Origin of the sequence: Ruegeria sp. HKCCA4812 (assembly GCF_013034245.1) — a bacterium.
Taxonomy (GTDB): domain Bacteria; phylum Pseudomonadota; class Alphaproteobacteria; order Rhodobacterales; family Rhodobacteraceae; genus Ruegeria.
On record NZ_WQFQ01000003.1, the window covers coordinates 1 to 225,160 of the forward strand.

Sequence of the window (225,160 nt, forward strand, 5' to 3'; positions counted from 1 at the left end):
CAAGGCCGAAGTCGCAGACCTCTGCGCCAAATTCCCGATCTATCCGAACCTGTAACTGGTCCATCCTCCAACACGGAACGGCGCCATGAGGCGCCGTTTTCTTGCGTCAGATCCCTGAAAACGTTCTGGATCTCGCCCAGCGCATATCCGGTGTTTTGGGCAAGGTCCCGGGCCCCACGGTCGCCCAAGCCATTCTGGTCAATACGCGCTTTTTCCGCCCCGACCAGCTTTTCGCGCAGCTGTTCACACCGAATCCGTGCCTTCGATGTTACCGCACACAGGGGTTTGCGCCATGTTCAGACCTTGGCGCGTTGTCCAGAATCCAAGCTCAGATCAAGCCGCGCCACCACAGAAAAACCAACAGAAGCGTCGTCAGTGCCAGCATGTTGAAGGCCAGCCCCCCCAGCAGGCCAAGGAACCAACCCCATCTGCGATCCGCAAGATTGATGGACCCCAGATGTTCCTGCACCACGTCGGACGCCTTGATCAGCTTGGGGTTGTCCAGAACCAGCCTCAGTTTGGGATGAGAGGCCATCGCCTCGGCCCGGGCCAGAATCAAGGCCTGCTTGTAGACGTGCCGCGGCAGTCGGCGCTTGGCCTTGCGGATTGATGCCTCGAGCGTCTTGTCGCGCACCCCGAGCTTTGCGCGCAGCAACACAACCGTTTCGGCGATCCGGGTCTGAATGTCTGGGTCCTGCGGCATTGATGGCCTCCTGCGGAGGCAATCTAGCGGCAGCGTCTATGACCTACAATGGGGCTGGTCGTTTCCGGCGGTGACTTGTATCACGCGGTACATGCTGAACACCATCATACATGGCGAACCGACCGCCCGACCGCCCCTTGTCATTGCCCACGGCCTGTATGGATCGGCCCGAAACTGGGGCGTGATTGCCAGACGGCTATCAGACCAGCGGCAGGTTGTGGCCGTCGATATGCGTAACCACGCCTACAGCGCGTGGGACGCTTGTCATGACTATCCCCATCTGGCGCAGGATATCGCCGAGGTCATCGAACGGATTGGCGGGACGGCGGACGTACTTGGGCATTCAATGGGCGGCAAGGCCGCGATGACACTTGCGCTGCAACACGGCGCGCTGGTGAACAAACTGGTGGTCGCAGATATTGCGCCGGTGAAATATACGCACAGCCAAATTCAATTTATCCAGGCCATGCGTGCCGTGGACTTCTCGTGCATTATACGCCGCTCGGATGCCGAACAGCAATTGGCCGAGCAAGGCGTTGAAAAAGCATTGCAGAGCTTTTTTACCCAATCGCTGGACATCAAGGGAAAGCGTTGGCTGCTGAACCTGGACGTGTTGGCGGACCAGATGCCAAATATCATGGGCTTTCCCGAGTTGGACGCCCAGTGGCAAGGCCCCGCGCTGTTCCTGTCGGGGGGCGAGTCAGATTACGTCTTGCCGGAACATCGGGCCAAAATTCGCGCACTGTTTCCCGGCGCGCGGTTTGCCAAGATCCCCGGCGCCGGGCACTGGCTGCACGCCGAAAAACCGCGCGAGTTCGAAGCTGCCGTCAGGACCTTCCTGAACGCCTGATCAAGCGCCTTGATACAACCGCCTGGCCACCATCCAGGATGCCGGAGCGGCGATTACGGCCCCAGCGGCCGCGGCGCCCACAATTGCGCTGACGGACACCATTCCGACCGACAGTACGGCGATTACGGCCGAACCAGACAGAGCAGTTGCAATCAGTGAATACAGCATAGCGGCAAGGCGAAACATGGCCGGGCTTTCCTTTTTATGGCTTCCGGCCAAATATTTCACGATTCGAATGTGTTGTACTTTGATTTGTGTCAGTTTCAGACGGTTCCGAAGCTAGGATTTGGCGATTTCACCGCCCCCATTCACCCAGTCCGTCAATCCACCAAGATTGTACACCCTCTGGTATCCCATATCCTTCAGGAGTTTTCCGGCCAAAGCCGCGCGCCCGCCTGATGCGCAGTACAACACGATGGGGCGATCCTTGCGCAGTTCAGGGTCATGTGATTGCAATGCATCATCTGCCCGAAACTCCAGCATGCCGCGGGGTATATGATGCGCTCCGACGGCGCGGCCCGTGTTTTCCAGCTCATTCGCATCGCGAATGTCCAACAGCAGCGCCCCCTGTTCGGTCATCGCCCTTGCCTTGGCCGTATCGATACGCTCGACCACCGCGTTGGCCGCCTCCATCATCTCTTTCACCGTCACCGGCATGTGAGTTCTCCTTTACGTCACCGCGCAGAGGTTAACATGCGAATTTTGGAAGGTGTAGACATGGAAGGAAACGCGCGTGTTACTGCTCGCGAAACGCGCGCGACATGCTGTCTGATACCGGTTTGGCGATATAGGCCGCAAAGGTGCGCTCCTCGGTCTGGATCATGATTTCAGCGGGCATCCCCGGTGTCGGAACAAAGCCGCGCACGCGCTGCAACTCATCCGGGGTCAGTGAGACTCGTGCCAGATAGACTTCCTGCGGAACACCGGTCGAATCCTCAAGCAGCGCATCGGCCGAGATATAGAAAACCTCGCCATACAAAACAGGCGTCGTGCGTTGGTTCAACGCGATCAGGCGGACTGTGGCGGTCTGCCCCGTGACGACACTGTCAATCTCGGTACGCGGAATCTGTGCCTCGATGATCAGGGGCGCATCTGCGGGCAGGATTTCGGCTATCGGTTCCCCGGTCTCTATCACGCCGCCCGGCGTGTGATAATGCAATCGCACCACCGTTCCGGTTACCGGCGCGCGCACCACGGCCCGGTCAAGAACACTGCGCGCCTGTCGGGATTTTTCACGCACGCTTTCCAGATCGGCTTCGATCACGCCCAGTTCATCCAGTGCGGCCTCACGATAGGCGGACCGCGTACGCGCGATCTGTTCGTCATATTTCAGCAGCATCTGGTTGATTTCAGCGGCTTCCGCCTGCAACCGGGCCTGCTGACCTTCGGCTTCGGCCTGCACACGACGGATCGTGTTCAACTCCCCTTTGCGGACAAGGCCCTTTTCGAACAGTTGGCTTTTGGCCTCAAATTCCTCCTGCAATATCTCGGCGCGCCGGGCCATGCTATCCAGTTGCGCCTCAAATCCGCTGGATCGGATTTTCAGCGCTTCCATATTGCGCTCCAGCAAAGCCAAGTCATTCAGCAGCGTCTTGCGCGACACATCAAAGCTGAGCTTTTGACCATCCAGAATGGCCATTACTTCAGGATCTTCGGATGCTTCGACAAGCGCCTGCGAAAACACGAGGCGGTCGCGTTCCCCGTACTCGGCCAGCAACCGCTCGGTCATGGCCTGAAGGCGCAGCTTGCGAATATGCAATTCACGCTCATTGGCCTGGGCCGAGGTCTGGTCCAGGGTCATCAACACTTGACCTGCCTGAACCGCCTGACCTTCCACAACCTTGATGTCTTCGATGATGCCGCCTTCAAGATGTTGGACAATCTTGTTGCGTCCTGTGGCCACAAAGCTGCCTTGCGCGATGACCGCTGCGGCCAGTGGGGCACTGAAGGACCAGACCCCGAAACCGCCGAAGCAAACGACAAGCAAGACCACCCCGATCACTATCAACCTGTTGATCGAGCGCGGAACCTCAGCATACCAGACTTCTGGTTCATTGGATGAGTTGTTCACAGGTACGAGGTCATTCATGGTCAGCCCCCCTGCTGGCCTTCAATTCCAGTCTGCTTGCGCGGCCCGTTGATCTGCTGAAGAACCTGATCACGCTGACCGAACAGGGCCACACGCCCATCCGTCAGCAGCATGATCTTGTCGACAACATTCAACAACGTCGGCTTCTGCGTAATGACGACCACGGTGATCTTGCTTTGCCGCGCCTGTTCGATTGCACATGCCAGCGCCTTGTCGCCCGCGACGTCGAGATTTGAATTCGGCTCATCCAGTACAACCATTCTAGGGTTGCCGAAGAACGCCCGTGCCAGTGCGATACGCTGCTTCTGACCACCGGACAAAGGCGAACCATCAGCGGCCACCACGGTTTCATATCCCTGCGGCAACGTTGCAATCATGTTATGAACATCGGCCAGAACGGCGGCATCGTGGATCTGTTCGTCAGTGGCATCCGCCCGCATCCGGCCGATATTGTCCTTGATCGTGCCCGGGAACAACTGAACATCCTGCGGCAGGTAGCCGATGCTTTCGCCAAACTGGCGCGGGTCCCAGTTTCGGATGTCCATCAGGTCAAGCCTGACGCTGCCCGATGTGGGCAGGATGGATCCCACCAGAGTTTTTCCAAGCGTGGTTTTCCCCGCACCGGAATTGCCGATGATGGCCAAAGTTTCGCCGGGAACCAGCGAGAACGTGATGCCGTTCAGAACCACGCGTTTGGTTCCGCCCGGTACATAAAGCAGACGTTCGACATCCAGACGACCTTCGGGCCGTGGCAAGCGCAGTTTTTCGTATTGCAGGGCCGAAGTCGACAGCAGCGCCTTGATCCGGCCATAAGCTCCGCGCGTCAGCAGATAGCTGTTCCATCCTTCAATCGAACCTTCGATTGGCGCAAAGGCACGCCCGGCAATGATCGAGGCCGCAATCACCATACCGCCCGTGATCTCTCCTTGCAGCGCCAGAAACGCGCCCCAACCTAGAATTCCGATCTGCGTCAAAAGGCGAACGGCGCGCGAGATTGCAGCGAAGATCACGTTGCGGTCCTGCGCCCGCACCTGCCAGGTCAGGGATTGGGCAGTATCCCGCCCCCAGATCCGCACGGCCTCGGGGATCATTGCCAGAGCATTAATAATCTGACTGTTGCGAGACATCGAATCCAGATGCAGGTTCGCCATGGACTGTGCCTTGTTGGCCTCGGCAAACGGCTTGGCAGTCGTTTTCTGGTTGATCAGTGCAATCGTCATAAGAATCAACGCAGTAACCACCACGATCATGCCCAGTTGCGGATGCACGAGGAAAATCATCAGAATGAACAGCGGTGCAAACGGCACGTCCAGAAATGAAAGCAGCGTGCCCGAGACCAGAAAACCACGAAGCTGTTGCAGATCGCCCAATGTCTGATACTCGCGCCCGTTTCCGTGCAGCGACGCATGCGCCGCCGCGCTCAGAACCGGTGCGCCCAGCCGGGCCGCCACTTCGACCCCGGTCCGCATGAGCATGAACCGCCGCACCGCATCAAAAGCAGACTGGAAGATCACCGCCCCTGCAACGATGGCCGTCAGCATGATCAGCGTGTCCAGCGACCGGCTGGTCAGAACACGGTCACTGATCTGGAACAGATAGATCGGGATCGCCAGGATCAGGATGTTCGTGGCGCAGGTCAGGACCAGAACAAACGCAAGATTGCGCCGGATCGCCCGCATCGAAACGCGCAACGTGCGCTGGAAATCTTCGGGCGGGGTGCGCTTGTGGAAGGTTTGGGGTGGCCCGTTCCCATCACCGCCGCCGGAATTCGTTTGCAACAGTGGCTGGTTTGCCTTGGCCTCGATCGTGGTGCCTATGCCGTTCTCACCGGATGCGCGTGCAGAGGGGGTCTTGCGCGCAGTCGAGTCCCCGGCGGATGCCGGATCCGGGCCGTCGGCATCGGCCACCCCATTGCCGCCACCCGCCGGGTCTTCATCTTGCGCGGGTTGCGGCTGCGCACGCTGATGGGGAGGGTCAGCGCGCCGTTGTTCGCGTGAGTGTTTTTGGTCTTCGGATTGCTGTGGCGCTTTGGTTTCAACCGTCGAATCTGGATCTGACTCAGACACGCGCATCTCCTGCGTCAGGTGTAAACGGGCTTTGACCCGTTGTGTCGCTGGATCTGCCCCACCGTCTGCGCGCTGGCGCTTCGGGCCCAAACCGCCCTGCCTGTCCAGTGGACTGGATAAGAGTGGACGGCGCGACGAAAAAACAATCGACATATACAAACCTTCTGGTCACTCGATAAAAACTTGGGGGGGTCAGGCCAGCATGGATTGCAGGCCGTCATCTGGTGTCGTTGTGTCAGTGGATTGTGCGTCCAGTGCCTGGGCCGCATCCGGTTGCGGCACAGACATGTCCGCCATGATTGCGGCGATCGCCTCGTTGGTCATATCTGTGATTTCCTGGTTGTCCGGCACGTCAATCAGGCTGGCCTGATGAAGCAGCAGGTCAGAATAAGATCCGTCAGCGGCCATTACCGTCGAATCCACGCCCATTTTGGTCAGATTGACGGAGTTCAACAGGGCGTTGCTGCCTGCGACGACATCGGTATCGGCGGCACTGGGACCGGACAGGTCAATTTGATCCTGATCCAGCATCATGGTGACCTGTTCAACGATGTTCACCTGCAACAAGTCTCCGTCGATCTTGAGCACGCGCAACTGCTCCATCCCTGCGAACAAGGGATCGTTGAGCAGCGCATTCTCCAACGCATCCACATCCGTTTGATCAAGCGCCATGGCGTCGGACAGGTTCTGCTGCAAATCCTGATGTGTATCTGCGCCTACCGTTTTGACCGACGCGTCATTCATGATTACGTTTTCATCATCTCCGGCCATTGCGCCGGGCATACCGCCGCTGATGATATCGTCATCCATCAGGGCGTTGGTCTGGTACAACATGTCCACGGAGATCATATTCCCGTCGATCATGATCAGGTCGTAAAAACTGCCCAGCTGCACGATGTCGGTGACATTGAACATTTCGTTGTCGCCCAGCGCGTACAAGGTCGATGCGGCCGAAATCTCGGTCTGTATGTTGTCGATATCCGTGGCGTCGATAACTTGCTTGACGAAGTTGGCCACAACCAGATCACCGTGGACCCAATCCACAACGATGAAGTCAGGCTGTCCGGTTGTTCCGGCGCCATTGTCCAGCCAGGGGGCATCTCGGCCTTCGACTTCGATCTTCGAGGACTGAATCACATTGGTGCCGCTGCCCATTCCCGGTGCCCCCACATCCCAATCTGACACAAGCGCAACCTGGCTGATGGCGGTCAGGCTGATCGCCTGCCCTCCGACGGCGATATAGGGGGCATCAACCCAACCTACAGATGCCGAGACAGCATTGATCGCAAGGTTCCCTCCGGTCACGACCAGGTGTCCGTCGTCGAAGTCAGGATCTTTCGACTGATCCCACTCGGCCGGAAGCATGGCCTCTGCCTCATCCTCTCCGGCTTCATCCGGCTGATGGAACGCAGGCAGGATGTCTGTCCATACAGGCGCTTCGTCAACGTACTTGCCGTTTACGATCACCCCCAACGCATCGTCGCCATGAAACTGATGTACCGTAACCCCATCGATATTCGCGTTTGCCGGGGCCAACATCTGTTCGGCCAGCGCCTCGAGCATTTCGGTCGACTTGTAATCCGCGAGCGAAAGCGAAGGGGCTGCCATGGCATGAAGCGACAGCGCCATGTCCAGCATCTCTTCGCCCTGGGCGATCAGCGCCTCGGTATCGCGAAAGTCCCCTTCCCCCACCGTGTCGTTGTCGCGCATGACCACCTTTTGCACGGTGAACGTCATTGCCGATCCCAATGGCACCGTATCCGGTCGCAGAATAATCAGTTCCGGTGCAGAAGACGGGCCGGATACGCTGTCTGGAACAAATCGCGTGGATTCCGCGCTGTCACCATTGAGGATGATGACCGACTCATGCACCGGCCCGACAGGAGCCTTCGGCAACGGAAGTTCTGGTTGCGAGGGAAGAAAATTGAATGGCAGGGCTTTGTATTCGCCCGCCGGGACATCCAGATCAGCTTTGATGTTGATCGAGGTAGGCTCGTCAAGCCCGTCTATTTCGGCTTTGCGCCTCAGAGCGCTGAATTCTTCGTACTGATCCCTCAGGCGGGCTTGTTCTATCGTAAGCTCAAAAGTTCCAACAAAATGCGCTATCGTTTCCGTAATACCGTCAAGTGCCATGTCGGTTATCCTTTTTGCCCGCGGCGGCTCGTAATTTCCGCTTTGGGTTCAGTTGGGCCGGGGCCGCGTTTTGCGGCCCCGGCATTTTCGAAAGGTAGCAAGGCCCGAAAATGCGAGCCCCGCCTTTTGACTTAAACGTCCGTGTCGTCGCTGGCGTGGGACATGTTCATCGAACCACCCACCATGGTCGTATCGACCGTGTTGCCCAGGACGTTGGCGCCCATGATGATCGACTGGTTGAACGCAGACGTATCAACGACAGCTGCCGCCGATGCATAGGACTCGCCGGTCACGATGCCATCGCCACCATTGTTCGCACCCCAGGCACCACCATTGCCGCCGGCACCACCGTCACCTGAATAGGCGCCGCCACCGTTACCACCGGTGATCATGCCACCCATGGTATCGCCTGACGTTGCAGTGCCCATCGAAGCTCCGCTGGTTCCACCGTTCGCGGCGGATGCGCCACCGGCACCACCGTTGCCCGAGTCAGCCGCACCAGCTGCGTCGCCCGACCCAGTCGATGTGGCATCATTGTCGGAACTGCCTTCGCCGCCGTATCCGGCAATTGCTTCGGCCAAGCTGTCAGCCGCACCGTTTGTGTCGGCGTCTCCGAAGATGTCGGCAGCTCCGCCGTTGCCTGCGGTATTGGCCGCGTCGGCAGACCCGGCTCCGTTGCCGGTAGACGATGATGTTGGCGTTGTGCTACCGCCCGCACCGCCGTCGCCGTCGGCAGCCGATGTTCCGGTACCGGCCGCATCCGCTGCGCCATCTGCTGCGTTCGACCCGCCGTCACCGCCACTTCCGTCGGTGTCTTGCGAGTTGCTGGCCGCGCCGTTCACGTCGCCCGGGCTCTGGTCGATATCCGGCCCGCTTGCCGACTGATCGCCAACGCCCTGAGCATCGGAATCCGCGTCAGCGGTCCCACCGGAGCCGTCGCCGCCTGAGCCGTCGCCACCTGAACCGTCGCCGGCCGTGCCGTCGCCACCGGTGCCGTCACCGCCGGTTCCGTCGCCGCCTTCGCCCGCTTCGGCGTCAATCATGCCCAGCTCTTCCTGCAGAGCCATGATTGCAGCTTCGACCATCGCGCCGAATCCACCTTCGCCGTCGCCGCCGGTGCCGTCGCCACCGGTGCCGTCACCACCAGTGCCGTCACCGCCGGATCCGTCACCACCGGTTCCGGTTCCGCCAGAGCCGTCAGCCGAGCTGTCTGCGCCGCTGTCAGCAGAGCCGTCCGCAGTGTTGTCACCCGCAGTGGCATCATTTGCATCAGTGTTGCTGTCGCTTGTGTTCGAAGCCGAACCATCTGCCGCAGCATTACCGTCGCCACCGTCCGCACCAGACGCATCCGCAGCGTTGTCCGCCGTTCCGGTCCCGGTTCCGGTCGAGTCGGAATCGCTGTCGCCGCCGTTTGCGTTACCGGCTGCGTTCGAACCGGACAGACCCAGGCCCAGACCCAAACCAAACGAATCCGCGCTGCCGCCGGCTCCACCGGTTCCGCTGCCATCGGCACTTGTGCTGCCGTCATTGTCGGACGAGGCTGAGCCATCTGCGGCACCGCCATCTCCACCGGCGCTGTCACCGTCGGATCCTGCGCCCGCCATACCAACACCATTGCTGGCATTGCTTGCGTCACCGGTCGATCCGCCCCGGCCAGCGCTGGAATCGGCATCCGCACTGCCGGTATCGCCACCGTCAGCCCACGCGTGGCTGCCCAAGGTTGATGAATCGGCCGCTCCACCATAACTGGTTCCACCGTCGCCCGATTTTCCACCGCCGGCATCCGAGCTGATACCTTCAGCTGCAGTTGCCGTGCCACCATTGGCATCGCCGTTCTGGGTGAAGTCGGCGTTGTTGGATACGGTCGGTGAATCAAGCGTGTCGTCGTCGCTCAGGCTGGCGACCTGGCTGTTCACGGATGACATTGCCGTTCCGGCGCCGTCCATCGAGATATCCAGATTCATGTCATCGCCTGGATCATAGGTCAGATCGCGACCAGCAGTGATCACGTCACCCACTGTCGCCGAATCGCCGAGGTCCAGATCAACCTGATCATCGTCGCGCGGAATCCACTCACCGCCGCCGAAATCGATATTGATTGAGTTGCTGTTGGAGTTGTCGTTGGTGTTGTCGCCGGCATTAAGCGTCTGGTCTTGATCCTGACCCTGGTCCTGATCCTGACCTTGGTCCTGATCCTGACCCTGGTCTTGATCCTGACCTTGGTCCTGACCCTGATCCTGACCCTGTTCGTTGGCGTTCTCTACATTCTGGTCCTGCTGCTGTTGCTGGGCAGTCACATCGGCTTCGACAAGAGCCTCATCAACCTGAATTTCAACATCCACCGGAGCATCCAGGTTTTCGACAACGATTTCGTCAACGGTCGTTACGTTTGTATTATTAACATTGCGTCTCATAACAAATTCCCATTTCTGGAACGCCTGACCGCCATTCATCTACAAAGCGGCAACGGGCGTGATTGAAACTAAATAATCCGCACAGCGTTCAAGCACGCTGAATGCGGTTCACGGTAGTTTTTCTGAGGCCACCTCCTTTCCCGGCTAAGCCGAATACGCGGCCGTTCACAATCGATGCTGAAATGCGCAAGGAACGGGCGCGGCAGGGACAGACGCTTTCACAATTAAAGCCTGACCATGTTCGCAGCGACGCACGCTTGCGACTAGCTAACCGAAAGTTCTTATGAGGATAAACTATTGTTTTTTATGTTTATTTTGAGAGCATTGCGGAACTTTCGTCGGGCTGGAACAAAAAGTTCTAAATTAAGAAAGCAATAAAAAATAATGCAATTGTTTCCGCTGGTTACACAGTGCCACACCGAAAAACCTAAACAATAGTTCTATATCTAAGGCACTTGAACTATACCGTCTGGTTGTAGAAAATCACGTTTTCAGCTACAATAAACCTCACGTAATTCTTTGATTAGTTAACTACTTTTACACCGGTAATTCCATTTCGATAAAGCCATTTCCGGTTAACCCCGTTTTGTGAGGGAATATAATGAGTGAGTCTTTGAACAATGAATCTGGCAATCAGAGTCTTTATTCAGAAGATTTTTCGATTGTCTTCCTCGGGAAAGAACTATTCTATTCAAATCAAACCCTAAGAAGCGTTCAAACCGAATTTGGTGTCCGCGCTTTTCGCTTCGAAACACTCGAGGCGATGCGTACAAGTGTTCCGGACAGCGGCAAGATCGTCGTCGTGGATCAAATGTTGATCGAAGACCTGTTGGCGCGCCCAGATGCATACACCAAAAGTGCAGGTTCCGGCTGTCTTGCCTTCGCCTATCGCAAAGAGGAATCGGCCCGGCACCTGTTCGAAGGCTGGAACCGCGCGCAGTTTGGAGATGTCGGCTTTCTACCGATGAACGTGGCACCGGATGCGTGGCGCGCCATCCTCAGACTGCTGATGCACGAGGAACTTTATCTTCCCAGCTTTCTGGCTGACTGTGTTTCAGCCCCCTGTCAGCGCGCGCCCGAGAGACCACGGCAACGGGAGACATTTACATCCAACGGCGCGGATCGGCACGCACAGTACTCCAAGCTGACACGCCGCGAAAAACAGGTTTTGCAACTGGTCTCAGAAGGCAAAAGCAACAAATTGATTGCGGCCAAGCTGGGCATCACGGAACACACGGTCAAGCTGCACATGCATAGCGTTGTCGGAAAGATTGGCGTCAGCAACCGGACGGCGGCTGCTCATTTCTATTTCGAGGTTGCGCCTCATGAGGCGCAGCAGACCGCCCTTGACTGATCCCTTTGAAGCCCGGTTCGACCGCCTGATCCTTTTGGTCGGCAGGCTGAACTACATGTGGACAAACACCGAGAGCCTGCTGATCCATCTGATCGCCGGCCTGACTGGAACGTCCAAGGACGTGGCCGTAATCATATTTCTGACTTTGAACACCACCCGCGCGCGAATAGATCTGGTTGAAAGACTTGCAAAAATGGAAGGGCGCCCTGCCCAACTCCGAGATCCGATCCTTGAACATACGCAAAGGCTGGCCAAGCTTTCTGGCATCCGCAACAAGTACAACCATTGCATCTATTCCTTCGACCCTGAAAGCGGAAACCCGAAAACGATCCTTATGCGGATCGCTGACCGCAAAACCGACATAAAACTGGGCCGCGAAGATACCGTGGACGACAACGCGCTGCTCCAGATCGAAGCAGTCGTTGATCAGCTGTCAGCCGCGAACAGGGACATTTGGAAACTGATCCGACAATTGGGGTTTCCGGTTTAAGCATAGTTGCACAGCAGAGTTTTATGGGGGGCTTTGCAGCTCCCGTGCGTTCTGCCACGCACACATAAGTCACGGCATTTTTCTTATTCTTTTTGGTACGGGCGGTGAGCACGATGCGGCTTGTACAACATGCTGCATATAGACCCTAAAACATTAATATTATTATTAAATTAGTCCGTCACCTGCAGGACACTGCAACAGAATTTGGGAAAGCACCGCGCCGCAAGTGTGGGGCAGTTAAAGCAAGAGACGTAAACCGACTATCAGCAGCGCAGGTAATAAGTGCCGCGCTTTGTATCGTTGTTCAATACGGTGGCGGGCTCTTTCTCAAGAAGTCGCAGAACGGCAGTCGCTGGTTCTATCGGTTCTAAGACAACGGCAAGCGCCAGGATGGGGGATTGGATCTTTCCCTGATATGTCCCTGTTTGATGCGCGCACAGAACGAAAAAATGGCCCTCTAATACGGAACGCGACGAAGATCCGATTGCGGAACTTGAGCTCCGGCGTCTTGATGCAGAAAACAACCCGAACGACCCGACATTTGAGGACATGGCGCTCATCGCGTTTGATCGGTTCAAGAAACGGCTGCGCGGCGACGGTGCGCGCGGTCGCTGGTTCTCTACACTAAGGATTCACATCATACCCAAGATTGGAAACCGCCTCATCCGCACCCCGACCGGGTGTGACGTTCACGACGGGCTTAAGCCGATCTGGCGCGCCCAACACGAAACCGCAGACAAAACCCTGTATAGGAGGCGCAAGGTGCTTCGGCGGGCGAAACCATTGGATTACAACGCGGTACCGTTCATATGTGACAAGGCCCGCCATATGCTTGGACATGTCGAACAGGTTTCAACACCCTTGACCGCAATCCATGGTGGGAGATTCCGGATTTCTACTCGCAGCTGGATCAACGTCACCCCTTACTCCTGGCACTTTGCCTCACGATCCTGACAGCGTCGCGCAGTACGCCGGTTCGGGGACTTGATTCGATGAGATAGACGGCGACTTGTGAACGGTCCCGAAAGAACCCATAAAAAGCTAATGGAAAAAGTACACGGTTTCTGAAACCCGCTGTGGACTGAGGCCTTGAACCTGATTGAGATATGCTGCGAATTGCGGTCAAAGCGGCCGATACGTCAGTTTGTTGGGATGTGTGATAACAGTCCAATCCAGACATGAGTTCAGAGTTCTGTGGTTGCGGAGGAGTTTTCCAAAGCCGCCGCTCACACGTGGCACTGCATGTATATGGTCGGCATGTTTGCCACGCGGTGTCAGCCGACATACGAGTAAGCGTTAACAGGAAAACGCATCTAAGGGTGACGCCTTAGAATCAAGGCCGGCTTACGACAAAGTTTGGGACTATCCCTGCCTTTATGATCGCTGCTTCAACATCATGCCCTGCGAAGAAACCGTATCCCGAGATGAGGGCGGAAGCTATGCCTGCTTCTCGTGCGCCCAGTATGTCGGTGTGCAGGCTGTCGCCCACCATCAGAACCCGAGACTTGTCGATGTGCCCGAGACATTGGAAAGCAAGATCATAGATATTGGCGAAAGGCTTTCCAAAGAACTGAGGGGCGACGCCTGTCCGGTCTGCCAGCCGGTGCGCGTAAAGACCGGGTTCCTTGGAAAAACCGTACTCGCGCGGAGCGACAATGTCAGGGTTGCCGACCAATACCGGGCGGGGACGCTCTTGCAAAGTGGCCTCCAACATGGCTTGTCGCGCTTCAGTCCAAACCGCTGACCCGATCAACAAGAACCCGTCGACGGTTTCGTAGGGCTTCGGGTCATCCTCCAGATAGGACAGTTTCAGACCCTCCAGATCGCAAAGGCCGGCACTGGGAGCCGCCATCAACCCCCACTGCAAATCACTTTGGCCGTTCAGTTCAGACAACAACGTGGCCCGGCTGGTGATCACGTCTTGTGGTGCGAAATCGTAACCAAGCCTATTGTACTTCTCCATAAGAGTTGCGTGGGGAAACCCGGCGGCATTCGACACGATCAGAACACGTTTGCCAGCGGCTGTCAGCGACCTGACCCGATCTGGCGTTTCGGGGATCGCCGTATCACCAATATTGAGAACCCCGAAAGCATCGAGGAGGAACACGTCAAACTCATGAGCTATGTCCTCCAGCGTGTCCGCCTGGCGATAGCTCAATTCGGTAGATCTGGTTTGCGGCAGGCGATGTCGCACAGCCTCGTAGGCGTCAAAAGCTTCTTGCACAGAGAAACCGGTCAAATGATGGCCCCTCGTACTTTCGCCGAAACCCATTCGCTGATCATAACCGCGACGAGAATGACAATCAGGATCAGGCTGACTTGTGGCCAAGCCAGAACGTTGAGCGAAGCCGACAATTGCAACCCAATGCCACCAGCACCAACCAGCCCGAGCACCGTGGATTCGCGGATGTTGATATCCCATCGAAAAACGGCAATGCCTGCAAACGCGGGCAGGATTTGCGGTACGATCCCATAAGCCATGACCTGCCAGCGTGAAGCACCGGTTGCCGTTATTGCTTCGACCTGCGTGTGATCAATCTCCTCAATCGCTTCGTAAAGAAGCTTTGCGCAAAACCCGATTGAACGAATGGCGATTGCTATGACACCGGCGAACACTCCGGGACCAATAATCGCGATCAGAAGAAGCGCCCAGATCAACGAGTTGATAGAGCGAGTCGAGACAATGACCAACAGGGCAATCGGCCGTATGAACAAAGCCGATGGCGTGGTGTTGCGGGCCGCCAAAAAGGCGACGGGCACTGCCATGCATAGGGCGATGATTGTTCCCAGGGTGGCAATGTTCAGAGTGTCCCAAATCGGGCGGCCCAGTTGGGTGATGTACTCCCATTTGGGAGGCGTTGCCCGGGCCCAGATATCATTGGCGATGCGGGGCGCGTCCCAGACGAAAAACCAAGTGGTCGATGCCGAGATCAACTGCCAGCAGTAAACAAAGATCGCCACGCCCAACAGCCAGCCGAACCAACGAACCAAGCTCTGACCTGTTGTCCGGCGACGCCAGATTTGCGCATCGTCGCGTTCAAGTATCGGCATTACTGAACCCTCGCTCGAATAATTCCCGAAAGGTATTCCAGAGCCATCACGATGCCGATGATCAGAATGAGAATGGCCGCCGCGGTGTCGTATTCATAGCGGTCGAATGCGGTGTTCAAAGTCGCACCAATTCCGCCAGCCCCCACAAGCCCGAGGATCGCGCTTTCCCGGAAGTTGATGTCGATCCGATACATGGAAAGGCCCACAAGTCGCGGCATCACTTGCGGCTGAACTCCATAATTGATCCATTGTGGCCAACGCGCTCCAGAGGCCTTGATCGCCTCGGCCTGAACCTTGTCCATGGCTTCGATATCTTCGGCCAGAAGTTTCGAAAGAAACCCGATGGTGGCGAAGGAAAGCGTCAGAAATCCGGCGAGCGGACCAAAGCCGAAGATCGCCACAAGCAATATGGCAACGATGATCTCTTGCAATGCCCGGCTTATCGCAACAATGCCTCGGCAAATCATATAGACTGGCAATGGCGCGATGTTGCGTGCAGCCCCCAGCCCAATCGGGATCGATATCAGGATACCCACGACCGACGCGGCCACGGTCATCACGATACTCTCCAGAAGGCCGCTCCAAATATCTGACCACCGTGAAATGAAGTCTGGGCTGGTGAATGCAAGCACAAACGCCCAGCCGCGATCCAGCCCTTCATAGACACGACCCCAATCGACTTCGATGGTCATAAAGGCTGCGATCAGGTAGGCGAAAAATCCAAGGAGCAATGCCCAGCGGAGCACTGGGTTCTTGACAAAGGCAGGTTTACGCCAGCCTTTTCCCAGCATGTCGTCCAGTTCTCGATGGCTCATTCTGCGGCCTCGACATCTTCATCTTCGTCCACTTTTTCGATGGTTGCTTCCCAGTCTTCTTCCCCATAGATCTCGGTCAGCTTCTCAGGGGTAAGGCCGGTGGGAAGCCCATCATACACAATTTCGCCAAATCGGAGCCCCACGACGCGCGGAACAAACATCTGAGCGAGCGCCACATCATGGATATTGATGATGGCTGCCAATCCGCGTTCCTGACATAACTCGGTGATCAGCCGCATTATCTGACGGCTGGTTTTGGGGTCCAGCGACGCAGTTGGCTCATCAACCAGCAACAGTTTCGGGTTTTGAATCAAGGCGCGGCAGATGCCCACCCTTTGGCGTTGACCACCTGACAGTTCATCCGCCCGTTTGTCCGCCATGTGCAACAGCCCCACCCGATCGAGCAAGCGGAAGGCTTCGTCCACATCCGATTGCGGATACCGTCTTAGGAAGCTGCGCCAGAATCCCACGTATCCCAACCTGCCGGACAATACGTTTTCCATCACAGTGAGGCGTTCAACCAAAGCATATTCCTGAAAGATCATACCCATTTCGCGGCGTGCTTTCCGCAGCGCGCCCGATCCGAGCTTGGTCACGTCAACGTCATCCAGAAGGACACCGCCACTTGAAGGTTCAACCAAGCGGTTGATGCAACGGATCATGGTAGATTTGCCCGCGCCCGAGGGCCCGATCAACGCCAGAACCTGTCCTTTTGGAACCTCAAGATCAATCGCCTTCAGCGCCTGATCTCCGGTCTTGTATGTTTTCGTCAGCTTTTGAAGACGCAGCATGAAATGCCCCAGATTAGGGTGAACAGCGGGCCCTTTCGGGCCCGCCGGATGAGCCAAAAGTTATTGGCAGGCGTAAGAGACGCCATTTGCCGCGTCAATTTTACGAATGACGTCCCAAAATTCCTGATAGGTCATCTCGAGGAATTGGCCTTCGTTCGATTTCGAGAACTCCGCCTCCAATGTCGTGCCTTCCCATTCGAAATTGAAAAACGCATTGCGGATTTTTTCCTGCAACTCGGGCGTCAGGTTGTAGACGGTGCCAAACCCTGTGGTCGGGAAGGTCTGCGACTTGTAGATCGTAACGACATCATCTTCCTTGATCACATCGCGCGAGATCATCCGGGATTTTACCGAATTCGCGATCGAAGCCGCCAGGTAATCCTTGTTGGCGACACCCAGGATCGAGTTGTCGTGCTTGCCCGAGTAGACAGGTTCGAAATCGCGTTCGGGCAGAAGATCAAAATCGCTTTTCAGGATCGCCGAGGGCGCTTTGAATCCCGAGTTGGATGTAGGCGATGTGAAAGCCAGTTGCTTCCCCTTGATGTCTTCGACCTTTTCGATGCCCGAACCCGGATAGGTGATGATCTCCATCTCGTAACCAAAATTTCCGTCCTTCGAAGCCATGATCGTGAACGGACGGAACCCGGCGCAGTTTACCGCCAGTGGGTTGGAACCGGTATTGAAGCCTGCAATGTGCAAACGCCCCGAACGCATCGCCTCGATCTGGGCCGCGTTGTTTTGAACAGGGAAAAAGACGACGTCCTTGCCAGTTTCCGCTTTCAAATGGTCAAGAAAATCTGACCACGCGGTTTTGTATACGGCGGGATCTTCAACCGGCGTATAGGCAAAAATCAAAGTGTCAGGATCTATCTGCTCGGAAGGATCTGTGGGGATATCCGCGATCAAATCCCCGTCGGCATCACAAAAACGCTCGTCCAAGTCACCGCGCGGACAATCCTGCGCCGACGCCGTTCCACTTATCGACATGAGCGCGATTGCAGATGCCCCAAGCAATAGTTTGATATCGATCTTCATGTTTTCCTCCCAGTCAAGTGCGGTGCTTTTTATCCGCCGTTAATCAGTCATTTCATATCTACCCGGCGACGAGAACGTCGACCCGGGCGCCTTCAATGGCGTTATGCAATTCTCCTGTTGGTTTTTTGTCGGTGATTATTGAATGCAGGTCGTCAAGGCCCCCCACTTGAGACAGGCCTTTCCGGCCGAATTTCCCGGAATCAACAAGAAGGTGACGTTTATCGGCGCGCGACAGCATTGCCCTCTTTATTGCCGCAAAGCCGCGCACTGTTTCTGAAGGGCCATCGGTCGAAAACCCCGAGGAACCAATCATGCACCTGTCGACGTTGAAACGGGACAGAAACTCCAGCGTCTCGGTTCCGATCGTTGCAGACTCAGTTGCCAAGTATTCCCCCGGGCATAACAGCACTTGTGCAGCCCCATGGCCAAGGGTCATGGCTACGGGAATGGAATTGGTGATTACGGTGCAAGATGTGCCAATATAAGCCAGTGCACGTGCCATTTCGATTGTGGTCGAGCCGGAATCGATCATGACCGTTTCACCGCTCTGGATCAGTTCTGCCGCTGTGGCACCTATGCGTTCGCGCTCCTCAACCTGTGCGTTTGTTCGTTCATCCAGACCCGGATAGTGTCCTTGCGCGGCGGCCGATGCCCCCCCGTGTGCCCGCGCTATCAAGCCATCATTCGACAGAGCATCGAAATCTCTGCGAACCGTCTCGGTGGAGACGTTGAACCGCTGCGCCAGTTCGTTGATGCGAACGTGCGGGCGCAGCTTCAGTTCCAGCAATATCTGCTGGCGCCGGTCGGATTTCTTTACCCGGCTGTGGTTCTTTTCAGACATTTTGCCGCGCGTTTTAGTTTTGGACATCCGACGACCCGACTAGGTTTCGAAATCCACTTTTGTGGGCTTTCGGTCATAATGCAATATTTTTTGTTGCATAACCCTCGGAAGGTTGTGAGAATTCGAGCGAACACAAGTATTTCGAAGCGCAAAGCAAAGATGCACAGGCTGATCAAATTCAGAATACGAGCCAAGGCAAAGCGTTGACCGGCCAACTTGCCAACAAGACAGCTTCCTTTTGGTTCTTGATCGTGTGGCATTGAGAGGCGGCATGAGCGACAGCGAAACGGCAGATCAGATTGCGGCGCTTCCGATGCGCTGGGACAAGACTGGCAAGTTGCGCGTTCTTATGGTCACTTCGCGGGACACCGGCCGGTGGGTTATCCCGAAGGGCTGGCTAATGGACGGCAAAAAGCCATGGCAAGCTGCTGAAATCGAAGCGCAAGAAGAAGCAGGCGCCGTCGGCACCATATCGAAACGGCCTATCGGTCATTTTTTCTATGATAAACGATACGAGGGGCAAAGCAGCGTTCGCTGCCGCGTCACCCTTTATCCGATGGTCGTCGAAAAGCTGAAGCGACGCTGGAAGGAAAAAGGTGAACGTACGCGTCACTGGTTTTCACCGGCAAAGGCCGCAAAGTTGGTTCAAGAAAGCGACCTGTCAGATTTACTGAACAATCTGACAGACAATCCAGAAGTCAAAATTGTCATAAAGAAACTTCGACAGGCTGCATGAGGAAGGGCATGAAAGAACCGGGAAACCCGGACGCATCAAGCTCAAAGGGAGGAAGAAAATGAGGAAATTGATATCCACAACGGTTGGATCGGTGATCGCCCTGGCTGCGTCACTGTCGGCGGCACAGGCCGACAAGCTGACACTTTATTGTTCGGCGCAAGAAGACTGGTGCCAACTGATGGCGCGCAGCTTTGAAGATGCAACAGGCATCGACGTCAACATGACCCGGAAGTCGTCAGGGGAAACCTTTGCACAAATACGCGCCGAAAGCTCGAATCCGAAAGGGGACGTTTGGTGGGGCGGTACGGGTGATCCGCATTTGCAGGCCGCCGAAGAGGGCCTGACGATGGAATACATTTCGCCGATGCGCGACCAGCTTCATGATTGGGCGATATCCCAGGCAGAAAGCGCGGGCAACAAGACGATCGGCATCTATTCAGGCGCACTTGGCTACGGCTACAATTCCGATCTTATCGCTGCAAACAACCTGCCCGAACCGGCCTGTTGGAAAGACCTGCTGAAGCCCGAATACAAAGGCCACGTTCAGATGGCGAATCCGAACTCATCAGGTACGGCCTATACCACGCTGGCGTCGATGGTTCAGATCTTTGGCGAGGATGAAGGCTTTGAGTTCATGAAAGGTCTGCATTCGAACATCAACCAATATACCAAGTCTGGGTCTGCGCCGATCAAGGCCGCCGGTCGTGGTGAGAACACCATTGGTATCGTCTTCATGCATGACGCCGTGAAGCAGGCCGTTTCAGGATTCCCGATTAAGGTCGTCGCGCCATGCGAGGGCACGGGATACGAAATCGGCTCGATGTCGATTATTGAAGGGGCGCGCAACGTAGAAGAGGCAAAAAAGTTCTATGACTGGGCGCTGTCTCCAGAAGCTCAGAACCTTGCTCTTCAGGTCAACGCGTTTCAGGTACCGTCGAACAAGAACGCAAAAACTTCGGAGAGCGCGCCAGACATGAGTCAGATCAAGCTGATTGATTATGACTTCAAAAAGTATGGGTCCTCAGACGAACGGAAGCGTCTGTTGCAGAAATGGGACGAAGAGGTTTCGACTCTGCCGCAGTAAATGACTGACCAGACTTCAAAAACGACCCATCCGGTCCTGATCTTCTGGATCACGGCCGGGTGGGTCGGATTCTGCCTGTTACCTTGGTACATGGTCGACGGCGGCCTTTGGTCGTTCGAGTGGCTTTTGGACGGCTATCCATTCGATGAGGATTACGCCCCCGCTGCGTTTCTGATTGGGCAAGGTGAAAAACTTTGGCTCGCTCCGCTTTTGATCGCACTCGCCCTGCCGCTTCTGGTGTTGAAGCGCACCAAATCTGATCCAGTTTACGCCCGCATACTGATCCTGTCAGGGGCGCTTGGCTTTGGCTGGCTGATCGCTCAGGGGTTCAGCATTGGCATCAGAGGTTTCAACTTCAATTGGCTGGAGGCGATGTTTGGCGAACTTGGCGACCGTCAGTTCGGCATGGGCTATGGCGCGATGATATGCGCCTCGAGCTTTCTGTTCCTGCTTACTCAGGGGATTGCGGCAAGGGGTGCCATTAACGGTGACGTCTTTGTCGTAAGCGCCATCGGGGGCGTTATTACAATTGTCACCGCGTTTGTCTTTTTTCCCATCGCGAAGATGCTTTTCGCGGCCTTCATCACCGAAGACGGCGCGTATTCCATCGCGGTCTTCTTCTCGAAGTTTTTCGATGATCGACTGTGGGGTCTGGGGTGTTTTCAGGGCGCGCGTTGTGGCGCAGCCTGGAATTCACTGTTCCTTGCCATCCTCGTTGGCGTCATCACCACGGTTCTTGGTCTTTGCTTTGCACTTGTCGTGACGCGCTCAGGCTTTCGCTACAAGCGCGCGCTGCGGGCTCTGACCGTTCTGCCAATAATCACCCCGCCATTCGTGATCGGCCTGGCGCTGATCCTGCTTTTTGGCCTGTCCGGCTCTGTCACCCGGTTCTTTGCCGAACTGTTCGGCACGCAACCGACACGCTGGCTTTACGGAATGCCGGGCATCCTGATCGCGCAGACACTCGCGTTTACGCCAATTGCGTTTCTTGTTCTGATCGGTGTGGTTGAAGGTGTCTCTCCGTCGATGGAAGAAGCGGCGCAAACGCTCCGCGCCAGCAGATGGCAGACATTCAAGACGGTTTCCTTGCCTTTGATGCGGCCGGGTCTTGCGAACGCATTTCTTCTGGGCTTCATCGAAAGCATGGCCGATTTCGGAAATCCGCTTGTATTGGGCGGGAATTTCGACGTGCTATCGACCGAGATATTCTTTGCCATCGTCGGCGCTCAGTACGATCAGGGCAGGGCCGCGGTTCTGGCCATGGTGCTTCTGTTCTTTACTCTTTCCGCCTTTTACGCGCAGCGTGTCTGGCTGGGGAAGAAAAGCTATACAACCGTCACCGGCAAAGGGGATGCCGGCGTTCATCCACTGATGCCCACTGGCCTTTCTGTTCCGGTGCTGCTCATCGCTCTGGGTTGGGCGCTGTTCACAATTGTTGTCTACGCGATGATCATTTACGGCAGTGTTGTCGAGCTGTGGGGCGTCGATAACTCGCTGACGATCAAACACTATATCACTGCATTCTCGGTCCGCTTCGAAGAAGAGGGTATTCGCTGGACCGGGGCAGCTTGGGACAGTTTCTGGACCACCATAACCATCGCGGCCATTGCTGCGCCATTGACTGCCGCCGTTGGCCTGGTGACCGCCTATCTGCTGACAAGACAAAGTTTTGCAGGCAAGAACGCTTTCGAATTTGGAACAATGCTGTCCTTCGCTATCCCTGGGACAGTGATCGGCGTCAGCTACATCCTGGCCTTCAACGTTCCGCCGATTGAAATCACGGGTACGGGTGTCATTCTCGTTGTCAGCTTCATCTTCCGCAATATGCCGGTCGGCGTTCGTGCGGGGATCGCGAGCATGTCGCAGCTTGACCGCAGCCTTGATGAATCCTCGCTGACCCTTGGTGCAAACTCGTGGCAGACGTTCCGAAATATCATTCTGCCGCTGTTGCGCCCTGCGATACTTGCCGCGCTTGTATACAGCTTTGTGCGCGCCATGACGGCGATCTCGGCCGTCATCTTTCTGGTCAGCGCAGAATATGACATGGCGACCAGCTACATCATCGGTCGGGTCGAGAACAACGACTATGGCCTTGCGATTGCCTATTCGACGACGCTGATCTTCGTGATGCTCGCGGCGGTCGGCTTATTGCAACTTCTCGTCGGTCGGGTCCAGATTGGCCGACGCACACAGCACGGAACGGAGACATCGCCATGACCGACACCAAAATCGGTTCCAAGGCTGCCCCAGTACGCTTTGAGAACGTGTCGAAAGTGTTCGGCAAGGATGTCGTTGCCGTCGACAACATCAACCTGATCGTCGAGGCGGGGAAACTCGTCACACTGCTTGGCCCGTCAGGCTGTGGGAAAACAACGACTCTGCGTATGATTGCCGGGTTGGAAATGGCAAGCTCGGGCAAGATCCTGATCGGAGATCGGGACGTGACCAAATTGCCCGCCACCGACCGTGACGTATCCATGGTGTTCCAGTCGTACGCGCTTTTCCCTCACATGAGCGTGCTGGAAAACGTGATGTATGGCCTTACATTCTCGGGCTTTGCAAAGGATGAAGCCCGCAGCCGCGCTCTGAACGGGCTGGAACTGGTTGGGCTTCAGGGGTTCGACACCCGCCTTCCCTCTGAACTGTCGGGGGGGCAACAACAGCGTGTTGCAGTCGCCCGCGCGCTGGTTCTTGAGCCGCAGGTTCTGCTGTTCGACGAGCCGCTGTCCAACCTCGATGCCAAGCTTCGCCGTCAGGTGCGAGAGGATATTCGGGCAATCCAGCAAGATCTTGGTTTGACAGTTGTCTACGTGACCCACGATCAGGAGGAGGCACTGGCGGTCTCGGATGAGATTGTCGTCATGCGTAACGCAGCAATCGCCCAAATGGGCACACCCCGCCAGCTTTATGATGCCCCGAACGACCGATTTGTTGCCGATTTCATAGGCGAGGCAAACCTTTTGGAGTGCCAAATCGTCGAAATCAACGGCGACGCGGCAACGATAGAAATAGAAGGCTACCGCCACACGCTCCCACGTCGCGGATTGTCCGAAGGACCAGCGACCATCGCCGTGCGCCCCTCACGTCTGGTCATCGGCTCAGACCAAGGCATCCCAGCCACGGTGGCCAAGGCGACCTATGTCGGCGTTCGGATGGAATATACGCTGACTGGTGAATTCGGTCAGGTCTTTGCCGTACACGATGACGTCGATGCGCCGCTTGATCCCGGCGCCGAAATCAAAATGGGCTTTGCTGACAAAGGCCCCGTTCTTTTGCCGGACTAAATGCCGAAACTCATTATCATCTCGCATCCCGAGGTCTCTGTCGATCCGGCCGCCCCGATAACTGAGTGGGGCTTGAATGCTGTGGGCCGCCAACGCGCTACTGAATTTGCATCCAGTGAAATCTTGTCCAACGTGACGCAGATCTGGACCAGTGGCGAGCGGAAGGCCCGCGAAACAGGTGAGATTCTTGCTGCACCACGAGCGCTACCCGTGAATTGCAACTTGAGCCTTTGTGAGAACGATCGCAGCGCAACCGGTTACTTGCCTCGGGACGATTTCGAGGCCGCGGCCGATGCTTTCTTTGTGCAGCCGGATACGAGCTATTGCGGTTGGGAAACAGCTGTCGAGGCGCAGAGACGCATGCATCGCGCAGTAGCGGAGATAATCCAGACGCACGATGCCGGGGATCTTGCAATCGTGACGCATGGGGCAGTGGGCACATTGCTTTGGTGCGCACTTTCGGATTGTTCGATAGACCGCAAGTATGACCAGCCCTCACAAGGCCATTTCTGGCAGGCTGATCTGGCGACACTCAAACCTGATTCAGGTTGGGTCTCTTTGACTTAGACGTCAAGCGCTCCAAGCGTTCTCTGCGATCTCACGCAACGTGTCGAACACATCTGGCGTGCCTGCGATCACGCGCCCGCCGTCTCGGATCATCGCATCGGCGTTCTGATCCTCGACAACGCCACCCGCTTCCGCGACCAGCAATTGCCCAGCCAGACAATCCCAAGCATTCATGTGTTCCTCGACATAGCCCAAAAGGCGTCCGGCAGCGACGTAAGCCAACGAAAGCGCTCCGCTGGCATTTCTGTGAAACATCGCCCCGTGTTTGATCAGATCCTCGATCACGGGTAAAACATGACGGCTTTCAATCCGGTTCGAGTATCCTACGGCCACAGTTCCGTCGCGCAACGGCACTCCTGAAGCGACGCGTATCGGTGATCCGTTAAGTGTCGCTGTTTCTCCGCGCGTTGCGACAAATGTTTCATCCACGTTTGGATCATGGATCACGCCAATCTCCGTTTGGCCGTTGGTGACACCAGCCAGAACAATGGTCCATGCTGGAATACCGTTCACGAAATTCGTGGTTCCATCAATTGGATCAATAACCCAGTCAAAGCCACTCTCTCCCGCTACCGCGCCATGTTCTTCACCGTAAACGCCATCTTTGGGCCAAGTTTCCGCGATCTTTTGACGAATGAAAGTCTCAACGCTCCTGTCCGCCTCGCTAACCCAGTCCTGAGCGCCTTTTTGATCAACGACAAGATTGACCCGATCTGCAAAGAACTTTTTGGCCACTACCCCAGCCTGCTTGCAGATTTCGGTGGCAAAGTCTGTGCGTTCTGAAAGTCGGGACATAGGAGCTCCTTTTTCGGTTGGAGAGGCCCAGCAACACTGTAGGCCAAGCGAAGACCAGGCTCCAGACTGATCGAGTTTCAGAGCCTGTGGGGTCCTCCCTGGAAAATTAGTGAATGGTCTACACGCCATTTCGATCGGATCAATCGTTCTTGTGCACAGAGAAAGACAGCAAATGGATGATTCACCAGGGCACAGGCGTCAATCTGGCGAAGGTTGCTGAACTGGAAAGTCTAATCGAAGAAAAGGCCGCCCGATTGGCAAGCATACCTCACCAAGTGTGGGGCAGAATGTGGGGCACGAAAGGTGCCATATTTTTATTTGTTTTTTTAAAAACGCTTATACGGTTTTTTGGTGCGGGCGGTGGGACTCGAACCCACACGGGCATACGCCCTTCAGATTTTAAGTCTGATATGTCTACCATTCCATCACGCCCGCACGGCGCAGCCCCTGGGGCCGTGCAATTTCCTTACAAGCACAGCGGGATGAGAACAATGCGCTTTGACGCAGATGGGCCGGGATTTTTCGGTGGAAAGCTGCGTCTGCCGTCGCCGTCGTTCTGCGGCTGGGCCCCTCCCCTGTTTCGAGGTCACGTAACAATCGCCTTTCCGACATCATCTCTTCCTCGGCAAACCATCATGGCGCGGATTGCGCTGCACGTTCACTTTGCGCATGACCTTGGTGTCGTCTCCATTTACCACCGCTGAAAACCGTTCTTCGCCCATTCACAAAGAAGACCCGGCCGGTTTTCCAACGTCTAGGAATGATCCTTTGTAGGTACTTCCATCGTTTACAAATAATAATATTCATTTTAATGATTGCGTATGAATGGAATTTCTTTGTCCCGACGCAGCTTCCTGTTCAATGCCACGTGCCTTGCGGCACTTGGAACTCAAGCCAAGATCGTGCAGGCAGAGCTGCGGCTCGGACCTTCAGCCCGAATTACGACCGTGTCAGACGGACACCTGTTATTGCCACCTGATGTTGTTTTCGGAGCCATGCCCAAAGAGGAGGTCGAGCAAATCCTGACCCGCACTCAAGCGGACGCGACCAAGTACGAACCAGAGTGCAACGTCACGCTTTATCGAGATGATGAAAACACCGTGCTGTTCGATGCTGGAGCGGGGCCGGACTTCATGCCCACATCGGGCAAACTGATGGAAACTTTTGAAGCAATCGGCCTGTCGCCCGAAAGTGTCACGCATGTGGTTTTCACCCACGCGCACCCGGATCATATCTGGGGTGTTCTGGATGATTTCGACGACCTGCTTTTCCCAAATGCGACGCACCTCATTGGACGCAAAGAATGGGATTATTGGTGGAACCCCTCAACGGTGGACACGATAGGTGAAGATCGCACCGCGTTCGCGGCCGGTGCAAAACGGCGATTGGAAGCAATCGAGGATCAGGTCGCGTTCTTCGAGGATGGTCAAGAGATACTTCCGGGCATTGCGGCACGGGCAAGCTTTGGGCACACGCCCGGTCACATGGCTTTTGAGCTTCGAAATGGGAATGAGTCCGTGATGGTCGTCGGCGACGCGCTGGGAAATCCGCACGTGGCCTTTGAGCACCCCGATTGGCACAGTGGAACGGATCAGGATCCCCAGGTAGCCGCAGCTGCGCGTTACTCACTTCTGGATCAGGTTTCCGAAGAAAAAAAGAGAATAATTGGCTTCCACTTACCGAACGGTGGAATTGGCCGCGTCGAAAAGACCGACTCGGCCTACAGATTCATTGGAGAGGCGTCATGATACGATCATTCGGGATTGCGGTTGCTTTAGTCACACCAGCTTGGGCAAGCGAGGATATTGCAGACCAGTATCCGCAAAGCGTTCTGTATTCCAAGCCGGTCGAATTCATCCCTAGCGTCTATTCCGCCATTGGCGCAACCGCTCCGCCGACCTACGAAAACTCTGGTCACAACAACAACCTGAGCTTCATCGTGACCGGTGAGGGCGTGGTCGTTGTCAACGGCGGTGCCGCCTATGTCCTTGCCGAGGCACTTCACAAGGAAATTCAGGCGATTACGGATCAGCCGGTCACGCTTGTCTTCAACGAGAACGGTCAGGGGCACGCGATGCTTGGCAATGCCTACTGGTCGGAAATCGGGGTTCCAATCGTCGCCCATTCGGATGCAGCAGCTGAGTTCGAGGAATATGGCCCTCAGATTCTGGAGGGAATGAAACGATACAATCAGGACAAGGCAGACGGAACGTTTCTGGCAGGCCCAACCGAGACATTCGATGATGAATACGTGATTGAGATGGGCGACTTCCGGATCGAGGCCAAATACCTCGGACCGGCCCACAGCCCCGGCGATATCTCGATCTGGTTGCCGAACCAAAGCCTTGTCATCGCGGGTGACATGGCATTCCACGAGCGCATGCTGCCGATCTTTCAAGAGACCTATACCGCGGATTGGCTGGAAACCTGGGACAACGAATTCGAGGCTTTGAATGCCACATATGTCATACCCGGGCACGGTCATCCCACGAATATGGATCAGGTGCGCCGCTATACGCGCGATTACCTGGTGTATCTGCGAACCAGAATTCAAGAACATATGGATGCAGGCGGCGATCTGACCGAAGCCTATTATGTCGATCAGTCCCCCTATGCCCACCTGGACGCGTTCGAGGAACTGGCAACCAAGAACGCCGGGCGCGTTTTCGAACAGATGGAGTTCGAGTAAGTCAGGAATGCTGCAATACCGGCAGCCGCATCAAAAACCTGTGCGTTCCTATCGCCCCAACCCACATGAAGAAAACGGCAAGCCAGGCTGTCAATGACAGGGCGGACCCGCCTGAAAGTCCGGCGCCCACGGCGCAACCTCCGGCCAGCATCGCCCCGAATCCCATGAGGACAGCTCCGACGAGGTACCGTTCCATCGGAGTGTCCGAGCCAAAACGCTCGATCCTCCACTCACCGGAAATGATGGCAGATCCTGCTGCGCCAATGGCCACGCCCGGCACAAGACCGATACCGAAAGACAGCACCACATTTCGCTCTGCAACCAACGCCATCAGCGTGTCTGTGGCCGGGCCGGTAAACGTCACCGAAGACACGGGGACGACCTCAAAGGATGCCAGCGCGATGGAAAACGTCATGAACCATCCAAGCGCCACTGCCCCGCCAACTCCGGCGGCTGTCACGATCTTTGCAAGCGCGACTTTCCTGTGAAGGGCAAACACGATCGACAGGACAAATCCAATTGCGGCAACGGCCGAATAGACCGATGGGGGGAACCCCATTATTTCTGCAAGATCGCGCTCTGCGCCTCCTTTGATGGTCCACAAACCGGAAATCGCTTCATGGGCCGGGCTGAGAACGCCTGTGTAGGCGGCCTGAGCCACCAAGGTCAAAATCAACCCTGTCACAAGTGCACGCAGATTGCCGCACGACGCCAATACCAGCAGGCGAGATGCACATCCACGCGCAAGAACCATTCCGATGCCAAACATCGTCCCGCCAATAACCGCACCGCTAAGGCTGCCGGTTGACGCGATCGCGCGTGCCTCGGAAATGTCCAGCAATTCAAGCGAGACAAGCGCCTGTACCAGCGTCAGTGCCGCGGTAAAGGCGATCAGCCAAACCGCCAAGCGAGGGCCAAACTTACCTTCGGCGACTTCCACCGTCGATGCGCGCAAACAAAAATGGGACTTCTGAGCCGTCACGCCGAACAAGATACCGACCAGCACTCCGGCAAATGCCAGGGTGCCCGGGTCTCCCAGCAAATCGATGAGCCTCTCCATGGACAGAAACTCTCACTTCGTTGCGTGTGTGTCTTTGTCTTTGGTCAATTCGTCAGTGTCATTGCGCAGCCATTGGCCTGCGCGCCAATTGGCATTGCGTCCACAACTCGCCCAATGCAGATACCAGCCGGTCCACGTCTTCACAGGTGTGCACCGGCGACGGCGTAATCCGCAGACGTTCCGTTCCTTTGGGAACAGTTGGATAGTTGATGGGCTGGATATAGATCCCATAGTCACGCATCAGCACATCCGAAATGAAGCGGCACTTGATCGGATCGCCGACCATGACCGGAATGATATGGCTTGGGTTCGGTGTATGGGGAATACCCAGATCGTCCAGCCTGTCCCGGACTTCGCGCACGCGCTTTTTGTGCTGTTGCCGCTCTGCATTGCTTTGCTTCAGGTGTTTCACCGAAGCCGCAGCACCTGCCGCCACGGCCGGAGGCAAAGCGGTGGTGAAAATAAACCCGCTGGCAAAGGATCGGACAAAGTCGACAAGCTCCTGCGACGCCGCGATGTACCCGCCGACCACGCCGAACGCCTTGCCCAAAGTCCCTTCAATCACGGTCAGGCGGTCCATCAGGCCCTCGCGCTCGGCGATGCCCCCGCCGCGCGGACCGTACAGCCCGACCGCGTGAACCTCATCCAGATAGGTCATCGCGCCATATCGGTCCGCCAGATCACAGATCCCGGCAATCGGTGCAATATCGCCATCCATGGAATAGACGCTTTCAAATGCGATCAGCTTGGGCGCAGTTGCAGGCAAGTCCGCAAGTTGCCTTTCAAGGTCTTCAAGATCGTTGTGCTTCCAGATCCGCTTTTGACAACGGCTGTGACGAATCCCCTCTATCATCGAGGCATGGTTCAATTCGTCGGACAGTACCGTGATGCCGGGGATGCGGGACGCCAAGGTTCCCAACGTAGCCCAATTGGATACGTAGCCGGACGTGAATAGCAATGCTGCGTCCTTGCCGTGAAGGTTCGCAAGCTCCTGCTCCAACAGCACATGTTCGTGCGTGGTCCCCGAGATATTCCGCGTCCCACCGGCACCTGCACCGCATTTGTCGATCGCCTCGTGCATGGCCGCAAGAACCTTGGGATGCTGTCCCATTCCAAGATAGTCGTTCGAGCACCAGACAGTGACTTTTTCGGGACCACCCCCTGCATAACTGCGCGCCTTTGGAAACGCGCCGCACTGACGTTCGAGGTCAGCAAAAATCCGGTAGTTTCCTTCCTGTTTCAGTTGATCAAGTTGATCTCGAAAATACTGCCGGTAGTTCATTTCAATCCCCAACAGCCTCTTCAACGATTGCGGACAACAGGGTCTGGACCTTTTGCATTGGGCCGTCCGGATAGCTTCGATATCCGACCTTCACCCCGTCATCGTCCTCGGCCACGAAAATCCCGTATGGGCAATATCCGATATTCATCGGATCAGCTTCCATCACCTCTCGCGAAATCTTTGCCGAGCAAAAAATAAAGATGTCCGCCGCCGCGAATATCTGTTTGTCGCTGCCGACATCAGCGCCCGTTCGGTTCAACATTTCGCCAACGTGGCTCACATAGTCGATGACCAACCCCTGCCCGACAATGGCGGATTCGACCGCGAAGGTGGCATCATCAAAACTTCCGTCAAAGGGGGTCGTGATGATATCCTCGGCAAGCCCTTGACTGGCAGAGACCGCAAAAAACGCGGCCGTGATGATTAAGTGTTTCATGATCTTGATCCTCCTCCTGAGCCGCAGTTTCTCAGATTGAGCTTCGGGGGCTTTGACCCGTGTCAAAACCCCCGAAAATTTCTATCCAAACATGTCCGAGGTGATACCGGCATACCAACCCAGCGACTCTTCATACGTTGCTTTTCTCAGATTGGCATCTTCGCCGGTCTGGCTGATGAAGCCGTCTACCTTGGCGATTTTTTCCGGCGTCGCCTCGTAGGTTGCGCCAACCTTTACGCCATCATCCGTGTCGATCAGCGACCAGCAGGTGTTGGAGAACTTGGCCGGGAACACCTTGGATCCGGTCAACGCGCCCCGCACGGCATTCGCGCACACTTTCGCCTGACTGTTGGCCGAGAAACCCGATTTCGGCATGTCACCCTGCTGGCTGGCATCGCCCAAGACATAGATGTCCGGATCCGCCTTGGAGGACATGTCCGCGGCGTTCACCGGCGCCCAGTTGCCTTCGGTCACTCCGGCCATTTCGGCAATGCGTCCGGCTTTCATCGCCGGGATCACGTTACAGACGTCGACTTTGGTCTCTTCTCCGTCGATGGTCACCGTCATCGCGTCCGGGTTTACCGAGACATTGCCACCACCAAAGTCTTCACCGATCCAGTCGACCATGCCTTCGTAATGGTTTGCCCAGCCTTCCTGGAACAATGCCATCTTCGAAAACTTCGGCTTCGGATCCGCCACGATGATTTTCGCCGTGGGATTGTTCGCTTTCAGAACATGCGCAACCATCGAGACCCGCTCATAGGGTCCGGGCGGGCAGCGGTACGGGTTTGGTGGTGCAACCATCGCAAAGGTACCGCCTTCGGGCATCGCCATGATCTGAGCTTTCAGAAGCTCTGTCTGCGAGCCGGCCTTGTACGCATGCGGCATCTTGTTTTGCGCCGAGACGTCCCAGCCTTCAACAGCCCCGTCAACAAAATCGATACCCGGGCTGAGGATCAGCTTGTCATACGGGACCGAGCCACCCCCGGCCAAGGATACAGTCTTGGCATCGCGGTCAACACCGATGGCCCAATCGTGGACCACGTTTATCCCATAATCGGCAGCAAGCGTTCCATAGCTGTGCGCGATATCCGAAAGTTCCTGGAACCCTCCAAGATACAGGTTCGAGAAGAAGCAGGTGTAGTAAGTCCGCGACGGCTCGATCAGCGTCACGTCGATCTCACCTTTGCTGTCCTTCGCAATATAACGGGCAGCCGTTGCGCCGCCTGCACCGCCGCCGACAACAACGACCCGGGGCCTGCCCTGAGCCAGAACCATCGGTGCAGATAATCCTGCTGCCGCCACCCCGGCGGCTCCTAGAAATGTACGTCTATTGAGTGTCATCGCGTTTCCTCCCCTTAGGCACAATTACTCTGGGTTATTGAAATATGCGGCCAACGCCGCAATCTCGTCGTTGCTCAGCCTTCCGGCGATCATTTGCATAACCGGGTGTGGCCGCTTTTTGTCCTTGTATGCGTGCATGGCGACGACAAAATCCTCGTCGGGCCAATACACGATCGACGGGATACCTTCGTCACTTCCCTCGATCTGATGGCACGTCGTGCATTCGCTGCTGAGATATGCACCGTATTCGGGATCTCCCTGAATCGCCAGGATCGCTGGATCGACGGAATGGTCCGTGCCTTTCGCGGTTGGGTCCGCTTCGGGAATATCCCGAGGGTTGTCTGAAAACCCTCGCAAATAGGCAATCACATTGGCCCGGTCTTCCGGGTTTTTCAGACCGCGAAAGCTCATCCTTGTGCCCGACGCATATGCACGAGGATTTTCGATATAAGCTGACAAGGTGTCAGCGTGCCATTCCAAACCCGAATTCCCCGCGCGCACGAGGCTCTTGGAATAATTGAAACCATCAAGACCTGCGGCCTTGCGCCCAAAGACACCATTCAGATGCGGCCCGATTTTGTTTTCCGCGCCTTCGCCAACCTGATGGCAGCCTTTGCATTTGGCGAACACTGTTTTCCCGGCCTCGGCATCACCAAGGTCTTCGGTTGCGTAGGTCGATGTGGCGAAAGCCGCCACAACCGCCGCACACGCCACTATGCCCGACCACCGCACGATCAGCTTCCGAACGATTTGAGGTAGACAATCACGGCCTCAACGTCGTCTGGCTTCCTGAGCCCCGCAAAAGACATTCGCGTGCCCTTCATGTAATCCTTGGGTTTCGTCAGGAAGGCCGCCATTTCCTCATCCGTCCAAACAAGGCCGGCTTCGGATGCGGCTTTCATCGCCTTGGAGTATTTGAACCCCTCGACCGATCCTGCATTGGCCCCGACTATTCCGTTCAACGCCGGCCCGGTACCGTGCTTTGCACCTTCACCCACCTGATGGCAGGCTTTACACTTCTTGAAGACTTTCGCTCCGGCGGCAACCAGTTCCGTTGCTTCGTCGGTCTCTTCGGCCTCTTGAACGGCTGGCTCCGCAGCGGCTTCTTCCTCGGGCTTGGGTGCCGCTGCCGGAATGAACGACGGGCCGTCCGCAGTGAATGTCGGCAACCCCTCAACGGTGGCATCATTCATCACCGAGTTCGACCCACCTTCGGGCGGCGTCTCGACCAGAAAAACGGAACGCATCGTGACAGCGGACTCTGCCTTGCAGTTTTCCATGCAAGGCTCTTTGCGCCATTCGGCGTACTCGGTCTCGGGTCGTGTATCGACGACAAAACCGTCCTTATTGTACATCTCGAATTCGGCGAAGTTTTCGTTGCTCAGTTCGAAATCGTCATCCACCAAATCATTTGAATAAAGGATGTAGGCAACAATCGCATAGGTCTCATCCGCGGTCAAAGTGCCCGCCTCGCCAAATGGCATGGATCGGGAAATGTAATCCCAGGCAGTAGACAAATGCGGCCAGTATGACCCGACGGTCTTGACGGGATCTTCGTTTGCAAGCGTATCGAACCCACCGGCAAGAACGGGCCAGTTGTCCACACCTTCCGCGAACTCTCCGTGACATGACGCGCAGCGGTCGGCAAACACTTCTTCCCCGGTCCAAACGTCGCCCGATCCGACAGGCAAGCCCCGCCCGTCCGGCAAAACGTCAACGTCCCAGGCCGCGATCTCTTCCTCCAGCGCAGGCCGTCCAAGCCCATAGGTGCCCTCGCGGCTGGGCGCAGGTGCGGTCAGGTTCGCGCCATTCGCAACCCGTTCCGCTGCGGCGGCCTGAATTTCCTGGACTTTGAGCTCAAGCTGGGCTGCTCGTTCGGCTTCTGTCTTCGCTTTTTCCTGTGCGGCTGCAGCGTGGGCCTCAACCTGACCAATCCGGGTTTCCAAAGTTTCGATCTTCGATTGGCCGAAGTTTCGGTTGGCGAACACCAACGCCCCCGCAAGCACCAACGCCGTGCCGCCGAATACGGGCAGGAAAACATGACTAAGAGACTTCGACATTCTCGGCGATCCCCTCTGCGCTTACGTACCACGTCTGGATACAGTTGTTGTGATAGACCGAGTTTTCGCCGCGCTTTTCGCGCAGCTGGTCTTTGGTTGGCTGTACATAGCCGGTCTCATCCATTGCCCGGGCCTGTAGGAGCATGGGTGCCCCGTCCCAATTCGTGTCGAGATAGAAACGTGTCAAAGCCTTAGTGTCGCCCTGCTTGCCAAGGCGTGCCGTTTCCCACGTGATGCCGCCGTCCTTGGATACATCGACACGGGTAATCTGTCCGTGGCCTGACCATGCAAGCCCTGAAATCACCAGCGGCCCGGGCCCATGTTTGATCGGCATTTGCGGGCTGGGCGAGGTTATGACGGACTTCGCATCCATCACCCAAGTCCATTTCTGGGCCGTGCCATCGGCATAGACATCGGTGTATTTCGACGTTTCTTCGCGGCTTTCGACCGCCCTGTCGACGACCTCGATCCGGCGCAGCCATTTGACCCACATGTTGCCTTCCCAGCCTGGCACGACCAGGCGCACAGGATAGCCATGTTCCATCCGCAGGGCTTCGCCATTTGCCTTGAAGGCCACCAGAACGTCATCCAGCGCTTTTTCCATCGGAATGGAGCGGCCGTTGGACGACGCGTCCGCGCCCTCGACATAGACCCATTTGTCGGGCGAGATATCGGCGCCGGCCTCTTGCAACAGCGTGCGCAGCGGAACACCAGTGTATTCCATGTTGTGGATCATACCATGGGTGAATTGCACACCGTTGAGCTGCGCGCCTGCCCACTCCATCCCGGTATTCGCGGCGCATTCGCAGAAATACACGTGGTTTTCGCGCGGGAAACGTTCGATGTCATCATACGTAAAGACAAGCGGGCGATCGACCAGACCGTTGATCATCAGCCGATAGTCTTCCTTGCGCAGCTCGATTGCGCCCGAGTGGTGCCGTTCAAAGGCGCAGCCCTGGGGTGTGATAGTACCATCAAGCGCGTGGATCGGCGTGAAGTTGATCGACGAAATCGGAGAGGCGGTCAGCCATTCCACATTGCGGCGCACGACATGGGATTCATAGCTGATCGGCATGCCATAGGGTGTCTCGTCAACGCCTGCACCCGTGTACGATGCCCAATCCTGAAGCTCTGTTATCAGGGGGTCGGGCGTTTCTGCCACTGCCGCACCTGCAACTGACCCCGCGGCGACCGCGGCACTGCCTTTCAGGAAGGCCCGGCGGGACGGTTTGAACGCGTCATCCATATCTCTTAGGTCTCCATCTGTTTCTTAGGCGCCGACGACATCGACGCTGGTGTTCTCTTGCACCGTTACGGTTCCAAGGTTGCGAATGTGGTTTTCGACGACATCCCAGATCGGCGGACCCTCGGTGCCTTCGTTGACGCTGGCCCAGCCGGCCACGACATAGGTTTTCGACGGATCAATCGCTTCACCCGTCTTGAGCAGGGTCATCTCGCTGATCCGCTGCCCTTGCGGCTTGGTCACGTCGATGCGGTAGCCCAGCCCACCGACACGGACCATGTCGCCGCCCTGCTGGTAGTAGGGATCAGGGTTGAACAGGTTGTCGCCAACATCCTCGAGGATCACATGGATGAACTCACCCGTCATTTCCGTGCGATAGGCATTCGGATATGACATCGAAGTGACGTTCCAGATGTCCTCGCGCGTGATCTCCTGCCCCGGCAGGATCGACGGCCCCCAACGAACACCGGGGGACATGGCAATGTCTGCCTCCCGCTCCTTAAGCAGGGCATCACAGATCAGGTCATCCCAGGTTCCGTTGAAATTGCCGCGACGATAGAGCAACGAGTCCGTTCTGCCGATCACTTCGCTGAGCGTCGCCTCATAGGGCGCGCGCTGCTCATCTATCAGGGCGGTGATCGCAGGATCCGGAGCGATAACATCAGAGAAGATCGGGATCAGCTTGTGCTTCAACCCCATCAACTGCCCATCCCGCACATCCAGATCCACGCGGCTGACGAATTTGCCGTTCGAGCCTGACGCGATGATATGCGTTTTGCCCACCAGAACCGGCTCGGGCAGCGCATCGTGGGTGTGGCCACTGAGGATCACGTCGATCCCCTGCACCCGGCCGGCCATTTTCTTGTCCACGTCAAAGCCGTTATGGCTGAGGACGACGACGACATCGGCACCGGCATCGCGAACCTCGTCGACCATTGCCTGCATGTTCTCATCCCGAATGCCGAAAGAGTATTCAGGGAACATCCAACCCGGATTCGCAATTGGCATGTAAGGGAACGCCTGCCCGATCACGGCAACCTTTGCACCGCCTCGGTCAAAGAACTTGTAGGGCTTGAACAATTCCGCAGGTTCATCCCATTCGGCATCAAAAATGTTCTGACCCAAAGCGGCAAAGGGCAGCCCTTCGACGATTTCGTTAACTCTGTCGCTGCCCAGCGAGAACTCCCAATGAAAGGTCATTGCATCAGGTTTCAGCGCGTTCATGACATTGACCATGTCCTGACCGCCCGTCTGGTAACAGGTGTAAGACCCGTGCCAGGTATCGCCGCCATCCAAAAGCAGGGCATCGGGCCGGTCCGCACGGATGGCATTGATCACCGTCGAGACCCGGTCCAAACCACCGACCCGACCGTAGGTCTTTGCCAGGGCCGCAAAGTCGTCGTATGTCAGCGCATAGGCGGACGGGCTGCCATCCTCGATCCCGTAGGCCTTGCGGAATGCGGCCCCCGTGACGTGCGGCATCTGCCCTTTCGCCTCGCCGATACCCAGGTTTATCTCGGGTTCACGGAAGTAAATCGGTTTGAGTTGCGCGTGGATGTCAGTTACATGGATCAGGCTGATATTGCCAAAGGTCTGAAACTCCAGCAGCTGATCCTGCGTCAGACTTTGCTGCGCGGAGAGCCTGGCCCAATTGCCAAACCCGGACGCTCCGTACAGAGCCGATGCCGCCATTGAAACCTGCAAGAAGTCACGTCGAGAAATCATCTTTCGGCTTTCCTATTACACATATAAATGTGTGAATGTTGCATTCTTGAAAAACCCGCGCCGGACATCGCCCACGCGGGTCGTTCGTTATTGGCGCACGGCCGGGGTTTCGACTGAAAGCCCGTTGCCACGCGAGGCAACATAAAGCTCCAGCGCACGGAATTCGTCTGAACCTTCGGCAAAGGTTTCCGCCCGCGTATCACGAATACAACCGCGGAAACGATTGTGTCGCGAAATCAGCTTGGCCTGTTTCAAGCGATACGTCGGGAACCCATTGATCATTCCTTGGCTCAGGTGATCTGCCCGGATCATGTTGCCCCAATTGTCTTCATGACAGTTGGCACAGCTCAGCTCCAGCTGGCCATAGCGCGTATAGTACATTTCCTTGCCCTGTTCCCAATACGGGGCGGCATCACCGTCGATGGCAACGTTCATGGGCATCCCGCGTGACTGTAGTCCGATCAAAGCGACCATGCCCTGCATATCGCCGCCGGACCATTTCCAGGCATCGGCCTCCATGTGCTCAGTCCGGCACGCGTTGATCAGATCTTCCATGACCACCAGCTTGCCGGTTTCGGCATCAACTTTCGGCATGGAAGCCTGCAATCCCTTGAAGCTTTCCACCCCGTCGTGGCACGAGGCACAGCTTTTGCCGGCAGCCCCATCGACCGTCTCAAAAAGGTCGGCAGCCTGGTCGACGAAGATCATCGCCGGATTGTCGAAATCATCAATCTGAAGGGCCTGGGTTTCATTCGTACGGAAATGCCAACCGGAATAGATCGTGTCCAGGTTTTCCAAATGCGCCGGCGCTTCGGTGACCGAGGTCATGTCCAGCTCGTCATTGATCACAAGATTGTCTTCGTCAGGTCCGGCCATTGCTGCCACTGGGAAAACCAGAACTGCCGCGATCGCCGTTAATGCCTTTGTATTCATTACGTTCCTCCCTTGGTGGACCAGCGCCAAACGTCATGTCCGGCGCTGATCTGCCTTAGTGGTCGAGCCGTCAGGCGATCTCGATCGATTTCTTCTCGTCGTAGACAGAGCCGTCGTCATCGTACCAGGTGAACACGAACTCACCTGCCTCGGGCACGGTTGCCTCAAACTGGAAATACGGGTTGGTTGAGATTGCCGGCTCCATCGTCACATCGATCACCATTTCGCCGTTAAACTCACAGGTGAAACGGTTGATGATCGACCGAGGTATGACGTTGCCTTTTTTGTCCTTGCGCTGTCCGCTTTCCATCTTGTGGCTGATCAATGTCTTGATCGTGACGGTTTCGCCAGCTGCGGCTTTCTTGGGAACCTTGACGCGGGGTTTCACACCGGATGCCATTGGTTAGTCTCCTGTTCTTCGAGGCGCGCGTGGCTATCAGCCGCCGCAGCCGCCGATTGTCACTTTTACGGTCGCGGATGCCTTGGCAAAGCTGCCATCTGCCATCTTCGCCACGGCAATGACATCCTGCGTTCCGGCAAGGCGGATACGGGTTGAAGCGGCCTGTTCAGCGGCCAGTGCGCCAAAGTTGAACGTTGCGACGCCCGGTTCGGGGTTGCCTGCTGCAACGATCAGAATCGATGCTGCACCTGGGGCGCTTACTTCGATCGGTACGGTGTTTCCGTTTTCGGCGATTTCAGGTGCCGTCAGTGTAACACCGCCGTCGGCCACATCCGCCCCACCGGTAAACGCGGCAATCGCATCCTCAGCGGCCGCATTTGCACGAAACGGCATCATTGTCAGGAACGCGGCGCCCAGCCCAAGGGCCAGAGTTTCGCGGCGAGAGAGTTCCATTTTCAATCTCCTTTGAGTCTTCGAAAAATCACGCTGGACAAGCGCGACTATTCCTCTTTCAGGGTTGCAAGAAACGCGACCACGTCTTCGATTTCCTGCGCTGTCAGGATCGACGTCAGAGGCTCGGTCGGGGCTTTGCCGGTATAGGCGTCGCCCGGGCGGATATAGCCGTCATCCTTGTAGAATGCCGGCATCACCGTGCCTTCGAACGTCATTTTCGCGTTTGCAACCAATCCGCGAAGCTCGGCCTCGGACCAACGATCACCGGCACCATCCAGCGCCGGGCCAACCTCGCCATGGAACGGAATATCGGCCAAAGCCGAGACCGCATGGCACGCCACGCAATTGCCTTTTGACTTGTCGCCAACGATCAGCGCGCCATTTGCCGCGTCACCGGCCGCGCCGGTCAACGAGACCTCTACGGCACCATATTCACCATAGGTTACGTTTTTCGGGTCGGTATCCGCAGCAAACGCGGCACCCCCTGTCATTGCGCAGACCAATGTTAAGAGTCTCAGCTTCATGATCCCTCCCATTTGCTAACACGCCGACGGCGCTTTGCGACCCAAAGCATTTGTGTACCGTAGTCGACGAGGGCGGTCTGTCGCAACATTAAATTCATTACAATGAATTTTTTTATTTATATCCCCCGACCTCAGTCTTGCGAAATATTGTTTCGCTCCTGAATGCGCCGTGCGTGGTAGCGCTGAAAATCTTCACCATTTTCAAGTTCGTACCGCTTTTCGAAGACCCAGGTGAACAGATCCAAAGTTGTTCCTTTCGAAAACGCCCCCGGCATGACTGCAACCGCTGCATCGATGGCGGTGGCGTCCTCGGGAACCTCTTCCGGCAGGAATACAAGGGTCGGCGTAAACAGAATCCCCCATTTGCGCATCAGCGCTCTTTGCTCGCTCTCTTCCCCGTCAAAGTCGGTGGCCGTGGTGCTTCCGTGCAGATCCAGTTGGACGACAAAGAAGTTCTCTTCGATGTACGCCGCCAGGTCGGGCTGGGGGAAAACCTCTTCGTGCATTTTCTTGCAATAGATGCAGCCCTGTTGCTCGATAAACAAAACCAGGCGTTTGCCTTCATCTGACGCCTCTTCAAGATCCTCGCGAAGGTCTTTGAACGTGTCGCGCATCCATAGTGTTTTGTGCAACCCGTCGTCGCCAAGCTCGGCGGCGGAAACCGCCACGCCCACCAAGCACGCCATCAAAACTGACAATGTTCGCTTCATGTTGTCCTCCCGTATTATCCGATGGTCGCAAGCCAGGGCATATGGTCCAGCATCCATTGAGCCACGCGATTGATCGAGTTGGTTGCGATCAGAGCGCCGAACAGAATCAACAGACAGCCCATGGCCTTCTCGATCAGAGGTAAATGCTTTCTGAACCGCGCCATCCACTGCATGAAGGGGCGCACCAAAAAGGCCGCCAGAACAAAGGGGGCGGTCATTCCCACCCCGTAAACGAATAGAAGCATCGCACCGCGCCAAGCCGTCTCGGTTCCGGCCGCCGTAAACAGGATTGCAGCAAGCACGGGCCCGACACAGGGCGTCCAGCCAAAAGCAAATGCCAGTCCCAGAACATACGCACCAATCAGGCTCGGGTTTGATGTTTCACCGACATCTGCCCGAAACTGGCGATACAGGAATCCGATGCGAATCAGCCCCAGGAAATGCAAGCCCATCGCCATGATGATGGCCGCGGCGATCCATCGAAGGATATCGAAGTATTCGCGGATCATTTGACCGAATATCGAAGCCGTGGCTCCAAGGGCCATAAAAATCGTTATGATCCCTGCTGCAAAAGCGATTGCAGAAAGCGTTGCCCTGCGGCGAACGTTGCCGGAAATGACTGAACTGGCAGATATCTGCTCCATCCCGACACCCGCCAGGTAACTGAGGTAAAACGGCACAATCGGAAGGATGCACGGGGACAGAAATGACAACAGCCCTGCGACCAAAGCCCCTGCAAATGTGATGTCGAGCATGGTCAAACCTGTCCTGGCACGCTATCATTCATACATTCAAAGTAATAAAGATATGACGCTGCGGTCAATCGGAGCTTGAGATGCGCCACCTTTTCCTGCTTGTGCTTGCGGTCACGTTGCTTGTTTCGCCCCTGGCTTTACGGGCTGAAATGACGCTTCTGATGGCCGAAGAAGATGGGTGCATGTGGTGTGCCCGATGGGATTCCGAAATCTCGGGGATCTACCCGAAAACACAAGAAGGAGTTGCCGCCCCGCTTCAGCGTGTCGACATCCATGAAACCCTGCCGGATGGGATCACCCTAAAACGACCTCTCTACTACACTCCGACCTTTGTTTTGCTGTACAACGGCCAAGAAGTCGGCCGGATCGAAGGCTACCCCGGCGAAGACTTTTTCTGGGGGTTGTTGGGCGTGATGCTGCGTGACGCAGGGATACAGGTTGAGACCTCTGGCTAATCGGCGGCAAATTACATAAACTGTTTTGAATGCGTGAAGCTGAGAAAGCGAGGCGATCCTTTTGGACAAACCATCGAAACTGCCGGTGTTCACAAAGGACATGTGTGCAGAAGATCTGGACCGAATGATGGAGAATGCCCAGACGGCATCAAACTTCCTGAAGGCCATCAGCCACGAGGGGCGTCTGATGATCTTGTGCTATCTGTCATCGGGTGAAAAGTCCGTCACCCAGATGGAAGAGATGCTGTCGGCGAGACAGGCCGCCGTATCCCAACAGTTATCCCGACTGCGCTTTGAAGGCTTGGTCAAAACACGGCGCGAGGGTAAGACAATTTATTACAGATTGGCTGATGATCGTTCGACGCAAATACTGGAAGTCGTTTACGATCTTTTCTGCCGGGAGACGTAGAAGCCGGTCAAGACGCCGCCAGCTTTGGGAGGAGACTGGCAATGTTCGAAGCATTGGGAGACGCAAATGCCGTTGCTCTGATCGGTTTGATTGGGGGCATCGCTTTGGGGCTGGCTGCGCGCATCGGTCGCTTTTGCACGTTGGGTGCAATCGAAGACTTCCTTTACGCAGGCGATGATCGGCGACTTCGCATGTGGGCGGTTGCGATTGGCGTCGCGATTGTTGGAAGCCATGCCGCCATGGCGTTCGGGTGGCTTGACCCGGTCGGAACACGCTACCTTGCCCAGACTTGGAACCCGATCGGTTCGATCGTGGGCGGCCTCATGTTCGGTTATGGAATGGCCATCAGCGGGAACTGCGGCTATGGGGCGCTGGCAAGGTTGGGAGGCGGCGACCTTCGATCCTTCGTCATCGTCCTGATCATGGGCCTTTCGGCATATGTCGTAATGTCCGGCCCCCTGGCATATCTGCGGGTTTGGCTGTTTCCAGTGGAAATGGATATCAGCGCGCCCCAAAGCGTCAGCTTTCTAGCTGAACGGTTGACCTTTGTTCCGGCGTGGCTCGTCGGTACTGCCGTCGGTGTCGTTTTGGTGGTCTTCGCTTTGGCGAACCAGCAGTTCCGCCGCACGCCAGCGCAGGTGTTCTGGGGATCTGTGGTTGGACTGGCGATCGTCTCGGGCTGGCTTGGCACAAACTGGGTAACAACCCACGGTTTTGACGGTGAGCCGGTGCAAACGCATACCTTCGCGGCACCCTTGGGTGACACGATATTCTACTTGATGACAGCGTCCGGAAACACTTTGTCTTTTGCCGTCGGATCAGTCTCGGGCGTTCTGATCGGCGCATTTTTGGGGTCCTGGTCAAAGGGTCATTTTCGCTGGGAAGCCTGCGAAGATCCGCGCGAATTGAAACGGCAGATGCTGGGCGCGGCGATCATGGGCCCCGGAGCGATCATCGCAGTAGGTTGCAGCGTCGGACAAGGCATATCTGCCTTCTCACTTCTGGCCTACAGCGCGCCTGTGACATTCGCCGCGATCTTTGCAGGCGCGGCGCTTGGGCTGAGACAACTCGTGTCCGGGCTGTCCTTCATTACCGAGCGCTGAGTTCTTAACACCACCATGCCTTATGCCAAAAAGGTGTCGGTCGCGCTGATCAGCCCCACTTGAGTGGTCAGGCTTTGTTGGTTGGTACATGACCCGTCTTTTGGTTGATCTAAAGAATGGTTTGCGGCGCTCGCACCCGCAATGCCGCAGGGTCGGTCGAGAATTCTGCACAGCCCAATCGCATGCGTCACTCCGCAAAAGGCGGAACAGGAATCTTCAACGATCTTCAATGCCAAAAGAACCCAGCCCTTGAGCCGCAAGCCTTCAGGCAATCACGAGGCAGGTCTTGCCTCGGATAAACTATCAAAAAAGGCAACAAGGTCTTCAGCAACCGCAGCTTCGGCTTTCTGACACATTGAATATCTGCCTGTGTAAAACAGATCTGGTCGTCAACAAGGACCCTGCAAACCCACAAGGCAACTGAGGCAAAAGTTATCACCGGACAGCCAGACAGGTCTTCGACTTTTTAAGATCTCTGCCCTGTCTGGCTGTACATGTTGCATTCTTGGCAAGTGACGCGCATTTCTTCGCAAAGCTTTCGTCAGCCCGAATGAATTAGCGCTTTTGCCAAGAACCGGCCTTAGTTCATGCCCAAGGCTTCTTTGTACATCTCGATGACAGCCTCTTGCTCGGCAATATCATCCTTATCTCTTTTTCTGAGAGAAATGATGCTGCGAAGAGCCTTCACATCGTAGCCGCGCGATTTACTCTCTGCGTACACTTCCTTTATTTGATCCGCGATGTCTTTCTTTTCCAATTCCAGGCGCTCGATACGCTCAACAAATTGGCGCAACTCCCCAGAGGTGACCTTGTAACTTGCTTCTGCTTCTTCCGACATGCTCATCCAATTCTTCCCAATTCTGGATCATCACCGCTAAGAGAATACAGTTCATACCACCTGTATTCGCCTCAAGCTTTGGTTGCTACACACAAAACAGTTTTCGAGAGGCAGAAGCAACGACGTGCCCGGGCCTCGGCCATGGCTTTTTTCCGTTGTTCCACCGGCTTGTATTCACCGCATCCAGCCCCTCAAACCGTTCGATGAACTGGCACGGCTCATCGGCAGTCACGCGACAGTTGGCGGCAGTCTGATCTTTGGTGATGCCTTCCATACGCGTCCGTCCCAAGGGCTGAAATCTGATGCAGGAAGCCGGATACAATGCCGCCGCCCGGGTCGCAAGCACCCAATCCCACCCAATCCCCAAGCGCACTTGTACGGCGTGATCCGTTCCGGTAAGCGCGGGGGTAGTTCACGAAGAGATGTAGGGCACCATGTTCGAATTCATCACTTGGGGCGGCGCAGCCCTTTCTCTGACCGGCCTCGCCGGCCTGATCTGGTGTATTCTTCGCGTGATGAAAGCGCGCAAGGCGGGTCTGTCAGACGACGAACTGCGCGCGACCGTTCAGGGCGTTTTGCCCTGGAACTTGGCGTCTTTGTTCCTGTCCGTCCTTGGATTGATGCTGGTCATCCTCGGGATATCCTTTGGATGACCACTTGTTTCAAATCGGCAAGTTGTCGAACTGCGCTTCCATAGCGTCTTCACACAGGGCTGCATCCAGACGCCGCAGGCGGGACGGCACCTGCATCCCCTGCTGTCGCATACGGTCGACAACCTTGCTCACACTCGGCTGAAGCGCCAAACGCGTATCAAGGCACGCATTTCTGAGCTCTTGTTCAAGCCGTTCTGCTTCGGAATAAAGACTTGTCGATGTCATAATACCCTCCCAAGTGTCGCCAGTATCCCAGATATAGGTAACGGGAATAAGACCCGCTGATATTAACCTGAAATTGTGCGGGATATTGCCCAACACATTCGCGTTTTCGGCAATCCGGCGCGGATGGGCTAAAGTTTAAGCTGATTTAATCGTGAATGCCTTGACGCGCATCAAACACAGGTTCGATGTTGCATCACATTCCATTTTACATATATGATGACGACAACCGATACGGAGGAAATCATGACACCCGCAGTGAAAGCGTTTTTTGACGATCAAACCTTCACGGTGTCCTACGTTGTTCATGAACCGCAAGGGCGTGCCTGCGCCATCATCGACAGTGTTCTGGATTTCGATCATGCTTCGGGGCGCACAGAGACAAAATCGGCTGACGCAATCATCGGCTTTGTGCGCACGCACGATCTAAAGGTTGAGTGGATTTTGGAAAGCCACGTTCACGCCGATCACCTGTCTGCGGCCCCCTACCTGCAACAGGAACTGGGTGGCAAAATCGGAATTGGCGCTCAGATCGTCACCGTGCAGGACACGTTCGGCAAAGTCTTCAATGAAGGAACCGAGTTCCAGCGCGATGGTAGCCAGTTCGACGCCTTGTTCTCGGAGGGGGACAGTTTTCACATTGGGCAGATGCGCGGCGATGTTCTTCATACCCCTGGCCATACCCCGGCCTGCTTGACCTATGTGATAGGCGACGCCGCCTTTGTAGGCGACACGCTGTTCATGCCGGATTTCGGCACGGCCCGCTGCGATTTTCCCGGAGGCTCCTCAGCCACATTGTTTGAATCGATCCAGAAAATCCTGTCGCTGCCGGACGAAACGCGCATCTTTGTCGGACATGACTACAAAGCGCCGGGCCGCGATGAATATGCCTGGGAAACGACGGTAGGCGAACAGAAAGCGCTGAACGTCCATATCGGACAAGGACGCAGCATCGAAGAATTCGTGGAAATGCGTGACGCAAGGGACGCCACCCTTGCCATGCCGCGCCTGATCCTGCCCTCTTTGCAGGTCAACATGCGGGCGGGGCAAATGCCGCCCGCCGATGAGCAAGGCGGTGTATTCCTGAAGCTGCCGGTGAACAAAATCTGACGCAAGTCAAGTCAATCAAAAAAGGATAAACCCACATGAACATCGAGTGGATCTGGGGGTTGTGCGGTGGCCTGCTGATTGGCCTGGGCGGAGCCGTTTACCTGCTTGGAAATGGCAGGATCATGGGGGCAAGCGGCATTTTGGGTGGCCTTGTCGACGGTGAGGCCCGCGACACCAAAGCCGAACGCCTGGCCTTCATCGCCGGGTTGATCGGTATGCCGCTTCTGCTGCGGCCACTGATCGCCCCCGAGGCCCAAACGCATCTCACCAGCAATCTGGGCCTTGTTGTTGTGGCCGGGCTTCTGGTCGGTGTGGGAACGCGTGTCGCTAATGGCTGCACGTCGGGTCACGGGGTCTGTGGCATCTCGCGATTTTCTCTGCGCGGCATCGTGGCCACCGTATTCTATATCCTTGCCGGCGGAATGACCCTCGTTCTGCTGCGCCATGTTTGGGGGTTGATCTGATGCGCCTTTTGATTGCTTTGCTCGCAGGATCGCTGTTCGGTGCCGGATTGTTGATTTCGGGCATGACGGACACGACCAAGGTTCAGGGCTGGTTGGATGTTTTCGGAAACTGGGACCCGACCCTGGCCTTTGTGATGGGCGGCGCCATCCTGCCGATGCTTGTGGCCTGGAGGCTGACCTCTGGGCGCAAGGCCTTGACCGGAGGCGATTTTCCACCTCCTCCGAGGTCCGAGGTTGATCGCAGGCTCATCATTGGTTCCGTCCTGTTCGGAATGGGCTGGGGCTTGGCCGGGCTTTGCCCGGGACCGGCGATGGCCTCGCTGACATATGGTGGTTTGGGTGGCCTAGTCTTCCTGATCGCGATGGTTGCAGGCATGTTCATCGCGCCAACGCTGGGGGCTCAACTGGACAGAGCCGCAAACGCGGCCTAAGGATTTGGCATGGAGATTCGACCGATCACGCCCCGCTATGCTGTCTCACCGCAGATCACTGTAGAAGACGTCCCGGCAATTGCCGAGGCAGGCTTCGTCAAGGTGATCTGCAACCGGCCCGATGTTGAGGTTCCCGCGATCATGCAATCCAACGCGATCGGTGAAGCCGTCCGTGCGGCAGGCATGGAATACGAGGTGTTGGAGCTGACCCACCAGACCATGACGCCCGAGATTGCAAAGCAGCAGCGTGACCTGGCAGAAAGCTGCGATGGCCCGGTTCTGGCTTATTGCGCCTCGGGCACTCGGTGTTCGGTGGTCTGGGCCCTTGGTCAATGCGACCGCATGAGCACGGACGACATTCTGGCTGCCACGACAAATGCCGGGTATCAACTGGAAAACCTGCGCCCTGCCCTGGAACACTTCCGCAGCAAGGCAGACTAAACCCTATTCCGCGCCGGGATTCGTGTCGGCCGCGTCAAGGCCAGCCAGTTGCGAAATCTCTGCGACCATGCGTTCGGAATCGTTCAGTGACAGATCGTTGCCTGTCAGATCCAAACCCGCGTCCTCTATTGCCGGAGGCATGACATCCACCGCGCCGGAAACCGGTTCGACCAGGTCATCGTGCGGCTGCATTCTCCCTCGGCTTTCGATGAACTCCTGCGCGTCGTCCCCCGACAAGGCGGGCAGGGTCGAATGTTCGTTCAACCGAACGGCGCGCAACCCACCACATTGACCAAGGCGGCCAATGCCCGTTGGCTTTCGGTCGATGGTCAATATCTCAGTTCTGTCCAGGCGCGCGCCGCGCAATGGCAAGACACATCCAGGTTGAATCTCTGACAGATCGGACAGTGGCAGCGACATCCGGCACAAGACGGCGTTCAGTTCCGCCCGAACAACACCCGATGCCTGCTCAAGCCGGAGACCGGCCGGGTCCGTGCCCTCCTCTGCCTTTTCCGGCGTGGCAGGATGCTCTGGAAGAAAGATCGAGATCTGTCCCTGCTGTGCCCCGCCGGCCAGATCAACCGTCAGATCGAAGACACGGTATTCATCTTCAGTCATGGCCAACGACAAGCCGCGCGAATCTTTCGTACGTGCCGCGAACTCGTATCCCGTCAGGCAGACCTGCTCGGCCGCGGCGTCTATTGAGCCGGCGGTCAAGGTCAGAGCGGTTTCGATAAGTGGCGCCACCATGGCGGCGTCCGTATCCGTAAAGGCCCTTGGGTCAGGATCACCGGGCAGTACTTCACCGATGGTCTGGGTTTGCACAATGGCGGACACCATATGCGGGCTCAGGCAAATCCCTGCGCGCCCCTCGGGCCCGTCAAACACCAACATCAGCCAATCCTGAGCGACTGATTCCACCATGTCATCCTGCGTGCGGCTGGCCTGTTTTGCCCCGATGACAGCCAAGGGAAGGTTCAATCGATCACTTGCCGCCCGCGCAAACCCCAAGCGCAGCGCCCGCAGAACCGAACGCGGGCGATCGCCCAGATCTTTTCGTCCAACAGACAGTTTGCGCGCCAAAGCGGCGCTGACGGTTTGTGACATGGCGCCCGATCACCAGTTGCTTCAATAACTGGCTATTGGTTTACCCTGCCGAGCGTTACGAAGTTCTTTATGGCCGTGTCATTGCGCGGCCTGCTGGAAAGCCAAAGGCAAGCTGACCCGGAACGCCGCACCGCCCTGCCCGGGCAAATAGGTGATCTCACCGCCCAACCGTTGCATGATCTCGCGGCAAATGGCCAAGCCCAGACCTGCGCCCCCTGCCTTGTCGACCCCGACTCGGGCAAATTTCTCGAACACCATCGAACGCGCGCCGGGTGGAATGCCGCTGCCGTTGTCGATGAAATCGATGATGACCCTGCCGCCGACGTCGTGGGCTGAAATGACCAATACCGGATCTTCCGCGTCACAGTATTTCTGCGCGTTCGAGATCAGATTGATGAACACCTGCCCCAACCGGTCCAGATCCGTATGCAGGCGCATTCGCTCTGCCGTAAGAGTCCGCCGGACCATGATTTTCCGCTCTGCTCCGGCCAGTGCGCTGGACACCGCCCGGTCCAGAACCGAACGCAAACTGTCATCGCTGAGGTTCAGATTGACCTGCCCGTTTTCCAGCACGCTCAAGTCCAGCAGATCGTCGAGAAGCCGGGTCAGGCGCAAGGCCTCATCGTGAATGATTGCGGCATAGCGGGTCTGCTCCTCTCGGCTCAGGCCCTCTGTATCCCGCATGATCTCGGAAAACGCTCGGATCGAGGTCATCGGCGTGCGCAACTCGTGACTGACCTGGCTGAGAAAGCTGTCTTTTTGTTCGGAAATCTGCGTAAGTTTGGTGTTTGCTTCGCGCAATTGGCGCGCCGTACGGGACAATTCCGACGACTTCTCTTCCAGCTTCCCCGAATACTCCAGAAGCTGGGCCGATTCATCCGCCACCGCCAGCAGATCTTCTACGGAAACTGAAGACCCACCGACGATTTGCGCAATCATCGCATGCGCCGTGGCGGTGCCGACCGACCCGCTCAACTCTCGCTCCAGCCGGTTCAGGAAACCCGGGGTCGGTTCTGGCATATGCGACCGGCCGCCCTGTTTTTCAGCCTCTGCCTGAAAAAACTCCTGCGCCGGGGCGGCGCCCAGAATACGCTGTGTCATGATCATCAGGTCTTCGCTTTGCGCCACCGAGCCGGACCAGCCACCGGGTGAAACCGAGTGATCGAAAACATTGACGAACTGCGCCCCCTGCAAACGTTCCAGGGGGCTGGGAAAGCTCAGAAGGGACGCTATGCAAAAGGCAATGGTGTTCAGGGACAGGGACCACATCACGGTATGAACCATCGGATCGATCCCTTCGATCCCGAACAGGGCATGAGGACGCAACCAGGCAAGGCCGAACGGCCCATTCTGCATGACGGCATCCGGCATCCACGGCGCGCCCATACCTGGCAACAACAGCGTATATATCCAAAGTGCGAAACCGACGCTCAACCCGACCAGCGCCCCTGTCCGGGTTGCTCCGCGCCAGAACAATCCCCCGACCAAAGCAGGCAGAATCTGCGAGATTCCGGCAAAGGCAATCAATCCGATCGAGGCCAGTGCAGCACCCCCACCGGACAACCGATAATAAAAGTAACCCAACGCCATGATCACGGCGATGGACACGCGGCGCGCAACCAGAACGATGCTGCGCACATCGCCCGAGACCGAGCCCGTACCCTCATGCGTGTTCAACCAAATGGGCATGACCACATGATTCGAAACCATCGTCGACAAGGCCATTGCGCTGACGATGACCATCGACGTTGCGGACGAAAACCCGCCGATAAAGGACAGCATGGCCAACCAGTCATTGCCCTGCGACAGCGGCACCGTCAGCACGAACAGATCGGGATTGGCCCCCTCTGGCAACAGATCCAGACCAACGACGGCAATTGGCACGACAAAAAGGCTCATCAAAAGCAGATAGAGCGGAAACGCCCAGGCGGCGGTTCGCAGATGGCTTTCGTCATCATTTTCGACCACCATCACCTGAAACATCCGCGGCAGGCAGATAAAGGCCGCGGCGGACAGGAAGATGAAAGTCGTCCAGCGCCCGGCGTCAACGTTCCACTGTCCGATTTCCGAGGCATCTATCCTCTCCATCATCGGGCCAACGCCACCGGCAATGCCCCACACCACGAAAACGCCCACGGCGATAAGAGCGAACAGTTTGACAACGGCCTCCACGGCGATGGCGGTGACCACACCGTGGTGACGCTCGTTCACGTCCAGATTGCGCGTGCCGAAAAGAATTGCGAACACGGCAAGCCCCGCCGCCATCCAGAATACGCTGGACCCTTCGCGATACAGACCCGATGGATCGGCTTCGGCGAAAATCGAAAAGGACAGGGTGATCGATTGCAACTGGAGCGCGATGTAGGGTGTCCCGCCAAGCACGGCAAGAACGGTCACACACACGGCAAGCGTGTTCGACTTGCCATAGCGCGATGACAACAGGTCCGCGATCGAGGTCACCCGCTGACTGCGCCCGACCCTCACCAGTTTGCGCAATCCCCACCACCAACTGACCATCACCAGGGTTGGGCCAAGGTAAATCGTTACAAACTCCAACCCGGACCGCGCGGCATTGCCCACCGCACCATAGAACGTCCACGCCGTGCAATAGATCGACAGCGACAAGGTATAGATCAGGGGCGAGCGCAGCCACTTGCCCCGCCCTGCCGCAGCCATCCGGTCAGCGGCGAAAGCCACGGCGAACAGGAAGATGACATAGCCAAGGCAGACCAGGATCAGCGTGTTAATGGTTGCCATCACTCAGCGTCCGCGTCTTGATCCTCGCGCACGCCCAAACGGCGGGCGGCAACTCCGAAAACCAACCCAACCACGATCAGCGCACCCCAGCAGACAAAGATGTAATACATTGCCGACGACAAGGGGACAGCCTCGCCCTTGCCGGGCTGATCGGGCCACAGCAACGGAAGCGCCAGCAGCGCCGCCCCCAAGAACGGCAGCAGCCGCGCCGCATCCGCCAGCCTACGTCGGCGATAGCTTTGACGTTCGAGAAAAAGCGAGGGGCGTGCGCCCTGTGGTGCGCCCTTTTTGCCCTCGCCAGACATCATATTCGCGTCGCCTGCGCGTGAAGATCGCGCACGGCCGTCAGAACTTCGGCATTGGAAAACGGTTTGGTCATGAAACGGCTGACACCAGCGTTTTCCGCCATTTCCCTGTCGCGCGATTGACCGCGCGCCGTCAGCATCAAAACCGGCAAACCTGCCAGCTCTTCCATCTCTCGGATGTCCCGCAGGATATCCATGCCGCTCTTGCCCGGCAGCATGACGTCCAGAATGACCAGATCGGGCTGTGCCCTCTGAATCACCTGAACCGCATCCGTGCCATCGCCATGCGTGTCCACCTGCCATCCCTCGCGGGTCAGCAGAAACCGGATTGCTTCGGCAATGTTCGGCTCGTCCTCGATCAACAGAACCTTACGGCTCATATTTTCAGTTCCTCCCCAAGACCGTTCCTCCATCCTCAGATCGGTCCCCGCCAGATTAAGCCTTCTGTCGGGAAAGTGTCAAAAGCCTTCGCTCAAAATCGACGGTTCGCGGCGGGCCTTGCAAGCATTGCTGGGACAGACGCGGCAGTTCGGCCCGACTTGCGTGACCGGAGCGGCACCTGCCGCCTCGTTGCCCGAACGGACCAACATCACCGAGCGATAAACGGGATCCTGATCATACCCCAATACCGCATAAGGCCAAGCATAGGCGAAACATTCGAATTCAGCCGGGGTCCGCCCCATCTGGACAACCTGCTTGCGCACCGGAACAAGTGGGCGGCTCAAAGCCGTGAACAACGGCCACAGCGGGCAAACCTCACCATGCCGCGCCAAAGCAAAGCCCGGGATCGGCTTGATGAACAATATGCTGCCGGATGCATCGCACAGCACCATGCCAACCGGCTGCGGCAACACGTCATCGGGTATGAACGCCAGTCGTCGCAGAACGGTGGCGACGTCCACGGAAAAGCGATAAGCCAACGCGATGGGATCCGTGTCGCCTTTTTGCAGGCTCGATCGAAGCGCATCCAGCGGCAAAGCGATTGCATCATCGCGATACATCTTCAGAACTTCACGCGCCACAGTTCGGGCCGCCGACGTGTTGAGGACGCTCAGATCAACGGCATCCACGTCCTCGCCCTGTTCCAATTCCGGAAAACTGTACCTGCGGCTTTCGAAGAACGCTTCGACCTCTTCAAGCGGAACACCGCGCGGATCAATTGACGAGTCGCTTTCGTCCAGAAAGGTTACTAGTGCCTTTGAACTGCCGGCCAGCCGCTCTGCATCCTGGTGCAGGTTTTTGTGAAACCGCTCTTGCCACTCTGCCTCGATGTCCTCTGTGTCTGCAAGAATTGCCGCTGTTGAACGAATCGCCGCCGCCGTTGACAGCACTTCGTGCATTGATGCCGCAAGATGCGGGTCATGAGTCAGCCGGTCCGACAAGATCTCGACATTCCGCTCAAGCGAAACAACCCGGCGGTGCATCTGCGCAAGAACTCCGGCCCACCCGGGAAAGCGCCCGGCAAATTCCTCCAGCCCGTCCACTTCGGCCTGCTGCCCGACGGCGTCATCCGCCGCCTCTCGCAGGGCCGACACAAGGGTTGCCTCGATCCCCTGTGTCAGGACAGAGGGTTCGACGGAAAGCGCAGACGCAATATCCACCAGCAATTTGCCACCGATCCGGCGGCGGTTATGTTCGATCAGATTCAAGTAAGACGCGGATATCCCGGCAAGGCGTGCAAGTTCCGCCTGCCGAAGCCCGGCAATCTGCCGTCTTTCCCGAATACGGCTTCCCGTCAACATATCACGCATGATCGTATTCTCCTGGCCAGGCTTCAGCCTCATTTTTCAGAACATATCATGTGTTTCGCTGGTTTACCGAGGAATTTTCAAACCATATTTACAATCTTGACAAAAGCGGCAGCCGCCAATGCGCATCAATGGCCACAAGAAACCGCATCTCCCCTTCAATTCCGCGTGGTTTCCCGGCACGATAAGCGGATGAGTGACCCCGCCTTTGAATATGCACCGATCGGGCTTGTTGAACTGGAAAACCGGATCATCAGACGCTGCAATCTGCAATTCGCCCGCACTTTCGGCGGGGAAGAGGCCGATTACCGCAACATGCCGCTGTTGCACCTCTATCCCTCGGTCGCGGATTGGGAGAGGATCGGGGAACGCAGCCTGCAAGTGATGCGAGACACCGGCTATTATACGGATGAGCGCGTCATGCGGCGGCGCAATGGCGATCTGTTCTGGTGCCGCGCCCGTGGCCGCTCTTTGACGCCCGATGACCCGTTCCGCCATGGAATCTGGAGCTTTTCCGACATCTCGGAAGAACGTCCCCTTGTCGAATTGACCGTTCGAGAACGCGAAGTGGCGATCCTGTCCTGCCGCGGCCTGTCCGCCAAGGAAATCGGCGCCGAACTGGGCCTGAGTTACCGCACAATCGAAGCCTATCGCGCCCGCCTGCTTGAGAAATTCGGCGCCCGCAAACTGTCCGAGCTTGTCGCCAAATTGTCAGGGATGCCTCTGTAATCTGTCCGCCCCTTTAAATTATACGGGATTCCCGCCTGTGATGGTGCGAGTCGGCGCTTTTCATGCACCGCCGCTTAGCCTATAACCCTGCGTAATTTGATCAGAGCCCGCAAGAAACAGACGGGCCAAAGGGGAACCGTCGAGGACACTCATGACAGACACCAAACACGAAGCGGATGTGGCATTCATCAAGGCTCTGGCCGAGTTGCTGCGTGACAATGACCTGACCGAATTGCAGGTAAAGCGCGAATATGGTGAGGAAGACAGCCTGAACGTGCGCGTAAGCCGCTTGACACAGGCCGCAGCCGCACCGGTTCAGGTTGCCGTCCCTGCGGCAGCACCAGCTCCTGCCGCTGCTGCCGCGGCTGCGCCTGCCGTGGCCGAAGCCCCGGCTGCTCAGGAAGATCCGGCCAGCCACCCTGGCGCGGTGACCTCACCCATGGTTGGAACCGTCTACATGCAGCCCGAGCCCGGCGCGCCCGCATTTATCTCGGTCGGCGCTTCCGTGTCCGAAGGCGACACGCTGCTGATCGTCGAAGCGATGAAGACCATGAACCACATCCACGCGCCCAAGTCGGGCACGATCAAACGTGTTCTGGTCGGCGATGGCGACGCTGTGGAGTTCGGCACACCTCTGGTCATCATCGAGTAAGGCGGGCCCATGTTCGACAAGATCCTGATTGCCAACCGAGGCGAGATCGCCCTGCGCGTCATCCGCGCCGCCCGCGAGATGGGGATTAAGACGGTAGCCGTCCACTCCACCGCGGACAGCGACGCAATGCATGTGCGCATGGCGGACGAATCGGTCTGCATCGGCCCCCCGCCCAGCCCCCAAAGCTACCTGTCCGTGCCCGCGATCATTTCGGCCTGTGAAATCACCGGTGCGCAGGCGATCCACCCTGGCTATGGCTTCCTGTCCGAGAATGCCGAGTTCGTGCAGATCGTCGAAGATCACGGCATCACGTTCATCGGCCCCACCGCGGAACACATCCGCGTCATGGGCGACAAGATTACGGCCAAGGACACGATGAAGGCTCTGGGCGTGCCTTGCGTGCCGGGATCAGACGGCGGCGTGCCTGATCTTGCGACGGCCAAGAAGATCGGTGAGGAATTCGGCTATCCGGTCATCATCAAGGCTACCGCAGGCGGTGGCGGTCGCGGCATGAAGGTTGCGATGAACGCTGACGAAATGGAAAGCGCCTTCATGACTGCACGGGCCGAGGGCAAGGCCGCCTTTGGCAACGACGAAGTCTATATCGAGAAATACCTGACCACGCCGCGCCACATCGAAATTCAGGTGTTTGGCGACGGTAAAGGCAAGGCTGTTCATCTGGGCGAACGGGATTGTTCGCTTCAGCGGCGCCACCAGAAGGTGTTCGAAGAGGCCCCCGGCCCCTGCATCACACCCGAAGAACGCGCCAGGATCGGCAAGATCTGCGCGGATGCGGTCGCGAAAATCAACTATATCGGTGCCGGCACCATCGAGTTCCTCTACGAAAATGGCGAGTTCTATTTCATCGAAATGAACACTCGACTTCAGGTGGAACACCCAGTCACCGAAGGTATCTTTGGCGTCGATCTGGTGCGCGAACAAATCCTTGTCGCAGCGGGTGAACCGATGTCGTTCGATCAGGACGATCTGGAAATCAACGGCCACGCCATCGAGGTTCGGATCAACGCCGAAAAGCTGCCAAATTTCTCGCCCTGCCCCGGCAAGATCACCGCGTACCACGCGCCGGGGGGCCTTGGCGTTCGAATGGACTCGGCTCTGTATGACGGGTATTCGATTCCACCCTATTATGACTCTCTGATCGCCAAGCTGATCGTGCAGGGCCGTGACCGGGCCGAAGCGCTGGCCCGACTGGAACGCGCGCTGGGGGAATTGATTGTCGACGGTATCGATACCACGGTCCCTCTGTTCCACGCACTGTTGCAGGAACCCGATCTGCGCAGCGGCGACTACAACATCCATTGGCTGGAGCGCTGGCTTGCGGAGAACATGGAACAATAGTCACCAAGGACCGGAGGGCCTATGCCCTCCGGTTGCCTCATACCTGACATGAGCCTGTCCCCCGAACTTTTGTTGCATGGCTATTCCATCGGTATCTTTCCGATGGCCGAGCATCGCGATGACCCCGAGCTGTTTTGGGTCGATCCCAAGTTTCGCGGCGTCTTTCCACTGGACGGATTCCACATTTCCCGAAGCCTGGCGCGCCGTATCCGAAACTGCGGGTTCGATATCTCGATCGACCAGGACTTTTCCGGCGTCGTCGACGGGTGTGCCGACAGGGCAGATACCTGGATCAACGCCGAACTTCATGACCTGTACCGTCAGTTGCACCAAACCGGGCATGCGCATTCACTGGAAGTCTGGGAAGACACCGATCTGGTGGGCGGCGTCTATGGCGTGACCCTGGGCGCAGCATTTTTCGGCGAAAGCATGTTTTCAAGACGCAAAGACGCCTCGAAAATCGCCCTCGCCTATCTTGTGGACCGCCTGCGGCAAACCGGCTTCCGCCTGTTTGACACGCAGTTTCTGACCGCGCATCTGGCATCTTTGGGCGCAATCGAAATTCCGCGCAGCGCCTACAAGAAAGAGCTGGAAGAGGCCTTGAACCACAGCGCCGATTTCTCGGCACCGCTGAATCAGTCGGCGGCAGGTGTGATACACCGTATGACCCAAACGTCATAACGCGCGTGATCCAGCGCGTTCAACGCGGGGGAGGTTGCGATCATCCAACCGTCAAACAGCTGATCGGCCTTTCCGCTCTCCCAGATGGTCAGATAGGCGAACGCGTCACCCGTTGGATTGTCAACGGGAAAACGGCAATCTCCCAAGGCAACATCCAGCCCAAATACCGCTACCGTCTCGCCGGTTTTCAATTCAACATCGACGGTCTGGCCGTTGACCTTGTCCAAGCCCCGCAACATTGCCCCGGGTCCAGATTGAACTTTCTGCTGCGCGGCCGCACCAGTGGCGGCCAGCAACAAGGCAAGAAACGCGGCGCGTATCATTCGCTGCCGTCTCCGGCTACGAACTTGACCAGAAGGGAAATCAGGCTGACCGCGCCCTGCGTATCCTCGATCTCATCGCCAGGTTCAAAGTAGAATGGCGACCCACCGGGCATCACCTCGACGAAATTGCCCCCCAGCAAACCTTCTGAGGAAATGACAATGGCACTGTCGTCCGGCACCAGAATCCCGTCCGCAATCGTGAAAGTCGTGTCTGCGCGGTAGGTTTCAGGGTTCAGGGTGACGCCCGTTACGGTTCCGATCTTGACCCCGGCAAGGCGAACATCCGTGCCGACACCCACACCCTCCAGAGATCTGAAAGACGCACCCAGTTCATATCCAGCAGCCCCTTGCGACAAGCCCGTCGATTGGCTGGCATAGACACCAAATGCCACAGCACCGGCCAAAACGACGCCGCCGACAAGAACTTCGGTCCAGTTATGGGTCGACATTATCGCCTCGTTTATTCCGGGCTCCAGGCCTCATAGTCCTTACGTTCAACCGGTTCCGCGCGACGCAGAGATCCGGCAGGAGCATAGGCCAGCGCGGTGCCAGTCAGGTTTTCCTGATGTGGTTTTTCCCAGGATTTATGCGGCAGCGGTTTATCTGTCGGAGGTTCGTCCCAAGTGCGATGCAACCAACCATGCCATTCAGGATCAACCCGGCTGGCTTCGGCCTCGCCATTGAAGATAACCCAACGCTTGCTGTCATCGGCATTGCGATAGAACACGTTGCCTTCATTGTCTTCGCCCACTTTCACGCCCTTGCGTGCAGTGTAGATCTGAGTGTTCAAAGTTGACCCATTCCACCAGGTCACGGCTCGCAAAAGACTGTTCAGGATTCCCATCGGGTGCCTCCGGCATTTCGTCGAAGAAAGGTATGGACCAAAGGCCCGCCAAGGTCCAGTGCCCCTGATACCACCTGCGTCACTCCGGCAGAAAGGCGGTCACTTCGATCTCGATCCTGTATTTCGGATCAATCAAACCGCATTCAATCATTGTCGCTGCCGGAGGATTGGTGCCAAAAGTTTCGGCCAGGATCGGCCAGCACGGCTCGAACTCGTTGCGATCGGGCAGCATGTATGTGACCCGAACCACATCGTCAAAGCCTGCGCCCGCCTCGGCCAGCGCCTTGCCGATGATGTCCAGCGCAGACCGGCATTGCGCCACCACGTCCTCGCCCTGCCCGACGGTCCCGGCGACGTGAACCCATCCGCCCGCGACCACCGCACGGCAGTACCCGACCTTGGCTTCGAACTCACCGCCCGAAGAAATGCGCTTCACTGCCATAATTCGTCACCTTTGTGGTTCGAAAACTTGCTAAAGCTTCCGCCGCCTAACTGCGCCGACACCCATGTGCGAGCGACGGATCCACAGCTTCATCTGGCTAAAAATACCCCGGGGGGATGCCCGAAGGGCAGCGGGGGCAGAGCCCCCTGAACCGGTTCAAGTGAAGTCCCACCGTCGCGGCAAATAGCCCGGCCTCAGCCCGCCGAGGCCGATTCCTTGGCCGCATCGGCATAGATGAACAGCGGCTGCGCGTCGGACATCACCGCCTCTTCGTTCACCACAACCTCGCTGACATTTTTCATGCCCGGCAGTTCGAACATGGTGTCCAGCAGAATATCCTCGAGAATAGACCGCAGGCCGCGCGCACCGGTTTTGCGCTCGATGGCTTTCTTGGCAATCGCTTTCAGCGCGTCATCGGTGAATCCCAGCTCAACATCTTCCAGTTCGAACAGACGCTGGTATTGCTTGACCAATGCGTTCTTGGGTTTGGTCAGGATGGTCACCAGCGCGTCTTCATCCAAATCCTCAAGCGTCGCCAGAACCGGCAGACGACCGACGAATTCCGGGATCAGCCCGAATTTCAGCAGATCCTCGGGCTCCAGATCCTTGAATATCTCACCCACACCGCGGTCGTCATTGTCGCGCACATCGGCACCAAAGCCCATGGCCGAGCCTTTGCCACGTTGCGCGATGATCTTGTCCAGACCCGCGAATGCACCGCCACAGATGAACAGAATGTTCGTCGTATCCACTTGCAGGAATTCCTGCTGGGGATGCTTGCGGCCACCCTGTGGAGGGACGCTGGCCACTGTCCCTTCCATCAGTTTCAGCAAGGCCTGCTGCACGCCCTCACCGGACACGTCACGCGTGATCGAGGGGTTTTCGGATTTGCGGGTAATCTTGTCGACCTCATCGATATAGACGATGCCGCGCTGCGCGCGTTCGACGTTGTACTCACTCGCCTGCAACAGCTTGAGGATGATGTTTTCGACATCCTCACCCACATAGCCGGCTTCGGTCAGGGTCGTCGCGTCGGCCATGGTAAACGGCACATCCAGAATACGCGCCAGCGTTTGCGCCAGCAGCGTCTTACCGCAACCGGTCGGACCGATCAGCAGGATATTCGACTTTGCCAGCTCGATATCGCTGCCCGCTTTCTGAGCGTGGTTCAAACGCTTGTAATGGTTGTGAACGGCCACCGACAGAACCCGCTTTGCCGTGGCCTGACCGATTACATAATCGTCCAGTACTTCGCAGATATCCTTGGGCGTCGGAACACCGTCAGATGACTTCAGCCCGCTGGCCTTGGTCTCTTCGCGGATGATGTCCATGCACAGCTCAACACATTCATCACAGATGAAAACTGTGGGGCCTGCGATCAGCTTACGGACTTCATGCTGGCTTTTGCCACAGAAGCTGCAGTAGAGCGTGTTTTTTCCATCGCCGCCTGAATTCGTCGCCATGATCTACCTTTCGGGCTTCGTCCCTGCGCCCCTTTTCGGGGGCGCTTACACCTGTGTGTGCAGCTTAGGCCAGCACTCTGGCGGCTACAATCTCAAAATGACCCCCGCGCCGGTGACGCGGGGTATTGGCCTCAGGCCTCTTCCGTGTCCATTTTCGCTCGGTTTTCGACGATCTCGTCGATGTGACCCCATTCCTTGGCCTCTTCCGGGCTCATGAAATTGTCACGATCCAGCGCTTTTTCGACGGCCTTTTTCGTCTGCCCCGTATGACGTACGTAGATGTCATACAGGCGATCCTTCAGCTTTTGCGTCTCGGCCGCGTGAATCATGATGTCGCTGGCCTGGCCCTGGTATCCGCCACTGGGCTGGTGCACCATGATGCGGCTGTTGGGCAGTGAAAAGCGCATTCCCTTCTCGCCCCCGGCCAAAAGGACCGAGCCCATTGAAGCCGCCTGACCGATCACCAATGTGGAACACTTCGGCTTGATGTATTGCATTGTGTCGTAAATCGACAAACCGCTGGTCACCACCCCGCCCGGCGAGTTGATGTAGATCGAGATTTCCTTGTTGGGGTTTTCCGCCTCGAGGTGCAGCAATTGCGCCACAACAAGATGGCTCATCCCATCATGAATCGGTCCGTTGATGAATATGATCCGCTCTTTCAGGAGGCGGGAGAAAATATCATAGGCGCGCTCGCCCCGGCTGGTCTGCTCAACGACCATGGGAACAAGTGTATTCATGTAGGTTTCTACGGGATCGAACATTCGTAACCTGCCTGTTTAGCTATGGATCGGGACAATATCCCAACAAGTGTTATCTGAGTCTTAGTGTCGGCTAAGGGGGGCTGCAAGGGGGGCAAGTGAGAACGCTGACCGAATGTCGATCATCATCAATCGTCAAGGCGAACCATCTGTTGTTTCCGGCAACGATCCGCAGATCGCCTTAAAGTGAATCATCTGCCCCCTCGCGTTGCGGGAACGTTCAATCCGAATTCCCCTTTCATACATCACGCTATTTTGATTCATACATATAGAAATGAATGTACGAAACGTGTACTGAAGGGTCTCACACTCACGCCTCTTTACGTAACGGAAACAACACCCGGCCAACGGGTTTGCAAGGAACTCAATCGATGGCACTTCCTCAGCTGTCCAATGACATGTCAAAAGAAGATTTTGACCGCATGGTCACCAACGCGACACGCGCTTCCAATTTTCTCAAGGCAATAAGCCACGAAGGCAGATTGATGATCCTCTGCCATCTGGTGTCCGGTGAAAAATCCGTCACCGAACTGGAAGAATTGCTGTCCGCCAGACAAGCCGCTGTATCACAGCAACTTTCCCGTCTGCGACTTGAAGGGTTGGTGATACCTCGCAGGGAAGGCAAAGCCATCTATTATCGTCTGGCGGATGATCGTCCCCGCCGCATGCTCGAAGTCGTTTACGAGCTCTTCTGCAGCGACGACCGGACCTAGGAACTGGCTCCGGCTGATAAAAGGTGCTACCGAAAAACAATCGAGCACCAAAAAACAATCGAGCACCAAGGAGACGAACATGATCCGCGTAATTCTGATGGGCCTGAGCCTGTTTGCACTGACTGCCTGCGAAACCGCCAAAGGCGCCGGCAAGGATATCGAAAAAGCCGGAGATGCCATCCAAGGCGCAGCAACCGACGTGCAGGAAAGCCTGTAATACACTATATTTTGCGCCGCGCGCGGGCCTTCTCTCAATATATAGTTGAAAGACATGGCATGCCGCGGTAGCTTTCCCTTACAGGTGCATAGACGCGGCATTGCATCATCTGACGCTAAATCGGGGCTCTTTCGCACACGCAGAAGAGCCCCGGTCCCTTTCGGCAGGGGTGAGTGGTAGCCTGTATGAAACCGAAATCGGCAAAGGAAAAGGCGTCAGGTGCGCAGACGCGGTCTTTGCATGCATCCTTTCGGACACTCCTGACGCCTTACCGGTTCGATGCGCCCCGAAGGGCACCCCGATCCAGTTGCCCCAGCCTCCTGAGAGACTGCGGCTGCCGCTTTGCCCCCGAAGGAACATCACAGCGTGCATCGGCCTTCTGAGAAGGTGGCCATCCGACTTGGGCACGAAACCCGCACTCGGCCGATCACCCACCGGTAAGCCATTGCAGTTAAACGAAAATCCTAAGATCCGGTCTCTCTGCCAAGACCCCCGGGCCTTTGCGTCCCACCTTCGGTTCCGAAGAACCTGTGTGGTGTTCAGACTGTTGCAGCACGCCTTGTATCTGACAAGAAAATAGCACCGCAGCATGAAAATTAGACGGGGATAAACTGTTGGTATCTGCCGGGAAATCTTTGTGGATAATCCGAGAAGTTTTGACTCCACGCCTGTTTGTCCCGGGAAATTTTCAGGCCTGAACCTGACCCCGGTTTTTTGCCCAATGCTGCGGGCGCGAAGGCCACCGCACGCGCCGTTAGTTGAGAATTGCAGGATTTGTACAACCTTCGGACCACCAATCTTTCGAATCGTACATACGGAGATTCGCCGATGCGTTGCACCATTTCCCATGCGCGCGCCCATTTGGGCGCTCTGGTCACCCGTGCACAGGACCCGCGCGAAGTGATCATTCTGACCCGGCACGGCAAACCGCTGGCCGCTCTGGTCTCGGTCGCCGAGGCGAAGCGGATCTGGCATTTGCAGGATGATGACGAGATCGGGTGGAAACACCCGCTGTCGGGAATTCGCGGGATGTGGTCGCGGGGACGCAACATCCCCGGAATGGAACCGGGACCGGACGGCAGCTATGTCACCGCGCGCGAAGCCGCGCTGAAGGTTCGCGAAATCCAGATGGCCCGCGCCGAGGAACGCCGCATTCTTGCGCGGGGCGGTCTGGATCCTGTCGCAGGCGGTGAACTGGCCGCCCGGCCCGTCTCCTCGCTGTGGAGACGATTGTTCCGTTTTTGAGAAGCGGTCCGACCCGCGCGTGGCAACCTACTAACCTCCGCCGCAGTCAAAATCGCAGCAGCGGTACTTACCCCCTACAATCGCCCGGGCCGGACACGCTTCAGTTCACCTGACGTTCCAGAACGGTGCTGTAGGTCGTTCCGGTCCGCAGGCTACGGAAATCGGCAAAAATCCTGCCATCTTCGTACCGCGCATCGATCAACGCATTCGCGCCGATCAGCAAAGGTGAGGTTTCGACGATGCCGATACTGCCCGTCCCATCGAGGCTGATGGTGCCGGTGGCCTCGTATTCATTCCAGTCGGTATCGCCATCGCGACGCCATTTGCTGTGCCCCCAGAAAACGTTGCCGTCCTGAAGCTGCACATCCAGCATCCATTCGGCCTGATTGAACCGAGGCTGATCGCCTTTGTAGTAATGGCTGGGCTGAACGGTCGTGTAGGACCCCAGCCAGGTGCCGCGCAGGTCGGGCGTGGTATCGGCCAGCGCGGCCGTTCCAAGGGCGAGGGTCGTGGCCAAAGCGGCTGCTCCGGCAGTCATATATCTGGTCATGGGCTCTCTCCTTCTGTCTGGTAAACAGATTGGGAGCGCCCGGGCGGGTTACAACTTACTTAAGGGAAACTTCATGATTGGTTCAGCCGCGACTTAGAATGGGGCTTCAGGCCCAGGCCAGAGCTGTCCCGACAATGACCAGCGCGATGCCAATCCCCTCGCGATAGGAAAAGTTCTCGCCAAACAGAAAATACGAGGCGATGGCGATCAGCACGACCTCGGCCCCCAGAATGCCGGTATAGATGATGCCCAATCGTTCGTTGCGCAGCGCGGCAAGTTCCAGCGTCGCGGCGGCCAGCAGCGTGGCAACGATCAGAAGGGTCAAGCCAACACCGGGGATCTTCCACCAGAACTTCATAGAGATCATGGCAACGGAATAGAGACCCGCCGACCCGAGGGCGATGAGGGGGATGAGCGATGTGGACATGTGGGCCTCCTGCCGAGGTTGCCGTTGCGTCAACATTAGCAGGTGGGCGAAGTTGAGGCTGTGAGGTTGATCACAGTCTCCGGTCAGAACACGATTGCGATGAGTTCGGACAGCCCAATCAGACCCAGCAACACATTCGACGTCAGGATCAGCCCTTTCAGGTTATGGGATTTGACGCCCTTGCCAAAATTCGACGCCGCCATGTCCTCATCCATGTCGTCCCGCAGGTTCGCGACATCGGCCAAAGCGGTGCTGCCAGCCAGAATACCAAAAGCCGCAGTGGCAATGACCAGAACAATCAGAACAAGCGAAATCCCCTGAGCGCCAAACCCGATAATGGCAGCGAGCGCCACATAGGCAAAAATTGTCGTCCGCATGATGTAATAGTAGTGATCCAGACGTCCCATAGACGTTCTTGAACGCAGAGTCTGATCCATAACACCTTCCCCCAATTTGAATTTATTGATCGCAATGACGGGATTGTAACATCTGATGGCCGAAACTCGAAATCTGGGACAGTGGTTAGTCAACAGAGTTAAGGGCAGCGACCGAGCCGAGGGGAGGCGCAAACGCGCCGCCCGTTTTGCCGGAGGCAAACCTTCGGTTTGACGGGGGCGGGTCGGCGCGGCCCGGCGGCGCCGCCGGGCGGGTGGGGTGATGGAGGAAATCCAAGTTCAAATGTGGGTTGCAACGAAACCTTACTCCAGCAATTCTTCTAGCGGCCAAACATCTCGGCATGCGAGAAAATCGAGACAACTGATGAACAGTTTTTTTCCTGTCAAAGGCACAGCTATCGAAGGTCTTCTTCCGCCCGAGTTCGTCTATGATCTGGGTGTATATTTGCAGACTTGCGCGCACATCGAGTTGCTAGCAAGCGCTCTGACCGTTTGCCTTCGGGGCTTGGAGCCGGAACAAGACGACTGGTTCAATGAATACTGCCGGGTGAGAAAACTCTCCACGAAAAAGCTTATCAAAGAACTAAGAAAATCTAGTGAACCCGCAAAAAAGTTTGGGTTCTCTGATGACTTGTCCGCCCTTGCTGACTGGATAGAAAGGTTTGTCCAAAACCGTCATATGGCTGCGCACGGGGCGTTCTTCGGGTCGCCAAACGGATTTCTACGTGTCGACTATGTTACAAACACTGGTTCGAGAAAAAATCCCAATTACAAGCGCGCAACCAGTGCCGTGACGCAAGAAAACATTGACGAGGCGCTTATAGATGCAAATCGGATTTACCATATTGTCCTTGGAATGATCGGCCATATCCAAGAAGATTTGCCAATTAGGCTTCACCGAGCGATAGTGCCGATAGTAGAGCACCCTACCTAAAATTTTGCTTGTTCTCCTGCCCCGCGAAGTGGACAGACAGTTAGCTGCACCAATCGCCTTGACCGACCATCACTTAAAATGGGCAGCCTCAGCTGTCCATCTTCAACGCCGAAATAAACGCCTCCTGCGGGATATCGACCTTCCCGAACTGGCGCATCTTTTTCTTACCCGCCTTCTGCTTGTCCAGCAATTTGCGTTTCCGCGTGGCGTCGCCGCCGTAGCATTTGGCGGTCACGTCCTTGCGCAGCGCCGAGAGGGTCTCGCGGGCGATGACCTTGCCTCCGATGGCGGCCTGGATCGGGATTTTGAACATGTGGCGCGGGATCAGGTCCTTGAGCTTTTCGCACATCGCCCGGCCCCGCATCTCGGCCCGGTCGCGGTGAACCATCGTCGACAGCGCATCGACAGGTTCGTCATTAACAAGGATCGACATCTTGACCAGATTGTCCTCGCGGTAACCGGTCATCTGGTAGTCGAAGGACGCATAGCCCTTGGTCACCGATTTCAGGCGGTCGTAGAAATCAAAAACAACCTCGTTCAGCGGCAGGTCATAGACGACCATGGCGCGGCTGCCCGCATAGGTCAGGTCCATCTGGATGCCGCGGCGGTCCTGGCAGAGTTTCAGCACGTCGCCCAGGTATTCATCCGGCACAAGGATGGTCGCCTTGATGCGCGGTTCCTCGATATGATCGACCTTCGAGGGGTCGGGCATGTCGGCGGGGTTGTGCAGCTCGATCATTTCGCCGTCTTTCATGTAGACGTGATAGATCACCGACGGCGCGGTGGTGATAAGCTCGATATCATATTCGCGTTCGATGCGGTCGCGGATGACCTCAAGGTGCAGAAGCCCGAGGAAGCCGCAGCGGAAGCCAAAGCCAAGTGCGGCCGAAGTTTCCATTTCAAAGCTGAAGCTGGCATCGTTGAGCGCCAGTTTGTCGATCGCATCCCGCAGGTCTTCGAATTCGGCACTGTCCACCGGGAACAGGCCGCAGAACACCACCGGCTGCGCGGGTTTGAAGCCCGGCAGGGCCTCTTCGGTGCCGTTGCGGTCATTGGTGATGGTGTCACCAACGCGGGTGTCGCGGACCTGTTTGATGGATGCGGTGAGGAAGCCGATCTCACCGGGGCCAAGGCTGTCAACCATCTCCATCTCAGGCCGGAAGACGCCGACGCGGTCGACGTGGTGCAGGGTGCCGTTCGACATGAACTTGACCCGCATGCCCTTTTTCAGCGTACCGTCCATGATGCGGACCAGAACGATGACGCCCAGATAGGCGTCGTACCATGAATCCACCAGCATCGCCTTGAGAGGCGCGTCCAGATTGCCCTTCGGTGCGGGCAGGTGCTGCACGATTGCTTCCAGAGTTTCGTGGATGCCCTGCCCCGTCTTGGCGGAAACCTGAATGGCATCGGTCGCGTCGATGCCGATCACATCTTCGATCTGTTCGGCCACGCGGTCACAGTCGGACGCGGGCAGGTCGATCTTGTTCAGCACCGGCACGATCTCATGATCCGCGTCGATGGCCTGATACACATTCGCAAGCGTCTGCGCCTCGACCCCTTGGGTCGAGTCCACGACCAGCAGAGAGCCTTCGACCGCGCGCATCGACCGGCTGACCTCATAGGCGAAATCCACGTGGCCGGGGGTGTCGATCAGGTTCAGCACGTATGCCTCGCCATTGTCGGCGGTATAGTCGATGCGGACAGTGTTGGCCTTGATAGTGATGCCACGCTCGCGCTCGATATCCATGCTGTCGAGCAGCTGTTCCTTCATGTCGCGATCCTTGACCGTTCCGGTCTCTTGGATGAGCCGGTCAGCAAGGGTGGATTTGCCATGGTCGATATGCGCGACGATGGAGAAATTGCGGATATGAGCGAGGTCTGTCATGGGTTGGGGATATGTAGAGGAATCGTGGGTTGGTCAATAGAAACGCGACAGAGTTTCGGTGCCCTGTGCATTTAACAATAAAACGACGGCTTGGAACGGCCATTTGAGAGGATACGCATGGTCGACTTTAGCCGCCCATTAGAGCTAGAAGAGTGGTTGCAATCACTTCCAACCACTGCATTGAGGGCATTTGCGACGCGTGCGGCATTGCAGGTTCTACCATACGCTTTTGGTTTGGCAGATAGTTCCAGTAGAAGTTTTAACCACCAGCAACTGCTGTTGGCCTGTTTCAGGGGCAATGTTGTTTCCGGCCTTGTTGGCGTTGGACTGAGCGAAGAAGCAAGTTCTCTTCCCGTTGACGCCCTAGAAACACTCAACACTGCCAATAACACAGACGCCCTATCCACCCTCGTCGACCCCAACGACACTATCACTGCTGTTGCAGCAACCTTCTATTCTACCCGCGCAGACGATGCCCAAATCATCCATGATCTTATGGCTGACGTGCCCACCTACGGCACAGACAGAGCCCGCGCTCTCACCGTTGATGCTGAAGCACTCACCATCGCACCCGAGAGTACCGCACAACTTTTCGCCACCGAACTTTGGCATGGTCCGGTGCCAGAGCCTTACGCCGCATTGTCGCAGGCGTTCTTCGAAAGCGCTCCGGGCACGCCATGGGAGTTCTGGGCTGAGTGGTACAAGAAAATGCTGAACGGAAACCCGCTGGACTGGGAGTTACAGCGGCGAGTTGCCTTGATTGAAAACAGTATTTGGATGGAGGGTCCGGAAGCGGTCGCAAGAGAAATCGAAAAGATTCAAGCCCGACGGCACGTCGAACTCACACTGGCAGAGCTAAACGACAGCTTCAAAGCGCAGCCTCTGTCCCGTCTCGGCATCGGTGGGAACAACCCTCCTGAGAGCATTCAAGACGAGCATTTGGTCGGTGCTCTCACATTGATTTGGGAAGCCGAAAAAGAGCTGTCGAACGCGTTGGATCAGGAAAGTCCTGCTCGTGAGTGGATTGAGGCAATCCTAGCTAAGTTCAAATTCGGATTGGCAGGCTTTCTCAAGTGGTGCGCAAGCAAGGGCGATCTTGCGGTCGATACTTTGATCAAGTGGGGTATTCCTGCTACCGGAGCGGGGTATGCCGTTAAGTATCCGGAGAAAATTGAGGCGCTTATCAAAGCCGTAGAGCAATGGCTGCCTTTCCTTTCCTAACGAGTGCCGGGCTGAAGCCCGGCCTACGGGGGAATGTATCGTTTCCGGCTCGTGTATTCACTTTTTCGCAACGTATGATTGATCCGCGCGCCCGTTTGATTCATACTCCCGCGCAAACCGAGAGGGGCGCAAGATCCCTCCGGGCAGGCAAAAAACGAGGCTCGAGTATGAAACAGTTCCTCTTAATCGCATTTTGTGCGGCATCGCTGAAGGCTGTGGCTCCGGTTGCTGACGCGGCGCAGATCAAGCGGGCGTGTCTGGCGTCGGATCGATCAGCGGCGACGCGGGATCGGTGCAGTTGCATCCAGCGCGTAGCAGATCAGGCGCTTACCCGTAGCGATCAGAAAACCGTGGCCAAATGGTTCACCGATCCCCATCAGGCACAACAGTTAAAGATGTCGCAGACCGCGCGCGATGATGCGCTGTGGGACCGGTATCAGAACTTTGGCCAGATGGCACAGGCGATCTGCAGCTAAGCCCTTCTGAAACCTTGACCTGATCCACGCTGCGCCCCAGAAAGGCGCAGCGAAAGGTGTATCTTATGGTGATGAAAGGGCTGACCCTGCGGGGCCTTGAGGTGTTCGAGGCTTTGGCGCGGACGGGATCGGTGGCACAGGCCGCCGAGATCACCGGGCTCAGCCAGCCATCCGTTTCCCAACAGTTGCGCAATCTGGAAAAGGCTCTGGGCACCGAACTGGTCGATCACGGGCGCCGACCGATGCGCCTGACACAGGCCGGGCGCAGTTTTCTGGTGCGGGCCGAGGCGGTTCTGGCCGAGCTGCAAATGGCACAAAGCGAATTGTCGGTCATGGATCTGGGGCATCTGACCACGCTGTCCATCGGGCTGATCGACGACTTCGACAATGATCTGACCCCGCGGCTGGCCACGTTGCTGGCAGACAGTCTGACCCGATCGAATTTCAAACTGATCACCCTGTCCAGCCTCGATCTGTTCGAGGCCTTGGCCGAACAACGCCTGCACATGGCCGTCACCGCCCATAGCGGAGAAGTGCTGGAGGGGGTGGTCGAGTACCCTCTGGTCCGGGATCCGTTCATTCTGGTTGCGCCTCAGGGGGCGGGCGGAGTGGAGGCGGCACAGAACAGCCTGCCGTATCTGCGCTATGCCCGCGAGCAGCTGATCAGCCGGCAGATCGAGGCGCATATGGCGCGCGGCGCGCAGGAGTTCGAGGAACGGTTCGAGATCGGCTCGCACATGGCGCTGATGGCCATGGTTGCAAGGGGTCTGGGTTGGGCGATCACGACGCCGCTGGGTTTCATGCGCGCCGCGCGGTTCCATGACGGGCTGGAGGCCCACCCTGCCCCGTTCGGGGATTTCTCGCGCAGCATATCCTTGCTGGCACGAACGGGCTGGTCCGATCAGGTACCGCAGGAAGTGGCGGGTATGACACGGCGTCTGATGCAGAACCAGATCGTTGACCCGGCTTTGGCCAAACTGCCCTGGCTGGGCGGATCGCTGCGGGTGATCGGCGGCTAACTGTCCAGACGGGCGGCAAGCCCCTCGACCGCCGCTTCGATCAGGTCCAGAGCGCCATCGAAATCCCGCGTGTAATATGGATCAGGCACATGATCCGCGCCGGCTTCAGGGGCGAAATCGGTCAGCAGGCGCACCGGGGTGTCACTGTCGGCGGGGCGCAGATCCTCGATATCCGCGATGTTGTTGGCGTCCATGCCCAGGATCAGATCGAAGCGATCGAAATCGGCAGCGGTGAACTGACGGGCGCGCAGGTCGCCCAGATCGATTCCCCTGACCTTCGCGGCTGCCTGCATCGGGCCATAGGGCGGGTTCCCCGCATGCCAGCCCATGGTTCCGGCACTATCGGTTACGTGATGCGGCGCGCGGGCGCGAAAAACGCCCTCTGCCGCGGGGGAACGGCAGATATTGCCCAGGCAGACAAAGAGGATACGGTGTGACATGCACCAAGCTGTACCGCGCGGAGGAGAAATGGAAAAGATCGTGATTCTGACCGGGGCCGGAATTTCCGCCGAAAGCGGGTTGAGCACCTTTCGCGATGAAGGCGGATTGTGGGCCCAGCACCGGATCGAGGATGTCGCCACGCCGGAAGGATTCGCCCGCGACCCTGCACTGGTTCAAGGGTTTTACAATGCGCGGCGGGTTCAGGCCGCCAGGGTGCAACCCAATGCTGCTCATGAGGCACTGGCCCGGCTGCAACGGGAGTGGCCCGGAGACGTCGTGATCGTGACCCAGAACGTGGACAGCCTGCACGAGGCGGGCGGCGCAAAGGATGTCATCCATATGCACGGAACTTTGGCGGGCGCGCTGTGTTCAGCCTGTGGCCATCGCTGGACCGCCCCGCCCGAAATGGCGGTTGGGGAATCCTGCCCCGCCTGTGCGCGACCCACGGCCCGGCCCGATGTGGTCTGGTTTGGTGAAATGCCGTATTTCATGGACGAGATTTATGACCACTTGACCAGCGCGTCGATTTTTGCCGCCATTGGCACCTCGGGTCAGGTTTATCCGGCGGCAGCGTTCGTGCACGAAGCACAGGCGGCGGGCGCTCGGACGATCGAGATCAATCTGGAACCGTCACCGGGCGCATCCGGGTTTGATGAAAGACTTGTCGGCAAAGCGACCCAGACAGTTCCGCGATGGGTCGGGCACCTTCTTGCACCGCATAGTTAAAGTACAGACAACACTCGCTTAATTCGGTTAGACTGCCCCCGAAACGACTGGAGGACAAGACATGACGGATCAGGACCCCCGGACCGGTGAAATTCTGGATGAAGGCAGCATGGCCGGGCGCGACATGCTGGGAGAGCAGCTTTCCAGCCTGTGGTGGACCTTTCTGCTGCGCGGAGTATTGGCCGGGCTTGTCGGTATTGCAGCACTGTTCTGGCCGTCTGGCAGCATCGCGTTGCTGCTGCGGCTGGTTGGTGTGCTGCTGATCCTCGATGGTGGCCTGACGCTTTTGGGCGTTGGGCGTCGCGGGGTAATGGGCGGCGCTGCAATCGGTGCGCTTCTGATCGGGCTTGTCCTGCTGATCTGGCCGGAAGGGACGGTCAAACTGGCCTTTTTCCTGATGGGCGCCTGGGCGCTGATCATCGGGATCGGCTCGCTGGCGGCATCCGGGCAAATGCACGAGAGAGACCCTCAACGCGGCTCCATGCGCGTTTCGGGTTTTGTCGCGCTTGTGGTCGGGCTAGTTTTGATGATCTGGCCAGCGGTCGCGCTTGTTGCGCTGGGATGGGGCATCGCCTTTTCGGCGCTGGCCATTGCCGCGGTCATGTTCTGGCTGGCATCCCGATTCCGCCAGGCCGGTGACCGTGTTGGTATGAAAACCATCAACAAATAGCACCAGTGGCGGCCGCAGAAACAACAGGCCGGGCAATGCCCGGCCTGACGCATGGATGACGGCCGCCGCGCGGCCGAAGACAGGCGTTGCCCTAGTTCGAATGAGATCCGTGTCCGCCCATGTCCTGACGCTCCAGATCGACCGGGATTTCGATCTCAACCTCGCCAGCCTTTTCAAAGATCAGCGTCACCGGAACCATGGCGTCCTGCTCGAACGGTTCGGTCAGCCCCATGAACATCACGTGGTCGCCGCCACGTTTCAGCATGTGGGTTTCACCTGCCGGAATGGCAAAGCCTTCCTCGACATGCACCATCTTGGCCACGCCATTGTCGTCGACTTTGTGCGTATGCAGTTCAACCCGGGCAGCGGCATCCGACGTCACGCCGACCAGACGGTCGTCCGCATCGCCCAGATTCTGGATCATCATGAACGCGGCGCCTGCCTTGGCGGTCTTTCCCGACGACCGGGCATAGGCGTCATCAACTTTGATAGTGCCTTCGGCAAAAGCGGGCATGGCCAGGGTCAAGGCGGCCAGGGTTGCAAACAGAGTAGTTTTGAGGGACATCGTGCCTCTCCTGTATTGTAGGTTTGAAAAAGTAGTGTCTTCAAACACGTACAGGCGGCGCGCGCGCCGGGGTGCCGGGGACCGGCAAGGCGATTTGATTGACCAGATGTCGCAACGGCGCTATCTGCGCCCGCTCTGGCGCCATAGGCATGGGCGGCTGGGCAACGGCGACCGCGCCCATCAGGGACAGTGCGTAATCCGGGCAGTAATGCGGTGGCGCGGTGGGCTGCCCGTCTTCGTCCATATAGACAACGACCGGACCGGTGCCTGTGCACAACACCATCTGACCCACGGCCTTGTCCATGCCGCGGGACACGGCAAGGCCCTGCCCGGTCAGAACCAAAAGCAGGGACAGAACATAAGGCAGGAATCGTGTAGTGGCTGGTCTCATCCTGACCCGGGTATAGGTCAGTCGGCAGAGTAGCTTCAAGCGCCAAAGGGTCGCGCTTGAAGCTGGTTTCAGTAATCAATTCCCGGTCGTTTCACCTTGCTTGTATTGAAGCTGGTGTGGGAACGATTCACCCTGCGCTGCATCCGCGTACAAGCCGAAATTGCTTTGCGAAAAACCGCGGCCAGAAACAGGAAAAGGTAGAAACTTTTTAACGTCATAGTGAGGCCCCCGCCTGATGAATGACAGTAACGATAGGTCAGATTCGGCATTCCGTATGTGAAGCAATTCACCAATAGCGGAAAATAATTTCGAAATTGAAAACAGTGTCGGGCTGCAGCGGGCGGCTCAAAACGAAAAAGCCCTGCACCTCAGAGGTGCAGGGCCTGAAAATCAATAAGCGAAAAGGCTTAGGCCGTGGCTTGCGCCTTGGCGATTTCCTTCTTCACTTTCAGTGCGTTCGCCGACAGTTCTTCATCCTTGGCTTTGGCCAGGAATGCGTCCAGACCACCGCGGTGGTCAACCGAACGCAGAGCGGCTGCCGAGATGCGCAGCTTCACGCCGCGGCCCAGGGTCTCGGACTGCAGGGTAACGTCATTCAGGTTCGGCAGGAAACGACGACGAGTTCTGTTTTTGGCATGGCTGACATTGTTGCCAGTCATCGGGCCTTTTCCGGTCAGTTCGCAACGGCGCGACATGGTTTCTTCCTTTGTTTCTGGAGGCCGGGCACAAAGCCCTTGGCCAAATCACAAGGGGCACAACCCGAAGTCGCGCCCGAAAACTGGTTGGATGCGTGTAGTGGGAATCGCAGGAAGGGTCAAGACGGACCGAACGAATTCTTTCATTTTGCGCCCGCCTTTGAAACCTTGCCCCCTTTCACCCCGTCAGCTCAGCGTGCCAAGCAGTTCTTCGGCCGCGCGGGCCGGGTTCAGACGCCCGGCCGAGACTTCGGCGTTCAGGCGTTCCATCTCGGCCTTGGCCTGCGGCGTGTCGAGCCGGGCCAGAAGGGCATGGCGGACTTCCTGATCGAACCAGTATCGCGCCTGGGCGGCCCGGTTGGCTTCCCAGATACCGTTGTCGCGGCGCCACCGGGTCAGGGATTGCATCTCGTCCCAGGCTTGCTCCAGCCCTTGTTCTTCGACCGCTGAAACGGTCATTGCCTTGGGGAAACCTTCGGGATCCTGCGGGCGCTTGCGCAGCAATCGCAACGCACCGGCATAGTCTGCGCATGTCCGGGTCGCCGTGGCCTTCAGGTCGCCATCCGCCTTGTTGATCAGGATGATATCGGCCATCTCCATGATGCCACGTTTGACACCCTGCAATTCGTCCCCACCCGCCGGGGCCAACAGCAACAGGAACAGGTCCGACAATTCGGACACCACCGTTTCGGACTGCCCGACGCCCACGGTTTCAATCAGCACCACGTCATAGCCTGCGGCCTCGCATAGGGCGATGGCCTCACGCGTCCGTCGGGCAACGCCCCCGAGATGGCTCTGGCTGGGGGAGGGGCGGATAAAGGCGTTCTTCTCGCGGCTCAGGCGTTCCATCCGGGTTTTGTCCCCCAGAATCGAGCCCCCTGAACGGGCAGAGCTGGGATCGACTGCCAGAACCGCGACACGCAGCCCCTGCCCCGTCAGCATCATGCCAAAGCTTTCGATGAAGGTGGACTTGCCCACCCCGGGCGTACCCGACAAACCGATCCGGAGCGCCTGACGCCCCGATCCCGCGAGCTGGGCCAACAGCTCGCTGGCCTGTGCACGATGATCGGCACGATTGCTTTCCACCAGTGTGATCGCGCGGGCCAGCGCCCGGCGCTCGCCCTTCAAAATCCTGTCGCTGAGGCTGTCTGTCTGCATTCTTGTCCCGATCCCAGAGGCAGGAATAGTTGCCGCGCTCGGGGGGCGTTTGTCCAGACCGCAGGTCTCCGGAAATGCAATCAAAGCGAAAGCTGCGTCAATTCGTGCGTTGCTTGGCCGTTCAGGGTTGGACCTGCAGCCCCGGTGTCACCAGAACGCGCCGGCGGGAGAACTGGACGACACCAGCATGATCGCGGATAAGAGCCGGATGACGATACGCCTGCCCATCGACGACGCCATTCCCGAACTGCTGGACAGATTGCGCGCGCAGGGCCGCGCGGTATTGCAGGCCCCACCGGGGGCGGGCAAGACCACGCGGGTTCCCCTGGCAATGCTCGAGGCGGGTTTGTGCGATGGCAGGATCGTGATGCTGGAACCCCGGCGGCTGGCGGCCCGGGCCGCGGCCGAGCGGATGGCCGAGACGTTGGGAGAGCGCGCGGGACAGACCGTGGGCTACCGTGTACGTGGCGAGGCGAAAGTGTCGAAAGACACCCGGATCGAGGTGGTGACCGAGGGCATCCTGACCCGGATGCTGCAATCCAACCCGGATCTGCCGGGAATTGGCGCGGTGATTTTCGATGAATTCCACGAACGATCTCTGAACGCCGATCTGGGGTTGGCCTTGTGCCTCGAGGTGACCGACGCATTGCGGGACGATCTGATCCTGCTGGCCATGTCAGCCACGCTGGATGCGGATCCCGTCGGCGCGTTGATGGCGGCCCCTCTGGTCACATCGGACGGGCGCAGCTTTCCGGTTGAGACGCGCTGGCTGGATCGGCCATTGGGGCCGCAAGCGCGACGGTTGGATGCGTTGATCGATCTGGTGGTGCAAGCCGAGCGTGAGACGCGAAAATCCGGCGGCGGAATTCTGGTTTTCCTGCCGGGAGAGGGCGAAATCCGACGCGCTGAAAGCCTTTTGAACGGTCGGTTGCCCGACAGTTGCGTGGTGCGCCCGTTATTCGGAGCCATGCCCTTTGCGGCCCAGCGTGCGGCGATTGCCCCGGTGGAACATGGGCGCAAAGTCGTGCTGGCGACGTCGATTGCCGAAACCTCGCTGACGATCCCCGACATCAAGGTCGTGGTGGATATGGGACAGGCCCGGCGGGCTCGGTTCGATCCGGGATCGGGCATGTCCCGGCTGGTGACCGAACGGGTGACCCGGGCCGAGGCCACACAGCGCGCGGGCCGGGCCGGACGGGTGGCCGAAGGGGTGTGTTACCGGCTCTGGTCGAAGGGGGAAGACGGTGCCCTGGCCGCCTACCCGCCTGCCGAGATCGAAGCGGCGGACCTGACCGGGCTGGCGTTGGAGCTGTCCCTGTGGGGCGCTGACGCGGCCGATCTTGCCTTTCTGACTCTACCTCCCGAGGGGGCGATGGCCGAGGCGCGGGCTTTGCTGACAATGCTGGGCGCACTCGATACCAATGGACGGATCACCGATCATGGGCGCGCCCTGGCAGCACTGCCCTTGCATCCCCGGTTGGGGCACATGCTTGTGCGGGCCGGTCCGAACGCCGCCCCGTTGGCGGCGTTGATGGCCGAGCGTGACCCCCTTCGCGGTGCGCCGGTGGATATCACCCTGCGGCAAGAGGCGCTGCGCGACCCCCGGGCCTTTCAGCGCAACAGGATCTGGCAGGTCAACATGGGCGCAGTGGATCGGATCAATGCCGAGACCAGACGGCTGCGGAAACAGCTCAAGGGCGACTCGGCCGATCTGAGCTCCGCCGCCATGGCTGCGCTGGCCTATCCTGACCGCATCGGGCAGCGGCGCAAGGGTGACGCGCCGCGCTATGTGCTGTCAGGGGGGAAAGGCGTTGTTCTGGACAGTGCGGATTCACTGGCCAACGCGCCGTTTCTGGTCGCCATCGACACGGATGGCAACCCGCGCGAGGCGAAGGTCCGGATGGCCACCCAGATTTCGGAACGCGACATCCGCGATCTGTTCGCGGATCAGATCCGCTGGGTCGAGACCTGCGCCTGGTCCAAACGCGAGCGGCGGGTCGTGTCGCGGCGGCAAGAGCGGTTCGGCGCGATCACATTAGACGACCGCATATGGAAGGACGTCCCGGACGACGCCGTGGCCCGCGCGATGCTGGATGGGATACGCGATCTTGGCCTGCGGCTGGAGAGTGCCGCCGCGCGCTTGGCCGCCCGTGTCGAACTGGTGCGCGCCGATGGCGTCGATCTGCCCGATTTTTCGGTCGCAGGCCTGATGGCCGACATGGAGGACTGGTTGCTGCCCATGCTGTCAGGGGTCAAAAGCGCTGAAGACTGGAAGAAATTCGACCTTTTGCCCGCCCTGCGCGCGCGGCTGGACTGGGCGCAGACGCAGGAACTGGACCGGCGCGCTCCGGGGTCATTTGAAACGCCGCTGGGGCGCAAGGTGCCAATTGATTACAGCGCGGCCGTGCCGGAAATCTCGGTCCGTTTGCAGGAAGTGTTTGGCGTGACCCGACACCCGGCGATCGGCGGCCAGCCTTTGAAGATCACTCTGCTGTCACCGGCGCAGCGCCCGATCCAGATAACGCGTGACCTGCCCGGTTTCTGGGCGGGCTCTTACGCGGATGTACGCAAGGACATGAGGGCGCAATACCCCAAACACCCCTGGCCCGAAGACCCGACCCAGGCTGATCCCACGCTGAGGGCAAAACGCAGACGTGACTAGAGCCGTCAGCAAAGCCCGAGCCTTGCCCATAATCCACAAAACAACCCAGAAAACCCTCAAAAAATCGGCCAAACCCGGCCAAAACTGGAAGGTTTAATTGAAACTCACCATTTCCGTTGTTAAGTCGTATCAACTTTGAAGGCATAGAGTAGACTGACAAAATAGCTGATGAATGCATGGCTGCAAAATATCTGGGAAGAGGTAGGACGACCGCTGTTCCTGCGCCCCCGACGGGTGCAGTTTGCGGCGTTGTGCACCCGCACTCATGATGGGCAGGATCTGGTCTTGCTGATCACCAGCCGTGACACCAAACGCTGGATCATCCCGAAAGGCTGGCCCATCGATGGTTTGAGTGGCGCGGAAACAGCCCTTCAGGAGGCCTGGGAAGAGGCCGGGGTGCGCGCGGATGCGGTTCACGATGAACCCATCGGCCAATTCACCTACGACAAGATCCTCAAAGACGGATCGGCGCAACCGGTATTGACCAATGTCTACAGGATATCGGTGCGTGCGCTGGCCGATGACTTTCCCGAGGCCGATCAGCGCGAGCGCGGCTGGTTTGCGCCGGCTGAAGCTGCCACCCTGGTGCAAGAGCCCGAGCTTCAGGCCTTGTTGCGCAGACTGTAAGGAATTCGCAACATTTCGATGGCACCCAGCTTGCCTGAGCAGCCGGATACCGTTAGTGGCGCACGATCCTTCACTATCTGACCAAGTTCATGTCTGACACGAATCCGAAACCACGCTGGCAAACGTTGGACAGCGACCTGCACCGAATTTCGCGGGTCGAAACCGCCAACATCCATGTCGCGCGCCACCTGCTGGCACCGGGGGTCGCACTGGCCTTCATGGCGCTTGCCGGGCTGACGGCGGCGGTCCTGTTCGGTCGGGCGGATGGCAGCCATGTCGTGGTCGCGGCGGCCGCGTTCGGGGCCTATATGGCGATCAATGTCGGTGCCAATGACGTGGCCAACAACATGGGCCCAGCGGTCGGTGCGAATGTGCTGACCATGGGCGGCGCCATCGTGATTGCCGCCATTGCCGAAAGCGCTGGTGCGTTGCTTGCGGGGGGTGACGTGGTCTCGACCATCTCAAAGGGGATTGTCGACCCCGCCTCGGTGCAAAACAGCGAGGTGTTCATCTGGGCCATGATGGCGGCGCTGATATCTTCGGCCATGTGGGTCAACCTGGCGACCTGGATCGGCGCCCCTGTGTCCACAACGCATTCAGTCGTGGGCGGGGTAATGGGTGCAGGCATTGCAGCAGCGGGCCTGAGCGCGGTGAGCTGGGGCACGATGAGTGCAATTGCAGCCAGCTGGGTGATTTCGCCGATGCTCGGGGGGGCGGTTGCCGCGGCTTTTCTGGCGCTGATCAAGTCGAAAATCCAGAATCAGGACGACAAGATTGCCGCCGCGCGAAAATGGGTACCTATCCTTTTGGCGGTGATGGCGGGGGCCTTTGCCACATACCTGTCCGTCAAAGGCCTGCAACGGATCGTGCATATCGATCCCAAGATGGCCCTGTTGATCGGGTTGGGCGTGGGGCTGCTGACCTGGTCCGTGACCGTCCCGTGGGTCAAACGCAGATCCGAAGGGATGGAGAACCGGACCCGGTCGCTGAAAACGCTGTTTGGCCTGCCGCTTGTGATCTCGGCCACGTTCCTGAGCTTTGCCCACGGCGCAAATGACGTGGCCAATGCGGTCGGCCCACTGGCCGCGATTGTCCACGCGGTCGAGTTCGGAGAGTTCGCCGCGAAAGTTCCAATCCCGCTTTGGGTGATGATCATCGGAGCGTTCGGGATTTCCTTCGGTCTGTTTCTGTTCGGCCCCAGGCTCATCCGGATGGTGGGCCGCCAGATCACCAAGCTGAACCCGATACGCGCCTTTTGCGTCGCCCTGTCGGCGGCGATCACCGTGATTCTGGCCAGCTGGCTTGGCCTGCCGGTCAGTTCGACCCATATCGCCGTTGGTGCCGTCTTTGGCGTCGGCTTCTACCGCGAGTGGGATTCCGAGCGCCGGCGCAAGCGGGGAAAGCTTCAACGCACAGCACAACACCTTGCCCCGGAAGAATACCGCCGTCGCAAGCTGGTACGGCGGTCGCATTTCATGACCATCGTGGCCGCGTGGATTGTCACCGTGCCCGCCGCCGCAACCATGTCGGCCGTCATTTACTGGGTGCTGACCGCGTTCGCCTGAGGGTTGACGTCAGAGCCTGATCTGTTCCGGCGACAACGGGTGATCGGGTGCATGTTTGATCAGGTCGGACACCTGCGTGCAGATGGGTGTCGGCACTCCGGTTTCGTGACCCATCCGGATGATGTGACCTTGCAGGCTGTCAATTTCCGTTTGCCGCTCAGCCATGAGGTCATAGGCCATGGACGTTCGCGCGCTCGGGTCGATTGTCAGCATCCGGGCCGCGATCCTGGTGAACAGCGGTGTCGGCAGCCGCAGAATATGCGGGGTCATCCATGCCGGAAGCGGTGTGGTCGAGGCTACGGGATGACCCGCCGCCTTGAGGACGGTCAGCGCCTCGGACATCTGATCCGCCATGAGATTGCGCCAGTCGCGGTTCATCAGCTGATCCACCAGCGTGAGGCCCGACAAGGCATTGAGCGCATTGTTCAGGTTGATCACCAACTTGCCCCATTGCACGGCTTCGATCTGGTCGCTGGACGTGACGGGAAGGTCTGCGCTGCTCAGCTGCGCGGCCAGGTCACCAGCGCCGCTTTGGATGACGATCTCTCCGGACGTGGCCCGATGATAGGTGGCGGGGGCAGTCGGCACCACGTTGAACGGAACCATTCCGGCGCGTATGTCGCGCCCGGGAAGGGCATTGCGCAATGTTGCGGCAGCTTCGATACCGTTTTGCCAGGACAGGATCGGGGCATCCTGCCGCGCAAAGCGCTCAATTTGCTCGGCCATGTCTGCGGTTGCACCCGATTTGACGGTGACGATGACCAGTTCGGCCTGATCCAGACAGGCCGGATCTTCGCTGAGCGTCAGGCCCCCGGTCGGAATCGTGACGTCAAGGCCATCAAAGTCAGTGACCTTCAGCCCGTGCTCTCGGATCGGGTCCAGCACACGGGCGCGGCCCAGCAAGGTCACGGAGTGCCCCGACCGGGCCAGCAAAGCACCACAGTAACAGCCGATGCTGCCCGCGCCTGCAAGGACAAGTTTCATGATACCCCCTCCGGTACACCCGAAAAGGATCACCGCAAACGTCCCGTGACACAAGCCCGCTTGCCCCCGACGTCACGCGCTAGCGGGCCAGCCGGGGTTTGGTGCGCTCAAGCTCTTTGGAAATAGGGATAAATTCCTGATCGTCACCCGGAGGCAGTTGAAATGCACCATTGGCCCAATCGGCGCTTTTCCACTCACGGGTTGCGGTTTCGATCTTTTCCTTCGAAGACGAAACGAAATTCCACCAGATGTAGCGGTCTTCATTCAGGGTCGCTCCGCCCAGCAGCATCAGCCGCGCGCCCAGCGCACCAGCCTTTACAGACAGCTTGTCCCCGGGCCGGAACACCATCATGCGGCCCTCGTCAAATCTGTCGCCCGCGATTTCGACCGAACCTTGCGTAACATAGACACCGCGATCTTCGTGGTCGTCAGGCAGAGGGAAAGACGCGCCGGGTTCCAATTGCACGTCGAGATAGAAGGTTTCGGACAGCATCGTGACCGGGCTGGTCTCACCATAAGCCGAACCCAGGATCAACCGAGCACTGACGCCTGCATCCTGAATATGCGGCAGCGCGGCCTGTTTGTGATGTTCGAAATCCGGGGCCATATCCTCATGCGCTTCGGGCAAAGCAATCCAGGTCTGAATGCCGAACAGGCTGTGTTTTCTGCCGCGTGTTTCGTCACTGGTGCGCTCGGAATGGGTGACACCACGCCCTGCGACCATCCAATTGACCTCGCCGGGATAGATCATCTGATGTGTGCCAAGGCTGTCACGGTGCTCGAATTCGCCCTGGTACAGATAGGTGACCGTGCCCAGTCCGATATGGGGGTGGGGCCGCACGTCGATGCCGCCTTCGGTGATGAATTCAGCGGGCCCCATTTGATCGAAAAATATGAAAGGGCCCACCAACTGTCGTTTTACCGAAGGCAATGCGCGGCGCACTTCGAACCCTCCCAGGTCACGGGCACGCGGGATGATTAATGTGTCCAGCGCCGGATTCTCCGAGATGCAGTCCGGATTGTGTGTCGGGTTCCAACTCATTTCAGCTCTCCCTTCGTTGCAGATGGTCAGGCCACCCGCTTTCACTCAGGTAAGAAATAGCCACGCAAAGCAGCCCATAAAGTGCACAATCGCACAGATTAAGTGCGGCGCCGTTCCAATCAACGCGGCCAAAGTTGCGGGAAAAACGGCCCGTCAATCCGATCCCCCTCGCCATAGCCTGCCGCCTCGAACTGCGCACGCTCGTCCTTGGCCCAGTCGCCGCGATACCGGATGACACCATCAGGTGCCGTCATGCGAAGGGTGAAGCGCCGCACCGTTTCCGACGGCGTGGTCGAGGACAGCCCGCCATGCAGCGTTCGCATGTCGAAAAAGATACAATCCCCAAGCTCCAGATCCCATTGCAGCAGCTCATACGCGCCGGGGTCGGCATTGACATCTGGTGGCGGGTGATAGGTCAGCCCGGCGACTTCGGTGGGCTCATAGCTGGGATGTCCATCGGCAAACCGCACCCGCATGAACAGCTTGTCCCACAGGTGTGAGCCTTTCACGAATGCGATGCCGTTTTCCTTGGTCACGGGTTCCAGCGGCAGCCAAAGGACACACATCGTGCCTTCGAAGTCGAAGTAAGACAGGTCCTGATGGAAGGGCGGGCGCGAGGTCGAGCCGGCCTCGCGCAGGAACCAGTTGTCCATGACAAGGTTGATGGACGGCGCTCCCAGCAACTCGGCAGCAAGCGGTGCGCAGGGCGACTTGTGAACGAATTCGTTGAATTGCGGGATTTTGTTCCAGGCCCAGTAGTCTTCGAAATAGCCCGGGGCGTTGGGATCCTTGGTATGACGGGTGAAATTGTCGGTCGGCATGTCAAGATCGGCGTCGATTCCTGCACGCAGCAATGACAACCAGTCGGATGAGAATTTCGACCGCAGAACAACAGCCCCATCGCGTTGGAAGGCGGCAATGTCTTCCTGTTTAACCAGATCTGCTGTCGTCATGGAAGGATCATCCCGATGTGGTTCGGTGACCCCGAGCATCGCACCACGCACCGCCAGAGGTCAAAGAGATTCGTTTCGACGACCCGGAATCACTCACAGAACCGTGAGGGCGCGGGGATCCTACCGCGCACGGCCTCGGATTTTGAACGAAACATGCTATGTTTCAGATGGAAGCCGCAGACTGACAAGATTGGATCGCGTATTGGAGGTTTCTCGATGACAGATGCGTTGCTGTCCCGTCGTTCCCTGATCACCCAAGGTGTTGCCGTTTTGGCGACCGGCGCCACAGGGCTTTTGGTGCCTGCCCGCGCAGCCGGGATTGCGCCGACGCCTTCGATGCGGGGCGGATCGAACAACTATCGCCCCGGTGCGCCAATCGTGGACCGGATCGGTGGCGGCGGGTTCTGGATGACCGGCACCGTACGACGGGCGGGCGATGGCGCTCCCCTGCCCGGCCAGCGCATTCAGATCTGGGCCCATACCACAGAAGGGCACGAGCGTGACCCGCAAAGCCATGGAGCGACCTTGACGGATGAAAAGGGTGAATTCCGCCTGGAAATGCCGCAGATCGTTCCTGCATTCGGTCAACCGCACGGGCATCTGGCCTATGACAGCGGCGCGTTCGAAACCGTTTTTCTGCGGCCTGTGATGTCCAGTTCCAAAGACAAGACACTGGCTGCGCATTTCGTGTTGCAACCGCTCTGATCCCGGTGATCCGAACCGGTGTCATTTGGGCGACCCTGATCGCCGCCCTTGCGATTCCTCTGATCGCTGCAGCGGGCAGCCCGTATCTTGCCTGGCGCGATCCAGCCTATATCCTCGGCGGGTTTGCCGGAATTCTGAGCTTGGGTCTGCTGTTTCTGCAACCGCTTCTGGCCGGAAGATACCTTCCGGGCCTATCCGCAGTGATGAGCCGCCACATTCACCGCTGGATCGGCCTGACCCTGGTGCTGGCGATTGTGGTCCATGTCGCGGGGTTGTGGCTTACCAGCCCGCCGGATGTGGTGGATGCGTTGTTGTTCGTATCGCCAACGCCGTTCTCGGCCTGGGGTGTCATTGCCATGTGGGCCGCTTTCGGGGCGGCCCTGTTAGGGGTCTTCCGCAAACGTCTGCGCCAGCGCTTTCGTCTTTGGCGGCTGAGCCACACCGCACTGGCCGGGGTGACGATTGTCGGCAGCCTTGTTCACGCCATGCTGATCGAAGGCACGATGGAAATCGTGACCAAAACAGCGCTTTGCGCACTGGTCCTCTTGGCGAGCGCAAGTACGCTCGCCAAATTGAAAGTTTGGGATATCCGTCGACGCCCTTAGACGCCCAGGCACCAGCGCATCACCGCCTTTTGTGCATGCAGACGGTTTTCGGCTTCATCAAAAATGACCGAGTTCGGTCCATCCATGACCTCGGAGGTCGCTTCTTCCTCGCGGTGGGCCGGCAGGCAATGCATGAACAGCGCATCCGGTTTGGCATGCGACATGAGTTCAGCATTGACCTGATATGGGCGCAGCATGTTGTGGCGGCGCTCTTTGGCCGACTGGGAATCATGCATCGAAACCCAGGTATCCGCGACGACGAGGTCCGCGCCTTCCACCGCTTTGTGCGGATCCCTTTCGATCACGATTTTCGAACCTTTTTGACGGGCAAACCCCATGAACTCCTCTTCCGGGTCAAGCTGAGCCGGTCCGGTGAAGGTTAGATCGAATCCGAATTGACCGGCGGCGTGCAGGAAGGAAGCGCAGACATTGTTGCCATCGCCGGTCCAGACCACCTTTTTGCCAGCGATGGGGCCGCGATGTTCCTCGAATGTCAGAACGTCGGCCATGATCTGGCAGGGATGGGTGCGGTCGGTCAGGCCGTTGATCACCGGCACGTCCGAGTATTCGGCCATTTCGGTCAGGATGGTTTCATCAAAGGTGCGAATCATGATCATGTCGACATAGCGCGACAGCACGCGGGCGGTGTCGGCGATGGTTTCGCCGTGACCCAGCTGCATGTCCTTGCCGGACAGCACCATGGTTTGCCCGCCCATCTGGCGCACGCCCACATCGAAAGACACGCGCGTCCGCGTCGAAGGTTTTTCGAAGATCAGCGCCACCATGCGATCTTTCAGCGGCTGTTCGTCGTCAGGGGCGGCCTTGGGGCGACCCAAACGCGCCTGTTTCATCACGCCCGCCTGATCGATCATGGCCCGCAGATCGGTGGAATCGGTTTTGTGGATATCAAGAAAATGGTTCATGTCGGTTCGTTTCCTGGCTGTCGGTTGCCGGGGGCGCTGCCCCCGGACCCCCGGAGAATCTGGGAAAAGATGAAAATCAGGCGGTTTGGAGCTTGGTCTCGATCTGCCGGGCGGCCTTGTCGAGGCGGATCATGGCCTGAGCGATATCGTCCTCGGTCAGGGTGAGAGGCGGCAACAGGCGGATCACGTTGTCGGCGGCGGGAACGGTGATGACGAGGTTGTCATAACCTGCATTGACCACGTCGATATTGGCAGGCTTGCACTTGAGGCCGAGCATCAGGCCCGATCCGCGCACCTCTTCGAACACGTCGGGGTGATCTGCGATCAGGGCTTCGAGCTTTTGGCGCAGCAGGCCCGCCTTGCGGTTGACGCTTTCCAAAAAGGCAGGTGTTGCCACATGATCGATCACCGCGCAGCCCACCGCGCAGCCCAGCGGGTTGCCGCCATAGGTCGAACCGTGGGTGCCTGCGGTCATGCCGGATGCCGCGTCCTCCGTCGCCAGGACGGCCCCCAGCGGGAAGCCCCCGCCGATGCCTTTGGCGACCATCAAGATATCAGGTGTGATGCCGGCCCATTGATGGGCAAAGAGCTTGCCTGTCCGGCCGACGCCGCACTGGACTTCATCAAGGATCAGCAGCAGCCCGTTGTCGTCGCAGATCTGACGCAGCGCCTTGAGTTCGGCGTCGGGGACGGGGCGAATACCGCCCTCGCCTTGGATGGGCTCGATCAGGATCGCGGCGGTCTTGTCGGTGATGGCGTCGGTCACGCCGTCGAGGTCTCCGAATGCCACATGCACGAAACCCGGCAGCAGAGGGCCGAAGCCCTTGGTCATTTTCTCGGCCCCGGCAGCAGCGATGCCGGCTGACGACCGGCCGTGGAAGGAACCGTCGAAAGTGATGATCTCGACCCGCTCGGGCTGATCTTTGTCATAGAAATACTTGCGGGCCATTTTCACGGCCAGTTCGCAGGATTCCGTGCCGGAGTTCGTGAAGAAAACCGTATCGGCAAAACTGTGTTCCACCAGCTTGTCAGCCAAGGCCTGTTGCTGAGGAATGTTGTACAGGTTCGAGACATGCCACAGCGCATGGGCCTGGTCAGTCAGCGCGGCCACCAATGCCGGATGGGCGTGGCCCAGCGCGTTCACGGCGATCCCTGCGCCGAGATCCAAGAAACGTCGGCCATCCGCCTCGGTCAGCCAGGCGCCTTCGCCCTTCACGAAGGTCAGGGGCGCACGGTTATAGGTCGGCAGAACGGACGGGATCATGGGATCATCCTTTTCAGGTAGTATGAGCCTCGTGAGTGATACACGAAGGCCCTGTTCGTCAACAATTTTGGTGAGGTCTGTGCCGATTTGCCGGGCACATGAGATCAAACAGGCCGGTTACGCAAAGATGCGTCGGCGTCGGAGCAGTTGGATATGCACATGTTTGATCATGGCCGACCGTATAGCGATGCTTGCGCAGGTTGGGAAGCCGGTATTTTGCAGGGATCGAATTTTGCCCTTGCCAAAGCCTGTGCAACCGCGCACCGCTTGGCCATGTTCGAACCCAAGCACCACAATCCTCCGCTTGCCGCTGCGCTGATTTTTGTCGCCACCGCCTTTATCGCCGCGACGACGCTGCTGGCCAAGGCGCTGGGGACGGATGCGTTGGGGCCGCCCTTGCATGCCATGCAGATCAGTCACGGGAGGTTTCTGTTTGCCCTGCTGGCGATTGTGCTGGCGGTTGCAACTCTGCGGCCCCGGTTGGTGCGGCCCCATTGGGGGCTTCACGTCGGGCGGACCAGTTTTGGCTGGGCGGGGGTGACATTGATGTTCGCATCGGTTGCCTTCATTCCGATGGCGGATGCGACGGCCATATCCTTTCTGAACCCTGTCTTTGGTATGGTGCTGGCCATTCCGCTGCTGCAAGAGCGGGTTGGTCCTTGGCGCTGGCTGGCGGCGGCTGTCGCCTTGACGGGCGCGATGATCCTGCTGCGCCCGACCCCCGCCAGCTTTCAGCCCGCCGCCCTTCTGGCGTTGGCAGCGGCTGCGCTGATCGGGATGGAGCTGATTTTCATCAAAAAGCTGTCCGGGCGCGAGCCACCGATGCAGATCCTGCTGATCAACAACGCAATGGGGGTGCTGATCGCCACTTTAGCTGTCAGCTTCGTCTTTCAGATGCCAACCCCGCAGCAGTGGGCGGCATTGGTGGGGATCGGCGTTCTGATGGCCTGCGCCCAGGCCTGTTTCGTCAACGGCATGGCGCGGGCGGATGCATCCTTCGTGGCCCCTATCAGCTATGCCACGCTGATCTTTGCCGCCCTTTACGACTTTGCGGTCTTTGATGTGATCCCCGACTGGATCAGTCTGGTCGGATCTGCGACCATCCTGGCCGGCGGGCTGATCCTGGTCTGGCGAGAAGCGGTGCGGCGCCGCGCCTGAGAGCCTGCCCCGCACGGCGGGAGCGGGTGCGCCTGCATCCCGGCCCGTGCAACCGGCCGCGATAGCCGGGCCGCGCTAAGCCTTGAGGCGATATCCGGTGCGCAGCATCAGCCAGGTGATGGCTCCGATCACGAAAGTCGCAAACGTACATACCGCCATCCCCAGCCACGGAGAGCTGTCGGACACTCCGATCATTCCATAGCGCAAACCATCGATCAGATAGAACACCGGGTTCAGGTGGGTCAGGCGGTTCAGCACGGGCGGCAGCGCCTCGACTGAGTAGAACGTACCCGACAGGAAGGCCAGCGGCGTGACGATAAAGTTGGTGATTGCTGCCATCTGGTCGAACTTGTTGGCGAAGATACCGGCAAACAGGCCCAATGCGCCCATGAATGCCCCACCCAGAACAACAAAGGTCAGCGCGATCAGGGGGTGCTGAGGCGCAATGGAGAGCAAGACCAGAAACGCAATCGAGATCACCAGTGCGATCATCACGCCTCGGGCAATGCCACCCGCGAGGTAACCCAGCAGAATCTCGAGCGGGGACAGCGGTGGCATCAATGTATCGACGATATTGCCCTGCACCTTGGCGATCACCATCGAGGACGAGGTATTGGCAAAGGCATTCTGGATCACCGTCATCATCATGATCCCCGGTGCCAGAAACATCACAAACGGTACACCCATGACATCGGGCCGACTGGGTCCGATGGCGATGGTGAAGATCAACAGGAACAGCCCCGCCGTAACCAGAGGTGCCAGAACCGTCTGCGTCCAGACGGCCAGAAAACGCAGGGTTTCGCGCTGCGCCAGCGTGTACAGGCCCATCCAGTTGACTGCTCCGAAGCGACGCGCGGTATGATCTGCGGGATTTTGCATGATTTGCCCTCAACCTGATTCGAAGACAGCTTGTAACTCGGGCAGCAGTGTTTAGAATAGGGGGCTGAGACGAATTCCCAAGGCGGCCCGAATCCGGGGCCGCTTTCCGCTTTTGAAAGGCTAACGATGTCCTGGACAGACGAGCGTGTTGAACTGCTGAAGAAGATGTGGGGCGAAGGCCAGTCGGCCAGCCAGATTGCCAAGGAACTGGGCGGCGTGACCCGCAATGCGGTGATCGGCAAGGTGCACCGCCTGGGCCTGTCGAACCGGACGGCAGGCGCATCCCCGGCCAAGGCGGAACCGAAAGAAAAACCGGCGCCCGCCCCCAAGGCCGAGGCCAAGCCCAAACCTGCACCCAAGACCGAACCGGCGCGTCCGGCCCCGGCCCCGACCGCCGAGGCGAAACCGGTCGTTCCGGCCCGCCGTCAGATCATCCCCGCCGGTCAGCCGCTGCCACCGCAGCCATCGGCCAACGAGATCAGCCCCGAGGCGCTGGCCAAGGTCAACGAAGTTGAAAAGAAAGCCAAGAAGCTGACTCTGATGGAATTGACCGAGAAGACCTGCAAGTGGCCCGTGGGCGACCCCGCGACCGAGGATTTCTGGTTCTGCGGCCTTCCAGTTGAGGCGGGCAAACCCTATTGCGAGGCGCATGTGGGAGTGGCCTTCCAGCCGATGAGCTCGCGCAGGGATCGTCGGCGGTAATTGCGAACACAAGAACCTAAATCATGTCTATGGAACGTGAAAAGGGCGCAGGCATTTCGCCACGCCTCTTACCGGAGGCGTTGCATAGTCAAGAGCGACGCAAGGCGTAACGGGTTCTTACAAAGAAAACACCCTCGCTGAATGCTGCGAGGGTGTTTTAGTTCGGAGCGTCAGCTTTGCGGACTTAGCGAACTTCCGCAGCACCTGTCCCAATGGCGGCTTTCGGTCAGAGTAACCACTTAGGTTAACTGTACTAGACAATTGAGGCAATTCATAAGCTGATAACTTTCCATCAACCGAGATTTGTACTTTTCTTTTTTTCAGAATGCGTCTTACACGATGCAATCTAAGCAGTCCCGTGTCGGCGAGTTGCTACACGCTGGGAAGTGTCCATGGCTGGGCGAGTAGCTTCGGCTGGGCGTCTTGCATGCAATTATGCGCTATTGAAAAACTCTCTTTCGTTTATAGATCGGGCTTGATTCAACGGAGCATCCATTAGAGTTCCTAATATGAACACCAGTTTGTTGGTATTGATAGTAGTAGTGTCGCAACTCCTCTCCTGAACAGTTGTCGTTTACATCGTCTGTGCCCAATACCCAAAGACTGCCACCTAATGAAAAGAATTGAGCACTATCTGAAAACTCGGATACATCACCGCGTATGTAGCTGTCCGTCATAGCACGAATGCCCCCATTCCATTCACTGAATGTTAGCTCTCGAAAACCACCGTTTCTAAAGATCGCAAATTCAAACTGCCCTACCTCCCGATCAATTAACGCCAGCCCGCCTTGTCTCTCCTGCTCAAGGGCCAACATTATGCGTTTGAACGTTCGCTCGTCCTGAATCCATGGGTTATGAAGTTGTTCTAGAAGCTGCGTCACATCTTCCAGCTGTTTTGCAGTCGTGGCGATCTCGCCCACTGCGCCCACCGCAGCATCTCTTGCTTGACTTGCCGAGGCACTTGCAGCTTCCGCATTATCAATAGCGGAGCGGAGCCTGTTCAACTCAACGCCCTGCTCTACTGCGCACTCAAGAACCTTGTTTACCTTGTTAGTAGCCGTCGTTTCACTTGGTAAAGCATTCAATTCATCCCAACAATCGGCACTACTCTCGGTCGCAAAAAAGACTGATATTAAGAGCGCTAGGGCTCCACACCACCTCTTGAAAGACATAGGTCGAGTTCCTCCAATGTAAGAACGTCTGGATCACAAATTGCTCGTTCTGTGAAAAACGAATAATATTTGATTATCGGCGCCAATGGACTTTGATCGTCAATAAATACAGCGAGAGCTTCGTTTGCCACCACAATCAGGCCGAATATTGCGGCGACGGCCTCTACCCAAAATAGCCAAGTTGGTTGCCTTTTACCCGACAAATCTAATCCATTTTTCAATACCTACTCTCGTATTTTGACACATAACCATACAACCTCCAAACGCAATCGCCTTGCCTCGAACCTAAACTAAGATCAGAAAACGGACCTTCGGAGGGCGTGTGAAGCCTGGTAAAGTGGGCTCGAACCTGACATTGAAGTGCCGGTGATCTTGGAGTCACTGGCACATGGCAGCCTTTCACTGCGCGGGATGTGTCGGCAGGTTCGGCATCGCGACCCATCCGGGCAGTTCGTCCGGCGAAACTGAAACATGCAGGCGTTCTGAAGGGTCCTGCCCGACCTTGCGGTGCTTTCGCAGCAGGAAAATCTTGCCCCAGCTGCGCCATGTGCCAACCGACGGCGCATGGGGGTCAATGGGAAACCGATCGCGCCAGCCGTCGGGCAATGTCAGACCGTGCAATTCCGCCTTGTCCAGCATCCAGATCAGGGAAATGTTGCTCAGCGGCCGCGCCTCTTCGTAGCCGTTCAATTGGCCACCTATGTCGCCATGGGTTCCGCGGAACCAGACCTGCTCTACATGGCCCTTGAACTCGGGCGTGCAGGTCCACAGAACTGGTTCGAACACTTCGCGCGTCTCATCCAGCGCCAAAGCGTGATACCCGTGGCGGGTGACTGGGCCCAACTGATGATTGTGAAAGGCGTGCTTCTCTTCGGCCCAGCGCCACAGCAGCGGCAGACGCAAACCCAGCGCCTTGACCGTGTCCCAGACGCCGATCATCTCGATCTCGACCCCGTCGTGGCAGAAACGTCGGCGGAACTCGCTGGCGGCGATGCCGTCTGGATTGCATTCATAGTGGCGATAAGCTTGCAGTATGTTTCGCTCGGTGGCGTGTTCCGCCTTGAGCAGGCCGATCATGTCGATCACGCCAGCCAGACTGCGCACGCCATAGGCACCGCGCGAATAGCCGATGAAAAAGATCTTGTCGCCCGGCTTGTAGCGGGACGCCAAATACCCATAGGCGCGACGGATCTGGCGGTTGATGCCCCGGCCCATCATCACGTCCAGCGAGGACTTCCAGCTTTCCCACTGCACGCCTGCCTCGTAGAACACCGAAACCTTGCTGCCCATCTCGCAGCACAGGCGAAATGTCTGACCGGCGTGGGTTTCAAACCCCGGTTCCAGAGTGGACATGGTGCCATCAAGAATGATGACATGGCTGATCGGTTCGCGGTGCCGCGTCTCGGCGGAATGCTCGGACCGCAAAGGGCGCCCGAGCCATCCCAGAACCTTTCTACTCAGCCGCGACAGATTCATGCGTCAGCAATTCCCATACTTTGTGAGGTGTGAAAGGCATGTCCGCCTGCCGCACCCCGTGGTCCCAGAGCGCATCCTGAACCGCGTTCGCGACAGCGGCCAGTGCGCCCACGGTGCCAGCCTCGCCACACCCTTTCATCCCCATCGGGTTTGAAGTTGACGGAACCGGCGCCGAGGTAAACTTAATCATGGGTATGTCGGTTGCACGGGGCAAGGCGTAATCCATAAACGAAGCCGTGAGCAGTTGCCCATGTGCATCGTGCACGACATGTTCGGTCAGGGCCTGGCCGATACCCTGCACCACCCCGCCATGCACCTGCCCTTCGGCCAGCATCGGGTTGATAAGATTGCCAAAATCGTCAACCACCGTGTAGCGATCCACCCAGGTTTCGCCGGTGCAAGAATCGATCACGACTTCGGCAACATGCGCGCCGTTCGGGTAGCTGCGCGCATCCAGATTGGCGCGGGCCTCATGTTGCAGCAGATCCGTTCGACCATCGGCACGCGCCATCTCGGCGGCTTCGGTCAGGGTCGGCGTCAGGTTGGAGCCCGGCGCTCGGAATGTCTCGTGGTCAAAACTCACATCATTTTCCTCGACCCCCATCTTATCGGCAAGATAAGGCGTGAATGCGGCGATCATCTTGTCAATCGTGGCCAGAGTGGCCGTGCTTTGCACCGTGACCGAGCGGGACCCGCCAGTGCCGCCGCCATGGGCAAGCCGGTCGGTATCGCCCTGTATGACGGTGATCTTGTCCATGGGGATACCCGTCTGATCTGACAGGAACTGGGCGTAGACCGTCTCATGCCCCTGCCCGTTCGATTGTGTGCCGACGTAAAGAGTCACCGTTCCATCCTCGCAAAACGCGACCTTCGCGTTTTCGGAAGGGTCCCCCAAAATGCTTTCGATATAGTAACAGAGACCCTGCCCCCGGATCAGACCACGTTCGGCATCCGCAGCTTTGCGGGCCTCGAACCCTTTGGTCTGGTCGGCCGCACGGGTGAGAACCATGTCGAAATCGCCGACATCATAAGTTTCGCCGGTGGAAGCGGTGTAGGGGAAATCGCCGGGGCGGATGAAATTCCTGCGCCGCAGTTCCCACGGGTCAACGCCCAGTTCACGCGCGGCGCGGTCCATCGCGCGTTCAAGCACGTAAATCGCCTCGGGGCGGCCCGCACCGCGATACGCATCCACCTGCGTCGTGTTAGTATAGAAGCCTTCGACCCGCAAATAGGTGGTCTGGACGTCATAGACACCCATCAGCACTTTGCTGAACAGGCTGGTCTGGATCGCCTGACCGAAGTGGCTGTTGTATGCGCCAAGGTTCACCTTGCTGTGGACCCGATAGGCGGTGATCTTGTGATCGGCGTCAAAGGCCAGCTCGGCCAGCGAGGTCAGATCGCGGCCATGATGGTCGGACAGCATCGCCTCGGACCGGTCGGACATCCAGTGGACCGGCTGACCCAGCTTCATCGCCGCCACGGAAACGCAGAAATATTCTGGGTATGGCATCACTTTCATACCGAAACCACCACCCACATCCGGGGTCGTGACGCGTATGTCGTCCGCATCCAGTTTCAGTTTTTGCGCCAGTTGGGCCTTCATCGCCCATACGCCCTGACCTCCGTAAGAGAAATGCAGGCGCCCCTCGGACCAGTTCGCCCGACATCCGCGCGGCTCCAGCGAACTGATGATGACCCTGTTGTCGGCGACGTTCAGCGACACCGTATGCGCGGCCGCCTGAAAGGCAGCCCGGGTCGCGGTTTCGTCGCCCAGCCCCCAATCGAACGCACGGTTCTCGGGCGCTTCCGCGTGCAGGACCTCGCCCCCGGCCTCGACGTCCAACTTGGCCGGGCGCTCTTGGATATCCATCCAGATCAATTCAACCGCGTCCTGCGCCTGCGTCAGGGTATCCGCAATGACAACTGCCACCGGCTCGCCCACGAAACGCACGCGATCCCTGGCCAGCATGTGCCGGTCCGGCGCAGCGGCCCTGGACCCATCCCGGTTCTGCAAGACCGCCGCATTCAGAACCGTGTCGATGCCTGATGCGGCCAGATCGTCCAGCGTCATGACCAGCCGAACACCGTCGGCAGCCCGCGCGGCATCGACATCCAGAGAGGTGATGTCACCATGCGCCACCGGGCTGCGGAAGAATGCGGCAAACAAAGCGTTCCCGGGTACCGCATCATCCATGTAACGCCCCTGCCCGGTCAGGAACCGTTGATCCTCGGTCCGTTTCACCGGCTGGCTTCTGCCGAACTTTTCCATGGGTGGCCCTCCTTCGCGATATCAGGGGCGAGCCTAGCCCGCGACCCGGCGATGTCCAGCGGGGTTCACCGAAATTCGTTTGCGCCCAAAGGATGTTCGGCTAGCCTTTGGCCATGAGCTGGACGCATGAAACCGTTTTTCCCTTCTCTGCCCCGATGACCAGCGGGCAGTCGACCACACATGACGTTTATGTCGGAGGCGAAGGCCCACCGATCCTGATCCTTCAGGAACTGCCCGGGATCGGACCCGAAACGCTGGCGTTGTCCGCCAAGCTCAACGCATCCGGCTTTCGCGTCTACCTGCCTCATTTGTTTGGAACCTATGGCAAGGTTGAAATGGCAAAGAACATGGCCCGGTTGTTCTGCGTGCGGCGCGAGTTCAACATTTTCGCCCGTGGCAGGCAGAGCCCCATTGCAGGATGGATGCGAGCCCTGACCCGTGAGATCAAGCAACGCGAAAACAGCGCCGGTGTGGGCGTCATCGGCATGTGCCTGACCGGCAGTTTCGCCCTTACCCTCATGGCAGAAGACGCCGTTCTGGGCGGGGTAGCCAGCCAACCAGCGCTGCCGATCCTCGGGGGCCGCCATCTGCATATGAGCGCTGAAGACATCGGCGCGGCCTCTGCGGGTATGGCCGCGAAAGGCCCCGGTCTGGCGATGCGGTATTCCGAAGACAAGCTTGCACCAAAGAAACTGATGCGGGCGCTTGAACAGGCATTCGGCAATCTGCTGGAAACCGTCGAATATCCCGGCAGGGATCATTCGCTGCTGACGCTGGACTTCCATGAACCCGCCTATCAACGCGTTGACGCCTATTTCAAAGCACGCTTTGGCATGGCCTAGGCGCACTAGGCCTTCCCCTTGCCGCGCGCATTCGCTATTGCAGGCGCTGACCCGAATTTGTTGACGCAGGACGCATCCCATGGCGATGGAAAAGACATTCAACGCGGCCGAGGCCGAGGCCCGGATCTACAAGGCCTGGGAACAGGCCGGAGCCTTCAAGGCAGGCGCGAACAAATCGCGCGACGAGAGCTTTTGCATCATGATCCCGCCGCCGAACGTGACCGGTGCTCTGCATGTGGGCCACGCGTTCAACAACACCCTACAGGACATCCTGATCCGCTGGCACCGCATGCGTGGCTTTGACACGTTGTGGCAGCCTGGCCAGGACCACGCCGGCATCGCAACCCAGATGCAGGTCGAAAAGATGCTGGCCGCCACCCAACAACCCAGCCGCAACGAATTGGGCCGCGAAAAGTTTCTGGAGAAAGTCTGGGAATGGAAGGGTGAATACGGCGGCACCATCATCGAGCAGCTGAAACGCCTCGGCTCTTCCTGCGACTGGTCGCGCAACGCCTTTACCATGGCCGGTGCGGCGGGCGACCCGCGCACGGGTCACGAAAACAGCCCCAACTTCCACGACGCGGTCATCAAGGTTTTTGTCGACATGTACGACAAGGGCCTGATCTATCGCGGCAAGCGGCTGGTCAACTGGGACCCGCATTTCGAAACCGCGATTTCGGACCTCGAGGTCGAGAATATCGAGGTTGCCGGCCATATGTGGCACTTCAAGTACCCTTTGGCGGGCGGTGAGACATATGAGTATTTGGAAAAAGATGAAGATGGGAATGTGATCTTTCGCGAGGAGCGGGATTATATTTCCATCGCCACGACCCGCCCCGAGACCATGCTGGGCGACGGCGCGGTTGCGGTGCACCCCTCGGACGAACGCTATGCGCCCATCGTCGGCAAGCTGTGCGAAATCCCGGTTGGTCCGAAAGAGCATCGCCGCCAGATCCCCATCATCACCGATGACTACCCTGACCCGAATTTCGGCTCGGGCGCGGTGAAGATCACCGGCGCGCATGACTTCAACGACAACATGGTCGCCAAACGCGGCGGCATTCCGATGTACCGCCTGATGGACACCAAGGGCGCGATGCGGGCCGATGGGGCCCCTTATGCCGAAGAGGCAGGCAAAGCGCAGGACTATGCGCGTGGGCGCGCGTTCACCGAGAACGAAATCGACGCGATCAATCTGGTGCCGGATCATCTGCGCGGCCTCGACCGGTTCGAAGCGCGGGCCAAGGTGGTGGAAGAGATCACGGCTGATGGTCTGGCTGTGATGACCCGCGCGGATGATCCGCGCCTGGGATCAACCGCTTTGAAGCCGGATCAGGAAGGCGCCGACACGCTGGTGCCGCTGGTCGAAAGCAAACCGATCATGCAGCCCTTCGGCGACCGGTCGAAGGTGGTGATCGAGCCGATGTTCACCGATCAGTGGTTCGTCGATGCCGCCAAGGTCGTCGGCCCCGCGCTGGACGCGGTCAAGGACGGCACGGTCAAGATCATCCCCGAGTCGGGCGAGAAGACCTATTACCACTGGCTGGAAAATATCGAGCCCTGGTGTATCAGCCGCCAACTGTGGTGGGGGCATCAGATTCCGGTTTGGTATGGTCTCGACCTGTCGGCAGAAGACTTCATTGACGACGAGAATGATGGCGACCTTGATCTGGTTGAATTGGGTCGTTTGCTGAACGAAGGCGGCATGCTGCACCGTGGCAATGTCATGGAATGTGCCGCGAGCTTTGAGGCCGTTACCGAAAAGTTTCTTGACGACAATGCGGACATTCCCAGCCCTCTGAGCCACGCGACCGTGATCGAAGTCGCCGACAAGCAGGAGGCGATCCATCGGTTCGCCGAAAGCCTGGCGCAGTACGCCGTTGAACAGGATCCGACCAAGCTGGTTTACCCGGTCTGGCGCGACCCTGACGTGCTGGACACGTGGTTCTCCTCCGGCCTGTGGCCTATCGGCACGCTGGCCTGGCCCGAACAGACCGAAGAGTTGCGGCGCTACTTCCCCACGGACGTTCTGATCACCGGTTTCGACATCCTGTTCTTCTGGGTCGCCCGGATGATGATGATGCAGCTGGCCGTGGTCGATCAGATCCCATTCCACACCGTTTACCTGCACCAGCTCGTCCGCGACGAGAAGGGCAAGAAGATGTCCAAGACCACCGGCAACGTCATCGACCCACTGGAGATTGTGGACGAATTCGGCGCCGACGCGCTGCGCTTCACCAACGCGTCGATGGCGGCGATTGGCGGGGTGCTGAAACTGTCGCGCGAGCGCATCACCGGTTATCGCAACTTTGGCACCAAACTGTGGAACGCCGTCCGCTTTGCAGAGATGAACGAGGTTTTCACCGATGCCGTCCCGCAGCCGGACGTTGCCGATCTGAAACCCAAGGCCGCCGTGAACCGCTGGATCATCGGCGAAACCGCCCGGGTGCGCGAAGAGGTCGACGCGGCGCTGGGCAGTTACCGCTTCAACGACGCGGCGAACGGGCTTTACGCCTTTGTCTGGGGCAAGGTCTGTGACTGGTATGTGGAACTGTCCAAACCTCTGCTGCAAGGCGATGACGCCGAGGCCCAGGCTGAAACCCGCACCACCATGCGCTGGGTTCTGGATCAGTGCCTGGTCCTGCTGCACCCGATCATGCCCTTCATCACCGAGGAACTGTGGGGCCTGACCGGCACCCGTGCCAAGATGCTGGTGCATGCCGACTGGCCGACCTATGCCGCCGCCGAACTGGTCGATGCCGACGCGGATCGCGAAATGAACTGGGTGATCTCGGTGATCGAGAACACCCGTTCGGCCCGCGCCCAGATGCGCGTTCCGGCCGGTTTGTACGTGCCGATGCTGGTGACCGAGATCGACGCCCACGGCCAGACCGCCTGGGACCGGAACGAGGCGCTGATCAAGCGACTGGCCCGGATCGACAGCCTGACCAAGGCCGACACGCTGCCCAAGGGCACGATCTCGATCGCGGCGCCCGGAGCGTCCTTTGGCCTGCCGCTGGCGGATATCATCGACATCGGCGCGGAAAAGGAACGGCTGGAAAAGGCCAAGGGCAAGCTGGCCAAGGAACTTGGTGGCCTGCGCGGTCGTCTGAACAACCCGAAATTCGTGGCCTCGGCCCCCGCAGAGGTCGTGGAAGAGGCCAAAGCCAACCTCGCCGCCCGAGAAGAGGAAGAGGCGAAACTGAACGAGGCGCTGGCCCGACTGACCGAAATCGCCTGATCTTCATCTTTTTCCAAATACTCAAATCCGGAACCCCGCCGCGGCCACAACGGCGGGGTTTTCTTTTGCACGCTCGGGTCTTGCCCGACCCTGCCCCTGCTTGTTAGCAATCAGCGAACACATTTCTCCGAGGCCGTCATGACGCACAAAGCCCCACCGTTCCAGACAGTCTCGACCGGGCTGGTTGTGGCAATCGTCGGTTTTTTCAGCTCTTTCCCGATCGTCTTGCAGGGGTTGGCGGCGATGGGCGCGTCCCCGGCGCAGGCGGCGTCCGGATTGATGATGGCGGCGATCGCCATGGGCCTGACCGCCATCGTGCTGAGCCTGTGGTACCGACAGCCGATCAGCGTGGCCTGGTCCACGCCGGGTGCGGCCCTGCTGGCGGTTTCCGCCACACCTGCGCTGGGGTTTGCCGAAGCGACAGGCGCGTTCCTTTGTGCAGGGGCTTTGACCGTGTTGGCCGGGCTGTGGCGACCATTGGGGCGAATGGCTGCGGCTATACCGACGACCCTGGCGCAGGCCATGTTGGGGGGCGTGTTGCTGCCGCTTTGCATATTGCCCTTTCAGGCAGCGGTTGACCTGCCATGGCAAGCCTTGCCGGTAATTCTGACATGGTTCATCGCCGGCCGGATCAACCGCCTGTTTGCCGTTCCGGCTGCGGTCGTAGCAGCAGCAACCGTCGTCATTCTGAACGCCGGGGACGCGTCGCTGGCGCCGACGCAATGGATCGCGGCTCCGGTCTGGACCACGCCCAGCTTCTCTGTGGCTTCGGTCATCGGGATTGCTGTGCCGCTGTTCATCGTCACGATGGCGACCCAGAACATCCCCGGCATCGCGGTGATCCGCAGCTTTGGCTATGCGCCGCAGACTGGCAAACTGTTCTCGTCCGTGGGTATTTCCAGCATCTTGTCTTCTCCGTTCGGTGCCCCCGCCACCTGCCTTGCGGCGATCACCGCTGCGATGTGCGCGAACGAGGACAGCCACCCCGACCCCGCGCAACGCTATTGGTCTGCCGTGATGGGTGGATTGTTCTATTGCCTGTTCGGGGTGTTCGCCGTGGCGATTACCGGGTTCGCCATTCATGCCGATCCACTGTTGATGGGCACGCTGACCGGTGTTGCGCTGATCGGGGTGATGGCCAATGCCACATCCGCCGCGCTGGAAGTTCCGGCCGAGCGCGAAGCGGCCATCCTGACCTTTGCCATCACTGCATCAGGGATCACCGCGTTCGGGCTTGGTGCGGCGGTCTGGGGCTTGCTGGCAGGCGGCATGGCCTATCTTGTGAAACAACGCTTTCGGTAAACGGGTTCAAACCGCACTTCAAAGCAAGTATGAAGACGCCATGTTTGGAGCGTTGGGAAAACTGGTCGAGCGCCAGATCAAGAAAGCCCAAGCCGAGGGTCAGTTGCAGGGCCTCGAGGGCGAAGGCCAACCACTGCCTGACCGGTCATCCGAGGCATTGAGCGATACGGCCACCGCCGCCGGCCATCGGATCATGGCGCAGGCAGGCGTAATGCCGGAAGAATTCGACATCAAAAAACAGCTCGACACAGCGCGGCAGGATTATGCGACCCTGACGGACCCGGCAAAGCGCAAAGCCGCAATGGCCCGTATCGCCGATCTGGAAATGCGCTACAACATGGCCCGCGACGCACGGCGGGCCTTCATGCGGTGATCATTTGAACACGGGCTTGCGGCCCTGCATCTGCGCCATGACAACTTCCATCTGGTCGGGTTTGCCAATCAGTTCCACCTGCTCAGCGGATTCCGCCATCAGAACGTCTGCGCGGGATTGAGTTTCAGCGACCTCGATCAGACGCTTGGCAGCACGGATGGCCGAAGGACTTTGACCCGCGATGTTTTCGGCAATGGCCAACGCTTCGGTCAACGGATCGTCGGACAATTGCGTCACAAGGCCCCAATCCGCCGCCTGCGGCGCACCGATCGGGCGGGCCGTGTAGGTCAGCAGCCGCAGCACGTCCGACCGGACCAGCCGAGGCAGCAGAACCATGCCGCCCATGTCGGGGATGATGCCCCATTTCATCTCCATCACGGCCAGTTTCGCTTCGGGATGCGCGGTACGGATATCCGCGCCAAGCGCGATTTGCAGGCCACCGCCATAAGCCACGCCCTGAATTGCGCAGATCACCGGAACCGGTACGCGACGCCAGATCAGCGCCAGCTCCTGCATCTCGTTGGCGTCTTCATGGCTGCGGGTCATCAGCCATTCCGTGGGGTCTATATGGGCCATCTTGGCAAAGCTTGCCATGTCGAGTCCCGCGCAAAAGCTTTTGCCTTCGCCGGACAGAACCACGGCACGGGCATCCGACGCGGCGACCTCTTGCCCGGCGGACAAAAGCGCCTTGATCATTGCATCATCCAGCGCATTCATCTTGTCGCCTCGGGTCAGAGTGACATGGGCAACGTGGTTTTGATAGGCAACGGATACGCGTGACATGGAGGACCTCCGGTAATTCAATCGTGACAAACATGCCCGGACAGAATGCCGAATACCACTGCGACGTCAGGGCATATCGCTGACAGGCATTCGCCCGAACCACGGGGAATCGAGGGTCATGACATAGAACTGATCCCCCGCAATCTTGCCGCCGGTCGTGATGCCCAAGCGGCCGTGCGGGTCCTGTAGCGTGCGCAGGATCGTACCGTCGCCATCGAACTGCACCATCATGCCGCGATGGATCGGCGCGGGGCGCACTGCCGGACCTAACCGCCAGATCACCTTGCGCAGAAATGGGTACGGCATCAGCGCCTCGGACGGGACACGCGGGCTGGCGAAGGCCATCCAATAGGTGCCGTCGCCTTGAGCCTCGAGGTTGTCGGGATAGCCGGGCAGGTTTTCCAGCAGGATCTCCTGCCACCCTGCATTTGGTCCCGTCAGCCACAGCTTGTGCACGCGTGCGCGACCTGTTTCCGCGATCAGCAGAAAATCCTCGTCAGGTGAAAGCGCGACACCGTTGGTATAGACAAAGCCCTCGGCGATTTTCTCGGTGCGGCCGTCGGGTGTGCGACGCGCGACGTAACCCGTATCGGACTGTTCCCAGATGGTGAGGACAGAGGTCGGTTTGGTCCCGCCCATGGTTTCAGGATCGAAACGGTCAGAGGAATTCGAGAAGTAGATCGTGCCATCCCGCGCCACATCAAGCTGGTTGGCGTAGATCACCGGCGCGCCGTTGATGTCGCCCACCAGCGTGTCCAATGTGCCCGGACCGTTCCAACGCATCACTCCCCGATAGCTGTCAGCTATGTAAAGCGCGCCATCCGGTCCGGCCTTGAGGCCCAGGGGACGCCCGCCAAGCTGGTCAACCTCGACCGGTTCCGCCCCGTCGATACGGTAAAGGGTACCTGACAGGCTGGTTGTGTAGATCGTGCCATCTGGCATGACGGCGATGTCTTCGGGCCCGATCTCTTGACCCGGCAGGGGGATCAGCTGCGCCGCATCCAGTGCCGTGTTTTCAACGAAATCCCCGACAAACCCGGCATCTTCCGGCATTTCGACGGCGACAGGTTTTACCGGGACCGGCCAGATCAGAAGATAGGCGAGCCCCAGGAGAAAAACGATCGAGAGAATGCGCATCTGCGCTCCTTTATTCATACTTCTATTCCAGCGCGCCCAACGCCTGTGCGCGCTTGCTCATTGATCGGGCTTGGGGTTATCTGCGGACATGACCGGACCTCGATACACCCCGCTTGCCCAATCCCTGCCCGCCACCGTGCCCTTTGTCGGCCCGGAAACGCAAGAGCGCCAGCGCGGCGCGTCCTTTGTGGCCCGACTGGGCGCCAATGAGAGCATTTTCGGCCCCTCGCCCCACGCGACCCAGGCCATGGCGCAAGCCGCGTCAGAGATCTGGATGTACGGCGACCCCGAAAACCATGACCTGCGCCATGCTTTGGCCGACCATCACGGCGTATCGCCGGAAAATATCGTCGTGGGCGAAGGTATTGACGGGCTGCTGGGCTATCTGGTGCGGCTGATCGTCGGGCCCGGGGATGCGGTTGTCACCTCGGACGGGGCCTATCCGACGTTCAATTATCATGTGGCCGGGTTCGGCGGCATTCTTCACAAAGTGCCGTATTCAGGTGATCACGAGGACCCCTCGGCGCTATTTGCCAAGGCGGCGGAGGTTGGTGCCAAGCTGGTCTATCTGGCCAATCCGGACAATCCGATGGGCAGCTGGTATTCCGGCGCGGACATCGTGGCCGCCATGGATGCCTTGCCTGATGGCTGCCTGCTGGTTCTGGATGAGGCCTATGTGGAATGTGCGCCCGAGGGGACGGCGGCACCTGTGAGTGTAGATGATCCGCGCGTAATCCGGATGCGAACCTTTTCGAAGGTCTATGGCATGGCGGGTGCGCGGGTTGGCTATGCCATGGGCACGCCGGATCTGATCGCGGCCTTTCACAAGGTGCGCAACCATTTCGGCATGAACCGCGCCGCGCAGGCCGGTGCTTTGGCGGCTTTGCAGGATGGCGCGTGGCTGGAGCATGTTCAGGCACAGATCGAACAGGCGCGCGCTCGGATCGGTACGATTGCCCGGGAAAACGGACTGGCGGCCCTGCCTTCGGCCACCAATTTCGTGGCGATTGACTGCGGGCGCGACGGGGACTTTGCCAAGGCCGTGCTGGACGCCCTGGTGGCGCAGGGGATTTTTGTCCGAATGCCGTTCGCGGCACCGCAGAACAGGTGCATTCGGGTGAGCTGTGGCCCGGCGTCTGATCTGGATGCGTTCGCCGCCGCTTTGCCCGAGGCGCTCGCGGTTGCGCGGGTGCGCTGATTGATCCCTTTGCGCCCAGTCGGACAGCAAAGGGGGGCTGTCTGCCCCCCATCGCGCCAAGGCGCGATCCCCCCCGAGGATATTTTTGGCCAGATGAAGAGGCGGATCCTGCGGAGACGCCCGAAGGGTGTCAGGCCGCCAGCACGGCGGCGGCGGCTTCGAGGGCCCCCTTGCCACGCGATATGTCAAGTGAAGCCATGCCCGTTTCCACACCGCCCAGAATCGCCATGACCATCTGCCCGTTGATATGCCCCATGTGGCCGAGACGGAAACAGCTGTCATAATCCTCCATCCCAAGGCCGATGCCCAATGTCAGGCCCAACCGGGTTTCAGTGAACGTACGCAGGGCCGTGCCACGACCTTCGGTCAATCGCAGGGCCGTGACGGCGTGACTGCGAAAGGCACGGTCGGCGACGTTCAGGTACAACATACCGCCTTCGGTCCAGGTCTCACAGGCCGCCCAGATGGCATTGGCCAGGCGCTCATGGCGGGCCCAGACCTGCTCGATCCCCTCTGCATGGATCAGATCAAGCGCGGCGCGCAGGCCATAGAGGTGGTGCGTGGGCGCGGTGCCGTTGAAATACTGATAGAACAGGTCTGGATTAGCGCGCGGCTGCCAATCCCAATATTGCGAAACGCGCGGCATGGTGGCCCGTTTGGCTTGTGCTTTCTCGTTGAAGAAAACAAAGCCGATGCCCGCCGGGGTCATCAGGCCTTTTTGGCAAGCGGCAACTGTGACATCGACGCCCCAGCCATCCATCTCGAACCTGTCACAACCCAACGAGGCAATGCAGTCTGCCATCAACAGCGCCGGGTGGTGCAGGTCGTCCAGAAGCCTGCGCAGCGCCGGGATGTCGTTCCGAATCGAACTGGATGTATCCACGTGGACCGCCAGAACCGCCTTGATCTGGTGGTTTCGATCCGCACGCAACGCGTCAGCGATCCGGTCGAAATCCCAGGCTGACGAGGTGCCGAAATCGATCAATTGGACTTTTGCCCCGATCCCTTCGGCCATTGCTGCCCAGCCATGGGTGAACCTGCCCGAGGCAGGGGCCAGAACGGTTTCGCCGGGGGCGATCACGTTGGACAGTGCCGCCTCCCAGGTGCCGTGGCCATTGGCGATATAGATGGCAACGTTGTGCTTTGTGCCGGCAACCCGGCACAGATCGCGCGTCAGGCCGGGCATCATATCAATAAGTTCGCCATCATAGATGTTGGGCGACGGACGATGCATGGCTTGCAAAACCGCATCCGGCATGACCGAAGGGCCCGGAATGGCCAAATATGTCCGCCCCTGGGAAAGGGAAACTGTCTGTGTCATGGGGTCAACCTGTATGAATTGGCGCCCACATTACCGAGAGGCCGCGCGGCGTCAATCCGCCAGCTTCGACGCCTCGCGGGCAAGTGTCTCGATCCCGGCCCAGTCGCCGTTTTCGACCAGTTGCTTTGGTGCAACCCAGCTTCCGCCAGCGCAGATCACGTTGGGCAATGACAGGTAGTCGCTGGCGTTGGAAGGCGACACGCCACCCGTCGGACAGAAGCTGATCTGGGGCAGCGGCGCGCCGATTGCCTTGAGCGCGGGCGCGCCGCCCGACGCCTCGGCCGGGAAGAATTTCAGCATGTCATAGCCCTTTTCCAGCAACGCCATAGCCTCGCTTGCCGTCGCGGCACCGGGCAGCAGCGGCAGGTCTTCGGCCTCGCAGGCCGCGATCAGGGCATCCGTGGCACCGGGGGAAACGCCGAAAAGTGCACCCGCTTGTTTGGCAGCGCGGACGTCTTCGGGCGTGACCAGCGTGCCTGCACCGACCACGCCGCCGGGCACCTCGGACATGACCTTGATCGCATCCAGTGCCGCCGGGGTGCGCAAGGTCACCTCGAGCGCGGGCAAGCCGCCGGCGATCAGCGCCTCGGCCAGCGGGCGGGCCTGTGCGGCGTCATCGACAACCAGCACCGGAACAATGGGCGCCAGAGCGCAGATTTCGCGGGTGCGTTGAGTTTTGGACATCTATTACGCTCCGAATATGCTGGCGCCAGTGTCGGCGGACCCGACATTCTGCCGAAACGCAGCGAAGAGATCGCGCCCGACACCGTGTTGATTGGCGGAAAGGTCGGCGGTGGCGGGGGACCGGTCCAAAACCCCTTTGGTCAGGATTTCCAGGTCGCCGTTGACCGCGTCGACACGCAGGATGTCACCGTCTTGCAGGTAGGCGATGGGCCCGCCGTCCAGTGCCTCGGGGCAGACATGGATGGCGGCGGGCACTTTGCCGGATGCACCCGACATGCGACCATCTGTGACCAGTGCCACCTTTTGCCCCCTGCCTTGCAGGATCGACAGAATCGGGGTCAGCGAATGCAGTTCAGGCATCCCATTGGCCTTTGGCCCCTGAAAGCGGACCACGACGATGACGTCATCCGTGAATTCTCCGGCCTTGAAGGCGGCTTTCACCTCATCCTGATCGTGGAACACCCTCACGGGTGCTTCGACGACCTGATGTTCCAGCGCGACGGCTGATACTTTCATGACCCCGGTGCCCAGATTACCGGTCAGGCGCGACAGGCCCCCGGTGGGCTGGAACGGGTCATTGGCCGGGCGCAGGATCTTTTCGTTCAGGCTGTGTCCCGAACCATCCTGCCAGATCAACTCACCATCGATCAGTTTGGGTTCCTTGGTATAGTTGTGCAGCCCCTGCCCTGCAACGGTCAGCGTGTCCGGGTGCAGCAAGCCTTGTTCAAGCAATGTACCGATCGTGTACCCAAGTCCGCCGGCCGCGTGGTAATGGTTCACATCCGCCAGGCCGTTGGGATAAACCCGCGCAACCAGCGGAACCACAGCGGAAATATCGGAAAAATCCTGCCAGTCCAACACGATACCACCAGCGCGCGCCATGGCGATCAGGTGGATCAGCAGATTGGTTGAACCACCGGTCGCCATCAAACCGACGATGCCATTGACGAATGCGCGTTCATCCAGAACCTGACAGACCGGTGTATAGCTGTTGCCCAACGCGCTGAGCGACAGGGCTCGGCGCGCGCCTTCCTCTGTCAGGGCGTCACGCAGCGGGGTATTCGGATTGACGAAGCTGGAACCCGGCAGGTGCAGGCCCATAAACTCCATCAGCATCTGGTTGGTATTGGCGGTGCCATAAAAGGTACAGGTGCCGGGGCCGTGATAGGCCGCCATTTCAGCCTTCATCAGCTCTTCGCGGCCCACTTCCCCGGCGGCGAATTTCTGTCGGACCTTGGCTTTTTCGTCGTTCGGCAAGCCGCTGGTCATCGGGCCTGCGGGCAGGAATACGGCGGGCAGATGGCCAAAGGCCTGCGCGCCGATAATCAAGCCGGGCACAATCTTGTCACACACCCCAAGAAAAACAGCCGCGTCATAGGTGTTGTGGCTAAGGGCCACACCGGTTGCCAACGCGATGACGTCGCGCGAGAACAGCGACAGCTCCATCCCCGCTTCGCCCTGGGTGACACCGTCGCACATGGCTGGAACACCGCCTGCCACCTGTGCCGTTCCGCCTGCGGCGCGGATCGCGTCGCGGATCAGGGCGGGATAACGTTCGAACGGCTGATGGGCCGAAAGCATGTCATTATAAGCGGTGACGATGCCCAGATTGCCGGCGGTGCCGGTGGCCATCGATTGCTGATCTTCGCCTGCGCCCGCATAGGCATGGGCCTGACCGCTACAGGACAGATGCGCACGGGCAGGACCCTTGGATCTGGCCTGCTCCATCCGTTCAAGATGTGGGCCGCGCAGATCGGCGCTGCGGTCGATGATCCGTTTGGTGACATCGGAAATGACTGAGTGAACCATGATTACCCTCCGATCTGACGCCAGCGGCGCCCATCGCGATGCATCAGCATCAATGCTTCTTCGGGGCCTGAACTGCCCTGATCGTATCGGGATGGGCGGTCTCCGCGCTGCTCCCAGCCCTGAATGATGGGGTCGACCCAGGCCCAGGCGGCCTCGGCCTCGTCCCCACGCATGAACAGTGTCTGATCGCCACGGATGACATCCATGATCAGCCGCTCATAAGCGTCGGGGGCTTGCGCTTCGGCCCCAAGCGCATCGGCAAAACTCATGTCCAACGCGACATCCGACAACCGGAAGCCCCCTGGCCCCGGATCCTTGATCGTGGTGCGCAGGGTGATGCCTTCGTCAGGCTGCAACCGGATCACCAGAACGTTTCCGTGCAGAGGGCCGACATTGGGAAAAATCGTGTGCGGCGGATCGCGGAAGAACACCGCAATTTCGGATTCCCGCGAGCGCAGACGCTTGCCAGTGCGCAGATAGAACGGCACACCTGCCCAACGCCAGTTGCCGATATGAACCTTGAGGGCGATGAAGCTTTCGGTTCGGCTGGCAGGGTTGCCGACATGATCGACATAACCGCCCTCGCCCTTTTCGGCCCGGTACTGACCGCGCGCGATGTCAGACTGGGCCACGGGCTCCAGCGCTTCGATCACCTTGACCTTTTCATCGCGCACCGCGTTGGGTGAGAATTTCGACGGCGGTTCCATTGCGGTCAGACACAGCAACTGAACCAGATGGTTCTGGACCATGTCCCGCATTGCGCCGGACTGATCGTAATAGGTCCCGCGCCCTTCGACGCTTACGGTCTCGGCCACCGTGATCTGCACGTGGTCGATATGGGTCGAATTCCATAGCGGTTCGAACAGCGAGTTGGCAAAGCGCAGCGCCATCAGGTTCTGAACGGTCTCTTTGCCCAGATAATGGTCGATCCGGTAAATCTGATGTTCTTCGAAACAGGCGCGCAAGCCTTCGTTCAGCGCCTTCGCCGAGGCAAGATCGTGCCCAAATGGTTTTTCGACGACAATTCGGCTGTCCGGTGTCGCAAGACCGGCGTCATGCAGCCGCTGCGCGATACCCGAAAAAAGGCTTGGACCAACGGACAAATAAAAGGCCCGCACGACGTCTTCGCGCATCCGTTCTTTCAGGTCGGACCACCCGGCCTCGCCCAGCGCATCCACGGGCACATATTCGACATGGGCAAGAAACCGATCCAATGTTTCCCGGGAAAAACCGGGCGCGAACTGTTCCATCGATTTGCGGACCTGATCGCGAAACCCGTCATTGTCGATATCAGAGCGTGCCGTACCGATGATCCGCGCGCCGTCGGGCATTTGCCCGACCTCGAAGCGATGGTACAGGCCCGGCAGGATTTTACGCTGCGCCAGATCGCCGGTCGCACCGAAGAGTACCAGATCAAATGGCTCTACCGGAATTACGCGTGAAACCATCACAGGCTCCTTCTGAATTTGCCGATATCAGCTTAGCACGGCGTGATACCCCGCAAAACCTGACATGTTATCGCTAACACTGCCTGTCTATTAGAAAGTCGCCCATGAAAAATCAAGCATAGTTTGAAGAAACCGTGCCGTTTAGCGCATCAGGTCTGATGGCGCAGCCAGTCCATGACCGAAGGACGCACCGATTGCTCTCCGCGGTGGCGCGCGTCAGCGATGATTTTGCGAACCTCCGTCAGATTGGACCGCAACAGCAGGCTTTTGACCGGGCCGATCGAGGCAGGCCGCATCGACAGCGTCCGTATCCCCATCGCCGCAAGGCACACGGCCTCTACCGGGCGGCCTGCATCTTCACCACAGAAGCTGAGCGGCGTGTCCGAGATATCGCAGCGTTCGACGATGCGTTCCATCAGGCTCAGGAAGCTGACATTCAGCGTGTCATAGCGGCGCCGGACCAGTTCGTTCTCACGGTCAGCAGCAAAGAAGAACTGCTTTAGATCGTTCCCGCCTATCGAAATGAAGTCCACTTCGTCAAAGAACTTCTGCGGCGCAAAGGCCAGCGACGGCGTTTCCAGCATCGCGCCAACTTCAAGCATCTCGGGCAGCACATGACCCAATCGTTTTTCCCGCTCGATGGTTTTGTTCACTTCCCAGCGGGCTTCGCGATATTCCTCGGCCTGCGCGACAAAAGGGAACATGATGGTCAGCGGTCGACCATTGGCGGCGCGCAGCAGGGCCTGCAACTGCATCCGCATGACGCCGCGCTTGTCCAGACCGACCCGAATGGCGCGCCAGCCCAGCGCCGGGTTTGGTTCCGCCACGTGCTTCATATAGGGCAGAACCTTGTCCGACCCGATATCGAGTGTGCGGAATACCACCCTTTTGCCACCAGCCGCGTCCAGAACGCGCTGATACTGGCTGACCAGTTCTGACCGTTTCGGCATCTGGTTGCGGATCAGGAATTGCAGTTCAGTGCGGAACAGGCCAACGCCCTCGGCGCCCGAGGTGCCAAGCGATGGCAGGTCGGCCATCAGACCTGCATTCATCACAAGGTTGATACGCGATCCGTCCCGCGTCACGCAGGGTGTTTCGCGGATCGACGCATAACGTTCCTGCGCCTTTGCCTGCATCGCGATCTTGTCGCGGAAGGCACTGACCACGCTGTCTTCCGGGCGCAGATGCACAACGCCCTGATCACCATCCACCAGAATGTGATCTCCGTTCAGGGCCTCGGTGGTGATCCGGCCTACATGCACGACCAAAGGAATCGCAAGCGCCCGCGCAACAATCGTGGCATGACTGCCGACGGAGCCTTCTTCAAGCACGATCCCCTTCAGCGCACGTCCGTATTCCAGCAAGTCGCCAGGGCCGATATTTCGCGCGATCAGGATCGGATCGGGTGGCAGATCAGCACTGTCCGTCTTGCCTTGCCCGGTCAGGATGCGCAGCAGGCGATTGCTGAGATCGTCCAGATCCGCAAGACGTTCACGCAAGTACGGATCGGTGACCTGCCCCATGCGCGCGCGGGCCTGGGATTGTTCTTTTTCCACCGCGGCTTCGGCGCTGAGACCCAGGGCTATGTCTTCCTCCATCCGCCGCATCCAGCCTTTGGAATTGGCAAACATGCGGTAAGCTTCCAGAACCTTCAGCTGTTCCTTGTCGCCGCCCTGCGAAATTTCGAGCATCTTGTCGACGCCGACGCGCAATTCCTCCACCGCCTCGACCAGACGTTCGCGCTCTTTGTGCGGGTCTTCGGCAATGGGGTTGGTAACCACCACGCGGGGTTCGTGCAGCCAGACATGCCCTTCGGCAGACCCTTCCTGCGCCGGGCCGCCGCGCAGCAGAACCGATTGCTGGTGCAGGGGTGACAGGGCCGCGCCTTCGCCGACAAAAGCGCCAAGCTCGGCCATTTCGGCCAGCACCATGGCCACCACTTCCAGCGCATAGACCTCATCGGCGGAAAACTCGCGCGCCTCGCGGGACTGGACGACCAGAACGCCCAGCTTTTCCCCAAGGCGCTGAACCGGCACACCAAGGAACGAGGAATATCGTTCCTCGCCGGTTTCCGGCATGTAACGGAAGCCCTTGGCCGACGGCGCGTCGGCGGTGTTGACGACCTTGCCGAACTTGGCGACCCGCCCCACAAGACCTTCGCCCATGCGCATCCGGGTTTTGTGGACCGCTTCCGGAGACAGCCCCTCGGTCGCGCAAAGTTCCAGCGTGTCTTCATCGCGAAACAGGTAGATGGAACACACTTCGGCCCTGATGCTGTCGGCAATCAGGTGCGTGATCCGGTCAAGACGTTCCTGACCGGCGGCTTCGCTCGCCATTTCTTCGCGCAACCGCCGCAACAGCTTGCGGGATTCTGTTTCCGTGCCGTCCGCCATGGCCCAACCGATTTAGTGTGTCAGGCGATACCTTTGGCCGATAAGCTCAGGCCGCCTTGTCCAGTTCAAAGGCATCATGCAGTGCCTGAACAGCAAGTTCCATGTATTTCCTGTCGACAAGCACGGAAATTTTGATCTCGGAGGTTGTAATGACCTTGATGTTGATCCCCTCATCCGAGAGCACCTTGAACATCTTGGCCGCCACGCCCGATTGCGAGCGCATCCCGATACCCACAACCGAGACCTTGCAGACATCAGTATCTGCAACCAGTTCGGCATAGTTCAGCTCGCCCTTTTCCTTGATCGCCAGCAGCGCTTTTTCGGCGCGGGCCACCTGATCGGTGGGACAGGAAAAGGTCATGTCCGTACGCCCCTCGTCCGAGATGTTCTGGACGATCATGTCGACATTCACCCCCTCTTCGCTGAGCGCTGAGAAGATGGTCGTGGCGATGCCCGGTCGGTCGGCCACGGAAACAACTGTCATCTTGGCTTCGTCGCGGGAATAGGCCACACCGGCCACAACATTGGATTCCATAATATCCTCCTCGTCGCAGACCAGCGTGCCGGCCTCATCGGATTGTTCTTCAAAGCTTGAGAGAACGCGCAGTTTGACTTTGTACCGCATCGCAAGTTCGACCGAGCGGGTTTGCAGAACCTTGGCACCAAGCGACGCCAGTTCCAGCATTTCTTCGAACGAGATGCGGTCCAGCTTACGTGCCTTTTCGCAGATGCGCGGATCGGTGGTATAGACGCCATCAACGTCCGTATAGATGTCGCAGCGTTCGGCGTCGAAGGCTGCTGCAAAGGCAACCGCCGTTGTATCCGACCCACCCCGGCCCAATGTCGTGATCCGGCCTTCCGGGCTGATGCCCTGGAACCCGGCAACCACGGCAACACGCATACCTTCGCTGAATTTCTGGTTCAGGTTCTCGGTCGGAATTTCCTCGATCCGCGCTTGACTGTGCGCGCTGGTGGTCAGCAGCGGCACCTGCCAGCCCTGCCAGCTGCGCGCGGGGATGTCCATTTCCTGCAAGGTCAGGGCCATCAGGCCAGCGGTTACGTTCTCGCCCGAGGACACGACGGCATCGTATTCCCTGGCGTCGAACAGAGGCGACGTTTCGTTCACCCAGCCCACAAGCTCGTTGGTCTTGCCCGACATGGCCGAGACGATGACGATCACGTCATAGCCCTTGGCAACTTCAACGCCGATACGTTTGGCGGCGCGGCGGATGCGGTCCAGATTGGCGACCGATGTGCCGCCGAATTTCATTACGAGTACGGGCATGGGGGCAAAAGTCTCCGCGCCTTGGATTAGAAGTTCCGTGCCTCATAAGCGAGGGGCACCGCAAGGGCAAGGGCGCAAAGCGGTCGCCCCTGCGGCGCAGGGCCGCTTTACATTGCACTGGCGCAATGTCAGCCTAAGGACACCAACCAGATCAAGAGGTTCTTCATGTTTCGCCTAGCCCTCGCCTTAGTCCTATTGTCATCGCCTGCACTGGCCCAGGTCGCGAGTGTCGCCGGGACAGATGGCAAGAACGCGCTGGGCACAATACCCTGCGCTGCAAATGCCGGTGATCCCGTACAAAGCTGCCACGCCGAACTGCGCCGCCATGATGACGGAAACATAACGGTCGCAGTGGCCCTGGGAGGCGGACATGTGCGCAATATCTATTTCAAGGATGGTGTGCCGGAATCCAGCAATTCGACCTCGAAAATCTCACATGAAACGCGAGGCGATATGATGGTGGTCTACATTGAACCTGGTGAGGTCTTCGAAATCCCCAAAGCCGCATTGACCTCTCAGTAGGCGTGCGGTTGCCCGTCATAGGTTTCAAAACAGCCCGTTGTGCTTAGCGACAAGGCATCAAATCGTTCAATCAGGCCGGACACGGCCTGATCCACATCGATATCCGCCGCTGCACCGCCCATATCCGTCTGAACCCAGCCCGGATGATAGATGCCGACGGCAATCCCGTCATCTTTGAGATCCATCGCCAGATTCCGCCCAAGGTTCAGAGCCGCCGCCTTGGATGCGCGGTAGATATAACTGCCACCCGGCGCAAGTGTGTGCGACGCCATTTTCGACGAAAGGATCGCAACTTTACCGCCCGCGGCGCGCAGGTTGGGCAAAAGGGTCTGTATCGTCAGAAAGACCCCCGTGACATTTACCGCAAAGCTGTGCGCCCACATGTCGGCCGGATAGCCATCGATCGAATGCCCCTTGTCCAGATACACGCCGGCATTGCAGACCAGCAGGTCGACAGGCTGGTCTTTCATCTGTTCTGCCATGGCTGATTGCTGCGCGGGATCGGCCACATCCAGACGCACCTGCATGCTGCCGTCACGCGCCGTCCCAGTGACTTTGTCCCCCCGGTTCACGTAACCCTTTGCCAGGGCTTGCCCGATGCCGCGATTGGCGCCGGTGATCATGATGTGCATGATCAATTGGTCTTTCTGCTGGGGACAAACGGCAGCGGAGCCACCGGCACGCCATCTTCGATCAGGGATTTCGCCTCATCCAGCTTGGCTTCTCCGTAAATGGCACGCTCCGGCGCCTCGCCCAAATGAATCTTGCGCGCCTCGCTGGCGAAATCTTTCCCGACATAATCCGAGTTTTCTTCGACATGGCGGCGCATCTCGGCCAAAACCTTCTCGACTTCGGGCGATGGGGTGGCAACGTCGATCTTTTGTTCCGGGGCGGAACGGATTTCACTTTCCTTCCGGGCATTCCGAGCCGGGCGGACGCGTGGCGTCATGACCGCTTTCTCGACCTGCGTGCACCCGCAAACCGCGCAGGTGACCATACCCACAGAGGCCAGCTTGTCATAGGCTTCTGCGGATTGGAACCAACTGTCGAAACTGTGGCCTTCGCTGCATTTCAACGCGTATTGAATCATGTTCAGTCCAAAAAAACGATTGGCGAATAGATACCGATCAAGATGACAATATCAAGCCTATCAGATGCTACTTTAATGTGAGTACGGCTTAAAGTCGCGCAACAATTCAGCAAGCTCATGAGAATCGACCTTTAGCGCTGCTTTTTTCGGCGAAAACCATTTGCGCCGACGCTCGGTCTTTTCCGGGTATTCCTGCGACACAGTACTTACATGCACTGGAAAAACATCCACCAGACACAAGGATGGGGGCCGGTTAGAATGATGTTTGTGGTGCAGGAACTGCCCCAGTCGCGCCCCGTTGATCCGGCCAGATACGCCCGCCTCTTCCCAAGCCTCTTGCAATGCGGTTTCCTGTGGGCTCAGACCGGGGATGAGCCATCCTTTGGGAATGATCCATCGCCGCGACTTGCGTGTCGTGACCAACAAAACCTTGGGTCGGCCGCGCTTGATCCGGAAACATAAAGCCGAGGATTGCCGCAAAACTGGCTGCCTTGCAGCTTTTGGAAGGTCATGAAGCAACAATCGTGCTTTCATCGAGCGACGCTCCCTTTCGGTCGAACGTCAGCCATCCAAATTGGTACGCTCACCTAATCTAGCGGCCGACACCTGCAATCATACCACATGATGTATCACACGCCAAGTCACTCGCGTCGCCCAAGATATCGCCTACATTCGGGCAGAAAGCCGCCGTGCCAGATCCTCATGGGGGATGTCAGCGTCAATTGCCAGCCGGCGCAAACCGAAATGCACGCGCGCTATTTGCTGATAATAGCGCGTGTAGACATAGTTCGTGCCACCGCCGGCCAATGCCCCCAGCACAGGAACGGACTGTGCTGCAAGCTTTTGCCCCAGTACTATCGAAAAACGCGGCGCAACAGCGGCAATCAGGCGTTGCATGGCCGGTCCGGTCAGGGTCAGCCGGACCGAGAAAAAACCCAGGTCTGCTCCATCATCATGCGACAATGGTCCAGCTGCCGACAAGACGCGGACGCAATCGAACTTTACGTTTTCGGCAGAGGGATCAAACCCCTCGCGCGCGGCGGCCCCCTGAATAGCGCGTAGCAGCATCGCGGTTGTCGCGGGCAGCTCCATCAGGGCTGTCGAAACACCGCCCAGCCCCCCGGCCGCACCCATGGCAGTCGTCACTGCGGTATTGACCCAGGGCTGCTGATCAGGAACCGCGCGCCGCGAACCCTCGGCCGCATGCATCGCCAGCCATAACGCCTGCTCGGTTGCGCCTGTCAGGCCATTCCGAACGGGTTCTGGCAATTGCTCCAGCAATGACTCGGCTGATCCCCCAAGTTTATTGAGAAGTTTCACGCCAGCCCCTCCGGCCGATCGGTAGTGATCCGCCAAACGATCCAGTTCGGCCTCGGTATCCACGTTTTCAACAAGAACAACGTTCTGCATTCACGCCCTCCTGCCTTTCAACATCGGCGTTGCGCAGCATGGTTTCAATAGGTCAGCGGCACCAACGTGTCACCGCGCCCTGAACCCCGGACCAGGCGCCGGGCACTAGTTCCAGCCCCAAAACCCGGTCAGGGTTGGTGGGCGGAGGCATCTCGACCGCGTGCAATCGCGTGAAACCGAACCGGCTGTAATAGGGCTCATCCCCGACCAGCATGACCCTTTGCCAACCGCGAGTGTGCCCCGCTTCGACTCCGGCATGTATCAGATATCCGCCAAGGCCTTCACCTTGGTGGGTGGGGTGCACGGCAACCGGCCCCAGCAGCAGAGCATCACGATCACCGACATGAACCGGCCAGAACCGGATCGCACCGGCCAGAATCCCCTGACCGTCGCGCGCGACCAAAGACAAGCCCGCAACCGGCGGCACATCATCACGCAAGCGGTAGGACGACAAAGCCTCGCGACCCGGCGCAAAACACAGGTCATATAGCGCTTCGACCTCCCACCAGTCGTCCGGCTCTTCCGGCCTGATCCCGAATTGCTGCACCCTGCCCTCATTTACTTGCTGGCAATCGCCCTAGCACTTCGCTACGCCTTGGGCAAACGCTTGGAGATCAGATGTTCTACCGCCCCGAAGACGGCCACGGATTGCCGCACAACCCGTTCAACGCCATCATCACACCGCGCCCGATTGGCTGGATTTCGACTCGGGACGCGGATGGGGTCAACAATCTGGCACCCTATTCCTTCTTTAACGGCGTCGCCTATACGCCACCGCAGGTCATGTTTGCCTCGACCGGCACCAAACAGGATCAGAACGCCGGAAAGGACAGCATCGCCAATATCGAGGCCACGGGCGTGTTTTGCGTAAATGTCGTGGCCCATGCGCATCGGGACGCAATGAATGCAAGTTCGGCCGGGTTGCCGAAAGAAGTTGATGAGTTTTCGCATGCCGGGCTTTCACCCATAGAATGCGAAACCATACCCTGCGCACGGATCGAAGGGGTCCCAGCTGCGTTGGAATGCAAGCTGACCCAGATCGTCACGCTGCCCGGTGAAGCCAATCGGGTGGTGTTTGGCGAGGTGACGGGTGTGCACCTGCACGACGATCACATTCGGGACGGCAAGTTTGACGTGACCTCGTTCCAACCTTTGGCGCGGCTCGGGTATCGCGATTACTCCGTCGTTTCCGAGTTGTTCAGCCTTTCGAGACCGGATGACTGATGCCACTGCCTGACGCTGCGCGCCGATATCCTGTCACTCTGCCAGATGGTACGGAACACAAAGGAACAGCCTTTCTGTCACAGGTGATCGACCACCCCAGAATTCAGGTGGGCGATTACACCTATGCGTCAGATTTTGACGCGCCCGAGGATTGGGCCAATCGTTTGGCGCCTTACCTTTTCGAGTTCTCGCGCGAAAAGCTGGTTTTGGGAAAGTTTTGCCAAATTGCCCATGGCGTCCGCTTTGTGACAGCTTCGGCAAATCACGCAACGGATGGGATAACCTGTTTTCCCTTTCCGGTTTTCGATCCGGAACGGATGCTGGAATATCAGCCAGACGTCCGGGACACCCTAGTCGGCAACGATGTCTGGATCGGCTATGGCGCGCTGATCATGCCTGGAGCCAGTATCGGTGACGGAGCGATAATTGGTGCGGGTTCAGTTGTTCGCGGGACAATCCCGCCTTATTCGGTTGTCACCGGCAATCCTGCCGAGGTAAGGCGGTATCGTTTTGACGCCGGCAAGATCGAGCGGTTGCTTGCTTTGAAGTGGTGGGATTGGCCAGCCGAATTGATCATCGAAGCCGAAAGCGTCCTGTTGAGGGGAGATATCGAAAACCTGGAGCGTCTGGCCCTTTGAAAAAGGCGGCTTGTTCAGCCGCCTTTCAAAGTCAGTGCCCGCCCAGAATGCCGGTGCGGACAGAGTAGTCCACCGCCAGTTCGTAATCCGGATCATCATCACTGTCGACCATGAGGTGTCCCGCTTTTTTCAGCAGTTTGTGACAGTCACGGCTCAGGTGACGCAGCATGACCCGTTTACCTGCCGCCTCGTATTTTGCGGCGATGTTTTCGATGGCTTGCAGGGCGGACTGATCCACCACGCGGCTTTCGGCGAAGTCGATGATAACGGTTTCGGGGTCATTCGGGACGTCGAACAGTTCGATAAATCCCTCAGAGGATCCAAAGAACAGCGGCCCCTGAATCTCATAGACTTTCGCGCCTTTCTCGGTCTCGGAGTCACGCGTGACCGCATGAATGCGCTTGGCATTGTTCCAGGCATAGGCCAGCGCCGAGACGATGACGCCGACCACAACGGCAACGGCCAAGTCCTCCATCACCGTTACGACGGTGACCAGAACGATGACGAAGGCATCGGTCATTGGCACTTTGCGCAGAATTTTGAATGAGTTCCACGCAAAGGTGCCGATCACAACCATGAACATCACGCCAACCAGCGCGGCCAGCGGGATTTGTTCGATCAGGGGTGATGCGAACAGGATGAAGATCAGCAGGAAAAGCGCTGCTGCAATTCCGGCAATACGAGTACGCCCGCCGGATTTCACGTTGATCATCGACTGCCCGATCATCGCGCAACCGCCCATGCCGCCGAAAAATCCGGTCACGATATTCGACGCGCCCTGCGCGATGCATTCCTGAGACGCCCCACCACGCTTGCCTGTGATCTCACCCACGAGGTTCAAGGTCAGCAGGGATTCGATCAGGCCGATGGCGGCCAGAATGACTGCATATGGCAGGATGATCTCAAAGGTTTCCCAGTTCAGAGGTACCATTGGAATATGGAACGAAGGCAGGCCGCCTTCAATCGATGCCAGATCGCCGACGCGCGGCACATCGAGGCCAAAGCCGATCACGATTGCCGCGACAACCAGAATACCAGCCAGCGGCGCAGGAATGAGGCGTGTAATCCGGGGCATGATCCAGATCACTGCCATTGTCAGCCCGACAAGTCCCAGCATGGTGTAAAGCTGCATCCCGGACAGCCATTCGCCGCCGCCCATGCCATGACCGGTATTTTCCATGGTTCCGGGCACTTTGAACTGTCCCATCTGGGCAAGAAAGATCACGATGGCCAGACCGTTCACAAAGCCCAGCATGACAGGATGCGGCACCAAACGGATGAAGCGCCCCCAATGCATCGCCCCGGCGATGACCTGAAGGATTCCCATAAGAACAACGGTCGCGAACAGGTATTCAACCCCATGTTCGGCCACCAGTGCCACCATGACAACCGCAAGTGCGCCGGTCGCACCCGAGATCATGCCCGGTCGTCCACCGATCAGTGCCGTGATCAAACCGACCAAAAACGCCGCATAAAGACCGACCAGCGGGTGCACGCCCGCCACAAAGGCAAAGGCCACCGCCTCGGGCACCAGTGCAAGAGCAACCGTCAGGCCGGACAGCAGCTCAATCCGCAGGCGTGAGAAGGTCAGCCCTTCATCTGGAACCCAGCGCAGATCGGGAATGGCGAGGCGATTGGCAAAGCTTGCCAGCAAGGCTCGAGGCATCAGACAGTCCTATAGGATTATATGTTCGCGCGAAGGCGTCGTTGTAGCTGGCGCGCCGGCATTGAGCTACTGCATAAAACGGGATGCAGCCATGCGTGTGACGCATACGTGGCGCTCGCGGCAAGTTGATTTGCAGAACCATGATGAAGCCACAACATGTGAGGCCATGCGTTGGATCCTCTTCTTACTGTTCCCGGCCCTTCCCGTCCTTGCACAGGATTTGGATGGCAATGACACGGCCGGCAACTGGCGGGTAACGCATCACGAGATTTTCGGCATCTGGAATTCGATTTGTGACGAGCGCGAAGAAGACGGTGCCCTGCGGCAGCGGTGCTACATCCGACGGGCAGAGGTGTTTTCCTTTCGGCCAAAATTTGCGGCACAGTTCGTTTTCATTACGCCCGAACCTGAAGGTTTCAAAGTTGAATTCGGGATCGAGCCGGGCACTTTCTTCAACCCATCCGGATTTCGCATCGACAACGGCGAAGAAGCCATATGGCGCACGCGGCGCCCCGGATGCCTGACCGGGCTTGGCTGTACCTTCGAAGACCAACGCGCCAAGGCGCTTTTGGATGCCATGCTAACCGGCGATGCGTTCCGCTTCGTGTTCCGAGACCGGCACGGACAATCACAGGATCTGACCTGGTCTCTGGGCATGTTTGGCGCGGCCTGGGATGATTTCACCTTGCAATCGCAGCAGCGCAACCTGTTGACGATACGGGAATAGGCCTCTTGTCAAATCCGGGCTGAACCCGCACAAATTCAACATCAGTTATTCAGGCGGAGCAGGACAGTGACCCAAACCAGGATAGCCGTCATCGGCGGATCGGGCATCTATGACATCGATGGGCTGGAAAACCCGGAATGGGTAGAGGTTGAGACCCCTTGGGGAACGCCGTCAGACCAGATCCTGACCGGGTCGCTGGGCGGTGTCGATATGGCCTTTCTACCACGTCATGGGCGCGGTCATGTGCATTCGCCCACCGATGTACCTTATCGCGCCAATATCGATGCGCTGAAACGGTTGGGCGTGACGGACGTGATCTCAGTTTCCGCATGCGGGTCGTTCCGCGAACATATGGCACCGGGTGACTTCGTGATCGTCGATCAGTTCATCGATCGCACTTTTGCACGGGACAAGAGCTTTTTCGGAACCGGCTGCGTTGCCCATGTCAGTGTTGCTCATCCCACCTGCCCACGCCTGTCGGACGCATGCGAGACGGCAGGTAAGGCCGCCGGCATCACCATCCACCGGGGCGGCACCTATCTGGCGATGGAGGGCCCTCAGTTTTCCAGCCTTGCGGAATCCAGGATGTATCGCGAGCAATGGGGCTGTGACGTGATCGGCATGACCAACATGCCCGAGGCGAAACTCGCCCGCGAGGCCGAGCTGTGTTACGCGTCGATCGCGATGGTCACCGACTATGACAGCTGGCACCCGGACCATGGCGAGGTGGACGTGACCACGATCATCGCCACCCTGACCGGCAATGCCGAAAAAGGCCGCGCACTTGTCAAGGGCCTGCCATCCCTTCTGGGGGCCGAACGAGCACCCTGCCCGCATGGCTGCGACCGGGCGCTGGAATACGCGATCCTGACCGCACCGGAAAACCGCGATCCAGCGCTTTTGGCCAAGTTGGATGCGGTGGCCGGGCGTATTCTATAAGACCGACTCGAGAAAATCGGCTAGGGCCTCAATGACCTCAATGGATGCGAACGATGCCCCAGTCGCCCTTTGAGCTAGCTAGCCAACCAACATTTAGCACGGATTGAAGCGAGACAGGTTTTGGACATGCATCTTCGCAGCCATCAAATACCACCGAAGTCTGAGACATTTGAACCATTACCTGTTTTTCGTCGGAAACCGGATCGAAGAAGATGGTTTCTACAAGAAAAACAGAGTAGTTGGGGTTCGCAGCGGTTTCCTCAACAAGAGACCTGCACGTGCTTCTGAATGACATACCCTCGCGGGCACTCCAGAACCTTTTTTGGAATTCCCACTTGGCACTCTCATCCGAGAATTTCATGGAATTTACGATTTTCTCACCGACGTAGTCGGTTACGGCATCCATGGCACCGTTCCAGCCGATTGCCACAAGGCTAAGGCTGGTGAAGGAGACATCTTCCGGGCCAGATTCGTTCCCCCCAACAAACAAATTACATATCTTTGTGGGTCTAAATCTTCCGGTTGAATGATCCAAGGCATAAGCCGCACCAAGCACAGGCGCATGTAGTGAACCCTTCGGAACAATGAGCTTCTGGTATTGTAAATCCAGTTCATTCGCATTCAATACAAGCGTTTTACCAGCGCCCATAATTGCCAGCGCTCCAGCAACAATGACAGCATTGCGTAAACTGATAACAGACATCCCAAGCCCTCCGAACTAGTTCTGAGGTTTAGGGCAGCATAACGACCCTCCGCAGTTGAAGTAACCGTCTGGGCAGGCTTTGGTGGCAGTCGGCATCAGCAACACGATCAACAAAAAAATAGAAACGGCAAGTTTCATGACGAACCTCCTTTAAAATGAACTTAAAAAAACGGGGTAATCATAGCACAAATTGAATATTTTGTCCCCAAAACCCCCAGAACACGAACAAGCAATTGACTAAATTTGTGATTCACGGGAAATGAGAGCTGGCTTACGGGACATTCACGCGGCACAAGCAGGTTGACCCTAGGTGCTGATTCTCTCAATCTCGGGCGATCTGATCAGGAATTTGACGATGCAACTCGATCTCTGGCTGGCCTTTGTTGCTGCATCCACCGCCCTGCTGCTGATCCCGGGCCCGACGGTGTTGCTCGTTCTCAGCTATGCCCTGTCCAAGGGGCGCAGTGTCGCCGTCGCGTCCGCCACAGGTGTTGCGGTGGGCGATCTTGTGGCCATGACCGCATCTTTGCTGGGGCTTGGCGCGCTTGTTCTTGCATCGGCAACCCTGTTTTCCGTGCTGAAATGGGTCGGCGCGGCCTATCTGGTCTGGCTTGGGGTAAAGCTGTTGCGCAGCGCACCAGCCGGTGGATTGAGCACGGTCGACACCGGGCGAGATGTCACCGCGCGCAGCGTATTCGGCCACGCAGCCGCCGTTACTGCCCTGAACCCGAAATCCATCGCCTTCTTCATTGCCTTTGTGCCACAGTTCATACGCCCTGTTGATCCGCTTGGACCTCAGTTCGTCATCCTGATTGCCACATTCGTCGGGCTGGCCTGGTTGAATGCGTTGGCCTACGCGCTGTTGGCTGACAGGTTGCGGCGGCTGATCGGTCGCGCCAGCGTAATCACTGCGATGACACGGTTTGGCGGGTTGACCTTGATCGGCATGGGCATGGCCACGGCGGTCCTGCGCCGACCGGTCTGATACCGCATCAGTCTTCGGCGTGTTCTTTCATGAATCCACGGATAAATCTGCGGATTTCGCGCGCAGCCGACGTGTCCAGTTCTTTGCAAAGCTCGACAAACGAGTCACGTTCGTCCCTGTCGAGGCGCAAGACCAACTGACTGTTTTTCTTGGTCGATCCTTTGCCTTCATTCCTGGCCACGTGTATCTTCCCAACGAAGTTATGCTCTATCTGTCGATGCCGTGTAATTCATAGCATAGTTTTTGTCGTTATCGGGCACTTAACGGCAAGGACAGGAAATTGACACTGAACCTTGCCACCTTCGGGCCGTTCTTGAGCCGGTTCCTCCCAATTGAAGCCGACCGCGCCTGTGACCCGGACATGTCGAATTGCAAACCGAACAGATTGCTCATTGCGCTTCCGGAAATCCAAGCGCTGGGGGCTGTTTGGAACAGGTGGCAGCAAGCAAGAAAATGGGTCGGAGACTTATCATGGCCGGCGCGCGGGTTGCCTCGGTTTTTGACTGCTCAACGCTGCAACCTCACTCCCGTGCTGATCCGGCCGTGGAATTGTTCCTTGCATGGCCAACCCTCTTGGGCCAAACACAATACCTGTGTTTGACGCTAAAAGGTTGGTCCATGTCCAGAAACAAATCTGTCAAAGATTACATCCGAACCATCGTCGATTTCCCCCATGAAGGGATCATGTTTCGGGATGTGACAACCCTGTTTGCCGACCCCCGCGGGTTTCGGATGGCGATTGACCAGATGTTGCACCCCTATGCCGGTGAGCGGATCGACAAAGTGGTCGGGCTTGAAGCACGCGGGTTCATTCTGGGCGGTGCGATTGCGCATCAGTTGAGCGTCGGTTTTGTCCCGATCCGCAAGAAGGGCAAACTGCCCGGCACGACAATCAGCCAAGACTACAAGTTGGAATACGGAGAGGCGATCGTCGAGATCCATGACGATGCCATCCTACCCGGTGAAAAAATTCTGGTGGTTGACGATCTGCTGGCTACGGGCGGAACTGCCGCGGCGGGTATCAAACTGATCGAGCGGCTTGGGGGCGAAATCGTCTCGTGCGCCTTCATCATTGACCTGCCCGATCTTGGTGGCCGTAAAGTGTTGGAAGAGATGGGCATGGACGTGCATGTCCTGTGCGAATTCGAGGGGCTCTGACCAGGAGTTTTTCACAAAAACGTGATTGGAAACCGAAAACCGGGCAGGCTTAGCGCGGTTTTCGCGCCGATCAAGCCGCAAAACGGATCGACTCAAGTGATCTTGTGGTCAGGCTGCCCCGTATACTGGGTGATGCTGCTTGAAGCATTTCAACCCAGGGAGTTAAGCTCATGTTCCGCAAATTCGCCGCCGCCGGTGTCGCCTCGATCCTGTTCAGCACTGCTGCAATCGCCGATGGTCACGGCAAGGACATTGTCGACACGGCTGTCGCCGCTGGCAGCTTTGAAACACTCGTCGCGGCGGTTCAGGCCGCCGAACTGGTGGACACACTCAAGGGCGAAGGTCCTTTCACCGTTTTTGCCCCCACTGATGACGCATTCGCGGCTTTGCCCGAAGGTACGGTCGAAGACTTGCTGAAGCCCGAAAACAAGGATCAGCTGGTTGCCATTCTGACTTACCATGTCGTGCCGGGCAAAGTGATGTCAGGTGATCTGAGCGATGACATGACCGCTGCAACCGTACAAGGCGGCGACATCACGATCGATCTGGATTCGGGTGTGATGGTGAATGACGCCAACGTGGTTCAGGCCGACATCGAAACCAAGAACGGTGTGATCCATGTGATCGACAAGGTGATCCTGCCTGCCTCTTAAGAAACAACCGGGCACGGTCCGACGCTCGGGCCGTGTTCACCCTTTCAGAACCGCGCCGGGATTCATGATGCCCTGCGGGTCCAATGCCAGTTTGATAGCCCGCATCGCGCCCAGCTTGGCTGGATCGCCATAGCGTTCCAAATCGTTGGTTTTGAGGCGCCCGACCCCATGTTCGGCACTGACCGAACCGTCGAAGGCGTAAACCAGATCATGGACGGTCTGCTTGATCGCGCCTCTTTGATCATCAAATTCCGATCGGTGCTGCCCTTTGGGCGGGAACACGTTGTAATGCAGATTGCCGTCACCAAGATGGCCAAAGCAATTGATCCGGAAGGGCCCCAGGCCCGCAATCAATTCTCTGCCTTCGCAAATGAAATCGGGGATTCTGGAAATCGGGATCGAGATATCATGGCTCGACACTGACCCGATCAAACGATTGGCTTCGGGAATGCGTTCGCGCACCGCCCACAAATCGGCCCGCTGCGCTTCACTTTGGGCGATTACTCCGTCCTGAACCTGACCAAGCTCTTCAGCGCGAACAAAGAGTTCCTCCAACGCGGCAAATGGTGATTGCCCGTCAGCCAGACCCAGCTCGATCAATACGCTCCACTCCGGTGGCGAGGCGAACGGTTGGCGAACATCCGGCAGAACCTCGGCCAGAAAATCAAGCCCCTGCCGGTGGATCAGCTCAAACGTGCTGACCGCCTCACCCACCCTGTCCCGCGCCAAAGCCAGCAGGTCGATCGCCGCTTCGGGAGACGCCACCTGAAACACCGCCGTCCCGATACCGGCGGGTCGCGGGAACAGCTTGAGCGATGCGGCAGTGATGATCCCCAGCGTCCCCTCGGCCCCGATCAGCAGATTGCGCAGGTCATAGCCGGTATTGTCCTTTCGCAGCCGGCTGAGGCCGTGCCAGATCTCGCCACTGGGCAACACCGCCTCAAGCCCCAGGCACAGGTCGCGCGCGTTGCCATACCGCAAAACGTTGACGCCCCCTGCATTGGTCGACAGGTTGCCCCCGATCCGGCAGGATCCCTGTGCCGCCAACGACAGAGGAAACAACCGGTTTACCGCCTCGGCTGCGGCCTGAACGTCTTGAAGAATGGCCCCGGCTTCGGCGACCAGAACGTTCTCGGTTGGAAAAACAGACCGGATGGCGGTCATCCGTTCCAACGAAATCACCAGCGGCGCGGGCCCCGCCGACATCACCTGCCCGCCGACCAGGCCAGTGCCGCCACCATATGGAACAATCGGAACCTGTGCCTGCACAGCCAATTTTACCAACTCCGACACCTCATCGGTGTTGCGCGGCAAGGCTAGCAGGCCGACCCGTCCCGAAAAACGTCCGCGCGGTTCTTCCAAATACCGTTCTTCTACGGGGCGCAGCACACCGTCGCCCAGTTTCGAACGGAGCAGCGCGGCAAAACGGTCATCAGCGGGGTTCAAACTCATACGCCTCCAATGCCCAAGCGATGCGGTTGCCGCAAGCCTTATTCAAGATCAATCAGATAGCGCGGCTCAAGCACCACAACCGTGGGGCGGTCCGGAAGGTTCCGCAACGACAGGGTGATCTCCGAAACCCCGTCGCGCTCAACCGGAAATGTATCCCTGATATCCACCAGGAACCGATCCAGCGAGAACTGCGAGAACCAGTGCATCGGAATGATGACAGAACTCTTCAGCCGTTTCAGAACCGCAATCATATCGGGCAGAGGCATGGTGGTCCCGCCATCAACGGCGGCCATGACAACATCCAACCGCCCGAGCGCGGCAAACTGCTCATCCGACGGGACATGATGCAAATGCCCCAGATGACCTATGCACAACCCCTCAACCTCGAACACAAAAATCGAATTGCCGCGTTCTTCGACCCCACCATAAACAGATCGTATATCGGTCGAGACATTGCGCACCAGCATCTCACCCAGATCCAGATGATGCTCGATACCTTTCCCAAACTCTCCCCACCCCGGAAGAACATGCGGAATGGCCGGGTCGGGATTCGCCGTCCAATGCGTGCCGTGGGCATGGTTCATCGTCACCACGTCAGGGATGAGGTTTGCGCTGCCGATAAATCCGGTAAAATCGGTCACCGCATTCAGCCCGCCGCGGGTCTGGATCATGAAAGAGGCATGCGCGATATAGCTGATCCGCACCGAGAATTCCGGTACCGGATCCTGCCAGGCCGCCCTGTGCAGATACTCGATTCCGGGTGCCGCATCGGCAATGGCGACACAATGACTTGGCCGTCGCTCCTGCGCAGCGGCCCCGCCCGAAATCACCATCAATGCCGCAATCAACCAGCGCATACTCCGAGTGTAGCGCAGAACGACGACAAGTCATGCCCCTTGTTCATCTGGCCCCAAATATCCCGGGGGAGGCGCGGCTTGCCGCGACGGGGGCAGCGCCCCCTATCCCGCGTCGGTTCTTCCGCGCCGGTCGGACCGCAGGCTGGCATACAGAACATGCGTCCGCCACCGCCCGTTGATTTGCAAATACGACTGCGCCACGCCTTCGTATTTGAAGGCCGAGCTTTCCAGCAACCCGCGCGACGCCCGGTTTTCCGGCAGGCAGGCGGCTTCGATCCGGCTCAGGTCCAAACGGGTAAAGGCATGGTGAACCATCGCGCCGATGGCTTCACGCATATACCCTTGTCGGGCAAAAGCCTGACCGGTCCAGTACCCCAATGTGCCCGCCTGCGCGGGACCGCGCCGAATGTTGTCCAGCGTGATGGCCCCAACCAACACGTCATCCTCGCGGCGAAACAGAAAAAGCGGGATTGCCGTCCCGGCCGCTACCGAACGTTGTGCCCAATACACACGGTTGGTAAAGGATTTGCGGCTCAGGTGGTCCTTGGCCCAGATCGGTTCCCAAGGTGTCAGATAATCTTTCGAGGCCCGCCGCAACGCGGCCCAATCGTTGAAGTCGGAATGTACTGGCGGGCGCAGGCTGAGCCGCGCAGTCTCGAGTTTCAGCTTGCGTCTGCCCAACAGCATCACGCCGCCCGCCTCTCCTGTAGTTCGGCCAATGTCGGCGCCCCCGAAACCGGCCCGTACAGCGCCAAAGCGGCAGGTGCGTTGACGGCCATCTGCTCGGCAAATACGCGCACATCTTCGGTGCTGACCGCATCAATCCGGGCCACCGTATCCTCCAGAGACGGGACCCGCCCCCAGATCTGTACCAGCCGCGCCAAGCGTTCGGCCCGGTTTGACGGGCTTTCCAGCCCCATCAACATCCCGGCTTTCATCTGCGCACGGGCACGGGCAACCTCTTCCGCGGTCATGTCCTCTGCTGCGCGCTTCATTTCGTCGATGGTGATGGTGGCAAGCTCTGCCACCTGATCTGCCGAGGTACCGGCGTAGATCGTCGTCGTACCGGTATCGGCATAGGCACCGGTCTGGGCAAAGATCGTATAGCACAGCCCGCGCGACTCACGCACCTCCTGGAACAACCGCGAAGACATGCCACCCCCCAAAGCGGTGGAATAGATCTGCGCCGTATAGATCGCATCGTCGCGATAGCCCGGGCTTTCCAGCGCAAGTGCGAAATGGGCCTGCTCCAGCACTTTTTCCTGCCGCGCTTCACCACCGGTAAAACGCGCAGGCTCGGCGATCAGCCCGGTGCGTGGTTGCAGATGACCGAACATCTCTTCGGCCATTTTCATCAGCTGATCGTGATCCACGGCACCGGCAGCGGACAGGATCATCTGATCGGGGCCATAATGCTCTGCTACGAAGCCAGAGAGGTCTTCTCGTGAAAACGCACTGACCCGTTCGGAGGGTCCCAGAATGGTGCGGCCCAAGGGCTGGTCGTGATAGCTCTGCTCCTGCAACCAGTCAAAGATCACATCGTCAGGTGTGTCATAGGCCTGGCCGATCTCCTGAAGGATCACGCCGCGCTCGACCTCGATTTCGCGCGGATCGAAAACCGGGTTCAGAACGATGTCGCCGATCACGTCCATCGCCAGCGCCACGTCGTCTTTCAGAACGCGCGCGTAATAGGCCGTTACCTCGCGCGAAGTATAGGCGTTGATATACCCGCCCACATCCTCGATCGCCTCGGCGATTTGCAGCGCCGAACGTCGCTCGGTTCCCTTGAACGCCATATGCTCAAGGAAATGCGCGATGCCGTTCTGCTCGATCCGCTCATGCCGCCCACCGGCGGTCACCCAGATGCCGATGGCCGCAGATTGCAGCCCCGGCATGTGTTCACTGACGATACGAAAGCCGTTCTTCAGTTGGTCTTGTCTGACAGTCACTCGGCGATGTGCCCTTTGATATGATCCTCGATGGCGCCCAGATCGTTGGCGATCCGGGTCACCTGTTCCGGACGTTCATACAGATCAGACATGCGGGATGGAAGAGGCGGATGCACGCCGCTCGCCTTCTCGACTGCGGCGGGGAACTTGGCGGGATGCGCAGTGGCCAAGGTGATCATCGGGGTATCGGTGGCACGGTGGTCTTCGCCGACCTTGATCCCGACCGCAGTGTGGGGGCAGACCAGTTCCGCGCTGTGGGCAAGCGTATGCCTGATCGTCGCCAGCGTTTCGCCTTCGGACACCCGGCCCGAGTCGAAAGTCTCGCGCAGCGCTTCCATCGCGCCCTGGCTGACGTTGAAACCGCCGGACTTGAGCTCATCCATCAACTGCGCCACGGCACCGCCGTCCTCGCCATAGGCGTAATACAACGCCCGCTCGAAATTCGAGCTGACCTGAATGTCCATCGACGGGCTGATCGAGGGGATGGTGTCGCCCTTGAAATACCCCTCACCCGACAGGCAGCGGTGCAGGATGTCGTTCTGGTTGGTCGCAACGACCAGACGATCGATGGGCAAGCCCATGCGCTTGGCCAGATAGCCTGCGAAGATGTCGCCGAAATTGCCGGTCGGCACGGTGAAGCTGACCTTGCGGTGCGGCGCGCCCAGGCTGACGGCGGCCGAGAAGTAATAGACGATCTGCGCCAGCACCCGGGCAAAGTTGATCGAGTTCACACCCGCCAGCTTGACCCCGTCGCGGAAGTCGAAATCGTTGAACATATCTTTCAGCGCAGCCTGACAATCATCGAAATCGCCATCCACGGCCAGAGCATGAACATTGTTGTCGGCAGGCGTCGTCATCTGGCGGCGCTGCACCTCTGACACGCGGCCATGCGGGAACAGGATGAATACATCCACGGCATCCAGCCCCCGGAAGGCCTCGATCGCGGCCGAGCCGGTGTCACCGCTGGTGGCGCCGACGATGGTCACGCGGTCATTGCGCCGTTTCAGGGCCACCTGGAACAGCTGGCCGATCAACTGCATGGCAAAGTCCTTGAACGCCAGCGTGGGCCCATGGAACAGTTCAAGAAGAAAATGGTTCTCGTTCAGCTGCTTCAATGGCGCGCGGGCGTCATGACCAAATCCTTCATAGGCGCGCGCGATGATCTGCTTGAACTCATCCTCGGCAAAGGACCCGCTGACATAGGGCCACATCACACGGAATGCGATGTCTTCATAGGGCAGACCAGCAAGCGCCGCGATCTCGTCATGGCTCATCACAGGGATCTCGGCGGGCAGATAAAGCCCCCCATCGCGGGCCAATCCGGTCAGCATCGCCTCTTCAAAGGTCAGTTCTGGCGCTTGGCCACGGGTCGAGATGTATTTCATTGCTCTTCACTCTCAGAAGGGGCGCGATTGCGCCACAGGAAATACCCGGTCATCACAGCCCAGACCAGAGCCAAGCCAAACCAGGTGATTGCATATTGCAGGTGATCGTTTGGAATCCCCGCCGTATCCACCGGCAAAGGCGTCACGTTCGGGTCGGTCTGAGACCGCGCGATCAGCAACACCGGCTCGGCCCCCAACGCTGCGGCCAGATTGGGCACGTCCCGGGCAAACCAGATGTTGTCGTCAATATCGGGCTCGGGCGTATAGCTGTCGACCTCATCCGGCCAGTGCAGGTTGCCGGTGATCTCCATCGGACCGGTCAGACGCGGCGCCTGTTTTGCCGTTGTCGGCACAAACCCCCGATCGACCAGAATTGTGCGGTCCTCGGTGCTGAACGATTGGATGATGCGATACCCTGCCCCGACCTGTTTGACCGAAACAAGCACATGGATTTCGCCTGGTTCCATCTCACCCGAAACCGTAACCGGAAGGTATTTGTCGGTGTCCTCTGAAACCTGCCTGGGCAAGGCGATGGGGTCGGCTGAAATGCGGCTTTCGATCTCTGCCAACAGCTCCTGTTTCCAGGCCAAACGCTGCGTCTGCCAGATCCCCAGCGACAGCAGAACGCCCAAACCGGCCAGGCCGAAGATCAGCAGGAACAGAATGCGGCGCATGGCAGGGTCGAACCTCGTTTCAGGAACCGGCGTCTTGTTAAGGGGCGTGTGGGCCAAATTGCAACCACGCAATTGTATGGGGCGCAATCTTGCGCCCGGAACAGAGAAAAAGCCGCCCCTCAAGGGCGGCTTTTGCAATTTGATCAGCTGATCGGGCTTACATCAGCGGGGCCTGGCCCCAGATGTAGACCGCGAAAAACAGGAACAGCCAGACAACGTCAACGAAGTGCCAGTACCAGGCCGCCGCTTCGAACCCGACATGCTTTTCCGGTGTGAAGTCGCCTTTGAGGGCCCGGATCAGGCAGACCGACAGGAAGATGGTGCCGATGATTACGTGGAATCCATGGAAACCGGTCGCCATGAAGAAGTTCGAATAGAACTGATCATCGCCAAATTTCCAGCCTTCATGGGCCAGCAGCTCGTAATACTCGAACGCCTGCAAACCGGTAAAGGCAACGCCCAGAACGATACCGATGGCCAGGCCGTTGATCAGCGCTTTCCGGTCATTGTCATGCACCAGCGCGTGGTGCGCCCAGGTAATAGCACAGCCTGACAGCAGCAGAACCAGAGTGTTGATCAGCGGCAGGTGGAACGGGTCAACCGCGTGGATGTCCGGCTGGATGTATTCGGTGCCGGCATAGTCGTACATCGGGTACATGCGATGTTTGAAGAACGACCAGAACCAGGCAAAGAAGAACATCACCTCGGACATGACGAACAGGATGAAACCGTAACGCAGACCGATGCGAACGACAGGGGTGTGATCCCCCTGGCGGCTTTCGACAACAACTTCGGACCACCATGCGAACATGGTGTAAAGAACTGCGACCAGACCGGCCCAGAACATCCACGGGGTCAATCCGTGCATCCAAAGGACGGCTCCGAACAACATCACAAAGCCGCCGACAGCTCCGATCAGAGGCCAGATCGACGGGGCCAGAATGTGATAATCATGGTTTTTAGCGTGTGCCATCAGCGTCCCTCACCTACAGGCGTTAGTTCGTGTTTGTTTCTGCCTGCGCTTCAAGGGCGGCATAGCCCTCTGGCAGGTCAATTTCGTAGAATGTATACGACAGCGTGATCGTATGAACATACTTTGCTTCAAGATCTTCGACCATTTCAGGATCGACGAAGAAGGTCACCGGCATCTCTACCCGCTCGCCGGGTTGCAGCACCTGCTCTTCAAAGCAGAAACAGGCAATTTTTTGAAAATACCCGCCTGCCGAATAGGGTGCCACATTGTATGAGGCCTGACCCGCTATTGGACGATCCGTTGGGTTGTAGGCCTCATAGAAAGCCAGCCCGGTCTCGCCGATGCGCACTTCCATCTCGCGAACGACCGGTTTGAATTCCCAAGCCATGTTTTTGGCCTTGGACGCATCAAAACGTACGGTGACCGTGCGGTCCAGAATGTCTTCGGGGGCGGCTTCGGCCACACCGGTTGTACCGCCAAATCCGGTTACGCGGCAGAACCAGTCGTAGAATGGTACCGCCGCCCAGGCCAGGCTGCCCATCAGGACAACCACACCTACGGTTTGAGCGACCGTTTTCTGTGGACCAGACAAAGCCATCAGTTCTGGACCTCCTGTGTGGCCATATTGAAATCAGTGCCCGAGACCTTGACGATCGTCAGGCCAAAAATGATCACGATAAAGGCAACCAGTGTCAGTCCAACGCCCAGATTGCGGCTGAACCGTCGCTGATGCAGTTCATGGCTTTTGCGCAGGCTCATGACCATCCTCCCAAACCATAGGGTTTCAGCAAGGCTTCGGCCAGAATAGCGCCGAAATGCAGGAAGAGGTAGAGCAGCGAAAGCTTGAAAAAGCTGCGTTCGACCTTGAAGTTATCGGCCTCCGAGTCATCCTCGGTCCGACGCGAAATTTGCCAGGCGCCGCGCAGGAACAACGCGTTCAACACCAAAGCCACGGTCAGATAGATGGGACCACCGATGCCAGAGAATGCGGTTCCCACCGCCAGTATCGCCAGCAGGGCCGTATAGACGAGAATGTGCACACGCGTTGCACGGCGGCCGTGAGTCACAGTCAGCATGGGCACGCCCGCATCGTCATAGTCCGAGCGCATGAACAGGGCCAGAGCCCAGAAATGCGGCGGTGTCCACATGAAGGTCAGGGCGAACATCAGCCACGGCTCAACCGCCATGGACCCTGTTGCGGCCACCCAGCCGATCACCGGAGGGAAAGCGCCCGCCGCACCACCGATCACGATGTTCTGCGGCGTCGAGCGCTTCAGCCACATCGTGTAGACAACGACATAGAAAAAAATTGTGAAGCCCAGAAACGCACCCGCGAACCAGTTGGTTGCCAGACCCAGCATAATCACGGACAGGCCGGACAATGCCAGCCCCAGCGCCAGCGCCTCGCCCTCTTCGACTTTGCCGGCGGGGATCGGGCGACCTTTGGTGCGTTTCATCACCTTGTCGATATCCGCATCCCACCACATGTTCAGCGCACCGGATGCGCCGCCACCGATGGCGATGAACAGAATGGCGCAGAACCCGACGAAGGGGTGGACCGGAACCGGGGCCGCCAGCAGACCGACCAGCGCCGTAAACACGACCAGAGACATCACGCGTGGCTTCAGCAAGGCGAAGTAATCGCCAAAGCTAGCCTCGTCCGCGTGGGCGGTCGCTGTGCTGGCATTGATGCTTGCGTCGGTCATCTCGGGTCCTTCTGGGGCGAAAGCTGCGCGGTCAGCCCGCACAGCCTGCATTTCGTGTCAGGCGGGCTTCAACCCGCCCTCAGTGTGCTCAGTTCGATGCAACCTGATAGCTTTGCGGCAAACCGGCATATTCTTCGATCGCGCCTTGCAGCCACTGGTCATACGCTTCCTGGCTGACGACTTTCACGGTGATTGGCATATAGGCGTGGTCTTTGCCGCAGAGTTCCGAACACTGACCGAAGTAGATGCCTTCCTTCTCGGCCTCGAACCACAGTTCCGCCAGACGCCCGGGCACGCCATCCTGCTTCACGCCGAAGGATGGGATGGTCCAGGAGTGAATCACGTCAGATGCGGTAACCTGCATCACGACAACCTTGCCAACCGGAACAACAACGGCAGTGTCCGTGGCCAGCAGCCATTCGTCATCGCTGTAACCCGCATCTGCCAGCTTCGCGCGCATGGCATCGTCAAGCACAAACGGGGTCACGTCGGCGTCAGCCGGGCGCGCGCCCTCGTCCAGAGTGGCCGGATGGCCCAGCAGGTAGCTGTCGAAGGCAAAATCGTGATCAACATATTCATAGGTCCAGTACCACTGGTTGCCCACGACTTTGATGGTGATGTCGCCTTCCGGGATCTCCTGCTGTTTGAACAGAACTGGCAGCGAAAACGCACCGATGAAGACCAGAATCAGGATTGGGCCAAGGGTCCATGCAATCTCAACCGGGGTATAGTGCGAAAAACGTGCCGGTTTCGGGTTAACGCGTTCGTTGTAACGCACGATGCAATAAACCAGCAGGCCAGCAACCAGCAGGCAGATGACGGTGATGATCACCAGAATCATGCCGTCCAGACGCTGAATTCCTGTGGCAAGGCTGGTGGCTGCCGGCTGAAAGCCCATACCGCCGTCAACCGGTTTGCCAATAATCTCAAGCTCCTGAGCCATGGCTGGAAGGCTGGAGAGGGCTGTCATAAACCCTGAAAGCATCAAAGCATTCTTCATGTTCTGTCCTGATCGTTTGATCTTTGCGTCCCTGGCGAAAAGGTGTGAATCGGTCGCACCTCTCCCGTTGTCTTTGGCCGCGTTAAAAACCATATTCCGTCGGGTAGATAAAGCAAAATGCTTGCGTCAAACAGACGCTATTTTTGATCTGGATCAAACCCGAAAGGTCCCAACCCATGTCCGACGCCCCGTTTCGCCCGTTTGAAAGCGCTTTACCGCACGATGAAGCGCTTGCCATTTTGCACTCGGCCACGGACGGGGCCGAGGACGGAGAGCTGTTTGTCGAGCGGCGAAAATCCGAGTCTCTCGTGTTCGATGACGGCCGTCTGCGCACCGCGTCTTACGATGCGTCGGAAGGGTTCGGGCTGCGTGCCGTACAAGGTGAAGTGGCTGGATATGCGCATTCCACAGACGTTTCGATTCCTGCCCTGAAACGGGCGGCGGAAACGGCAAGACTGGCTGTCGGGGATGGCGGCGGGGTCTTGGCGGATGCTCCGCGCTCCACCAATACGCGCCTCTACACGGACGAAGACCCGATTGATTCTGCCGCGTTCCCGGTCAAGATCGAGACATTGCGTGAGATCGACGCCTTCGCCCGCGATCTGGACCCGCGTGTGGTTCAGGTCAGCGCCACGATCGCGGCAGCCGTGCAAGAAATCGAGATTCTGCGCCCTGACGGTGTGATGGTTCGCGATGTGCGCCCCATGACCCGCGTGAACGTATCGGTCATTGTCGAACAGAACGGACGCCGCGAAAGCGGATCCGCCGGTGGTGGTGGCCGGGTTGGCCTGAGCGGGTTGATCGACCCCGCCGACTGGCAGGCCAAGGCCCGCGAAGCCCTGCGTATCGCACTGGTCAACCTGGACGCAGTTCCTGCGCCGGCCGGTGTCATGGAAGTTGCGCTTGGCCCCGGCTGGCCCGGCATCCTGCTGCACGAGGCCATCGGCCACGGCCTGGAAGGCGACTTCAACCGCAAGGGCAGCTCGGCCTTTGCCGGGTTGATGGGGCAGCAGATTGCTTCAAAAGGTGTGACCGTGGTGGATGACGGCACGATTGCTGATCGTCGCGGTTCGATCACCGTGGATGATGAGGGCACGCCCAGCGCGCGCACGGTGCTGATCGAAGATGGCGTGCTGACCGGCTACATGCAGGACCGCCAGAATGCGCGGCTGATGGGGGTTGCTCCTACGGGCAACGGGCGGCGGCAGAGCTATGCGCACAAACCCATGCCGCGCATGACCAACACGATCATGCTGGGTGGCGAAGCCGACCCGCGGGCTCTGGTAGCCGATATCAAGGACGGTATCTGGGCGGTTGGATTCGGCGGCGGTCAGGTGGACATCACCAATGGCAAGTTCGTTTTCTCGTGCACCGAGGCGTATCGTGTCGAAAACGGCAAAATCGGCGCGCCGGTCAAGGGCGCCACGTTGATTGGTGACGGGCCATCGGCCTTGAAACGTATCCGAGGGCTGGGCAACGATATGGCGCTGGACCCCGGCATGGGTACTTGTGGCAAGGACGGACAATGGGTGCCGGTAGGTGTTGGCCAGCCGACCGTCCTTATGGACGGGCTGACTGTCGGCGGTTCGGCCGCCTGAGTCGGACGCGGCGCAGTCCAAGAGGCGCAGGGTTAACCCAGCGTCTCTTTTTTCCGAAGATCGCCTTAGGTGACCAAAGCGCCCTTTCTGACTGAGCATTATTTATTTTACTTATTATCAATGTGTTATGTGCTTTCCCCCGACAGAATTGCAAATAATCACTTCTAATTTTCAACGATTCACAAGCTGTTAACTGCCTGTCCCGTAAACCAGTTCTGCAACAAGGCGGAGCAACGGATGACCGAAGAGCAGCTTTCTTCCTATCACCCCCCACTCCCACCCACCACGGAAGAGGACCGGTTCTCGTGGCTTCGTCTGTTGCGTTCTCGCAAGGTCGGTCCGGTGACATTTCGTCGGCTGCTTCGCGAACATGGCTCAGCGCAGAACGCGCTGGCCGCGCTGCCTGAAATGGCACGCGCCGCCGGTATAAAAGGGTATGAAACCTGCCCCCCCGGCGTGATCGAGGCGGAACTCAGGGCCGCAAAAGCCGCTAAAGCGCGGCTTTTGTGCCTTGGGTCCGCTGAATTCCCCGCGGCCCTGGCTGAACTGAACGAAGCCCCGCCGCTGCTTTGGGCGATCGGAGACGTTTCGCTGCTGCAAAAACCAGCAATTGCGATGGTCGGCGCGCGAAACTGTTCCTCGCTCGGCGCGCGGATGGCACGTGGCCTGGCCACCGAACTGGGCAGCAAAGGGCACGTTATCGTCTCGGGCTTGGCGCGTGGCATCGATACAGCCGCGCATATGGCCGCGCTGGAAACCGGCACGGTGGCAGTCATGGCCGGTGGCGTTGATGTGATCTATCCGGCCGAAAACACGGAACTGGCCCATGACATCGCGTCCCGCGGCTTGCGGATTTCGGAACAACCGATGGGCGTGACACCCCAGGCCCGGCACTTTCCACGCCGAAATCGGATCATTTCGGGGCTTGCGCAGGCGGTTGTCGTCGTCGAGGCTGCCGCCAAGTCCGGCAGTCTGATCACGGCACGGGACGCACTGGATCAGGGGCGCGAGGTTCTGGCCGTTCCCGGCCATCCATTCGATGCGCGGGCCGCCGGCTGCAATCTGTTGATTCGTGATGGCGCCACACTTGTCCGATCCGCTGAAGACGTTATTGAAGCCTTGCCGAGGCAGGACGACCTGTTTTCCCGGCCAATCGAACCGCCCTCGGGACCAATCGCGCGTCCCGCAAGAGACCTGCACGAGCAAATCATCGCGCGGCTTGGCCCCTCGCCCATCGCCGAGGATCAATTGCTGCGGGATATCGCGGCTTCGGCCGGTGAGCTTGGACCGGCGCTGATCGACCTTGAACTTGACGGGCGAATCCAGCGTCAGCCCGGAGGTCTGCTGTCGCTGGCAAGTTGATCGTACACTCGTTCCAGCGTGCCTGGTTTGTTAAGATCGGTGGTAGCGCACTGAAATCACGGCGCTTTTCCACCGGCGAAAGGAACGCATTGACAATTCCTGCTTGCCCCACACATTTTGCACCACCATAGAAGGCGCCAAATTCGTCGAGCGAGGTTTCCCCTTAAATGCCCGTAGTTGTTGTAGAATCTCCGGCCAAAGCAAAAACAATCAATAAATACCTGGGCCCCGACTACACGGTTCTGGCCTCTTACGGCCATGTGCGGGACCTGCCGCCAAAGGATGGATCGGTCGATCCTGAACATGACTTCTCGATGAAATGGGAGGTCGGCAACGACAGCCGCAAGCATGTCAAGGCCATTGCCGACGCGTTGAAAGAAGACAATGCGCTGATCCTCGCCACCGACCCCGACCGCGAGGGCGAGGCGATCAGCTGGCACCTGCAGGAGGCGTTGACCAAACGCCGCTCGATCAAGAAGGATACGCCCGTCAGCCGCGTCACCTTCAACGCCATCACCAAGGACGCCGTGACCGAGGCGATGCAGAACCCGCGTCAGGTCGATATGCCGTTGGTCGAGGCCTATCTGGCCCGCCGCGCGCTGGATTATCTGGTTGGGTTTAACCTTTCTCCGGTTTTGTGGCGCAAACTGCCAGGTGCGAAATCGGCAGGTCGCGTGCAATCCGTCTGTCTGCGCCTGATCGTCGAACGCGAGATGGAAATAGAGGCATTCAAGCCGGTGGAATACTGGTCGGTTCGGGCGCTGTTCGAGACACCGCGCGGGCAGACCTATGAGGCGCGTCTGGTCACGCTGGCCGGCAAGAAGCTGGACAAGCACGATCTGGCCAATGCGACGCAGGCCGAGCTTGCGGTTCAGGCCATCACCAGCCGCGCGCTGAGCGTGACTTCGGTCGAGGCCAAACCCGCCGCCCGCAACCCCAGCGCGCCGTTCATGACATCGACTCTGCAACAGGAAGCCAGCCGCAAGTTCGGCATGGGCGCGCGCCACGCAATGCAGGTGGCGCAGCGGCTTTATGAGGCCGGGTACATTACCTATATGCGGACCGACGGCATCGACATGGCGCCTGAGGCCGTGGCAGCCACGCGCGAAACAATCGCGGATCGCTACGGCGCTGAATATGTGCCGGATAGCCCGCGCATGTATAAGAACAAGGCCAAGAACGCTCAGGAAGCGCACGAGTGTATCCGCCCGACGGATATGTCGCGCGACGCCAAGGCGCTGAAGGTCACGGATGAAGATCAGCGCAAGCTTTACGATCTGATCTGGAAACGCACCATCGCCTGTCAGATGGCTGCCGCGCGTCTGGAGCGCACCACCGTCGAGGTCGGCAGTGACGACGGTCAGGTCGGCCTTCGCGCCACCGGCCAGGTGGTAATGTTCGATGGGTTCATGCGGGTATACGAAGAAGGCCGGGATGACGTCGCGGACGAGGATGAAAAGCGTCTGCCACAGATCACGCAGGGCGATCCGGCCCGTTTTGCCAAAACCTCTCTGAAGGATCAGTTTGCCAAGGCGACCAGCGAAAGCGGCGATAAGATCGCGAAAGAAGCAATCCTGTCCGAGAACGAATCCGTTCTGGCCCTTCAACACCACACCCAACCGCCCCCGCGCTATACCGAAGCGACACTGGTCAAAAGGATGGAAGAGCTGGGGATCGGGCGCCCATCAACCTATGCCTCGATCGTAACGACGATCCAGGACCGGGAATATGTCCGCAAGGACAAGAATAGGCTGATCCCCGAGGAAAAAGGCCGGATCGTCACGATTTTCTTGCTGAATTTCTTCCGGCAGTATGTAGGGTATGAATTCACTGCCAATCTGGAAAAAGAACTGGATGACGTCAGCGCCGGGGAGCGAGACTACAAGGACCTGCTGGGCAAGTTTTGGCGTGATTTTTCAGCCGCGATTGGCGAGACATCAGAACTGCGGATTTCGGAAGTGTTGGACAAGCTCGACGAAGCTCTGGCTCCGCAGCTCTACCCGCCGCGCGAGGATGGGTCCGATCCGCGTATCTGCCCGAAATGCGGCACCGGTCAGTTGCACCTGAAGACCTCTCGTACGGGTGGGTTCGTTGGGTGCGGGAACTATCCGGAATGTACCTATACGCGCCCGATTGCCGGTGAAGGCGCGGAAGGTGACGAAAGGCTGCTGGGCGAAGATGCTGGGGATGAGATCTGGTTGAAATCCGGCCGCTTCGGTCCTTACGTTCAACGGGGCGAACCCACGCCCGAGAACAAAAAGCCCCCGCGCGCATCCCTTCCGCGCGGGTGGAGCAAGGATGACATGGATCTGGAAAAGGCGCTGACGCTACTGTCCCTGCCTCGTCAGATCGGCGAACACCCCGAAGGCGGCATGATCAGCGCGAATTTCGGGCGGTTCGGGCCTTACCTGATGCATCAGCTGCCGGAGGAGCCGAAGCCGGTCTATGCCAATCTGAAAGACCCCAATGACGTGTTCGAGATCGGCATGAACCGCGCCGTTGAATTGCTGGCCGAAAAACGGGCAAACCCTGGTCGTGGGCGGCGGGCCGCGGCAAAACCTCTGAAAGAACTGGGCGAGCATCCCGATGGCGGCGCGATGCAGGTTTTGGACGGGCGCTATGGGCCATATGTGAAATGGGAAAAGGTCAACGCGACGATCCCCAAGGACATCAAACCCGAGGACGTAACGCAGGAAATGGCCATCGAGCTTGTCAACGAGCGCGCTGCCAAAAAAGGCACCAAGAAAAAGGCCACGTCCAAAAAGAAAGCAACCACCAAGAAAGCAACAACCTAGGCTGTCAGGTTATGGGGGTTGAACAAGCCCCCCGCAATCGCCGTTTCGGCATTACAGGGGGCTGTCAGCGAATTACCTGGGCTGAGGGCCGCACCGCACTTCGAGCGTCGTCTGCCAGTCTTCCGAGCTGCTTGAGCTAGGATAGTAGCCGGGTGCGCTGCCTGAGTTCTGGGCAGCAGCCGTCAGGACATCGATGATCAGGGCTGCATTCTTGTCCACCCCCTGATAGCCGGTATCGCTGGCCAGAACGAAGGCCTCTTTGCCCTGCTGTGCGCACCGTGCGTTGGCGGTTGAAATTGCGGATTCAAGTGAAGACTTCTCAGAATAACCGGTTCCTATAACTTTGATCTTGTTATCGTCGAGCGGAAGTACGGTCGCCTGCTCAGGCTCACAGGCTGACATAACCAAAAGCGCAACACCTGCGACCGTTCCGACCCAAATTCGTTCCATGTTTTCAATCTCCTATAAAGGTACGGCGCTTATGCTGAACCGTCCGGTTCATTGCAACAGCTCATTTCACTGGTAGAAATACCACCTCCCCCTTGGTTTCATTGACTTCCCCGTGACACGGCGGCACAACCAGCCCATCACCATGTCATTGGGGGAGTTTTCCATGAAGAAAGTCTATGCCAATGCCACCGAGGCGCTCGATGGGGTGCTGTCGGATGGCATGCTGATTGCCGCAGGCGGGTTTGGCCTCTGCGGAATTCCGGAACTGTTGCTTGAGGCCATCAGGGACTCGGGCGTCAAAGACCTGAGCTTTGCGTCGAACAATGCCGGTGTGGACGATTTCGGAATCGGCATCCTGTTGCAGACCAAGCAGGTCAAAAAGATGATCAGTTCGTATGTCGGTGAAAACGCCGAGTTCATGCGCCAGTATCTGAGTGGTGAGCTGGAACTGGAATTCAACCCCCAAGGAACATTGGCCGAACGGATGCGCGCCGGTGGCGCGGGCATCCCGGGCTTCTACACCAAGACCGGCGTCGGCACCGTGATCGCCGAAGGGAAAGAGCACAAGGACTTCAACGGCGAGACCTACATTCTGGAAGAAGGCATTTTTGCCGATCTGGCCATCGTCAAAGCCTGGAAGGCTGACGACACCGGCAATCTGGTTTTCCGCAAGACCGCCCGTAATTTCAACGTTCCTGCTGCGACTTGTGGCAAGATCTGCGTTGCCGAAGTGGAAGAGATCGTTCCGCGCGGTTCGCTGGACCCCGACTGCATCCACCTGCCCGGTATCTATGTGCATCGCATCATTCAGGGCGAACACGAAAAGCGCATCGAACAGCGCACCACCCGCAAGAAGGAGGAAGCATAATGCCCTGGGACCGCAATCAGATGGCCGCACGCGCGGCAGAGGAACTGGAAGACGGCATGTATGTGAACCTGGGCATCGGGATCCCGACGCTGGTGGCAAACTATGTGGGTGACAAGGACATCACTCTGCAATCGGAAAACGGCATGCTGGGCATGGGCCCCTTCCCCTTTGAGGGCGAAGAAGACCCGGACCTTATCAATGCAGGCAAGCAGACGATCACCGAACTGTCCCGCACGGCCTATTTCGACAGTGCCACATCCTTCGCCATGATCCGCGGTGGCAAGATCGCTGCGGCGATTCTGGGTGCCATGGAAGTAGATGAGAAGGGCGATCTGGCAAACTGGATGATCCCCGGCAAGCTGGTGAAGGGCATGGGCGGCGCGATGGACCTGGTTGCAGGCGTGGGCCGAGTGATTGTCGTGATGGATCACACCAACAAGCATGGCGACAGCAAGGTCCTGAAGGAATGCACCCTGCCACTGACCGGAAAGGGCGTCGTGGATCGCATTATCACCAATCTGGGTGTGCTGGATGTGGTTGAAGGCGGTCTGAAAATCGTCGAACTGGCGGAAGGTGTCAGCGAAGATGAGCTGCGCGCCGCAACGGAAGCGACAATCGTTTCCTGATCAAATGAAAGGCCCGCCGGATCACGGCGGGCCTTATTAGTAGGACGTCTGAAAAACACAGCCATCAGAAATCAGGTCTGGCGGCGTTGCGCACAAAGCCCGCGCGATCTGAAACGCGGCGAGGACTTTTGGCACGTAGTCCCGAGTTTCAGCATAGGGTGGCACGCCGCTGTGTTTGCGCACGGCCCCCTCTCCCGCGTTGTATCCAGCCAATACAAGTATTGGATCATTCCCGAACTCTTCCATCAGCCAGTTGAGGTATTTCACACCGCCCGCAATGTTCTCAGAGGGCTTAAGGCTGTCCTTTACCCCGAATCTGGCCGCTGTCGCGGGCATCAATTGCATAAGCCCCTGTGCGCCTGCGGAACTGACCGCGTCTGCACGTCCGGCCGATTCCACCGAGATGACCGCAAGCACCAGCGCAGGTGAAACATTAGTTCCCACAGTGGAACGGAGGATATCGATCCCGCGTTCCTTTGCGATATCTTGCAGCGATTGCAGTCGCGGTGATCTCACGTTGGTTGCGGCCAGGGCGTTGATCGCCGCGTCAAGCCGCCCGGCCCCGCGTTCATCAATGTGCGGTGAAATCCGGCTCCAGAAAGCCTTGTACGATCCTTTGGGATCTCGTTTGACTTCCGCACCCGGCGCTGGCAGCGGGGCGACTTTGGTACGCGCGATGATTTCCGGGACTACCAGTTCAGTGCCCGTGCTGGGCGCTGAAGGGTTAGCTGCGTGTTCTTCCGGAGTGATCTGCACGGTCACACGCGGACGTTCACCGGGTTTTGGGGCTTTGACGCGCTTGTATACGCCGCGCGGCTCTGTCTCGGTCGCATTTACAGATGCGGTGCCCGATATCAGAAACGCCAGCACACCGGCGCATTGAAGTGCGTTCCGGAGGTTCATTTGCCTGCCTCATGTTTTCTTTTTAGGCGATTTGAACCCCGAATCTTCCCGCAAGGCCAGAAAAACAAAGCGAAATGGGGCAGTTTCGCCTCATTTGGCGCAATTTTGCATCGCTGTAGGGCCTTTGCTTCAACCGTTGTGATTTTTTTATCTTTTATTTTCCGGACGTTATAAAAAATATAACCAAAAAGTTAAGCCGTGCGAAAAAAAATCTGTGTTTGGCCCAATTCCTGCCACGCCCAACGGTCAAACATAGTCCCATACCGAGACGGACATGAGCGGACTGAGAGAGAAAGCTCTGAAAGACGCCTAGGTTTGTTAAACTCTTTTTGATCCTTTAGGAGGGACGTAACATGATCAAGTTCATCAAGAACTTCCGCAAAGACGAAGACGGCGCAGTAACAGTTGACTGGGTTGTTCTGACCGCAGCAGTCATCGGCCTGGCCGCCGTTGCTTATCAGCAGATCTCGGCTGGCGCCACTGGCCTGGCAACCGGCGTAAACGAAGCGCTGAACGCCGCATCGCTGAGCACCGGCAGCAACACCGCGACAGGTGGCATCACCGGCGAAGGCAAAAGCAACTAAGTTGCTGATCTAGAGAATTTCCAAGGCCGCGCTCATCGGGCGCGGCCTTTTTTGTGATCTGAAACTGCTCCATCCCAAGTTCGCTGGAGCCTGCCCGCGCGCAAGTTGTGAAGGCAATCGCGACGATCATGGCGTTTTGCTGTAATTGCCGCGTTTCTTCTGCTCCAATCAATTCGACTAACGCGCGAAACCTGGTAGGAGCTCAGAATTTCCCTACGAAATCAATATTTAGCCCAACTTTCGCCATCCATGCGAACCAGTTTCAGGCCAACCTGTTGTTAGCACTGACGCGACGTATTTGGAGATAAGCACATGTTAAGGTTCCTTAATCAGTTCAAATCTGACGAAGCAGGAGCGGTGACAGTTGACTGGGTGGTGTTGACCGCAGTGGTCATAGGATTGTCGGGCGCGACCTACCTTGTAATAAGCTCAAGCGTCGACAGCATGGGCGGCAATATCAACGGGGCCATGAACAGCGCCGTCGTCAGCACCGGCTCGAATACTGCACCGTCTGGTATTATCACGGCGGGAACTGCCGGCGGCGGCGGCTAAGTTGCAGCTGGTGCGCGCTCTGGCTGGTTTCCAAAAACGTCTTGCTTAACCCTTTCGAAGCAAAGCGCTGCGCCCGTTGGGTGCAGCGTTGTTTTGTTACGCTCGGTCCGCTGGCAATCATGGGAAAGGTAACAATAACCATGCGGAATTGTGCGGAAGAAGGCGCAGAAATCTGACAATCAGTCATTTTTGTCCCACATTTCGACACAATTTGCGGTTAGCAAATAGGCTGTTTCAATGTGGTTCCTTGGCCGCTAAGTATTCGACCAAACAAAAGAATGAGGTACACGCATGCGAGCAGTTTTCGGACTTGTCCTGATTGTCGGCGTTGCACTGGCCGGGGGCGCCGTATACATGGCGCGAAACTATATCGCGGCTTACCAAAGTGAACTGGCACGCCAACGGCTTGCTGCGGAAGAGGCTCTGGCCAATGCCAAAGTCGATGTTGTTCCGACAGTCACTGTATTGGTATCGAACCGCGCCCTTAAATACGGCGAGCGGTTGACGGAGGAAGATATCCGCGCAGTTGACTGGCCGGAAAACGCGATTCCGGAAGGTACATTCACAGAGCTCACAGCCCTGTTCCCCGAAAGCGGCGCAAATGAACGTTTCGTTTTGAGGGCAATGGAAAAAGACGAAGCGATCATGGAGGTCAAGATCACTCGTCCAGGCGAAAAGGCCGGCCTGACGTCACGTCTGGAAAAAGGTATGCGTGCCTTTGCGATCAGCGTTGACGTAGCTTCTGGCGTTTCCGGATTCCTGCGGCCCGGCGACAGTGTCGACATCTATTGGACCGGTTCCAGTGGAACCATCGAAGGGAACAGCGGCGGAATTACCCGCCTGATCGAAACCAACGTGCAGCTCATTGCCGTCGATCAGACCGCTGGTTCAGACGTCACCAACACAACCATTGCACGTACAGTCACGGTCGCAGCCACACCTGAACAGGTCGCGGCTTTGGCACAGGCTCAGAACACCGGGCGACTTTCCCTGGCTCTGGTTGGGGTGCAGGATGAGTCCGTTGCCTCTACGATTGAAGTGGATCAGCGCAAGCTGTTGGGAATTCAAGAAGCCGCGCCGGAACCAGAAGCAAAAGCCGAAAGGGTATGCACGACACGTATTCGCCGCGGTGGCGAAATTGTAAATGTGCCTATCCCCTGCACAAATTGACGCCAATTCAGAACGTTACAAGTTCAGAGCCGCGCCCTTGGTGCGGCTCATTTTTTTGCGGATGTTGCCAATTCCCCACATAAGGAAACTTACGGAAACCATTGATTATTGCAATAAATTCGGATTTCGCGCAGTCTCTCCTCCCATAGGGCATAAGACCCAAAAAAACGAGGCGTGATCGGAGAGGCAGGTCACATGACAATACGTACCTGGATCAGCGCAACCCTGCTGGGGTTGTCGCTTGTTATGGGCCCCATTGGCGACACCGCCTGGGCTGAAACTTTGCGCGTGGTGAAAAAAGGGACTGTGGAAACACTGGACGTCCCGATGAACCGCGCAATCGTCGTAGAAAGCGAACAACCTTTCGCAGAGCTCAGCATTGCCAACGCAGGCATTGCAGACATCTCTTCTTTGTCGGAGCGCACGATCTATGTTCTGGGCAAGGCGCCTGGCCTGACCACGCTGACACTGTTTGACGGCGCGGGCAATCTTTTGGCCAATGTCCGCGTCCGGGTCGCACCGGATGTTACAGAATTCAAGGAACGTCTGCGTCAAATCCTGCCCAACGAACCCATCGAGGTTCGCACAGCCAATGATGGCATTGTTTTGTCCGGTACGATCTCCAGCTCGGCCAAACTGGCGCGCGCGCTGGAACTGGCTGAACGGTATGCCCCCGAGCGTGTCTCGAACCTGATGTCGGTCGGTGGTGTGCAGCAGGTCATGCTGAAGGTCCGCTTTGCAGAGATGAACCGCTCGGTCGCCAAAAGCCTGACAGCGTCGCTTGGCTTCGGTGGAAGCGACGTTACCGGAGGCTTTAACACGCTCAACAACCAGTTCGCACTGAACAACGCTTTGGCGAACAACATTCCGGCAGTTCAGGCCAATACCGGTGCCATCCTGTTTGGGTTTGGCGCGGGTTCGACGCAGGTTCGCCTGTTGCTGGAAGCTCTGGAAACCAAGGGGCTGGCCCGCAGCCTGGCCGAGCCGAATCTGTCCGCGCTGTCCGGCCAGGAGGCATCGTTCCTAGCCGGTGGCGAAGTTCCCATCCCGGTACCGCAGGATGACGGCGTTGTGGCTATCGAATACAAGGCCTTCGGCGTTGAAATGGACTTCATCCCGCGCGTCGTGGATGGCGATCTGATCAACCTTGAGATGGGCACGGCTGTTTCAAGTATCGACAATAGCTCGGATTTTACCATCAACGGGGATTCGGTTCCTAGCTTCATCACCCGCAGGGCCAAAACAACGATTGAACTTCGCGATGGTGAAAGCTTTGCCATTGCAGGCCTGATCCAGGACGATTTCGCGGATCTGAGCAACCAGATTCCATGGTTGGGGGATGTGCCGGTTCTGGGCGCGTTGTTCCGCAGCGCCAACTACCAGCGCGAGCAAAGTGAACTCGTCGTTATCATCACCGCGCATCTGGTTTCACCGACTCGGGGCGAAACTCTTGCGCTTCCAACCGATCGGGTCAAACCGCCCAGCGAATTTGACTTGTTCTTGAACGGCCAGGTGGCGCGCACACAGCGCACGGGCGCCGGCGGAGCGTCAGAGGTTGCCAAGCAGAACTTCGGCAGCTCCTACGGCTACGTCCTAGATTGATCAGGAGGATAGGACCAATGCATAAGTGGATCATCACACTGGGTCTTTCGGTCGCTGTCGCCGCATGCACCCGCGAGGCCGGGTACGAGATCGATACAGGCACTTTCGGAAACGCGACGCTCAACAACGTCCAGGTACAAAGCGGCGAATTAACCTACGCGCAGATTCTCAGCCGCCGGTTTGCCGCGGATGTACCCAGCCAGGTAAACTTTGCGTTCAACAGCTCGCAACTCGATGCTTCGGCTCAGCGCATTCTTTTGCAACAGGCTGACTGGATCAAGCAGTTCCCCGAGGCCCGGTTCCGCGTTTACGGACATACGGATGCTGTGGGGTCGGCCAGCTACAACAAAAGCCTTGGCCTTCGCCGCGCTCAAGCAGTCGTCGCGTTTTTGGGGCAGCAGGGTATCTCGCGCTCACGGCTTGAGGCGGTGGTATCGTTTGGCAAAACGCAACCGTTGATCGCAACGCAAAACCGGGATCGCAGGAATCGCAGAACGGTCACTGAAGTTTCGGGATTCGTTGATCGCAACCCGCAGCTTCTGGACGGCAAGTACGCTCAGATCATTTACCGCGAATATGTGGAAAGTGCGACCGCTGTAAGCCAGATTCAGGAAGTGAACGCCCAAGACGCTGGCAGCGGTGGATAATACGTTTGAAATGGGCGACATCGTCGCCCATTTCCCTACAATTGGTTCTTTTGCGCCCAATTCTCGCCCAACTTCAAAGCAACATTGTGAACAATAGGGTGACCTGCGGCCAAATTTGACCGTATTGGGGCGACAGCACATCAATCTGGCGGATTTCGTTCATATGACATGCTGAGCCCTCACGACGAGGATAGTGTTTATGACCAGCGCGACGCCGCAAGACGACAATACTGCAATCTTGGCCTGCACCATCAGTCGGGATGTTCAGAATTTCGACCTTCTGATCGAAGACATGGAAGCCATCTTGGGCGAACGCTGGGGAGATCTGGGATTTGCAGAAGCGTTGGCCTTTTTCAGCCAACCCGAAGCTGAAACGCTGGAATTCGTAGCACTGGCGATCGACGGAGAAGACGAAGACAACCTTTCTCTGCTGGGTGAGATAATCACTCAAGCCAATGAAAAGAAAGTAAAAGTTGTTCTGATCGCCGAGGATGTTACTCCGGCATCCCTGCACCAACTGCTGCGCAAGGGTGCTGACGAGTTCGTGCCCTATCCTCTTCCCGAAGGCGAATTGCAGGAAGCCATTGAGCGTATGAAGCAGCCCGACCCGGTTGCCGTTGCGCAAGCAGCCGCCGTTCCTTTGGCCGGCGGCGCGTCCAAGGAAGGCGCACTGTTTGTCGTTCAGGGCCTGGCAGGTGGTGTCGGTGCAACGACACTGGCCGTTAACCTGGCTTGGGAACTGGCATGTGCCTCTGACAAAGACGCGCCGACCGTGTGTCTGATCGATCTGGACCTGCAATACGGGACTGTTTCCACCTATCTGGATCTGCCGCGAAGAGAGACCGTGTTTGAAATGCTGTCGGATACCGATGCGATGGACAGCGAAGTATTCTCGCAAGCCCTTCAAACATATGAAGAAAAGCTTCAAGTTTTGACCGCACCCTCCGACATGGTGCCACTGGACTTGATCACTCCGGAAGACATTCAGCGCGTGATCGACATGGCGCGCGCGCATTTCGACTATGTCATTGTCGACATGCCAAAAACGCTGGTCCTGTGGTCGGAAACAGTTTTGCAGGCCGCCCATGTGTATTTCGCCCTGATCGAGCTGGACATGCGGTCCGCCCAGAATGCCCTGCGCCTGAAACGCGCATTGCAGGCTGAGGAACTGCCATTCAACAAGCTGCGTTTTGCGTTGAACCGAGCGCCGAAATTTACCGATCTGAACGGGAAGAGCCGCGTGAAACGCATGGGGGAAAGTCTTGGAATCTCCATCGACCTGCTGCTGCCTGATGGTGGCAAACCGGTCATGCAAAGTGGGGATCATGGTCTGCCTCTGGCAAATGCGGCCGCCAAGAACCCTTTGCGCCGCGAAATCGCAAAGCTGGCGAAGTCGCTCCACAGCCTCGGCAGCAGTGCCGAAGAAGCTGCGTAACATCATCCCAAAGGGGGATAAGCCGTGTTTTCAAGATACAAAAAGCAACCCGCAGTGCAGCCAGTCAAAACGCCGGCACAACCGGCTGAAACAGCGGCGTCTTCTGCACAGGCGACACCTGTCGCGACCGCGGTGGCACGCAAACCCGTGAAAAAGACTGCAGGTGAGGTCGCAAGTTCAGACAAAGACCGCAAACGCAAGGAGCGGTTGGGTGAGATCAAGATCGAACTGCACCGTGAACTGCTGGAAAACCTGAACCTGGCCGCGCTGGAAAACGCCGGCGAAGCCGAGTTGCGCACTGAAATCAGTGCTATCGCCAGTGAAGTTCTGGAAACACGAAACATTGTTCTGAACCGCGAAGACCGGTCCCAACTGAACAAGGAACTGTATGACGAGGTGACGGGCCTTGGCCCGCTTGAGGCGCTGCTTCAGGACGATTCGGTCAACGATATTCTGGTGAATGGTCCACAACAGATTTTTGTGGAACGTGCCGGCAAGCTGGAACTCAGCGACATTACCTTCAAGGATGAAAAGCACCTGATGCGGATCATCGACAAGATCGTGTCCGCCGTGGGCCGCCGCGTCGATGAATCCAACCCGTATGTTGACGCCCGTCTGGCCGATGGATCGCGTTTCAATGCCATGGTGCCTCCGATCGCGGTGGACGGATCGCTTGTTTCCATTCGTAAATTCAAGAAAGACAAGCTGGGAATTGACGACCTGGTCAATTTCGGTGCGTTCACCGAAGAAATGGCGGCGTATTTGCAGGCCGCCGTGTCTACCCGACTGAATATCATCGTTTCCGGGGGTACGGGTTCGGGTAAAACAACCACGCTCAACGCCTTGTCCAGCTTCATCGACGATGCCGAACGGATCCTGACCATCGAGGACACGGCTGAACTTCAACTGCAACAGACGCATGTGGGTCGGATGGAAAGCCGCCCGCCCAACGTGGAAGGCAAAGGTGAAGTCAGCCCGCGCGACTGTCTGAAAAACGCCCTGCGTATGCGTCCTGACCGCATCATCGTGGGTGAGACACGCGGCGCCGAGGTCATCGACATGTTGCAGGCCATGAACACCGGTCACGACGGATCGATGACCACGATTCACGCCAACTCGGCCCGTGACGGCATTTCACGTCTGGAAAACATGATCGCGATGGCCGGGATCGAAATGCCGATCAAGGCGGTCCGTAGTCAGATCGCCTCGGCTGTGAACTTGATCGTGCAGGCCAGCCGCCTACAGGACGGTTCACGCCGGATGACCTCGATCACCGAAATCACCGGGATGGAAGGTGACGTGATTTCCATGCAGGAAATCTTTCGTTTTCAACGCGTTGGCCTGACACCAGACAACAAGATCATCGGGCATTTCACCGCCACCGGCGTCCGCAGCCACTATTCGGAACGGTTCCGTCTGTGGGGCTTTGACCTGCCAGCGTCCATCTACGACCCAACCACAATGTAGGAGAACCGGGTATGCAATTGCCTATGGAGGCGATCATTTATGTCGCCATCTTTGTGGGGGTTCTTGCCTTGGTCGAGGGCATCTATCTTGTCGCCTTCGGCAAGTCCATCAGCCTGAACAGCCGGGTCAACCGACGCCTGGATATGCTGGAAAAGGGTGCCGGACGCGAACAGGTGCTGGAGCAGCTGCGCAAAGAGATGCAGCAGCATATGAAATCGCAGAGCATTCCTCTGTACTCACTTCTTGCTGACAAGGCGCAAAAGGCTGCAATCGCGTTCTCTCCCCGTCAATTGATCATGATCATGGGTCTGGTATCAGCCATGGCCTTTGTCGGTTTGAGCATTGGCACCGCTACGGACACGGCACTTCGTATCGTTGTTTCCATCGCAATCGGCATCGGCGGCGTTTACGCCTGGGTCAACCACAAGGCCAAGAAACGCATGGGTATGATCGAAGAACAACTGCCCGATGCGGTTGAGCTGATGGTTCGATCTCTGCGTGTTGGCAATCCATTTGTGTCGACGATTCAGGTGGTTGCAAACGAAGTTCAGGATCCGCTGGGAACCGAGTTTGGCGTTATCGCTGATGAATGTGCCTATGGTCGCGATGTGGGCGAGGCGCTGAAGGACATGGCTGAACGTTTGGACATGCAGGATATGCGCTTTCTTGCCGTAGCCGTGGGTATTCAGCAGCAATCTGGCGGCAACCTTGCCGAAATTCTGGCCGGATTGGCAAAGGTGATCCGCGCTCGTTTTCGCCTGTTCCGTCGCGTCAAGGCGATTACGGCCGAGGCACAATGGTCCGGCAAGTTCCTGTCCGGGTTTCCCGTTGCCTGTCTGATTTTCATCCTGGTCAAAGACCCGGGCTATTACGACGAGGTGCTGGATCACCCATGGTTTATTCCCGCGTGTTTTGTTGTCGCCATCTTGCTGACATTGAACCTGATCGTCATGAAAATCATCACCAACATCAAGGTCTGAGGGCAGCACAATGGAATTCCTGACCAGCATCAATGACCTGTTAACCCAACATCTGGGCGAATTCGGCCCCCTTATCATTGTCGGCGTACTTGGCCTGCTGATGGTTCTAGTCGCTGTCACACTGATGATGAAGCAGCCGGAAGACCCGCTGAAGAAACTGCAAAGATCGAATGCGGCTCCTCCCAAGCAGAAAAAAGGGAAGAAAGAGCAGCTTCGAAACTCAAGCCGAAACGAGCAGCTTGAGAAGTTCGCAACATTCCTTGAGCCCAAGAACGAAGAAGAATACTCGGCCGTCGAGCTGAAGCTGCGCCAGGCGGGCTACAGGTCGAAGGATTCGGTTCGGTTCTTCCACTTTGCGCAGTTTTCCTTGGGTATCCTTGGTATTTTCATTGGTGTTCTGCTGGTCACGGTTTTTTCCGGCGGCCAGGAATTTACCGGAACACAGATGATGATCCGGGTGCTTGTCCCCGGCGCGATTGGCTATTTCGCACCAAAATACTGGATCACGCGCCGGGTTGAAGAACGGAAGGAAGCAATTACCGCTGGCTTTCCTGATACGCTCGATTTGATGCTGGTCTGTGTCGAGGCCGGTCAATCGCTTGATCAGGCCATCGTTCGCGTTGCCAGTGAGATGAGTGCGTCTTATCCGGATATCGCGCAGGAATTCGAAACTGTCGCGCACGAAATGAAGGCTGGTAAGGATAAGGATACAGTCCTGCGTGATTTCGGCGTGCGATGTGGTGTGCAGGATGTGAACTCTTTTGTCACCGTCATGATCCAATCGGCGACATTTGGTACATCGATTGCCGAGGCGTTGCGGGTTTACGCCGGCGAGATGCGCGACAAACGCGTGATGCGCGCCGAGGAGGCCGCGAACAAGTTGCCGACCAAGATGACTCTTGTCACAATGATGCTGACGGTCCCGCCGCTGCTGATTATTCTGGTTGGCCCGTCGGCGAATGTTATTTCGAGTTTTGGACGCTAGGTCGGATAGAAGCATATGAAAGCTGAATTCAGGTGCTTCCCTTTCGGGTTTCGCCGAATGCTCCGGGCCACCATGGTTTTTGCCATGGTGGCTTCTTGCACAGAAGGCCTGTCACCCAACGGATTGGATGCACCGGGAATTGACACCAAGGGTCAGGCAGAGGACAACATCGAGGTCGGAAACAGATTGATGGCCGCCGGAGAATACGAACTGGCGCTTGAAACCTTTACCCGGGCCGCGCTTGAACAGGGTATGACGCCCCAGGTCCTGACTTCTCTAGGTACTGCAAATGTGGGGCTACGCCGCTTGGGACAGGCCGAAAAACTGCTGCGCAGGGCCGTCGAAGACGACACGGACTGGCCGGTGGCCTGGAACAATCTCGGCGTCCTGCTGATGGAAAAACAGGAATACCCCGAGGCCGCGCAAGTGTTTCAGCGGGCCTATGCGCTGGACAATGGCGAAAGTGACGCAATCCGGGACAATCTGCGCTTAGCACTCGCAAAAATGGAAAATCCTGTTAATAATACCCCACAAGAACAACAAGAATACACACTGGAGCAGCTTGGCGACGGGCAATTCACGCTACGCAAGATCCAGTAATTGAGGCGAGAGCAGTAAAGGACGCAAAAAATGCGCCAGCAATTCTTGATTCCGACTGTTGTTATCAGTGGTCTGATCCTTTCGGCCTGTGCAAAGGAAACCGAAGAGGAAAAGGTTGAACGAACGTTTCAGGAAGTGAACGTCATTGACGAAACTAACCTGAACGATGTGCTTCTGAGCGCCGCAGATCCAAACGAAGCGGTGACCTATTTCCACGGTGCAGCGCTCAAGAACCCGGACCGGATCGATCTTCAGCGCGGACTGGCAATTTCTTTGGGCCGTGCAAAACGTACGACCGAGGCCGCGACCGCATGGAAGCGCGTCACAACGATGAAGGGCACGAACGCCGCGGACAAGGTTGAATACGCGGACGCATTGGTCCGAAACGGCGACTGGTCGCAGGCCAAAACGGTTCTGGATTCGGTTCCCCCCACCTTTGAAACCTTCAAACGGTATCGCCTCGAGGCAGTCGTTGCGGATTCCCGGAAAGAGTGGAAACGCGCGGATCATTTCTATGAAACCGCTGTCGGGCTGACGACACGTCCGGGCAGTGTGATGAACAACTGGGGATATTCCAAACTGACCCGCGGCGAATATGCCGAAGCCGAGCGGTTGTTCTCGGAAGCGATCCGCCAGGACAACTCGCTGTTTACTGCCAAGAACAACCTGGTTTTGGCCCGATCGGCGCAAGGCAACTACAGCCTGCCAGTCGTCCCGATGACTCAGGTCGAGCGGGCGCGTCTGCTCAACACGATGGGTATTTCGGCAGTCAAGCAGGGCGATATAACCACCGCCAAGAACCTGTTCCGCGAAGCCATTTCAACCCACCCGCAGCATTTCGACGAGGCGGTCCGCTCGCTTCGGGCGCTTGAAGGGGCCTGACACATGCAAATACCCGCAGTGGCAGCGGCCTGGTTTCTGCCGTTTGTGCTGCCGATCTGCTTTTACGTGGCCTTCACGGATATGCGTGAGATGCGGATCAAGAACCATGCAGTCCTTGCGCTGACGCTGGTTTACATCGTGATAGGTCTGATCGCCATTCCACCCTGGTCTACAGGCAGCCTCAGCGGCAATCTAGGGCCGGTCACCGTGTCTATGCCGATCTATTTCTGGCAATTGCTGCATATTGTCGTGGTTTTGGTTATTGGCATCTTCCTGAATGCCGCGGGCACCATGGGCGCTGGCGATGCCAAATTTCTGGCCGCCGCTTCGGCGTTTGTCTGGCTGGGCGATCTGAGAATTATACTGATGATCCTGACCGCGTGTGTTCTGGCTGCCGTGGTCACACATCGTTTGGCCAAAATCACAAGGCTGCGCACGATCGCGCCGCATTGGGAAAGCTGGAGCCGGGGCAAGCAGTTTCCGATGGGTTTCGCCCTGGGCGGATCATTGGCCATGTACCTGATTTTGGGTACTGTTCTCGGATCGTAAACTATCATCAGCGCGCCTTGTCGCTGCCTTTGTCCCGCCACAAAGCTGGTTCATTTTTCTTCAAGACGCCCTTTTTCGGGTTCTTGGCGTGACAAATTGATGGACGAGCACCGCGCATGAATATGCAGAATTCCTCTGTTATGGCCCCCCCTGCCCCCAAGGGTTTGGGCGAAATGAAGCTTCCGCTTGTAATGATGCGGGACATCCTTCTGAAGACGGTTTTTCGCAAAAACGCGAGCACGGTATCTGAAGTGGCCGAAGCGATCTGTCTCCCGGGATCGGTAACTCAGGAACTGGTCGATATCGCGCGCGATCAGAAACTGCTTGAAGCGACCGGGACACTGAACGCCAACAGCGGCAATGAGATGGGGTATCAGCTGACCGATGCAGGCAAGGCCCGTGCGCTGGATGCGCTGAGCCAATCCGAATATTTCGGCGCGATGCCGGTGCCGCTGGATGTCTATCGCGAGCAGGTCAAACGCCAGTCGATCCGAAATATTCAAGTCACGCGAGAGCAACTGGTTGGCGCAATGGGTCATCTCGTTCTGCCCGACAGCCTGCTGGACCATCTGGGCCCGGCGGTTAGCGCGGGCCGGTCGATTCTGATGTACGGTCCTCCGGGCAACGGTAAATCCTCGATCTCGAACGGCATCCGGGATGCGTTGGGTGATAACGTCTATGTGCCCTATGCTATCGAATATGCAGGTCAGGTGATCACGGTCTATGACCCGATCGTGCACACGGCGATCGAACAGGAGCCGGACGACCCCAACAGCCTGCGCCGTCGCAAGCGGTTCGATTCTCGCTATGTTCAGTGTGAACGCCCCACCGTCGTAACCGGTGGTGAGCTCTCGCTCAGTATGTTGGATCTGGTCTATAACCCGACCGCCCGAACCTATCAGGCCCCGTTGCAGCTGAAATCCACCGGTGGCATTTTCATCGTAGATGACCTTGGCCGTCAGGCCGAACCGCCGCAGGCGCTGGTCAACCGTTGGATTGTCCCGCTTGAAGAAAACAAGGATATCCTCGGCCTGCAATCAGGTGAAAAGTTCGAAGTTCCGTTTGACACGCTGGTCATCTTCTCGACCAACTTCCACCCCAATGAGATCTTCGACCAAGCGGCCTTGCGCCGGATCTTCTTCAAGATCAAGATTGACGGTCCGAACCAAGAAAACTTCCTGAAAATCTTTGCCATGGTAGCCCGCAAACGCGGAATGCCTTTGGATGAGGCGGCGCTGGTGCACCTGCTGAAGGTCAAATACCCTACTATCAACAATATCTACGCCAACTATCAACCGATCTTCCTGATTGATCAGATGATCTCGATCTGCGAGTTCGAAGGCATCCCTTATCAGATGAGTCCGGACCTGATTGACCGTGCCTGGGCCAACATGTTCGTAAAAGACGAGAAAATCGTCAAATAACGCCGTGCCAATCCCTCCTCCGGGCGGGTAATCTGCAACCATGACGCAGATTCCCGCTCGGATTGGTACGTGGTTCTCCTCCAAAGGCTGGTCCATCCACCCACATCAGAAAGAGATGTTCGACCGGGCGAAGGAGCCGGCAACCTTGCTGATCGCCCCAACGGGTGGCGGCAAGACCATGGCCGGATTTCTGCCTTCCCTGTCCGAGCTGGCCGACGGTGGCCACAACGGTTTGCATACGCTCTATGTCTCGCCGCTCAAGGCGCTGGCAGCGGATATCAAACGTAACCTACGCACCCCGGTGGAAGAGATCGGTCTGCCCATCCGGATCGAGGATCGCACCGGTGACACCTCGGCCACGCAGAAAAAACGCCAAAGGGCTGATCCGCCCCATATCCTGCTGACCACACCGGAAAGTCTGGCACTACTGACATCTTACGAGGATGCGGCGCGCATGTTCGATGGGGTACAGCGGATCATCGTCGACGAAGTCCACGCGCTGGCGGAAAGCAAGCGCGGCGATCAGCTGATGCTGGCCCTGGCACGTCTTCACCGCCTCAACCCAGGTCTGCGTCGTGTAGGCCTGTCAGCCACAGTCGAAGACCCCGCGGCAATAGCCGGCTTTCTGGCGCGCCACCCGGACCCCTGCCAGATCGTGCAGGCCGATCCCGGCCCGGACCCGGACATCCAGATGTTGGAAACAACGGAAATGCCGCCCTGGTCCGGCGGAGGCGCGGCCTATTCGATTCCGGCTGTGCTGGACCAGATCCGGCGGCACAAGACCACTCTGATTTTTCACAACACCCGCGCGCAGGCCGAGATATACTTTCACAATCTGTGGCTGGCGAATGACGACGGCCTACCCATCGGCATCCATCACGGCAGCCTCGACCGGCAGCAACGCGAGCGGGTCGAGGCCGCGATGGTGCGTGGCGAATTGCGCGCCATCGTCTGCACCGGCAGCCTCGATCTGGGCATTGACTGGGGCGATGTCGATTTGGTGATTCAGATCGGTGCGCCCAAGAACGTCAAGCGGCTGGTGCAAAGGATTGGTCGGGCCAACCACCGCTACAACGCGCCTTCCAAGGCGCTGCTGGTTCCTGCGAACCGTTTTGAGGTTGTCGAATGCGTTGCTGCGCTCGAGGCTGCCAAAGCCCATGATCTGGATGGAGAACCCCGAGGCCCCGGCCCCCGCGATGTTCTGTGCCAGCACATTCTGATTGCGGCCTGTGCCGGGCCCTTTGACGCCGATGATCTGTATGCCGAGATGACATCCGCCGGACCTTACGCACAGTTGACCCGATCCGAATTTGACGCCTGTCTGGATTTCTGTGCCACCGGTGGCTACGCCTTGCGCGCCTATGATCGCTGGCAAAGGTTGCAGCAGCGTGCCGACGGGCAATGGCAATTGCGCGATCCACGCGCAGCGTCGCGCATTCGCATGAATCTGGGCACGATTCAGGATACGGATACACTCAAAGTTCGCCTTAAACGCAGCCGTGGCGGTAAACCGTTGGGCGAAGTCGAGGAAGCCTTTGCTGCTTCGCTGACCCCGGGCGATACCTTCCTGATCGGCGGACAGATCGTACGGTATGAAGGTCTGCGCGAAATGGTGGTCGAAGTCAGCCGCCGCGCCGACCGCAAACCAAAAATCGCGACCTTCTCGGGCACGAAATTTGCGACCTCAACGCAACTCAGCGACCGCATTCTGCGCATGTTCGCCCAAACTGACTGGCCGCACCTGCCGTCCCATACGGCTGATTGGCTGGACTTGCAGCGCCAAATGTCCCGCCTGCCTCAACGCGATCGTCTGCTGATCGAAAGCTTTCCAAGCGACGGGCGAGAGCATCTGTGCGTATACGGATTCGCCGGCCGCAACGCGCAACAAACACTTGGGCTGCTGTTGACCAAGCGGATGGAGGATACCGGTTTGGCGCCGCTGGGGTTTGTCGCCACAGACTATGCCACGCTGATTTGGGGTTTGGATGCGGTCACTGACCCACGCCCTTTGTTTCAACCCGAAGCGCTGCGTGACGGGCTGGACACATGGCTGGCAGGCAACGCAGTCATGAAGCGTACCTTTCGCGCGTCGGCCACGATTGCCGGTCTGATCGAACGCAACATGGCCGGGCAACGGAAAACCGGGCGGCAAGCCACGTTTTCGTCGGATATTCTCTATGACACTTTGCTGAAATATGATCCCGATCATCTGTTGATGCAGATCACCCGCGAAGAAGCCATGCGCGGGTTGGTTGACTTCGGTCGGATCGAGGCGATGCTGGCGCGCATCGGCGACCGCATCGACCTGCTGCGTCTGGACCGCGTTTCCCCACTGGCCGCGCCGCTGTTTCTTGAGGTCGGAAAGGTGCCTGTCAAAGGGGCCGCCGAAGAAAGGCTGCTTGCAGAAGAAAGCGCCCGCCTGCTGGAAGCTGCCGGATTGGACCAGCTTTGATCCACTTGCGCAAGATGTGGAATCAGGTCAAGAACGTATCATGAACGTGTGCAAGTTTTCCTTTGCAGGCCAGCAACTCGATGCGTTGCCGTCTGGCGCATTATGGTGGCCGGCGCGGCAACTGCTCTGTGTTTCGGACCTGCATCTGGGAAAATCCGAACGTATGGCCCGTCGGCGCGGGGCTACGCTGCCGCCTTATGACAGTCGCGAAACGCTTGACCGGCTGGCCCGCGATCTGGAACACACCAACGCCGAAACCGTCATCTGCCTAGGTGACAGCTTTGACGATCTCGAAGCGGCTCAAGCCTTGCCCGACGCAGAAGGGTTGAGGATTGCGACTTTGCAAGCCGGGCGCCAATGGATCTGGATCGAAGGCAATCACGATCCCGGCCCGATCGAGATGGGGGGCTCTCATCTGGTCGAATGGCAGTGCGGCCCTCTCGTCTTTCGTCACATCGCCCAGGATCGGCCGCAAGGTGAAATTTCAGGCCATTTTCATCCGAAAGCACAGATTCGGACGAAAGGCAGGCACATTTCACGACCTGCCTTTCTGCTGGACAGAAATCGGCTGATCCTGCCTGCCTACGGAACTTACACCGGGGGGTTGCGCAGCTCGGATCGGGCACTTTCCGATCTTTTGGGCGCGGACGCCATGGCCATTCTGACGGGCCAGCAACCACAGATGATTCCAATGCCGCGTTGAGTTCAGATCAACCCGTCTTCTTCCAACTTCGGTTTGTACTTGCGGCTTACTGGAACCAGATCGCCGTTCATCAGGCGCAAAAAAGTTTTGCCCCCCGATTTTTCAACCCCAACGATTGATGCGTCCACCACCCAATGTGAACGGTGCGAACAGTGGCCGGGAACCGGCTCCATCTCGGCAATTGCGTCCGTAAAGCGTGAGCGGACCGTGAACGTGCCTTCCGAGGTGACAATATCCACATTGTGATCCCTGACCGTCAAACGATGGATTTGACCATGGAAGTCAGGCGGCAGACGCCTGATCAGACGCGGCCTCTCGGTTTCAGGTGTCGAGGCCATCAATGGGTTCAGATCATTGCGTTGCACAAGAACCAAACCCGTTGCAAACAGGACCCCATATACCGCGACGGTCTGGGCGCCTGGTGCCATGTGACCTCCGCAGGTGAACAGGATCCATGCCAACATCCAAAGGGACGGCGTGAACAGAACCAGGATCAGTGCCGCGAATGCCAGATCACGGACGGGAACATTCAACAGAACGGGGTTTTTTTGCATCAAGTTGCGCGCCAACCCGGTGACTGTCAGGGCAAGAACCATCACCCCGGTCCAGAAAAGAAGACGCAAACCGAAGCTCAGATCCGCGACCAGAAACGGAGGAAACGCGTAAGCAAGCAATGGAAGAAAGACAAGGCCCGCCGTCACTCGCTGTGGGGTACAAGCATTCCGAATAGTGTTAATCCCAGACGTCATACCGCTTTTGCGCATGACTTAATTAAATTCAACCTTAGCACGACAAGCACTGAAGCACCTTACCTGTAACCAACTGGGAATACAGGGATATCACGATTTTTTAAGCTGTCAAACCCATTCAGGGCAAATTGACTGGAGCGTCCGATGATTGTCCCGCGGGGTCATGCACAACCGAGGAATGTGCCGGGCCGACATGATCGACCCGACCAGATTACCTTACGCCGTCAAACCTTCTGGTTCCGGCAGAGCGTTGGCGCGGCAGCACGCAGTCAAAGTGTTGGCCAACAGGCATGCAATGGTCATCGGACCTACACCCCCCGGAACCGGAGTGATGGCGCCAGCACGCTGGGACGCGCTGGCATAGTCCACATCCCCGACCAGCTTGTTCTTTCCGTCGCGTTCGATGCGGTTTATGCCTACATCGATCACGGTCGCGCCTTCCTTGATCCAGTCACCCGGCACCATTTCCGGACGCCCCACGGCAGCCACGACGATGTCGGCGCGGCGTACGACGTCCGGCAGATCCTTGGTGCGCGAATGTGCGATGGTCACGGTGCAGCTATCGCCCAGCAGCAGCTGCGCCATCGGTTTGCCCACAATGTTCGAGCGGCCGATCACAACCGCGTCCATGCCGGAAAGCGAGCCGTGGTGGTCACGCAGCATCATCAGGCAGCCCAGCGGGGTGCAGGGCACCATCGACTTCTGACCGGTGCCCAGCAGGCCCACGTTCGAAATGTGGAAGCCATCCACATCCTTGGCCGGGTCGATCGAGTTGATCACCAGATCCTCGTTCAGGTGTTTGGGCAACGGCAACTGGACCAGAATGCCATGCACGGCCGGGTCGTTGTTCAGCTTGTCAATCAGCGCCAGCAGATCTTCCTCGGATGTATCGACGTCCAGCTTGTGCTCGTATGAATTCATGCCGACTTCAACGGTCATTTTGCCCTTCGAGCGGACATAAACCTGGCTGGCTGGGTCTTCGCCCACAAGAACCACGGCCAGGCCGGGGGTGATGCCGTTTTCTTCTTTCAGCTTTGCGACCTGATCGGCAACTTGACCGCGCACTTTTGCGGCAAAGGCCTTACCGTCGATAACCTGAGCTACCATACTTCGATCCCTTCTTTCAAAAAACGGATCGGGCGCACAGAACGCCCGGTCAGTCAGTCGGTGCCAATCACGCGCTCTTCGCGTGCAATCGACCAGTCAATCAATATGCGCCATAGCTTCTCGGCCAGATCCGGGTCCATCCCCAGCGCGTCCGAACTTGCACGCACGCGTTGCACCACCTCTTCGACACGTTCCGGGATACGGGCCGGAAGGCCCTCGCCCGGTTTCAGCTGCGACGCGCGGTCAATATATGTCGCGCGCGTTACCAACATTTCGATCAGTTGGCGATCCAGCTTGTCGATCTCAGCCCGCAGCTCCTGCATCGTGTTACAGTTCTGAGGCGGTATCAGAGTGGGCATCGTCATCTCCTCATGGCCCGGGAATGAATCCCCGGACCACGAGATGTCCTATTCGGCGGCTTAGAACAAGCCCTCGATCTCACCTGCGTCATTGAGGCAGATGGTTTCGGCAGCCGGCTTGCGGGGCAGACCAGGCATGGTCATGATCTCGCCGCAAACGACCACGATGAAGCCCGCGCCCGCGCTCAGGCGTACCTCGCGCACCGGAACCGAATGGCCCGTGGGTGCACCGCGCAGCGATGGGTCGGTCGAGAAGGAATACTGCGTCTTGGCCATGCAGACCGGCAGGTTGCCATATCCGGCTTCTTCCCATTCACGCAGCTGGTTGCGGATCTTGTTGTCAGCCAGAACCTCGTCAGCGCGGTAGATGCGCTTGGCGATGGTTTCGATCTTCTCGAACAGAGGCATATCGTCGGGGTAGATCGGTGCGAAGTTCGCGGTGCCACCTTCGACGATTTCGACGACTTTCTCGGCCAACGGCGCAGACCCTTCGGAACCCAGCTCCCAGTGACGCGACAGAACGGCCTCGACGCCGTGCTCGCCGCAATAGTCTTTCACCGCCTGAACTTCGGCATCGGTATCGGTGACGAAGTGGTTGATGGCGACGACAACCGGTACACCGAAGGATTTCACGTTCTCGATGTGACGGCCCAGGTTGGCACAGCCTGATTTGACGGCCTCAACGTTTTCCGCACCCAGATCGGCTTTGGCAACGCCGCCGTTCATCTTCATCGCGCGCACGGTCGCAACCAGAACAACCGCCGACGGGGCAATGCCCGCCTTGCGGCATTTGATGTTCATGAACTTCTCGGCACCCAGATCCGCACCGAAACCGGCTTCGGTCACGACATAGTCGGCGACTTTCAGAGCGGTCTTGGTCGCGATGACCGAGTTACAGCCATGCGCGATGTTCGCGAACGGGCCGCCGTGGACGAAGGCCGGGTTGTTTTCCAGCGTTTGCACCAGGTTCGGCTGCATCGCGTCCTTCAGCAGAACGGTCATTGCGCCTTCGGCCTTGATGTCACGGCAGTAGACCGGAGATTTGTCGCGGCGGTAAGCAACGATGATGTCGCCCAGACGCTTTTCCAGGTCTTTCAGGTCGTTCGCCAGACAGAGGATCGCCATGACTTCGGACGCTACGGTGATGTCAAAACCCGCCTCACGCGGGAAGCCGTTCGATACACCACCCAGTGAAGCTGTGATCTGACGCAGGGCACGGTCGTTCATGTCGACCACACGGCGCCATGCGACGCGGCGGGTGTCAATCTCCTGCTCGTTACCCCAATAGATGTGGTTGTCGATCATCGCCGACAGCAGCGAGTGAGCCGAAGTGATGGCGTGGAAGTCACCGGTGAAGTGCAGGTTCATCTCTTCCATCGGAACGACCTGCGCATAACCGCCACCCGCGGCGCCGCCCTTCATGCCGAAGTTCGGGCCAAGCGAGGCTTCGCGGATACAGATCATCGCGTTCTTGCCGATGCGGTTCAGGCCGTCACCCAGACCCACTGTGGTCGTGGTCTTGCCCTCACCTGCCGGGGTCGGGTTGATTGCAGTCACCAGGATCAGCTTGCCGTCTTCGCGGTCCTGAACCGAGTTGATGAAGTTCTGGCTGACCTTCGCCTTGTCGTGGCCGTAAGGCAGCAGATCCGCAGAGTCGATGCCGATCTTGGCACCGATTTCCTGAATCGGCTTTTTGTTCGCTTCGCGGGCGATTTCGATATCGGATTTGTAGCTCATTGGCCGGGGTCCTTGATTGAATACCGTGCAAAACCGACGCGGGGCGTCGGCGCTGTGCATTCCATACCCTTGTGTACAATCCCGATAGCCATGGATTCCGACATTCTGGCGTCGCGAAGCGTCGTAAGTTCGTTTCAGGGGTTTCTAATCGGAAACAAGCCCGTTTTCCCAAGCCCAGGCAGGTTGATCGGGAACAAACAGTTTCAGCCGGTCCCCCAGTTGAATGCGCCCCGGACGTTCAACCCATCCCGTGACGCCCCGACGCCCGACCGCCGCAGGTTTGAAAGCTGCGCCATGCCCCGGTTGATCCGCTTCGATCTCGCGCCCCGGCAGAACACAAGGGGCGTTTTCCATGTCCACCGTTATCGTCGCCCCGCTCGTTGCCTGAAGACGTGAAGACGGGGGGATATGCGAAAAATCCGGGATCCCACGCAGCACAATGGAAGCCCCAAGACAGGACGGATCAAGCTGATCCAACCCCATGTCCTGCGCAATTTGCTGCAATTCCTCCTCGGACAAAACTGAAAGCTGACGCACGTTTCGAATTTCAGTGCCTTTCGGGTAGAGGTTCGAGACCCTGACACAGGACGCCCGATTTAGGCCTTCGTGGCGCTCACCCTTCACGCCGTCAAAACACAAATCCAGCGTGTCAACAGCCTGGGCCCGCAAAGAGGTTCCCGCAGGGACATGGCCAAGCCAGACTGCTTCGGCGGCAAATTCGGTTTCACGCAAAAATGGCACAGCCTTCCCTTTTCGCTTTTTTTCTTGCGTGCATATTGCCCGGCAAAACACCGATGAAAAGAAAAAAGACCCGGACTATGCGCCGGGTCTTTTTTGACTATGCGGTGGGTTCAGGCTCCATCCCGCCATCGGGCGGAGATTTCTTGGCCTTTGTCTTGGGAATGGCCGTGACACTGGGCGCGCTGCCTTCATCCGGCTTGTCGCCTTCATCATCATCCTCGGTGGGTGATTCACCATTCATGACACGCTTGATCTCATCACCCGTCAGGGTTTCGTATTCAAGCAAGCCCTGCGCCAGGCGTTCCCATTCTTCGCGCTGTTCGGTCAGAATCTGGTGCGCGCGCTCATAACCCTGCTGGATAAGGCGTTTCACCTCTTCTTCGATCAGCTCTTTCGTATGCGCCGACACCGAGAACCCTGCGGTGTTGCCCTGATAGCCTTCGTGCGCCTCGGCATAGTCGATGTTACCGACCTTGTCCGACATGCCCCAGCGCATCACCATGGCACGCGCCAACTGGCTGGCCTGCATGATGTCCCCGGCCGGGCCGTTCGAAACATGGTCTTCACCGTATTTGATAACCTCGGCGGCTTTGCCGGCCATGGTCATGGCCAGCTTTTGCTCACACTCATCACGGTGGTAGTTCAGGCGATCCATTTCAGGCAGCGAAACCACCATACCCAGCGCACCACCGCGCGGAATGATCGTGGCTTTGTAGACAGGATCGCACAACGGCAGAGTCAGGCCGACAACGGCATGGCCCGCCTCGTGATAGGCGGTTTTTTCCTTCTGGTCCTGGGTCAGCACCATCGAGCGGCGCTCGGCGCCCATCATCACCTTATCCTTGGCGTTTTCAAAATCTTCCATAGTGACAAAGCGGCGACCCACGCGGGCGGCCATCAGCGCGGCCTCGTTCACAAGGTTCGCCAGATCGGCACCCGAGAAGCCCGGCGTACCGCGCGCGATGATCCGCAGATCGACATCGGGGCCCAGAGGCGTCTTACGTGCGTGCACGCCCAGAATTTTCTCACGGCCTTTGATGTCGGGGTTACCAACGGTCACGTTGCGGTCAAAACGGCCTGGACGCAGCAGCGCCGGATCCAGAACATCTTTGCGGTTGGTGGCCGCCAGAATGATCACGCCTTCGTTGGCCTCAAACCCGTCCATCTCAACCAGCAACTGGTTGAGGGTCTGTTCGCGCTCGTCATTACCACCGCCGTAGCCAGCGCCACGATGGCGACCCACGGCGTCGATCTCGTCGATGAAGACGATACAAGGCGCATTCTTCTTGGCCTGTTCAAACATGTCCCGGACACGGGATGCACCGACACCCACGAACATCTCGACGAAGTCGGACCCCGAAATGGTGAAGAACGGCACACCCGCCTCACCCGCGATGGCGCGGGCCAGCAGTGTTTTACCAGTACCCGGAGGACCGACCAGCAGCGCGCCCTTGGGGATCTTGCCGCCAAGGCGGCTGAACTTCTGTGGGTTGCGCAGGAATTCAACGATCTCTTCCAGTTCTTCCTTGGCCTCGTCGATGCCCGCCACGTCGTCAAATGTGACGCGGCCATGCTTTTCGGTCAGCATCTTGGCCTTCGACTTGCCAAAGCCCATCGCACCGCCTTTGCCGCCGCCCTGCATCCGGTTCATGAAATAGACCCAGACACCGATCAGAAGCAGGAACGGCAAGAGCGTGATCAGGAAAGACTGGAAGCCCGACTGCTGTTGCTTGACCGCCTGAACCGGGATGTTCTCATCGATCAAAAGCTTGGTGACCTCGGCGTCGCCGGGTTTGATCGTGACGTAAGTCGCACCGCTTTCGGTCGTATAGCGGATCTGTTCGCCGTCCAGCGTCACGTTCTTGACTTCACCGCTTTGCACGGCGCCGACGAAATCGGAATAAGTTCTTTCATTGCTCTGAAGCGTTCCGCCCGGTCCACTGAACAGATTGAACAGTGCAAGGATCAGCAGGAACAGAACGACCCAAAACGCGATATTGCGAGCGTTGCCCAAGGAAATTCTCCCAAAAGTTCCGGCAGGTGAGGAGCTGCCAAGTTACCTCTTAAAATAGAGAGGATTGTGGTATGTTCAATGCGATAAAAAAGATGCGTGGAACTCGGGCCATTCCGGCGTCGTGTCCGCGCGCCATCCGTTCGCAAATCCCGCAAGCGGAGCGGCCAGCACCGCGCCCCCCTTCCAGACCGCGGGCGTCGCGCTCAAGGCCAGCCTGGGCCGGCCTGTTTCGCGCCACTCGGGCACCTGTCGCAGCCCGTCTTCACCCAGAGCGCGGATTTCGGCACCGGAAATTTCGGGACCGGTCAAGACCCATTTGCCATCCCAAACTTCGTCAAGTGCTGAAACCCGAGCCTCCACGGCCTTGAATTCCCTGCAAATCCAAACACTCATCCCTTCCGGGACCAACAGGCAACCGCTGAGCGACCCTGCCCGCCCGTCGGTTACGGCCTTCATGGCCTGCTCGACCGCCGCCTGACGCGGGGGATATCCCTGCCCTGCGATCCAGCCAAGGCATCCAAGCAACACGCGGCGTCGGATTTCCTTGGGCAATGCGGCGAAACCGGCCCTGTCCACCTTCACGTCGCTTTGTTCGACCTGGGCGACATTCCGTGCGGATTCCTGCGCAAACACACCCAGGGCTGCATGGGCCTGCGCCAGATTTTCGGCCACTCGCGACAATGAAAGCGCGTCAATTCCCAGTGGTGCGAGGCCGGACATGGCCTCTCGTGCCTTGATCCGGTCGAAACGAGGGTCCTGATTCGACGGGTCTTCGACCCATGTTGCGCCGATCCCGGTCAGGTAGGTTCTCAGATCCTTGCGTGTGATCCCCAGCATTGGCCGCAGCAATGTCACACCTTCCCATTGCCGGCTTGCCGACATGCCGGACAGTCCCGTAACACCTGATGAACGACCCAGTCGCATCAGCAGCGTTTCCGCCTGATCATCCGCCGTGTGCCCCAACGCGATGGCGTCAATTCCGCGCTGTTGCGCCCAACCGGCAAGCAGGCTGTAACGCGCCTTGCGCGCCTCGTCCTGAACATTGCCCGATCCGTCCCAACCCGCCCAACGCAAAATGTCATGCGGCAGCCCCAAAGCCGCAGCCTGGCGCGACACTGTCACGGCCTCCTGCGCTGCGTCGGGGCGCAAGCCGTGATCGACCGTGGCCACAAAAAGGGCGATCTCTTCGTTTTGGGCGACTTGATGCAAAAGATGCATCAACGCGACGGAATCCCCACCGCCCGAGACCGCCACGCCCAGTTTAGGCGGAAGCCTTTGGGGAAGCCGGGCGCGAAGCTCTGCAAGCAGGTTTTCGCTGTGACGGTTCAAGAACACCCCAGCGCAGACATCTCTTGCATCGCATCCGCAAACGCCGGTGCGGATGGAAAGCGCACGCCAACTTCATTGAGCGTGATGCAGGCCTGATCGGTCTGCCCCAGACGCCCCAGCGCCGCGCCCAACTCGAACAGGGCCTCGGGGGCAAACGCTCCTTCGGAATCTCCGGTAAAGCTTGCCAAGAACGCCCGTGCCGCTTCGCGGGTGTCGCCAAGGCCTTCAAGCGCATGACCACGTTTCAGATTCACTTCGGGCGCCAGGGGGCTGCCGGGATAGTTCGTATCAAACTGCGCAAACAAATCAGCCGCAGTCTGGTAATCCCCATCGGCCAGTGCTTGCGATGCCGCGTCGAAATCCGCCCGCTCTCCCACGGCCAGTTCACCCTGATCGGTTTGGGATGGCGTGGCAGGCGTGATGACGGCCGTACCTACATCTGTGCCCTCTCCGCCCAGTGTGCTGGTCGGTTCGCCTGAAATCTCGCAGTTTGCCTCAAGCTCGCACAGGCGGAACTCCAGATCTCCGATGCGATTGGTGCCGTCCGAGACAATGTTTTGCACACGCTGGTTCAGCTGCTCGGTCTGACGGGTCAGGCGTTGCAGTTCCGCTTCAATGGCGTCAACCCGTTCAAGAACCGAACTGCCGGACAAGTTTGGCGCTGGCGATCCTGTGGTGGAAAACTCGCGCTTCAGACGCTGAATTTCCACATGCAGCACCGTCAGCTCCTGACGTATGTCGGCCAGGGTTTGCTGATCCTGTGCCTGTGCAACACCGGCTGTCGCCATGACCGCCGCCAATACCCATCCTGCCGTACGCATTGTCTTACCCCAGTGTTGATCCGGTCAGCACAGTCACTGCGCGGCGGTTCTTGGAATAGCATTCCTCAACGCTGCAAATCTCGATTGGGCGCTCCTTGCCGTAGCTGACGGTTTTGAGACGGTTGCCAGCAACACCGCGCGAAATCAGATACTCACGAGCGGCATTTGCGCGACGCGCACCCAGCGCAAGGTTATACTCGCGCGTACCCTGCTCGTCCGCGTGACCTTCGATCGTGGCAACAAAATCCGGATTGGCCAGAAGCCAGTCCGCTTGCCCTTGCAACACGGTCTGCGCCTGTGGTGTCAGGGTGGACTGGTCCACGGCGAACAGAACACGATCCCCGACGGTCTGCTGGAAATACGCAGGCGAACGCGGGTCACTGGGCGAGCCCGGTACGATTGCGCCTGTGCCGCCGGCACCGCTGCCGCCCAAGGCGGATGGGTCATTGTTCGTACAGGCGGCGATCACACTCAGCGCGCCCAACGCCAGGACTTTGCTCAATACATTCATTTCAAGTGCCTCGTGTTTTGATTGTTGCCGCCTGTCTACCACAGGGACGATTCGTTGTGAACTTTGCTGCGATCAATTCTGTAGTGGGCCCCATGACGGATCACTGCCGCCATCCGGTGTACGCACCGGGCGCAGGTTGCGGCCCGAGATATCCACCGAATATAGCGAGGCCCGGCCGCTGGCGCCCTGCGTTTCACGGGTGAACATGATGACGCGGCCATTGGGCGACCAGGTTGGGCCTTCATCCAGAAACGAGGCGGTCAACAAGCGTTCCTCTGATCCGTCCGTGCGCATCACCCCGATGTGGAAGCGGCCCTGGTTTTGCTTGGTAAAGGCAATCAGATCGCCGCGCGGCGACCATACCGGCGTGCCATAACGACCCGAGCCAAAGCTGATCCGCGTGGCCTCGCCGCCATTCGCGGGCATCACGTAAAGCTGCGGCGTACCAGAACGGTCGCTTTCAAACACGATCCGGCTGCCATCCGGCGAATAGCTGGGAGCGGTTTCAATCGCCGGCGTGTTGGTCAGACGAGTGCTTTGCCCCGACGCCAGATCCATTTTCCACAGGTCCGTGTTTCCCCCCTGAATCAAGGAATACACTATCGACCGGCCATCCGGCGAAAAGCGGGGCGAAAAGCTCATGGTTCCGTCCTGCGTCTTCAGTTCCTGTCGTTTGACGCGGCCCACATCCAGAACATAGATGCGCGGGCTGCCGCTTTCATAGCTGGTGTACAGCAACCGATCGCCAGTAGGCGAAAAGCGCGGCGCCAGAACGATTGCGGCACTGTCGGTCATGTACTGCACGTTCGCGCCATCATAATCCATGATCGCCAGACGTTTCAGGCGTTGGTTTTTCGGTCCACTTTCCGAAACAAAGGCCACGCGGCTGTCAAAGTATCCGCCCTCGCCTGTAATCCGGCTGTACACCTGATCGGCCACTTTGTGGGCCATACGCCGCCAGCCCTCGGTGGTGCCTGCCAATTGCAGCCCATTGCCCAATTCCTGACCCGAAAACACATCCCAGACCCGGAATCGAACCGTGAGGTTCTTGCCCGAAACATTGACTGCCCCCGTGATCAGCGCATCAGCATTGATCGCTTTCCAATCGGCGAACTGAACCGGAGCCTCAAAGCTGCTGACTCGACTGATGAAGGCATCTGATGATATCTCGCGGAACAACCCGGTTCCTGTCAGATCAGCCGCCACCACGCGCGAGATGTCCTGTGCATATTGCGCCGCTGACGGGCCATCGGGGACAAAGTTCGGTACCGCAAAGGGCAAGGGTTCGATAATGCCCTGGTCCAACTCCAGTCGCAGGGGACCGTTCTGTGCAAGAACCGGCGCAGACATCAGCGTCAGGCCGACAAAGAGGCTGGTCAGAAGTTTCATCATTTGATCCGCATCCTCTCGGGATTGAATGTAATCTCAACATCCTGCCAATGAGCGTATTTGTCAGCAGGCAAGTCATATCCTCTGGCCCCGCAGCGCAAAATCGCGCGCCGGGCGGCCTGATAGGCCTGATTGGCCGCGCCAGCAGACCCGCCAGAACTGTCCAGCATCCGAATGCTGCCATCCACAACCGTACCATCACGGTTTAGCGAAAAAGCCACAACGACCACAGTACTCAGTGCATCCGTAGACAAAGAGCCCACATTCCAGCACTTGGATACGGCCAATCGCATCGCGTCCTTCTCGCCGCTGGTCAGCGGTGGGCCGGATGGCTGGGTTCCACTGCCCAAGGCTTCGGCCAGAGCGTCATTGATCGCGGCCTCGTCGGCTTGCGCGTCAGGTTCAGGTGCCGCCTCGGGCGTCTCTGCCACAACGGGTTCGGGCGGTGGGCTTGGGCGGTTCGGACGCACCCGCGGTCGCGGTGACGTAAGCGGAGACTGCTCTTTGGTTTCCTCTGCCTCGGTCACGATCTCGGGTGCCGCCTCTTCCGGCGCGGTCTGATCCTGTTGTTCCTGCTGAACTTCGGCGCCCTCGTCCAAAGACACCGGCGGCGTTTCGAAATCATCCGGTTTTGCCTCGGGCGGTGGTGGCGCTATGGCCTCGGGGGCAACACGATCGGACGGGCGCGGCTGCGCCTCGGGCCCCGGAGGCACCGGCTGTGCGACAGGTTCGACCTCGGGCTCTGTCAGTACCGGCAGCTCATCCGGCACGTCCGGTTCCGGCGGTGCTTCGACGATAACGGGCGCAGGCTCGGGTTCGGGTTCGGCAGGCACGACGGGTTCAGGGCGGGGCTGTTCCTCGACCACAGGTTCTGGCGGCGTGCTATCAGCCTGTGGTTCGGGCGGTTGTTGCAATGCCGCCGGCACCTCTGGGATCTCAGGCGCATCCCGCTGGGCCGTCATGGCCGCGAATTGTTCAGCGGTGATCACGGACACATCCTGTACGGCCATCGGCAAAGGCTCGGACCGGAAGGTGCCGCCGAAAAGCGCCACTCCGATCAGGCTGACATGCGCAATCGCCGAAATCTTGGTGCCGGTATCCACCGTGCGCCCTCACTCTCCACCTTCGTCCAGCGTCGGCCCGCCCGTATCGGTCACAAGCCCAACGTTGGAAAACCCGCCCGCGTTCAGCGCGCCCATGACCTGCATGACCTGCGCGTAAGGAATCGCGCCATCGGCGCGCAGGAAAACCCGGTCACTGCTCCGCTCAGCGGCGATGGCCCGCAGCTTGCCGATCAGTTCCTCGCGCAACACGTCTGTTGTCTGGATCTGCACACGTCCATCTGCCGTCAGGGTCACGGTCAACGGTTCTTCATTGTCACCGGGCAAAGCACTGGCGGCGGTCTTGGGCAGATCTACCGGAACACCGACGGTCAGCAATGGCGCGGCCACCATGAAGATGATCAGCAAAACCAGCATGACATCCACAAACGGTGTCACGTTGATCTCGGCCATGGGTTGCGCGCGACCGCGACGCCGACCGCGTCTGCGCCCGTTTCCACCCGAGGATTGCTGAACCGCGGCGCCCATTGTCAGCTGTCCAACTGACGCGACAGGATGGTCGCGAACTCGTCGGCAAAGGCTTCGTAGCCGCCCACGATGCGGTCACAGTCTGCACTGAGCTTGTTGTAGAAAATAACCGCCGGGATCGCGGCCAGAAGGCCGAGCCCCGTTGCCAATAGTGCCTCGGCAATACCCGGGGCCACGACCGCCAGGTTGGTATTCTGCTGTTCGGCGATTTCGATAAACGCATTCATGATGCCCCAGACGGTACCAAACAGGCCGATGAACGGCGCGGTCGATCCAACCGTGGCCAGGATTGGCAGACCTTTCTGCAAGGTCTCTGCCTCTTTCGCTATGGCCACATCCATGGACCGGTCTATCCGCGCGGTCGCTCCGGCAATCAATCCACCATCATTTCGGTGCGACCTGCGCCATTCGATCATTCCGGCAGCAAAAATCTTTTCAGAACTGCCATCCGGCTGGGTTCCGATCTGCTCGAACAACTCGTCCAAAGGGTTGCCGGACCAGAAGCTCTCGTCAAATGCCTGTGCCTCGCGACGGGCCGCGCGGTAATTGATCAGCTTCTGGATGATGATGCCCCAGGACCAGATGGATGCACCGATCAGCATCAACATCACCAATTTGACGATAAAGGTCGCGCGGGCATACAGCCCCCACATGGAGAAATCGATCTCCTGCGCCAGCGCCAGCGTTTCAGCTTCCATGAACCTGCTCTTTGTTTTTGCCTGACGGCCGTTTGTTTGGCCTTGTTTTGCCAAACGCTAACGCAGTTGGGGCTGAAATGCCAACATAACCACCCCTGACCCGCAAATTGTTACATCAATGCGCGAATCTCTGCCGGAAGCCGGATCGGCCTGCCATCCTTGTTGATGCACACGGCAGTGACCGAGGCGCGAAAAATCTCGGTCTCGCCGCGCCGGACCAGCTGCGCCATGGTCAGCCGCACACCCGAGATTTCCGTGACTTCGGTTTCGACGATCAGTTCGTCATCGAACCTGGCGGGCGAAAGGTAATCGGCCTCGACCCGCCGCACGACCCAAACAATGCCCTCTTCCCGCATCGCGTTCTGGTCATTGCCCAGATTGCGCACCCAATCCGAACGCGCACGTTCGATATACCGCAGATAGTTCGCGTGATAGACGACGCCGCCCATGTCGGTGTCTTCATAAAATACGCGAACCGGGTAGGTATGTTTCATTGCAGTGGCTCCAACCGGGCAAACAACCTGAGCGCATGAGACGCATCCTGCGCCGAACCAGGCAAAACCGGATCGTAAGCAGCCCGAATCAACGCAGCAATATCGGGGCGCAGGATCGTCGTTTCGCCCGCCACGGCCAGCGGAGATTGCGTCCGAAACGCAGTATCGGACCAAAGCAGGATGGTCTGCACCACCTGGCTCAGTGCCAGCGTTTCCGCCGGTACCTTGGACAACTGCTTGTCCATGCGCAGAAAAACAAAAGCCGCACGGATCGCGCCGTCTTCCTCGAACCGGAAAATGCGATATTGGTTTGCATCCGCTTCAACCAAGCGCCCGACCAACGGTGCCAGATCGGGGATCAGACGATCAAGATCCGGCACGTCCAGCAGCTCTTGCCAATCCCGGAAGAAGAAGACCATGCAGTTGGCACCAAGTTCGGGGTCGGTTTCGGCCATTTTGTGACCGGCCAAGGTGACAACCGCCTCGAAGGCGCCCTTCACAGTGGACAGCGTTTCATCTTCAACACCAAACACAATCGGCACAATGGGTCGTCCCCAACGGGCAAACAGAAACTCACCGCTTTCGCGCGTGAACAGCGCCTCAATCTCTTCCGGTGTCACGATCAGGCCTTCATCTTTTCGAAATTACTCTCGCCGAAGGCATAAAATTTCCAAGCGCAAGCTTCAACCGAACAGATCGCTCTGCCGTTTGGGTGCAGCCATGCCCAGATGCGTCCAAGCCTTTTGCGCCAACATCCGCCCACGCGGTGTTCGCTGGATCAACCCCTGTTGCAACAGAAAGGGCTCGATCACTTCTTCCAGCGAGTCCCGGCTTTCAGACAAGGCGGCTGACATCGTTTCGATCCCGACAGGACCACCACCATAATTCTCGGCGATCAGTTTCAGATACCGGCGATCCGCACCATCCAGTCCCAAATGGTCCACACCCAGCCGCGTCAAGGCTCCGTCAGCCAGTTCGCGGGTGATCCGCCCATCTCCTTCGACAATGGCGAAATCCACCACCCGCCGCAGCAGACGTCCGGCGATGCGCGGTGTTCCGCGCGACCTGCGCGCAATCTCGCGCGCGCCCTCATCATCCGCCGGAGCGCCGAGTTTTCGCGCGTTTCGGGTGACGATCTCATGCAGTTCGTCCACGGTGTAGAACTGCAACCGGGTCGGAATACCAAACCGGTCGCGCAAAGGTGTGGTCAGCAAACCCATGCGCGTCGTGGCCCCGACAAGCGTGAAGGGTTGCAACTCGATCCGAACCGTTCGCGCGGCGGGCCCCTCGCCGATCACCAGATCAAGCTCGAAATCTTCCATCGCGGGGTAAAGCACCTCTTCCACCGCCGGGTTCAGGCGGTGGATTTCGTCGATGAACAAGACATCCCGCGCTTCGAGATTGGTCAGGATCGCAGCCAGATCGCCCGCTTTCGCCAGAACCGGGCCAGACGTCATGCGGAAATTCACACCCAATTCTCGCGCCATGATCTGCGCCAGCGTCGTCTTGCCCAACCCCGGAGGGCCATGGAACAAGGTATGATCCATCGCCTCGCCCCGTTGCTTAGCGGATTGAATAAAGATACGCAGATTGGCCCGCGCCTCGGCCTGACCGATGAACTCATCCAAGCCCTGCGGGCGCAATGCGCGGTCGTTGTCCTCGGGCAATGGATCGGGGCGCACAGTGGGATCAGCGTCTACCATTCATTCAGCCTTTCGGAGCCAGCAATTGCAGGGCGGCACGGATCAAACCCGCTTCGTCTGCATCCGGGTTGTTGGCGGCCGCCTCGGCAACCGCGGCTGCTGCATCCGACGGCCCATAACCCAGATTGGACAAGGCAGACAGCGCACCCGCGGACGCCGCAGCGGCCCCAGAGGCCGGTTTTGGCGTCCGCTTCCGAGCAGGCGCTGCCTCGACAGGCTCTACAACTTCGATCGAAGGGCCATCCATCGCATCGGTCAAGGTGCCACCCATGGCCATCACGCCCGGCGCCTTGTCCTTGAGGTCCAGAACGATCCGCTGCGCCGTTTTCGGGCCCACACCTTTCGCCGCCTTGACCGCCGCCCAATCTCCCAGTGCGATTGCGCGGCTGACACCGTCCGGCCCCAGCGCGCTAAGGATCGCCAGAGAGACTTTCGCTCCGACCCCCTGAACCGAGCACAAAAGGCGATGCCATTCCTTCTCGACCAGCGAAAGAAAGCCATAAAGCTGCATCAGGTCCTCGCGCACGACCATGTCCGTATAGATCGAAACCGCCTCGCCTACACCCGGCAGTGCAGCCATGGTCCGGTCGGAACAATAGACGATGTATCCCACACCCCGGACATCGATCAGCACGTGATCTGCTGCGCGATAGTCCAGCCTTCCGGTGAGTTTTCCGATCATGCCCGCACCTCTTTCACACGCGCCTGTTGGGTCTTGCCGTAATAGGCATGGCAAATCGCAATCGCCAGAGCATCTGCTGCATCCGCGCCCTTGGGCTGACATCCGGGCAATTGCAGTTTGACCATGTGCAACACCTGCTCCTTTTCCGCGTGCCCGACACCCACGACCGTTTTCTTGACCCGGTTCGGGGCGTATTCCCCCACCGGCAATCCGGCCTGTGCCAGCGTCAGCAACGCCACGCCTCGCGCCTGACCCAGTTTGAGCGTACCGGCACCATCCTTGTTCACAAAGGTCTGTTCGATGGCCGCCTGGTCCGGTTGGTGATCGGCGATGACTTCGACAATCTGGTTATGGAGAGACAACAGCCGCTCACCCAGATCATCCCCATCCGACTTGCACAAACCGTTGGCCACGTGGCTCAGGCGGCTGCCATTTGATTCGATGACGCCCCACCCCAGGGTCCTAAGCCCCGGATCAATGCCCAGAATTCGCATGTTTTGCCTCGGCCTGCTCGGGTTCTGTGATCTTTTTTCAACGCCTAGCACGAAGCGTGAACATTTTCCAAGAGAATTGACCCAAAGCCTGAAAACGACACACCTGTCCCATAGGCGACTCAACACGCCATTTGCGACTTCAAAAAGTCTGAATTCGACACTTTTGTGAACGCGTTTTCACCAATTATTTAAGGGGATTACAGCCTTTTGGAGCATTGCAGGAAACGCATAGGACACATGCAAAAACTGAACTTGTGCGGGCGATTTGGCGGCACTAGATGCCGGGCAGATCGCAAGACCGCAAAGTGAACACCAACCAGAAGGAAACAGGATATGGCTGCACTGGACACCACCCGCTTCGCCTCCACTGGCTCGTTCGGCCTCGTTGGCCGTATCGGCGCATTTTTTGTATCGGCCGTGAACGCCGCCGTCGAATGGAATGACGCCCGCGTTACCCGCAACGCGCTGACCGGTCTAACCGATCGTGAACTGGAAGATATCGGCCTGTGCCGTGGCGACATCGACGCCATCGCCCAAGGTCGCCGGTAATACCGACCACCACTCGCATACGCCCCTTCCTCCTCCCTTGAGGGGCAAACAGAAACACCGCGCGCCCCGGGCACGCGGTGTTTTTCGTCCGAAAACTGAGATTCAGTATAAAATCTTGTTGAGTTGCACGGCAATCGCCTGCGACACCGGGTCAATCTGCATCACCCAGGCACCTGCTTTTTCGACCGATGTGCCTTCGTTTAAACTGTCGATCCGATATTGGTATCCGGTCGGGCCAAGGCTGGACAAAAGGAACGCCTTGAACGCCACAACACTCAGAAGCGTAAGCAACAGCACCCTGGCCGGCACTGCCGAGCTTACCCGCTGCGGCTTCATGACCACCAGGCCATCCTTTCGCATCGTCGCGCGATAGCCACGGCTCATCTTTTGATGTTTTTTGTTCAGGCGATTAACGCGCTGAGTGAACTCCAGTTGTTTACCCGTCATGGCAGCCTCCAAAAACCGCCCCCCTCGACTTCAGTCAGAAAACGGTAAAAAGAGATTACGACAAAAACGTGGCAAAATTCCACAAAACTCCTGCAAATGGCCTAGTTTGCGCCCTGTTTCGTTAAGATTAGGGTCGTCCATTCACCAATCTCGTCCCTATGGGTAAGATTGAATTCATTTTGAGAATAAACGGACACCACATCATCGGCCTGTTCGTTGAGGATCCCCGACAGGATTGCATACCCTCCGGGACGCAGATTCGCCGCGATTTCCGGCGAGAGGGCGACCAGAGGACCTTTGAGAATATTGGCAAAGATCAGGTCGTAGGGCGCGTGCGCCCTGAGATCGGGGTGGTCGAAACCTGCGGCTTCCACGCACCGTACGGAACCGGACATCCCGTTCGCCTTGAGGTTGGCTTCGGCCACGTCAACGGCCACTTCATCAATGTCACTGGCAATGATGTCGCCGTCCCAAACCCGGGCTGCGGCCATGGCCAGAACGGCGGTGCCGCAGCCGATATCCGCCACTTTCGCCGCGGTGAACCCTTCGTCCAGCAATCTGTCAAAGGCCTTGAGGCACCCCAACGTCGTACCATGGTGGCCGGTGCCAAAGGCCATTGCGGCCTCGATCAGCAATGGAATGCGACCTTTGGGCAGCTTGTCGGCATCATGGCTTCCATAGACAAAGAAACGCCCCGCCTCGACGGGCGCAAGCTCGCGTCGTACATGCGCAACCCAGTCGGTTTCCGGCAGTTCTGAAACAACAAACGGTTTGGCGTCGAATGCCGCGGCCAGAACCGCCAGTGCGGTCTCGTCGGGGGCTTCGGTGAAATATCCGCCGACCTCCCACAGGCCGGATCCGTCTTCGACTTCGAACACACCAACGCCGGTTGGCTCTGGCTCCAGACGTTCCATCGCCTCGCCCAGACCTTCGGCGGCCTTCTTACCTGTCAGCGTCGTCAGTGCGGTGAATGTGGGCATTGGGGCCTCCTGTCTCGATTGACACCGCGCCTAGGACGCCGCGCCGTAAAGGTCAAGCGCCGAGACCTATTCCGCAGGGGCCGGAGCGTATTTGGTCAGGATGGTCTCGTTGCCGGGCTCGGGGTGACGCGGGATCAACAGCGACAACAGCAGCGAAACGATCGCCATCGCCGCGGCCAGGCCAAACACAGCGCCCGGCGACACGACCCAAAGCAGGCCAAGCAAAGCGGGCAAAAACACCGCCGCAATATGATTGATCGTAAAGGCCACCGCAGCGGTCGGCGCGATATCAGCAGGGTCGGCGATTTTCTGGAAATAGGTTTTCAACGCCAAAGCCAGCGCAAACAGCACGTGGTCGATCACATAAAGGATTGCCGCAAGCAGAACACCCCAGCCGAACCAATAGATGCCGCCATAGGCTGCGAACACGATGGCCAGACCGGTGTATTCAAATATCAGCGTGCGCCGCTCACCGAACTTTGCCACCGCCTTTCCCAGCAATGGGGCGGCCATCATGTTGATCATCAGATTGATCAGATAGAGGCTGGTGAGCTCATGCACTTCAAAGCCGAATTTCTCGACCATCATGAACCCGGCAAAGACGACAAATATCTGCCGCCGCGCGCCTGCCATGAACTGCAATGCGTAATACAGCCAATACCGGCGACGCAGGATCAGCTTCTTGGTCTGGGGCGTGGGCGCATCGAATTGAGGATAGGCGAACAGACAGAACAGTGCCAACGCAGCCGTAACTCCACCCGACGCCATGAATACAAAGTTGTAGGACAGATCAAAGCGATCCCAGGTCAGTACGATCAGCCCATACACCACCATGGTCGCCGCCGATCCCATCGCAACCAGCCATCCCAGCACCTGCGGAGCACGATCCTTGGGCAGCCACTGCAATTGAAGCGACTGGTTCACGGTCTCGTAGTAATGGAACCCGATCGAGCTGAACAAGGTCACAAACAGCAACCCGCCCAGGCTGGGGAACCACGCGGTCACCGCCGTTGCGACACCAAGCATCATCAGAGAGATCATCGCCAGCACCTGCTCGCGAATGAAAATGATGACGGCAATCACGCCAACCGCCAGAAACCCCGGAATCTCGCGCACTGTATGCAGCAGACCGATATCCGCGCCATCAAAGTTCGCCACCTCAATAACAAAGTTGTTCAGCAGCGCGCTCCATGCGTTGAACGCAATGGGCATGGTCAGCGCCATCATGAACAACAGCGTGATGGGGCGGCGCCAGAACGGCAGGCTCTTCGCCTCGGTAAGGGGCATGGGTTTCAGCATGAGACCCCTCTACGCCCATTTCACCGCTTTGGCGAGAGGGAAGCGGTCTGCGCACAATCACCCTGCACAGATGCAGAGGTCAGTAAAAATTCTGTGGGTCGATATCGACGGTCAGGCGGATATCGCCCTTCAGACGCAATGGGGCGATCCAGCGGGCGATGGCATCTTGAATCGGCGCCCCTTTCGGGGCTTTCACCAATAAGCGCACTCTGTGGCGACCGCGTATACGCGCAATGGGTGCAGGCGCAGGGCCAAAGACCTGAGCACCGATGGCGCGCAGGGGCGCATCGTTGCGGGCCATTGCATTGCCGATATCGAAGACCGGTCCGACCTCGGGGCCCGACAGCACGATCCCGGCCATGCGACCATAGGGTGGCACGCCTGCTGCCTGCCGACCCGCTGCCTCGGCTTTCCAGAACCCTTCCTCATCACCCGACAGGATGGCCCGGATCACCGGGTGTTCCGGTTGAAAGGTCTGCAAAAGCGCCTGCCCCGGCTTGTCCGCCCGTCCCGCGCGCCCCGCCACTTGCCGCATCAATTGAAACGTACGCTCAGCCGCGCGCAGATCCGCGCCGTGCAGGGAAAGGTCAGCGTCAATCACACCGACCAATGTAAGCTTGGGGAAGTTGTGCCCCTTCGCCACCAATTGCGTACCGATGATGATGTCGGCATCCCCGGCGGCGATCTCTTCAATCTTGGCTTTCAATGCCCGGGCTGAACCAAAAAGATCGGAACTCAGCATCGCGATTTTCGCCTCGGGGAAGGTCGCCTCGGCTTCTTCCGCCAGCCGTTCGATCCCCGGCCCGACCGGGGCCAGCTTACCCTCCACGCCGCAGGAGGGGCAGGCTTCGGGCATCGGCTTGGTTTCGCCGCATTGGTGGCACATCAATCGCTTGAGAAACCGATGCTCGACCATGCGTGCGTCGCACTGATCACAGGCGATCTGCTCGCCACAGGCCCGGCACAAGGTGACCGGCGCATAGCCACGGCGGTTGATGAACAACAGCGATTGTTCGCCTTTTTCGATCCGCTGCTGTACCGCTTGCCGCAAAGACGGAGAAACCCACGTTCCGGGCGGCATCTGCTCGACCCGCATGTCGATGGGCTTCATCTCGGGCAATACCGCCGCTCCGAAGCGCGAGGTCAGGTCAAGCCTTTCGTACTTGCCCGCCTCGGCATTGGCCCAACTTTCCAGCGAAGGTGTCGCACTGGCCAGAATCACCCGCGCGCCACAGATCGCCGAGCGCAGAACCGCCATGTCGCGAGCGCTGTAGTGCACGCCGTCTTCCTGTTTGTAGGACGTGTCGTGTTCCTCATCGACGACCACAAGCCCCAGATCGCGAAATGGCAGAAACAGCGCCGACCGGGCGCCCACGACCAGTTGCGCATTGCCCTGCCCGACCATCCGCCAGACCCGCCGCCGTTCCGTCATGGTTGCGCCGGAATGCCATTCCGCCGGGCGCGCACCGAACCGCGCCTCGACCCGGGTCAGAAATTCTGCAGTCAGGGCAATCTCGGGCAGCAGAACCAAGGCCTGCCGCCCCATGCGCAGCGCCTCGGCCACGGCCTCCAAATAGACCTCGGTCTTACCGGAACCGGTAACGCCTTTCAGCAGCGTGGTGCCGTAATCGCCGGTCCGCTGCCCGGCCTGAAGCCGTTCGACCGCCGCTGCCTGATCCGCTGTCAGGTCTTTCCCGGGAAGGTCCGGATCAAGATGAGGATAAGGCAAGTCGCGCGGGCTGTCCTCTTCGCGCACGGCGCCTTGTTGGACCAACCCTTTGACGACAGACGACGTTACACCCGCCTGCTCGGCGAGTTCCTTCAAGGTAAAAGCCAGCCCGCCGTAGTCGCGCAATACCTCAAGAACCCGGGTCCGGGCATCGGTCATTCGGTCTGGTTGACCTTCACCCAACCGATAGACCTTGCGCATCGATGGCGGATCACCCAAGCCCGGTGCCCGCGTCGCCAGACGCAGCATCGCAGGCATTGGTGTCAGAGTGTAATCGGCGACCTTTTCCAGAAACACCCGCATCTCTTCACGCATCGGTGCAACGTCTAGAACCCGGATCACCGAGCGCGCCTTGCTCAGGTCAAAGCCGCCGTGCCCCGGCCCCCAAACCACCCCCAGAACCTTGCGCGGGCCCAAAGGAACCTCGACAAACGCACCCAGAACGCACCCGCCTTCGGGCGCCTTGTAATCCAGCGTCCGGTCAAGCGGCTGCGTTGTTAGCACCGCAACCAGCTCTCCTTGGTCGAAAAATCCGTTAGCGCTCACGGCATATCCTTCGCAGGGGGTTCCAGCAGGGGTCTCTTTGAGGTAAAGCCATCCGCGACCAAGGCCAACCCATCAAAGGACTGCCCTCATGAAATTCTTCGTAGACACCGCCGAGATCGACGCCATTGCCGAACTGAACGATCTGGGCATGGTGGACGGCGTCACCACCAACCCTTCGCTGATCCTGAAGTCAGGTCGCGACATTCTGGAAGTGACCAAAGAGATATGTGATCTGGTCGATGGCCCGGTATCGGCCGAGGTTGTCGCCACCGAAGCTGACGACATGATCGCCGAAGGCCGCAAACTGGCCAAGATCGCGCCGAATATCGCCGTCAAAGTGCCGCTGACATGGGCCGGCTTGAAAACCTGCAAGACGCTCAGCGACGAAGGCCAGATGGTCAATGTGACGCTCTGCTTCTCGACCAATCAGGCGATTCTGGCTGCAAAAGCCGGCGCGACATTCATCTCGCCTTTCATCGGACGGCTTGACGATATCAACCTCGACGGCATGGATCTGATCGCAGACATTCGTCAGGTCTATGACAACTACGGGTTCGAGACCGAAATCCTTGCCGCATCGATCCGTACCGTCAACCACGTGACCGACAGCGCCCGCATCGGGGCCGATGTGATCACCGCACCGCCTGCCGTGATCAAGAAACTGGCCGACCATCCCTTGACGGACAAAGGCCTGGAAACCTTCCTCGCGGACTGGGCTAAAACCGGTCAGAAGATCCTCTGATCCCAGACCCGACCGCGCGGTGCCGAAAGGCGCCGCGCCCGGCCCAACGGCCAAATGTCTGATCTGTGATCAGGCATGGCGGGCGGGAGCCCCTTGCCACAGCATACAAGGAAATCCACCTTTGCGTGCATTTTTTCCAAGGCAAATCCGGTCCGGCATGTTATAAGCCGCGACAACAAAAAAAGACCGGACGGGACATGAGCAGCACCCCCAAACTCGAGGATAACCTCCGCGCGGCGATTCTGGCCGAGCCGGATGTCGTGCTGGACGACAAAGACCTGATGCAGGCGCTTGTCGCAGCCAACGAGCAAGCGCGCGGCGACAACGTGATTGACCTGCGCGGCATTGCGATGCAACGGCTCGAGGCCCGACTGGATCGGCTGGAAGACACCCACCGTTCCGTCATCGCTGCGGCCTATGAAAACCTCGCGGGCACCAATCAGGTCCACCGCGCCATTCTGCGATTGCTGGAACCTGTCGAGTTCGAAGATTTCCTGCGCACACTGGGCGCCGATGTGGCGGACATCCTGCGCGTCGACAGCGTTACGCTGGTTCTGGAAACAACCGTGGTTCAGAACGATCCCGCAATCGACACGTTGGGCGGGGTCCTGACGATTGCGGAACCCGGTTTCATCGACCGGTACCTGACCATTGATCGCGGCGGTCCTGCGCGGGATGTGATCTTGCGGGAAATCCATCAGCCGAGTCGGCGTATTTTCGGGTCACAGGCCGATCAGCTTCGTTCCGAGGCCTGCCTGAAGCTGGACCTCGGGGCCGGTCGCCTGCCTGGCATGATCGTCATGGCCGCCCGCGACCCGCGGCATTTCACACCGCAGCTGGGCACCGATCTTCTGGCCTTTTTTGCCGGCGTGTTCGAACGCTCGATGCGCCACTGGTTGTCGTGAGCCTGATCTCGCCTGCCTGCCGCGACGCGCTTCAGCATTGGCTGGACAGCCTGAGCGCACTGGCCGGACGATCCGAGAATACGCTAAACGCCTATCGTGGCGACGTCGTCGAGTTTCTGTCGTTCATGACCCTGCATCACGCCGAACGGCATGGCCTGAAGGCGCTGGAACGGATCACAGTGTCGGATATGCGCGCCTGGATGGCGGATCAGCGCGGCGCGGACGTCAGCGCGCGGTCTTTGGCGCGTAAACTGTCGGCGGTCAAAAGCTTCTACCGTTGGCTGGCAGAGCGTGAGGGGTTCGAGCCCACCGCCGTTCTGTCCACCCGCGCGCCGAAATTCACCAAGAAACTGCCCCGGCCACTGGCCGAAGATGCAGCCCGCGCCATGATCGATACGGTGGAACTGCAATCCACATCCGACTGGGTCGCGGCGCGCGACGTCGCGGTTGTGACGCTGCTGTACGGATGCGGCCTGCGCATATCCGAGGCGCTGTCCCTGACCGGAGCGGACGTGCCTTTGCCCGCCACGCTGCGCATCGTCGGGAAAGGCGACAAAGAACGGGTCGTACCGGTTCTTCCTGCCGCCCGCGAAGCGGTCGACAGATACCTGAAGTTATGCCCCCATCCACAAGCACAGGAAAAAGCCCTGTTTCGAGGTGTCCGTGGCGGGCCATTGAACCCACGTGCAATCCAACGGGTCATGGCCAAGGCGCGTATGCAGCTGGGCCTGCCCTCAACCGCAACACCCCACGCGATGCGGCACAGCTTTGCCACCCACCTGCTTTCCGCCGGAGGCGACCTGCGTGCCATTCAAGAGCTTCTTGGCCACGCCTCTTTGTCGACGACGCAAGCATATACGGCAGTGGACACTGCGCGGTTGATGGAGGTCTACAACCGCGCGCATCCCAAAGCCTGACGTGCCCATGACTCGAAAACCCAGGCTTTTGGTTTGCATCTCGAACGCGCATCGGTCATGACGCTTGCATGACACTCAGATTCAAAGCTCTTTCCGTTCATCTCTTTACTGCAACAGGCGCTGTTTTCGCCATGCTGGCCATGCTGGCCGCCGTCGAAGAGAAATGGAGCCTTATGTACCTTTGGCTTGTCGTGTCTTTCATTGTAGACGGTATCGATGGCCCGCTGGCGCGACATTATCACGTCAAGCACAACGCGCCCGAGTTCGACGGCGTTCTGCTGGATCTGATCATAGATTACCTGACCTATGTGTTCATTCCGGCTTTTGCACTGTTCAAATCGGGGCTGATGGACGGCTGGACCGGATGGTTCGCGATCATCGTCATCACATTTGCCAGCGCGATGTATTTCGCGGATACACGCATGAAGACCAAGGACAATTCCTTTTCCGGTTTTCCCGGGTGCTGGAACATGTTCGTGATCGTGATCTTCGCACTGGAACCGAATTTCTGGATCATCCTGCTGCTGGTCACCCTGCTGTCGCTGGCCATGTTTCTGCCGCTGAAATTCGTTCATCCCGTGCGCACCGAGCGCTGGCGCAGCCTGACTTTGCCGATGGCGCTGGCATGGACATTCTTCGCGGGTTGGGCCGCATGGGTCGATTTTCACCCCGAAAGCTGGGCCCATTGGGGGCTGGTCATCACCAGCCTGTACCTGACCTTCGCAGGCATCGCCCAACAGGTTGTTCCGCAGCGCCACGCCTGACGCAGCGATGCCCCGTCCCGTTTTACAGAACGTCCTGCACCTCGAATTCGGTGCCGTTATGGGTAAAGACGTCGCCTTTTTGCAGACCAGCCATCGCCAGATAGATCGGGCTTTGGGTTGAAATGCCCATATAGGTCTTGCCATCCACTTCGAACCGCGTTGTTGAAACACACACAACAAATCTGCGGTTGTTGAACTTGATCACAGCTCCTGGCCTGACCGTGTCGGCAAGGCTGAAATCGGTATTTTCGATGACGTCAATCTTTGCATGATGCGCATGGACCGGGGCATCAAAGGCAGCCGCCAGATCGGCGTTTTCCCGCGATGCGGCAATGTCATCCTTGTCGTGACCTTCCCGGTCGTCCAACTGGGCATCTTTCAAAAACGCATCGTAATGCGCCTGCGCCGTTGCAAGCTCTTGCGCTTCAAGCGACATCAACCGGTCGACAATGGCCTTCTTGCGGGCTGCACGGTCTTGTTCAGTGGTCATGCAATGCGGTCCTTCAAATTCAGCAATGGTTACAAGTTGTGTCTGCAAAAAGCGGATTGCAACCGAGTTTCGACGCTCAGATCAAAAGACCTGCCGCCCGCTCATGCCGCAACAGGGCAACTTTCGTCTCAACACCACCGTCGCCCGAAAAACCGCCCAAGCCATTTGCGGCCAGTACCCGGTGGCAGGGAATGATCACGGGAATGGGGTTTGCTCCGCAGGCCTGGCCAACCGGCTGGGCGGGCTGCCCCAGTTCTTTGGCGATATCGCCATAGGTGCGCGTTTCTCCAAGCGGGATGGCATACATCAGGTCACAGACCCGCTTTTGAAACTCTGATCCGTCAACGCGATACGGCAGATCGAAACGGTCAAGCCGCCCTTGATCATAGGCCCTCAACTGGGTGGCGGCTTCGCGCAGCAGCGCAGTCGGCTCACCCTCGTCCCTGCCGTTCCAGACAAGCCGTGTAAGGGCCCCGTCTGTTTCTTCAACACCAAGTCGTCCGAACTGAGTTTCAACGGAAATCATCGCCATGGACCGACGGTTTCAGATCAAAGCACCAAGCACAAGCGCGGGAATGTGCAAGACCACGCAAAACGTCATTTTTGGGCATTGGCGCCATTCGTGATACGCTCCTGCCGTTACTTAAAGAGATTTTGGAGAACGCAATGGGTCGACATTTGATCCTCACGGTACATGGAATCGGTGAACAAAAACCCGGCGAAACCGTCGATCAGGTCGTTGGCGCAGCAACAACCTGGCTGGATGGAAACCCCAGACCACCGATCGAAGTCGAACGCGGCATGATCGAACTGGCCGAATCCACCTTCGACGGAAATCCAAGAAATGCAGAGCTGTTCGAAGTCAATCTGCGCACGGTGACTGACCCGGCTGTTCCTCAGGACAAGGCCCTGTTTGCCGAAGTTTATTGGGCTGATCGCTCTCCGGCCCCGAAAGGAGCGATCAAAACCGTGCTGGACCTGATTTGGGTCGTTCTGGCGTTGGGATATCTGGCGATGGACAATGTCGAGCAAACCCACATCCGCAAAGGCGTTGCCCCGGACCAGCCCAATGGCAGGAATACACTTGCGGCACAGCTGGTACATCTTTTCACATGGATCTTCTTCGGTGCGGTTGCGACGCTGAACGTCTTTTTGTTGATTGGTGCCGCAGCGGTCATGACCGACCGGATACCTGTCTCGGTTTTCCAGAACCCTGCCCTGTTGTTCTGGCTTCTGTTCGGGCTGTACGCCGGCGGGGCCATTGTCGGGCTGGGGCAAAGCCGATCGGCGCCGACCTATCTCAGGCGGGTCTTCTGGCGTGGAATGCTCGCAATGGGAACAGCACTGACTCTGTGCTTGGTCATTGGGCCGCTGGGCCTGAAATTGTGGGTCTGCGTCCCTTCCGACACGGGAAATTGCCCGCCGGCCCTGGAGCAATTCGTGGCGTTTCAGGTTTTTCTGCTGTCCATTTTCTGGGCCACTCTTATCTTCCTGACACTCATTCTTTACGCGTTGTCCGCCTGGACGCTGCAGATCAATGACACACTTTCAGAGCACAGGCGGCTGTACCCCAGCATCTGTGCAGGCATGCTGGTTTTCTGGATGTTCTTCATTTCCGGCCTCTGGTTGACCATAGAGCAATTGCTGGAAACTGTTTCGGGCCTGTCCGGCGGTCAGCTGCAACGTCTTTTTGAAAGCAATTTGAACGAGTCCATCGAAACTCTCAGCGTGGCCTTTGTGGCCATCGTTCTGTTGGGGTTCGTTGGCGTCGGGCTTTTTGCAGGTCGTAAAACGTACAAGGCCAACCTTCACACCCGCAGCGGTCTGATCAGCCGGGCGATTGTAAACCGGCTGGCGCAGTGGGTCTTTCTGTTTGGTACAATCGTGCTGGTTCTGGTCACGATCCGAGAGATCGCAGCCAACCAGAGTTTTGAGGCCGCATGCAACGTGGGCATAGGTGAAACCAACCCGATCTCTTGGGCTTTGGACAGGTTGGCCTGTTCGCAAGGCGAGATCGGCCTGATCGTTCTTGGCGCAACTGCGTTGATGTACCGGTTTTCTGATTTTGTTTCCGCCGGGCTGGGCGTTGCACGGGATATCGTTACCTACGCCATTCGTGACAAATGCTATCTGGGAAAAGATCTGGAAACGCGACAACGCAACTATCCGGATCGCAAGGCGATAGACGAGCGTTTCTATCGCACGTTGTACTATGTTCTCGATATCTTTCCAGCGGATCATATTACGGTGATATCCCATTCGCAGGGCACCGTGATTGCCACACAGATGCTTGCTGACCCACGCGTCCAGAGACGCATCGGCGGGCGGACTTTGACACTCATCACGATGGGCTCTCCGGTCACGCATATCTATCAGCGCTATTTTCCCGAGATGTTCACCATCACCGCCAGTCAGTTGAACGCCTCGTGGTTCAACATCTTCCGGCAGGACGATTTTGTCGGAACCGAAATCGAGGGTGGTCTCATTTTTGCAAATCGAAACATCCCGGTCGATCCTGGCGGGCACACCGGTTACTTTACGGACTATCAGGTTTGGAAAGCACTGTCAGATCCTGCCATTGGCTTTGATCTGTTCAATCCAACACCGCAATCTGTGCAGACATAGCTCCAAATGCCCCCCGACTGAATTCGGGGGGCGCGTTGATTTATCCCAGCGCCTCATTGCAGCGCCCGCAGACGCCCGCGTGGGTGTGGCGGCCCACATCAGGCAGGATTTTCCAGCAACGCTGACATTTCTCGCCTTCTGCTTTTTCGAATACGACGGCAACGCCTTCGATTTCCGGCACACGGAACGCCTCGGCCGGGGCGGGATCGCCGGTCACGGTCAGGCCCGATGTGATGCACATGTCGTCCACGTCGAACGTGGCCAGCAGATCGCGGGTATCGCCATCCTCGACATGCACGATCGGTGCCGCCTCGAGGCTGGAGCCGATCACCTTGTCCTGACGCTGAACCTCCAGCGCGGCGGTCACGGCCCGGCGCACACGGCGCACCTTGGCCATGTTGGCCTCAAGCTCGGCATCGCGCCAATCGGCGGGTGTGTCCGGAAAGTCCACCAGATGGACCGAACTGTCATCGCCCGGGAACCGCTCCAGCCAGACCTCTTCCATGGTGAAGACCAGAACCGGGGCCAGCCAGGTGGTCAGACGGTGGAACAGGATATCCAGAACAGTGCGCGCGGCGCGGCGGCGTGTGCTGTCCCCGTCGCAGTACAGAACATCCTTGCGAACGTCGAAATAGAAGGACGACAGATCAACCGTAGCAAAGTTGAACACGACGCTGAAAACACCCTGGAAGTCAAACGCGGCATAACCCTTGCGCACCTGCGCATCCAATTCCGCCAAACGGCTGAGAACCCAGCGTTCCAGACGCGGCATATCCGCAGGGTCCACCCGGTCAGCTTCGGTGAAGTCCGCCAGCGAACCCAGCATGAACCGCATGGTATTACGCAGGCGACGATAGCTGTCGGCGGTGCCTTTCAGAATCTCCGGCCCGATCCGCTGATCGGCGGTGTAGTCGGTCTGCGCCACCCACAGGCGCAGGATATCGGCGCCGTATTGTTTGACGACCTCTTCCGGCACGATGGTGTTGCCCAGCGACTTGGACATCTTGTTGCCTTTGGCGTCCAGCGTGAAGCCATGGGTTACTACATTGCGGTAGGGCGCACGACCCTTGGTGCCACAGGCTTGCAGCATCGAGGAATGGAACCACCCGCGATGCTGGTCGGTGCCTTCCATGTAAACGTCGGCGATGCCGTCCTCGGTGCCGTCCTCGCGATCGCGCAGAACGAACGCGTGGGTGGAACCCGAGTCGAACCAAACATCCAGCACGTCAAAGACCTGTTCGTAGTCGTCCGGGTTGGCAATTCCGTCGAGGATCTTTTCCTTGAAACCGTCGGTGTACCAAACATCCGCACCGTCCTTCTCGAACGCCGCCTTGATGCGGGCGTTGAGTTCGGCGTTGCGCAGCAGGTAATCCGCGTCGGTGGGCAGAGCGCCCTTCTTGGTGAAGCAGGTCAGCGGCACACCCCATGCACGCTGGCGCGACAGAACCCAATCCGGGCGCGCTTCGATCATCGAATACAGGCGGTTGCGGCCGGACTGCGGCGTCCACTTCACCAGCTCGTCAATCGACCGCAGGGCACGTTCGCGGATGGTGTCGCCCATCTCGCCCATACCGTCATCCAGCTTGCGGTCGACGGATGCGAACCACTGCGGCGTGTTGCGATAGATGATCGGCGCCTTTGAGCGCCACGAATGCGGATAGCTGTGCTTGATCTTGCCGCGCGCCAGCAGCCCGCCGACCTCGGCCAGCTTGTCGATGACGGCCTTGTTTGCGTCACCCTCGCCGCCCTTGCGGGACAGGATGTATTTGCCGCCAAAGAACGGCAGATCGGCACGGAACGAGCCATCGTCCATCACGTTATAGGTGATGACCTGTTCCAGCATGCCCAGATCACGGTACAGCTCGAACTCCTCCATACCGTGGGACGGCGCGCAGTGGACGAAACCGGTGCCTTCGGTATCGGTCACGAAGTCAGCGGCGCGGAAATCGCGGATGTCGTCCCATTCGCCATTGCCGCCTTCGGCCCCGGCCAGCGGGTGAAGCAGCTGCACGCTCTCCAATTCGTCGGCGGTCACGTCGCGCACACGGGTCCATTGATCGTCGTTCAGACGGGCACGGCCCAGAACGTCAGCGGCCAGATTGTCGGCCAGCAGGAACTTGTCGCCTACCTTGGCCCAGCATTCTTCCGGCGCGCCGGTGACTTCGTAGAGTCCATAGGAGATGTCTTCACCGTACACGACGGCCTTGTTCGACGGCATGGTCCACGGCGTCGTCGTCCAGATCACCACATAGGCATCATCAAGATCGCCCGCATTCACGACTTTGAACTTCACCCAGATGGTGAAGCTTTCCTTGTCGTGATACTCGACCTCGGCCTCGGCCAGGGCCGTCTTTTCGATGGGCGACCACATGACAGGCTTCGAGCCCTGATAGAGCGTGCCGTTCATCAGGAACTTCATGAATTCGTCCGCAATCACCGCCTCGGCGTGATAATCCATGGTGATGTAGGGATCGGCCCAATTTCCGGTGATGCCCAGACGCTTGAACTCTTCGCGCTGGATGTCGATCCAGCCCTCGGCGAACTTGCGGCATTCCTGACGGAAGTCGACGATGTTCACCTCGTCCTTGTTCTTGCCCTTCTTGCGGTACTGTTCCTCGATCTTCCATTCGATCGGCAGGCCGTGGCAGTCCCAGCCGGGCACGTATCGCGCATCAAAGCCCATCATCTGATGGGATCGCACGATCATGTCTTTGATGGTCTTGTTCAGGGCGTGGCCGATATGCAGATGACCATTCGCGTAAGGGGGGCCATCGTGCAACGTAAAGGGCGAGCGGCCCTTTTTCTCGCGCAGGCGGTCATAGACACCGATGGTCTCCCACCGTTCCAGCCATGCGGGTTCGCGCTTGGGCAGGCCGGCGCGCATGGGGAAATCGGTTTTGGGCAGGTTCAGCGTGTCTTTGTAATCAGGTGTCTGGATCGTGTCGGCGCACATTTGGGGCGTCCTTTGGATGATCTGGTCGTCTATTGGATCGAAGCGGTCGGTGCGAAGTCTCAAACACCTTTGCCCGGCGTCTCAGGAGGTCAGAGCGCCGGGGATATAATTCGAATAATGATGGCCATCCGGTCATGCATGGCGCGCTTATATGACGCCTGCACCTAATGGTCCAGAGGTTCTGCCCGCTGCGGCGAATGGCGCAGTTTCGCCCACCGGTTCAGCCACGCAAGACCGGCCAGCGCAAGGCCCAGCGCCAACAGCGAAAACACCCGGATCAGGCCGCCCAGACCGGCGATGTCGATCAGGAAGACCTTGGCCACCGCCAGCCCGATCACCGCCAACCCTGCCTTGCGCATCAGGTCGGATCGGCGGGCAAGTGATTGATAGAACAGAGCGGCCCCGATCAGCAGCAGCACCAAAGTGTAGGTATACAGTTCCGGCTGGGTGACGCCGTTGCCTTCATACATCCCCGCCGCGCCCTGCCAGACGTGACGGATCGTCAAACCCAACCAAACTGCCGCCAATGTCCCTGCAACGGCAAAGCTTGCTTGCATGATCGGTTTCGGCATTTCCCGGATCCTCCAGGCCGAACCGCCGATGGCCAATGCGGGCAACAGATAGGCAACGGCCAGCGTATTCAAAACCGGCGGCCCAAGCACCGGATCGGCATTCGGATCAAACAAGGGGTTCTGGTCCGCCAATGCCAGCAACAGATAGAAAAGGCCATGACCCGCAAAGAACATAGCAAGCAGGTATCGCAGGTAGTTCAGTTTGCCACCCAGCCCGAACCTCTGCACCTGCGCGAACGCAAGCAAAAGCCAGATGACGGCCAACAGACCCAGGCCCCAATGGCTGTTGTCAGCGCCGCCCTCGCCGAAGCCTTCAAGCCAACGCAGAAGCAGCAAGGAAAGCAGGATACCCGATGTCGCCCAGGCCGCACTTTCCAGCAGCAGCGCCGCCAGTGGGCGCTTCAACGGACGCAAAAGCCACCAGCCCCCGACAAATCCCAATGTGGCCACGCCATAGACCATCGCCATCTCGGACACCGGAGCGGAATTGGCCCAGTCCAGCCCGGGATCAAGCACCAAACGCACCGTGACGGTAAAGACACCGGCCCAGATGAACCAGCTCATCGGCGGCAGGATGAACCTGCGGTCCAACGCGGCCGCAACAACAACGCTGGCGACCAAAGCAACCGTAAGCGCCGCCGAGCTGAGCACGATGACGCAGGCAAAGACCAGACACGACAGCATGGACAGGGTGGCCAGTGCCGCCCGCATCCGGTCATCGCCGTCGACGCGGGCAAAGCGTTCAGCCAGAACCACCATCAACACAGCCAGCGCAATCGCGTGGAGCGCCCAAGGATAAGCCCCGATCACCAAAGCCGGATGCCAGCCTGTTTCCAGCGCGATGGCCAGCACGGGTGCAAAAAGCGCGGCTCCTCCGGCCCAGACGGCGCGATACTGGCTTGCCTTGAATGACCGCCACGCCATCAGAGCCGACATCAAACCTCCCAAGGCGACCAGAACAGTCACCACCATCGGATAGTCGGCCTCGGGCGTTTCCGCGTAAGTGCCCGCAAACCTGTCCAGAACCGCGCCATTCTCAAGCCCGTGAGAGGCGACAAAGACCACCAATCCAGCCGCAGGCAGGACGGTCAGGTCCCGGAGGGCCGGTGCATCCTTGGCCCATAGAAGCAGCGCCAGAACAAGGGCAGACAACAGGCTGACGCCCAACCAGAATTCGGGTTCCGTGTCCGCCCAATGCCAGGACAGGATCACCGTACTTGCCGCGATGGCCCCGGCGGCCAGTCGAGTTGGGAATTCCGGCCAAGGGCGGGCCTTTGGGCGGCGGATCATCTCAGTCAGCATGGGGCCCGCGTGATTTGGCCAAATGCGCCGCACCGGAATGGCGGTTGCCAAAAGCGCCAGCACCGTTGCCGCGATCAGGTATCCCGATTCCGTACTCGGCGCGCCCATCACCAGAAGCAGGTTCGCCGCATAAGCCCCAAACAGCGTCAGGACCGAGATCCATGCCCAGCGCCGTACCGTGTCGATACCCAGCCCCAAGACGGCAACCAGCAGGAAATACGCGTAAAGCCACGACGGATCATCGGACGTGCCCCCGACCAGGAAAGGCGCCGCGAAGGCACCGATCAGACCGACCGCAGCCAGCAGCGGACCGTGGAACCACCCCAGAACGAGGCCCACCAGCGCGACAACGACCATCCCTGCCAGTGCCGTTTCGGCACCGATCAGGTTGTACAGCTGGCGCGCGGACAGGATGGCCCCGAACAAAGTGACAAGCCCGGCACCGGAAAAGACCGAGGGCAGATAGGCGGTTGCCACCGCTTCGTCATCACCGAACTTGCGGCGCAGGACTTCTCCTCCGAGGATCAAAACCGTGCCGAAACCCAGGGCAGCGACGACACGGGCCGCCGGCGGCAGCAAACCGTTTTCGACGCCGTATTGCACAAGGAAAATACCGGCCAATGCCAGAGACAGGGCCGAAACCACATAAAACCAGTTCTCGCGCAGCCACGCGCCCAAAGCCGCAAACCTGTCATGGCGAAACACGACAGCCGGAGAAGAAATCTCTGCATCCTGAGCGTCGGCACTGTTGTCTTCCTGCCGTTTTGGAGCCGACCAAGGTGCCGGCCTGCGCGGCTTCTCTTCAGCAGCAGGTTGTGGTGCACGCGTTTCCTGTTCCGGTTGCGGCAGGACGGTCGTATCGCCTGAGGCCAAGGCGTTGATTTGCGCTTCCAGCTGCTCTACCCGGCGACGCAATCGGGAATGCCCGACCAAAAGAGCGATCAATGTCACAGGGATGGCCAGAACTATCAGGCCAACAAGAACAAGCAGCGATTCCAACCGAGTCTCCGATCCTTTTGGAGGTCAGGCTATCTTGAGCCGTCCGAAAGTGACAGTCAGGAAAGCTGTGATCCGATCTAAAGCACCGAAATCGCCGGACGCGCGATCGTCGGCCTGAAAAGGTCTGGGGTCTGCGGTAACGCCTGCCGCAACAACCGTCATCCCAGCGGCACAAAATTTATGGGTGGAACAAGGACCCGACGAGATACGCGATCAGCGCGGCCAGCCCGCCGATCAAAAACGTCTCGATCCCCGACCGCCACCAGGGGGCCAGTGACCACCGGCTTTTGAGCGCGCCAATCGCAAAAAAGACAGCCATGGTCATCCAGGCCGAGATCGCAAACGCGTTCGGCACGGACGCCAGAAACGGCAGCAATGGGATCATCCCCGCCACCAGAAACGCGAAGAAGGTGGCCACAGCTGCTTTCATTGGATGCGGGTCGACACTGCCCAGACCATATTCACCTTCGATCATCAGGTTGATCCAGTTTTCGTTGCTCGAGGTGATCTCTGCCGTGGCCTCGATCAGAATGTCGCCAGACAGCCCTTTTTGCGCAAGGATCTCTCGCACTTCTTCGCGCTCACCATCCGGGTACAACGCAATGTGGCGTTCCTCGACCGCGCGGATGCGGCGAATGTTGTCCAGCTCGGCCTTGGTGCCCGAATAATTGCCCGCCGCCATCGAAAACCCGTCAGCCAGAACATTCGCCAGGCCAAGCGCCACGATAACGAAAGGGGAAAGGCCTGCCCCTGCAACGCCTGCCACGATGGCAAATGTGGTGACGGACCCGTCGATGCCGCCATAGACGACATCGCGCAACACGCCGCGGCCGGGCGGCGCGTTGATCCGTTCGGCGATTTCCTGCGGGCTGTGACCGTGATCCGTCATGGCTGGCTCCTTTGACACATTCAGTGTGCCGAAGCGCAGGCCGGGGCGCCTTGCTTTGGATCAACCCTTGGAAAACAGGCCCTGCAAGGCGCGCTTGATGATGCCCCGCGTCGAAGGTTTGTGCCTGTCCGAGAACGGCAACGGGCGGCACACCTCCATCGCGGCCACACCCACACGAGCGCTGAGGGCCCCGTTGACCAGCCCCTCGCCGAACCGGCGTGACAGTTTGCTCAGAACGGAACCGCCCAGGACAGGCTCCAGCAGATCATCGCCGACTGCAACCGCCCCTGTCGCCGCCAGATGCACAAATACACTGCGGGTCAGACGCCAGCCGCCCAACGTACCCGCGCGCCCGCCATAGATTTCGGCAACCCGGCGGATCATCCGCAATGACGCGGCCAGCGCGGTTATCACATCCGCAAGCGCCAATGGCACCAATGCGGTCACGGTTGCAACTTGCCGGGCCGCGGCCTCGACTTCGCGGCTGGCGGCTTCGTCCAGAGGCGCCAACAGCTCAACTTCGGCAAGTTCCAGCAGAGCTGACGCATCGAACTGATCCGCCATCCGCTCGGTCAATCGTTCGCGGCCCCAGCGCGTGTCTTCCCGGCCTTTGTAGAATGCGATGATACGATTGGTGACTGCGCGGGCCTGAGCCAGATCGTCCTCAGCCAACGCGGCATCTGCGGCCCGGCGCAGGCCATCCACACGGGACAATAGCCCCAATGCGGCCAGTTCACGGATTGCGATCATAAGCGCCACAAGAACTAGAGCGGCGATCAATCCGGTTACGATCCAACCCAAAAAAGGCGTTCGCGCCACCAGCGAAGTTGCAAAATCCCACGCGGCCACCGATACGGCCGCCCCGATCACCGCCAGTGCAAGCCCCCAGAACCAGCGTGCCAGAGCCGATGGTTTGCGCGCCGCCAGCCGCGCCGCGCCTTGCATCGCCTGCCCTTGTGGTTGCGCGATGTCCGGCACCGGCGGGGCCTTGGCGACATCGGCTGGGGGCTCATCCGTTTCAAGATCGATCAAAACCGGGCCTTTAGCCATTGATCACATCCTCGCTGTGCCAGACAAACCGTATGTCCGGCAGGTTTTCGTCGTTGTCCGCCCCATCGCTGCGGGCCACCTCGGCAAAGCCGTTACGTTCATAAAACCGGCAGGCTCGGGCATTGTTCTGAAACGCGTACAAGCTCAGCTCTGAGCGGGCCGATTTGGCGTGATCCAGCAATTGCCGACCAATCCCGCGGCCCCGAACCGAAGCATCCAGATAAAGCGAATGGATTTCACGACCGTCGAGCGCCAAAAAACCAACAACGCCGGCCTCGGTTTCGGCCACGGTCACCCATTCCAGATCAATCATTCGACCACAGAAAGCGATCGTCTCGGCGCAGCTGTGCAATTCAGGCATCCAGTCGTTTTCCAAGGCGAAACCGTGCAGGATCGACCCGATGGTGCCTGCATCCGTCGGGCGTGCGCGGCGTAGAATTGTCGTCACAACCGATCTCCGATCAAGAACTGTGCCGCCCTGTCCAGCCGGATATGCGGCGGGCCATCACCGGGTTTCAGCGACAGTTTCGCCGGGGCAAAGGCCATGAAACCGTAATCTTCGCCCAACCACGCATCAGCCCCGTTTCGGGCCGGACCCAACAGATGCGCTGGATCCTCGGGCAATTCTCCCGGGTAGAAGGCGGCCTGTTTGCCGCTCTTCAACAGGGTACCCCGAACGCATGGCAAGTCTGCCCCGTCGTGGTGGCGCAGTTCTTCGGTCGTGGCACGCAGCGAAGCCAGAGACAGGGCCTCGGTCCGGGCTCCGGCGAAATTCGCCCGATCACGCGCCTCACGCGTCAACGCCTCGATAATCGCGGTCAGGCGGGGGTGCTGCATGTGGTGCAGGTGGTCCGCTTTTGTCGCCGCAAAAAGGATGCGTTCAACCCTTTTGCCCAGCAGCAATTGGCTGAGCCACGCGTTTCGGCCGGGGCGAAAGGCCGACAGGATATCAGCCATGGCGCGGCGCATGTCCTCGACCGCCTGAGGACCTTTGTGAATAGCGCCCAGCGCATCGACCAGAACCACCTGCCGGTCGATGCGCGAGAAATGATCGCGAAAAAACGGTTTCACGACCTGGGCTTTATAGGCTTCAAATCGCCGTTCCATCTCGCGTTGAAGCGTTCTGCGCCGCGACGGGCCAGACACCACCAACGGCGCAAAGGTCAGAACCGGAGATCCGGCCAGATCCCCCGGCAGCAGGAACCGCCCGGGGGTACAGTCGTAATACCCCGCTTCACGCGCCTGATTGAGATAGGTCGTGAACGACGATGCCAGCGCCTGCGCGGTCGGCTCGTCATGCGCGCCGGAAGGGTCTGCGGCATGGGCCTGCCCCAGATACTCGACCGCCTCCGAGCGGGCCTCGATACGTTCCAGTGTTTCCCGAGACCAGTCTGCATAAGACTTGTCCAGCAGGGCCAGATCCAGAAGCCATTCGCCGGGGTAGTCGACGATGTCCAGATGAACGGTGCGCGGTCCCTGCAAGCCGGCAAGCAAGCCGGCTGGGCAGGCTTTGAAGGACAGGCGCAGCTCTGACACCGCGCGCGTGCTGTCCGGCCAGTGCGGTGTCGGACCCGTTAGGGCGGACAGGTGCGTTTCATAATCGAACCGGGGCACGGTGTCATCCGGCTGCGGTTGCAGATAGGCGGCATTGATCCGACCTTCCTGCTGCGCAACCAGCCCGGTCATGCGCCCCCGATCCAGCAGGTTCGCCACCAGCGAGGTGATGAAAACCGTCTTGCCCGACCGCGCCAACCCGGTGACACCCAGGCGGATGACAGGCTCAAAAAACGTCTCGGATACGCTGTCGCCGATGGTTTCGACGCCGCGCACAAGACTGTCTGCCAGTGATGAGATGACCAATCTGTCGCCCCGCAATTATCGTTTCACCCAAGATAGGTAGCGGGTACCGCACATACCAGCGCTTTCGCCCCCTTGCCCGTTCCCGCACCGCGCTGTACCAGCGGCACATGCCCAGATACGCGTTGAAAGTCGAATACCAGGGGGAACCGTTTGCCGGATGGCAGCGGCAAAAGGATCAGCCGTCCGTGCAGGGCGCAATCGAACAGGCCCTGTCCCGTATCCAGCCGGGTGCGCATACGATTGCGGCCGCAGGGCGCACCGACGCCGGCGTTCACGCGTTGGGTCAGGTCGCCCATTGCGACATGGCCAAGGACTGGGACCCGTTCCGCCTGTCCGAGGCGCTGAACTATCACCTCAAACCGCAGCCGGTGGCGATCGTGGACGCCGCGCGCGTGACCGACGATTGGCACGCGCGGTTTTCGGCGGTCGAACGGCAATACCTGTTCCGCATCCTGATGCGACGCGCGCCTGCAACCCATGACAAAGGGCAGGTTTGGCAGATCAACCATCCGCTGGATGTCGAGGCCATGCAGGAAGGGGCGAACATGCTGCTGGGTCGCCATGATTTCACGACCTTCAGGTCGTCGATTTGCCAGGCGGCGAGCCCGGTCAAAACTCTGGATGAGTTGCGGGTTGAACAGGTTCAGGGCTTTTCTGGCCCCGAAGTTCATTTCCACGTAAGGGCTCGGTCATTTCTGCACAATCAGGTGCGCAGTTTCGTCGGAACGCTGGAACGTGTGGGCGCCGGAGCGTGGACCCCGGAAGAGGTGCGCGAGGCGCTGGAAGCTGCCGACCGTGCGGCCTGCGGTCCAGTGTGCCCGCCGCAGGGGCTGTATCTGGCGCGGGTCGGATATCCGGAACCGGTGTTCGACTGACCTAAATCGCACGCAGCAGCAAACCACTTGCGATCACGGCAATGATCAGCCCGGCCACCAGTTCGATGGTTGGGGCCAGCACCGATGCGAACCGAGTGGCCGAGGCTGAGGCCAGCAGACCTCCGCGAAGGCCGAAGGACGTCCATCCCACCAATGTCGTGACCAACGCCGTGCCCAATGCCATGGCAAAAGCCCCGGCGATACCGACCATCGCGATGCCCATCTGCCACGTCAAGATCAGCACGAACAAAGCCCCCGTGCACGGTCGCGCCGCGATGCCCGCAATCAGGATCAGGGCCTCGCGCAGTGAACCCACATTTGCAACTTCCTGCGCGGTCGGGCCATGGCGGTGGCCGCAATCTGAACAGACTTCGCCATCATGGTGGGGATGATGCGAGTGATCGTTTTCGTGATGGTGGTGATCATGGGGCGACGTGGTTCGTCTCTTTGCAAAACTGCGCAAGGACCGGGCCACCAGCCAAAGACCGATAAGGGCGATCGCTCCGTAGCTTATCGGAGCCATGACCTGTTCCGTCGTTCCAACAAGGCTTTCACGGGACATCTGGAACACCAGCACCCCGGCATAGACCAAGACGACGGCCGTCACCGCCTGCCCCAGGCTGGACAATACACTGATCGCCGACAACCGCCAGAAGGCGACACGCCGACCCAAACCGTAACCCCCGATCAGGACCTTTCCGTGGCCGGGGCCGATGGCATGAAAGAACCCGTAGGCGAAACAGACCGTCAACAGCGTTGCCACCGCCTCGGGTTGCTCGGCACGCGCGGCACGCAAGGACCGGGCGATCTGGTTCTGGAATTCTCGTTGCTCCCCCGCAGCCCAGGCCGCAAGACTGTCAAAGCCTCCGCTGCCCCAAAACCAGAGCAGCAGTACAATCGCCAGGCCGACAGGCAGGATCAGGTAGCGGGACATGAAACGCGGATCTCGGTCGCAAAACGTTCACCGACCAGAGGGATGTCATTTTCCTCGAGGTCATAGTCGGCGTCCAGGGTCAGCAGAAAGGCCTGCATCTGGGCCAGTTCGCCGTCGATATCCGGGTCAAACCGGTCAATCTGGCACGCGGCGGGGCCCGTCACGGTCACGGGCCGCGTCACCTCGTAGGCGGTATAAAACGTCTCATCAAACGCTTTCGCAGACAGCGCCACGGCCGCGACGGAACCGGCCTCCACCGCCCTGAGATGCGTGGTGACAACGCGCCCGTCTTCAACTGTCGCCTGCGCCTCCATCGGGCCCGACAGCGCGACGTGGTTTCCGTCTGCGGTAACGACAAGATCGCCATTATATCCTTCCACCCACTGCGTATCGAACCCGGTCAGGAACCGTTCTTCGCTTTCCGTCAGAACGCCGTCAGCATCCTGATCCAGCTTCATGTCTTCCAGAACCAGTAACGAGTAGAATTCGTCATACGCCCAGGTCACGCGAACATGGGTCAGTTGACCAGCGTCATCCACGACGAACTCCAGCCCGGTATCAATGAAGACATGCGGGTGGGCGTTGGCCTGCATCGGCAAACAAAGGATCAAAGTGGTTATAAGGTAACGCATAGGCGCAAGATAGGTCTCCCTCCGCGTGGCGGCAACGACATTTTCACTCCCGATGCGAAATCCGGCCCAACATCAGGTCGGCGGAAACAGAACCAGTGTTTGCAACGCTGTGCCCACCGGACCTTGCGTATCAAAGAGGACGGACTGAGACATGCCGATGCCGGAAGGCTGCCAATGCGAAATCGATTTTGAGGCCAGCCAATCCGAAACCGGTTCACGGTGGATATGCACGGTCAGGTCCGTATTCATGAACCCCATTTCAGTGGTCGGCGCATTCCATGAGATACCGTTGCCACAATCCGCCAACGGACACAGGGCCTGTATGGGCGATTGATCCTCGCCCTGCAAAAGCTGCGGAGTACGCATCCAAATCGTTTTGGGTCCGGCCCCCTGTTTTCCCCCTGCGGGATAGCGAATATCGCTGTAATGGGCAAAGCCTGGCAGGTCGTGGCGAATTTCACCTATCGGAAAAGGGCCATCGACAACGTCCTCTATTCTCGGCGCATCCATTTCGACATTCGGCACCTGCCCCAGATCGCGCCGCAACAGGTGCATGGTTGTTGCCGTGGCGCACAACGTATCGTCGAGATCGTGCACCGTGACCCGCGTAGTCCCGAGTGTCTTTGTGTGGCGCGTGGTCTCTGCCGCAACGCGAAGCCCGGCCAGCGGGAGCGGCCTCAGCAAATCGACAGTCAGTCGGGTCAGCATCTTCTCCGGGCCGATTTCGGTTTCTGCGGCCCGAACGATCAAGCCGCTGACCGGCCCCGCGTGGCAATGTGCGGCAGACCAAGGCCCGCGCGCGGCATCGTTGCCAACAAACGCCCCGTCCTCGCGCTGATGAAAATAGGTCGTGTTGGTAAAGTCGAGCGCTTCGGCCATGTGATCCTCAGGTCTGTTCTTGCGCAAATCGTTTCCGTTTGTCTGAACCCAGGCGTTCAAACACTTTCCCCGTTCCGACTTTGGGGGCGAATTTGTTTGACACGCCGGCCTTGCGATCAGTTTCGCCATCACCGCCAGGGAAACATGCGTCATCCATCCGAATGACCTCGGCCCCGGTCATATCAGCAACGTCTTGCAGATGATCATGAATTTGCACGGCCAGGCTGAATGTCATGTTTTCGGAAATGTCCCTCTGAAGCACCGGGTCCGGGCTATACTTTTGCCGCAAGGATGGCTTAACTGCCCGGGCCCTGTCCACCGCAGTGACGGGACGTCACCACATCAAACATATGCAGGAGCCGCACATGGCGTTGTTGATCGAAACCGGGCTGTCCAACTGGATAAGTGATGACGAAATTGCCCGCAGTTTACAGGCCGTGTTACCGGATGCGGATATCCGCACCGCCGAAACGCTGGGCAATCCGCATGACATAACGATGCTGGCCGTGGTTGACATGCAACGTGACCACCCGACGCGATTGCCGAACCTGAAACTGGTTCAAAAGCTGGGCGCAGGGGTCGAGACCATTGTCAGCCATCCCGGTCTGCCCGGTCACGTTCGCATCGCCCGCCTGAAGCCTGACGCCCCGGCACAGGGCATTGCCGAGTGGTTTCTGGCCTATATCCTGCGCGCTCAGCGACACATGGCGTTTCACGAAGCGGCCCAGACCCGCGCCGAGTGGTCCCCACGCGCACCGGTTTTTACGCCGGACACCGTGGTCGGTGTTCTGGGTCTTGGCCACATCGGCGCCCGCACCGCGCGGATGCTGCACGCCGTGGGCTTTCAGGTGATGGGCTGGAGCCGTACGCCAAAAGCCATTGACGGCGTAACTTGCATGCATGGGCAGGACGCGTTGCCCGGGCTTCTTGGCCAATGTGACCACGTTTGCGCAATCCTGCCTTCGACCCCTCAGACCGCTGGCCTGTTTGATGCCCGGATGCTGGCGGCGATGAAACCCGGTAGTCAGTTGCTGAACGCGGGGCGCGGAAATCTGATTGATGAGGACGCCCTCATCGCGGCACTGGACGCAGGTGTTCCGGGGCATGCCGTGTTGGACGTCACCTCGCGGGAACCTTTGCCACAAGACAGCCCGCTATGGCGCCATCCCGGCGTGACGATCACACCACATGTTTCAGGCTGGCATCTGGGCGACGCCTTGTCGGATGTGGCTGAAAACTTCCGACGCCTCAGTTCCAGCGCGGCCTTGCTGCATGAAGTCAATCGTGATCAGGGCTACTGAATTCCGAGCTGATGATCAGGGCGTAAGGATCCAATTGCCGTTGCCGTCATTGCAGCGGCGGGTTCGGATTTCCCTGCTCTGATCACCGCCTTCCGGCTGAATCACATGCTGAAGACCAACGCAATTTCCCTGTACCGATCGCACCCGGATTGTCCCCTTGGAACCCGTGTCGTCATTCTTCCATGACCGTTCCTGGCCCACGGAAGGCGTACCGCTGGTCAAAAGCGCGTTCGAGGCTGCGTTGACCACTTCGAAATCTGCCGGAGACAACCCCATCTCGGCTATGATTCGAGAAAGGGGCTTGGCCTCGACCACAGTGCTCATCAATAAAATGCCGCATGCGGCGATGGCGGTAAAACATGGGGCATTCATGGCGGCCTCGCAGAGCTGAAATCATTTGTGGTCAAGGTTATACCTCTAACCCGGCAGGGCCAAGCCCCTGACGCGAACCTTCAAAACACCCCGGACAGTCCTGTCTGCGAGACTTCTGTTCGCAAGCCCGCAACGCGGGCGATCCGGGGTGGTTCGGGCATTGGCGGCACAGGGGCTGCAACCGACATTTGCCATTGCCCACAGATCGTCGGTAACACCTGCCCGACGGCGTGGCGTCGCAAATTTCTGACCTTGGGGCTTCACAGGCGGGCCGGAATTTGCTGAAATCCAAGTAAATTCTGATTTTGAGCACTGGAGATTGTTCCATGAAACTACGCCCTGCCCTGCTGGCCGTCGCAGCACTCGCTTCATCCGTGGCCCTTTTTGCATCCCCCATCTCGGCCAAGGAAGAAACCAAATCCGTGTTCGTCATGAGCCGCACCTGGGCGGTGACACAGGTTTCTGACGCACCAGTCGTTTATCGCGCCACGCGTGACAACAACAACCTCAACCCATTCGGTCCGCCACCGCGCCTGCGCACCGTTCAGGCCATTGCAGCGATTCAGCAGGCAACCGGGTGCAAACCGATCGTGGCCAGCATGTACCAGAACATCTCGGGCCAGTTTTTCTCGCAGGTCAGCTGCAACTGACACAGCGTCAGATCAGGCATTGAGGTCGCCCGACCGGCCTGCCATAGCTTGCGCATGAAACTCGCAATAAACGGATTCGGCCGTATTGGCCGTACGATCCTGCGGCAGGTTCTTGCCCTGCCGGCAGGGTCAGATATCGAGCTGGTGCTGATCAATGATATCGCGCCGCTGGACACCTGTGCATACCTGTTCAAATACGACAGCACATTTGGTCCCTATCCCGGCGATGTGTCCGCAGGGGACGCCGCGCTGATCGTGGATGGGCACTCAATTCCCATGACCCACAGCGATGATCTGTCCCGCGTTGATCTGTCGGGCGTTGACGTCATGCTGGATTGTACGGGTATCGCCCGCAGTTCGGACGTTGCGCGTCGCGGTTTGTCTGCGGGCGCAGGCAAAGTACTGATTTCAGGCCCCTCCCCCGCTGCTGATGTCACCATCGTTCTGGGTGCGAACGAAGACCAGTTGGGCAGCGCCCGGATTGTGTCAAACGCATCCTGCACCACCAATGGGCTAGTGCCACTGGTCAAGGTCATCGACGATATCGGCGGTGTTGCATCGGGGCACATGACCACCATCCACTGCTATACCAACAGCCAACCCATGGTCGACGCGCCGCGTGGCGACCTTGCCCGTTCTCGGGCTGGGGCGCTGTCGATGGTTCCGACCACATCGAGCGCGATGCACCTTATCGATGTCGTCCTTCCGCATCTGGCCGGGCGTATCTCGGGCGCGGCTGTCCGCGTTCCTACTGCAAGTGTGTCAGCCGTGGACCTCGTGGTCACATTGCAGCGCGGCATGAGCGCTGAAACCTTCGATCGAGCCCTGAAGCACGCCGTTGCTGCATCCCCGGTGCTTGGCTGGACTGATTTGCCGCTGGTCTCGTCCGACCTGCGGTCCCGCCCTGAATCGCTGGTTGTTGCCGGGCCCGAGACCCGTATGGTGGGTGAAAACCAGGTCAGGGTCTTTGGTTGGTACGACAACGAATGGGGCTTCTCGGCGCGAATGCTGGACGTGGCCCGCCTTATGGCAGCCGAATAGCCGGGCGGCAACCTCAACACAATTTGGCCGAAAAAATTCTCGTCTCATGTATAATTCCTTTCCCCATCCGCTTTCAGATGCTCTAACTTGAATTCAAAGGGCCGTGCACGACACGGACAAGAGAACTGGAATTGGGACAGTTGGGGCAATTCATGCAAAGGAGCAAGCGGCAATGCCGTCTGGGGAGCTGGCTGATGGCCACAGTTGTGACTTTGGCCCCAACCACGCTGGCGGCGCTGGAAACCTCGCTTTCGGCCCCCGGCGCATCGAAAGAACTGGTTGATCGCCTCAAGGAGACATCCTCGGTAACCACTGCTGAGGAACGCGGCCTCGACACCCCGCTTGAAATCCTCTCGGCAGCCTTGTCGGATTACCGTACGATCGTGCAAATCCTTTACGACGAAGGGTATTTCAGCCCGGTCGTCAGCATCAAGCTTGATGGACAGGAAGCGGCCGAGTTGAGCTCTCTCACGGTGCCTGCACAAATAAACCGTGCTGCGATTACCGTTGAAACCGGGCCAAGCTTCAAATTCGGCACCGCCACTGTCAAGCCCCTGGCCCCCGGAACGGAACTGCCCGAAGACTTTGCCCCCGGGAAACTGGCGACGACCGGTGCCATTCAACAGGCCTCCTCGGCCGGTGTTCAGGGTTGGAGGGACGCGGGTCACGCAAAAGCCGGAATTGCGGGTCAGACAATCATCGCGCGCCACGCCCAGGCCCGCCTGGATGCTCAGATCGACCTTGACCCCGGGCGCAGGCTGACATTTGGCAAAATGTTCATCAAGGGCAATTCAGACGTGCGCCACAGATCCATCGAAAAGATCGCCGGCTTCCCCAGTGGCGAGGTCTATTCGCCCGAGAAAATTCAGAAGGTGGGAACACGGTTGCGCCGGACCGGCACGTTCAACGTGGTCTCGTTGCAGGAACGAGAGACGCCGAATCCGGATGGCACACTGGATTTCGATGCCACGTTCGAAGACCTGCCCAAACGTCGGTTGACCTTTGGTGTGGAACTGGCCTCTCGTGATGGTGTGGATGTGACCGCGACGTGGACCCATCGCAATATGTTCAGGCGCGCAGAACGTCTGCGCTTCGAAGTGGCGGTTCGAAATATTGGCGGTGCAGAGGATATTGATGGCCGGATCGGGTTGCGTCTGGATCAACCTGACCGGCTTGGTCCTGATGACAACACCTTCTGGAGCGCCCTGCTGGAACGCCGCAACACGGAAAACTATAATGTAACGGTGGCTTCGCTGGCCTATGGTGCGCGCCGCACTTTTTCCGACAACTTATATGCCGAGGCATCCGCCGGGTTTCAGCTGTCAGACGCCGACGACGCATATGGCACTGGTCGCAAGTTCAGGTATTTCATCCTGCCCTTCCGGTCTGAATGGGACAAACGCGACAGCAAAGTCAGCGCCACACGCGGATTCTATCTGGACTCGCAAGTCATGCCCTTTGTCGGAATATCCGGTACGGATACCGGCCTCCGCCTTTTCTTTGATGGGCGGGCCTATACAAGCCTGGGGACAGGGGGGCGGATCGTTTTGGCCGGTCGCGCGCAGCTGGGATCCGTGATTGGCCCACCTGCCGATGGCGTCACGCCTGACTTTCTGTTCTTCTCGGGCGGTGCGGGAACCGTTCGCGGGCAACCCTATGAAAGCCTTGGCATTCCGGTCGGGACCGGCATCGCGGGCGGCAAGTCATTTATTGGCTTGTCCGGCGAGATCCGTGGCAAGGTTACTGACAGCCTGTCGTTGGTCGGGTTTTATGACTACGGTGTCGTCGATACGTCTTCCTTTGTCGGCAGCGGCGCGCAAGAAGATCACTCGGGCGCCGGTATCGGCGTAAGATACGATCTGGGCGGGTTTGGCCCCTTGCGTCTTGATCTGGCCTATCCTGTCAGCGGTCCCACCGGGGACGGGCTACAGTTCTATATCGGGATAGGACAGGCGTTTTGAGACGGTACCTTTCATACCCTCTGCTGATTGGTGCGCTGGCAATCGTGCCTGTGGCCGGACACCCGCAGGAGGACGAAGGCGGCAGCATGATCGAGAGGTTCCTACAGGATACACTGTCGGGCGACGATCAGAACGTCACCGTCAAAGGCCTGCAAGGTGCACTGAGTTCACGTGCCACGATTGCCGAGATCACCGTTGCCGATGACGAAGGGGTCTGGCTGACCATAAAAGATGCCGAACTTGACTGGAACCGACTGGCTTTGATCCGTGGGCGGTTCTCAGTCAATGCCCTGACGGCGCAAGAGATCGACGTTGCCCGCGCGCCTGGCACCACCACCAAAGACACGCCGCCGCCAACCGCAGAGGCAAAAGGCTTCCAACTGCCTGAACTGCCTGTTGCCATCGAAATCGGTGAAATTCGCATCGACGAGCTGGCTTTGGGCGAGCCCCTGATCGGAGTGGCCGCAGAACTGGCGGTTAGTGGCAACCTGTCACTGTCCGACGGGACGCTGGACACCAACCTTGATATCACCCGGCTGGACCGGGCAGGGGATGAAATCAAGTTGACAGCGGGCTTTCAGAACTCAAACAGCCAAATTGATCTTGACCTTCAGGTGACGGAGGCTGCGGGCGGCCTGATCTCGACCGCTCTTAAAATGCCGGATACCCCGCCTATCGCGCTGACAGCGAAAGGATCCGGACCCGTGACCGATTTTACGGCCGATATCGGTCTCAGCAGCGATGGTCAGCCTCGGGTGACAGGGCAGGTTCGGTTACGCTCGGCCCCGACTGCCGCGGCCAGCGCGGAAGAGGGCATTGCGTTTACTGCCGATCTCGGCGGTGATTTGACACCTTTTGTCGCTGAAGAAATGGATACGTTTTTCGGTGCCAAAACACAGCTCTATGTGGATGGGCGAACCCAACCTGAAGGTGCGCTGGAAATTGACGAGCTTGAGATCTCGTCACAAGCACTGAACCTGAAAGGCCAGTTACAGTTGGCGGCAGGTGGGCGATTGCAACTCGCGGCCCTGCAAGGACGCATAACGCCGCCGGAGGGTGAAAGGGTGACTCTTCCAGCCTCGGGCGGTGACACGTCCGTTGGAGCAGCACAGATTTCGGCGCTGTACGACGAAAAAAACGGCAATCATTGGGACATGAGCCTGACTGCGAACGCCGTGCAGGCCGAGCAGGTTGATTTGGAGCGCGCGCAAATTACTGCTCACGGGACCCTGGAACAGGGCGCAGTGCTAAAAATCAATGGCAACCTGCAGGCCGCGTTGGACGGTATTAGTCTGGCGGACGAGGCCCTGAGTGCAGCAATAGGCGACCTCGTCACTCTGGATGGCACTTTCGAATATGGCAGTGACCAATCCCTGAACCTGACCGGTCTCGAACTGGTTGGTGCGGATTACGAATTGGGCGTCGACGCATTGGTCAGCGGCCTGTCCACCGGTCTGGCCGTCGACGGCACCGCCACTTTGGAAGCCACGGATCTGTCCCGGTTTTCGGAACTGGCCCAACTGGAGCTGGGAGGCCAGGTCTCGGCCCGTCTAAACGGTCAAGGCTCGCCACTGGAAGGCAGTTTCGACGGCAAACTGGAGGTCGAAGGAACCGACCTCTCGACCGGGCGTGGTGACATCGATCCGGTGATCAAGGGCAATACAACAGTAACGCTCGACGCCAGGCGCGGTGCAGATGGCGTAACCATCCGAGATTTCACCCTGATCGGTGATACCTTGCGCGCCCAGGCCGACGGCACCGTAACGACCCCTGATGGCAACGTGACGATCGATGGTCAGGCGACGGTCAATTCCCGGGACCTGTCCGTGTTTTCAGGCCTTGCCAACCGCGAGCTTGAGGGTGCAGTACAAGCGAAACTGAACGGAAAAGGAACTGTTCAGACGCTGGAGTTTGACGGCACGGCCAGCGTATCGGGCCGGGATATCAAAACCGGTCTGGCCGAGATCGACCCTCTGTTGGTCGGTCGCAACGAGATCACGTTCGACGGTGCGCTGAGCCAAGAACAGATTGTGATCCGCGACGCATCGGTGAACGGTTCAGCCCTGACCGCCAAGGCCTCTGTTACCATAGACGATCCAAAGAAAGCCCTTGCCATAGACGGGCAGGTCAATGTGAACATCCCGAACCTGTCACCGTTTTCCAGCCTTGCAAAACGCGATCTGGCAGGGGCGATCCGAGCGGATGTTGCCGGCAAGGGCGCAGTCGGCAGCAAAGCGTTCGACGTAAAAGGCAATTTGGCGGCGGACGATATCAAAACCGGGATCGACGCCGTTGACGACCTGATCCAGGGGCGAACGAACCTGACCGTGGACGCGATGAACAACGATGAAGGCCTGGATATCCGTACGTTCCAACTGATTGGAACCGCCCTTTCGGCGAATGCATCGGGCAAGCTGAACCGAGACGCCGGCGGTTTGGACTTTTCTGCCAAACTGGATGACCTTGCCCGTCTGTCGCAATCCTTGTCCGGCCCGCTGAACCTGAGCGGGAACGTCGCTCCGACAGGCTCTGGACTGGAAGGCACTGCTCGCCTGGACGGGCCTGACAGCTCTTACGCCAGCCTTCAAGGAGCGGTCGGCCAGAATGGCTCGGCTGATGTGGATTTTGACGCCAAACTCAACCGGATCGAGCGGTTCGTTCCCGAATTTCCCGGCACTGTGGCAGCAAAGGGAACGGCCAAACGCGATAACGGTGTCTGGACGATTGACGCCAAGGCGCAAGGGCCTGCCGACATAGACACCACGTTGGCCGGCACTTTTGATGAAACCAGCAGTCAGGCGGATCTGAAGGCACAGGGCGGCATCAACCTTGGGATCGCGAATGTCTTCATCACACCCAACAAGATCGACGGGTCGGCGCGCTTCGATCTGGCACTCAAAGGTGCTCCGGCGCTGGCGTCGCTGAGCGGTTCGGTCACCACTTCGGGCACATCCCTTGCCATTCCGGGTGCTGGTCAGACCATTACCGGGATCAGTGGTCAGGTGGATCTGGCGCAAAGTCGCGCAAACATTACACTGAATGGCGGAGTTCGGGCGGGCGGCAACTTTACCGTCAACGGGCCTGTTGACCTGACCCCTCCGTTCAACGCCCAGATTACCACCACCCTGAACAACCTGGTGCTGACAGACCGGTTGCTGTATGAAACCACCCTGAACGGTCAGATTGCCATGACCGGGGCGTTGGCCGGAAACAGTTCGCTTGCCGGTCAGATCACGTTTGACGAAACCAACATCAACCTTGCCGCCGCGTCCGGCGCGGTAGGCGCGGCACCTATCCCGGACATCCAGCACATCAACGAAAGTCGCGCCGGTTTCGTCACCCGAGAGCGGGCCGGATTGGTCGTGACCGAAGGATCGGAGAAAAGCGCATCCCGTATTGCGCTGGATATCAGCCTGCTTGCACCTAAGGCGGTTTTCGTCAGAGGGCGTGGTGTGAACGCAGAACTGGGGGGGCGAATTTTCATCGGCGGCACCACTGCCTCTGTTGTGCCGTCCGGTCAGATCGAACTGATCCGGGGGAATTTCGACATTCTGGGCCGCAGATTGGCACTGACCAAGGGGATCGTCACGTTGCAGGGCGACCTGACCCCGTATATCGAGTTCGAGTCTTCAGCCAGCACGTCTGACGGCACCGCGACGATCGAAATTGCCGGCCCGCTGGATTCACCTGAGGTCAATGTGTTTTCCGACCCCGAACGTCCGGCTGAAGAAGCACTGGCAATGTTGCTGTTCGGGAACCGGTTTTCAGAAATCTCGCCTTTCCTGATCGCGCAAATGGCAGCATCACTGGCGCAACTCAGCGGTGCGGGAGGGGATGCAACCAAAGGTCTCCGCGACTCCACCGGAGTCGACACGGTCGACATAGGAGCTTCCGAAAGCGGCGCGGGCCGTTTGGGCGCGGGCGCGTACCTGGGTGAAAACCTCTATACGGATTTCACCGTGAACACCGAAGGTGACACCGAAGTGAACCTGAACCTTGATGTCACGGACAATTTCACGGTGCGCGGTACGGTCGATGGCCGAGGAGAGACGGGCGTGGGTGTGTTCTTCGAGCGTGACTACTGACCAACTGTCAAAAAAGAAACCAAGTTGAGCCATCCGTTCATGTCGCCCAAGCAGGTGACGGGTGTACAAATTGCCTTGTCGACGCCTGTTTCCGATTTCGTTGGTGGTCGCGATGCAATCGCCAGCACGGAAACTTGCGTGGTGCCGCAGCCAAATGAAAACCCAACGAATTGCCAGGGCAAGTCAGATGGGGCAATCGTTTAAACGATGGCGCGGCAAAGAAAAAAGCGGCCCCCTTCCAGAGGCCGCCCTTGTTCAGTCTGGCAGCGATCTTACTCCGCTGCCATCGCATCCTCGATCTTTTCGACACGAATGGCCGAGAATTTGAACTCGGGGATCTTGCCGTAGGGGTCGATGGCCGAGTTCGTCAGGATGTTCGCCGCCGCTTCGACATAGGCAAACGGGATGAACACCATGTCTTCGGCAATGGCCCGGTCGGCGCGCACCATGATTTCAATCGAACCACGACGCGTGGTCAGGCGGATCATTTCGCCCGGCTCTATCCCCATCAGCTTCAGCGTGCGCGGGTTCATCGAGCAGTTGGCCTCTGGCTCGACCGCGTCAAGAACCTTTGCCCGTCGGGTCATTGAACCGGTATGCCAATGTTCCAGCTGACGGCCGGTGGTGGCAATCATCGGGTATTCATCATCGGGCGCCTCATCAGGCGGGATGACATTGGCCGGAGTGAACCTTGCTTTGCCACCCGCGCGGGGGAAACCATCGCCGAACACAATAGGCTGGCCGGGATCGGTTTCGCTGAGCGACGGATAGGTGATCGTCTCGGTTTCCAGCCGTTCCCACGTGATATTGTCAAGCGACTCCATGGTCAGTTTCATCTCGGCAAAGACCTCGGACACGTCGGAGTAGTCCCAGTTCAGCCCGATGCGCTGCGCCAGGTCGACCGTGATCTTCCAATCCTCGCGCGCCTCACCCGGAGGCGCCACGGCCGGACGGACACGTTGCACCTGACGGTTGGTGTTCGACACCGTGCCGTTCTTTTCATACAGCGCCGAGGCCGGCAGAATGATGTCGGCATAGTTCGCGGTTTCGGTCAGGAAGATGTCCTGCACGATCATCAGGTCCAGCTTGGCCAGGGCCTCACGAGCGTGGCCAACATCCGGGTCGGACATAGCCGGGTTTTCGCCCTGAATGTACATGCCCTTGATGTTGCCCGCATAGGCTTGGTCAATGATCTCGGTGACGGTCAGACCCTTCTCGTTCGAGAAATCATCCGATTTCCAGATATTGGTGAACTGCGCGCGAATGCCGTCATCGGTCACCGTTTTGTAGTCCGGCAGGAACATCGGGATCAGGCCGGCGTCCGATGCGCCCTGCACGTTGTTCTGGCCCCGCAGAGGGTGCAGACCCGCGCCGGGTTTGCCGACATTCCCGGTCATCAATGCCAGCGAGATCAGGCAGCGCGAATTGTCGGTGCCGTGGATATGCTGGCTGACGCCCATACCCCAAAAGATCAGACCAGCCTTGGCTTGTGCAAAGGTGCGCGCAACGCGACGCAGCTGATCCGGTTCGATGCCGCAGATCGGCGCCATCGCCTCGGGGGTGAACTGGCGCAGGTGTTCTTTCTCGGCCTCCCAGTTCTCGGTCCAGCGGTGGATGTACTGGCTGTCATACAGCTCTTCCTCGACGATCACGTTCATGATCGCGTTCAGCATCGAGACATCGGCACCTGGCCGAAATTGCAGCATTTCGTCCGCAAATTTGCGCATGCCGACACCGCGCGGGTCCATCACGATCAGCTTGCCGCCGCGCTTGGCGAACTGCTTGAAATAGGTCGCCGCGACGGGGTGGTTCTCGATCGGGTTGGCGCCGATGATGATCGCCACATCAGCGTTCTCGATCTCGTTGAAGGTCGCCGTCACTGCGCCCGAACCCACGTTCTCGATCAGAGCGGCCACAGACGACGCATGGCACAGACGGGTGCAGTGGTCGACATTGTTGTGTTTGAAACCCTGACGGATGAACTTCTGGAACAGATAGGCCTCTTCGTTGGTGCATTTGGCCGAGCCAAAGCCCGCAACGCTGCGCGGGTCTTGGTCGCGCAGGGCCATCAGTCTCGTGGCCGCCAGATCCATCGCTTCTTCCCAGGTCGCTTCGCGGAAATGGGTCGACAGGTTGCCGGGATCAACGTTCAGACCTTTTGCCGGTGCATTCTCGCGCCGGATCAGCGGTTTGGTCAGGCGATGCGGGTGGTGGATATAGTCGAACCCGAACCGGCCCTTGACGCACAGGCGGCCTTCGTTGGCGGGGCCGTTGATGCCCTCAACATATTTGACCTTGCCGTCCTTGACCTTGAGGCTGACCTTGCAGCCCACCCCGCAGAAGGGGCAGACGCTTTCGGTCTCGGAATCGTAATCCTTGCTGTCGCCGCGCTGCTGGTCGTCCAGCACGGTGGCGGGCATCAGGGCGCCGGTCGGGCAGGCCTGAACGCATTCACCGCAGGCGACGCAGGTCGACTCGCCCATCGGGTCGTTCTGGTCGAACACCACCTGCGCGGTATGCCCGCGACCGGCCATGCCGATCACGTCATTCACCTGCACCTCGCGGCAGGCACGGACGCAGAGGTTGCAGTTGATGCAGGCATCCAGATTGACCCGCATCGCCACATGGCTGTCATCCAGCAGCGGAATCTTCTCGGGCTCTTTCGCCGGAAAACGGCTGTCGCTGACATCGTTCAGCTTGGCCATGTCCCAGAAATGGCTCGAGGCATCGTGCGGCTGCTCGGGCTGGTCGGCCACCAACAGTTCCATGACCATGGCGCGCGATTTCTCGGCGCGGTCGGTGTCGGTTTTCACCACCATCCCGTCAACCGCCGGACGGATGCACGAGGCGACCAGCGTACGCTCGCCCTCGACCTCGACCATGCAGGCGCGGCAGTTGCCATCGGGTTTGTAGCCCGGTGCCGGTTTGTGACACAGATGCGGGATCACCAGTCCACGGCCATTGGCCGCTTCCCAGATGGTGGTGCCTTCGGGCACAGTGACGTCATCGCCGTTCAGGTTGAAGGTGACGGTCTTGTTTGGGCTTGCATCAAGCATGGCTCTGTCTCCCTCAGATTTCTTCAGCGAAGTGTTTCATGACCAGACGGATCGGGTTCGGGGCCGCCTGCCCCAGACCGCAGATCGAAGCGTCGCCCATCACCTGGCACAGATCTTCCAGCAGATCGGTATCCCACTTGTCGGCCTGCATCAGCTTCACCGCCTTTTCGCAGCCCGCCCGGCAGGGCGTGCACTGGCCACAGCTTTCGTCCTCGAAGAACCGCAGCATGTTCAGCGCCGCATCACGGGCCGTGTCCTGATCGGACAGAACCACAACCGCAGCAGACCCGATGAAGGTGCCCAGCGGCTGTAGTGTGTCAAAGTCGAGCGGGACGTCGTCGATGCTGGAGGGGAGAAGACCTGACGACGGCCCGCCCGGTTGATACGCCTTGAACACATGACCTTCGGCCATGCCCCCGGCTGCATCAATCACGTCAAGAATGGTCGACCCTGCCGGCAGCAGGTAAACGCCCGGCTTGGCCACCCGGCCCGAGACCGAATAGCTGCGCAGCCCCTTGCGGCCATTCTTTTCAACCGAATTGAGGATCTCCGGACCTTCCCGGCAGATTTTGCACACCCAGTAGAGCGTTTCCACGTTGTGCACCAGCGTCGGTCGTCCAAAGACGCCGACCTGCGCCACGAAGGGCGGGCGGTGACGCGGCAGGCCCTTTTTGCCCTCGATCGATTCGATCATCGCAGATTCTTCGCCGCAAATGTAAGCGCCCGCGCCGCGGCGCAGGTCGATATAGCCTTTCTCGACGATCCCGGCCTGTTCCAAAGCCGCGATCTCGCGCCGCAGGATTTCCAGAACGGCTGGATATTCGTCACGCATGTAGATAAAGCAGGTCTCTGCCTGAACCGCCCAGGCGGCGATCAGCATCCCTTCGAGGAAAACATGCGGCGTGCGTTCCAGATAGTAGCGATCCTTGAAGGTGCCGGGTTCGCCCTCGTCCCCGTTCACGGCCAGATAGCGCGGGCCGTCATTCATGCGGACAAAGCCCCATTTCTTGCCCGACGGGAAACCTGCGCCGCCCAAACCGCGCAGACCCGAGGCCAGAACCTGTTCCTGAACCGCTTCCCAGTCGCCGCCCTCGCGCAGCTCTTTCAGCTTGGCGTAACCGCCGTTCTCGACATAGGTCGCGAAGGTCTCATAGTCGGGCAGATGGGCATGAGTGTCGCCCGCAGCAATCGAAGCCTGCACCTTTTCAGGGGTCGCGTGGTCAATATGGTTGTGCCCGATTTCCAGCACCGGTGCCGTGTCGCAGCGCCCCATGCAGGGCGCGCGCAGAACGCGCACTTCGGACGGGTCCAGCCCATCCTCCAGCGCTTTTTTCAACTGCTGCGCACCAGCCATTTCGCAGGACAGGGAATCACAGACGCGAATGGTCAGCGCGGGGGGCGGCGTTTCACCTTCTTTCACCACGTCGAAATGGGCATAGAAGGTCGCGGTCTCGTAAATCTCGGCCTGGCCGATCCGCATCTCGACGGCGAGCGCGGCGATATGGTCGGCGCTGATATGGCCGTGCGTGTCCTGAATCAGGTGCAGAAACTCGATCAGCAGGTCGCGGCGGCGTGGGCGGTCGCCCAGCAGGCGCGCAATTTCGGCCTGTGCTTCATCCGTGAACTGTCGGCCTTTGGGCGTGTGCCGCCCCTTGCCTTTACCTGACTTCCAGACGCCCTTGGGTGCGCCTGATGGCTTGGTGTCTAATGGTGCCATGATGCCCTCCGATTCAGGCCTCGTGTCTCATCAGGCTAGCATATCGTCAAATCGCTTTTTGCAATCGCACGATAACGACATCTTATCACCGTAAAGACGTCACCACAGCGCGCAGTGCCTGCACCGTTGGCAGTTCAGGGTCTCGGCTCAGGGTGGCCAGACAGATCGGTTTACTTACAATCGGATCGACCAGCGGCAGCACCTTTGTCCCCTGCAACTCGCCTAGGGCCCGAATAAGGACACGTGGCACAACCGTGGCAGCCAGCCCCTCGCGTGCCATCACCATCGACGCGGTAAATCCGCTGGTTTCGGCGACCACGTCCGGGTGCAGCCCCTGTTCGGCAAAGATACGATCCAGAATACGCCGGTTTTGCATCTGCGGCTCGAGCAGGCTCAGCGGAAATTCAGCCACGCGCGCCCAAGGCAAGGGGCCGGTTTCGTCCGTCATGTGTGACGGAACCAGCAGAACATAGGTTTCCTCGTACAAAGGTTGCACCTGTCGCAGATCAGTCCCGATGCTGTCGCCATATGTTATCCCGGCGTCCAGACTTCCTTCGTCCAGCCGGTGTTGAATGGCGGTGGCAGACATGGTTTCGATGCGGGTAACGATGCGCGGATGGGCTTGCCGAAAGCGTTTGGTGAGGCGCCCGGTAAAGGCGATGGCCGTCGGTATCACGCCAAGGATCAGCGTGCCGGTGATCTCGCCCCTGGTGGCCAGCACCTGCTGTTCCAGTGCTTTGGTGTCATCGAGAATACGCCGCGCCCGTTGGACGATCATCTCGCCCTCTTCGGTCAAGCCCTGAAACCGGTTGGCGCGGCGGACGATGGACACGCCCAGCCGATCCTCGAGGTTGCGGATGCGCATGGAAAAGGCGGGCTGCGAAATCCCACACTCTTCGGCGGCCTTGGCGAAATGGCGGTGCCGCGCCAACGCGCTGAGCAGTTGCAGGTCGCGGATTTCGATCATGATTCAAATTTCCAACATCAGGCCAAAGACCACTCTAACTGCATTACCGCACAGAGAAAGCACCGTCTTTCAGCGCGGGCGCGTCGGAAACTGGTGCTTTGTCGTATAAGATTGCCCACCATTAATGGGGGCTGGGAACAAGAAGGCGAGGTACCGCATGACCGCTGTAGACGTATTTCAAAAACTGTTTGACGCGTATGTCGGATGCTACCGATCCCGAAACGCAGCTGGGTGCGCATCGTTTTTCGCCAAAGACGCAGAGCTATACTCACCTTTTGGTCGCGCAGCCAAAGGACGAACGGCCATTGAAACAATACACGCGGAATGGCTGGAGGAAGGTGGCGAGGACAAAGTCGTCGAAGTCGTGCAGGCTGGCATAGACGGCCAAATCGGCTGGTGCCTTGCGACTTTCCGCGAAGGAACGACCGATGACGGCACATCTCTCAACGTTTTGTACAGGCAGCCGGACGGCAGGTGGCTGATCCGACAATGCAGCTTGAACGAAACGCCCTGATGTCGGCACAGGGCAAATGGCGTCAGGTGTTGAACAGGAAATGCATCACGTCGCCATCCTTGACGATATAGCTTTTCCCCTCGGCCCGCATCTTGCCAGCCTCTTTCGCCCCCTGCTCGCCGTTGCAGGCGATGAAGTCGTCATAGGCGATGGTCTCGGCGCGGATGAATCCCTTTTCGAAATCACCATGAATGACACCAGCCGCCTGCGGTGCAGCGGTACCGGTGCGGATGGTCCACGCGCGAGCTTCTTTCGGGCCGACCGTAAAATAGGTTTCCAGTTTCAGCAGGTCGTACCCGGCACGGATCAGACGGTCGAGGCCGGGCTCTTCCAAACCCATTTCCTCAAGGAACATCTGTGCCTCGTCCGCTTCAAGCAGGCTGATCTCTTCCTCGATCTTGGCGCTGATGATGACATGAGAGTTGCCCTGGGCGGCAGCCATCTCGGCGACTTTCGCCGAGTATTCGTTGCCTTCAGCGGCTTCTTCCTCGGACACGTTACAGACATAAAGAACCGGCTTCGTGGTCAGCAGTTGCAACATCTTCCAGGCCTTGGCGTCCTCGTCCGAAACCTCGACCAGTCGTGCAGGTTTGCCGCTCTCCAGCATCTCTTGCGCTTCGGCAAGCAGGCGGTCCTGCTGTTGGGCCTCTTTGTCATTGCCTTTCAGCTTGCGCACCAGGTTGGCACGGCGCTTTTCGATGCTTTCCAAATCGGCCAGCATCAGCTCGGTCTCGATGGTCTCGGCGTCGGCCACAGGATCGATGCGGCCTTCAACATGGGTCACGTCGCCATCTTCGAAACAGCGCAGGACATGGGCGATGGCATCGACCTCGCGAATATTTGCCAGAAACTGGTTTCCCAGCCCCTCGCCTTTCGAGGCGCCCTTCACCAGACCGGCGATATCCACGAATGTCATGCGGGTCGGGATGATCTGTTTTGACGATGCGATTGCCGCCAACTTGTCGAGCCGCTCATCCGGCACGGCCACATCGCCGACATTGGGCTCAATCGTGCAGAACGGGAAGTTCGCGGCTTGCGCGGCAGCGGTTTTGGTCAACGCATTGAAAAGGGTCGACTTGCCCACGTTCGGCAGACCCACAATTCCCATCTTAAAGCCCATAACGGCCTCCTGCATAGAATACGAACGCAGCTTCTATGCAGGTCCGCATCAATGCGCAAGTGATTGCCGGGCCACTTTGTTTGAGTCCCTTCGGCCACATCACGAAATTGTTCTCAAATCGTGTTCTTGTCGGTCCTGAAAAACGAAGGGTAGGATGAACAATTAACATAGCGCGATCAAATTAAATGGCAGAACATAATGGAAAAACTACTTCTTGCAGCCGTACTGACGGTCTCTACATTTGCTACAGCCCATGCTCAGACGGTTGTTTTTGGTGCCGGGTATTCAGATTTTTCCGAGGCGACGTCCGAAGATCAGGCACTGATTGCTCTCGAGTACCATCACACTCCTTTTCACCAGGCAACTCGGTTCAGTGCTGGCTGGGGTGCTGCGTTTTCTGTGAACGAAGACGGGGATACGCATATCGGTGTTGGGCTGGTCGGGCTGTATTCTCTGGGTGAGCGCTGGTTCGTCGAAGGCAGTGTCATGCCGGGATACTTCAATGCCAGCAACGACCAGAACGACCTGGGCGGAGACTTTCAGATCCGCAGCCTTTTGGGTCTTGGATATAACCTGAACAACGGCAACAGAATGTCAGTTGCGATCACGCACAAGTCGAACGCCAGCACCAACGATGAGAACCCTGGTGTAAACGCGGTTCTGCTGCGGTACCATCTGGGCTTCTGAGCTATTCCTGCGTTGGCGGGATTGATTTTCGGTCAAAGTTTCTGCACACGGGTCCAAACCCGATTGCAAGGACATCCGATGACCCGTATCGACGCTAAGTTTGCCGCCCTGAAAGCCGAAGGAAAGAAGGCTTTTGTTGCCTATGTGATGGCAGGGGACCCGGACTATGACACCTCGCTCGACGTGGTCAAAGGCCTGCCCGGCGCGGGTGTGGACATCATCGAACTTGGTTTGCCCTTCACTGATCCGATGGCGGATGGCCCCACAATTCAGGCAGCGGGTCAACGCGCGTTGGACGGCGGGATGACGTTGCTGCGCACATTGGATCTGGCGCGCGCGTTCAGGGAAACAGATGACACAACGCCAATTGTCCTGATGGGGTACTACAACCCGATTTACAGCCGGGGTGTAGAGGCTTTTCTGGCCGATGCCAAAGATGCCGGTATTGACGGGCTGATCGTTGTCGATCTGCCGCCCGAGGAAGACGAAGAGCTTTGCCTGCCTGCGCAGGCGGCCGGCCTGAACTTCATTCGTCTTGCAACACCTACCACGGATGACCAGCGCCTGCCGCGCGTTTTGCAAAACACCTCGGGCTTCGTGTATTACGTCTCAATCACTGGCATCACCGGCGCGGCCGAGGCGCAGGCAACGGATGTGGCCCCCGAGGTTGCCCGTATCCAGGCCGCAACCGAGCTGCCGGTGATTGTGGGCTTTGGCATCAATACGCCCGAGAAATCCCGCAATATCGCGTCCGTGGCAGATGGTGCCGTAGTCGGATCGGCGATCGTCAGCCAGATCGGTGCAGGCAAACCGGTCAATGAAGTGCTGGATTTTGTAAAGTCCCTGTCGGATGGCGCTCATAGCGCCTGATCCCGCAGATAACACAAGACTGAAAAGCCTGCCGCAGACTGTTCTGGGGCAGGCTTTTTTGACTGCCCGACGCCGGGCCAGATCATTGCAGGCGTTGACATGCATTGGTAAGGAAAACGAACCAGTAAGTTCGGAGGTCTGAGTAATGCCTGTGATAACCAATATCGAAAACCTCAGGCGCATATACGAGCGTCGCGTGCCGCGGATGTTCTACGATTACGCTGAAAGCGGCAGCTGGACGGAACAGACTTTCCGCGAGAACAGTTCCGATTTTGAAAAGATCCGCCTGCGTCAGCGGGTTGCCGTTGATATGTCCGGGCGTTCGACGGCCTCGGAAATGATCGGCCAGAAGGTGTCAATGCCGGTCGCGTTGGCCCCGGTCGGGTTGACGGGGATGCAGCATGCGGACGGAGAGATGAAGGCCGCCAAAGCCGCCGAGGATTTTGGTGTGCCCTTTACCCTTTCCACAATGTCGATCAACTCGATCGAAGACGTGGCCGAGCACACCGACAAGCCGTTCTGGTTTCAGCTCTACACGATGAAGGACGATGACTATGTCAGCCGTCTGATCCAGCGGGCCAAGGACGCCAAGTGTTCGGCGCTGGTGATTACGTTGGATCTGCAGATTCTGGGCCAACGGCACAAAGACCTGAAGAACGGCCTGTCCGCACCACCCAAGCTGACCGCAAAGACCATAGCGAACCTGATGACCAAATGGGCCTGGGGCATTGAAATGCTGGGTGCCAAACGGCGCGAGTTCGGCAATATAGTGGGACATGTGCAAGGTATCTCGGACGCGTCTTCACTGGGGGCCTGGACCGCTGAACAGTTCGACCCCACCCTCGACTGGAGCAAAGTCGAAAAACTGATGGAAAAGTGGGGCGGAAAAGTGATCCTGAAAGGGATACTCGACGCGGAAGATGCCAAAATGGCTGCCAAGCTGGGAGCGGATGCCATAGTCGTGTCGAACCATGGTGGGCGTCAGCTGGATGGTGCGCTCAGCTCGATTCGGGTATTGCCCGAGATCATGGACGCTGTCGGCAACGATGTCGAAGTGCATCTGGACAGTGGTATCCGCTCGGGTCAGGACGTGCTTAAGGCATTGGCACTGGGGGCTAGGGGGACGTATATCGGCCGCGCATTTATTTATGGGCTGGGCGCCATGGGCCAGAAAGGCGTCACCACCGCGCTGGAAGTGATTCAGAAGGAACTTGATACAACAATGGCGCTGTGCGGTGAAAAAACCGTTAGCGCGCTGGGGGCGCACAATCTTCTGGTACCAGAAGATTTTGGTGGTCGCTGGCAAGGCTGAGCCCGCGGGAGATTTGGGGCTCTGCCCCGCCGCCCGTTCCGGGCGTCTCCCCCGGGATACTTGTGGCCAGATGAAACAGCGGACCCTTCACTGATCTGGCGAAGAACACTTCGGAGCGCGCGGCTGAGCCCCTCAGAACGGCAAGCTGTGAATTACCCCTTTCCAAACCGGATGAATCGAGATAAGGACGCGGCTTCACGCGGGTATACAGCCTTGGAGGATACCCGCCCTAACATTGGAGAATTATCATGGCTGGAGAGATTCCTGATCTCGTAGCTCTGGAACGGACGGGGACAGGCAAGGGCGCCGCTCGCAAAACACGCCGCGAAGGCATGGTTCCGGGCGTTGTGTTTGGCGGCGACAAAGATCCGCTGCCGATTCAGATTCCGTTCAACGAACTGTTCAAGCGCCTGAAGGCCGGTCGCTTCAAGTCGACCCTGTGGAACCTGAAGGTCGAAGGCCATGAAGACGTTCGCGTCATCTGCCGCGATGTTCAGCGTGATGTCGTCAAAGACCTGCCGACCCATCTGGACCTGATGCGCCTGCGCCGGACCACCAAGATCGCGCTGTACATTCCGGTTGAGTTCATCAACGAAGATGAAGCCCCCGGCATCAAGAAGGGCGGCGTTCTGACCGTTGTCCGCCCGGAAGTCGAGCTGTTGTGCACCGCAGGTGACATTCCTGAGAAGATCACCGTTGATGTGGCCGGAATGAACATCAACGACGTCGTCACCATTTCGTCGGTTGACCTGCCCGAAGGCACCAAGCCGACCATCGACCGCGACTTCGTAATCGCTAACGTCTCGGCACCGACCGGTCTGTCCACGAGCGACGACGAAGAAGGTGAAGAAGCGGAAGTTGCAGTCGACGAAGTCGAAGTCGTCGGCAAAGAAGAAGAATAAATCCGGATCAAACGTCTGGATTTTGAAACGGGGTTCTGACGAGCCCCGTTTTTTTATGGTCAACACGCGCAGCGCTGGCTGGATTTCCATGGCAATTCCGGGCATCACATAGCCTCGAGGCTACAGAGGCGGAGCATGGTCATGAAACTCTTTGTCGGATTGGGAAACTCGGGGCAGAAATACGCCCGAAACCGGCACAATATCGGGTTCATGGCTGTGGAGCGGATTGCGAAAGATCATGGGTTTGGCCCATGGAAATCCAAGTTTCAGGGCGAAATCTCGGAAGGGCGGTTAGGGTCTGAAAAAATCCTTTTGCTGAAACCGCAAACCTTCATGAACCGGTCCGGTCAATCCGTGGGTGAAGCGATGCGTTTCTACAAGCTCGAGTCCACAGATGTAGTCGTGTTCCATGACGAGTTGGACCTCGCCCCAGGCAAAGTGCGGGTAAAGGCGGGTGGTGGGCACGCTGGGCATAATGGTCTGCGTTCGATCCACGACCATATAGGCGCAGCCTATGACCGTGTCCGGCTTGGGATCGGACATCCGGGCCGCAAGGAAATGGTCTCGGCTTATGTTCTGAGCGACTTTGCGAAAGCCGAGAGTGACTGGCTGGACGACGTTCTTCGGGGTGTTTCGGACGGCGCGCCCCATCTGGCCCAGGATGATGGTGGAAAATTCATGAACGCGGTGGCCCTGCGCACTGCTCCGCCCCGGTCGTCCAAGACGGCGGCTCCGAAAGCTGAAACCGCATCTAAGGCACCTCCGAAGCCACCGGCCGACGAACGGTCGGCCATGCAGAAACTGTTGGACAAGTTCAAATAGCGCCCCGCCCTCTTTCCGTTACGTCGGCGTTGCGAAAGAGGGATGTCCGCGTTCCAATACACGCAAACAAGGGAGGCTATGCGATGCGGTCCATACTGAAGTGGGTTCTGCGCATTGTGCTGGCGCTGGCTTTGGCCGCCGCTGCTGTTGGGCTTTGGAAACGCGAAGAGTTGCAGCGCCTGATGGCGGTGAACTCTCTGTTTGCCGAGGACAAGATCGTTCACAACTTTTCGCATATGGATGAAGCCTTTCTGACCGTGGATCTGCCGCGTGGAAACGCCCCGACGTGGGAGCTGCCCTACGGCGAAGGTTTCGATCTTCCGGAAGGCACCGACACTTGGATCAATGAACGCTCGGTCACTTCTTTGCTTATCATGCAGAACGGCAAGATCCGGTTCGAGGAATACTATCTGGGCACCGGTCCCGATGATCGTCGGATTTCGTGGTCAGTGGCAAAAAGTTATCTGTCGGCGCTTTTCGGCATTCTCCTGCAAGAGGGCGCAATCGATTCATTGGATGATCCCGTCGTCAAATACGCCCCCAAACTTGCAGGCAGCGCATATGACAGGGCGACAATTCGGAACGTTCTGAACATGGCCAGCGGCGTCACGTTTGACGAAGATTATCTGGACCCAAAATCTGACATCAACAGGATGGGCCGTGTGATTGCCCTGGGCGGTGAACTGGACGATTTTGCAGCCTCATTGCAGGACAGTTTCGCGCCCCCCGGTGAAACCTGGCAATACGTTTCCATAGACACGCATGTATTGGGCATGGTGATACGCGGGGCGACCGGTCGCAGTGTCGCGGATCTTTTGACGGAGAAAATCCTTCAGCCCCTGGGCCTTGAGCGTGACGGGTACTATGTCACTGACGGCGCTGGTGTCGCCTTTGTTCTGGGCGGATTGAATTTCACGACACGTGACTTTGCACGGTTCGGGCAAATGATCCTGCAAGATGGGAAATTGAGCGGCCGGCAAGTGGTGCCCGCCGACTGGATATTCGAGGCAACTCAACCCAGCGCCCCGACCGCTCAGGGGAAGATTGGATATGGGTACCAGTGGTGGATCCCGCGCGGCGCCCATGAGGGAGAGTTTCTGGCCCGGGGCGTGTATGGGCAATACATCTATTTCAACCAACCTCGCGGCGTTCTGATTGTGTCTACCGGCGCTGATCGGAAATTCCGCGACACTGGCGTAAACGACCAGAATATCGAAATGTTCCGCAAGATCGCAGAAAGCCTGTGAGGTGTGTTCATGCAGAAACAAGACAGTATCAATGTACTCGGCGGCGTTCTGGCGCCCTGCTCACGCGATCCTCTGACCGGGTTCTTTCGGGATGGTGCGTGCAATACCTGCCCCGAGGATCAGGGCAGCCATACCGTTTGTGCCGTGATGACGGCCGAGTTTCTGGCATTCTCGAAATACGTCGGCAATGATCTGAGCACGGCTCGGCCCGAATTCGATTTCCCGGGTCTCAAGCCCGGTGACAGCTGGTGTCTGTGTGCCGGCCGGTTCCTACAGGCCCATGACGAAGGATGCGCCCCAAAGGTCCACTTGGAGGCGACCCATCAACGCGCGCTCGAGATTGTGCCGCTTGATATCTTGCTTCAGAACAAGGCGAATGCCTGACAGCCATTGCGCCTGGGGCGAGACCTGATCCGCGATCCAGTTTCGCCCCAATGTCAGAATGCCATTTGCCAGATCAGGCTGATGCTGTAGTTTTCGAAACCGCTTTCACCAATGCCATCGTAGAACACGTTTGCTGCAAGCAAGCTGTTGTTTTCCAACCGATAGTCGAGGCCCAGATCCGCACGGGCACGAGCGGTGTCGCCAATCGGTGTCACGCCCGGGGCGGTGCCGGTACCCGAAGTCGTGCTCCAAATCCCAGAAAGCCCGCCCGTCAGCATCATCTCTCCTCGTGACACTTGCAACGGGTGGCTGAAATCCACACCCAACCGTGCCGTCGTCAAACTGAAATCCTGCTGTGGAATCAGATTGCCCAGGCTGTCGGTATAAGCTTTCTGATCGTCACTGGCATAGCTTACGTCCAGCAATGGCATCAATGTCAGGGCGCCACGCTTTATCTCACCGGTTACGCGCGACTGGACCAGCCAACGGTCACTGTCGAAACTGTCCTCGTAGGTGCCAAACGGAGAGATGTTGTTGTCGGCCTGACCATAAAGAACGCGCCCTTCAAGAAACACCGAATGATTGGGCAATTTTGCCACCACATAAGGACCAACCAGCCAGCCCGTACCGTCCACGCTGGCCGGGCCGTTTTCCGTTTCGGCATAGTCGAATTGAAGCATGGCACCGATCAACAGGTTCGAATTGATCTGGCGATGAGCCCCGACAACTGCCAGTGCATAGGAGTTGTCAAAATCATCCTGCGAACTCCAGTTGCCGGTCACACTGAACCAGACGGGGCGCGCCGGATCACTGGCGAAATTCAGATACCCCGAGCCCTGCGTGACCGAAGCGTCCAGAACACCCGACCCCGAACGTTGCAGAAACTGGGTCAGTTTCGGCTGGTTCGTCACAAGGCTGTTGGCCCGGGCGTTCTGGAACGCCTGAATCTGACGTTGAGCATTTGTCACGGCCTGAAGCGTGCTGACCCTGTTTGACTCAAGGTTCAGATTCCCAGCCGCGTCCGAGAACACCCCTGCCGGAATAAAAAGCTCGATGGTGCCGTTGTTCTGGGGCGTCAAAGTGGCGACATAGCTGGTGCCGGACCCGGTCAGAGTAGCCGTTGCATTGGTGACAGACAGGTCGCCCACGGTGAAATCGGTGCTTGGTTCGCTCAGGGTAATGGTTGCTTGAAACGTTCCGCTGCCGGTCGGCATCAAGGCCCCGATCGTTGCAGTTGGCTGTGTCGTATCCACCAGAACGCGCGTGTTGACGATTTGAGTGTTCGTTACACCGGACAACGCGATCTCATAGCGATAAAGCGGCCCTCCGACGGTTTCGCGCGCGGTAAACGTAATCCCCATATACCCGTCTGCCGCATATGTGGAATCCGCGCCATCCTGACTGAGAATGGTTGCGCCGATATAGCCAAGGGAAGCAAGGCCGGCGGGCGTGATCGCACTCTGGTTCAAAATGCCGTTGTTGAAATAGAAACTGCCGCCGGGAACCTGCCCCGCCCCCCCCAGAGAAACAAAGGCCGTGCCGGTAAATGGGATATTGTTGAAAAAGATGCTTCCCCCGTTCGGCGTCGGAACCGAGGTTATGATGAAGCCGCCACCAAGAGCCGCACCCTCTTTCGCGCTTCCGATCATGAGTGCTGAAATCAGAAAACATAGGCACAACAGCCTCGAAATAACGGACCTAACCATTTTACCTCCTACAACACCGCGAGAGCGCTAAACACCAGGGCGCCCGGGCAAAGACACAGTGCCCCGAACCACGTCATCCATTGTCTCATCCATTGCAGAGACGTCCCCTGAACCGGCCGCAACTACGCCAGTTACCCAATAGTTAATTCAATTTGGAGACACTGTATAGAATTGGAAACAACTCAACTTTGGCGTGCGGGCCACATGGCCATGCACAAACCGCAAGGTAAAGGCGAAAAATCCCCGGAAAACACTTCGGACCTCGGTGTTTTCAGGGTGTCTTCTAGGCGAAAGGTCACAACAAGCCGAGACTTTGCAAGTCATATGCTCAAGATATGCCGGATACAGACCCTCGGCTTTGACGGGATATTCGCAACAATCTCGGGCAGGGGTCGCAACTGGCAGTTGTTGGGAAACAAATGCAGGCACAATGATCGAGGTTTCACAGCAGCCGGCGATTCTTCGGGCTTCTGTGTTGTCCTTACATGCGCATTGGCGGCGGCCCTTTTTGCAGGGCAACCTGATTTCGGCGGACATGTCACATGTAGGACTATCCCGCCTGTCCTGCCTTGGAAGTATTGCTTTCAGGTCTGCTTGAGCCATCGACCCCAAGACAGAGCAACCGGGACATGCCGCCCCGGTTCACACTCAGTCCGCCGTACGGCCTTCGGTGTCTGACATATCGAAGTTCAGATATTTGGCCACGGTCTGAACGTCCTTGTCTCCACGACCGCACATGTTCATGCAGATCAGGTGATCCTTGGGCAATTCCGGTGCGATCTTCATCACATGGGCCAAAGCGTGGCTTGGTTCCAGCGCCGGGATGATCCCCTCGGTTGCGCAGCACAGCTGGAACGCCTCGAGCGCTTCCTTGTCGGTGATCGAGACGTAATTCGCGCGTCCAATTTCGTGCAGCCAGGAATGCTCGGGCCCGATGCCCGGATAGTCCAGCCCGGCCGAGATCGAATAGCCTTCAAGAATCTGGCCATCGTCATCCTGCAACAGATAGGTCCGGTTGCCGTGCAACACGCCCGGCCGACCGCCGGTCAGCGAGGCGCAATGCTCCATTTTCTCGTTCACACCTTTTCCGCCCGCCTCGACGCCAATGATGTTGACGTCCTTGTCGTCGAGGAAGGGATAGAACAGACCCATCGCGTTCGAACCGCCGCCGATTGCCGCGATGATCGTATCCGGCAAACGGCCTTCAGCCTTCATCATCTGCTCTTTCGCTTCCTTGCCGATGATCGACTGGAAATCGCGGACCATTGCCGGATAGGGGTGCGGTCCAGCCACGGTGCCGATGCAGTAGAACGTGTCGCGCACATTAGTCACCCAGTCACGCAGCGCGTCATTCATCGCATCCTTGAGCGTCCCACGACCCGAGGTCACAGGGATCACCTCGGCCCCCAGAAGGCGCATGCGGAATACGTTCGGGGCCTGACGCTGCACGTCGTGCGCCCCCATATAGACAATGCATTTCAAGCCAAACTTGGCACATACGGTGGCGGTGGCCACGCCGTGCTGCCCTGCCCCGGTTTCAGCAATGATCCGGGTCTTGCCCATACGCCGCGCCAGAATGATCTGACCCAGCACGTTGTTGATCTTGTGCGCGCCGGTGTGGTTCAGCTCGTCACGCTTCAGATAGATCTTGGCACCCCCCAGATGCTCGGTCAGGCGTTCCGCAAAGTACAGCGGCGAAGGACGACCCACATAGTTTGTCCACAGGTCATCCATTTCGGCCCAGAAAGTCGGATCATCTTTGGCCTTGTTGTATTCCTCTTCCAGCGACAGGATCAGCGGCATCAGAGTTTCACTGACAAAACGCCCGCCGAAGATGCCGAAACGTCCCTGTTCGTCAGGGCCGGACATGAAGGAATTGAAAAGATCGTTGGCCATGGGTGTCTCCCTCGTCGTATCTGTTGTTCATAGGTGGTGGCAGCGGGATTTGCCATGGGCAAAACGCATCATTCCACAACCTGCGTGTTTTGACGCCAGACCTGAATCGCCTGTTCCGGCGAGGGCACACCAATGCACGGAAAATGATGAAACCTGTTCACATCCGCCAACCGACCGGCCGCCAACACGGCACGCCTGTGGGGGCCGGATTGGGAAAATGTCAGCATTGCTTCGATGTCTTGCCAGACACTGAATGAAAAATAGATGCCATCCTGCCTGAACAAGTCAGCGTGCAGGCACAATGGGTC

Annotated in this window: 223 protein-coding genes and 1 tRNA gene (1 of these 224 cut by a window edge); 92 read left to right on the forward strand and 132 right to left on the reverse strand. The window is 58.5% G+C overall.

Annotated elements, in window-relative coordinates; translation table 11 throughout:
- Positions 1 to 328: 328 nt before the first annotated feature.
- Positions 329 to 703, reverse strand: coding sequence for a hypothetical protein (locus tag GOW04_RS10275; RefSeq protein WP_171232491.1), 375 nt, complete (start codon positions 701 to 703; stop codon positions 329 to 331).
- 91 nt (positions 704 to 794) lie between these two features.
- Between GOW04_RS10275 and GOW04_RS10280 the strand changes: the two genes are divergently transcribed.
- Entirely contained in the window at positions 795 to 1,553 is a 759-nt protein-coding gene (locus tag GOW04_RS10280) for an alpha/beta fold hydrolase (RefSeq protein WP_171232492.1), read from the forward strand.
- Here the strand turns inward: GOW04_RS10280 and GOW04_RS10285 are convergent, their stop codons facing one another.
- The 6 genes from GOW04_RS10285 to GOW04_RS10310 all read right to left on the reverse strand — a co-directional run bounded on the left by GOW04_RS10285 (position 1,554) and on the right by GOW04_RS10310 (position 10,255).
- Positions 1,554 to 1,739, reverse strand: a complete 186-nt coding sequence (locus GOW04_RS10285) for a hypothetical protein (protein WP_171232493.1) — start codon at positions 1,737 to 1,739, stop codon at positions 1,554 to 1,556.
- A 93-nt stretch (positions 1,740 to 1,832) separates the two neighbouring features.
- Entirely contained in the window at positions 1,833 to 2,210 is a 378-nt protein-coding gene (locus tag GOW04_RS10290) for a rhodanese-like domain-containing protein (RefSeq protein WP_171232494.1), read from the reverse strand.
- 79 nt (positions 2,211 to 2,289) lie between these two features.
- Positions 2,290 to 3,642: an HlyD family type I secretion periplasmic adaptor subunit gene (locus GOW04_RS10295; RefSeq protein WP_171232495.1), complete on the reverse strand. Its 1,353-nt coding sequence runs from the start codon at positions 3,640 to 3,642 to the stop codon at positions 2,290 to 2,292.
- A gap of 2 nt (positions 3,643 to 3,644) precedes the next feature.
- On the reverse strand, positions 3,645 to 5,708 hold the full coding sequence (locus tag GOW04_RS10300; protein ID WP_371809347.1) for a type I secretion system permease/ATPase: 2,064 nt from the start codon (positions 5,706 to 5,708) through the stop codon (positions 3,645 to 3,647).
- A 192-nt stretch (positions 5,709 to 5,900) separates the two neighbouring features.
- Positions 5,901 to 7,841, reverse strand: a complete 1,941-nt coding sequence (locus GOW04_RS10305; RefSeq protein ID WP_171232497.1) for a type I secretion protein — start codon at positions 7,839 to 7,841, stop codon at positions 5,901 to 5,903.
- Positions 7,842 to 7,972: 131 nt separating this feature from the next.
- Positions 7,973 to 10,255 carry a hypothetical protein gene (locus GOW04_RS10310; protein WP_171120791.1) on the reverse strand — a complete coding sequence of 761 codons (2,283 nt, stop codon included), beginning with the start codon at positions 10,253 to 10,255 and terminating at the stop codon, positions 7,973 to 7,975.
- Positions 10,256 to 11,018: 763 nt separating this feature from the next.
- Here GOW04_RS10310 and GOW04_RS10315 point away from each other — a divergent pair.
- The 3 genes from GOW04_RS10315 (at position 11,019) to GOW04_RS22245 (ending at position 13,053) form a co-directional block, all read left to right on the forward strand.
- The gene (locus GOW04_RS10315) at positions 11,019 to 11,609 is read left to right on the forward strand and encodes a response regulator transcription factor (RefSeq protein WP_171232498.1); all 591 of its coding nucleotides are present in this window, start codon (positions 11,019 to 11,021) and stop codon (positions 11,607 to 11,609) included.
- Positions 11,602 to 12,099: a hypothetical protein gene (locus tag GOW04_RS10320; protein WP_152457395.1), complete on the forward strand. Its 498-nt coding sequence runs from the start codon at positions 11,602 to 11,604 to the stop codon at positions 12,097 to 12,099. Before GOW04_RS10315 ends, GOW04_RS10320 begins: the two co-directional genes overlap by 8 nt.
- Before the next feature lie 549 nt (positions 12,100 to 12,648).
- Positions 12,649 to 13,053, forward strand: a complete 405-nt coding sequence (locus tag GOW04_RS22245) for a hypothetical protein (RefSeq protein ID WP_371809348.1) — start codon at positions 12,649 to 12,651, stop codon at positions 13,051 to 13,053.
- Between the two features lie 379 nt (positions 13,054 to 13,432).
- Here GOW04_RS22245 and GOW04_RS10330 read toward each other — a convergent pair whose 3' ends face one another.
- The 6 genes from GOW04_RS10330 to GOW04_RS10355 are packed head-to-tail and all read right to left on the reverse strand — an operon-like array spanning position 13,433 to position 18,659.
- Complete coding sequence (locus tag GOW04_RS10330) at positions 13,433 to 14,371, reverse strand: HAD hydrolase-like protein (protein ID WP_171232500.1); 939 nt, start codon at positions 14,369 to 14,371, stop codon at positions 13,433 to 13,435.
- Complete coding sequence (gene phnE / locus GOW04_RS10335) at positions 14,335 to 15,150, reverse strand: phosphonate ABC transporter, permease protein PhnE (protein ID WP_171232501.1); 816 nt, start codon at positions 15,148 to 15,150, stop codon at positions 14,335 to 14,337. The genes GOW04_RS10330 and phnE (GOW04_RS10335) overlap by 37 nt, the downstream gene beginning before the upstream one ends.
- Positions 15,150 to 15,965 carry a phosphonate ABC transporter, permease protein PhnE gene (gene phnE / locus GOW04_RS10340; protein WP_171120782.1) on the reverse strand — a complete coding sequence of 272 codons (816 nt, stop codon included), beginning with the start codon at positions 15,963 to 15,965 and terminating at the stop codon, positions 15,150 to 15,152. The genes phnE (GOW04_RS10335) and phnE (GOW04_RS10340) overlap by 1 nt, the downstream gene beginning before the upstream one ends.
- The gene (gene phnC, locus GOW04_RS10345; RefSeq protein ID WP_171207082.1) at positions 15,962 to 16,756 is read right to left on the reverse strand and encodes a phosphonate ABC transporter ATP-binding protein; all 795 of its coding nucleotides are present in this window, start codon (positions 16,754 to 16,756) and stop codon (positions 15,962 to 15,964) included. The genes phnE (GOW04_RS10340) and phnC overlap by 4 nt, the downstream gene beginning before the upstream one ends.
- A gap of 60 nt (positions 16,757 to 16,816) precedes the next feature.
- On the reverse strand, positions 16,817 to 17,791 hold the full coding sequence (gene phnD, locus GOW04_RS10350; RefSeq protein WP_152457390.1) for a phosphate/phosphite/phosphonate ABC transporter substrate-binding protein: 975 nt from the start codon (positions 17,789 to 17,791) through the stop codon (positions 16,817 to 16,819).
- Between the two features lie 58 nt (positions 17,792 to 17,849).
- Positions 17,850 to 18,659, reverse strand: coding sequence for a DeoR/GlpR family DNA-binding transcription regulator (locus GOW04_RS10355; RefSeq protein WP_171232502.1), 810 nt, complete (start codon positions 18,657 to 18,659; stop codon positions 17,850 to 17,852).
- A gap of 244 nt (positions 18,660 to 18,903) precedes the next feature.
- On the opposite strand from GOW04_RS10355, the gene GOW04_RS10360 reads away from it, so the two are divergent.
- The 5 genes from GOW04_RS10360 to GOW04_RS10380 are packed head-to-tail and all read left to right on the forward strand — an operon-like array spanning position 18,904 to position 24,303.
- The gene (locus tag GOW04_RS10360; protein WP_171120775.1) at positions 18,904 to 19,368 is read left to right on the forward strand and encodes an NUDIX hydrolase; all 465 of its coding nucleotides are present in this window, start codon (positions 18,904 to 18,906) and stop codon (positions 19,366 to 19,368) included.
- A gap of 58 nt (positions 19,369 to 19,426) precedes the next feature.
- A complete protein-coding gene (locus GOW04_RS10365; RefSeq protein ID WP_171207080.1) occupies positions 19,427 to 20,452 on the forward strand; it encodes an ABC transporter substrate-binding protein in 1,026 nt (341 codons plus the stop codon).
- The gene (locus GOW04_RS10370) at positions 20,453 to 22,669 is read left to right on the forward strand and encodes an iron ABC transporter permease (protein ID WP_171232503.1); all 2,217 of its coding nucleotides are present in this window, start codon (positions 20,453 to 20,455) and stop codon (positions 22,667 to 22,669) included.
- Positions 22,666 to 23,736, forward strand: a complete 1,071-nt coding sequence (locus GOW04_RS10375) for an ABC transporter ATP-binding protein (protein WP_171232504.1) — start codon at positions 22,666 to 22,668, stop codon at positions 23,734 to 23,736. Before GOW04_RS10370 ends, GOW04_RS10375 begins: the two co-directional genes overlap by 4 nt.
- Positions 23,737 to 24,303, forward strand: a complete 567-nt coding sequence (locus tag GOW04_RS10380) for a histidine phosphatase family protein (RefSeq protein ID WP_171232505.1) — start codon at positions 23,737 to 23,739, stop codon at positions 24,301 to 24,303.
- 3 nt (positions 24,304 to 24,306) lie between these two features.
- Here GOW04_RS10380 and GOW04_RS10385 read toward each other — a convergent pair whose 3' ends face one another.
- On the reverse strand, positions 24,307 to 25,098 hold the full coding sequence (locus GOW04_RS10385) for an inositol monophosphatase family protein (RefSeq protein ID WP_171232506.1): 792 nt from the start codon (positions 25,096 to 25,098) through the stop codon (positions 24,307 to 24,309).
- A 349-nt stretch (positions 25,099 to 25,447) separates the two neighbouring features.
- A tRNA-Leu gene (locus GOW04_RS10390) sits at positions 25,448 to 25,533 on the reverse strand.
- A 386-nt stretch (positions 25,534 to 25,919) separates the two neighbouring features.
- Here GOW04_RS10390 and GOW04_RS10395 point away from each other — a divergent pair.
- Both GOW04_RS10395 and GOW04_RS10400 read left to right on the forward strand, forming a co-directional pair.
- Positions 25,920 to 26,846 carry an MBL fold metallo-hydrolase gene (locus tag GOW04_RS10395; RefSeq protein ID WP_171232507.1) on the forward strand — a complete coding sequence of 309 codons (927 nt, stop codon included), beginning with the start codon at positions 25,920 to 25,922 and terminating at the stop codon, positions 26,844 to 26,846.
- Positions 26,843 to 27,787 (forward strand): MBL fold metallo-hydrolase, encoded by a 945-nt coding sequence (locus GOW04_RS10400; protein WP_171232508.1) that lies wholly within the window; start codon positions 26,843 to 26,845, stop codon positions 27,785 to 27,787. Before GOW04_RS10395 ends, GOW04_RS10400 begins: the two co-directional genes overlap by 4 nt.
- Position 27,788: 1 nt before the next feature.
- Here GOW04_RS10400 and GOW04_RS10405 read toward each other — a convergent pair whose 3' ends face one another.
- From GOW04_RS10405 to GOW04_RS10470, 14 genes are all read right to left on the reverse strand, one after another.
- The gene (locus tag GOW04_RS10405; RefSeq protein ID WP_171232509.1) at positions 27,789 to 28,847 is read right to left on the reverse strand and encodes a YeeE/YedE family protein; all 1,059 of its coding nucleotides are present in this window, start codon (positions 28,845 to 28,847) and stop codon (positions 27,789 to 27,791) included.
- 58 nt (positions 28,848 to 28,905) lie between these two features.
- Positions 28,906 to 30,129 (reverse strand): 5-aminolevulinate synthase, encoded by a 1,224-nt coding sequence (gene hemA, locus GOW04_RS10410; RefSeq protein ID WP_171232510.1) that lies wholly within the window; start codon positions 30,127 to 30,129, stop codon positions 28,906 to 28,908.
- 1 nt (position 30,130) lies between these two features.
- Positions 30,131 to 30,565: a DUF302 domain-containing protein gene (locus GOW04_RS10415; protein ID WP_171172641.1), complete on the reverse strand. Its 435-nt coding sequence runs from the start codon at positions 30,563 to 30,565 to the stop codon at positions 30,131 to 30,133.
- An 81-nt stretch (positions 30,566 to 30,646) separates the two neighbouring features.
- Entirely contained in the window at positions 30,647 to 31,909 is a 1,263-nt protein-coding gene (locus tag GOW04_RS10420; protein WP_171232511.1) for an NAD(P)/FAD-dependent oxidoreductase, read from the reverse strand.
- Positions 31,910 to 31,933: 24 nt separating this feature from the next.
- The gene (locus GOW04_RS10425) at positions 31,934 to 32,641 is read right to left on the reverse strand and encodes a c-type cytochrome (protein ID WP_371814392.1); all 708 of its coding nucleotides are present in this window, start codon (positions 32,639 to 32,641) and stop codon (positions 31,934 to 31,936) included.
- A gap of 2 nt (positions 32,642 to 32,643) precedes the next feature.
- Complete coding sequence (locus tag GOW04_RS10430; RefSeq protein WP_171232512.1) at positions 32,644 to 33,969, reverse strand: c-type cytochrome; 1,326 nt, start codon at positions 33,967 to 33,969, stop codon at positions 32,644 to 32,646.
- A complete protein-coding gene (gene soxC, locus GOW04_RS10435; RefSeq protein ID WP_152457374.1) occupies positions 33,953 to 35,215 on the reverse strand; it encodes a sulfite dehydrogenase in 1,263 nt (420 codons plus the stop codon). The genes GOW04_RS10430 and soxC overlap by 17 nt, the downstream gene beginning before the upstream one ends.
- Positions 35,216 to 35,239: 24 nt before the next feature.
- Entirely contained in the window at positions 35,240 to 36,937 is a 1,698-nt protein-coding gene (gene soxB, locus GOW04_RS10440) for a thiosulfohydrolase SoxB (protein ID WP_171232513.1), read from the reverse strand.
- An 87-nt stretch (positions 36,938 to 37,024) separates the two neighbouring features.
- Positions 37,025 to 37,870, reverse strand: coding sequence for a sulfur oxidation c-type cytochrome SoxA (gene soxA / locus GOW04_RS10445; protein WP_171232514.1), 846 nt, complete (start codon positions 37,868 to 37,870; stop codon positions 37,025 to 37,027).
- Between the two features lie 70 nt (positions 37,871 to 37,940).
- Complete coding sequence (gene soxZ / locus GOW04_RS10450; RefSeq protein ID WP_171232515.1) at positions 37,941 to 38,270, reverse strand: thiosulfate oxidation carrier complex protein SoxZ; 330 nt, start codon at positions 38,268 to 38,270, stop codon at positions 37,941 to 37,943.
- A 36-nt stretch (positions 38,271 to 38,306) separates the two neighbouring features.
- On the reverse strand, positions 38,307 to 38,723 hold the full coding sequence (gene soxY, locus GOW04_RS10455; protein WP_171232516.1) for a thiosulfate oxidation carrier protein SoxY: 417 nt from the start codon (positions 38,721 to 38,723) through the stop codon (positions 38,307 to 38,309).
- 47 nt (positions 38,724 to 38,770) lie between these two features.
- Positions 38,771 to 39,247 carry a sulfur oxidation c-type cytochrome SoxX gene (gene soxX, locus GOW04_RS10460; protein ID WP_171172632.1) on the reverse strand — a complete coding sequence of 159 codons (477 nt, stop codon included), beginning with the start codon at positions 39,245 to 39,247 and terminating at the stop codon, positions 38,771 to 38,773.
- A 131-nt stretch (positions 39,248 to 39,378) separates the two neighbouring features.
- A complete protein-coding gene (locus tag GOW04_RS10465; RefSeq protein ID WP_171207064.1) occupies positions 39,379 to 39,957 on the reverse strand; it encodes a thioredoxin family protein in 579 nt (192 codons plus the stop codon).
- A 14-nt stretch (positions 39,958 to 39,971) separates the two neighbouring features.
- Positions 39,972 to 40,712, reverse strand: a complete 741-nt coding sequence (locus GOW04_RS10470) for a cytochrome c biogenesis CcdA family protein (RefSeq protein WP_171232517.1) — start codon at positions 40,710 to 40,712, stop codon at positions 39,972 to 39,974.
- 80 nt (positions 40,713 to 40,792) lie between these two features.
- On the opposite strand from GOW04_RS10470, the gene GOW04_RS10475 reads away from it, so the two are divergent.
- The 3 genes from GOW04_RS10475 to GOW04_RS10485 all read left to right on the forward strand — a co-directional run bounded on the left by GOW04_RS10475 (position 40,793) and on the right by GOW04_RS10485 (position 42,679).
- A complete protein-coding gene (locus GOW04_RS10475) occupies positions 40,793 to 41,167 on the forward strand; it encodes a hypothetical protein (RefSeq protein ID WP_171232518.1) in 375 nt (124 codons plus the stop codon).
- Positions 41,168 to 41,267: 100 nt separating this feature from the next.
- Positions 41,268 to 41,576 carry a metalloregulator ArsR/SmtB family transcription factor gene (locus tag GOW04_RS10480; RefSeq protein ID WP_152459831.1) on the forward strand — a complete coding sequence of 103 codons (309 nt, stop codon included), beginning with the start codon at positions 41,268 to 41,270 and terminating at the stop codon, positions 41,574 to 41,576.
- A gap of 41 nt (positions 41,577 to 41,617) precedes the next feature.
- A complete protein-coding gene (locus GOW04_RS10485; RefSeq protein WP_171232519.1) occupies positions 41,618 to 42,679 on the forward strand; it encodes a YeeE/YedE family protein in 1,062 nt (353 codons plus the stop codon).
- Between the two features lie 20 nt (positions 42,680 to 42,699).
- Here the strand turns inward: GOW04_RS10485 and GOW04_RS10490 are convergent, their stop codons facing one another.
- Both GOW04_RS10490 and GOW04_RS10495 read right to left on the reverse strand, forming a co-directional pair.
- Positions 42,700 to 42,951, reverse strand: coding sequence for a hypothetical protein (locus GOW04_RS10490; protein ID WP_171232520.1), 252 nt, complete (start codon positions 42,949 to 42,951; stop codon positions 42,700 to 42,702).
- 308 nt (positions 42,952 to 43,259) lie between these two features.
- The gene (locus GOW04_RS10495; RefSeq protein ID WP_152457363.1) at positions 43,260 to 43,523 is read right to left on the reverse strand and encodes a DUF2312 domain-containing protein; all 264 of its coding nucleotides are present in this window, start codon (positions 43,521 to 43,523) and stop codon (positions 43,260 to 43,262) included.
- A gap of 428 nt (positions 43,524 to 43,951) precedes the next feature.
- On the opposite strand from GOW04_RS10495, the gene GOW04_RS10500 reads away from it, so the two are divergent.
- Positions 43,952 to 44,170 (forward strand): hypothetical protein, encoded by a 219-nt coding sequence (locus GOW04_RS10500; RefSeq protein WP_171117671.1) that lies wholly within the window; start codon positions 43,952 to 43,954, stop codon positions 44,168 to 44,170.
- Between the two features lie 9 nt (positions 44,171 to 44,179).
- On the opposite strand, the gene GOW04_RS10505 is transcribed toward GOW04_RS10500, so the two are convergent.
- The gene (locus GOW04_RS10505) at positions 44,180 to 44,395 is read right to left on the reverse strand and encodes a hypothetical protein (protein WP_152457361.1); all 216 of its coding nucleotides are present in this window, start codon (positions 44,393 to 44,395) and stop codon (positions 44,180 to 44,182) included.
- Positions 44,396 to 44,638: 243 nt separating this feature from the next.
- On the opposite strand from GOW04_RS10505, the gene GOW04_RS10510 reads away from it, so the two are divergent.
- Genes GOW04_RS10510 through GOW04_RS10525 form a run of 4 tightly spaced genes read left to right on the forward strand, consistent with a single transcriptional unit; the run spans position 44,639 to position 46,838 of the window.
- The gene (locus GOW04_RS10510; protein ID WP_171232521.1) at positions 44,639 to 45,502 is read left to right on the forward strand and encodes an MBL fold metallo-hydrolase; all 864 of its coding nucleotides are present in this window, start codon (positions 44,639 to 44,641) and stop codon (positions 45,500 to 45,502) included.
- A gap of 35 nt (positions 45,503 to 45,537) precedes the next feature.
- On the forward strand, positions 45,538 to 45,966 hold the full coding sequence (locus GOW04_RS10515; RefSeq protein ID WP_171232522.1) for a YeeE/YedE family protein: 429 nt from the start codon (positions 45,538 to 45,540) through the stop codon (positions 45,964 to 45,966).
- Complete coding sequence (locus GOW04_RS10520; protein ID WP_152457358.1) at positions 45,966 to 46,397, forward strand: DUF6691 family protein; 432 nt, start codon at positions 45,966 to 45,968, stop codon at positions 46,395 to 46,397. Before GOW04_RS10515 ends, GOW04_RS10520 begins: the two co-directional genes overlap by 1 nt.
- 9 nt (positions 46,398 to 46,406) lie before the next feature.
- Positions 46,407 to 46,838: a TIGR01244 family sulfur transferase gene (locus GOW04_RS10525; protein ID WP_171232523.1), complete on the forward strand. Its 432-nt coding sequence runs from the start codon at positions 46,407 to 46,409 to the stop codon at positions 46,836 to 46,838.
- A gap of 3 nt (positions 46,839 to 46,841) precedes the next feature.
- Here the strand turns inward: GOW04_RS10525 and GOW04_RS10530 are convergent, their stop codons facing one another.
- The 5 genes from GOW04_RS10530 to GOW04_RS10550 all read right to left on the reverse strand — a co-directional run bounded on the left by GOW04_RS10530 (position 46,842) and on the right by GOW04_RS10550 (position 52,758).
- Positions 46,842 to 47,945: a FliM/FliN family flagellar motor switch protein gene (locus tag GOW04_RS10530; RefSeq protein WP_171232524.1), complete on the reverse strand. Its 1,104-nt coding sequence runs from the start codon at positions 47,943 to 47,945 to the stop codon at positions 46,842 to 46,844.
- 78 nt (positions 47,946 to 48,023) lie between these two features.
- A complete protein-coding gene (locus GOW04_RS10535; protein ID WP_171232525.1) occupies positions 48,024 to 50,702 on the reverse strand; it encodes a sensor histidine kinase in 2,679 nt (892 codons plus the stop codon).
- Positions 50,702 to 51,010: a hypothetical protein gene (locus tag GOW04_RS10540; protein ID WP_254430124.1), complete on the reverse strand. Its 309-nt coding sequence runs from the start codon at positions 51,008 to 51,010 to the stop codon at positions 50,702 to 50,704. Before GOW04_RS10540 ends, GOW04_RS10535 begins: the two co-directional genes overlap by 1 nt.
- Complete coding sequence (locus tag GOW04_RS10545; RefSeq protein WP_152457354.1) at positions 51,007 to 51,387, reverse strand: response regulator transcription factor; 381 nt, start codon at positions 51,385 to 51,387, stop codon at positions 51,007 to 51,009. The genes GOW04_RS10540 and GOW04_RS10545 overlap by 4 nt, the downstream gene beginning before the upstream one ends.
- A 78-nt stretch (positions 51,388 to 51,465) precedes the next feature.
- The gene (locus tag GOW04_RS10550) at positions 51,466 to 52,758 is read right to left on the reverse strand and encodes a helix-turn-helix domain-containing protein (RefSeq protein ID WP_171232526.1); all 1,293 of its coding nucleotides are present in this window, start codon (positions 52,756 to 52,758) and stop codon (positions 51,466 to 51,468) included.
- 189 nt (positions 52,759 to 52,947) lie between these two features.
- Between GOW04_RS10550 and GOW04_RS10555 the strand changes: the two genes are divergently transcribed.
- From GOW04_RS10555 to aat, 4 genes are all read left to right on the forward strand, one after another.
- Entirely contained in the window at positions 52,948 to 53,484 is a 537-nt protein-coding gene (locus tag GOW04_RS10555; RefSeq protein ID WP_152457352.1) for a LuxR C-terminal-related transcriptional regulator, read from the forward strand.
- A gap of 151 nt (positions 53,485 to 53,635) precedes the next feature.
- Positions 53,636 to 54,136 carry an acetyl-CoA carboxylase biotin carboxyl carrier protein gene (gene accB, locus GOW04_RS10560; RefSeq protein WP_171232527.1) on the forward strand — a complete coding sequence of 167 codons (501 nt, stop codon included), beginning with the start codon at positions 53,636 to 53,638 and terminating at the stop codon, positions 54,134 to 54,136.
- A gap of 9 nt (positions 54,137 to 54,145) precedes the next feature.
- The gene (gene accC, locus GOW04_RS10565; RefSeq protein ID WP_152457350.1) at positions 54,146 to 55,495 is read left to right on the forward strand and encodes an acetyl-CoA carboxylase biotin carboxylase subunit; all 1,350 of its coding nucleotides are present in this window, start codon (positions 54,146 to 54,148) and stop codon (positions 55,493 to 55,495) included.
- A gap of 48 nt (positions 55,496 to 55,543) precedes the next feature.
- Complete coding sequence (aat, locus tag GOW04_RS10570; RefSeq protein WP_216600304.1) at positions 55,544 to 56,176, forward strand: leucyl/phenylalanyl-tRNA--protein transferase; 633 nt, start codon at positions 55,544 to 55,546, stop codon at positions 56,174 to 56,176.
- Here the strand turns inward: aat and GOW04_RS10575 are convergent.
- The 6 genes from GOW04_RS10575 to GOW04_RS10600 all read right to left on the reverse strand — a co-directional run bounded on the left by GOW04_RS10575 (position 56,131) and on the right by GOW04_RS10600 (position 60,012).
- Entirely contained in the window at positions 56,131 to 56,499 is a 369-nt protein-coding gene (locus tag GOW04_RS10575; RefSeq protein ID WP_171232529.1) for a DUF2155 domain-containing protein, read from the reverse strand. The genes aat and GOW04_RS10575 overlap by 46 nt on opposite strands.
- Positions 56,496 to 56,948: an outer membrane lipid asymmetry maintenance protein MlaD gene (gene mlaD / locus GOW04_RS10580; RefSeq protein ID WP_152457347.1), complete on the reverse strand. Its 453-nt coding sequence runs from the start codon at positions 56,946 to 56,948 to the stop codon at positions 56,496 to 56,498. The genes GOW04_RS10575 and mlaD overlap by 4 nt, the downstream gene beginning before the upstream one ends.
- Positions 56,949 to 56,959: 11 nt before the next feature.
- A complete protein-coding gene (locus GOW04_RS10585; protein ID WP_152457346.1) occupies positions 56,960 to 57,343 on the reverse strand; it encodes an NADH:ubiquinone oxidoreductase subunit NDUFA12 in 384 nt (127 codons plus the stop codon).
- 79 nt (positions 57,344 to 57,422) lie between these two features.
- Positions 57,423 to 57,785, reverse strand: coding sequence for a RidA family protein (locus GOW04_RS10590; protein ID WP_171117647.1), 363 nt, complete (start codon positions 57,783 to 57,785; stop codon positions 57,423 to 57,425).
- 194 nt (positions 57,786 to 57,979) lie between these two features.
- The gene (gene clpX, locus GOW04_RS10595; protein ID WP_171117645.1) at positions 57,980 to 59,248 is read right to left on the reverse strand and encodes an ATP-dependent Clp protease ATP-binding subunit ClpX; all 1,269 of its coding nucleotides are present in this window, start codon (positions 59,246 to 59,248) and stop codon (positions 57,980 to 57,982) included.
- A gap of 131 nt (positions 59,249 to 59,379) precedes the next feature.
- Positions 59,380 to 60,012, reverse strand: a complete 633-nt coding sequence (locus GOW04_RS10600) for an ATP-dependent Clp protease proteolytic subunit (RefSeq protein WP_117869644.1) — start codon at positions 60,010 to 60,012, stop codon at positions 59,380 to 59,382.
- A gap of 368 nt (positions 60,013 to 60,380) precedes the next feature.
- Here GOW04_RS10600 and GOW04_RS10605 point away from each other — a divergent pair, with 368 nt between their 5' ends.
- The 3 genes from GOW04_RS10605 (at position 60,381) to GOW04_RS10615 (ending at position 62,184) form a co-directional block, all read left to right on the forward strand.
- Entirely contained in the window at positions 60,381 to 60,722 is a 342-nt protein-coding gene (locus GOW04_RS10605) for a helix-turn-helix transcriptional regulator (RefSeq protein WP_152457343.1), read from the forward strand.
- 79 nt (positions 60,723 to 60,801) lie between these two features.
- A complete protein-coding gene (locus tag GOW04_RS10610) occupies positions 60,802 to 60,939 on the forward strand; it encodes an entericidin A/B family lipoprotein (RefSeq protein ID WP_152457342.1) in 138 nt (45 codons plus the stop codon).
- A gap of 828 nt (positions 60,940 to 61,767) precedes the next feature.
- Positions 61,768 to 62,184, forward strand: coding sequence for a type II toxin-antitoxin system Phd/YefM family antitoxin (locus GOW04_RS10615; protein WP_171232530.1), 417 nt, complete (start codon positions 61,768 to 61,770; stop codon positions 62,182 to 62,184).
- A 100-nt stretch (positions 62,185 to 62,284) separates the two neighbouring features.
- Here GOW04_RS10615 and GOW04_RS10620 read toward each other — a convergent pair whose 3' ends face one another.
- The 3 genes from GOW04_RS10620 to GOW04_RS10630 form a co-directional block, all read right to left on the reverse strand.
- Entirely contained in the window at positions 62,285 to 62,734 is a 450-nt protein-coding gene (locus tag GOW04_RS10620; RefSeq protein ID WP_170345062.1) for a hypothetical protein, read from the reverse strand.
- Positions 62,735 to 62,840: 106 nt separating this feature from the next.
- On the reverse strand, positions 62,841 to 63,161 hold the full coding sequence (locus GOW04_RS10625) for a hypothetical protein (RefSeq protein ID WP_170345061.1): 321 nt from the start codon (positions 63,159 to 63,161) through the stop codon (positions 62,841 to 62,843).
- Between the two features lie 83 nt (positions 63,162 to 63,244).
- Positions 63,245 to 63,598, reverse strand: coding sequence for a hypothetical protein (locus tag GOW04_RS10630; RefSeq protein WP_171232531.1), 354 nt, complete (start codon positions 63,596 to 63,598; stop codon positions 63,245 to 63,247).
- A gap of 322 nt (positions 63,599 to 63,920) precedes the next feature.
- Between GOW04_RS10630 and GOW04_RS10635 the strand changes: the two genes are divergently transcribed.
- The gene (locus tag GOW04_RS10635; protein ID WP_171229653.1) at positions 63,921 to 64,490 is read left to right on the forward strand and encodes a hypothetical protein; all 570 of its coding nucleotides are present in this window, start codon (positions 63,921 to 63,923) and stop codon (positions 64,488 to 64,490) included.
- 88 nt (positions 64,491 to 64,578) lie between these two features.
- Here GOW04_RS10635 and lepA read toward each other — a convergent pair whose 3' ends face one another.
- Positions 64,579 to 66,378, reverse strand: coding sequence for a translation elongation factor 4 (lepA, locus tag GOW04_RS10640; protein WP_171232532.1), 1,800 nt, complete (start codon positions 66,376 to 66,378; stop codon positions 64,579 to 64,581).
- A gap of 117 nt (positions 66,379 to 66,495) precedes the next feature.
- On the opposite strand from lepA, the gene GOW04_RS10645 reads away from it, so the two are divergent.
- The 3 genes from GOW04_RS10645 (at position 66,496) to GOW04_RS10655 (ending at position 69,094) form a co-directional block, all read left to right on the forward strand.
- Complete coding sequence (locus GOW04_RS10645) at positions 66,496 to 67,599, forward strand: hypothetical protein (RefSeq protein ID WP_171232533.1); 1,104 nt, start codon at positions 66,496 to 66,498, stop codon at positions 67,597 to 67,599.
- Positions 67,600 to 67,766: 167 nt separating this feature from the next.
- Positions 67,767 to 68,075, forward strand: a complete 309-nt coding sequence (locus GOW04_RS10650) for a hypothetical protein (protein ID WP_171232534.1) — start codon at positions 67,767 to 67,769, stop codon at positions 68,073 to 68,075.
- 65 nt (positions 68,076 to 68,140) lie between these two features.
- The gene (locus GOW04_RS10655; protein ID WP_171229649.1) at positions 68,141 to 69,094 is read left to right on the forward strand and encodes a LysR family transcriptional regulator; all 954 of its coding nucleotides are present in this window, start codon (positions 68,141 to 68,143) and stop codon (positions 69,092 to 69,094) included.
- On the opposite strand, the gene GOW04_RS10660 is transcribed toward GOW04_RS10655, so the two are convergent.
- Complete coding sequence (locus GOW04_RS10660) at positions 69,091 to 69,534, reverse strand: low molecular weight protein-tyrosine-phosphatase (RefSeq protein ID WP_171232535.1); 444 nt, start codon at positions 69,532 to 69,534, stop codon at positions 69,091 to 69,093. The genes GOW04_RS10655 and GOW04_RS10660 overlap by 4 nt on opposite strands.
- Positions 69,535 to 69,562: 28 nt before the next feature.
- Between GOW04_RS10660 and GOW04_RS10665 the strand changes: the two genes are divergently transcribed.
- Together GOW04_RS10665 and GOW04_RS10670 are read left to right on the forward strand one after the other, a co-directional pair.
- The gene (locus tag GOW04_RS10665; RefSeq protein ID WP_171232536.1) at positions 69,563 to 70,261 is read left to right on the forward strand and encodes an NAD-dependent deacylase; all 699 of its coding nucleotides are present in this window, start codon (positions 69,563 to 69,565) and stop codon (positions 70,259 to 70,261) included.
- Positions 70,262 to 70,322: 61 nt separating this feature from the next.
- Positions 70,323 to 70,931: an HdeD family acid-resistance protein gene (locus GOW04_RS10670; protein ID WP_171232537.1), complete on the forward strand. Its 609-nt coding sequence runs from the start codon at positions 70,323 to 70,325 to the stop codon at positions 70,929 to 70,931.
- A 91-nt stretch (positions 70,932 to 71,022) separates the two neighbouring features.
- On the opposite strand, the gene GOW04_RS10675 is transcribed toward GOW04_RS10670, so the two are convergent.
- The 4 genes from GOW04_RS10675 to meaB all read right to left on the reverse strand — a co-directional run bounded on the left by GOW04_RS10675 (position 71,023) and on the right by meaB (position 73,740).
- A complete protein-coding gene (locus tag GOW04_RS10675) occupies positions 71,023 to 71,496 on the reverse strand; it encodes a copper chaperone PCu(A)C (RefSeq protein ID WP_171117622.1) in 474 nt (157 codons plus the stop codon).
- Positions 71,497 to 71,536: 40 nt separating this feature from the next.
- On the reverse strand, positions 71,537 to 71,887 hold the full coding sequence (locus tag GOW04_RS10680) for a hypothetical protein (RefSeq protein WP_171232538.1): 351 nt from the start codon (positions 71,885 to 71,887) through the stop codon (positions 71,537 to 71,539).
- Between the two features lie 407 nt (positions 71,888 to 72,294).
- A complete protein-coding gene (rpmB, locus tag GOW04_RS10685; protein WP_050603240.1) occupies positions 72,295 to 72,582 on the reverse strand; it encodes a 50S ribosomal protein L28 in 288 nt (95 codons plus the stop codon).
- Between the two features lie 186 nt (positions 72,583 to 72,768).
- Positions 72,769 to 73,740 carry a methylmalonyl Co-A mutase-associated GTPase MeaB gene (gene meaB / locus GOW04_RS10690; RefSeq protein WP_171232539.1) on the reverse strand — a complete coding sequence of 324 codons (972 nt, stop codon included), beginning with the start codon at positions 73,738 to 73,740 and terminating at the stop codon, positions 72,769 to 72,771.
- Positions 73,741 to 73,948: 208 nt separating this feature from the next.
- Here meaB and hrpB point away from each other — a divergent pair, with 208 nt between their 5' ends.
- From hrpB to GOW04_RS10705, 3 genes are all read left to right on the forward strand, one after another.
- The gene (gene hrpB, locus GOW04_RS10695) at positions 73,949 to 76,402 is read left to right on the forward strand and encodes an ATP-dependent helicase HrpB (protein WP_171232540.1); all 2,454 of its coding nucleotides are present in this window, start codon (positions 73,949 to 73,951) and stop codon (positions 76,400 to 76,402) included.
- Between the two features lie 168 nt (positions 76,403 to 76,570).
- Positions 76,571 to 77,029 (forward strand): NUDIX hydrolase, encoded by a 459-nt coding sequence (locus GOW04_RS10700; protein ID WP_171232541.1) that lies wholly within the window; start codon positions 76,571 to 76,573, stop codon positions 77,027 to 77,029.
- Between the two features lie 89 nt (positions 77,030 to 77,118).
- Complete coding sequence (locus GOW04_RS10705) at positions 77,119 to 78,594, forward strand: inorganic phosphate transporter (protein ID WP_171232542.1); 1,476 nt, start codon at positions 77,119 to 77,121, stop codon at positions 78,592 to 78,594.
- Between the two features lie 9 nt (positions 78,595 to 78,603).
- Here the strand turns inward: GOW04_RS10705 and GOW04_RS10710 are convergent, their stop codons facing one another.
- The 3 genes from GOW04_RS10710 to GOW04_RS10720 all read right to left on the reverse strand — a co-directional run bounded on the left by GOW04_RS10710 (position 78,604) and on the right by GOW04_RS10720 (position 81,573).
- On the reverse strand, positions 78,604 to 79,578 hold the full coding sequence (locus GOW04_RS10710) for a 2-dehydropantoate 2-reductase (RefSeq protein ID WP_171232543.1): 975 nt from the start codon (positions 79,576 to 79,578) through the stop codon (positions 78,604 to 78,606).
- Positions 79,579 to 79,657: 79 nt separating this feature from the next.
- On the reverse strand, positions 79,658 to 80,620 hold the full coding sequence (locus tag GOW04_RS10715; RefSeq protein WP_171232544.1) for a pirin family protein: 963 nt from the start codon (positions 80,618 to 80,620) through the stop codon (positions 79,658 to 79,660).
- Between the two features lie 119 nt (positions 80,621 to 80,739).
- On the reverse strand, positions 80,740 to 81,573 hold the full coding sequence (locus tag GOW04_RS10720; protein ID WP_171232545.1) for a phytanoyl-CoA dioxygenase family protein: 834 nt from the start codon (positions 81,571 to 81,573) through the stop codon (positions 80,740 to 80,742).
- Positions 81,574 to 81,789: 216 nt separating this feature from the next.
- Here GOW04_RS10720 and GOW04_RS10725 point away from each other — a divergent pair, with 216 nt between their 5' ends.
- Together GOW04_RS10725 and GOW04_RS10730 are read left to right on the forward strand one after the other, a co-directional pair.
- A complete protein-coding gene (locus GOW04_RS10725; protein WP_171117607.1) occupies positions 81,790 to 82,278 on the forward strand; it encodes a twin-arginine translocation pathway signal in 489 nt (162 codons plus the stop codon).
- An 8-nt stretch (positions 82,279 to 82,286) separates the two neighbouring features.
- Entirely contained in the window at positions 82,287 to 82,883 is a 597-nt protein-coding gene (locus tag GOW04_RS10730) for a ferric reductase-like transmembrane domain-containing protein (protein WP_371809407.1), read from the forward strand.
- Here GOW04_RS10730 and argF read toward each other — a convergent pair.
- Both argF and GOW04_RS10740 read right to left on the reverse strand, forming a co-directional pair.
- The gene (gene argF / locus GOW04_RS10735) at positions 82,880 to 83,806 is read right to left on the reverse strand and encodes an ornithine carbamoyltransferase (RefSeq protein WP_152457303.1); all 927 of its coding nucleotides are present in this window, start codon (positions 83,804 to 83,806) and stop codon (positions 82,880 to 82,882) included. The genes GOW04_RS10730 and argF overlap by 4 nt on opposite strands.
- A gap of 76 nt (positions 83,807 to 83,882) precedes the next feature.
- Positions 83,883 to 85,070 carry an aspartate aminotransferase family protein gene (locus GOW04_RS10740; RefSeq protein WP_171232547.1) on the reverse strand — a complete coding sequence of 396 codons (1,188 nt, stop codon included), beginning with the start codon at positions 85,068 to 85,070 and terminating at the stop codon, positions 83,883 to 83,885.
- Positions 85,071 to 85,343: 273 nt separating this feature from the next.
- Here GOW04_RS10740 and GOW04_RS10745 point away from each other — a divergent pair, with 273 nt between their 5' ends.
- Positions 85,344 to 86,228: a DMT family transporter gene (locus tag GOW04_RS10745; RefSeq protein WP_171232548.1), complete on the forward strand. Its 885-nt coding sequence runs from the start codon at positions 85,344 to 85,346 to the stop codon at positions 86,226 to 86,228.
- 75 nt (positions 86,229 to 86,303) lie between these two features.
- On the opposite strand, the gene GOW04_RS10750 is transcribed toward GOW04_RS10745, so the two are convergent.
- Positions 86,304 to 87,107: an ABC transporter permease gene (locus GOW04_RS10750; RefSeq protein ID WP_171232549.1), complete on the reverse strand. Its 804-nt coding sequence runs from the start codon at positions 87,105 to 87,107 to the stop codon at positions 86,304 to 86,306.
- Between the two features lie 126 nt (positions 87,108 to 87,233).
- Between GOW04_RS10750 and GOW04_RS10755 the strand changes: the two genes are divergently transcribed.
- Entirely contained in the window at positions 87,234 to 87,809 is a 576-nt protein-coding gene (locus GOW04_RS10755; protein ID WP_152457300.1) for a GcrA family cell cycle regulator, read from the forward strand.
- A gap of 440 nt (positions 87,810 to 88,249) precedes the next feature.
- Here GOW04_RS10755 and GOW04_RS10760 read toward each other — a convergent pair whose 3' ends face one another.
- The 3 genes from GOW04_RS10760 to GOW04_RS10770 all read right to left on the reverse strand — a co-directional run bounded on the left by GOW04_RS10760 (position 88,250) and on the right by GOW04_RS10770 (position 92,726).
- Positions 88,250 to 88,894, reverse strand: a complete 645-nt coding sequence (locus GOW04_RS10760) for a hypothetical protein (protein ID WP_171232550.1) — start codon at positions 88,892 to 88,894, stop codon at positions 88,250 to 88,252.
- Positions 88,895 to 89,380: 486 nt separating this feature from the next.
- Entirely contained in the window at positions 89,381 to 90,457 is a 1,077-nt protein-coding gene (locus GOW04_RS10765; protein ID WP_171232551.1) for a DUF2235 domain-containing protein, read from the reverse strand.
- The gene (locus GOW04_RS10770) at positions 90,435 to 92,726 is read right to left on the reverse strand and encodes a xanthine dehydrogenase family protein molybdopterin-binding subunit (protein WP_171232552.1); all 2,292 of its coding nucleotides are present in this window, start codon (positions 92,724 to 92,726) and stop codon (positions 90,435 to 90,437) included. Before GOW04_RS10770 ends, GOW04_RS10765 begins: the two co-directional genes overlap by 23 nt.
- Positions 92,727 to 92,839: 113 nt before the next feature.
- Here GOW04_RS10770 and GOW04_RS10775 point away from each other — a divergent pair, with 113 nt between their 5' ends.
- The 4 genes from GOW04_RS10775 to GOW04_RS10790 all read left to right on the forward strand — a co-directional run bounded on the left by GOW04_RS10775 (position 92,840) and on the right by GOW04_RS10790 (position 98,484).
- Positions 92,840 to 93,568, forward strand: a complete 729-nt coding sequence (locus tag GOW04_RS10775; protein WP_171232553.1) for a dienelactone hydrolase family protein — start codon at positions 92,840 to 92,842, stop codon at positions 93,566 to 93,568.
- 79 nt (positions 93,569 to 93,647) lie between these two features.
- Entirely contained in the window at positions 93,648 to 96,809 is a 3,162-nt protein-coding gene (locus GOW04_RS10780) for a valine--tRNA ligase (RefSeq protein WP_171232554.1), read from the forward strand.
- Between the two features lie 138 nt (positions 96,810 to 96,947).
- Positions 96,948 to 98,111, forward strand: a complete 1,164-nt coding sequence (locus GOW04_RS10785) for a benzoate/H(+) symporter BenE family transporter (protein WP_171232555.1) — start codon at positions 96,948 to 96,950, stop codon at positions 98,109 to 98,111.
- A 40-nt stretch (positions 98,112 to 98,151) separates the two neighbouring features.
- Positions 98,152 to 98,484 carry a DUF1992 domain-containing protein gene (locus tag GOW04_RS10790; RefSeq protein ID WP_171232556.1) on the forward strand — a complete coding sequence of 111 codons (333 nt, stop codon included), beginning with the start codon at positions 98,152 to 98,154 and terminating at the stop codon, positions 98,482 to 98,484.
- On the opposite strand, the gene GOW04_RS10795 is transcribed toward GOW04_RS10790, so the two are convergent.
- The gene (locus tag GOW04_RS10795; RefSeq protein ID WP_171232557.1) at positions 98,485 to 99,267 is read right to left on the reverse strand and encodes a crotonase/enoyl-CoA hydratase family protein; all 783 of its coding nucleotides are present in this window, start codon (positions 99,265 to 99,267) and stop codon (positions 98,485 to 98,487) included. It abuts the gene before it with no gap.
- 66 nt (positions 99,268 to 99,333) lie between these two features.
- Positions 99,334 to 100,404 carry an SMP-30/gluconolactonase/LRE family protein gene (locus GOW04_RS10800; RefSeq protein WP_171232558.1) on the reverse strand — a complete coding sequence of 357 codons (1,071 nt, stop codon included), beginning with the start codon at positions 100,402 to 100,404 and terminating at the stop codon, positions 99,334 to 99,336.
- 88 nt (positions 100,405 to 100,492) lie between these two features.
- On the opposite strand from GOW04_RS10800, the gene GOW04_RS10805 reads away from it, so the two are divergent.
- Positions 100,493 to 101,602, forward strand: a complete 1,110-nt coding sequence (locus GOW04_RS10805) for a pyridoxal phosphate-dependent aminotransferase (RefSeq protein WP_171232559.1) — start codon at positions 100,493 to 100,495, stop codon at positions 101,600 to 101,602.
- Between the two features lie 130 nt (positions 101,603 to 101,732).
- On the opposite strand, the gene GOW04_RS10810 is transcribed toward GOW04_RS10805, so the two are convergent.
- The 6 genes from GOW04_RS10810 to GOW04_RS10835 form a co-directional block, all read right to left on the reverse strand.
- Positions 101,733 to 102,923 (reverse strand): alanine--glyoxylate aminotransferase family protein, encoded by a 1,191-nt coding sequence (locus GOW04_RS10810; protein ID WP_171232560.1) that lies wholly within the window; start codon positions 102,921 to 102,923, stop codon positions 101,733 to 101,735.
- A gap of 51 nt (positions 102,924 to 102,974) precedes the next feature.
- Complete coding sequence (locus tag GOW04_RS10815) at positions 102,975 to 103,607, reverse strand: bifunctional 4-hydroxy-2-oxoglutarate aldolase/2-dehydro-3-deoxy-phosphogluconate aldolase (RefSeq protein ID WP_171229623.1); 633 nt, start codon at positions 103,605 to 103,607, stop codon at positions 102,975 to 102,977.
- Positions 103,608 to 103,610: 3 nt separating this feature from the next.
- Positions 103,611 to 105,416 (reverse strand): phosphogluconate dehydratase, encoded by a 1,806-nt coding sequence (gene edd / locus GOW04_RS10820; protein WP_174830351.1) that lies wholly within the window; start codon positions 105,414 to 105,416, stop codon positions 103,611 to 103,613.
- 2 nt (positions 105,417 to 105,418) lie between these two features.
- Positions 105,419 to 106,864, reverse strand: a complete 1,446-nt coding sequence (zwf, locus tag GOW04_RS10825; protein ID WP_171232561.1) for a glucose-6-phosphate dehydrogenase — start codon at positions 106,862 to 106,864, stop codon at positions 105,419 to 105,421.
- 149 nt (positions 106,865 to 107,013) lie between these two features.
- Entirely contained in the window at positions 107,014 to 109,257 is a 2,244-nt protein-coding gene (ptsP, locus tag GOW04_RS10830; protein ID WP_171232562.1) for a phosphoenolpyruvate--protein phosphotransferase, read from the reverse strand.
- Between the two features lie 46 nt (positions 109,258 to 109,303).
- Positions 109,304 to 110,542, reverse strand: coding sequence for an aspartate kinase (locus tag GOW04_RS10835; protein ID WP_152457283.1), 1,239 nt, complete (start codon positions 110,540 to 110,542; stop codon positions 109,304 to 109,306).
- Between the two features lie 165 nt (positions 110,543 to 110,707).
- On the opposite strand from GOW04_RS10835, the gene GOW04_RS10840 reads away from it, so the two are divergent.
- Positions 110,708 to 111,064 (forward strand): hypothetical protein, encoded by a 357-nt coding sequence (locus GOW04_RS10840; protein WP_171232563.1) that lies wholly within the window; start codon positions 110,708 to 110,710, stop codon positions 111,062 to 111,064.
- Here GOW04_RS10840 and GOW04_RS10845 read toward each other — a convergent pair.
- The 5 genes from GOW04_RS10845 to GOW04_RS10865 all read right to left on the reverse strand — a co-directional run bounded on the left by GOW04_RS10845 (position 111,058) and on the right by GOW04_RS10865 (position 114,111).
- Positions 111,058 to 111,696: an SDR family NAD(P)-dependent oxidoreductase gene (locus GOW04_RS10845; RefSeq protein ID WP_171232564.1), complete on the reverse strand. Its 639-nt coding sequence runs from the start codon at positions 111,694 to 111,696 to the stop codon at positions 111,058 to 111,060. The genes GOW04_RS10840 and GOW04_RS10845 overlap by 7 nt on opposite strands.
- 2 nt (positions 111,697 to 111,698) lie before the next feature.
- The gene (locus GOW04_RS10850; protein ID WP_152457280.1) at positions 111,699 to 112,154 is read right to left on the reverse strand and encodes a DUF1178 family protein; all 456 of its coding nucleotides are present in this window, start codon (positions 112,152 to 112,154) and stop codon (positions 111,699 to 111,701) included.
- Between the two features lie 72 nt (positions 112,155 to 112,226).
- Entirely contained in the window at positions 112,227 to 112,688 is a 462-nt protein-coding gene (locus GOW04_RS10855; protein ID WP_152457279.1) for an NUDIX hydrolase, read from the reverse strand.
- A 132-nt stretch (positions 112,689 to 112,820) separates the two neighbouring features.
- Complete coding sequence (locus tag GOW04_RS10860) at positions 112,821 to 113,564, reverse strand: EcsC family protein (protein ID WP_171170805.1); 744 nt, start codon at positions 113,562 to 113,564, stop codon at positions 112,821 to 112,823.
- Positions 113,565 to 113,616: 52 nt separating this feature from the next.
- Positions 113,617 to 114,111 carry a GNAT family N-acetyltransferase gene (locus GOW04_RS10865; RefSeq protein WP_171232565.1) on the reverse strand — a complete coding sequence of 165 codons (495 nt, stop codon included), beginning with the start codon at positions 114,109 to 114,111 and terminating at the stop codon, positions 113,617 to 113,619.
- Positions 114,112 to 114,182: 71 nt separating this feature from the next.
- Here GOW04_RS10865 and GOW04_RS10870 point away from each other — a divergent pair, with 71 nt between their 5' ends.
- The gene (locus GOW04_RS10870; protein ID WP_171170809.1) at positions 114,183 to 114,788 is read left to right on the forward strand and encodes a flavin reductase family protein; all 606 of its coding nucleotides are present in this window, start codon (positions 114,183 to 114,185) and stop codon (positions 114,786 to 114,788) included.
- On the forward strand, positions 114,788 to 115,426 hold the full coding sequence (locus GOW04_RS10875; RefSeq protein ID WP_171232566.1) for a CatB-related O-acetyltransferase: 639 nt from the start codon (positions 114,788 to 114,790) through the stop codon (positions 115,424 to 115,426). Before GOW04_RS10870 ends, GOW04_RS10875 begins: the two co-directional genes overlap by 1 nt.
- A 31-nt stretch (positions 115,427 to 115,457) precedes the next feature.
- Here the strand turns inward: GOW04_RS10875 and GOW04_RS10880 are convergent, their stop codons facing one another.
- Positions 115,458 to 117,092, reverse strand: coding sequence for a SulP family inorganic anion transporter (locus GOW04_RS10880; RefSeq protein WP_171232567.1), 1,635 nt, complete (start codon positions 117,090 to 117,092; stop codon positions 115,458 to 115,460).
- 166 nt (positions 117,093 to 117,258) lie between these two features.
- Here GOW04_RS10880 and GOW04_RS10885 point away from each other — a divergent pair, with 166 nt between their 5' ends.
- Positions 117,259 to 117,819, forward strand: coding sequence for a hypothetical protein (locus tag GOW04_RS10885; protein WP_171232568.1), 561 nt, complete (start codon positions 117,259 to 117,261; stop codon positions 117,817 to 117,819).
- A gap of 66 nt (positions 117,820 to 117,885) precedes the next feature.
- Positions 117,886 to 118,758: an S-methyl-5'-thioadenosine phosphorylase gene (locus tag GOW04_RS10890; RefSeq protein WP_171232569.1), complete on the forward strand. Its 873-nt coding sequence runs from the start codon at positions 117,886 to 117,888 to the stop codon at positions 118,756 to 118,758.
- Positions 118,759 to 118,795: 37 nt separating this feature from the next.
- On the opposite strand, the gene GOW04_RS10895 is transcribed toward GOW04_RS10890, so the two are convergent.
- A complete protein-coding gene (locus GOW04_RS10895) occupies positions 118,796 to 119,461 on the reverse strand; it encodes a hypothetical protein (RefSeq protein WP_171232570.1) in 666 nt (221 codons plus the stop codon).
- Positions 119,462 to 119,816: 355 nt separating this feature from the next.
- Between GOW04_RS10895 and GOW04_RS10900 the strand changes: the two genes are divergently transcribed.
- Positions 119,817 to 120,446: a LysE family translocator gene (locus tag GOW04_RS10900; protein WP_171232571.1), complete on the forward strand. Its 630-nt coding sequence runs from the start codon at positions 119,817 to 119,819 to the stop codon at positions 120,444 to 120,446.
- 7 nt (positions 120,447 to 120,453) lie between these two features.
- Here the strand turns inward: GOW04_RS10900 and GOW04_RS10905 are convergent, their stop codons facing one another.
- Positions 120,454 to 120,627, reverse strand: a complete 174-nt coding sequence (locus GOW04_RS10905) for a hypothetical protein (RefSeq protein WP_171117543.1) — start codon at positions 120,625 to 120,627, stop codon at positions 120,454 to 120,456.
- 437 nt (positions 120,628 to 121,064) lie between these two features.
- Between GOW04_RS10905 and GOW04_RS10910 the strand changes: the two genes are divergently transcribed.
- Complete coding sequence (locus tag GOW04_RS10910) at positions 121,065 to 121,604, forward strand: adenine phosphoribosyltransferase (RefSeq protein WP_171232572.1); 540 nt, start codon at positions 121,065 to 121,067, stop codon at positions 121,602 to 121,604.
- 170 nt (positions 121,605 to 121,774) lie between these two features.
- Complete coding sequence (locus tag GOW04_RS10915) at positions 121,775 to 122,257, forward strand: fasciclin domain-containing protein (RefSeq protein WP_170345010.1); 483 nt, start codon at positions 121,775 to 121,777, stop codon at positions 122,255 to 122,257.
- A 36-nt stretch (positions 122,258 to 122,293) separates the two neighbouring features.
- Here GOW04_RS10915 and GOW04_RS10920 read toward each other — a convergent pair whose 3' ends face one another.
- The 11 genes from GOW04_RS10920 to coxB all read right to left on the reverse strand — a co-directional run bounded on the left by GOW04_RS10920 (position 122,294) and on the right by coxB (position 132,253).
- Entirely contained in the window at positions 122,294 to 123,709 is a 1,416-nt protein-coding gene (locus GOW04_RS10920; protein WP_171232573.1) for an FAD-binding oxidoreductase, read from the reverse strand.
- A gap of 38 nt (positions 123,710 to 123,747) precedes the next feature.
- Positions 123,748 to 124,566, reverse strand: coding sequence for an MBL fold metallo-hydrolase (locus GOW04_RS10925; RefSeq protein ID WP_171232574.1), 819 nt, complete (start codon positions 124,564 to 124,566; stop codon positions 123,748 to 123,750).
- A gap of 102 nt (positions 124,567 to 124,668) precedes the next feature.
- The gene (locus tag GOW04_RS10930; protein WP_171117536.1) at positions 124,669 to 125,253 is read right to left on the reverse strand and encodes a GNAT family N-acetyltransferase; all 585 of its coding nucleotides are present in this window, start codon (positions 125,251 to 125,253) and stop codon (positions 124,669 to 124,671) included.
- Positions 125,253 to 126,515 (reverse strand): pitrilysin family protein, encoded by a 1,263-nt coding sequence (locus GOW04_RS10935; RefSeq protein WP_171232575.1) that lies wholly within the window; start codon positions 126,513 to 126,515, stop codon positions 125,253 to 125,255. Before GOW04_RS10935 ends, GOW04_RS10930 begins: the two co-directional genes overlap by 1 nt.
- On the reverse strand, positions 126,512 to 127,900 hold the full coding sequence (thrC, locus tag GOW04_RS10940; protein ID WP_171232576.1) for a threonine synthase: 1,389 nt from the start codon (positions 127,898 to 127,900) through the stop codon (positions 126,512 to 126,514). The genes GOW04_RS10935 and thrC overlap by 4 nt, the downstream gene beginning before the upstream one ends.
- Positions 127,897 to 128,574 (reverse strand): SURF1 family protein, encoded by a 678-nt coding sequence (locus GOW04_RS10945; protein ID WP_171232577.1) that lies wholly within the window; start codon positions 128,572 to 128,574, stop codon positions 127,897 to 127,899. Before GOW04_RS10945 ends, thrC begins: the two co-directional genes overlap by 4 nt.
- Before the next feature lie 157 nt (positions 128,575 to 128,731).
- A complete protein-coding gene (locus GOW04_RS10950; RefSeq protein ID WP_171232578.1) occupies positions 128,732 to 129,547 on the reverse strand; it encodes a cytochrome c oxidase subunit 3 in 816 nt (271 codons plus the stop codon).
- Positions 129,548 to 129,569: 22 nt separating this feature from the next.
- Positions 129,570 to 130,145 carry a cytochrome c oxidase assembly protein gene (locus GOW04_RS10955; RefSeq protein WP_152457260.1) on the reverse strand — a complete coding sequence of 192 codons (576 nt, stop codon included), beginning with the start codon at positions 130,143 to 130,145 and terminating at the stop codon, positions 129,570 to 129,572.
- The gene (locus tag GOW04_RS10960) at positions 130,145 to 130,306 is read right to left on the reverse strand and encodes a hypothetical protein (RefSeq protein WP_171170832.1); all 162 of its coding nucleotides are present in this window, start codon (positions 130,304 to 130,306) and stop codon (positions 130,145 to 130,147) included. The genes GOW04_RS10955 and GOW04_RS10960 overlap by 1 nt, the downstream gene beginning before the upstream one ends.
- The gene (gene cyoE, locus GOW04_RS10965; protein ID WP_171232579.1) at positions 130,303 to 131,253 is read right to left on the reverse strand and encodes a heme o synthase; all 951 of its coding nucleotides are present in this window, start codon (positions 131,251 to 131,253) and stop codon (positions 130,303 to 130,305) included. Before cyoE ends, GOW04_RS10960 begins: the two co-directional genes overlap by 4 nt.
- Before the next feature lie 88 nt (positions 131,254 to 131,341).
- Positions 131,342 to 132,253, reverse strand: coding sequence for a cytochrome c oxidase subunit II (gene coxB / locus GOW04_RS10970; protein WP_171229600.1), 912 nt, complete (start codon positions 132,251 to 132,253; stop codon positions 131,342 to 131,344).
- Between the two features lie 176 nt (positions 132,254 to 132,429).
- Between coxB and tldD the strand changes: the two genes are divergently transcribed.
- The 3 genes from tldD to topA all read left to right on the forward strand — a co-directional run bounded on the left by tldD (position 132,430) and on the right by topA (position 138,008).
- On the forward strand, positions 132,430 to 133,851 hold the full coding sequence (gene tldD, locus GOW04_RS10975; RefSeq protein ID WP_171232580.1) for a metalloprotease TldD: 1,422 nt from the start codon (positions 132,430 to 132,432) through the stop codon (positions 133,849 to 133,851).
- Positions 133,852 to 134,088: 237 nt separating this feature from the next.
- Positions 134,089 to 135,213, forward strand: a complete 1,125-nt coding sequence (gene dprA / locus GOW04_RS10980; protein WP_171232581.1) for a DNA-processing protein DprA — start codon at positions 134,089 to 134,091, stop codon at positions 135,211 to 135,213.
- A gap of 167 nt (positions 135,214 to 135,380) precedes the next feature.
- Positions 135,381 to 138,008, forward strand: a complete 2,628-nt coding sequence (topA, locus tag GOW04_RS10985) for a type I DNA topoisomerase (RefSeq protein WP_171232582.1) — start codon at positions 135,381 to 135,383, stop codon at positions 138,006 to 138,008.
- Positions 138,009 to 138,080: 72 nt separating this feature from the next.
- Here topA and GOW04_RS10990 read toward each other — a convergent pair whose 3' ends face one another.
- Positions 138,081 to 138,458, reverse strand: a complete 378-nt coding sequence (locus GOW04_RS10990; protein WP_171229596.1) for a hypothetical protein — start codon at positions 138,456 to 138,458, stop codon at positions 138,081 to 138,083.
- Between the two features lie 163 nt (positions 138,459 to 138,621).
- Here GOW04_RS10990 and GOW04_RS10995 point away from each other — a divergent pair, with 163 nt between their 5' ends.
- Together GOW04_RS10995 and GOW04_RS11000 are read left to right on the forward strand one after the other, a co-directional pair.
- Complete coding sequence (locus GOW04_RS10995; RefSeq protein WP_152457253.1) at positions 138,622 to 139,326, forward strand: CoA transferase subunit A; 705 nt, start codon at positions 138,622 to 138,624, stop codon at positions 139,324 to 139,326.
- On the forward strand, positions 139,326 to 139,952 hold the full coding sequence (locus tag GOW04_RS11000; RefSeq protein WP_152457252.1) for a CoA transferase subunit B: 627 nt from the start codon (positions 139,326 to 139,328) through the stop codon (positions 139,950 to 139,952). The genes GOW04_RS10995 and GOW04_RS11000 overlap by 1 nt, the downstream gene beginning before the upstream one ends.
- Before the next feature lie 36 nt (positions 139,953 to 139,988).
- Here the strand turns inward: GOW04_RS11000 and GOW04_RS11005 are convergent, their stop codons facing one another.
- Positions 139,989 to 140,855, reverse strand: a complete 867-nt coding sequence (locus GOW04_RS11005) for a lytic transglycosylase domain-containing protein (RefSeq protein ID WP_171232583.1) — start codon at positions 140,853 to 140,855, stop codon at positions 139,989 to 139,991.
- Positions 140,856 to 141,208: 353 nt separating this feature from the next.
- On the opposite strand from GOW04_RS11005, the gene GOW04_RS11010 reads away from it, so the two are divergent.
- The 15 genes from GOW04_RS11010 (at position 141,209) to pdeM (ending at position 156,887) form a co-directional block, all read left to right on the forward strand.
- Positions 141,209 to 141,439, forward strand: a complete 231-nt coding sequence (locus GOW04_RS11010; protein WP_117869713.1) for a Flp family type IVb pilin — start codon at positions 141,209 to 141,211, stop codon at positions 141,437 to 141,439.
- Between the two features lie 312 nt (positions 141,440 to 141,751).
- Entirely contained in the window at positions 141,752 to 141,991 is a 240-nt protein-coding gene (locus GOW04_RS11015) for a hypothetical protein (RefSeq protein ID WP_152457250.1), read from the forward strand.
- 291 nt (positions 141,992 to 142,282) lie between these two features.
- Positions 142,283 to 143,161 (forward strand): Flp pilus assembly protein CpaB, encoded by an 879-nt coding sequence (gene cpaB, locus GOW04_RS11020; RefSeq protein WP_152457249.1) that lies wholly within the window; start codon positions 142,283 to 142,285, stop codon positions 143,159 to 143,161.
- A gap of 195 nt (positions 143,162 to 143,356) precedes the next feature.
- A complete protein-coding gene (locus tag GOW04_RS11025; protein ID WP_152457248.1) occupies positions 143,357 to 144,763 on the forward strand; it encodes a type II and III secretion system protein family protein in 1,407 nt (468 codons plus the stop codon).
- Between the two features lie 17 nt (positions 144,764 to 144,780).
- On the forward strand, positions 144,781 to 145,410 hold the full coding sequence (locus GOW04_RS11030; RefSeq protein WP_152457247.1) for an OmpA family protein: 630 nt from the start codon (positions 144,781 to 144,783) through the stop codon (positions 145,408 to 145,410).
- 199 nt (positions 145,411 to 145,609) lie between these two features.
- The gene (locus GOW04_RS11035) at positions 145,610 to 146,845 is read left to right on the forward strand and encodes an AAA family ATPase (protein ID WP_152457246.1); all 1,236 of its coding nucleotides are present in this window, start codon (positions 145,610 to 145,612) and stop codon (positions 146,843 to 146,845) included.
- Positions 146,846 to 146,869: 24 nt separating this feature from the next.
- A complete protein-coding gene (locus GOW04_RS11040) occupies positions 146,870 to 148,312 on the forward strand; it encodes a CpaF family protein (RefSeq protein ID WP_171232584.1) in 1,443 nt (480 codons plus the stop codon).
- A gap of 11 nt (positions 148,313 to 148,323) precedes the next feature.
- Positions 148,324 to 149,292 carry a type II secretion system F family protein gene (locus GOW04_RS11045; RefSeq protein WP_152457244.1) on the forward strand — a complete coding sequence of 323 codons (969 nt, stop codon included), beginning with the start codon at positions 148,324 to 148,326 and terminating at the stop codon, positions 149,290 to 149,292.
- A 10-nt stretch (positions 149,293 to 149,302) separates the two neighbouring features.
- The gene (locus GOW04_RS11050) at positions 149,303 to 150,277 is read left to right on the forward strand and encodes a type II secretion system F family protein (protein WP_171170844.1); all 975 of its coding nucleotides are present in this window, start codon (positions 149,303 to 149,305) and stop codon (positions 150,275 to 150,277) included.
- Between the two features lie 57 nt (positions 150,278 to 150,334).
- Positions 150,335 to 150,877 carry a tetratricopeptide repeat protein gene (locus tag GOW04_RS11055; protein ID WP_371814393.1) on the forward strand — a complete coding sequence of 181 codons (543 nt, stop codon included), beginning with the start codon at positions 150,335 to 150,337 and terminating at the stop codon, positions 150,875 to 150,877.
- Between the two features lie 30 nt (positions 150,878 to 150,907).
- The gene (locus GOW04_RS11060; protein ID WP_171232585.1) at positions 150,908 to 151,759 is read left to right on the forward strand and encodes a lipopolysaccharide assembly protein LapB; all 852 of its coding nucleotides are present in this window, start codon (positions 150,908 to 150,910) and stop codon (positions 151,757 to 151,759) included.
- A gap of 3 nt (positions 151,760 to 151,762) precedes the next feature.
- Positions 151,763 to 152,308, forward strand: a complete 546-nt coding sequence (locus GOW04_RS11065; RefSeq protein ID WP_152457241.1) for a prepilin peptidase — start codon at positions 151,763 to 151,765, stop codon at positions 152,306 to 152,308.
- A gap of 116 nt (positions 152,309 to 152,424) precedes the next feature.
- Entirely contained in the window at positions 152,425 to 153,732 is a 1,308-nt protein-coding gene (locus tag GOW04_RS11070) for an ATPase (protein WP_152457240.1), read from the forward strand.
- A 40-nt stretch (positions 153,733 to 153,772) separates the two neighbouring features.
- Positions 153,773 to 156,184: a ligase-associated DNA damage response DEXH box helicase gene (locus tag GOW04_RS11075; RefSeq protein ID WP_171232586.1), complete on the forward strand. Its 2,412-nt coding sequence runs from the start codon at positions 153,773 to 153,775 to the stop codon at positions 156,182 to 156,184.
- 40 nt (positions 156,185 to 156,224) lie between these two features.
- The gene (gene pdeM, locus GOW04_RS11080) at positions 156,225 to 156,887 is read left to right on the forward strand and encodes a ligase-associated DNA damage response endonuclease PdeM (RefSeq protein ID WP_171229707.1); all 663 of its coding nucleotides are present in this window, start codon (positions 156,225 to 156,227) and stop codon (positions 156,885 to 156,887) included.
- Between the two features lie 2 nt (positions 156,888 to 156,889).
- Here the strand turns inward: pdeM and GOW04_RS11085 are convergent, their stop codons facing one another.
- The 18 genes from GOW04_RS11085 to ruvC form a co-directional block, all read right to left on the reverse strand.
- The gene (locus GOW04_RS11085) at positions 156,890 to 157,588 is read right to left on the reverse strand and encodes a LytTR family DNA-binding domain-containing protein (protein WP_371813767.1); all 699 of its coding nucleotides are present in this window, start codon (positions 157,586 to 157,588) and stop codon (positions 156,890 to 156,892) included.
- A 264-nt stretch (positions 157,589 to 157,852) separates the two neighbouring features.
- Complete coding sequence (folD, locus tag GOW04_RS11090) at positions 157,853 to 158,743, reverse strand: bifunctional methylenetetrahydrofolate dehydrogenase/methenyltetrahydrofolate cyclohydrolase FolD (RefSeq protein ID WP_171205634.1); 891 nt, start codon at positions 158,741 to 158,743, stop codon at positions 157,853 to 157,855.
- A gap of 53 nt (positions 158,744 to 158,796) precedes the next feature.
- Positions 158,797 to 159,102, reverse strand: a complete 306-nt coding sequence (locus GOW04_RS11095) for a chorismate mutase (protein WP_152457235.1) — start codon at positions 159,100 to 159,102, stop codon at positions 158,797 to 158,799.
- A gap of 60 nt (positions 159,103 to 159,162) precedes the next feature.
- Entirely contained in the window at positions 159,163 to 160,839 is a 1,677-nt protein-coding gene (locus GOW04_RS11100; protein WP_171117501.1) for a formate--tetrahydrofolate ligase, read from the reverse strand.
- Positions 160,840 to 160,983: 144 nt separating this feature from the next.
- Positions 160,984 to 161,580, reverse strand: a complete 597-nt coding sequence (locus GOW04_RS11105) for an MOSC domain-containing protein (RefSeq protein ID WP_171232587.1) — start codon at positions 161,578 to 161,580, stop codon at positions 160,984 to 160,986.
- A gap of 97 nt (positions 161,581 to 161,677) precedes the next feature.
- A complete protein-coding gene (gene ftsH, locus GOW04_RS11110) occupies positions 161,678 to 163,594 on the reverse strand; it encodes an ATP-dependent zinc metalloprotease FtsH (RefSeq protein WP_152457232.1) in 1,917 nt (638 codons plus the stop codon).
- 75 nt (positions 163,595 to 163,669) lie between these two features.
- Positions 163,670 to 164,929, reverse strand: coding sequence for a tRNA lysidine(34) synthetase TilS (gene tilS / locus GOW04_RS11115; RefSeq protein WP_371814394.1), 1,260 nt, complete (start codon positions 164,927 to 164,929; stop codon positions 163,670 to 163,672).
- Positions 164,920 to 165,744: a tol-pal system protein YbgF gene (ybgF, locus tag GOW04_RS11120; RefSeq protein ID WP_171232589.1), complete on the reverse strand. Its 825-nt coding sequence runs from the start codon at positions 165,742 to 165,744 to the stop codon at positions 164,920 to 164,922. Before ybgF ends, tilS begins: the two co-directional genes overlap by 10 nt.
- Before the next feature lie 4 nt (positions 165,745 to 165,748).
- Entirely contained in the window at positions 165,749 to 166,255 is a 507-nt protein-coding gene (gene pal, locus GOW04_RS11125) for a peptidoglycan-associated lipoprotein Pal (RefSeq protein WP_152457229.1), read from the reverse strand.
- Between the two features lie 72 nt (positions 166,256 to 166,327).
- The gene (gene tolB, locus GOW04_RS11130) at positions 166,328 to 167,647 is read right to left on the reverse strand and encodes a Tol-Pal system beta propeller repeat protein TolB (protein WP_171232590.1); all 1,320 of its coding nucleotides are present in this window, start codon (positions 167,645 to 167,647) and stop codon (positions 166,328 to 166,330) included.
- Positions 167,644 to 168,747: an energy transducer TonB gene (locus tag GOW04_RS11135; protein ID WP_171232591.1), complete on the reverse strand. Its 1,104-nt coding sequence runs from the start codon at positions 168,745 to 168,747 to the stop codon at positions 167,644 to 167,646. The genes tolB and GOW04_RS11135 overlap by 4 nt, the downstream gene beginning before the upstream one ends.
- A 9-nt stretch (positions 168,748 to 168,756) precedes the next feature.
- Positions 168,757 to 169,233: a protein TolR gene (gene tolR, locus GOW04_RS11140; protein WP_152457226.1), complete on the reverse strand. Its 477-nt coding sequence runs from the start codon at positions 169,231 to 169,233 to the stop codon at positions 168,757 to 168,759.
- 2 nt (positions 169,234 to 169,235) lie between these two features.
- Positions 169,236 to 169,931, reverse strand: coding sequence for a protein TolQ (gene tolQ / locus GOW04_RS11145; protein ID WP_152457225.1), 696 nt, complete (start codon positions 169,929 to 169,931; stop codon positions 169,236 to 169,238).
- Between the two features lie 110 nt (positions 169,932 to 170,041).
- Positions 170,042 to 170,425, reverse strand: coding sequence for a tol-pal system-associated acyl-CoA thioesterase (ybgC, locus tag GOW04_RS11150; protein ID WP_152457224.1), 384 nt, complete (start codon positions 170,423 to 170,425; stop codon positions 170,042 to 170,044).
- The gene (locus GOW04_RS11155; RefSeq protein WP_171171017.1) at positions 170,422 to 171,045 is read right to left on the reverse strand and encodes a hypothetical protein; all 624 of its coding nucleotides are present in this window, start codon (positions 171,043 to 171,045) and stop codon (positions 170,422 to 170,424) included. The genes ybgC and GOW04_RS11155 overlap by 4 nt, the downstream gene beginning before the upstream one ends.
- Before the next feature lie 63 nt (positions 171,046 to 171,108).
- On the reverse strand, positions 171,109 to 172,128 hold the full coding sequence (ruvB, locus tag GOW04_RS11160) for a Holliday junction branch migration DNA helicase RuvB (protein WP_171232592.1): 1,020 nt from the start codon (positions 172,126 to 172,128) through the stop codon (positions 171,109 to 171,111).
- A 4-nt stretch (positions 172,129 to 172,132) separates the two neighbouring features.
- Positions 172,133 to 172,810: a Holliday junction branch migration protein RuvA gene (ruvA, locus tag GOW04_RS11165; RefSeq protein WP_171232593.1), complete on the reverse strand. Its 678-nt coding sequence runs from the start codon at positions 172,808 to 172,810 to the stop codon at positions 172,133 to 172,135.
- Positions 172,807 to 173,304, reverse strand: a complete 498-nt coding sequence (ruvC, locus tag GOW04_RS11170) for a crossover junction endodeoxyribonuclease RuvC (protein ID WP_171117483.1) — start codon at positions 173,302 to 173,304, stop codon at positions 172,807 to 172,809. Before ruvC ends, ruvA begins: the two co-directional genes overlap by 4 nt.
- 333 nt (positions 173,305 to 173,637) lie before the next feature.
- Between ruvC and GOW04_RS11175 the strand changes: the two genes are divergently transcribed.
- Positions 173,638 to 173,853, forward strand: a complete 216-nt coding sequence (locus tag GOW04_RS11175; RefSeq protein WP_152457219.1) for a DUF1127 domain-containing protein — start codon at positions 173,638 to 173,640, stop codon at positions 173,851 to 173,853.
- 102 nt (positions 173,854 to 173,955) lie between these two features.
- On the opposite strand, the gene GOW04_RS11180 is transcribed toward GOW04_RS11175, so the two are convergent.
- From GOW04_RS11180 to GOW04_RS11195, 4 genes are all read right to left on the reverse strand, one after another.
- Positions 173,956 to 174,300, reverse strand: a complete 345-nt coding sequence (locus GOW04_RS11180; RefSeq protein ID WP_152459826.1) for a hypothetical protein — start codon at positions 174,298 to 174,300, stop codon at positions 173,956 to 173,958.
- A 101-nt stretch (positions 174,301 to 174,401) separates the two neighbouring features.
- Positions 174,402 to 175,280, reverse strand: a complete 879-nt coding sequence (locus GOW04_RS11185; RefSeq protein WP_171232594.1) for a 50S ribosomal protein L11 methyltransferase — start codon at positions 175,278 to 175,280, stop codon at positions 174,402 to 174,404.
- A 66-nt stretch (positions 175,281 to 175,346) separates the two neighbouring features.
- Positions 175,347 to 176,579 carry an MFS transporter gene (locus tag GOW04_RS11190; protein WP_171232595.1) on the reverse strand — a complete coding sequence of 411 codons (1,233 nt, stop codon included), beginning with the start codon at positions 176,577 to 176,579 and terminating at the stop codon, positions 175,347 to 175,349.
- Positions 176,580 to 176,658: 79 nt separating this feature from the next.
- Positions 176,659 to 178,854 (reverse strand): primosomal protein N', encoded by a 2,196-nt coding sequence (locus GOW04_RS11195; RefSeq protein WP_171232596.1) that lies wholly within the window; start codon positions 178,852 to 178,854, stop codon positions 176,659 to 176,661.
- A gap of 88 nt (positions 178,855 to 178,942) precedes the next feature.
- Between GOW04_RS11195 and fsa the strand changes: the two genes are divergently transcribed.
- The 4 genes from fsa to GOW04_RS11215 all read left to right on the forward strand — a co-directional run bounded on the left by fsa (position 178,943) and on the right by GOW04_RS11215 (position 182,182).
- A complete protein-coding gene (gene fsa / locus GOW04_RS11200; protein ID WP_152457215.1) occupies positions 178,943 to 179,596 on the forward strand; it encodes a fructose-6-phosphate aldolase in 654 nt (217 codons plus the stop codon).
- A gap of 197 nt (positions 179,597 to 179,793) precedes the next feature.
- Complete coding sequence (locus GOW04_RS11205) at positions 179,794 to 180,501, forward strand: DUF484 family protein (protein ID WP_152457214.1); 708 nt, start codon at positions 179,794 to 179,796, stop codon at positions 180,499 to 180,501.
- Positions 180,498 to 181,418 carry a tyrosine recombinase XerC gene (locus GOW04_RS11210; RefSeq protein WP_171232597.1) on the forward strand — a complete coding sequence of 307 codons (921 nt, stop codon included), beginning with the start codon at positions 180,498 to 180,500 and terminating at the stop codon, positions 181,416 to 181,418. Before GOW04_RS11205 ends, GOW04_RS11210 begins: the two co-directional genes overlap by 4 nt.
- Positions 181,419 to 181,486: 68 nt before the next feature.
- Positions 181,487 to 182,182, forward strand: coding sequence for a phosphatidylcholine/phosphatidylserine synthase (locus GOW04_RS11215; protein WP_170344959.1), 696 nt, complete (start codon positions 181,487 to 181,489; stop codon positions 182,180 to 182,182).
- A gap of 22 nt (positions 182,183 to 182,204) precedes the next feature.
- Here the strand turns inward: GOW04_RS11215 and GOW04_RS11220 are convergent, their stop codons facing one another.
- The gene (locus GOW04_RS11220) at positions 182,205 to 182,672 is read right to left on the reverse strand and encodes a hypothetical protein (RefSeq protein ID WP_171232598.1); all 468 of its coding nucleotides are present in this window, start codon (positions 182,670 to 182,672) and stop codon (positions 182,205 to 182,207) included.
- 76 nt (positions 182,673 to 182,748) lie between these two features.
- Positions 182,749 to 183,204, reverse strand: coding sequence for a methylated-DNA--[protein]-cysteine S-methyltransferase (locus tag GOW04_RS11225; protein WP_171232599.1), 456 nt, complete (start codon positions 183,202 to 183,204; stop codon positions 182,749 to 182,751).
- A gap of 134 nt (positions 183,205 to 183,338) precedes the next feature.
- On the opposite strand from GOW04_RS11225, the gene GOW04_RS11230 reads away from it, so the two are divergent.
- The gene (locus GOW04_RS11230) at positions 183,339 to 185,297 is read left to right on the forward strand and encodes a hypothetical protein (RefSeq protein WP_171232600.1); all 1,959 of its coding nucleotides are present in this window, start codon (positions 183,339 to 183,341) and stop codon (positions 185,295 to 185,297) included.
- 40 nt (positions 185,298 to 185,337) lie between these two features.
- Here the strand turns inward: GOW04_RS11230 and ileS are convergent, their stop codons facing one another.
- From ileS to GOW04_RS11260, 6 genes are all read right to left on the reverse strand, one after another.
- Positions 185,338 to 188,250, reverse strand: a complete 2,913-nt coding sequence (ileS, locus tag GOW04_RS11235) for an isoleucine--tRNA ligase (protein WP_171232601.1) — start codon at positions 188,248 to 188,250, stop codon at positions 185,338 to 185,340.
- A gap of 164 nt (positions 188,251 to 188,414) precedes the next feature.
- The gene (locus tag GOW04_RS11240; protein ID WP_171232602.1) at positions 188,415 to 191,123 is read right to left on the reverse strand and encodes a DUF2339 domain-containing protein; all 2,709 of its coding nucleotides are present in this window, start codon (positions 191,121 to 191,123) and stop codon (positions 188,415 to 188,417) included.
- A 178-nt stretch (positions 191,124 to 191,301) separates the two neighbouring features.
- A complete protein-coding gene (locus GOW04_RS11245; RefSeq protein ID WP_171117463.1) occupies positions 191,302 to 192,012 on the reverse strand; it encodes a VIT1/CCC1 transporter family protein in 711 nt (236 codons plus the stop codon).
- Between the two features lie 60 nt (positions 192,013 to 192,072).
- Positions 192,073 to 193,062, reverse strand: coding sequence for a YcjF family protein (locus GOW04_RS11250; RefSeq protein WP_171232603.1), 990 nt, complete (start codon positions 193,060 to 193,062; stop codon positions 192,073 to 192,075).
- Entirely contained in the window at positions 193,055 to 193,510 is a 456-nt protein-coding gene (locus tag GOW04_RS11255) for a GNAT family N-acetyltransferase (RefSeq protein ID WP_171232604.1), read from the reverse strand. Before GOW04_RS11255 ends, GOW04_RS11250 begins: the two co-directional genes overlap by 8 nt.
- Entirely contained in the window at positions 193,507 to 194,922 is a 1,416-nt protein-coding gene (locus tag GOW04_RS11260) for a YcjX family protein (protein WP_171232605.1), read from the reverse strand. Before GOW04_RS11260 ends, GOW04_RS11255 begins: the two co-directional genes overlap by 4 nt.
- Before the next feature lie 107 nt (positions 194,923 to 195,029).
- Here GOW04_RS11260 and truA point away from each other — a divergent pair, with 107 nt between their 5' ends.
- Positions 195,030 to 195,797 carry a tRNA pseudouridine(38-40) synthase TruA gene (gene truA, locus GOW04_RS11265; protein ID WP_152457202.1) on the forward strand — a complete coding sequence of 256 codons (768 nt, stop codon included), beginning with the start codon at positions 195,030 to 195,032 and terminating at the stop codon, positions 195,795 to 195,797.
- A 1-nt stretch (position 195,798) separates the two neighbouring features.
- On the opposite strand, the gene GOW04_RS11270 is transcribed toward truA, so the two are convergent.
- From GOW04_RS11270 to GOW04_RS11285, 4 genes are all read right to left on the reverse strand, one after another.
- Positions 195,799 to 196,731, reverse strand: coding sequence for a nickel/cobalt transporter (locus GOW04_RS11270; protein WP_171232606.1), 933 nt, complete (start codon positions 196,729 to 196,731; stop codon positions 195,799 to 195,801).
- Entirely contained in the window at positions 196,716 to 197,363 is a 648-nt protein-coding gene (locus tag GOW04_RS11275) for a DUF1007 family protein (RefSeq protein ID WP_171232607.1), read from the reverse strand. Before GOW04_RS11275 ends, GOW04_RS11270 begins: the two co-directional genes overlap by 16 nt.
- Positions 197,364 to 197,435: 72 nt before the next feature.
- A complete protein-coding gene (locus tag GOW04_RS11280) occupies positions 197,436 to 198,242 on the reverse strand; it encodes a thioesterase family protein (protein WP_171205614.1) in 807 nt (268 codons plus the stop codon).
- A gap of 7 nt (positions 198,243 to 198,249) precedes the next feature.
- Positions 198,250 to 198,477 carry a hypothetical protein gene (locus tag GOW04_RS11285; protein ID WP_152457198.1) on the reverse strand — a complete coding sequence of 76 codons (228 nt, stop codon included), beginning with the start codon at positions 198,475 to 198,477 and terminating at the stop codon, positions 198,250 to 198,252.
- A gap of 130 nt (positions 198,478 to 198,607) precedes the next feature.
- Between GOW04_RS11285 and GOW04_RS11290 the strand changes: the two genes are divergently transcribed.
- Complete coding sequence (locus GOW04_RS11290) at positions 198,608 to 199,543, forward strand: glyoxylate/hydroxypyruvate reductase A (RefSeq protein ID WP_171232608.1); 936 nt, start codon at positions 198,608 to 198,610, stop codon at positions 199,541 to 199,543.
- 15 nt (positions 199,544 to 199,558) lie between these two features.
- Here the strand turns inward: GOW04_RS11290 and GOW04_RS11295 are convergent, their stop codons facing one another.
- Complete coding sequence (locus tag GOW04_RS11295) at positions 199,559 to 199,915, reverse strand: hypothetical protein (RefSeq protein WP_171170891.1); 357 nt, start codon at positions 199,913 to 199,915, stop codon at positions 199,559 to 199,561.
- Positions 199,916 to 200,241: 326 nt separating this feature from the next.
- Here GOW04_RS11295 and GOW04_RS11300 point away from each other — a divergent pair, with 326 nt between their 5' ends.
- The 4 genes from GOW04_RS11300 (at position 200,242) to GOW04_RS11315 (ending at position 207,652) form a co-directional block, all read left to right on the forward strand.
- Complete coding sequence (locus GOW04_RS11300; protein ID WP_171232609.1) at positions 200,242 to 200,565, forward strand: hypothetical protein; 324 nt, start codon at positions 200,242 to 200,244, stop codon at positions 200,563 to 200,565.
- Between the two features lie 54 nt (positions 200,566 to 200,619).
- Positions 200,620 to 201,606, forward strand: coding sequence for a type I glyceraldehyde-3-phosphate dehydrogenase (locus tag GOW04_RS11305; protein ID WP_171232610.1), 987 nt, complete (start codon positions 200,620 to 200,622; stop codon positions 201,604 to 201,606).
- A gap of 194 nt (positions 201,607 to 201,800) precedes the next feature.
- On the forward strand, positions 201,801 to 203,567 hold the full coding sequence (locus GOW04_RS11310) for an autotransporter assembly complex family protein (RefSeq protein ID WP_254430125.1): 1,767 nt from the start codon (positions 201,801 to 201,803) through the stop codon (positions 203,565 to 203,567).
- Positions 203,564 to 207,652: a translocation/assembly module TamB domain-containing protein gene (locus GOW04_RS11315; protein ID WP_254430126.1), complete on the forward strand. Its 4,089-nt coding sequence runs from the start codon at positions 203,564 to 203,566 to the stop codon at positions 207,650 to 207,652. Before GOW04_RS11310 ends, GOW04_RS11315 begins: the two co-directional genes overlap by 4 nt.
- Positions 207,653 to 207,924: 272 nt before the next feature.
- Here GOW04_RS11315 and fdhF read toward each other — a convergent pair whose 3' ends face one another.
- From fdhF to GOW04_RS11335, 3 genes are all read right to left on the reverse strand, one after another.
- Entirely contained in the window at positions 207,925 to 210,708 is a 2,784-nt protein-coding gene (gene fdhF / locus GOW04_RS11325) for a formate dehydrogenase subunit alpha (protein WP_171232613.1), read from the reverse strand.
- A 13-nt stretch (positions 210,709 to 210,721) separates the two neighbouring features.
- Positions 210,722 to 212,425, reverse strand: coding sequence for an NAD(P)H-dependent oxidoreductase subunit E (locus GOW04_RS11330; protein WP_171232614.1), 1,704 nt, complete (start codon positions 212,423 to 212,425; stop codon positions 210,722 to 210,724).
- An 85-nt stretch (positions 212,426 to 212,510) separates the two neighbouring features.
- Positions 212,511 to 213,392: a LysR family transcriptional regulator gene (locus GOW04_RS11335; protein ID WP_152457190.1), complete on the reverse strand. Its 882-nt coding sequence runs from the start codon at positions 213,390 to 213,392 to the stop codon at positions 212,511 to 212,513.
- A 157-nt stretch (positions 213,393 to 213,549) separates the two neighbouring features.
- Between GOW04_RS11335 and GOW04_RS11340 the strand changes: the two genes are divergently transcribed.
- Positions 213,550 to 213,906 carry a nuclear transport factor 2 family protein gene (locus GOW04_RS11340; protein WP_171232615.1) on the forward strand — a complete coding sequence of 119 codons (357 nt, stop codon included), beginning with the start codon at positions 213,550 to 213,552 and terminating at the stop codon, positions 213,904 to 213,906.
- Positions 213,907 to 213,928: 22 nt separating this feature from the next.
- On the opposite strand, the gene ychF is transcribed toward GOW04_RS11340, so the two are convergent.
- Positions 213,929 to 215,026: a redox-regulated ATPase YchF gene (ychF, locus tag GOW04_RS11345; protein WP_171232616.1), complete on the reverse strand. Its 1,098-nt coding sequence runs from the start codon at positions 215,024 to 215,026 to the stop codon at positions 213,929 to 213,931.
- A gap of 198 nt (positions 215,027 to 215,224) precedes the next feature.
- Here ychF and GOW04_RS11350 point away from each other — a divergent pair, with 198 nt between their 5' ends.
- The 7 genes from GOW04_RS11350 to GOW04_RS11380 all read left to right on the forward strand — a co-directional run bounded on the left by GOW04_RS11350 (position 215,225) and on the right by GOW04_RS11380 (position 221,250).
- Positions 215,225 to 215,713 carry an acyloxyacyl hydrolase gene (locus GOW04_RS11350; protein WP_171232617.1) on the forward strand — a complete coding sequence of 163 codons (489 nt, stop codon included), beginning with the start codon at positions 215,225 to 215,227 and terminating at the stop codon, positions 215,711 to 215,713.
- A gap of 78 nt (positions 215,714 to 215,791) precedes the next feature.
- Entirely contained in the window at positions 215,792 to 216,583 is a 792-nt protein-coding gene (gene trpA, locus GOW04_RS11355) for a tryptophan synthase subunit alpha (protein WP_171232618.1), read from the forward strand.
- A 145-nt stretch (positions 216,584 to 216,728) separates the two neighbouring features.
- Positions 216,729 to 217,895: an alpha-hydroxy acid oxidase gene (locus GOW04_RS11360; RefSeq protein ID WP_171232619.1), complete on the forward strand. Its 1,167-nt coding sequence runs from the start codon at positions 216,729 to 216,731 to the stop codon at positions 217,893 to 217,895.
- Positions 217,896 to 218,143: 248 nt separating this feature from the next.
- Positions 218,144 to 218,797 (forward strand): 50S ribosomal protein L25/general stress protein Ctc, encoded by a 654-nt coding sequence (locus GOW04_RS11365; protein WP_171117427.1) that lies wholly within the window; start codon positions 218,144 to 218,146, stop codon positions 218,795 to 218,797.
- 141 nt (positions 218,798 to 218,938) lie between these two features.
- The gene (gene pth / locus GOW04_RS11370) at positions 218,939 to 219,619 is read left to right on the forward strand and encodes an aminoacyl-tRNA hydrolase (protein ID WP_171232620.1); all 681 of its coding nucleotides are present in this window, start codon (positions 218,939 to 218,941) and stop codon (positions 219,617 to 219,619) included.
- Between the two features lie 83 nt (positions 219,620 to 219,702).
- Positions 219,703 to 220,866: a serine hydrolase gene (locus GOW04_RS11375; protein WP_171205604.1), complete on the forward strand. Its 1,164-nt coding sequence runs from the start codon at positions 219,703 to 219,705 to the stop codon at positions 220,864 to 220,866.
- 9 nt (positions 220,867 to 220,875) lie between these two features.
- Positions 220,876 to 221,250 (forward strand): DUF2237 family protein, encoded by a 375-nt coding sequence (locus GOW04_RS11380; protein ID WP_171117420.1) that lies wholly within the window; start codon positions 220,876 to 220,878, stop codon positions 221,248 to 221,250.
- A gap of 53 nt (positions 221,251 to 221,303) precedes the next feature.
- Here the strand turns inward: GOW04_RS11380 and GOW04_RS11385 are convergent, their stop codons facing one another.
- From GOW04_RS11385 to GOW04_RS11395, 3 genes are all read right to left on the reverse strand, one after another.
- Positions 221,304 to 222,899 (reverse strand): Ig-like domain-containing protein, encoded by a 1,596-nt coding sequence (locus tag GOW04_RS11385; protein WP_171232621.1) that lies wholly within the window; start codon positions 222,897 to 222,899, stop codon positions 221,304 to 221,306.
- Positions 222,900 to 223,604: 705 nt separating this feature from the next.
- Entirely contained in the window at positions 223,605 to 224,852 is a 1,248-nt protein-coding gene (gene trpB / locus GOW04_RS11390) for a tryptophan synthase subunit beta (RefSeq protein WP_171232622.1), read from the reverse strand.
- A 68-nt stretch (positions 224,853 to 224,920) separates the two neighbouring features.
- A protein-coding gene (locus GOW04_RS11395) for a hypothetical protein (protein WP_171232623.1) crosses the window boundary here: on the reverse strand, positions 224,921 to 225,160 show its 3' portion. Its footprint extends 96 nt past the window's final position; 240 of the gene's 336 nt are visible here — the last part of the coding sequence; its start codon lies off the right edge, out of view — the gene reads right to left on this strand; its stop codon occupies positions 224,921 to 224,923.

What these genes read in the sequence shown, in the direction of transcription:
- zwf (WP_171232561.1), bottom strand. Translation starts at nt 106,864, where the DNA reads ATGGTTTCACGCGTAATTCCGGTAGAGCCATTTGATCTGGTACTCTTC.
- GOW04_RS10545 (WP_152457354.1), bottom strand. Translation starts at nt 51,387, where the DNA reads ATGAGCCGTAAGGTTCTGTTGATCGAGGACGAGCCGAACATTGCCGAA.
- tolB (WP_171232590.1), bottom strand. Translation starts at nt 167,647, where the DNA reads ATGATGAAACTTCTGACCAGCCTCTTTGTCGGCCTGACGCTGATGTCT.
- ptsP (WP_171232562.1), bottom strand. Translation starts at nt 109,257, where the DNA reads ATGGCGGACGGCACGGAAACAGAATCCCGCAAGCTGTTGCGGCGGTTG.
- tolQ (WP_152457225.1), bottom strand. Translation starts at nt 169,931, where the DNA reads ATGGAAGCTGAAACGCTGGCGCTGGCGCAGGAGATCGATTTCTCCATG.
- GOW04_RS10805 (WP_171232559.1), top strand. Translation starts at nt 100,493, where the DNA reads ATGACCGGACCTCGATACACCCCGCTTGCCCAATCCCTGCCCGCCACC.
- GOW04_RS10880 (WP_171232567.1), bottom strand. Translation starts at nt 117,092, where the DNA reads ATGCCTCGAGCCTTGCTGGCAAGCTTTGCCAATCGCCTCGCCATTCCC.
- edd (WP_174830351.1), bottom strand. Translation starts at nt 105,416, where the DNA reads ATGGTTCACTCAGTCATTTCCGATGTCACCAAACGGATCATCGACCGC.
- GOW04_RS11055 (WP_371814393.1), top strand. Translation starts at nt 150,335, where the DNA reads ATGCTCCGGGCCACCATGGTTTTTGCCATGGTGGCTTCTTGCACAGAA.
- GOW04_RS11310 (WP_254430125.1), top strand. Translation starts at nt 201,801, where the DNA reads ATGGCCACAGTTGTGACTTTGGCCCCAACCACGCTGGCGGCGCTGGAA.
- GOW04_RS10835 (WP_152457283.1), bottom strand. Translation starts at nt 110,542, where the DNA reads ATGCCCGTACTCGTAATGAAATTCGGCGGCACATCGGTCGCCAATCTG.
- GOW04_RS10660 (WP_171232535.1), bottom strand. Translation starts at nt 69,534, where the DNA reads ATGTCACACCGTATCCTCTTTGTCTGCCTGGGCAATATCTGCCGTTCC.
- GOW04_RS10280 (WP_171232492.1), top strand. Translation starts at nt 795, where the DNA reads ATGCTGAACACCATCATACATGGCGAACCGACCGCCCGACCGCCCCTT.
- GOW04_RS11050 (WP_171170844.1), top strand. Translation starts at nt 149,303, where the DNA reads ATGGAATTCCTGACCAGCATCAATGACCTGTTAACCCAACATCTGGGC.
- GOW04_RS10540 (WP_254430124.1), bottom strand. Translation starts at nt 51,010, where the DNA reads ATGATGTCTGGCGAGGGCAAAAAGGGCGCACCACAGGGCGCACGCCCC.
- GOW04_RS10610 (WP_152457342.1), top strand. Translation starts at nt 60,802, where the DNA reads ATGATCCGCGTAATTCTGATGGGCCTGAGCCTGTTTGCACTGACTGCC.
- GOW04_RS11075 (WP_171232586.1), top strand. Translation starts at nt 153,773, where the DNA reads ATGACGCAGATTCCCGCTCGGATTGGTACGTGGTTCTCCTCCAAAGGC.
- GOW04_RS11225 (WP_171232599.1), bottom strand. Translation starts at nt 183,204, where the DNA reads ATGGCGATGATTTCCGTTGAAACTCAGTTCGGACGACTTGGTGTTGAA.
- mlaD (WP_152457347.1), bottom strand. Translation starts at nt 56,948, where the DNA reads ATGTCGACCCATAACTGGACCGAAGTTCTTGTCGGCGGCGTCGTTTTG.
- GOW04_RS11070 (WP_152457240.1), top strand. Translation starts at nt 152,425, where the DNA reads ATGAATATGCAGAATTCCTCTGTTATGGCCCCCCCTGCCCCCAAGGGT.
- GOW04_RS10655 (WP_171229649.1), top strand. Translation starts at nt 68,141, where the DNA reads ATGGTGATGAAAGGGCTGACCCTGCGGGGCCTTGAGGTGTTCGAGGCT.
- meaB (WP_171232539.1), bottom strand. Translation starts at nt 73,740, where the DNA reads ATGCAGACAGACAGCCTCAGCGACAGGATTTTGAAGGGCGAGCGCCGG.
- phnE (WP_171120782.1), bottom strand. Translation starts at nt 15,965, where the DNA reads ATGAGCCATCGAGAACTGGACGACATGCTGGGAAAAGGCTGGCGTAAA.
- ileS (WP_171232601.1), bottom strand. Translation starts at nt 188,250, where the DNA reads ATGTGCGCCGACACGATCCAGACACCTGATTACAAAGACACGCTGAAC.
- GOW04_RS11045 (WP_152457244.1), top strand. Translation starts at nt 148,324, where the DNA reads ATGCAATTGCCTATGGAGGCGATCATTTATGTCGCCATCTTTGTGGGG.
- phnE (WP_171232501.1), bottom strand. Translation starts at nt 15,150, where the DNA reads ATGCCGATACTTGAACGCGACGATGCGCAAATCTGGCGTCGCCGGACA.
- GOW04_RS10875 (WP_171232566.1), top strand. Translation starts at nt 114,788, where the DNA reads ATGCCACTGCCTGACGCTGCGCGCCGATATCCTGTCACTCTGCCAGAT.
- GOW04_RS10925 (WP_171232574.1), bottom strand. Translation starts at nt 124,566, where the DNA reads ATGCGCTGGTTGATTGCGGCATTGATGGTGATTTCGGGCGGGGCCGCT.
- GOW04_RS10555 (WP_152457352.1), top strand. Translation starts at nt 52,948, where the DNA reads ATGAGTGACCCCGCCTTTGAATATGCACCGATCGGGCTTGTTGAACTG.
- GOW04_RS10995 (WP_152457253.1), top strand. Translation starts at nt 138,622, where the DNA reads ATGAAGAAAGTCTATGCCAATGCCACCGAGGCGCTCGATGGGGTGCTG.
- GOW04_RS10295 (WP_171232495.1), bottom strand. Translation starts at nt 3,642, where the DNA reads ATGAATGACCTCGTACCTGTGAACAACTCATCCAATGAACCAGAAGTC.
- GOW04_RS11065 (WP_152457241.1), top strand. Translation starts at nt 151,763, where the DNA reads ATGCAAATACCCGCAGTGGCAGCGGCCTGGTTTCTGCCGTTTGTGCTG.
- GOW04_RS10885 (WP_171232568.1), top strand. Translation starts at nt 117,259, where the DNA reads ATGCGTTGGATCCTCTTCTTACTGTTCCCGGCCCTTCCCGTCCTTGCA.
- GOW04_RS11270 (WP_171232606.1), bottom strand. Translation starts at nt 196,731, where the DNA reads ATGTCCCGCTACCTGATCCTGCCTGTCGGCCTGGCGATTGTACTGCTG.
- GOW04_RS10770 (WP_171232552.1), bottom strand. Translation starts at nt 92,726, where the DNA reads ATGGAAAAGTTCGGCAGAAGCCAGCCGGTGAAACGGACCGAGGATCAA.
- pth (WP_171232620.1), top strand. Translation starts at nt 218,939, where the DNA reads ATGAAACTCTTTGTCGGATTGGGAAACTCGGGGCAGAAATACGCCCGA.
- GOW04_RS10365 (WP_171207080.1), top strand. Translation starts at nt 19,427, where the DNA reads ATGAGGAAATTGATATCCACAACGGTTGGATCGGTGATCGCCCTGGCT.
- GOW04_RS11340 (WP_171232615.1), top strand. Translation starts at nt 213,550, where the DNA reads ATGACCGCTGTAGACGTATTTCAAAAACTGTTTGACGCGTATGTCGGA.
- soxZ (WP_171232515.1), bottom strand. Translation starts at nt 38,270, where the DNA reads ATGGCATCCGGTGTGAAACCCCGCGTCAAGGTTCCCAAGAAAGCCGCA.
- GOW04_RS11220 (WP_171232598.1), bottom strand. Translation starts at nt 182,672, where the DNA reads ATGACCACTGAACAAGACCGTGCAGCCCGCAAGAAGGCCATTGTCGAC.
- GOW04_RS10915 (WP_170345010.1), top strand. Translation starts at nt 121,775, where the DNA reads ATGTTCCGCAAATTCGCCGCCGCCGGTGTCGCCTCGATCCTGTTCAGC.
- GOW04_RS10720 (WP_171232545.1), bottom strand. Translation starts at nt 81,573, where the DNA reads ATGACGACAGCAGATCTGGTTAAACAGGAAGACATTGCCGCCTTCCAA.
- GOW04_RS10480 (WP_152459831.1), top strand. Translation starts at nt 41,268, where the DNA reads ATGTGTGCAGAAGATCTGGACCGAATGATGGAGAATGCCCAGACGGCA.
- GOW04_RS11250 (WP_171232603.1), bottom strand. Translation starts at nt 193,062, where the DNA reads ATGGCTAAAGGCCCGGTTTTGATCGATCTTGAAACGGATGAGCCCCCA.
- GOW04_RS10420 (WP_171232511.1), bottom strand. Translation starts at nt 31,909, where the DNA reads ATGACACTCAATAGACGTACATTTCTAGGAGCCGCCGGGGTGGCGGCA.
- GOW04_RS22245 (WP_371809348.1), top strand. Translation starts at nt 12,649, where the DNA reads ATGGCGCTCATCGCGTTTGATCGGTTCAAGAAACGGCTGCGCGGCGAC.
- GOW04_RS11295 (WP_171170891.1), bottom strand. Translation starts at nt 199,915, where the DNA reads ATGAATGCCCCATGTTTTACCGCCATCGCCGCATGCGGCATTTTATTG.
- GOW04_RS11275 (WP_171232607.1), bottom strand. Translation starts at nt 197,363, where the DNA reads ATGCGTTACCTTATAACCACTTTGATCCTTTGTTTGCCGATGCAGGCC.
- GOW04_RS11185 (WP_171232594.1), bottom strand. Translation starts at nt 175,280, where the DNA reads ATGCCCACATTCACCGCACTGACGACGCTGACAGGTAAGAAGGCCGCC.
- topA (WP_171232582.1), top strand. Translation starts at nt 135,381, where the DNA reads ATGCCCGTAGTTGTTGTAGAATCTCCGGCCAAAGCAAAAACAATCAAT.
- ruvB (WP_171232592.1), bottom strand. Translation starts at nt 172,128, where the DNA reads ATGGTAGACGCTGATCCCACTGTGCGCCCCGATCCATTGCCCGAGGAC.
- accC (WP_152457350.1), top strand. Translation starts at nt 54,146, where the DNA reads ATGTTCGACAAGATCCTGATTGCCAACCGAGGCGAGATCGCCCTGCGC.
- GOW04_RS11350 (WP_171232617.1), top strand. Translation starts at nt 215,225, where the DNA reads ATGGAAAAACTACTTCTTGCAGCCGTACTGACGGTCTCTACATTTGCT.
- GOW04_RS11335 (WP_152457190.1), bottom strand. Translation starts at nt 213,392, where the DNA reads ATGATCGAAATCCGCGACCTGCAACTGCTCAGCGCGTTGGCGCGGCAC.
- GOW04_RS10530 (WP_171232524.1), bottom strand. Translation starts at nt 47,945, where the DNA reads ATGTCACAAACCGTCAGCGCCGCTTTGGCGCGCAAACTGTCTGTTGGA.
- GOW04_RS11000 (WP_152457252.1), top strand. Translation starts at nt 139,326, where the DNA reads ATGCCCTGGGACCGCAATCAGATGGCCGCACGCGCGGCAGAGGAACTG.
- GOW04_RS10385 (WP_171232506.1), bottom strand. Translation starts at nt 25,098, where the DNA reads ATGTCCCGACTTTCAGAACGCACAGACTTTGCCACCGAAATCTGCAAG.
- GOW04_RS10840 (WP_171232563.1), top strand. Translation starts at nt 110,708, where the DNA reads ATGTTTCGCCTAGCCCTCGCCTTAGTCCTATTGTCATCGCCTGCACTG.
- GOW04_RS11230 (WP_171232600.1), top strand. Translation starts at nt 183,339, where the DNA reads ATGGGTCGACATTTGATCCTCACGGTACATGGAATCGGTGAACAAAAA.
- GOW04_RS11365 (WP_171117427.1), top strand. Translation starts at nt 218,144, where the DNA reads ATGGCTGGAGAGATTCCTGATCTCGTAGCTCTGGAACGGACGGGGACA.
- GOW04_RS10430 (WP_171232512.1), bottom strand. Translation starts at nt 33,969, where the DNA reads ATGTCGAAGTCTCTTAGTCATGTTTTCCTGCCCGTATTCGGCGGCACG.
- tolR (WP_152457226.1), bottom strand. Translation starts at nt 169,233, where the DNA reads ATGGGCGCCGCGGTTCAGCAATCCTCGGGTGGAAACGGGCGCAGACGC.
- GOW04_RS10375 (WP_171232504.1), top strand. Translation starts at nt 22,666, where the DNA reads ATGACCGACACCAAAATCGGTTCCAAGGCTGCCCCAGTACGCTTTGAG.
- GOW04_RS10395 (WP_171232507.1), top strand. Translation starts at nt 25,920, where the DNA reads ATGAATGGAATTTCTTTGTCCCGACGCAGCTTCCTGTTCAATGCCACG.
- ychF (WP_171232616.1), bottom strand. Translation starts at nt 215,026, where the DNA reads ATGGGCTTTAAGATGGGAATTGTGGGTCTGCCGAACGTGGGCAAGTCG.
- GOW04_RS10675 (WP_171117622.1), bottom strand. Translation starts at nt 71,496, where the DNA reads ATGTCCCTCAAAACTACTCTGTTTGCAACCCTGGCCGCCTTGACCCTG.
- GOW04_RS10525 (WP_171232523.1), top strand. Translation starts at nt 46,407, where the DNA reads ATGGAGATTCGACCGATCACGCCCCGCTATGCTGTCTCACCGCAGATC.
- GOW04_RS10585 (WP_152457346.1), bottom strand. Translation starts at nt 57,343, where the DNA reads ATGGGAATCCTGAACAGTCTTTTGCGAGCCGTGACCTGGTGGAATGGG.
- pdeM (WP_171229707.1), top strand. Translation starts at nt 156,225, where the DNA reads ATGAACGTGTGCAAGTTTTCCTTTGCAGGCCAGCAACTCGATGCGTTG.
- GOW04_RS10665 (WP_171232536.1), top strand. Translation starts at nt 69,563, where the DNA reads ATGGAAAAGATCGTGATTCTGACCGGGGCCGGAATTTCCGCCGAAAGC.
- GOW04_RS11060 (WP_171232585.1), top strand. Translation starts at nt 150,908, where the DNA reads ATGCGCCAGCAATTCTTGATTCCGACTGTTGTTATCAGTGGTCTGATC.
- GOW04_RS11385 (WP_171232621.1), bottom strand. Translation starts at nt 222,899, where the DNA reads ATGATCGGAAGCGCGAAAGAGGGTGCGGCTCTTGGTGGCGGCTTCATC.
- lepA (WP_171232532.1), bottom strand. Translation starts at nt 66,378, where the DNA reads ATGACAGACCTCGCTCATATCCGCAATTTCTCCATCGTCGCGCATATC.
- GOW04_RS10290 (WP_171232494.1), bottom strand. Translation starts at nt 2,210, where the DNA reads ATGCCGGTGACGGTGAAAGAGATGATGGAGGCGGCCAACGCGGTGGTC.
- coxB (WP_171229600.1), bottom strand. Translation starts at nt 132,253, where the DNA reads ATGAAGAATGCTTTGATGCTTTCAGGGTTTATGACAGCCCTCTCCAGC.
- tldD (WP_171232580.1), top strand. Translation starts at nt 132,430, where the DNA reads ATGTCCGACGCCCCGTTTCGCCCGTTTGAAAGCGCTTTACCGCACGAT.
- GOW04_RS11375 (WP_171205604.1), top strand. Translation starts at nt 219,703, where the DNA reads ATGCGGTCCATACTGAAGTGGGTTCTGCGCATTGTGCTGGCGCTGGCT.
- aat (WP_216600304.1), top strand. Translation starts at nt 55,544, where the DNA reads ATGAGCCTGTCCCCCGAACTTTTGTTGCATGGCTATTCCATCGGTATC.
- GOW04_RS11025 (WP_152457248.1), top strand. Translation starts at nt 143,357, where the DNA reads ATGACAATACGTACCTGGATCAGCGCAACCCTGCTGGGGTTGTCGCTT.
- GOW04_RS10895 (WP_171232570.1), bottom strand. Translation starts at nt 119,461, where the DNA reads ATGTCTGTTATCAGTTTACGCAATGCTGTCATTGTTGCTGGAGCGCTG.
- GOW04_RS11380 (WP_171117420.1), top strand. Translation starts at nt 220,876, where the DNA reads ATGCAGAAACAAGACAGTATCAATGTACTCGGCGGCGTTCTGGCGCCC.
- GOW04_RS10680 (WP_171232538.1), bottom strand. Translation starts at nt 71,887, where the DNA reads ATGAGACCAGCCACTACACGATTCCTGCCTTATGTTCTGTCCCTGCTT.
- GOW04_RS10370 (WP_171232503.1), top strand. Translation starts at nt 20,453, where the DNA reads ATGACTGACCAGACTTCAAAAACGACCCATCCGGTCCTGATCTTCTGG.
- ybgF (WP_171232589.1), bottom strand. Translation starts at nt 165,744, where the DNA reads ATGCGTACGGCAGGATGGGTATTGGCGGCGGTCATGGCGACAGCCGGT.
- cyoE (WP_171232579.1), bottom strand. Translation starts at nt 131,253, where the DNA reads ATGACCGACGCAAGCATCAATGCCAGCACAGCGACCGCCCACGCGGAC.
- GOW04_RS10355 (WP_171232502.1), bottom strand. Translation starts at nt 18,659, where the DNA reads ATGTCCAAAACTAAAACGCGCGGCAAAATGTCTGAAAAGAACCACAGC.
- GOW04_RS10275 (WP_171232491.1), bottom strand. Translation starts at nt 703, where the DNA reads ATGCCGCAGGACCCAGACATTCAGACCCGGATCGCCGAAACGGTTGTG.
- folD (WP_171205634.1), bottom strand. Translation starts at nt 158,743, where the DNA reads ATGGTAGCTCAGGTTATCGACGGTAAGGCCTTTGCCGCAAAAGTGCGC.
- GOW04_RS10470 (WP_171232517.1), bottom strand. Translation starts at nt 40,712, where the DNA reads ATGCTCGACATCACATTTGCAGGGGCTTTGGTCGCAGGGCTGTTGTCA.
- GOW04_RS10845 (WP_171232564.1), bottom strand. Translation starts at nt 111,696, where the DNA reads ATGCACATCATGATCACCGGCGCCAATCGCGGCATCGGGCAAGCCCTG.
- truA (WP_152457202.1), top strand. Translation starts at nt 195,030, where the DNA reads ATGCCCAGATACGCGTTGAAAGTCGAATACCAGGGGGAACCGTTTGCC.
- GOW04_RS10870 (WP_171170809.1), top strand. Translation starts at nt 114,183, where the DNA reads ATGTTCTACCGCCCCGAAGACGGCCACGGATTGCCGCACAACCCGTTC.
- GOW04_RS11190 (WP_171232595.1), bottom strand. Translation starts at nt 176,579, where the DNA reads ATGCTGAAACCCATGCCCCTTACCGAGGCGAAGAGCCTGCCGTTCTGG.
- GOW04_RS10705 (WP_171232542.1), top strand. Translation starts at nt 77,119, where the DNA reads ATGTCTGACACGAATCCGAAACCACGCTGGCAAACGTTGGACAGCGAC.
- hrpB (WP_171232540.1), top strand. Translation starts at nt 73,949, where the DNA reads ATGACGATACGCCTGCCCATCGACGACGCCATTCCCGAACTGCTGGAC.
- GOW04_RS11175 (WP_152457219.1), top strand. Translation starts at nt 173,638, where the DNA reads ATGGCTGCACTGGACACCACCCGCTTCGCCTCCACTGGCTCGTTCGGC.
- soxC (WP_152457374.1), bottom strand. Translation starts at nt 35,215, where the DNA reads ATGGATGACGCGTTCAAACCGTCCCGCCGGGCCTTCCTGAAAGGCAGT.
- ruvC (WP_171117483.1), bottom strand. Translation starts at nt 173,304, where the DNA reads ATGCGAATTCTGGGCATTGATCCGGGGCTTAGGACCCTGGGGTGGGGC.
- GOW04_RS10590 (WP_171117647.1), bottom strand. Translation starts at nt 57,785, where the DNA reads ATGGCAGTGAAGCGCATTTCTTCGGGCGGTGAGTTCGAAGCCAAGGTC.
- hemA (WP_171232510.1), bottom strand. Translation starts at nt 30,129, where the DNA reads ATGAACTACCGGCAGTATTTTCGAGATCAACTTGATCAACTGAAACAG.
- GOW04_RS10550 (WP_171232526.1), bottom strand. Translation starts at nt 52,758, where the DNA reads ATGCGTGATATGTTGACGGGAAGCCGTATTCGGGAAAGACGGCAGATT.
- GOW04_RS11005 (WP_171232583.1), bottom strand. Translation starts at nt 140,855, where the DNA reads ATGAACCTCCGGAACGCACTTCAATGCGCCGGTGTGCTGGCGTTTCTG.
- GOW04_RS10930 (WP_171117536.1), bottom strand. Translation starts at nt 125,253, where the DNA reads ATGCTGTTGGGCAGACGCAAGCTGAAACTCGAGACTGCGCGGCTCAGC.
- GOW04_RS10575 (WP_171232529.1), bottom strand. Translation starts at nt 56,499, where the DNA reads ATGATACGCGCCGCGTTTCTTGCCTTGTTGCTGGCCGCCACTGGTGCG.
- GOW04_RS10745 (WP_171232548.1), top strand. Translation starts at nt 85,344, where the DNA reads ATGTTCGAACCCAAGCACCACAATCCTCCGCTTGCCGCTGCGCTGATT.
- GOW04_RS11300 (WP_171232609.1), top strand. Translation starts at nt 200,242, where the DNA reads ATGAAACTACGCCCTGCCCTGCTGGCCGTCGCAGCACTCGCTTCATCC.
- GOW04_RS10285 (WP_171232493.1), bottom strand. Translation starts at nt 1,739, where the DNA reads ATGTTTCGCCTTGCCGCTATGCTGTATTCACTGATTGCAACTGCTCTG.
- GOW04_RS10775 (WP_171232553.1), top strand. Translation starts at nt 92,840, where the DNA reads ATGAGCTGGACGCATGAAACCGTTTTTCCCTTCTCTGCCCCGATGACC.
- GOW04_RS11215 (WP_170344959.1), top strand. Translation starts at nt 181,487, where the DNA reads ATGACACTCAGATTCAAAGCTCTTTCCGTTCATCTCTTTACTGCAACA.
- GOW04_RS11330 (WP_171232614.1), bottom strand. Translation starts at nt 212,425, where the DNA reads ATGGCACCATTAGACACCAAGCCATCAGGCGCACCCAAGGGCGTCTGG.
- GOW04_RS10380 (WP_171232505.1), top strand. Translation starts at nt 23,737, where the DNA reads ATGCCGAAACTCATTATCATCTCGCATCCCGAGGTCTCTGTCGATCCG.
- rpmB (WP_050603240.1), bottom strand. Translation starts at nt 72,582, where the DNA reads ATGTCGCGCCGTTGCGAACTGACCGGAAAAGGCCCGATGACTGGCAAC.
- clpX (WP_171117645.1), bottom strand. Translation starts at nt 59,248, where the DNA reads ATGGCGACGAATTCAGGCGGCGATGGAAAAAACACGCTCTACTGCAGC.
- GOW04_RS10910 (WP_171232572.1), top strand. Translation starts at nt 121,065, where the DNA reads ATGTCCAGAAACAAATCTGTCAAAGATTACATCCGAACCATCGTCGAT.
- GOW04_RS10810 (WP_171232560.1), bottom strand. Translation starts at nt 102,923, where the DNA reads ATGACACAGACAGTTTCCCTTTCCCAGGGGCGGACATATTTGGCCATT.
- GOW04_RS10310 (WP_171120791.1), bottom strand. Translation starts at nt 10,255, where the DNA reads ATGAGACGCAATGTTAATAATACAAACGTAACGACCGTTGACGAAATC.
- GOW04_RS10785 (WP_171232555.1), top strand. Translation starts at nt 96,948, where the DNA reads ATGACGCACAAAGCCCCACCGTTCCAGACAGTCTCGACCGGGCTGGTT.
- GOW04_RS10485 (WP_171232519.1), top strand. Translation starts at nt 41,618, where the DNA reads ATGTTCGAAGCATTGGGAGACGCAAATGCCGTTGCTCTGATCGGTTTG.
- argF (WP_152457303.1), bottom strand. Translation starts at nt 83,806, where the DNA reads ATGAACCATTTTCTTGATATCCACAAAACCGATTCCACCGATCTGCGG.
- GOW04_RS10710 (WP_171232543.1), bottom strand. Translation starts at nt 79,578, where the DNA reads ATGAAACTTGTCCTTGCAGGCGCGGGCAGCATCGGCTGTTACTGTGGT.
- GOW04_RS11245 (WP_171117463.1), bottom strand. Translation starts at nt 192,012, where the DNA reads ATGACGGATCACGGTCACAGCCCGCAGGAAATCGCCGAACGGATCAAC.
- thrC (WP_171232576.1), bottom strand. Translation starts at nt 127,900, where the DNA reads ATGAAATACATCTCGACCCGTGGCCAAGCGCCAGAACTGACCTTTGAA.
- dprA (WP_171232581.1), top strand. Translation starts at nt 134,089, where the DNA reads ATGACCGAAGAGCAGCTTTCTTCCTATCACCCCCCACTCCCACCCACC.
- GOW04_RS10715 (WP_171232544.1), bottom strand. Translation starts at nt 80,620, where the DNA reads ATGAGTTGGAACCCGACACACAATCCGGACTGCATCTCGGAGAATCCG.
- GOW04_RS10750 (WP_171232549.1), bottom strand. Translation starts at nt 87,107, where the DNA reads ATGCAAAATCCCGCAGATCATACCGCGCGTCGCTTCGGAGCAGTCAAC.
- GOW04_RS10800 (WP_171232558.1), bottom strand. Translation starts at nt 100,404, where the DNA reads ATGCGCATTCTCTCGATCGTTTTTCTCCTGGGGCTCGCCTATCTTCTG.
- GOW04_RS10755 (WP_152457300.1), top strand. Translation starts at nt 87,234, where the DNA reads ATGTCCTGGACAGACGAGCGTGTTGAACTGCTGAAGAAGATGTGGGGC.
- accB (WP_171232527.1), top strand. Translation starts at nt 53,636, where the DNA reads ATGACAGACACCAAACACGAAGCGGATGTGGCATTCATCAAGGCTCTG.
- GOW04_RS11280 (WP_171205614.1), bottom strand. Translation starts at nt 198,242, where the DNA reads ATGGCCGAAGCGCTCGACTTTACCAACACGACCTATTTTCATCAGCGC.
- GOW04_RS10900 (WP_171232571.1), top strand. Translation starts at nt 119,817, where the DNA reads ATGCAACTCGATCTCTGGCTGGCCTTTGTTGCTGCATCCACCGCCCTG.
- GOW04_RS10415 (WP_171172641.1), bottom strand. Translation starts at nt 30,565, where the DNA reads ATGAAACACTTAATCATCACGGCCGCGTTTTTTGCGGTCTCTGCCAGT.
- GOW04_RS10860 (WP_171170805.1), bottom strand. Translation starts at nt 113,564, where the DNA reads ATGCAGAACGTTGTTCTTGTTGAAAACGTGGATACCGAGGCCGAACTG.
- trpA (WP_171232618.1), top strand. Translation starts at nt 215,792, where the DNA reads ATGACCCGTATCGACGCTAAGTTTGCCGCCCTGAAAGCCGAAGGAAAG.
- GOW04_RS10850 (WP_152457280.1), bottom strand. Translation starts at nt 112,154, where the DNA reads ATGATTCAATACGCGTTGAAATGCAGCGAAGGCCACAGTTTCGACAGT.
- ruvA (WP_171232593.1), bottom strand. Translation starts at nt 172,810, where the DNA reads ATGATCGGAAAACTCACCGGAAGGCTGGACTATCGCGCAGCAGATCAC.
- GOW04_RS11285 (WP_152457198.1), bottom strand. Translation starts at nt 198,477, where the DNA reads ATGACATTCAGCCTGGCCGTGCAAATTCATGATCATCTGCAAGACGTT.
- GOW04_RS10620 (WP_170345062.1), bottom strand. Translation starts at nt 62,734, where the DNA reads ATGACCAGATATATGACTGCCGGAGCAGCCGCTTTGGCCACGACCCTC.
- GOW04_RS10495 (WP_152457363.1), bottom strand. Translation starts at nt 43,523, where the DNA reads ATGAGCATGTCGGAAGAAGCAGAAGCAAGTTACAAGGTCACCTCTGGG.
- GOW04_RS11095 (WP_152457235.1), bottom strand. Translation starts at nt 159,102, where the DNA reads ATGCCCACTCTGATACCGCCTCAGAACTGTAACACGATGCAGGAGCTG.
- soxA (WP_171232514.1), bottom strand. Translation starts at nt 37,870, where the DNA reads ATGAATACAAAGGCATTAACGGCGATCGCGGCAGTTCTGGTTTTCCCA.
- GOW04_RS10535 (WP_171232525.1), bottom strand. Translation starts at nt 50,702, where the DNA reads ATGGCAACCATTAACACGCTGATCCTGGTCTGCCTTGGCTATGTCATC.
- GOW04_RS11010 (WP_117869713.1), top strand. Translation starts at nt 141,209, where the DNA reads ATGATCAAGTTCATCAAGAACTTCCGCAAAGACGAAGACGGCGCAGTA.
- GOW04_RS10505 (WP_152457361.1), bottom strand. Translation starts at nt 44,395, where the DNA reads ATGACATCGACAAGTCTTTATTCCGAAGCAGAACGGCTTGAACAAGAG.
- phnC (WP_171207082.1), bottom strand. Translation starts at nt 16,756, where the DNA reads ATGCTGCGTCTTCAAAAGCTGACGAAAACATACAAGACCGGAGATCAG.
- GOW04_RS10635 (WP_171229653.1), top strand. Translation starts at nt 63,921, where the DNA reads ATGAACAGTTTTTTTCCTGTCAAAGGCACAGCTATCGAAGGTCTTCTT.
- GOW04_RS10465 (WP_171207064.1), bottom strand. Translation starts at nt 39,957, where the DNA reads ATGAAGCGAACATTGTCAGTTTTGATGGCGTGCTTGGTGGGCGTGGCG.
- soxB (WP_171232513.1), bottom strand. Translation starts at nt 36,937, where the DNA reads ATGATTTCTCGACGTGACTTCTTGCAGGTTTCAATGGCGGCATCGGCT.
- GOW04_RS10950 (WP_171232578.1), bottom strand. Translation starts at nt 129,547, where the DNA reads ATGGCACACGCTAAAAACCATGATTATCACATTCTGGCCCCGTCGATC.
- GOW04_RS11100 (WP_171117501.1), bottom strand. Translation starts at nt 160,839, where the DNA reads ATGAGCTACAAATCCGATATCGAAATCGCCCGCGAAGCGAACAAAAAG.
- GOW04_RS10360 (WP_171120775.1), top strand. Translation starts at nt 18,904, where the DNA reads ATGAGCGACAGCGAAACGGCAGATCAGATTGCGGCGCTTCCGATGCGC.
- GOW04_RS10405 (WP_171232509.1), bottom strand. Translation starts at nt 28,847, where the DNA reads ATGGAGAGGCTCATCGATTTGCTGGGAGACCCGGGCACCCTGGCATTT.
- GOW04_RS10780 (WP_171232554.1), top strand. Translation starts at nt 93,648, where the DNA reads ATGGCGATGGAAAAGACATTCAACGCGGCCGAGGCCGAGGCCCGGATC.
- GOW04_RS10670 (WP_171232537.1), top strand. Translation starts at nt 70,323, where the DNA reads ATGACGGATCAGGACCCCCGGACCGGTGAAATTCTGGATGAAGGCAGC.
- GOW04_RS10305 (WP_171232497.1), bottom strand. Translation starts at nt 7,841, where the DNA reads ATGGCACTTGACGGTATTACGGAAACGATAGCGCATTTTGTTGGAACT.
- GOW04_RS10500 (WP_171117671.1), top strand. Translation starts at nt 43,952, where the DNA reads ATGTTCGAATTCATCACTTGGGGCGGCGCAGCCCTTTCTCTGACCGGC.
- soxX (WP_171172632.1), bottom strand. Translation starts at nt 39,247, where the DNA reads ATGAAGCTGAGACTCTTAACATTGGTCTGCGCAATGACAGGGGGTGCC.
- GOW04_RS10605 (WP_152457343.1), top strand. Translation starts at nt 60,381, where the DNA reads ATGGCACTTCCTCAGCTGTCCAATGACATGTCAAAAGAAGATTTTGAC.
- GOW04_RS11305 (WP_171232610.1), top strand. Translation starts at nt 200,620, where the DNA reads ATGAAACTCGCAATAAACGGATTCGGCCGTATTGGCCGTACGATCCTG.
- cpaB (WP_152457249.1), top strand. Translation starts at nt 142,283, where the DNA reads ATGCGAGCAGTTTTCGGACTTGTCCTGATTGTCGGCGTTGCACTGGCC.
- GOW04_RS10740 (WP_171232547.1), bottom strand. Translation starts at nt 85,070, where the DNA reads ATGATCCCGTCCGTTCTGCCGACCTATAACCGTGCGCCCCTGACCTTC.
- GOW04_RS10920 (WP_171232573.1), bottom strand. Translation starts at nt 123,709, where the DNA reads ATGAGTTTGAACCCCGCTGATGACCGTTTTGCCGCGCTGCTCCGTTCG.
- GOW04_RS10650 (WP_171232534.1), top strand. Translation starts at nt 67,767, where the DNA reads ATGAAACAGTTCCTCTTAATCGCATTTTGTGCGGCATCGCTGAAGGCT.
- GOW04_RS10315 (WP_171232498.1), top strand. Translation starts at nt 11,019, where the DNA reads ATGCGTACAAGTGTTCCGGACAGCGGCAAGATCGTCGTCGTGGATCAA.
- GOW04_RS11180 (WP_152459826.1), bottom strand. Translation starts at nt 174,300, where the DNA reads ATGACGGGTAAACAACTGGAGTTCACTCAGCGCGTTAATCGCCTGAAC.
- GOW04_RS11360 (WP_171232619.1), top strand. Translation starts at nt 216,729, where the DNA reads ATGCCTGTGATAACCAATATCGAAAACCTCAGGCGCATATACGAGCGT.
- GOW04_RS10725 (WP_171117607.1), top strand. Translation starts at nt 81,790, where the DNA reads ATGACAGATGCGTTGCTGTCCCGTCGTTCCCTGATCACCCAAGGTGTT.
- GOW04_RS11015 (WP_152457250.1), top strand. Translation starts at nt 141,752, where the DNA reads ATGTTAAGGTTCCTTAATCAGTTCAAATCTGACGAAGCAGGAGCGGTG.
- GOW04_RS11035 (WP_152457246.1), top strand. Translation starts at nt 145,610, where the DNA reads ATGACCAGCGCGACGCCGCAAGACGACAATACTGCAATCTTGGCCTGC.
- GOW04_RS10945 (WP_171232577.1), bottom strand. Translation starts at nt 128,574, where the DNA reads ATGCGCCGCATTCTGTTCCTGCTGATCTTCGGCCTGGCCGGTTTGGGC.
- fsa (WP_152457215.1), top strand. Translation starts at nt 178,943, where the DNA reads ATGAAATTCTTCGTAGACACCGCCGAGATCGACGCCATTGCCGAACTG.
- GOW04_RS10790 (WP_171232556.1), top strand. Translation starts at nt 98,152, where the DNA reads ATGTTTGGAGCGTTGGGAAAACTGGTCGAGCGCCAGATCAAGAAAGCC.
- GOW04_RS10625 (WP_170345061.1), bottom strand. Translation starts at nt 63,161, where the DNA reads ATGTCCACATCGCTCATCCCCCTCATCGCCCTCGGGTCGGCGGGTCTC.
- GOW04_RS11205 (WP_152457214.1), top strand. Translation starts at nt 179,794, where the DNA reads ATGAGCAGCACCCCCAAACTCGAGGATAACCTCCGCGCGGCGATTCTG.
- GOW04_RS10510 (WP_171232521.1), top strand. Translation starts at nt 44,639, where the DNA reads ATGACACCCGCAGTGAAAGCGTTTTTTGACGATCAAACCTTCACGGTG.
- GOW04_RS10765 (WP_171232551.1), bottom strand. Translation starts at nt 90,457, where the DNA reads ATGAATCTGTCGCGGCTGAGTAGAAAGGTTCTGGGATGGCTCGGGCGC.
- GOW04_RS10855 (WP_152457279.1), bottom strand. Translation starts at nt 112,688, where the DNA reads ATGAAAGCACGATTGTTGCTTCATGACCTTCCAAAAGCTGCAAGGCAG.
- GOW04_RS10990 (WP_171229596.1), bottom strand. Translation starts at nt 138,458, where the DNA reads ATGGAACGAATTTGGGTCGGAACGGTCGCAGGTGTTGCGCTTTTGGTT.
- GOW04_RS10600 (WP_117869644.1), bottom strand. Translation starts at nt 60,012, where the DNA reads ATGTTCGATCCCGTAGAAACCTACATGAATACACTTGTTCCCATGGTC.
- phnD (WP_152457390.1), bottom strand. Translation starts at nt 17,791, where the DNA reads ATGAAGATCGATATCAAACTATTGCTTGGGGCATCTGCAATCGCGCTC.
- GOW04_RS10475 (WP_171232518.1), top strand. Translation starts at nt 40,793, where the DNA reads ATGCGCCACCTTTTCCTGCTTGTGCTTGCGGTCACGTTGCTTGTTTCG.
- fdhF (WP_171232613.1), bottom strand. Translation starts at nt 210,708, where the DNA reads ATGCTTGATGCAAGCCCAAACAAGACCGTCACCTTCAACCTGAACGGC.
- GOW04_RS10955 (WP_152457260.1), bottom strand. Translation starts at nt 130,145, where the DNA reads ATGGCTTTGTCTGGTCCACAGAAAACGGTCGCTCAAACCGTAGGTGTG.
- GOW04_RS10515 (WP_171232522.1), top strand. Translation starts at nt 45,538, where the DNA reads ATGAACATCGAGTGGATCTGGGGGTTGTGCGGTGGCCTGCTGATTGGC.
- soxY (WP_171232516.1), bottom strand. Translation starts at nt 38,723, where the DNA reads ATGGAACTCTCTCGCCGCGAAACTCTGGCCCTTGGGCTGGGCGCCGCG.
- GOW04_RS10400 (WP_171232508.1), top strand. Translation starts at nt 26,843, where the DNA reads ATGATACGATCATTCGGGATTGCGGTTGCTTTAGTCACACCAGCTTGG.
- GOW04_RS11290 (WP_171232608.1), top strand. Translation starts at nt 198,608, where the DNA reads ATGGCGTTGTTGATCGAAACCGGGCTGTCCAACTGGATAAGTGATGAC.
- GOW04_RS10330 (WP_171232500.1), bottom strand. Translation starts at nt 14,371, where the DNA reads ATGGGTTTCGGCGAAAGTACGAGGGGCCATCATTTGACCGGTTTCTCT.
- GOW04_RS10960 (WP_171170832.1), bottom strand. Translation starts at nt 130,306, where the DNA reads ATGAGCCTGCGCAAAAGCCATGAACTGCATCAGCGACGGTTCAGCCGC.
- pal (WP_152457229.1), bottom strand. Translation starts at nt 166,255, where the DNA reads ATGAATGTATTGAGCAAAGTCCTGGCGTTGGGCGCGCTGAGTGTGATC.
- GOW04_RS10815 (WP_171229623.1), bottom strand. Translation starts at nt 103,607, where the DNA reads ATGTCCAAAACTCAACGCACCCGCGAAATCTGCGCTCTGGCGCCCATT.
- GOW04_RS11030 (WP_152457247.1), top strand. Translation starts at nt 144,781, where the DNA reads ATGCATAAGTGGATCATCACACTGGGTCTTTCGGTCGCTGTCGCCGCA.
- GOW04_RS10615 (WP_171232530.1), top strand. Translation starts at nt 61,768, where the DNA reads ATGCGTTGCACCATTTCCCATGCGCGCGCCCATTTGGGCGCTCTGGTC.
- trpB (WP_171232622.1), bottom strand. Translation starts at nt 224,852, where the DNA reads ATGGCCAACGATCTTTTCAATTCCTTCATGTCCGGCCCTGACGAACAG.
- ybgC (WP_152457224.1), bottom strand. Translation starts at nt 170,425, where the DNA reads ATGAAACATACCTACCCGGTTCGCGTATTTTATGAAGACACCGACATG.
- GOW04_RS10630 (WP_171232531.1), bottom strand. Translation starts at nt 63,598, where the DNA reads ATGGATCAGACTCTGCGTTCAAGAACGTCTATGGGACGTCTGGATCAC.
- GOW04_RS10795 (WP_171232557.1), bottom strand. Translation starts at nt 99,267, where the DNA reads ATGTCACGCGTATCCGTTGCCTATCAAAACCACGTTGCCCATGTCACT.
- GOW04_RS10520 (WP_152457358.1), top strand. Translation starts at nt 45,966, where the DNA reads ATGCGCCTTTTGATTGCTTTGCTCGCAGGATCGCTGTTCGGTGCCGGA.
- GOW04_RS10700 (WP_171232541.1), top strand. Translation starts at nt 76,571, where the DNA reads ATGAATGCATGGCTGCAAAATATCTGGGAAGAGGTAGGACGACCGCTG.
- GOW04_RS10645 (WP_171232533.1), top strand. Translation starts at nt 66,496, where the DNA reads ATGGTCGACTTTAGCCGCCCATTAGAGCTAGAAGAGTGGTTGCAATCA.